The organism is Cyanobium sp. FACHB-13342, assembly GCF_014697415.1.
GTDB lineage: Bacteria > Cyanobacteriota > Cyanobacteriia > PCC-6307 > Cyanobiaceae > Cyanobium_A.
Genome location: NZ_JACJRT010000003.1, coordinates 1 through 183,130, shown reverse-complemented (window position 1 = coordinate 183,130; position 183,130 = coordinate 1). Strand labels below are relative to the sequence as shown.

General features: G+C 68.2%; 187 protein-coding genes, 6 tRNA genes, 1 other RNA gene and 1 riboswitch. Of the genes, 87 read left to right on the top strand and 107 right to left on the bottom strand.

The features are described from left to right. The first annotated feature begins 196 nt into the window (after positions 1–196). Positions 197–901: a DUF6629 family protein gene (locus H6G16_RS02450; RefSeq protein WP_190388726.1), complete on the top strand. Its 705-nt coding sequence runs from the start codon at positions 197–199 to the stop codon at positions 899–901. 23 nt (positions 902–924) lie between these two features. Next, positions 925–2,013, top strand: a complete 1,089-nt coding sequence (gene aroC / locus H6G16_RS02445; protein WP_190388725.1) for a chorismate synthase — start codon at positions 925–927, stop codon at positions 2,011–2,013. A gap of 22 nt (positions 2,014–2,035) precedes the next feature. On the opposite strand, the gene H6G16_RS02440 is transcribed toward aroC, so the two are convergent. The 5 genes from H6G16_RS02440 to H6G16_RS02420 all read right to left on the bottom strand — a co-directional run bounded on the left by H6G16_RS02440 (position 2,036) and on the right by H6G16_RS02420 (position 7,370). Further along, positions 2,036–2,680 (bottom strand): hypothetical protein, encoded by a 645-nt coding sequence (locus H6G16_RS02440; protein ID WP_190388724.1) that lies wholly within the window; start codon positions 2,678–2,680, stop codon positions 2,036–2,038. A gap of 62 nt (positions 2,681–2,742) precedes the next feature. Continuing rightward, complete coding sequence (locus H6G16_RS02435; protein ID WP_190388723.1) at positions 2,743–3,351, bottom strand: bifunctional 4-hydroxy-2-oxoglutarate aldolase/2-dehydro-3-deoxy-phosphogluconate aldolase; 609 nt, start codon at positions 3,349–3,351, stop codon at positions 2,743–2,745. Between the two features lie 13 nt (positions 3,352–3,364). Continuing rightward, entirely contained in the window at positions 3,365–5,209 is a 1,845-nt protein-coding gene (gene ftsH3, locus H6G16_RS02430; protein WP_190388722.1) for an ATP-dependent zinc metalloprotease FtsH3, read from the bottom strand. Positions 5,210–5,254: 45 nt separating this feature from the next. Then, positions 5,255–6,421, bottom strand: coding sequence for a sulfate adenylyltransferase (sat, locus tag H6G16_RS02425; protein WP_190388721.1), 1,167 nt, complete (start codon positions 6,419–6,421; stop codon positions 5,255–5,257). Between the two features lie 136 nt (positions 6,422–6,557). Then, positions 6,558–7,370 carry a photosystem II manganese-stabilizing polypeptide gene (locus H6G16_RS02420; protein ID WP_190388720.1) on the bottom strand — a complete coding sequence of 271 codons (813 nt, stop codon included), beginning with the start codon at positions 7,368–7,370 and terminating at the stop codon, positions 6,558–6,560. Between the two features lie 142 nt (positions 7,371–7,512). Between H6G16_RS02420 and H6G16_RS02415 the strand changes: the two genes are divergently transcribed. Next, positions 7,513–7,836 carry a hypothetical protein gene (locus tag H6G16_RS02415; RefSeq protein WP_190388719.1) on the top strand — a complete coding sequence of 108 codons (324 nt, stop codon included), beginning with the start codon at positions 7,513–7,515 and terminating at the stop codon, positions 7,834–7,836. Positions 7,837–7,839: 3 nt separating this feature from the next. Here the strand turns inward: H6G16_RS02415 and coaBC are convergent, their stop codons facing one another. Next, positions 7,840–9,099: a bifunctional phosphopantothenoylcysteine decarboxylase/phosphopantothenate--cysteine ligase CoaBC gene (gene coaBC, locus H6G16_RS02410; RefSeq protein WP_190388718.1), complete on the bottom strand. Its 1,260-nt coding sequence runs from the start codon at positions 9,097–9,099 to the stop codon at positions 7,840–7,842. Further along, positions 9,089–9,319, bottom strand: coding sequence for a DUF2555 domain-containing protein (locus tag H6G16_RS02405; RefSeq protein WP_242036111.1), 231 nt, complete (start codon positions 9,317–9,319; stop codon positions 9,089–9,091). Before H6G16_RS02405 ends, coaBC begins: the two co-directional genes overlap by 11 nt. Positions 9,320–9,420: 101 nt before the next feature. Between H6G16_RS02405 and H6G16_RS02400 the strand changes: the two genes are divergently transcribed. The 4 genes from H6G16_RS02400 (at position 9,421) to H6G16_RS02385 (ending at position 10,612) form a co-directional block, all read left to right on the top strand. Further along, positions 9,421–9,493, top strand: a tRNA-Ala gene (locus H6G16_RS02400). Positions 9,494–9,538: 45 nt separating this feature from the next. Further along, complete coding sequence (locus tag H6G16_RS02395; RefSeq protein WP_190388717.1) at positions 9,539–9,700, top strand: PCP reductase family protein; 162 nt, start codon at positions 9,539–9,541, stop codon at positions 9,698–9,700. Positions 9,701–9,744: 44 nt separating this feature from the next. Further along, positions 9,745–9,942, top strand: coding sequence for a hypothetical protein (locus H6G16_RS02390; RefSeq protein ID WP_094559179.1), 198 nt, complete (start codon positions 9,745–9,747; stop codon positions 9,940–9,942). A gap of 313 nt (positions 9,943–10,255) precedes the next feature. Then, complete coding sequence (locus tag H6G16_RS02385; RefSeq protein ID WP_190388716.1) at positions 10,256–10,612, top strand: DUF565 domain-containing protein; 357 nt, start codon at positions 10,256–10,258, stop codon at positions 10,610–10,612. On the opposite strand, the gene H6G16_RS02380 is transcribed toward H6G16_RS02385, so the two are convergent. Continuing rightward, entirely contained in the window at positions 10,599–11,627 is a 1,029-nt protein-coding gene (locus H6G16_RS02380) for an aspartate carbamoyltransferase catalytic subunit (protein ID WP_190388750.1), read from the bottom strand. The genes H6G16_RS02385 and H6G16_RS02380 overlap by 14 nt on opposite strands. A gap of 27 nt (positions 11,628–11,654) precedes the next feature. After that, positions 11,655–12,230 (bottom strand): DNA-3-methyladenine glycosylase, encoded by a 576-nt coding sequence (locus H6G16_RS02375; protein ID WP_347238759.1) that lies wholly within the window; start codon positions 12,228–12,230, stop codon positions 11,655–11,657. A 76-nt stretch (positions 12,231–12,306) separates the two neighbouring features. Between H6G16_RS02375 and H6G16_RS02370 the strand changes: the two genes are divergently transcribed. Further along, positions 12,307–12,444 (top strand): hypothetical protein, encoded by a 138-nt coding sequence (locus tag H6G16_RS02370; protein ID WP_190388714.1) that lies wholly within the window; start codon positions 12,307–12,309, stop codon positions 12,442–12,444. Here H6G16_RS02370 and H6G16_RS02365 read toward each other — a convergent pair. Then, positions 12,441–12,737: a DUF6679 family protein gene (locus tag H6G16_RS02365; RefSeq protein ID WP_094559170.1), complete on the bottom strand. Its 297-nt coding sequence runs from the start codon at positions 12,735–12,737 to the stop codon at positions 12,441–12,443. The genes H6G16_RS02370 and H6G16_RS02365 overlap by 4 nt on opposite strands. 63 nt (positions 12,738–12,800) lie before the next feature. On the opposite strand from H6G16_RS02365, the gene H6G16_RS02360 reads away from it, so the two are divergent. Next, positions 12,801–13,583: a creatininase family protein gene (locus H6G16_RS02360; RefSeq protein WP_190388713.1), complete on the top strand. Its 783-nt coding sequence runs from the start codon at positions 12,801–12,803 to the stop codon at positions 13,581–13,583. A gap of 32 nt (positions 13,584–13,615) precedes the next feature. Further along, positions 13,616–13,909 carry an Asp-tRNA(Asn)/Glu-tRNA(Gln) amidotransferase subunit GatC gene (gatC, locus tag H6G16_RS02355; protein ID WP_190388712.1) on the top strand — a complete coding sequence of 98 codons (294 nt, stop codon included), beginning with the start codon at positions 13,616–13,618 and terminating at the stop codon, positions 13,907–13,909. Here gatC and crtR read toward each other — a convergent pair. Together crtR and H6G16_RS02345 are read right to left on the bottom strand one after the other, a co-directional pair. Beyond that, positions 13,906–14,895 carry a beta-carotene hydroxylase gene (gene crtR, locus H6G16_RS02350; RefSeq protein ID WP_242036110.1) on the bottom strand — a complete coding sequence of 330 codons (990 nt, stop codon included), beginning with the start codon at positions 14,893–14,895 and terminating at the stop codon, positions 13,906–13,908. The two genes, gatC and crtR, sit on opposite strands and share 4 nt — an antisense overlap. Positions 14,896–15,001: 106 nt before the next feature. Then, positions 15,002–15,083, bottom strand: a tRNA-Leu gene (locus H6G16_RS02345). A 65-nt stretch (positions 15,084–15,148) separates the two neighbouring features. Between H6G16_RS02345 and H6G16_RS02340 the strand changes: the two genes are divergently transcribed. The 3 genes from H6G16_RS02340 to H6G16_RS02330 all read left to right on the top strand — a co-directional run bounded on the left by H6G16_RS02340 (position 15,149) and on the right by H6G16_RS02330 (position 20,488). Beyond that, on the top strand, positions 15,149–15,757 hold the full coding sequence (locus H6G16_RS02340; protein WP_190388710.1) for a Ycf66 family protein: 609 nt from the start codon (positions 15,149–15,151) through the stop codon (positions 15,755–15,757). A 112-nt stretch (positions 15,758–15,869) separates the two neighbouring features. Next, the gene (gene ileS / locus H6G16_RS02335; RefSeq protein WP_242036121.1) at positions 15,870–18,737 is read left to right on the top strand and encodes an isoleucine--tRNA ligase; all 2,868 of its coding nucleotides are present in this window, start codon (positions 15,870–15,872) and stop codon (positions 18,735–18,737) included. Then, positions 18,731–20,488: a glycosyltransferase family 39 protein gene (locus H6G16_RS02330; protein ID WP_190388708.1), complete on the top strand. Its 1,758-nt coding sequence runs from the start codon at positions 18,731–18,733 to the stop codon at positions 20,486–20,488. Before ileS ends, H6G16_RS02330 begins: the two co-directional genes overlap by 7 nt. Positions 20,489–20,523: 35 nt before the next feature. Here the strand turns inward: H6G16_RS02330 and H6G16_RS02325 are convergent, their stop codons facing one another. Beyond that, complete coding sequence (locus tag H6G16_RS02325) at positions 20,524–20,880, bottom strand: hypothetical protein (protein ID WP_242036109.1); 357 nt, start codon at positions 20,878–20,880, stop codon at positions 20,524–20,526. Positions 20,881–20,891: 11 nt separating this feature from the next. Beyond that, a complete protein-coding gene (locus H6G16_RS02320; RefSeq protein ID WP_190388748.1) occupies positions 20,892–21,509 on the bottom strand; it encodes a DUF3177 family protein in 618 nt (205 codons plus the stop codon). A gap of 72 nt (positions 21,510–21,581) precedes the next feature. On the opposite strand from H6G16_RS02320, the gene H6G16_RS02315 reads away from it, so the two are divergent. From H6G16_RS02315 to H6G16_RS02300, 4 genes are read left to right on the top strand one after another with little or no spacing between them, the layout of a single operon-like run. After that, a complete protein-coding gene (locus tag H6G16_RS02315; protein ID WP_190388707.1) occupies positions 21,582–22,850 on the top strand; it encodes an FIST N-terminal domain-containing protein in 1,269 nt (422 codons plus the stop codon). A 2-nt stretch (positions 22,851–22,852) separates the two neighbouring features. After that, complete coding sequence (gene trmB / locus H6G16_RS02310) at positions 22,853–23,566, top strand: tRNA (guanosine(46)-N7)-methyltransferase TrmB (RefSeq protein ID WP_190388747.1); 714 nt, start codon at positions 22,853–22,855, stop codon at positions 23,564–23,566. 16 nt (positions 23,567–23,582) lie between these two features. Beyond that, positions 23,583–24,899 carry an IctB family putative bicarbonate transporter gene (locus H6G16_RS02305; protein ID WP_199289094.1) on the top strand — a complete coding sequence of 439 codons (1,317 nt, stop codon included), beginning with the start codon at positions 23,583–23,585 and terminating at the stop codon, positions 24,897–24,899. Beyond that, positions 24,892–25,854, top strand: coding sequence for a BadF/BadG/BcrA/BcrD ATPase family protein (locus H6G16_RS02300; RefSeq protein ID WP_347238757.1), 963 nt, complete (start codon positions 24,892–24,894; stop codon positions 25,852–25,854). Before H6G16_RS02305 ends, H6G16_RS02300 begins: the two co-directional genes overlap by 8 nt. Before the next feature lies 1 nt (position 25,855). Here the strand turns inward: H6G16_RS02300 and glmM are convergent, their stop codons facing one another. Together glmM and H6G16_RS02290 are read right to left on the bottom strand one after the other, a co-directional pair. Further along, positions 25,856–27,262 (bottom strand): phosphoglucosamine mutase, encoded by a 1,407-nt coding sequence (glmM, locus tag H6G16_RS02295; RefSeq protein ID WP_190388706.1) that lies wholly within the window; start codon positions 27,260–27,262, stop codon positions 25,856–25,858. A gap of 43 nt (positions 27,263–27,305) precedes the next feature. Next, the gene (locus H6G16_RS02290) at positions 27,306–27,521 is read right to left on the bottom strand and encodes a hypothetical protein (protein ID WP_190388705.1); all 216 of its coding nucleotides are present in this window, start codon (positions 27,519–27,521) and stop codon (positions 27,306–27,308) included. 54 nt (positions 27,522–27,575) lie between these two features. On the opposite strand from H6G16_RS02290, the gene H6G16_RS02285 reads away from it, so the two are divergent. Then, on the top strand, positions 27,576–29,588 hold the full coding sequence (locus tag H6G16_RS02285; protein ID WP_190388704.1) for a lytic transglycosylase domain-containing protein: 2,013 nt from the start codon (positions 27,576–27,578) through the stop codon (positions 29,586–29,588). On the opposite strand, the gene H6G16_RS02280 is transcribed toward H6G16_RS02285, so the two are convergent. Both H6G16_RS02280 and H6G16_RS02275 read right to left on the bottom strand, forming a co-directional pair. After that, positions 29,585–30,061, bottom strand: coding sequence for a hypothetical protein (locus tag H6G16_RS02280; protein ID WP_190388744.1), 477 nt, complete (start codon positions 30,059–30,061; stop codon positions 29,585–29,587). The two genes, H6G16_RS02285 and H6G16_RS02280, sit on opposite strands and share 4 nt — an antisense overlap. A 5-nt stretch (positions 30,062–30,066) precedes the next feature. Then, positions 30,067–30,480 carry an NIL domain-containing protein gene (locus H6G16_RS02275; protein WP_190388703.1) on the bottom strand — a complete coding sequence of 138 codons (414 nt, stop codon included), beginning with the start codon at positions 30,478–30,480 and terminating at the stop codon, positions 30,067–30,069. 56 nt (positions 30,481–30,536) lie between these two features. On the opposite strand from H6G16_RS02275, the gene H6G16_RS02270 reads away from it, so the two are divergent. Beyond that, positions 30,537–31,100, top strand: a complete 564-nt coding sequence (locus H6G16_RS02270) for a thioredoxin domain-containing protein (protein WP_190388702.1) — start codon at positions 30,537–30,539, stop codon at positions 31,098–31,100. Between the two features lie 20 nt (positions 31,101–31,120). Continuing rightward, entirely contained in the window at positions 31,121–31,846 is a 726-nt protein-coding gene (gene thyX / locus H6G16_RS02265; protein WP_190388701.1) for an FAD-dependent thymidylate synthase, read from the top strand. On the opposite strand, the gene dcd is transcribed toward thyX, so the two are convergent. Together dcd and H6G16_RS02255 are read right to left on the bottom strand one after the other, a co-directional pair. Continuing rightward, positions 31,843–32,436, bottom strand: coding sequence for a dCTP deaminase (gene dcd, locus H6G16_RS02260; RefSeq protein ID WP_190388700.1), 594 nt, complete (start codon positions 32,434–32,436; stop codon positions 31,843–31,845). The two genes, thyX and dcd, sit on opposite strands and share 4 nt — an antisense overlap. Beyond that, the gene (locus H6G16_RS02255) at positions 32,436–33,086 is read right to left on the bottom strand and encodes a cob(I)yrinic acid a,c-diamide adenosyltransferase (protein ID WP_190388699.1); all 651 of its coding nucleotides are present in this window, start codon (positions 33,084–33,086) and stop codon (positions 32,436–32,438) included. The genes dcd and H6G16_RS02255 overlap by 1 nt, the downstream gene beginning before the upstream one ends. Before the next feature lie 233 nt (positions 33,087–33,319). Here H6G16_RS02255 and ntcA point away from each other — a divergent pair, with 233 nt between their 5' ends. Genes ntcA through H6G16_RS02240 form a run of 3 tightly spaced genes read left to right on the top strand, consistent with a single transcriptional unit; the run spans position 33,320 to position 35,773 of the window. Next, entirely contained in the window at positions 33,320–34,060 is a 741-nt protein-coding gene (gene ntcA, locus H6G16_RS02250) for a global nitrogen regulator NtcA (protein ID WP_190388698.1), read from the top strand. A 43-nt stretch (positions 34,061–34,103) separates the two neighbouring features. Continuing rightward, positions 34,104–35,291 carry a DUF3084 domain-containing protein gene (locus tag H6G16_RS02245; RefSeq protein ID WP_190388697.1) on the top strand — a complete coding sequence of 396 codons (1,188 nt, stop codon included), beginning with the start codon at positions 34,104–34,106 and terminating at the stop codon, positions 35,289–35,291. After that, a complete protein-coding gene (locus H6G16_RS02240; protein WP_190388696.1) occupies positions 35,288–35,773 on the top strand; it encodes a resolvase in 486 nt (161 codons plus the stop codon). The genes H6G16_RS02245 and H6G16_RS02240 overlap by 4 nt, the downstream gene beginning before the upstream one ends. On the opposite strand, the gene H6G16_RS02235 is transcribed toward H6G16_RS02240, so the two are convergent. Genes H6G16_RS02235 through psbH form a run of 4 tightly spaced genes read right to left on the bottom strand, consistent with a single transcriptional unit; the run spans position 35,751 to position 37,166 of the window. Next, positions 35,751–36,008: a DUF3146 family protein gene (locus tag H6G16_RS02235; protein WP_190388695.1), complete on the bottom strand. Its 258-nt coding sequence runs from the start codon at positions 36,006–36,008 to the stop codon at positions 35,751–35,753. The two genes, H6G16_RS02240 and H6G16_RS02235, sit on opposite strands and share 23 nt — an antisense overlap. Positions 36,009–36,012: 4 nt before the next feature. Then, the gene (gene pth / locus H6G16_RS02230; protein ID WP_190388694.1) at positions 36,013–36,648 is read right to left on the bottom strand and encodes an aminoacyl-tRNA hydrolase; all 636 of its coding nucleotides are present in this window, start codon (positions 36,646–36,648) and stop codon (positions 36,013–36,015) included. A gap of 6 nt (positions 36,649–36,654) precedes the next feature. After that, positions 36,655–36,930, bottom strand: a complete 276-nt coding sequence (locus H6G16_RS02225; protein WP_190388693.1) for a TatA/E family twin arginine-targeting protein translocase — start codon at positions 36,928–36,930, stop codon at positions 36,655–36,657. Positions 36,931–36,965: 35 nt separating this feature from the next. After that, entirely contained in the window at positions 36,966–37,166 is a 201-nt protein-coding gene (psbH, locus tag H6G16_RS02220; protein WP_190388692.1) for a photosystem II reaction center protein PsbH, read from the bottom strand. 122 nt (positions 37,167–37,288) lie between these two features. Between psbH and psbN the strand changes: the two genes are divergently transcribed. Beyond that, complete coding sequence (gene psbN / locus H6G16_RS02215; RefSeq protein ID WP_094559147.1) at positions 37,289–37,441, top strand: photosystem II reaction center protein PsbN; 153 nt, start codon at positions 37,289–37,291, stop codon at positions 37,439–37,441. Between the two features lie 3 nt (positions 37,442–37,444). On the opposite strand, the gene H6G16_RS02210 is transcribed toward psbN, so the two are convergent. Then, a complete protein-coding gene (locus H6G16_RS02210; RefSeq protein ID WP_347238756.1) occupies positions 37,445–40,180 on the bottom strand; it encodes a glycoside hydrolase family 38 C-terminal domain-containing protein in 2,736 nt (911 codons plus the stop codon). 303 nt (positions 40,181–40,483) lie between these two features. Here H6G16_RS02210 and H6G16_RS02205 point away from each other — a divergent pair, with 303 nt between their 5' ends. Together H6G16_RS02205 and H6G16_RS02200 are read left to right on the top strand one after the other, a co-directional pair. Further along, entirely contained in the window at positions 40,484–40,603 is a 120-nt protein-coding gene (locus H6G16_RS02205; protein WP_006172424.1) for a photosystem II reaction center protein I, read from the top strand. A 286-nt stretch (positions 40,604–40,889) separates the two neighbouring features. Continuing rightward, positions 40,890–43,337 (top strand): DUF3769 domain-containing protein, encoded by a 2,448-nt coding sequence (locus H6G16_RS02200; protein WP_190388690.1) that lies wholly within the window; start codon positions 40,890–40,892, stop codon positions 43,335–43,337. Here the strand turns inward: H6G16_RS02200 and leuD are convergent. From leuD to H6G16_RS02170, 6 genes are all read right to left on the bottom strand, one after another. Beyond that, positions 43,324–43,938 (bottom strand): 3-isopropylmalate dehydratase small subunit, encoded by a 615-nt coding sequence (leuD, locus tag H6G16_RS02195; RefSeq protein ID WP_190388689.1) that lies wholly within the window; start codon positions 43,936–43,938, stop codon positions 43,324–43,326. The genes H6G16_RS02200 and leuD overlap by 14 nt on opposite strands. A gap of 71 nt (positions 43,939–44,009) precedes the next feature. Next, positions 44,010–45,419 (bottom strand): 3-isopropylmalate dehydratase large subunit, encoded by a 1,410-nt coding sequence (gene leuC / locus H6G16_RS02190; RefSeq protein WP_190388688.1) that lies wholly within the window; start codon positions 45,417–45,419, stop codon positions 44,010–44,012. A gap of 29 nt (positions 45,420–45,448) precedes the next feature. Then, the gene (locus H6G16_RS02185) at positions 45,449–46,699 is read right to left on the bottom strand and encodes a competence/damage-inducible protein A (protein WP_190388687.1); all 1,251 of its coding nucleotides are present in this window, start codon (positions 46,697–46,699) and stop codon (positions 45,449–45,451) included. Positions 46,700–46,703: 4 nt separating this feature from the next. Then, positions 46,704–47,801 carry an undecaprenyl/decaprenyl-phosphate alpha-N-acetylglucosaminyl 1-phosphate transferase gene (locus tag H6G16_RS02180; RefSeq protein ID WP_190388686.1) on the bottom strand — a complete coding sequence of 366 codons (1,098 nt, stop codon included), beginning with the start codon at positions 47,799–47,801 and terminating at the stop codon, positions 46,704–46,706. A 64-nt stretch (positions 47,802–47,865) separates the two neighbouring features. After that, positions 47,866–49,155, bottom strand: coding sequence for a serine hydroxymethyltransferase (gene glyA, locus H6G16_RS02175; RefSeq protein WP_190388685.1), 1,290 nt, complete (start codon positions 49,153–49,155; stop codon positions 47,866–47,868). Positions 49,156–49,281: 126 nt separating this feature from the next. Beyond that, positions 49,282–49,355: transfer RNA gene (locus H6G16_RS02170), tRNA-Arg, on the bottom strand. 55 nt (positions 49,356–49,410) lie between these two features. On the opposite strand from H6G16_RS02170, the gene H6G16_RS02165 reads away from it, so the two are divergent. The 3 genes from H6G16_RS02165 to H6G16_RS02155 are packed head-to-tail and all read left to right on the top strand — an operon-like array spanning position 49,411 to position 50,267. Continuing rightward, positions 49,411–49,680: a hypothetical protein gene (locus tag H6G16_RS02165; RefSeq protein WP_190388684.1), complete on the top strand. Its 270-nt coding sequence runs from the start codon at positions 49,411–49,413 to the stop codon at positions 49,678–49,680. Continuing rightward, on the top strand, positions 49,677–49,967 hold the full coding sequence (locus tag H6G16_RS02160) for a DUF3181 family protein (RefSeq protein ID WP_190388683.1): 291 nt from the start codon (positions 49,677–49,679) through the stop codon (positions 49,965–49,967). Before H6G16_RS02165 ends, H6G16_RS02160 begins: the two co-directional genes overlap by 4 nt. Before the next feature lie 24 nt (positions 49,968–49,991). Beyond that, entirely contained in the window at positions 49,992–50,267 is a 276-nt protein-coding gene (locus H6G16_RS02155) for a cytochrome-c oxidase (RefSeq protein WP_190388682.1), read from the top strand. Here the strand turns inward: H6G16_RS02155 and murJ are convergent. Continuing rightward, entirely contained in the window at positions 50,264–51,886 is a 1,623-nt protein-coding gene (murJ, locus tag H6G16_RS02150; RefSeq protein WP_190388681.1) for a murein biosynthesis integral membrane protein MurJ, read from the bottom strand. The genes H6G16_RS02155 and murJ overlap by 4 nt on opposite strands. A gap of 66 nt (positions 51,887–51,952) precedes the next feature. Here murJ and sfsA point away from each other — a divergent pair, with 66 nt between their 5' ends. From sfsA to H6G16_RS02135, 3 genes are all read left to right on the top strand, one after another. Next, the gene (gene sfsA, locus H6G16_RS02145) at positions 51,953–52,717 is read left to right on the top strand and encodes a DNA/RNA nuclease SfsA (RefSeq protein ID WP_190388680.1); all 765 of its coding nucleotides are present in this window, start codon (positions 51,953–51,955) and stop codon (positions 52,715–52,717) included. Positions 52,718–52,743: 26 nt separating this feature from the next. Further along, on the top strand, positions 52,744–53,940 hold the full coding sequence (locus tag H6G16_RS02140; RefSeq protein ID WP_190388679.1) for a 4-hydroxy-3-methylbut-2-enyl diphosphate reductase: 1,197 nt from the start codon (positions 52,744–52,746) through the stop codon (positions 53,938–53,940). Positions 53,941–54,085: 145 nt separating this feature from the next. Beyond that, positions 54,086–54,715 carry a DUF1997 domain-containing protein gene (locus H6G16_RS02135; protein ID WP_242036117.1) on the top strand — a complete coding sequence of 210 codons (630 nt, stop codon included), beginning with the start codon at positions 54,086–54,088 and terminating at the stop codon, positions 54,713–54,715. Positions 54,716–54,732: 17 nt separating this feature from the next. Here H6G16_RS02135 and H6G16_RS02130 read toward each other — a convergent pair whose 3' ends face one another. Then, on the bottom strand, positions 54,733–55,197 hold the full coding sequence (locus tag H6G16_RS02130; RefSeq protein WP_190388678.1) for a DUF4079 domain-containing protein: 465 nt from the start codon (positions 55,195–55,197) through the stop codon (positions 54,733–54,735). A 95-nt stretch (positions 55,198–55,292) separates the two neighbouring features. Further along, positions 55,293–56,837, bottom strand: a complete 1,545-nt coding sequence (gene purH, locus H6G16_RS02125) for a bifunctional phosphoribosylaminoimidazolecarboxamide formyltransferase/IMP cyclohydrolase (protein ID WP_190388677.1) — start codon at positions 56,835–56,837, stop codon at positions 55,293–55,295. A 53-nt stretch (positions 56,838–56,890) separates the two neighbouring features. Between purH and H6G16_RS02120 the strand changes: the two genes are divergently transcribed. Next, complete coding sequence (locus H6G16_RS02120) at positions 56,891–57,514, top strand: dienelactone hydrolase family protein (RefSeq protein ID WP_347238755.1); 624 nt, start codon at positions 56,891–56,893, stop codon at positions 57,512–57,514. Positions 57,515–57,549: 35 nt separating this feature from the next. Here the strand turns inward: H6G16_RS02120 and H6G16_RS02115 are convergent, their stop codons facing one another. Further along, entirely contained in the window at positions 57,550–57,921 is a 372-nt protein-coding gene (locus H6G16_RS02115; protein WP_190388676.1) for a DUF3155 domain-containing protein, read from the bottom strand. A gap of 435 nt (positions 57,922–58,356) precedes the next feature. Between H6G16_RS02115 and H6G16_RS02110 the strand changes: the two genes are divergently transcribed. Further along, positions 58,357–59,481, top strand: coding sequence for a HAMP domain-containing sensor histidine kinase (locus H6G16_RS02110; protein ID WP_190388675.1), 1,125 nt, complete (start codon positions 58,357–58,359; stop codon positions 59,479–59,481). Here H6G16_RS02110 and H6G16_RS02105 read toward each other — a convergent pair. Continuing rightward, complete coding sequence (locus tag H6G16_RS02105) at positions 59,450–60,217, bottom strand: adenosylcobinamide-GDP ribazoletransferase (RefSeq protein ID WP_242036108.1); 768 nt, start codon at positions 60,215–60,217, stop codon at positions 59,450–59,452. The genes H6G16_RS02110 and H6G16_RS02105 overlap by 32 nt on opposite strands. Before the next feature lie 37 nt (positions 60,218–60,254). On the opposite strand from H6G16_RS02105, the gene tgt reads away from it, so the two are divergent. Further along, entirely contained in the window at positions 60,255–61,388 is a 1,134-nt protein-coding gene (gene tgt / locus H6G16_RS02100) for a tRNA guanosine(34) transglycosylase Tgt (RefSeq protein WP_190388740.1), read from the top strand. Between the two features lie 29 nt (positions 61,389–61,417). Further along, positions 61,418–61,561, top strand: a complete 144-nt coding sequence (locus tag H6G16_RS02095; protein ID WP_094589924.1) for a photosystem II reaction center protein K — start codon at positions 61,418–61,420, stop codon at positions 61,559–61,561. Between the two features lie 52 nt (positions 61,562–61,613). Here H6G16_RS02095 and H6G16_RS02090 read toward each other — a convergent pair whose 3' ends face one another. Further along, on the bottom strand, positions 61,614–62,339 hold the full coding sequence (locus tag H6G16_RS02090; RefSeq protein ID WP_190388674.1) for a WecB/TagA/CpsF family glycosyltransferase: 726 nt from the start codon (positions 62,337–62,339) through the stop codon (positions 61,614–61,616). Between the two features lie 59 nt (positions 62,340–62,398). On the opposite strand from H6G16_RS02090, the gene H6G16_RS02085 reads away from it, so the two are divergent. Continuing rightward, positions 62,399–65,644, top strand: a complete 3,246-nt coding sequence (locus tag H6G16_RS02085; protein ID WP_242036107.1) for a glycoside hydrolase family 15 protein — start codon at positions 62,399–62,401, stop codon at positions 65,642–65,644. Here the strand turns inward: H6G16_RS02085 and H6G16_RS02080 are convergent. The 4 genes from H6G16_RS02080 to H6G16_RS02065 all read right to left on the bottom strand — a co-directional run bounded on the left by H6G16_RS02080 (position 65,641) and on the right by H6G16_RS02065 (position 68,670). After that, entirely contained in the window at positions 65,641–66,633 is a 993-nt protein-coding gene (locus H6G16_RS02080; protein ID WP_190388673.1) for a Gfo/Idh/MocA family oxidoreductase, read from the bottom strand. The two genes, H6G16_RS02085 and H6G16_RS02080, sit on opposite strands and share 4 nt — an antisense overlap. Next, positions 66,630–67,955 carry a CNNM domain-containing protein gene (locus H6G16_RS02075; protein ID WP_190388738.1) on the bottom strand — a complete coding sequence of 442 codons (1,326 nt, stop codon included), beginning with the start codon at positions 67,953–67,955 and terminating at the stop codon, positions 66,630–66,632. The genes H6G16_RS02080 and H6G16_RS02075 overlap by 4 nt, the downstream gene beginning before the upstream one ends. 69 nt (positions 67,956–68,024) lie before the next feature. Beyond that, positions 68,025–68,097 (bottom strand) — tRNA-Ile (locus H6G16_RS02070). A 12-nt stretch (positions 68,098–68,109) separates the two neighbouring features. Then, on the bottom strand, positions 68,110–68,670 hold the full coding sequence (locus H6G16_RS02065; protein ID WP_242036106.1) for an Occludin/ELL family protein: 561 nt from the start codon (positions 68,668–68,670) through the stop codon (positions 68,110–68,112). 75 nt (positions 68,671–68,745) lie between these two features. Between H6G16_RS02065 and pyrE the strand changes: the two genes are divergently transcribed. Both pyrE and H6G16_RS02055 read left to right on the top strand, forming a co-directional pair. After that, positions 68,746–69,354: an orotate phosphoribosyltransferase gene (gene pyrE / locus H6G16_RS02060; protein ID WP_190388672.1), complete on the top strand. Its 609-nt coding sequence runs from the start codon at positions 68,746–68,748 to the stop codon at positions 69,352–69,354. After that, positions 69,351–70,298: a folate-binding protein gene (locus H6G16_RS02055; RefSeq protein WP_190388671.1), complete on the top strand. Its 948-nt coding sequence runs from the start codon at positions 69,351–69,353 to the stop codon at positions 70,296–70,298. The genes pyrE and H6G16_RS02055 overlap by 4 nt, the downstream gene beginning before the upstream one ends. 11 nt (positions 70,299–70,309) lie before the next feature. Here H6G16_RS02055 and H6G16_RS02050 read toward each other — a convergent pair whose 3' ends face one another. Beyond that, on the bottom strand, positions 70,310–71,812 hold the full coding sequence (locus H6G16_RS02050; protein WP_190388670.1) for a TM0106 family RecB-like putative nuclease: 1,503 nt from the start codon (positions 71,810–71,812) through the stop codon (positions 70,310–70,312). Positions 71,813–71,885: 73 nt separating this feature from the next. On the opposite strand from H6G16_RS02050, the gene H6G16_RS02045 reads away from it, so the two are divergent. Both H6G16_RS02045 and rdgB read left to right on the top strand, forming a co-directional pair. Further along, complete coding sequence (locus H6G16_RS02045; RefSeq protein WP_190388669.1) at positions 71,886–73,355, top strand: phosphoglucomutase/phosphomannomutase family protein; 1,470 nt, start codon at positions 71,886–71,888, stop codon at positions 73,353–73,355. Positions 73,356–73,375: 20 nt separating this feature from the next. Further along, positions 73,376–73,987 (top strand): RdgB/HAM1 family non-canonical purine NTP pyrophosphatase, encoded by a 612-nt coding sequence (gene rdgB / locus H6G16_RS02040; protein ID WP_190388668.1) that lies wholly within the window; start codon positions 73,376–73,378, stop codon positions 73,985–73,987. Positions 73,988–74,010: 23 nt separating this feature from the next. Here the strand turns inward: rdgB and H6G16_RS02035 are convergent, their stop codons facing one another. The 12 genes from H6G16_RS02035 to H6G16_RS01980 form a co-directional block, all read right to left on the bottom strand. Beyond that, on the bottom strand, positions 74,011–75,513 hold the full coding sequence (locus H6G16_RS02035) for a carotenoid oxygenase family protein (protein ID WP_190388667.1): 1,503 nt from the start codon (positions 75,511–75,513) through the stop codon (positions 74,011–74,013). Further along, positions 75,510–77,258 (bottom strand): ABC transporter ATP-binding protein, encoded by a 1,749-nt coding sequence (locus H6G16_RS02030; RefSeq protein ID WP_190388666.1) that lies wholly within the window; start codon positions 77,256–77,258, stop codon positions 75,510–75,512. Before H6G16_RS02030 ends, H6G16_RS02035 begins: the two co-directional genes overlap by 4 nt. Next, positions 77,255–78,388, bottom strand: coding sequence for a lipid-A-disaccharide synthase (gene lpxB / locus H6G16_RS02025; protein ID WP_190388665.1), 1,134 nt, complete (start codon positions 78,386–78,388; stop codon positions 77,255–77,257). Before lpxB ends, H6G16_RS02030 begins: the two co-directional genes overlap by 4 nt. Next, the gene (gene lpxK, locus H6G16_RS02020) at positions 78,381–79,433 is read right to left on the bottom strand and encodes a tetraacyldisaccharide 4'-kinase (RefSeq protein WP_190388664.1); all 1,053 of its coding nucleotides are present in this window, start codon (positions 79,431–79,433) and stop codon (positions 78,381–78,383) included. Before lpxK ends, lpxB begins: the two co-directional genes overlap by 8 nt. An 18-nt stretch (positions 79,434–79,451) precedes the next feature. Further along, the gene (locus H6G16_RS02015) at positions 79,452–80,756 is read right to left on the bottom strand and encodes a glycosyltransferase N-terminal domain-containing protein (protein WP_190388663.1); all 1,305 of its coding nucleotides are present in this window, start codon (positions 80,754–80,756) and stop codon (positions 79,452–79,454) included. Continuing rightward, complete coding sequence (locus tag H6G16_RS02010; protein WP_190388662.1) at positions 80,753–81,370, bottom strand: lysophospholipid acyltransferase family protein; 618 nt, start codon at positions 81,368–81,370, stop codon at positions 80,753–80,755. Before H6G16_RS02010 ends, H6G16_RS02015 begins: the two co-directional genes overlap by 4 nt. A gap of 199 nt (positions 81,371–81,569) precedes the next feature. After that, the gene (locus H6G16_RS02005; RefSeq protein ID WP_094559112.1) at positions 81,570–81,770 is read right to left on the bottom strand and encodes a photosystem II reaction center protein J; all 201 of its coding nucleotides are present in this window, start codon (positions 81,768–81,770) and stop codon (positions 81,570–81,572) included. 29 nt (positions 81,771–81,799) lie between these two features. Further along, the gene (locus H6G16_RS02000) at positions 81,800–81,919 is read right to left on the bottom strand and encodes a photosystem II reaction center protein L (RefSeq protein WP_190388661.1); all 120 of its coding nucleotides are present in this window, start codon (positions 81,917–81,919) and stop codon (positions 81,800–81,802) included. Positions 81,920–81,940: 21 nt separating this feature from the next. Then, positions 81,941–82,078, bottom strand: coding sequence for a cytochrome b559 subunit beta (gene psbF, locus H6G16_RS01995; RefSeq protein WP_190388660.1), 138 nt, complete (start codon positions 82,076–82,078; stop codon positions 81,941–81,943). A gap of 3 nt (positions 82,079–82,081) precedes the next feature. After that, complete coding sequence (gene psbE / locus H6G16_RS01990) at positions 82,082–82,330, bottom strand: cytochrome b559 subunit alpha (RefSeq protein ID WP_190388659.1); 249 nt, start codon at positions 82,328–82,330, stop codon at positions 82,082–82,084. Positions 82,331–82,431: 101 nt separating this feature from the next. Next, the gene (locus H6G16_RS01985; RefSeq protein WP_190388658.1) at positions 82,432–83,454 is read right to left on the bottom strand and encodes a photosynthesis system II assembly factor Ycf48; all 1,023 of its coding nucleotides are present in this window, start codon (positions 83,452–83,454) and stop codon (positions 82,432–82,434) included. Beyond that, positions 83,454–83,870 (bottom strand): rubredoxin, encoded by a 417-nt coding sequence (locus H6G16_RS01980; RefSeq protein ID WP_242036105.1) that lies wholly within the window; start codon positions 83,868–83,870, stop codon positions 83,454–83,456. The genes H6G16_RS01985 and H6G16_RS01980 overlap by 1 nt, the downstream gene beginning before the upstream one ends. Positions 83,871–83,961: 91 nt before the next feature. On the opposite strand from H6G16_RS01980, the gene ndhC reads away from it, so the two are divergent. Genes ndhC through H6G16_RS01965 form a run of 3 tightly spaced genes read left to right on the top strand, consistent with a single transcriptional unit; the run spans position 83,962 to position 85,689 of the window. Beyond that, positions 83,962–84,324, top strand: coding sequence for a photosynthetic/respiratory NAD(P)H-quinone oxidoreductase subunit C (gene ndhC / locus H6G16_RS01975; protein WP_190388657.1), 363 nt, complete (start codon positions 83,962–83,964; stop codon positions 84,322–84,324). A gap of 3 nt (positions 84,325–84,327) precedes the next feature. Further along, complete coding sequence (locus H6G16_RS01970) at positions 84,328–85,065, top strand: NADH dehydrogenase subunit K (RefSeq protein WP_190388656.1); 738 nt, start codon at positions 84,328–84,330, stop codon at positions 85,063–85,065. A gap of 12 nt (positions 85,066–85,077) precedes the next feature. Beyond that, on the top strand, positions 85,078–85,689 hold the full coding sequence (locus H6G16_RS01965; RefSeq protein ID WP_190388655.1) for an NAD(P)H-quinone oxidoreductase subunit J: 612 nt from the start codon (positions 85,078–85,080) through the stop codon (positions 85,687–85,689). Here the strand turns inward: H6G16_RS01965 and H6G16_RS01960 are convergent. Continuing rightward, the gene (locus H6G16_RS01960; RefSeq protein WP_190388654.1) at positions 85,683–87,005 is read right to left on the bottom strand and encodes a gluconeogenesis factor YvcK family protein; all 1,323 of its coding nucleotides are present in this window, start codon (positions 87,003–87,005) and stop codon (positions 85,683–85,685) included. The genes H6G16_RS01965 and H6G16_RS01960 overlap by 7 nt on opposite strands. Positions 87,006–87,242: 237 nt before the next feature. On the opposite strand from H6G16_RS01960, the gene H6G16_RS01955 reads away from it, so the two are divergent. Beyond that, the gene (locus H6G16_RS01955; RefSeq protein ID WP_190388653.1) at positions 87,243–88,001 is read left to right on the top strand and encodes an ATP-binding cassette domain-containing protein; all 759 of its coding nucleotides are present in this window, start codon (positions 87,243–87,245) and stop codon (positions 87,999–88,001) included. 4 nt (positions 88,002–88,005) lie between these two features. After that, a complete protein-coding gene (locus tag H6G16_RS01950) occupies positions 88,006–88,932 on the top strand; it encodes an MlaD family protein (RefSeq protein ID WP_190388652.1) in 927 nt (308 codons plus the stop codon). Here H6G16_RS01950 and bchD read toward each other — a convergent pair. After that, positions 88,919–91,063 (bottom strand): magnesium chelatase ATPase subunit D, encoded by a 2,145-nt coding sequence (bchD, locus tag H6G16_RS01945; protein ID WP_190388651.1) that lies wholly within the window; start codon positions 91,061–91,063, stop codon positions 88,919–88,921. The two genes, H6G16_RS01950 and bchD, sit on opposite strands and share 14 nt — an antisense overlap. Before the next feature lie 23 nt (positions 91,064–91,086). Here bchD and folK point away from each other — a divergent pair, with 23 nt between their 5' ends. The 3 genes from folK to H6G16_RS01930 are packed head-to-tail and all read left to right on the top strand — an operon-like array spanning position 91,087 to position 93,773. Continuing rightward, on the top strand, positions 91,087–91,686 hold the full coding sequence (folK, locus tag H6G16_RS01940; RefSeq protein WP_190388650.1) for a 2-amino-4-hydroxy-6-hydroxymethyldihydropteridine diphosphokinase: 600 nt from the start codon (positions 91,087–91,089) through the stop codon (positions 91,684–91,686). A 54-nt stretch (positions 91,687–91,740) separates the two neighbouring features. Continuing rightward, positions 91,741–92,301, top strand: a complete 561-nt coding sequence (locus H6G16_RS01935) for an NUDIX hydrolase (RefSeq protein WP_190388649.1) — start codon at positions 91,741–91,743, stop codon at positions 92,299–92,301. Then, positions 92,301–93,773: an FAD-binding domain-containing protein gene (locus H6G16_RS01930; protein ID WP_190388648.1), complete on the top strand. Its 1,473-nt coding sequence runs from the start codon at positions 92,301–92,303 to the stop codon at positions 93,771–93,773. The genes H6G16_RS01935 and H6G16_RS01930 overlap by 1 nt, the downstream gene beginning before the upstream one ends. A 12-nt stretch (positions 93,774–93,785) precedes the next feature. On the opposite strand, the gene H6G16_RS01925 is transcribed toward H6G16_RS01930, so the two are convergent. After that, positions 93,786–94,991, bottom strand: coding sequence for a DegT/DnrJ/EryC1/StrS family aminotransferase (locus tag H6G16_RS01925; RefSeq protein WP_190388647.1), 1,206 nt, complete (start codon positions 94,989–94,991; stop codon positions 93,786–93,788). Positions 94,992–95,001: 10 nt separating this feature from the next. Continuing rightward, on the bottom strand, positions 95,002–95,619 hold the full coding sequence (locus tag H6G16_RS01920) for a thioredoxin family protein (protein WP_190388646.1): 618 nt from the start codon (positions 95,617–95,619) through the stop codon (positions 95,002–95,004). A gap of 28 nt (positions 95,620–95,647) precedes the next feature. Here H6G16_RS01920 and H6G16_RS01915 point away from each other — a divergent pair, with 28 nt between their 5' ends. Further along, complete coding sequence (locus H6G16_RS01915) at positions 95,648–96,232, top strand: hypothetical protein (protein WP_190388735.1); 585 nt, start codon at positions 95,648–95,650, stop codon at positions 96,230–96,232. Here the strand turns inward: H6G16_RS01915 and H6G16_RS01910 are convergent. After that, a complete protein-coding gene (locus tag H6G16_RS01910) occupies positions 96,141–96,605 on the bottom strand; it encodes a hypothetical protein (protein WP_190388645.1) in 465 nt (154 codons plus the stop codon). The genes H6G16_RS01915 and H6G16_RS01910 overlap by 92 nt on opposite strands. Next, positions 96,599–97,432: an FAD-binding domain-containing protein gene (locus H6G16_RS01905; RefSeq protein WP_190388644.1), complete on the bottom strand. Its 834-nt coding sequence runs from the start codon at positions 97,430–97,432 to the stop codon at positions 96,599–96,601. The genes H6G16_RS01910 and H6G16_RS01905 overlap by 7 nt, the downstream gene beginning before the upstream one ends. A gap of 26 nt (positions 97,433–97,458) precedes the next feature. Between H6G16_RS01905 and fabI the strand changes: the two genes are divergently transcribed. Genes fabI through hisB form a run of 4 tightly spaced genes read left to right on the top strand, consistent with a single transcriptional unit; the run spans position 97,459 to position 100,883 of the window. After that, positions 97,459–98,241: an enoyl-ACP reductase FabI gene (gene fabI, locus H6G16_RS01900; RefSeq protein ID WP_190388643.1), complete on the top strand. Its 783-nt coding sequence runs from the start codon at positions 97,459–97,461 to the stop codon at positions 98,239–98,241. Continuing rightward, positions 98,238–99,302 carry an agmatine deiminase family protein gene (locus H6G16_RS01895; protein ID WP_190388642.1) on the top strand — a complete coding sequence of 355 codons (1,065 nt, stop codon included), beginning with the start codon at positions 98,238–98,240 and terminating at the stop codon, positions 99,300–99,302. The genes fabI and H6G16_RS01895 overlap by 4 nt, the downstream gene beginning before the upstream one ends. 8 nt (positions 99,303–99,310) lie before the next feature. Then, positions 99,311–100,246, top strand: a complete 936-nt coding sequence (locus H6G16_RS01890) for a carbon-nitrogen hydrolase (RefSeq protein WP_190388641.1) — start codon at positions 99,311–99,313, stop codon at positions 100,244–100,246. Between the two features lie 4 nt (positions 100,247–100,250). Next, the gene (gene hisB, locus H6G16_RS01885) at positions 100,251–100,883 is read left to right on the top strand and encodes an imidazoleglycerol-phosphate dehydratase HisB (RefSeq protein ID WP_190388640.1); all 633 of its coding nucleotides are present in this window, start codon (positions 100,251–100,253) and stop codon (positions 100,881–100,883) included. 29 nt (positions 100,884–100,912) lie between these two features. Here hisB and lpxI read toward each other — a convergent pair whose 3' ends face one another. From lpxI to H6G16_RS01860, 5 genes are all read right to left on the bottom strand, one after another. Then, a complete protein-coding gene (gene lpxI, locus H6G16_RS01880) occupies positions 100,913–101,746 on the bottom strand; it encodes a UDP-2,3-diacylglucosamine diphosphatase LpxI (RefSeq protein WP_190388639.1) in 834 nt (277 codons plus the stop codon). 91 nt (positions 101,747–101,837) lie between these two features. Then, a complete protein-coding gene (gene hisS / locus H6G16_RS01875; protein ID WP_190388638.1) occupies positions 101,838–103,118 on the bottom strand; it encodes a histidine--tRNA ligase in 1,281 nt (426 codons plus the stop codon). 39 nt (positions 103,119–103,157) lie between these two features. Continuing rightward, the gene (locus H6G16_RS01870; RefSeq protein WP_277874964.1) at positions 103,158–104,198 is read right to left on the bottom strand and encodes an NAD-dependent epimerase; all 1,041 of its coding nucleotides are present in this window, start codon (positions 104,196–104,198) and stop codon (positions 103,158–103,160) included. A gap of 104 nt (positions 104,199–104,302) precedes the next feature. Next, positions 104,303–105,244: a UDP-glucuronic acid decarboxylase family protein gene (locus H6G16_RS01865; protein WP_190388636.1), complete on the bottom strand. Its 942-nt coding sequence runs from the start codon at positions 105,242–105,244 to the stop codon at positions 104,303–104,305. Between the two features lie 3 nt (positions 105,245–105,247). Next, complete coding sequence (locus H6G16_RS01860; RefSeq protein ID WP_190388635.1) at positions 105,248–106,645, bottom strand: nucleotide sugar dehydrogenase; 1,398 nt, start codon at positions 106,643–106,645, stop codon at positions 105,248–105,250. A gap of 53 nt (positions 106,646–106,698) precedes the next feature. Between H6G16_RS01860 and galE the strand changes: the two genes are divergently transcribed. The 5 genes from galE to H6G16_RS01835 are packed head-to-tail and all read left to right on the top strand — an operon-like array spanning position 106,699 to position 112,310. Further along, positions 106,699–107,742: a UDP-glucose 4-epimerase GalE gene (gene galE, locus H6G16_RS01855; RefSeq protein ID WP_190388734.1), complete on the top strand. Its 1,044-nt coding sequence runs from the start codon at positions 106,699–106,701 to the stop codon at positions 107,740–107,742. Further along, positions 107,732–109,831: a selenide, water dikinase SelD gene (selD, locus tag H6G16_RS01850; protein ID WP_190388634.1), complete on the top strand. Its 2,100-nt coding sequence runs from the start codon at positions 107,732–107,734 to the stop codon at positions 109,829–109,831. Before galE ends, selD begins: the two co-directional genes overlap by 11 nt. A gap of 54 nt (positions 109,832–109,885) precedes the next feature. After that, on the top strand, positions 109,886–110,917 hold the full coding sequence (locus H6G16_RS01845; protein WP_190388633.1) for a KpsF/GutQ family sugar-phosphate isomerase: 1,032 nt from the start codon (positions 109,886–109,888) through the stop codon (positions 110,915–110,917). Next, positions 110,914–111,744, top strand: a complete 831-nt coding sequence (kdsA, locus tag H6G16_RS01840; protein ID WP_190388632.1) for a 3-deoxy-8-phosphooctulonate synthase — start codon at positions 110,914–110,916, stop codon at positions 111,742–111,744. Before H6G16_RS01845 ends, kdsA begins: the two co-directional genes overlap by 4 nt. Before the next feature lie 5 nt (positions 111,745–111,749). Then, a complete protein-coding gene (locus H6G16_RS01835; protein ID WP_190388733.1) occupies positions 111,750–112,310 on the top strand; it encodes a phosphatase in 561 nt (186 codons plus the stop codon). On the opposite strand, the gene kdsB is transcribed toward H6G16_RS01835, so the two are convergent. The 6 genes from kdsB to H6G16_RS01805 all read right to left on the bottom strand — a co-directional run bounded on the left by kdsB (position 112,307) and on the right by H6G16_RS01805 (position 119,084). Further along, positions 112,307–113,089, bottom strand: coding sequence for a 3-deoxy-manno-octulosonate cytidylyltransferase (gene kdsB / locus H6G16_RS01830; protein ID WP_190388631.1), 783 nt, complete (start codon positions 113,087–113,089; stop codon positions 112,307–112,309). The two genes, H6G16_RS01835 and kdsB, sit on opposite strands and share 4 nt — an antisense overlap. Before the next feature lie 9 nt (positions 113,090–113,098). After that, complete coding sequence (locus H6G16_RS01825) at positions 113,099–114,313, bottom strand: CCA tRNA nucleotidyltransferase (protein WP_190388630.1); 1,215 nt, start codon at positions 114,311–114,313, stop codon at positions 113,099–113,101. Positions 114,314–114,336: 23 nt separating this feature from the next. Beyond that, positions 114,337–116,733 (bottom strand): UvrD-helicase domain-containing protein, encoded by a 2,397-nt coding sequence (locus tag H6G16_RS01820; protein ID WP_190388629.1) that lies wholly within the window; start codon positions 116,731–116,733, stop codon positions 114,337–114,339. 10 nt (positions 116,734–116,743) lie between these two features. Next, positions 116,744–117,817 (bottom strand): glycosyltransferase family 1 protein, encoded by a 1,074-nt coding sequence (locus H6G16_RS01815; protein ID WP_190388628.1) that lies wholly within the window; start codon positions 117,815–117,817, stop codon positions 116,744–116,746. Between the two features lie 17 nt (positions 117,818–117,834). Continuing rightward, positions 117,835–118,548, bottom strand: coding sequence for a heme oxygenase (biliverdin-producing) (locus H6G16_RS01810; protein ID WP_190388627.1), 714 nt, complete (start codon positions 118,546–118,548; stop codon positions 117,835–117,837). A gap of 77 nt (positions 118,549–118,625) precedes the next feature. Continuing rightward, on the bottom strand, positions 118,626–119,084 hold the full coding sequence (locus H6G16_RS01805; RefSeq protein WP_190388626.1) for a hypothetical protein: 459 nt from the start codon (positions 119,082–119,084) through the stop codon (positions 118,626–118,628). A 164-nt stretch (positions 119,085–119,248) separates the two neighbouring features. Between H6G16_RS01805 and H6G16_RS01800 the strand changes: the two genes are divergently transcribed. Genes H6G16_RS01800 through H6G16_RS01790 form a run of 3 tightly spaced genes read left to right on the top strand, consistent with a single transcriptional unit; the run spans position 119,249 to position 123,386 of the window. Further along, positions 119,249–120,694 (top strand): NADP-dependent isocitrate dehydrogenase, encoded by a 1,446-nt coding sequence (locus H6G16_RS01800; protein ID WP_190388625.1) that lies wholly within the window; start codon positions 119,249–119,251, stop codon positions 120,692–120,694. Beyond that, positions 120,691–122,031, top strand: coding sequence for a (Fe-S)-binding protein (locus tag H6G16_RS01795; RefSeq protein ID WP_190388624.1), 1,341 nt, complete (start codon positions 120,691–120,693; stop codon positions 122,029–122,031). The genes H6G16_RS01800 and H6G16_RS01795 overlap by 4 nt, the downstream gene beginning before the upstream one ends. Then, positions 122,028–123,386, top strand: coding sequence for an APC family permease (locus H6G16_RS01790; RefSeq protein ID WP_199289082.1), 1,359 nt, complete (start codon positions 122,028–122,030; stop codon positions 123,384–123,386). The genes H6G16_RS01795 and H6G16_RS01790 overlap by 4 nt, the downstream gene beginning before the upstream one ends. On the opposite strand, the gene H6G16_RS01785 is transcribed toward H6G16_RS01790, so the two are convergent. Further along, positions 123,332–124,762 (bottom strand): four-carbon acid sugar kinase family protein, encoded by a 1,431-nt coding sequence (locus tag H6G16_RS01785; protein WP_190388623.1) that lies wholly within the window; start codon positions 124,760–124,762, stop codon positions 123,332–123,334. The two genes, H6G16_RS01790 and H6G16_RS01785, sit on opposite strands and share 55 nt — an antisense overlap. A 14-nt stretch (positions 124,763–124,776) precedes the next feature. On the opposite strand from H6G16_RS01785, the gene H6G16_RS01780 reads away from it, so the two are divergent. Beyond that, positions 124,777–125,949, top strand: a complete 1,173-nt coding sequence (locus H6G16_RS01780; protein ID WP_190388622.1) for an FAD-binding protein — start codon at positions 124,777–124,779, stop codon at positions 125,947–125,949. On the opposite strand, the gene H6G16_RS01775 is transcribed toward H6G16_RS01780, so the two are convergent. Beyond that, complete coding sequence (locus tag H6G16_RS01775; RefSeq protein ID WP_347238754.1) at positions 125,876–126,820, bottom strand: alpha/beta fold hydrolase; 945 nt, start codon at positions 126,818–126,820, stop codon at positions 125,876–125,878. The two genes, H6G16_RS01780 and H6G16_RS01775, sit on opposite strands and share 74 nt — an antisense overlap. 49 nt (positions 126,821–126,869) lie before the next feature. Between H6G16_RS01775 and H6G16_RS01770 the strand changes: the two genes are divergently transcribed. After that, complete coding sequence (locus H6G16_RS01770; protein WP_190388620.1) at positions 126,870–127,184, top strand: hypothetical protein; 315 nt, start codon at positions 126,870–126,872, stop codon at positions 127,182–127,184. Here the strand turns inward: H6G16_RS01770 and H6G16_RS01765 are convergent. Together H6G16_RS01765 and H6G16_RS01760 are read right to left on the bottom strand one after the other, a co-directional pair. Then, on the bottom strand, positions 127,144–127,665 hold the full coding sequence (locus H6G16_RS01765) for a methyltransferase (RefSeq protein ID WP_347238758.1): 522 nt from the start codon (positions 127,663–127,665) through the stop codon (positions 127,144–127,146). The genes H6G16_RS01770 and H6G16_RS01765 overlap by 41 nt on opposite strands. Positions 127,666–127,690: 25 nt before the next feature. Beyond that, a complete protein-coding gene (locus H6G16_RS01760; RefSeq protein WP_190388618.1) occupies positions 127,691–129,046 on the bottom strand; it encodes a cation:proton antiporter in 1,356 nt (451 codons plus the stop codon). A 144-nt stretch (positions 129,047–129,190) separates the two neighbouring features. On the opposite strand from H6G16_RS01760, the gene H6G16_RS01755 reads away from it, so the two are divergent. Together H6G16_RS01755 and H6G16_RS01750 are read left to right on the top strand one after the other, a co-directional pair. After that, positions 129,191–131,599, top strand: a complete 2,409-nt coding sequence (locus H6G16_RS01755) for a phosphoketolase family protein (RefSeq protein WP_190388617.1) — start codon at positions 129,191–129,193, stop codon at positions 131,597–131,599. Continuing rightward, positions 131,596–134,118: a glycogen/starch/alpha-glucan phosphorylase gene (locus H6G16_RS01750; RefSeq protein ID WP_190388616.1), complete on the top strand. Its 2,523-nt coding sequence runs from the start codon at positions 131,596–131,598 to the stop codon at positions 134,116–134,118. Before H6G16_RS01755 ends, H6G16_RS01750 begins: the two co-directional genes overlap by 4 nt. 13 nt (positions 134,119–134,131) lie before the next feature. On the opposite strand, the gene H6G16_RS01745 is transcribed toward H6G16_RS01750, so the two are convergent. The 3 genes from H6G16_RS01745 to H6G16_RS01735 all read right to left on the bottom strand — a co-directional run bounded on the left by H6G16_RS01745 (position 134,132) and on the right by H6G16_RS01735 (position 135,177). Beyond that, entirely contained in the window at positions 134,132–134,617 is a 486-nt protein-coding gene (locus H6G16_RS01745; RefSeq protein ID WP_190388615.1) for a hypothetical protein, read from the bottom strand. A 36-nt stretch (positions 134,618–134,653) separates the two neighbouring features. Beyond that, positions 134,654–134,986, bottom strand: a complete 333-nt coding sequence (locus H6G16_RS01740) for a hypothetical protein (RefSeq protein WP_190388614.1) — start codon at positions 134,984–134,986, stop codon at positions 134,654–134,656. A 117-nt stretch (positions 134,987–135,103) separates the two neighbouring features. After that, positions 135,104–135,177, bottom strand: a tRNA-Arg gene (locus H6G16_RS01735). A 23-nt stretch (positions 135,178–135,200) separates the two neighbouring features. On the opposite strand from H6G16_RS01735, the gene rnpB reads away from it, so the two are divergent. Together rnpB and H6G16_RS01725 are read left to right on the top strand one after the other, a co-directional pair. Further along, positions 135,201–135,633, top strand: an RNA gene (gene rnpB / locus H6G16_RS01730) — RNase P RNA component class A. Between the two features lie 17 nt (positions 135,634–135,650). Next, positions 135,651–136,370, top strand: a complete 720-nt coding sequence (locus H6G16_RS01725) for a ribonuclease III domain-containing protein (protein ID WP_190388613.1) — start codon at positions 135,651–135,653, stop codon at positions 136,368–136,370. Here H6G16_RS01725 and H6G16_RS01720 read toward each other — a convergent pair. Continuing rightward, on the bottom strand, positions 136,348–136,527 hold the full coding sequence (locus H6G16_RS01720; RefSeq protein WP_190388612.1) for an NAD(P)H dehydrogenase subunit NdhS: 180 nt from the start codon (positions 136,525–136,527) through the stop codon (positions 136,348–136,350). The genes H6G16_RS01725 and H6G16_RS01720 overlap by 23 nt on opposite strands. 52 nt (positions 136,528–136,579) lie before the next feature. On the opposite strand from H6G16_RS01720, the gene rimM reads away from it, so the two are divergent. Next, positions 136,580–137,176: a ribosome maturation factor RimM gene (gene rimM, locus H6G16_RS01715; protein ID WP_190388611.1), complete on the top strand. Its 597-nt coding sequence runs from the start codon at positions 136,580–136,582 to the stop codon at positions 137,174–137,176. Positions 137,177–137,424: 248 nt separating this feature from the next. Next, positions 137,425–138,876, top strand: coding sequence for a mannose-1-phosphate guanylyltransferase/mannose-6-phosphate isomerase (locus H6G16_RS01710; RefSeq protein ID WP_190388610.1), 1,452 nt, complete (start codon positions 137,425–137,427; stop codon positions 138,874–138,876). On the opposite strand, the gene glmS is transcribed toward H6G16_RS01710, so the two are convergent. Both glmS and psaC read right to left on the bottom strand, forming a co-directional pair. Then, positions 138,863–140,800: a glutamine--fructose-6-phosphate transaminase (isomerizing) gene (gene glmS / locus H6G16_RS01705; protein WP_190388609.1), complete on the bottom strand. Its 1,938-nt coding sequence runs from the start codon at positions 140,798–140,800 to the stop codon at positions 138,863–138,865. The two genes, H6G16_RS01710 and glmS, sit on opposite strands and share 14 nt — an antisense overlap. 84 nt (positions 140,801–140,884) lie before the next feature. Then, positions 140,885–141,130 (bottom strand): photosystem I iron-sulfur center protein PsaC, encoded by a 246-nt coding sequence (gene psaC / locus H6G16_RS01700; protein ID WP_006042515.1) that lies wholly within the window; start codon positions 141,128–141,130, stop codon positions 140,885–140,887. A 145-nt stretch (positions 141,131–141,275) separates the two neighbouring features. Here psaC and acpP point away from each other — a divergent pair, with 145 nt between their 5' ends. The 3 genes from acpP to tkt are packed head-to-tail and all read left to right on the top strand — an operon-like array spanning position 141,276 to position 144,815. Further along, positions 141,276–141,518, top strand: a complete 243-nt coding sequence (acpP, locus tag H6G16_RS01695) for an acyl carrier protein (protein WP_190388608.1) — start codon at positions 141,276–141,278, stop codon at positions 141,516–141,518. Positions 141,519–141,526: 8 nt separating this feature from the next. After that, complete coding sequence (gene fabF, locus H6G16_RS01690) at positions 141,527–142,774, top strand: beta-ketoacyl-ACP synthase II (protein WP_190388607.1); 1,248 nt, start codon at positions 141,527–141,529, stop codon at positions 142,772–142,774. Positions 142,775–142,808: 34 nt separating this feature from the next. Beyond that, the gene (gene tkt / locus H6G16_RS01685; protein ID WP_190388606.1) at positions 142,809–144,815 is read left to right on the top strand and encodes a transketolase; all 2,007 of its coding nucleotides are present in this window, start codon (positions 142,809–142,811) and stop codon (positions 144,813–144,815) included. A 156-nt stretch (positions 144,816–144,971) separates the two neighbouring features. Here the strand turns inward: tkt and thiC are convergent, their stop codons facing one another. The 6 genes from thiC to ruvB form a co-directional block, all read right to left on the bottom strand. After that, complete coding sequence (thiC, locus tag H6G16_RS01680) at positions 144,972–146,354, bottom strand: phosphomethylpyrimidine synthase ThiC (protein WP_190388605.1); 1,383 nt, start codon at positions 146,352–146,354, stop codon at positions 144,972–144,974. Positions 146,355–146,411: 57 nt separating this feature from the next. Continuing rightward, positions 146,412–146,529, bottom strand: a riboswitch (TPP riboswitch). A 31-nt stretch (positions 146,530–146,560) separates the two neighbouring features. Continuing rightward, positions 146,561–147,151: a HEAT repeat domain-containing protein gene (locus H6G16_RS01675; protein WP_190388604.1), complete on the bottom strand. Its 591-nt coding sequence runs from the start codon at positions 147,149–147,151 to the stop codon at positions 146,561–146,563. Beyond that, the gene (locus tag H6G16_RS01670; RefSeq protein WP_347238753.1) at positions 147,148–147,366 is read right to left on the bottom strand and encodes a DUF3188 domain-containing protein; all 219 of its coding nucleotides are present in this window, start codon (positions 147,364–147,366) and stop codon (positions 147,148–147,150) included. Before H6G16_RS01670 ends, H6G16_RS01675 begins: the two co-directional genes overlap by 4 nt. Next, positions 147,363–148,595, bottom strand: a complete 1,233-nt coding sequence (locus tag H6G16_RS01665) for an amidohydrolase (RefSeq protein ID WP_190388603.1) — start codon at positions 148,593–148,595, stop codon at positions 147,363–147,365. The genes H6G16_RS01670 and H6G16_RS01665 overlap by 4 nt, the downstream gene beginning before the upstream one ends. A gap of 28 nt (positions 148,596–148,623) precedes the next feature. After that, on the bottom strand, positions 148,624–149,406 hold the full coding sequence (locus tag H6G16_RS01660; protein ID WP_190388602.1) for a tetratricopeptide repeat protein: 783 nt from the start codon (positions 149,404–149,406) through the stop codon (positions 148,624–148,626). A gap of 16 nt (positions 149,407–149,422) precedes the next feature. Continuing rightward, the gene (ruvB, locus tag H6G16_RS01655; RefSeq protein WP_190388601.1) at positions 149,423–150,535 is read right to left on the bottom strand and encodes a Holliday junction branch migration DNA helicase RuvB; all 1,113 of its coding nucleotides are present in this window, start codon (positions 150,533–150,535) and stop codon (positions 149,423–149,425) included. A 62-nt stretch (positions 150,536–150,597) separates the two neighbouring features. On the opposite strand from ruvB, the gene smpB reads away from it, so the two are divergent. Then, positions 150,598–151,095, top strand: a complete 498-nt coding sequence (gene smpB / locus H6G16_RS01650) for an SsrA-binding protein SmpB (RefSeq protein WP_190388600.1) — start codon at positions 150,598–150,600, stop codon at positions 151,093–151,095. Between the two features lie 82 nt (positions 151,096–151,177). Here smpB and H6G16_RS01645 read toward each other — a convergent pair whose 3' ends face one another. Beyond that, a complete protein-coding gene (locus H6G16_RS01645) occupies positions 151,178–153,166 on the bottom strand; it encodes a phosphotransferase (protein ID WP_190388599.1) in 1,989 nt (662 codons plus the stop codon). Then, positions 153,166–154,167 (bottom strand): cysteine synthase A, encoded by a 1,002-nt coding sequence (locus H6G16_RS01640; RefSeq protein WP_190388598.1) that lies wholly within the window; start codon positions 154,165–154,167, stop codon positions 153,166–153,168. Before H6G16_RS01640 ends, H6G16_RS01645 begins: the two co-directional genes overlap by 1 nt. 66 nt (positions 154,168–154,233) lie before the next feature. On the opposite strand from H6G16_RS01640, the gene egtB reads away from it, so the two are divergent. The 5 genes from egtB to H6G16_RS01615 all read left to right on the top strand — a co-directional run bounded on the left by egtB (position 154,234) and on the right by H6G16_RS01615 (position 158,045). Continuing rightward, a complete protein-coding gene (gene egtB / locus H6G16_RS01635) occupies positions 154,234–155,445 on the top strand; it encodes an ergothioneine biosynthesis protein EgtB (protein WP_242036102.1) in 1,212 nt (403 codons plus the stop codon). A gap of 15 nt (positions 155,446–155,460) precedes the next feature. Beyond that, a complete protein-coding gene (egtD, locus tag H6G16_RS01630) occupies positions 155,461–156,414 on the top strand; it encodes an L-histidine N(alpha)-methyltransferase (RefSeq protein ID WP_190388597.1) in 954 nt (317 codons plus the stop codon). A gap of 17 nt (positions 156,415–156,431) precedes the next feature. Then, complete coding sequence (locus H6G16_RS01625; RefSeq protein WP_190388596.1) at positions 156,432–156,668, top strand: hercynine metabolism small protein; 237 nt, start codon at positions 156,432–156,434, stop codon at positions 156,666–156,668. Next, positions 156,665–157,135 (top strand): hercynine metabolism protein, encoded by a 471-nt coding sequence (locus H6G16_RS01620; protein ID WP_190388595.1) that lies wholly within the window; start codon positions 156,665–156,667, stop codon positions 157,133–157,135. The genes H6G16_RS01625 and H6G16_RS01620 overlap by 4 nt, the downstream gene beginning before the upstream one ends. 94 nt (positions 157,136–157,229) lie before the next feature. Further along, positions 157,230–158,045 carry an ElyC/SanA/YdcF family protein gene (locus H6G16_RS01615; RefSeq protein ID WP_190388594.1) on the top strand — a complete coding sequence of 272 codons (816 nt, stop codon included), beginning with the start codon at positions 157,230–157,232 and terminating at the stop codon, positions 158,043–158,045. 22 nt (positions 158,046–158,067) lie between these two features. Here H6G16_RS01615 and H6G16_RS01610 read toward each other — a convergent pair whose 3' ends face one another. From H6G16_RS01610 to H6G16_RS01580, 7 genes are all read right to left on the bottom strand, one after another. Further along, entirely contained in the window at positions 158,068–158,331 is a 264-nt protein-coding gene (locus H6G16_RS01610; RefSeq protein ID WP_190388593.1) for a hypothetical protein, read from the bottom strand. Positions 158,332–158,374: 43 nt separating this feature from the next. After that, complete coding sequence (lysS, locus tag H6G16_RS01605; protein ID WP_190388592.1) at positions 158,375–159,895, bottom strand: lysine--tRNA ligase; 1,521 nt, start codon at positions 159,893–159,895, stop codon at positions 158,375–158,377. A 58-nt stretch (positions 159,896–159,953) separates the two neighbouring features. Then, positions 159,954–160,739: a response regulator transcription factor RpaB gene (gene rpaB / locus H6G16_RS01600; protein ID WP_190388591.1), complete on the bottom strand. Its 786-nt coding sequence runs from the start codon at positions 160,737–160,739 to the stop codon at positions 159,954–159,956. A 206-nt stretch (positions 160,740–160,945) separates the two neighbouring features. Next, positions 160,946–162,289, bottom strand: a complete 1,344-nt coding sequence (locus H6G16_RS01595) for an extracellular solute-binding protein (protein ID WP_190388590.1) — start codon at positions 162,287–162,289, stop codon at positions 160,946–160,948. 4 nt (positions 162,290–162,293) lie between these two features. Next, complete coding sequence (locus H6G16_RS01590; RefSeq protein ID WP_190388589.1) at positions 162,294–162,797, bottom strand: rod shape-determining protein MreD; 504 nt, start codon at positions 162,795–162,797, stop codon at positions 162,294–162,296. Then, positions 162,794–163,534: a rod shape-determining protein MreC gene (gene mreC / locus H6G16_RS01585; RefSeq protein ID WP_190388588.1), complete on the bottom strand. Its 741-nt coding sequence runs from the start codon at positions 163,532–163,534 to the stop codon at positions 162,794–162,796. The genes H6G16_RS01590 and mreC overlap by 4 nt, the downstream gene beginning before the upstream one ends. A gap of 5 nt (positions 163,535–163,539) precedes the next feature. Beyond that, positions 163,540–164,586 (bottom strand): rod shape-determining protein MreB, encoded by a 1,047-nt coding sequence (locus H6G16_RS01580; protein WP_190388587.1) that lies wholly within the window; start codon positions 164,584–164,586, stop codon positions 163,540–163,542. A 127-nt stretch (positions 164,587–164,713) separates the two neighbouring features. Between H6G16_RS01580 and H6G16_RS01575 the strand changes: the two genes are divergently transcribed. Continuing rightward, entirely contained in the window at positions 164,714–165,106 is a 393-nt protein-coding gene (locus H6G16_RS01575; protein ID WP_190388586.1) for a single-stranded DNA-binding protein, read from the top strand. Positions 165,107–165,120: 14 nt separating this feature from the next. Here H6G16_RS01575 and H6G16_RS01570 read toward each other — a convergent pair whose 3' ends face one another. Then, complete coding sequence (locus H6G16_RS01570; RefSeq protein ID WP_190388585.1) at positions 165,121–165,780, bottom strand: DedA family protein; 660 nt, start codon at positions 165,778–165,780, stop codon at positions 165,121–165,123. Between the two features lie 11 nt (positions 165,781–165,791). Beyond that, positions 165,792–167,219 (bottom strand): adenosylhomocysteinase, encoded by a 1,428-nt coding sequence (gene ahcY / locus H6G16_RS01565; RefSeq protein WP_190388584.1) that lies wholly within the window; start codon positions 167,217–167,219, stop codon positions 165,792–165,794. A 129-nt stretch (positions 167,220–167,348) separates the two neighbouring features. Between ahcY and tsaE the strand changes: the two genes are divergently transcribed. Continuing rightward, on the top strand, positions 167,349–167,798 hold the full coding sequence (gene tsaE / locus H6G16_RS01560; protein ID WP_190388729.1) for a tRNA (adenosine(37)-N6)-threonylcarbamoyltransferase complex ATPase subunit type 1 TsaE: 450 nt from the start codon (positions 167,349–167,351) through the stop codon (positions 167,796–167,798). On the opposite strand, the gene H6G16_RS01555 is transcribed toward tsaE, so the two are convergent. The 4 genes from H6G16_RS01555 to mgtE form a co-directional block, all read right to left on the bottom strand. After that, positions 167,799–168,806, bottom strand: coding sequence for a carbohydrate kinase (locus H6G16_RS01555; protein ID WP_347238752.1), 1,008 nt, complete (start codon positions 168,804–168,806; stop codon positions 167,799–167,801). 12 nt (positions 168,807–168,818) lie between these two features. Beyond that, positions 168,819–169,973, bottom strand: a complete 1,155-nt coding sequence (gene mutY, locus H6G16_RS01550; protein WP_190388583.1) for an A/G-specific adenine glycosylase — start codon at positions 169,971–169,973, stop codon at positions 168,819–168,821. Continuing rightward, entirely contained in the window at positions 169,945–170,913 is a 969-nt protein-coding gene (locus tag H6G16_RS01545) for an RpoD/SigA family RNA polymerase sigma factor (RefSeq protein WP_190388727.1), read from the bottom strand. The genes mutY and H6G16_RS01545 overlap by 29 nt, the downstream gene beginning before the upstream one ends. 134 nt (positions 170,914–171,047) lie before the next feature. Next, entirely contained in the window at positions 171,048–172,433 is a 1,386-nt protein-coding gene (mgtE, locus tag H6G16_RS01540) for a magnesium transporter (protein ID WP_190388582.1), read from the bottom strand. An 86-nt stretch (positions 172,434–172,519) separates the two neighbouring features. On the opposite strand from mgtE, the gene H6G16_RS01535 reads away from it, so the two are divergent. Next, positions 172,520–172,990, top strand: coding sequence for a glutathione peroxidase (locus H6G16_RS01535; RefSeq protein ID WP_190388581.1), 471 nt, complete (start codon positions 172,520–172,522; stop codon positions 172,988–172,990). Position 172,991: 1 nt separating this feature from the next. Here H6G16_RS01535 and H6G16_RS01530 read toward each other — a convergent pair whose 3' ends face one another. Further along, positions 172,992–173,315 (bottom strand): SH3 domain-containing protein, encoded by a 324-nt coding sequence (locus H6G16_RS01530; protein ID WP_190388580.1) that lies wholly within the window; start codon positions 173,313–173,315, stop codon positions 172,992–172,994. After that, positions 173,315–175,285, bottom strand: coding sequence for a DNA topoisomerase (ATP-hydrolyzing) subunit B (gene gyrB / locus H6G16_RS01525; protein WP_190388579.1), 1,971 nt, complete (start codon positions 175,283–175,285; stop codon positions 173,315–173,317). Before gyrB ends, H6G16_RS01530 begins: the two co-directional genes overlap by 1 nt. Before the next feature lie 139 nt (positions 175,286–175,424). Between gyrB and miaA the strand changes: the two genes are divergently transcribed. Beyond that, a complete protein-coding gene (gene miaA, locus H6G16_RS01520; protein WP_190388578.1) occupies positions 175,425–176,357 on the top strand; it encodes a tRNA (adenosine(37)-N6)-dimethylallyltransferase MiaA in 933 nt (310 codons plus the stop codon). A 35-nt stretch (positions 176,358–176,392) separates the two neighbouring features. Continuing rightward, a complete protein-coding gene (gene infC / locus H6G16_RS01515) occupies positions 176,393–176,998 on the top strand; it encodes a translation initiation factor IF-3 (RefSeq protein WP_190388577.1) in 606 nt (201 codons plus the stop codon). A gap of 11 nt (positions 176,999–177,009) precedes the next feature. On the opposite strand, the gene H6G16_RS01510 is transcribed toward infC, so the two are convergent. Further along, positions 177,010–177,756: a dienelactone hydrolase family protein gene (locus tag H6G16_RS01510; protein ID WP_190388576.1), complete on the bottom strand. Its 747-nt coding sequence runs from the start codon at positions 177,754–177,756 to the stop codon at positions 177,010–177,012. A gap of 198 nt (positions 177,757–177,954) precedes the next feature. On the opposite strand from H6G16_RS01510, the gene H6G16_RS01505 reads away from it, so the two are divergent. Further along, positions 177,955–178,944, top strand: a complete 990-nt coding sequence (locus H6G16_RS01505) for a GntR family transcriptional regulator (RefSeq protein WP_190388575.1) — start codon at positions 177,955–177,957, stop codon at positions 178,942–178,944. A gap of 34 nt (positions 178,945–178,978) precedes the next feature. Here H6G16_RS01505 and H6G16_RS01500 read toward each other — a convergent pair. After that, positions 178,979–179,050, bottom strand: a tRNA-Gly gene (locus H6G16_RS01500). A 32-nt stretch (positions 179,051–179,082) separates the two neighbouring features. Here H6G16_RS01500 and cysE point away from each other — a divergent pair. After that, on the top strand, positions 179,083–179,892 hold the full coding sequence (gene cysE / locus H6G16_RS01495; RefSeq protein WP_190388574.1) for a serine O-acetyltransferase: 810 nt from the start codon (positions 179,083–179,085) through the stop codon (positions 179,890–179,892). Positions 179,893–179,908: 16 nt separating this feature from the next. On the opposite strand, the gene secA is transcribed toward cysE, so the two are convergent. Next, the gene (gene secA / locus H6G16_RS01490; RefSeq protein ID WP_190388573.1) at positions 179,909–182,695 is read right to left on the bottom strand and encodes a preprotein translocase subunit SecA; all 2,787 of its coding nucleotides are present in this window, start codon (positions 182,693–182,695) and stop codon (positions 179,909–179,911) included. A 190-nt stretch (positions 182,696–182,885) separates the two neighbouring features. Between secA and H6G16_RS01485 the strand changes: the two genes are divergently transcribed. Beyond that, positions 182,886–183,130: GDP-mannose 4,6-dehydratase (locus tag H6G16_RS01485; RefSeq protein ID WP_190388572.1), on the top strand; the 245-nt coding region annotated here is incomplete at its 3' end.

Genomic DNA, 183,130 nt, shown 5'->3' with positions numbered 1-183,130 from the left:
ACCCCCGTGGCTCTGACTGCCCCCGCCATCGGCTGATTGATCAGCTACGGCTGAACAAGCCAAACGGAATCCCCCAGGCCCCCTCGCAAGAGGGGGCTTTTTGTTGGCTGGGCCAACTCCACTGGCAAGCTCTCAAGGGCCACCGGTGCAAGCGAGCTCAATAGGGTGAAGGGGCAACCAGGGCGAGCGGCGGGCCATGTGTTTCTCCGCCACCGCCAGTTTTGCCAGCACGGGCCTGCTGCTCCCCCTGGGCCTTTCGGCGCTGTGGCGCGCTTGGCGGGATGGCCGGACAGACCTGGTGCCACTGGCGCTGATGCCGGTTGGATTTGGCCTGCAGCAGGCTTTGGAAGGGGCCCTGTGGCTCGGGCTCGGTCCGGGACCCCTGGCGCCAGGGGCCCACGGAGCGGCTCTGGCCTATCTGTTCTTTGCCCTGGCCTTCTGGCCGATCTGGATTCCCAGCGTGGGGCTGAGCCTGGCGTTGGCAGGCCCGCCCCGCTGGCGCGTTGGGCACCAGCGCCGACAGCTGCTGCGGGGGCTGCAGGCTTTAGGCGTCTTGCTCGGAGTCGGCCTCTGGCTACCGCTGCTGCTGCAACCCGGACGCATGGCTCCCTCGGTTGTGCAGGGATCAATCGACTACGGGCTGGAGCTGCTGTGGAGCGGGGAGCTGGCGGGGTCGGTTCGCTTTCTCTACGCGGCCGTGATCAGTGTTCCCCTGCTGCTGTTGCCGTCTTGGCGGCTGCGCGGGTTTGGCGTCGCGCTTCTGGCAAGCGGAATAATCGCCGATTGGGCCTACCGACACGTCTTTCTATCGGTGTGGTGCTACCTCAGTGCGCTGCTGTCGCTCCTGGTTGTGGCCCTGGTCTGGAACGAGCCATCGGACTGCCAACGCCCCAGTTCCTAATCTGACGCCAACCTCGGTTTCCCATGGGCAGCAGCTTCGGCCAGCTCTTTCGGATCAGCACCTTCGGCGAATCCCATGGCGGTGGCGTCGGCGTGATCGTCGACGGCTGTCCGCCCCGCCTCACCCTCGACCTTGAGGCAATTCAGCACGAGCTCGACCGGCGCAAACCAGGCCAGAGCAAGATCACCACACCCCGCAAGGAAGACGACCGGGTTGAGATCCTCAGCGGCCTGCTCGACGGCGAGACCCTGGGCACGCCGATCGCCATGTTGGTGCGCAACAAGGACCAGCGGCCTGGCGACTACCAGGAGATGCAGGTGGCCTTTCGGCCCTCCCATGCCGATGCCACCTATCAGGCGAAATACGGCATCCAGGCCCGCAGTGGCGGAGGCCGGGCTTCAGCCCGCGAAACGATTGGCCGGGTGGCCGCTGGAGCCATCGCCAAACAACTGCTCGCCAAAACCCATGGCACCGAGGTGATCGCCTGGGTGAAGCGCATTCACGACCTGGAGGCCACGATCGACCCGGCGCAGGTCACCCTGGAAGCGGTGGAATCCACCATCGTGCGTTGCCCCGATCCCGCCACCGCCAGCCGGATGGTCGAACGGATCGAAGCGATCGGCCGTGAGGGCGATTCCTGCGGCGGCGTGATCGAATGCGTGGTGCGTCGCCCGCCGGTGGGGCTGGGCATGCCGGTGTTCGACAAGCTGGAGGCCGACCTGGCCAAGGCCGTGATGTCGCTGCCCGCCACCAAGGGCTTTGAAATCGGCTCAGGCTTCGCCGGAACCCTGCTCAAGGGCAGCGAACACAACGATGCCTTCCTCCCCACCGCCGATGGCTCCCTGCACACGGCCACCAACAACTCCGGCGGGATCCAGGGCGGCATCAGCAACGGGGAGGCGATCGTGATCCGGGTGGCCTTCAAACCCACCGCCACGATCCGCAAGGCGCAGCAAACCATCGATGCCACTGGCGCCGCCACCACGCTGGAGGCCAAGGGGCGGCACGACCCGTGCGTGTTGCCCCGGGCGGTGCCGATGGTGGAAGCCATGGTGGCCCTGGTGTTGGCCGATCACCTGCTGCTCCAGCAAGGGCAGTGCAGCCTGTGGTGATCGGCCACGAGCCTCCTGGGGCCTAGGACACAGACGCCGTGGGCTGGAGGCCGTTGCTGCTGGCAAGGGAACCAGTGGCCGCAGCTGGAGCGCTGCCAAGCCGTCCCACAGCTTTAGCCATCCGTCGCGCCGCCGAGGATCCGGCCCGTTTGGTGGACACCGCCGTGGAGGCCGCGGTCTTGCGGGCTGGTTTCTTGGCAGCAGCAGGCTTAGCCGCTGGCTTCTTCGCCGCAGGGGGCTTGGCTGCAGCCTTCTTGGCAGCCGGTGCCTTCTTGGCCGGGCCTGACTTCTGAGCACTGACTGGCTTCTTCGCCACAGCCGCTTTCTTCACCGCTGGTTTCTTGGCTGCGGCCTTCCGCGGCGCGGAGGAGGCCTTGGGCGTCCTGCTGCGATGGCTGAGCACCATCGCCCATTCGGCGTCGCTGAGATTGGCGGGCTTGGCGCCATGGGCATCGGCCACCTTGGCCGCCTTTTCAATGTCCTGGATCAGGTTTTTCCAGGACGTGGCGAAACGCTTGTCGGACTGGGACTTGGCGCCACTTTCCACCAGGGTTTCGATCACCCCGGCCGCGGAGACCTTCTTGCGCCGGCGATTGAAAATTTCCTTCTGAAGCTGGGCAATCAGGGCATCGGCCCTTTCGCTGAGCTTGACGGTGAGCTGAGACATAAAAGGAGGCAACCTCTGTCTCAGCTGTAGCACTGCAGACTCGCAACGGCAACAATCTGGCGCTAACGGCTCTCGAGTCGCTCGACAAGCCGAGCCAACGCCTCCCAAGCCGCGGCATCGACGAGGGATCCACCCAGGGCCACCGCATCCACTCCGGCAGCCAGCCAGGCTTCGACGTCATCAGGACCCAAACCTCCCGCTGCGATGCAGTGGGGCAGGCCCTGCCCCCCCCCCAACGGGCCCGCCAGCCGCTGCCAATAGGAGCGACCCAAGGGAGCTGCGGGAAACAACTTCACGAGGGAGCATCCCCACAAACGGGCCTGATGCACCTCCGACGGCGACATCACCCCGGGCACAAACGCCAACTGGAGCTCACGGGCCCGCTCCACCAAGGCGTGCTCCAACACCGGGGACACCGCATAACCCAAACCTGCAGCAGCTGCCGCGTCCAGGCCGGAACAATCCACCACCGAAGCGGCCCCCAGGGCCAGGCCAGCACAGTGCTGGCGCAGCTGTTGCACGGAAGCCACCCAGTGGGGAGAAGGACTCCAGGCGATCTCGACGTGCTGGACCCCCAAGCCCTGGAGTCGCTCCAAAGCGGGCAAAAGCTCAAGGGGATCAAACGCACGAAGCACCACCAGCAAGGGCTGGCGGTGCAACGCCTCGATCAACCCAGCTTCCAGCTCAGACGTATTCGGCCACCTTCACGTCGCTGCGGACCAGCAGCTCCTGGAGGTCGTCGGCATCGACGGTTTCTTTTTCCACCAGCATGTCGGCCAACTCATCGAGGACCGAGCGGTTTTCGGTGAGAACGGAGGTGGCCCGCTTGTAGGCCTCAGCCACCAGTTGGCTCACTTCCTCGTCGATGGCAGCGGCCGTGTCCTCAGAAAAATCCCGTTCGGCGGCAATGTCGCGGCCGAGGAACATCCCGCCCTGGCTGCGACCAAGAGCCACGGGGCCGAGGCGATCGCTCATGCCGAAGCGGGTGACCATCTGGCGGGCCACCCGGGCCACCTGCTGGAGGTCGTTGGAGGCACCGGTGGTCACTTCGTCTTCGCCGTAGACAATCTCCTCAGCGACGCGACCGCCTAGGGCCACCGCCATCTGGTTCTGGAGATAGGAACGGGAGTAGAGACCCGATTCCATCCGCTCCTCACTGGGAGTGAAGAAGGTCAGGCCGCCGGCGTTGCCGCGGGGAATGATCGAGATCTTCTGAACCGGGTCGTAGTCGGGCATCAGGGCGCCCACCAAGGCATGGCCTGCCTCGTGATAGGCCACCAGCCGCTTGCGCTTCTCGCTCATGACCCGATCCTTCTTCTCAGGCCCCGCCATCACCCGCTCGATGGCGTCGTTCACTTCGTCCATGGCGACTTCGGTGAGCTGACGGCGGGCCGCCAGGATGGCCGCCTCGTTGAGCAGGTTGGCCAGGTCGGCTCCGGTGAAGCCGGGGGTGCGGCGCGCCACCTTGTCGAGGTCGACGTCCTTGGCGAGGGTCTTGCCGCGGGCGTGCACCTCGAGGATTTGGAGCCGGCCGTTGTAGTCGGGGCGGTCGACCACCACCTGGCGATCGAAGCGGCCGGGACGCATCAGGGCCGCATCCAGCACATCGGGCCTGTTGGTGGCCGCCACGATGATGATGCCGGTATTGCCTTCAAAGCCGTCCATCTCGGTGAGCAGCTGGTTGAGGGTCTGCTCCCGCTCGTCGTTGCCACCACCGAGGCCTGCGCCCCGTTGGCGACCCACGGCGTCGATCTCGTCGATGAAGACGATGCACGGGGCACTCTTCTTGGCCTGCTCAAACAGATCGCGCACGCGGCTGGCGCCCACACCCACGAACATCTCGACAAACTCCGAACCGGAGATCGAGAAGAACGGCACCCCGGCTTCACCGGCCACGGCTTTGGCCAGCAGGGTCTTGCCGGTACCCGGAGGACCCACGAGCAGCACGCCCTTGGGGATCTTGGCGCCGACGGCCGTGAAGCGATCGGGATTTTTGAGGAAGTCGACGACTTCCGTGAGCTCGAGCTTGGCGCCTTCAATGCCGGCCACGTCGCCGAAGGTCACCTGGGTCTGGGGCTCCATCTGAACGCGAGCCTTGCTCTTGCCAAAGCTCATGGCGGGGTTGCCACCGCCGCCCTGGGCACGGCGCAACAGGAAGAACAAGCCGCCCAGCAGCAGCAGGGGGAAGATCAGGCTGCCAACCGCCTGCTGCCAGGCCGCGGGCTCCCGGCTGGGCTGCACGGCGATGTCGACGTTGTGGTCGGTGAGGAGCTTGAGCAGGTCCTTGTCGGGGGCCAGGTTGACCACGGCGCGGCGGCCATCGTTTTCCACCACCTGGGCCGTACCCCGGTCGGGGGAAATCAGCACCCGCGACACCTCGTTGCCCTGAACGGCCTCCACGAAATCGCTGTAGCGCAGCGTGCGCGGTGCATTGGCCGGATCGGGCCGATCCAGGAAGGCCGTGCCCACGGCGATCATCACGATCACCAGGAGGACATAGAGCCCCGCGTTGCGCCAGCGCTTTTTCAAGACCCGTGCCTCTGCTGAGAATCAAGTAAAGGAATGTTAACTGGCTCAGGCCGCGGCCCGGAGCACTTCCACCACACTACGGAAGGCGAACCATTCCGGGATCTCCTCGCCGCCGCGCAGCATCTGGCGGAACTGGGTGCCGCTGAGCTTGCGCACATGCAGGCCTCGCGCTTCGGCATGCTCGGCGGTGACATAGCCCTCCTCCTCCGTGTAGACGAGGTTGAGCGACGGCACGGTTTCCATGCCCAGCTCAGCGGCGTTATCCCGGGCGAAGTCCTGGGCCTGGTAGGGGCCGTAGAAGTCGTCGCCCGTCAGGGAGCTCTTGCAGCCGGCCATGTCGCGGCCAATGATGAAGTGGGTGCAGCCGTAGTTCTTGCGGATGATCATGTGCTGCAGCGCCTCCCTTGGACCGGCCATGTGCATGGAGTAGGGCAGGTAGGCCCAACGGATGCGCGGGTTGGCCACTTCGGCGGCCAGACGCTCGTAGGTCTGGAAGCGCACCTCGCCGGCGATGTCATCGTCCTGGGTGGGACCGCAGGTGGGGTGCACCAGCACCACGCCCTGGTCGCTCACATTGCTGGCATCCAGGGCCCTGGTGAACAGCTCGTAGTGGGCCCGGTGGATCGGGTTGCGGCACTGGAAGGCCACCACGCTCTGCCCCTCGGGCAGGGTGGCGCGCACGTCAGCGGGCGTTTTGCACGGAAACACCCGCCGGGGGAGCTCCAGCCCCTGAATGGCTCCTCCCAGATAGAAGCGACCGCGCTCGGTGGCGATCATCTTGACGGCGGGGTGCTCCAGCGAGGTGGTGCCGTAGCAGCCCAGGGCCTCGCGCGCCTTGTCGGGCTCCCAACGGCTCTCGACCGTGAGCACCGCCAACTCCTGACCGCGATAGGTGAGCAGCAGCTTCTCGCCGACGCTGATGCTGGCGTCATCGGTATCGAACACGATCGGCAGGCCGAACAGCAGGCCGCTGGTGGTGCGATGGCCGGCCACGACGGCGTCGTAGTCCTCCTGGTGCATGAAGCCCCGCAGGGGCGAAAAGCCACCCACCACCAGCAGCTCCACGTCGCAGGCATTGCGATCGCTGCACTCGATGCGGCGGCGGGCACCGGCCTTCACGGCCTCAGCGTCACCGCCCACCACCATCAGGTTCACCAGGGAGCCGCCGTGGGGGGCGATCAGGCCGGTGGCGGCGGAGTCGGCAACGGTCATGGCGGGGCGGCGCTCGGGACGACGGTGGATTCTCCCAGACCAGCGGCTCACCCCCTTGCGCTGAAGGTCGCCAACAGGTGCGGCCATCAAAAAGAGCCCCTTCCGGGGCTCTTGGCAACTGCTGTGAGCGAAACGCTCAGACCTGCTCGAGGCGGCCGTAGAGCTGGCCGACGATTTTGACGTCGACGACGGCCTTCGTGCCCATGTCCGAGTCGGAGGGCTGGATGGCCGTGAACACCCCAGCGAATTCACCCGTGCTGGGATCCACCTTGGTGATGGACAGATTCATGGTGCCGGAACCATCCACGTAGCGCTTCACGGTTTCACCGGTGAACTCATCACCGGCGGGCACCAGACCCACAGCGCTGCTGTAGCCGGTGGTGAGGCCCCGGCCCTTGGGGTCGAGGAAGTTGCTGGTGCGGTAGCTGGGAGCCCGGTAGGAGCCGTCGAAGTCGGTGCTGGTGGTTAGCGAAGCGCCGTCTGCGGTGGCCACCAGTTCCTTGCTGGAGAAGGTGAAGGGCACCTCCTCACCGCCGGGCAGCAGCACGGTGATCGGCTGGAAATCGATGCCACCGAGCTCCTTGAAGCTGAGACCGCTGCCGGTCACGACGAGGTCGCCGTAGACCTGATCGAGGCTGGAGGTGAAGCGGGTGAGGATCTTGCCGGCCACAAACTGGGCCTCCTGGCGCTTGTTGGCAGGTTCACCCTTCACATACACCTCGGCGGGGTGCATGCAGATCTCACGCAGCTGGTATTTGGCCGAGGGATCCAGGGCAATGGAGCCGCGAGCCGAATCGGGCAGGGTCGGGCAATCGTTCGCCAGGCCCGTGTTGTGGATGTCGTCGTAGGTGAGGTTGGCGCGATCCACGGCCTTGGCCCCACCGCTGCAGGCGGTCACCAGGGTCAGGCACAGCGCCAGCACGAGGGCCAGCAGAGGACGAAAACGCATGGGGAGAGGCCGCAGAGACGGTGGATGGGAACTGGGCTGGCGCGGATCCTACCGGTGCAAAACCCCCATTCCCCGTACGATGTCGCGGCTCTCAACAACCTGTATGCGAGAGCCCGTCGCGCGCGACGACAGAGATCCAGACATGAGCCTCAATCCCTCCCAGCAAGACCGCCTCTCCAGCGCTCTGCAGCAGATCGAGCACCTGGCCGGCGAGCTCGAGGGCCAGCCCGAGGCCCTGCTGGCGTTGTTGCGGCAACTGGAACATCTGCACCGTTCCATCCAGGACGGAGCCTTCCGCAGCAGCCTCCCCGCGGACCGCAGCCAACTCTTCAGCCTGTTGCAGAGCGTGGAGCGCAGCGGGGGCTGGCCCTACATCCCACGCCTGCAGCTGCGCACCTTCATGGACCTGTTGCAGCAGGAGAGCCCCGAAGACGGGGCTCCCGACGACGAACCCCTGGCCGCCTGAGCGCTAGCTCACGGCCCGCAGGGCCGTGAGCAGCTGCTGGGCAATGGCCAGCTTGGAGCCACGCTCCAGCCGTTGTTCACCGGCGGGGCCACCCAGCAGCCAGCCCTGGTTGGTGTCCCCACCAAAACCCGCACCGACCTGATCAATCGGATTGGCGAACAGCAGATCGCAGCCCTTGCGGACCCACTTGGCCCGGGCTGCAGGGAGCACGTCGCCGGACTGGGCCGCAAATCCCAGAATCCGCTGGCCCGCGGGCCGGCGGGCCACCAGCCCAGCCAGCAGATCGGGCACCGCTTGCCAGCCGCAGGCGAGTTCACGCTCCAACGCCTCTTTGCTGAGCTTCTGGGCCAAGGGCTCCTGCCTGCGGTGGTCGGCCACTGCCGCCGCCATGGCAATGGCATCGGCACCGGGCTGAAGCCGCACCAGGGCCTGCTCCATCTGAGCCGCGGTCTCGACGGGCTCGCAGCGCAACCCCTCGAGCAGCTGGGGGTCGACGGCCAGGGGGCCGTGCACCAGGGTGACCTCGGCGCCGCGCAGGCGGGCCGCCTGGGCCAGCACCACCCCCATCCGCCCGCTGCTCGGGTTAGTGAGACAACGGGCCGGATCGAGCGGCTCCCGGGTGGGGCCTGCGGTCACCAGCAGCCGCTGCCCCGCCCAGTCCTGGCGGCAGCCCCACAGCTGCAGACACTCCAGGGCCAGGAGCAGCAAGGGCGGCTCAGCCATGCGGCCATCGCCCCGTCGATCGCAGGCCAGGAGACCGGACGCGGGGCCCAGGGGCAGCACCCGCCCATCGGCCTGCAACAGCTCCCAGTTCCGTCGCACGGCTGGAGCAGCCCACATCGCCGTGTTCATCGCCGCGGCCGCCAGCACGGGAGCCTCCGTGGCCAACAGGGTGCTGGCCAAGAGGGTGTCGGCCAGCCCGTGCACCCAGCGGCCCAGGCTGGTGGCACTGAGGGGGGCCACCAACACCAGCTCCGCCCACTCCGCCAGCTCCACATGCAGCGGCCTGGACGCCCGATGGCTCCACTGGTCGGCATCCAGGCAACAGGACTGGCGACTCAGGGAGGCCAGGGCAACCGGACTGACCAGCTGGGCCGCCGAGGGCGTGAGCACGCAACGCACCTCGGCCCCGCGCTGGGCCAGGGCACTCACGACCAACGGCAGCTTGACCGCCGCGATGCTGCCGCTGATGCCAACCAGGATGCGGCGTCCCGCCAGGGGATCGGCCACCGAAGCAGACGGGTCGGCGGGCTCAGTCCTCATCAAAGGGTTCCTGATCCACCAGATGCACGTAGGGCCGGGCCAGCTCAGGGCGATGGATGGCCAGGGCGCGCATCACATGCCAGTCCTGGAGGCCTTCAAAGGGCGTGGGGTAGTCATCCTCATCGAGACGCCGGGCCAGTTCGGCAACCGACGCCTCATCAAAGGACGCGATCAGTTCGGCCGTGATCGCTCCAGCGGCCGGGGCGGGGAAATCGGTCAAGGCTGGGGCCAGCTCACAGACCTCCATTCTCAGCATCAGGGCAGCGCCCTGGGTGCAGGACTGATAATTTCTGGCTTGGGTCCACCCCGGACCTGGTCCCAGGGGAATTAGCTCAGCTGGTAGAGCGCTGCGATCGCACCGCAGAGGTCAGGGGTTCGAGTCCCCTATTCTCCATTTTCGATTCCCCTTCAAGAGCGGCAGGCAGGCCTGAACCTCCCGATGCAGTGGCACCCCGACGCCGAAGCCAAACTCAAGGAAGTGCCTTTCTTTGTGCGACCGGCGGTGCGTCGGAGGATTGAATCGATGGCCCAGGAGGCAGGCCGAAGTGAGATCGATGCCCCCTTTTATGAGCAAGCCAAGGCCCAATTTGGCCAGAAGTGAACCGGCGATGCGGTAAAAGGGGGGATTAGTACAGCCCTCCATCGATGTCGCAGTCGAAACGCGAACAGGTGGTTAGCCACCTGCGGTACATCCGCCAGGAGCTCCGCGAAATGCATCAGGGCGTCATGGACGATGGCCTGCTTCCCGAAGCCGGGGAAGTGCGGGGCGTGATGGCCCAGATGGAGGCCCTGCTCGAGCTGCTGGAGGGCAAGTCCTCCAGGAAGAAAGACAGCGACGGCTGAGACACAGGCCGCGCTGAGTCCTGGGAGCGTCAAGGGCCCGTGGGGACGCTCTGGCAAACGTCTCCTCCCCCTTGAACGGCAGCGATCCAGGCGCTTTGGTGGCTTCGTCCCCATCACCCAGCCCGGGCCTCGGCCCAGGGCTTTTTTATTGGAATCCCCTATCGGTAGCGGCAAAAGGCTGCGCAGACGCCAGAGATGGTGTAGACATGGGTCGGCAGGGCTCGGGCCGGGTGATGGGGATCACCGTAGCCAGCTTCCCTGCCCCCTCTTTTAAGGGTGGCTTACCGGCCGTGACGCTGCCAATCTCCGGGTCATGACCACGACCCCGCCAGAGCGGCGTTACCAGCAGACCCGCTTCCAAGAGCAGATCGCCCAAGCCCGAGTGGCCTTGGAGCGATGGGCTGCCAACCCCTGGCGGCGACTCTCCCTGCTGGTGATCGTGCTGTTGATCAGCTTCAGCATCGGCGGAGCCGTGGGGTCGATCACGGGCACCCTGGCCAAGCTGGATCCCGTGGGAGCCCTGATCTGCGTTGGCGCGATGGAAGTGGCCATTCGCATCAGGGGGGGGCTGCTGCGTCGCCGCGGCGACCCTCTGGCGCTGCAGCTGGTCGACATGGCCCGAATCGGCCTGCTCTACGGGCTCCTGCTGGACGGCTTCAAGCTGCTGTAGGCGATTCCGCCGCCGCCAGCAAGTACAGCAACGCCATCCGAATCGGAATGCCGTTGCGCACCTGCTCTTCCACCAGAGCCACGGTCGGATCGTCGAGCACCTCGCCGGCCAGCTCCACCCCCCGGTTCACCGGGCCCGGGTGCAGCACTGGCACAGGCTGGCCGCAAAGGGCTAGGCGAGCGCGGGTGATGCCGAACTGGCGGTGGTAGGCATCGAGACTGGTGAGCAGGTGCTGGTGCATGCGCTCCTTCTGGAGACGCAGGGTCATCACCGCATCAGCCCCGGGGAGGGCTTCCTCCAGGCTGCGCACCAGCCGCACCGGTCCGCGGCCCGGCACTGGATCGGCCTGCTGGCCTGGGGGAGGCGCCGCCACAAAATCGGCGAAGGCGTCGGGCAAGAGGGTGGGCGGACCGCAGAGCACCACCTCGGCGCCGCAGGCGGTGAGGGCCCAGAGGTTGGAGCGGGCCACCCGGGAGTGGAGCACATCCCCCACGATCACAATCCGCCTCCCCCGGAGGGCCTCGGGCGTGGGTGCCTCGGGAGCGAAGTGGCGCACCAGGGTGAAGAGATCCAGGAGCCCCTGGCTGGGATGGCTGTGCAAGCCATCGCCGGCGTTGAGCACCGCCACCCGTTCACCAGCCCGATCGAGATCGGCCGCCAGGCTCTGGGGCACGCCGGCACAGCGGTGCCGCACCACCAGAATGTTGGCTCCCATCGCCACATAGGTGCGGGCCGTATCCAGCAGGCTCTCGCCCTTGCTCAGGGAGCTGGAGGAGGGGGAGAAGCTCTGCACATCGGCCGAGAGCCGCTTGGCCGCCAACTCGAAGCTGCTGCGGGTGCGGGTGCTGGGCTCAAAGAACAGGCTGGTCATCAACCGCCCCTGCAGGGCGGGCAACTTGCGGGCTCCCGCCACCGGCAGGGCACGGAAGCGCTGGGCCAGCGTCAGCACGGTGGCGTAGTCGTCCAGCGAAAAGGCCGCCAGATCGAGCACATGGCGGTGACTCCAACCGCTCAAGGCATCCAAGGCGCAAACATCACCAAGCTAGGGCTGGCGGTCGCCTTTGGCCCGCCTGCTCACGCTGCGGCTGGCGCGCAGGTACCAGCGCCAAGGCAGGTCCTGTCCCTGGGAGATGCCGATGCGGCTGGTCTGGGTCAGGGTGAGATCAGCCGCGAGCGCAGGGGGGCGTGGGGCCAACCAGAGACCGGAATCCGGCTGCACGGGCAGCGCGTTGTGGCTTTTGGTGAGCCCAAAGCGCCGAGCCAGCAGCGCCGGACCTGCCGCCACCCGGTCGGGCTCGCCAGGCAGGGCCACGGCCCGCAGCAACACGCCGTTGGCCCAATCAGCGCGGCCGGTCACCACATTGACGCAGTGGTGCATGCCATAGCTCACATACACATACCAACGCCCAGGCTCCCCAAACAGGGTTTCATTGCTGGGGGAGCGGCGGCGATGCCCGTGGCAGGCGGGCTCCTCCTGGGAATAGGCCTCCGTTTCCACAAGTACGCCCCAGAGCAGCTCGCCATCGGCTTGGCGTTTCACCAGCAGGCAGCCGATGAGCTCGGGGGCGACGACCTCGGCGGGGCGGGCGAAGAAGGCCTTCGGCAACGGATTCCCCACACTGGCGCCGCCCGGCTCGCCCGCAGGGGCGTCAGCCAGCAGACTGAACTCCAATGCATCAGGCCCCTGGGCTGCCATGAACTCCTCCGGCTTCACCCTCGCCACCGTGCTGGTCTTCGGCAGCGGTCTGTTCGTACTGGCCACCCTGTTCTTCGGCACCAAGGGCGGCTACTACGACACTGACAACTACGACGGCAACGGCACCGCCCACTAGGGGTTGCTGAGCCGCTCCGCTTCTGGGCAGTCTTCGGAGGTGATCACGTCATCCGGGCTGCCGCTGCGGCACACATAGGCCAGGCGGGTGCTGACGGCTCCGATCGAATCGAGGCGCACGCTCTCCTCCCAGCTGTGGGTTTCGTCGTCGTCCTCGGCGTCGTAGCGCAAGGTGACCAGATCGCCCTCGATCTCCACCACCGTGGCCTCCTCAATCCAGCGCTGCTGATCGCGCAGGAACACCCACACCGGGCGCTGTTCGGCACAAAACTGGTAGAGCTTGCGGTGCAGCATGGGCCTTGGGCACTGCTGGCACTGAAATCCTAGGCAGCCCGCCCGGGCCCGTTGCTGTTCACGATGACCCAATCCGCCCCCCGGGCCGCCAGCCCCACCGAAGCCATCCGGCTGCAACTGCGCAGCTGGCCTGAAGTGGAGGCCTACCTGGAGCACTGCAAGGGCGTGATCGTGCCCCTGGGCTCAACCGAACAGCACGGCCCCACCGGCGCCATCGGCACCGATGCCCTCACCGCCGAAGCCGTGGCCCTGGAGGTGGGCCGGCGCACCGGCGTGCTGGTGACCCCCGCCCAGGCATTCGGCATGGCGGAGCACCACCTCGGCTTTGCCGGCACGGTGAGCCTGCAGCCCTCCACCCTGCTGGCGGTGCTGCACGACATCGTGCTCTCCCTGGCTCGCCACGGCTTTGAGCGGATCTACGTGATCAACGGCCATGGCGGCAACATCGCCACCAGCAAGGCGGCCTTTGCCCAGGCCTATGCCACCGCCGCCGACCGGGGGCTCGCCGTGGCCCCGCAGCTGCGCTGCAAGCTGGCCAACTGGTTCATGGCCGGGCCCGTACTGCAGGAGGCCCGCAGCCTCTACGGCGACGAGGAGGGCCACCACGCCACCCCCAGCGAAATCGCCCTCACCCTGCACCTGGAGCCCAGCCTGCAAACCAAACAGCGGCCCCTGCCCGAACCGGCCCCCGCCGGGCCGATCCATGGTCCGGAGGATTTCCGGAGCCGCCACCCCGATGGCCGCATGGGCTCCAACCCCTTCCTGGCCCAGGCCAGCCACGGTGAACGCTTCCTGGATCTGGCCGCCACCGCCCTGGCCGCCGACCTGGAGGCGTTCCTGGCCTGAGCGCTAGCGTCGTGCCCAGCCCGCAACCCCCGATGAGCAAGATCACCGCCGACGACGTGCGCAAAGTGGCCCAGCTGGCCCGCCTCGCCCTGCCGGAGGAAAAGATCGCCACCTACACCGGGCAGCTGGAGCGCATCCTCGACTACGTGGCACACCTTGAAACGGTGGACACCGAAGGGGTGCCTCCCACCACCCGCGCCGTGGAGGTGGTGAACGTGACCCGCGAGGACGTGGTGACCCCCACCAATGTGCGGGAAGAGCTGCTGGATGAAGCTCCCCAGCGGGAGGGAGATTTCATCCGGGTGCCCAAGATCTTGGCGGACTAGCGGACTGGCGACTCACGCACGGGCGAAACAGCCGTTTTGTGCAGCAGCTCCAACACCCGTCGGCGTGCATGGCGGGTGGGCATGAGGGCGGCAATGGGCCGCAGTTTGCTGCGCTTCTTGCGGTGGCTGCGCACCCCCAAAAAGATGTCGTAGAGAAAGTTCAATCCGTCACTTTTGCTTTCAAACAGACCGAGCCGTTGCGGTGATCCTTTGGCATCCAGAATCGGCTTGGTGGCGTGATAGGCAGGCCGATATTCAAACCAGGGAATCGATGGCCAGAGGTGGTGGATGAGGTGGTAGTTCTGCCCCATGATCAACCAGTTCATCAGCCGGCCTGGATAGACACGGGAATTGTGCCAGCGGTTGCGGGACTGGAAGGGGCGATGGGGCAGATAGTCGAAGAACAGACCCAGGGTGACCCCCACCATCAAGGCAGGAGCGAACCAGCAATTGAAGATAAATGTGAGAAACCCACCTTGCGCTGCAGCAATCACAATGGTGGCAAAAATTCCACGGGCAATTCCCCACTCGAGCAGCTCATAGCGGCGCCAAAGACGGCGACGAAAGAAGAACAGCTCGTGATAAAAGAAACGCGGTGCAATCAGCCACAGCGGCCCAAAGGTGCTGACGATGTGATCCGGATCGTTCTTGGGGTCGTTGACATGGGCGTGATGCTGCAGGTGCACCCGGGTGAACACGGGGAAGCTGAAGCCCAGCAGCAGGGCGGCGCCATGGCCCATCACCGCATTCCAGAAGCGGTGGGGATGGGCGGCGTTGTGGCAGGCGTCATGAATCACCGTGCCCTCCAGGTGGAGGGCCAGGAAGCCGGTGGCCAGCAGCACCGGCAGGGGCCAGCCGCCCACAAACCAGCCCCAGATGGTCAGGGCGGCCAGGCCATAACCCGCCAGAAACAGGCCCACCGTGGGATTCCAGGCAGCGGGCGGATCGAGAAACTCCCGCGGCACCAAGCGTGACGGGGACGGCATGTCAGCCGTGGGAGCGAACCCAGGGGGGGTGGCAGCCAGAAGCTCTGTCATCGCGGCTGAAGCACGCCCCAAAACGTTGTCTCCCGGCAACCTAAGAAAACGTTGATGCCCACCGGGGGACTTGAACCCCCACGACCAAGGCCACTGGTACCTAAAACCAGCGCGTCTACCAATTCCGCCAGGTGGGCGCCTCGCGACTGTAGGGACAGCTCCGCGAAGACGCCCACAATGGAGGCCTCCATTCCTCTTGGCCATGCTCGCCACCCTGGGCGGTCTCCTGGCGCTGCTGCTGGGCCTCACCATCCTGCTGCTGCCGCTGCTGGCCAGCGAACTCAGCCGGCCCCGGGATTCGGCGTGGGGTGCCGTGGTGCTGCTGCTGGGCCTGGTGCTCGTGACCAGCGCCGATCGGCTCACCGGAGCCCCGATGCTGGGCGTGCTCAGTGGCGGGCTCCTGATCGGCCGCCTGGCGGCGGAGGTGTCCCAAGGGCGCTGGCGGCAACTGAGCCCGGAGGAGCAGCAGCGGCTCTGGTCGAGGGAGCGTTGGCAGACGAGCCTGCAGCAGGCAGGAGCCACCCTGGCCCATCTGATCGCCGTGGTCACCACCGCCGGCAGTGGCCTGGGCGAGTGGCTGGCACAGCGCCGCCAGCCCAAATCCAGCGGCAAACGCTGGGTGCGCCCCGAAGCCCCCGAAAGCTCCGAGAGCTCCGAACCAGGCGAGTTCCCTTCCGAGCCAAGCGATCCAGTGGTGGTGAGCTCCTTTGCCGAGATCGACGCCCTGATCGACGCCGCGCCAGAACCCGCCACACCTGACCCAGAAGCCCCGACCCCCGAGCCCCAGGCCACCAGCGGCCAGGCGGGATAATCAGCCCTTGCTGCTCCCAGGCGACGTGACCGCCAGCCCTGCGCCCGAACCCACCGCTTCGGGGCAGACCTCCTACAAGGACACCCTCAACCTGCTGCAGACGCCCTTCGCCATGCGGGCCAACGCCAAGCAGCGGGAGCCCCAGATCCAGGCCTTCTGGGCTGAGCAGCGCCTCTACGAACGCCTCAGCCAACAGAACCCCGGGGAGACCTTCACCCTGCACGACGGCCCCCCCTATGCCAACGGGGCCCTACACGTGGGCCACGCCCTCAACAAGATCCTCAAGGACATCATCAACAAAACCGCCCTGCTCCAGGGCAAGAAGGCGCGGTTCATCCCCGGCTGGGACTGCCACGGCCTGCCGATTGAGCTGAAGGTGCTGCAGGGGCTGAGCAGCGGCGAGCGGGCCGAGCTCACCCCGGTGAGCCTGCGCCAGAAGGCCCATGCCTATGCCCTGGAGCAGGTGGAGGGCCAGAAAGCCGGCTTCCGGCGCTGGGGCATCTGGGCCGACTGGGAGACGCCCTACCTCACCCTGCAGAAGGACTACGAGGCCGCCCAGATCGGTGTGTTTGGCGCCATGGTGCTGGCGGGCCACATCTACCGGGGCCTCAAGCCGGTGCACTGGAGCCCCAGCTCCCGCACCGCCCTGGCGGAGGCCGAACTCGAATACCCCGACGGCCACACCTCCCCAAGCGTGTTCGTGGCCTTCCCGGCCGTGCAGCTGCCCGAGGGCCTAGCCGCCCAGCTGAGCGCCGCCGGCCTCAGCCCGGAAGCTGCCACCGCCGCCGGGGGCCTGGCGGTGGCGATCTGGACCACCACCCCCTGGACCCTGCCCGCCAACCTGGCGGTGTCGGTGAATGGGCGGCTCGACTACGCCATCTGCGCCGTGAGCCCCCGGGGCGAGAGCGCTGCGCCCGCTGCCACCCACCTGGTGGTCGCTGCTGAGCTGCGCGAAAGCCTTGAAGCCAGCCTAGGGCTGGCGCTGACGCCGCTGTTGGGCGTGAAAGGCGCTGATCTCGAAGGGATCGTCTATCGCCATCCGCTGCTGGAGCGCACCAGCCCGGTGGTGATCGGCGGCGACTACATCACCACCGAAGCTGGTACGGGCCTGGTGCACACCGCTCCCGGCCACGGCGTGGACGACTTCAACACCGGCAAGACATACGGTCTGCCGGTGCTCTGCCCGGTGGATGAGGCCGGCAACCTCACCGCCGAAGCCGGCCCCTTCGCCGGCACCAACGTGCTCAAGGACGCCAACCCCACCATCATCGAAGCCCTGGAGGGCACCGGCCTGCTGCTCAAGCAGGAGCGCTACGAGCACCGCTACCCCTACGACTGGCGCACCAAGAAACCCACCATCTTCCGCGCCACCGAACAGTGGTTTGCCTCGGTGGAGGGCTTCCGCGCCGCGGCCCTGGAGGCGATCGCGGCGGTGGAATGGCTGCCGGCCAGCGGGCGTAACCGCATCGAAGCGATGGTGAGCGAGCGGGGCGACTGGTGCATCAGCCGCCAGCGCACCTGGGGTGTGCCGATCCCGGTCTTCTACCACCGTGAAAGCGGTGAGGTGCTGCTGAATGACACCACCCTCGCCCACATCCAGGCCCTGATCGCCGAGCACGGCGCCGATGTGTGGTGGCAGCGCGACGAAGCCGGCCTGCTGCCGGAGCCCTATGCCGCAGACGCGGCCCAGTGGCGCAAGGGCACCGACACAATGGACGTGTGGTTCGACTCCGGATCATCGTGGGCCGGCGTCTTGGGCGGACTCGCGGGCAGCGCGAGCCGTGCCCCCGAACTCCACTACCCCGCCGATCTGTATCTGGAAGGCAGTGATCAGCACCGCGGCTGGTTCCAGAGCAGCCTGCTGACCTCCGTGGCCGTCAACGGCCACGCCCCCTACAAACGGGTGCTCACCCACGGCTTCACCCTCGATGAGAAGGGCCGCAAGATGAGTAAATCCCTGGGCAACGTCGTTGATCCGGCGGTGCTGGTGGAGGGCGGTAAGAACGAAAAGCAGGAGCCGCCCTACGGCGCCGATGTGCTGCGCCTATGGGTGAGCTCCGTCGACTACTCGGCCGACGTGCCCCTGGGCCCGGGGATCGTGAAGCAGCTGGCCGACGTGTACCGCAAGGTGCGCAACACCGCCCGCTACCTGCTGGGCAACCTGCACGACTTTGACCCGGCCCGCGACGCCGTCCCCTACGCGGCGTTGCCGCTGCTCGACCAGTGGATGCTGCAGCGCACTGCCGCGCTGATCGAGAGCGTGAGTGGCGACTTCGAGCGTTTCGAGTTCTACCGCTTCTTCCAGGCCCTCCAGAACTTCTGCGTGGTGGACCTCTCCAACGTCTACCTCGACATCGCCAAGGACCGCCTCTACGTGAGCGGTGCCCAGGAGTTCCGCCGGCGCAGCTGCCAAACGGTGCTGGCCCTGGTGGTGGAGCGTCTGGCGGGGCTGATCGCACCGGTGCTCTGCCACATGGCTGAAGACATCTGGCAGAACCTGCCCTACCCGGTGGCCGAAGCCTCGGTGTTTGAGCGCGGCTGGCCCAGCGCACCCGACGCCTGGCGCCGGCCCGAGCTGGAGGCGCCGATGGAGCGAATCCTGGAGCTGCGGGCCCTGGTGAACCGCCAGCTGGAGAGCTGCCGCGCCAGCGGAGCCCTGGGCGCCTCCCTCGAGGCCCAGGTGCACCTGGAGCTGGGCGAAGGCGCCGAGGCCGCCGCCGCCGCATTGCAGTGGCTGGCGAATTCAGCCCATCCCACGGTCGACAACCTGGCCGATTGGCTGCTGGTGTCATCCCTGCAGCAGGCAAGCCCGGCTCCCGCCGACGCCATCGCGGAGGCCAGTGAGGGCGGCATCACCGTGAGCATCACCAAAGCGGAGGGGGAGAAGTGCGAGCGCTGCTGGCACTACGAAACCGACATCGGCCTTCACAGCACCCATCCCAGCCTCTGCGGCCGCTGCGTGGCGGTGCTGGCGTGCTGAACCAGACCTCCCGGAGAGAGAGCCGCAGGCCCAGCACGCTCGAGGCAGCCGCGCTGGGGCCATGGGCCACGGGCCTCTGGCTGGCCTTGGTGTGCGGCCTGGCCTTCTTCCATGGCCTGTTCACACTGGCTCCACTCGATAAAACCGAGGCTCTCCAGATTGGCATCGCGGAAACGATGCTCCGTCACAAGGCATGGATCGTTCCTGCGTGGAACGGCCACCTCTATGCGGACAAACCGCCGCTTCCCTACTGGCTCGCCGAACTGGTGTGGAGCCGTTTTGGGCTGAATCCAGTCCTGGCCCGCATCCCGGCTGCCCTCGCCGCCACCGCGGGCGTCGCCAGCCTCACCTGGCTGACCCACCGGGGCTGCCGCCAAGACCTGCCGGCCCGGGAGACCTGGGCGCGAACGGCCCTGGCCGGCACCCTGCTGGCCTTCAGCCCCGGGTGGATCGCCTTCGGCCACACGGCCGTTCACGACATCTACCTGGCCCTCGCTGTCCTGCTGGCTCTGGGAGGTTATGCCCTTGGCTTTGGCGGGGCCAGCCAGCGCAATCGACCGCTGCTAGGAGCCCTGTGGATCGGGCTGTGCTGTGGTTTTGGATTCCTGGCCAAAGGGCTGCTCGGCATCGGCCTGCCCCTGCTCATCATCGCGGTGGATGCCGCCGTCCACCCCGCCAGCAGACGCCTGCTGCTGCGCCCAGGCTGCCTGGCCCTGTTCAGCGCCGCCCTGCTTGCAGTCGTGACCCCCTGGGCAGAGGCACTGATCAGCGGCCACCACTTGGCCTACATCCAGGGCTTCCTGGGATTCAGCCACCTGCAACGGGCAACCCGGGCCGTGGACGGTCACGCCCAACCCCTGCTGTTTTACCTCCCTGTACTCCTGGGCCTGATCTGGCCCTGGTGGCCCCTCCTGCTGTCAGCCCTGGGGCAACTCTGGCAACGTCGTCGCCACTGGCGGCAGGCAGAGGGAGGGATCGAGCGGCTGCAACAGCTGGCAGCGGTGTGGCTGCTTCTGGGCCTGGCCCTGTTCACCGCGATTCCAACCAAGCTGCCCGGCTACGTGCTGCCACTCCTGCCCGCAGCAGCATTGCTGATCGCAACCGCCCCCAGGCATCCAACCTGGTGCCTGCGCCTGGTGAGCCTGCAACTCGGGCTCGTGAGCGCCGCCCTGATGGTGGGGCTGATCAGCCTGCGGCTGGGCCAGCTGGGGAGTTATGGACAAGCGCTGCAGGCCGCTCCCGGGGGAACCATGCTCTGGCTTGCCGGAGGCGGCGGCCTGGCCCTGCTTGCTGCGCTGTATGGAGGCTGGAGCCATCGGGGCCCGCAAGCCCCGGGTCGGCGCTGGCTGGGTCTGCTGAGCAGCATGCTGCTGCTGGTGAGCTGCCTACCCGCCCTGGCCAGGCCCTACCGGCAACTGGAGCAGCAACCGGTTCTGGAGCTGGCCCGAGCAGCCCACCGCCGACACGGCAAGGCGGATGTGCTCTTCGTGCTCGGACGCCCGCGCTACAGCGTGGTGGCGGATGCCGAGCTGGATACGATCTTCGGCTCGCCCCTGAACGCGCCCTCGGCGAAGCCAATGTCCAGCCTTGCCAACTGGAAACGCCACGGCCACGATCAAGAGGCCCTGGTGCTGGGCAGCTGCCCCTCCGTCGAGGCCCTCGGGGAGAACCCTTCCCTGGGGATCACGCTGCTGGAGCAGCGCCGAAGCACCTGCCTGGCCCGCCTGCACCGGAAGTCCCCCAAGCCGTGAAGAATGGCTGCTGGCTGCGCAGCTGCTCCCCCCATTCACCGCCAACGCCCGGAATCCAGGAACACCTCTGGGGAGGTCGGCCCCGCGAGCACCTCCTCTCCAGCCGGCTTGAGCGGCGCCCGCAGCAATTCAGCCGCTGCGATCTGGGTGCCTTCGGGCAAGACCGGGCTGTCGGGATCAAACGCCGTGGGATGGGTGACGCTGCTGGAGAAGCCACGAAAAATCAGCAGCTCAAACGGCTCAGCCTGCTGGCTCTGCAGAGCTGGATCGGCAGGCAGGGTGCCGCGCAGCCGCAGCACGCGATCGGGATGGTGGCGGCTCAACGCCTCAAGACCGGCCAATAAAGCCATCACGGATTCACCCGGCTGGATCTGGGCATCGTGCGGATGCATGGCAGCTCCCCTCAGAACTCACCAGCGACCCGGCCCTGCTTGGGCAGGCGCACGAGCAGCCACTGCAGCAGACCCACGCCATAGGCCACCAGCCCCAAGTAGCCGATGAAGGCCGCAACCGAGGGGGTCCAGGAGCCGCCAAACACGAAGGCAAAGACGGCGGCCACATGCTGGTGCAGTCCGAGGGGAGGCTCGATCCAGACGGTGCAGCGGGCGCCAGCCAGGGCGGAACTGTTCAGACAGGCGAGGGCCGTGACACTGAAGGCAGCGCCGAGCAGGCCCCACACCGTCAGGCTCCAGCGCCAGATGCGCAGGGTGAGGGGCAGGGGTCTCCAGGGCGGCAAATCGTCCAGTTCCTCGTTGAGATCCACCCAAAACCAAACGCTCACCACCACCAGCACCTGGGCCAGCACCGCCACCAGGAAACCGAGGGGACGGCGATCGGTGAGCAGCAGGGTAGCCAGGAGCAGCAAGCTGGCCACCTTCCAATAAATGCCCAGCAAGCGCACCAAGGCACCTTCCCGACGCACGGCGGCCCAAACCAGCAAGACCAGGGGCACCCCGAGGCTGAACAACACGGCCACGCGGACGTCGAGCCACACCAGCGAGCGGTACAGCGGTTCTGGCAGGGCGGGGAGCACGCGAATGGTTCGGTAAGGCGCCATTATCCGTGGCCCCCGGCGGGCGATAGGGTCCGCTCCATGGCTGCTTTACCCCTGCCCCGCTGGCTCTCCAGGCCCTTCAGCGCCCGGCCTCGCCAGGCCTGGTGCCGCACCGCCCTCGCGACAGAGACCTCGCTCCAGGCTGCGGTGGACAGCATTGTCCAGCAGCTGAGGGGGGCGGGACCAGCCGATCTGGCCCTGGTTTTTGCCGCTGCAAGCTTCGCCAGTGACCTGCCCAGGCTGCTGCCCCTGCTGCGGCAGACCTTGCAAGCCCAACACTGGCTGGGCTGCCTGGGCGGAGGCGTGGTGGGCACTGATGGCGCTGGAGTGCCCCACGAGCTGGAGAACCAACCAGCCCTGAGCGTCACGCTGCTGCATCTGCCGGGAGCCGAGCTCCGCCCCTTCGCCATCGACACCAGCACCCTGCCCGACCTCGATGGACCGGCCGACCCGTGGCGGGCCCTGCTGGGGGCGCCCGAAGCCCCCAGCCCCTCGATGCTGCTGCTGGTGGATCCCAGCTGCCCCCGCATCAACGACCTGATCAGTGGCCTGGATTACGCCTGTCCCGAGGCGGTGAAACTCGGCGGCATCGCCGGCCAGCACAGCGCCCCCCACGGATCCCTGCTGTTCGGCGACCAGGTGATGCAAGGGGCTGTGGGCTGCCTGATCGGCGGCGCCTGGCAGCTCGACCCGCTCGTCGCCCAGGGCTGCCGGCCGATCGGTCCGGTGTTCGATGTGGAGCAGGTCCAGCGCAACGTGGTGCTGGAGGTGAGCCAGGGTCAGGCCCGGCGCAGCCCCGTGGCCGCTTTGCAGGCGATCCTCACCGAGCTCAGTCCCCAGGAACGGGAACTGGTCAAGCACTCGCTCTTTCTTGGGGTGGGCCGCAGCAACTTCAGCCTGGAGAGCGCGGACCCCGCCGAACCCGGTGCCTTCCTGGTGCGCAATCTGATCGGCGTGGATCCCCGCAACGGGGCTGTGGCCGTGGCCGAGCGGATGCGCGTGGGACAACAGATCCAGTTCCAGCTCCGCGACGGGGCCACCTCCCGCCAGGAGCTGCGCCAGCTGCTGAGTCGCCAGCGCACCCGCACAGCCGAGCCCCTCGCCACCCTGCTGTTTGCCTGCCTGGGCCGGGGGGAGGGGCTCTACGGCGAAGCCGATGGCGATGTGACGCTCTGCCGCGAAGCCTTCCCAGAGGTGCCGATCGCCGGGGTGTTCTGCAACGGCGAAATTGGCCCGGTGGCAGGCAGCACCCACCTGCATGGCTACACCGCCAGCCTGGCCTTTCTGGTGCCCAGCGAGGAGGGCTGATGGTGCGCCAGCACGTCAACCCCCTCAGCCGCTTTTTCCAGCAGCCCCGGCCCCTGCCGGCGCCGGCTGCCCTGTTCCGGGTGCCGGAGCAGCCTTTGCACCTCGACATCGGCTGCGCCCGGGGCCGCTGTCTACTGGAGTTGGCCCAGCGGCAACCCGAGCGCAACCACCTCGGCGTGGAGATCCGCCGGCCCCTGGTGGTTGCGGCCGAAGCCGACCGCCAGGCCCTCGGACTCGACAACCTGCACTACCTCTTCTGCAACGCCAACATCAGCCTGCAGGACTGGCTTGGGTCCCTGCCCGCCGGACTCCTGGAGCGGGTGTCGATCCAGTTCCCGGATCCGTGGTTCAAAAAGAAGCACCACAAGCGTCGGGTCCTGCAGCCCGCCCTACTGCTCGCCCTGGGTGAGGCCCTGGCCTGCGGCCGGGAGCTGTTCATCCAGAGCGATGTGCTGGCGGTGATCACCCCAATGGTGGAGCTGATCGAGGCCAGCGGAGGCTTTGATCGCCCGCCCCAAGACAGCCGTCCCTGGCGGGCTGACAACCCCTTGCCGGTGCCCACCGAGCGGGAAACCTACGTGCTGGCCCAGGGTCTGCCGGTGTACCGGGTGCTCTACCGGCGCAACAGCCAGAGCCTGCCGCCGCTGCAACAGCTGCTGCAGGAGCTGCCGCAAGGCCTGGAGGATCCCGACGCAGGGGTCGATAATCCGGCCTGACGCCAGCCTCCGCCCCTTGAGTGCTCCCCCCTCCCCCCTTCTGCTGCGCTGGCAGGGCTGTCTGCGGAGCGCCCCCAGCGGCGCCCTGGGGCGGCAGCTGACCCTGCTGTCGGGCCTGGTGCTCTGCGCCCTGATGGCGGGCCTGCCCCTGGTGACCCGCAGCGGCCTGAGCCTGCTGGTGCTGGCCAGCGGCCTGCTCTGGCTGCTGCTGGCTCTTCGCACCACGCCGGGACCCCTGGTCGAGATCGACCGCTGGATCCTGGGAATTCTGGCCCTGGCCCTGCTGGCCACGGGATTTTCCCCGGTTCCCCTGGCCGCCGCCAAGGGCCTGGTGAAGCTGGTGAGCTATCTGGGGGTGTACGCCCTAATGCGTCAGCTGCTGGTGGCCGCACCACTCTGGTGGGACCGCCTCGTGGCGGCCCTGCTGGCCGGGGAACTGATCACCAGCGTGATCGGCATCCGCCAGCTCTACGGCGACTCCACCGAGCTGGCCCGCTGGGCGGACCCCAATTCGGTGGCCGATGGCACCGTGCGGATCTACAGCACCCTGGAGAACCCCAACTTGCTGGCGGGCTACCTGCTGCCGGCCCTACCGCTGGCCCTGGTGGCCCTGCTGCGCTGGCAGGGCCTGGCCCGCAAGCTGTTTGCCCTGACGGCCCTGGTGCTGGGCGTTGCCGCCTTGGTGCTCACCTACAGCCGCGGTGCCTGGATGGGCCTGGTGGCCGAAGCCGGCGTGATCGTGCTGCTGCTGGCCGTTCGCGGCACCCGGGCCTGGCCACCCCTGTGGCGCAAGCTGTTCCCCGTACTGCTGCTGGTCGGTGGGGCAGCCCTGCTGGTGGTGGTGGTGACCCAGGTGGAACCCCTGCGGGTGCGGGTGATGAGCCTGGTGGCCGGCCGCCAGGACAGCTCCAACAACTTCCGCATCAATGTCTGGCTGGCGGCTTTGGACATGATCCAGGCCCGGCCGTGGCTGGGCATCGGCCCGGGCAACGACGCCTTCAATCAGATCTATCCCCTGTTTCAGCAACCGAAGTTCAACGCCCTCAGCGCCTACTCCATCCCCCTGGAACTGGCCGTGGAGGCTGGGATCCCAGGGCTGCTGGCAGGGATCGGCCTGCTGGTGGCCAACCTGCGCACGGCCACGGCCCTGTGGCGCGGCGATGGCTTCTTCAGCCTGCCGGCCTTGGCCGTGATCGCCGTGATCGCCGGCCTGGCCGTCCAGGGACTCACCGACACCATTTTTTTCCGCCCCGAGGTGCAACTGGTTGGTTGGTTCTGTGTGGCCACCCTGGCCGCTGGGGCCGCTCCAGCAGCCTCCCGGGACCGTGGCTGAACTGGCCCTGATTGCCGGCTTCGATGCCGGCCAAACCCACACCAGCTGCCGCCTGAGCGAAGTCAACAGCCCTGTGGTGCTGGCGGAAGGGGAGGGGCCGGGCGTGTGCCACCTGGCCGCCCCCGACGGCCCCAGCCGCTTCCGCCGGGCCCTGCAAGCCAGCCTCGACAACGCCTGCGGACAGCTGAAGGCCCAGGGGCAACTGCGGGCCGCCGCCATTGGGGCCAGTGGCGTCGAAGTGGGCAGCCCGGTGCAGAGCTCTGCCCAGGCGCTGGCAGCCGAAGCCCTCGGTCTTGCCCTGCCGCACGTGGTGGTGACTGGCGATGAACGCACCGCCCTGCGCGGCGCAATGGGCAACCACCGGGCCGGCATTGTCGTGATCAGTGGCACGGGCACCATTGCCGTGGGCCGCAATGCGGCCGGGGTGGAGCACCGCTGTGCCGGCTGGGGCTGGCTGCTCGATGGAGCGGGATCGGCGATGGACCTGGGCCGCGACGGCCTGGCCCTGAGCCTGGAGATGGCCGATGGCCGCCGACCGGAATCGCCCCTGCGCGCCCGGATCTGGGCCGGTTTGGGCCTGGCAGCCGACGACCCCGAAGCCGCCCAGGCGATCAAAGCCCTGGTCGTCACGCCTGAGTTCGGGCCCGCGGGTTTTGCCCGGCTGGCCCCCCTGGTGGTGGCCGCCGCCGCTGAGGACGATCCAACGGCATCTGCGGTGGTGGAGCGCTCAGCCCTGGCCCTGGCGCGCATGGTGGCCACCATCAGCCAACGGCTGGAACTGGTCGCCCCGCCGGTATGGCCCATGGGCGGCGCCCTCGAGCACCTGGAACTGCTGCGCAGCCAGCTAGCCGCCCACCTGGAGATCCTGTGTCCGGGAGCACGGCTCCTGCCCCCCGCGGGGGATGCCTGCAGCGGCGCCCTCAACCTGGCCCGCGACTGTCTCAACAACCCCTGATCTAGGCGGCGTTGAGGTGCTGCTCCGCCTCGGCGGCCAGCTGGGCGGCCCAGTGGTCCACCAGCTGCTGCTCTGCCGCTTCCACCATCACCCGCAGCAGGGGCTCGGTGCCACTGGCCCGCACCAGCACCCTGCCGCGACCCTCCATCGCCGTCTCGGCCGCGGCCACGGCCTGCCGCAGCGGTTCGCACTGCTGCCACTGCTGGCGCCGCTGACGATCAGGCACCGTCACGTTCACCAGGGTCTGGGGATAGGGCTGGAAGCTGCTGTCCATCCAGTCAGCCAGGCTCTGGCCGGAGCGGTGCAACAGGGTGGCCACCTGGAGGGCGGTGAGCAGTCCATCGCCGCTCATGCCGTGGCGCGCCGAGAGGATGTGGCCCGACTGCTCGCCGCCGAGCCCGGCCCCCATCTGCTCCATCGCCTGGTGCACGTACTGATCCCCCACGGCGGTGCGCTCCAGCACGCCGCCCTTGGCCTGCCAGGCCCGCTCGAAACCGAGGTTCGACATCACGGTGGCCACGATGCGGTTGGCCGGCAGCTGGCCATCGGCCAGCAGCGATGACCCCCAGAGATAGAGAATTTGGTCACCGTCCACCACCCGACCGCGGCCATCCACGGCCAGCATCCGATCGGCATCGCCATCAAAGGCGAAGCCCATGGTGGCCCCCTTCTCGAGCACGGCTTGCCGCAGGGGCTCCAGGTGGGTGCTGCCGCAGCCCACATTGATGCGCGCGCCATCGGGCTGGCCATGCAGCACCGTGAGCTCAGCACCTAGGGCGCGGAACACCGCTTCGCCGCAGGCTGTCGCCGAGCCCCAGCAGAGGTCGAGCACGATGCGGCAACCCTCAAGGCGCCGTCCCATCACGCTGGCCAGGAGGGCCTTTTGATAGTCGGCGATCAGGTCGTGGCGGTCGCAGACGACACCGGTGCCGCTGAAGCCGCCGGAAGCCCCCTGGGCCGGGGCACTCCCCACTCCCTGCAGACCCGCCTCGATCGCCTGCTGCTGGCCCCGACTCAACTTGGCGCCGGAGGCGCCGAACACCTTGATGCCGTTGTCGTGAGGGGGGTTGTGGCTGGCCGACACCATCAGCCCGCCGGCCGCCCCCAGGCGCCGGATCGCCCCCGGGATGGCCGGAGTCGGACAGAGGCCCAGGGTCCACACCTCCCGGCCCGCCGCGGTGAGCCCCGCAGTGAGCGCCGCCACCAGCATCGGGCCACTGCTGCGGGAATCCGTGCCGATCAGCACTGGCGCACCGGGCGGCAGCACCTGGCCGCACCAGAACCCCACCTGCATCGCCAGGGCCGGACTCACCTGGGTACCCACGCGGCCACGGATGCCATCGGTGCCGAAGCCGGCCACACCTCCCCGCAGGGGGTGACCGACGGGATGGGGAGCCAGCTCGGCCATGGGCAGATGCCACGAAGGAGCTCAGGCTACGTGGAGTGATCAGCTAGCTCCAGCGCCGGGGCCACCAGATCCAGCGCACCAGCTCCCACACGGCCCACAGCAACAGCAGGCCCACCACCCAACCGGGCAGCCAGATCAGCGGCCACCAGGGACGCAACAGCAACACCAGACCCGCTGCCGCCAGCACCCGCAGTGCCCGCAGACGCTGGGTGGCCCCAGGCAGGCTGGAGAGGTAGGGAGGCAGGGAAGGCAGGCGCACCAGCGGAGCCGTTTCACACGTCTCCAGAATGCCGAAGACCCGCCGCCCTCGCCCTTGGCACGCCTCCCCCTGCTGCTGGCGCTCACCTGCCTGGGCAGCGGCGCCGGGCTGGTGGCCGGCCGAGCCCTGCTGGCCTGGATTCCCGCCGCCGATCCCCAGACCTCCACCGCCAGCCTGCAGCGCCTGGCCTGGCTCTCGCCGGATCCGGAACGGCGGCGGGAGGCACGGCTGCTGCTGGTGCAGCGGCAGGGGGATGATCCCGTGCGTGAGCGCGTTCTGCTGCGCGGCCAGGGCTGGGGACCCGATTCCCTCGCCGCCCTGGTGCTCAAGCGGGATGCCCTGGCCGCCGAAGCCCTGGGGGATCCGGCCACCGCCCAACAACGCTGGCAGCGGCTGGTGCAGCGCTTCCCCCAGACCCCGGCCGCCGCCGATGGGCTCTATGCCCTGGGTCGCCAACGCCCCGCGCTGCGCCAGGAGCTGCTGCAGCGCTTTGCCGCCCATCCAGCGGCCCTGGCCGCAGCGCTGGAGACCGGTCCTGCACCCTCGGCCCGCCTCGCAGGGGCCCTCCACCTGGCCCGCCATGGCGTGCGCTGGCCGGGCGCCGAACCGCGGCTGCGCCAAGCCTGCCAAAGCAACACCGCCGCGCCCAGCCGCGCCCAGCGCGATCAACTCGCCGCAGGCCTGGCCCAGCTGGGCAACGGCGCCGCCGCCCTGGCCTGCCTGCAGGGCCATCAGCCGGGATTGGACACCCAGTTGGCCCTGGCCAAAGTCCTGCTGGCAGGAGGCGACGCCCAACAGAGCCAGGCCCGGGAGCGCTTGCTGCAGCTGGCCCGAGCCGCTCCCCGATCTCCCCAGGCGAGCGAAGCCGTCGCCCTGCTCAGCGACCAGCCCGGAGCCAGCACCCTGAAGGCCCTATCCAAGCTGCCACCCAGCCTGCAGGCCACGGCCCCTGTCCAGGCCCGGCGAGCTCTGGAAAGTCCGGGCACCGGGGCCGTGCTGGCGGTGCTGGAGCGCTGGCCCACCGATCCGGCCAGCTGGGAACTGCAATGGCAGCGCAGCCGCCAGGCCCTGCTGGCCGGCCAATGGGCCACGGCCCAGACCCTGCTCATGGCGCCGATCGGACAGGCGCTGCCCCCGGCCCTGGCAAGCCGCCAGCGGTTCTGGCTGGGGTTCAGCCAATGGCAGTTGGGGCAGCGCACGGCCGCCCGCGGCACCTGGAGCGCGCTGCTGCAGCACCAGCCCGAGGGCTTCTACGGCTGGCGCGCGGCCGTGCGGCTGGGCCGGGGGGATCTCAGCCTCGATCACGAGCGCCATTCCGCCCTGGCTGCCCCCAGCTGGCAGCCCCTGGAGAGCGGCAATGGGGAACTGGACCGGCTCTGGCGCCTCGACCAGCCCCTGGAGGCCTGGGAGCACTGGCGCACGGCACGCAGCCAGCCCCCCAGCGCACCGCAGGAACTCGTGCTGGAGGGCCGCCTGCGCCGGGGCGTGGGCGATCACTGGATGGGCCTGGGCCAACTCGAGCAGGCCAGCCTGCGCCTCACACCCCAGCGCTCCGGCCTGCCCCCCGGGCCGTACTGCAGCCTGAGCCGCCAACTGGCGCGCAGCCTGCAGACCCCCGCCTTCGTGGCGGAGCTCAACCAAGCCGCCGCCGCCACCGGGATTCCTGCCACCCTGCTGGCCGCTGTGGCCAAACAGGAATCCCGCTTCAGCCCCGGGGTGAGTTCCCCTGCCGGAGCGGTGGGGCTGTTGCAACTGATGCCCGCAACCGCGGCCGAGCTGGCCGACGGCCCGCTCCAGCCCGAAGCCCTCACCGATCCGAGCCGCAATGCCCAACTGGGAGCCCTCTACCTGGCGCAACTGCAACGCCAATGGCAAGGCAATCCCATCCTGATGGCCGCCAGCTACAACGCGGGCCCCGCTGCGGTGGCGGGCTGGGTGAGTCCCCAGCTGCAGCAGGATCCCGAACTCTGGATCGAAGCGATCCCGTATCCCGAAACCCGGCTCTACGTCAAAAAGGTGCTCGGCAACCTCTGGAACGTCCAACAGCAGCCGCTTCCAGCCTGTTAGAGGCTGCCGCCGCTGCTGGCCAACCAACGGCCGACCCCAGCACCAGCCAAGACGAGCACCCCGAGCACGGCCGCCATCAGCAGGGGAGGAGGCGCCACCCGAACCCGGGCCAAATCCAGGCGGGCCAGCAAGACGGTGGTGCCCAGAATCAGCACGTTGGTCAGCACCTTGAGGTGCAGCAGGTAAAGGCCACCCACCGTGACGATCAACAAACTGATCACCAGGCTCATCACCCGACTGGCGGCCATCAGGCTGGACACCCGCTGCAACAACAGGTCGGGCATGGTGCAGACCACCACCACCAGCAGGGCATGAAGGCAGTCCAGTGACCAGAACAGGCTGGACAGCTGGGCCATGCCCGAAGGCACGGCGCCCTGGAGGGGCTGGCTCCACTGCAGTCCTTCGTAGACGGCGATGGCCACCAGCACCAGCAGCATGGGCGCCCGCAGGGGCAGCAGCAGCAGACGGAACATCGCCTTCACGGGGGGGCCAGCACCAGGGCAATCGCATCCAGAGGACAACTCGGAATGCACTGCTCGCACACCAGACAGCGTTGCGCATCGAAGTGCAGCTGCCAAGCCGGCTGCCGCAGCGCCAGGGCACCACTGGGGCAAACGCTGGAACACAACCCGCAATCGACGCAGCGCCCACGGTCGATCGCGATCTGCCCCGGAGCCCGGTTGAGGCCGAGCCCCTGGCTCTCGAGCCAGGCCTCTGCCGCCGCGAGCTCGTCGATATCTCCCGAGAGCTCCACCACCATGGTGCCGCTCTGGTTGGGGGCGATCTGGGCCCGCAAAATCTTGGCGGCAATATCGAAATCCACCGCCAGCCGGTAGGTGATCGGCTGGTGCACCGCTTCCCGGGGAAAGTGCAGGGTGAGGCGCCGCTTCACGGAAAGGGCCCCAGTGCCGACTTCAAAACGCTAGCAAGCACTGGCAAAGTGCTGCCATGACCAACTCCTCCCCCAACCCTGGACTGGGTCAGAACGAACGGCTCCTGCTCGTGGTTCTGGCAGCCCTGCTGGCGGCCGGCCTGCTCTGGTTCCGCGGCGGCCTCCATCCCGAGGCTCCCTTGGAGCGGCTGGCCCGCCAGTCCCTGGATCTGCCGGTGGCCCTGGGCAACGGCAAACCGACGGTGGTGGAGTTCTACGCCGACTGGTGCGAGGCCTGCCGCAGCATGGCGCCGGCCATGGAGACGATCGAAGCCCAACACCGGGGCAGCCTCGATGTGGTCCTGCTCAACGTCGACAACCCGCGCTGGCAACCCGAATTGGAGCGCTATGACGTCAATGGCATTCCTCAATTGGAGCTGTTCAATGCCGCTGGCGAGGCCGTCGGCCGCTCCATCGGCGCACGCAGCCTGAGCGAACTGCAGGCCCTCACGGGCGCCCTCCTCACCGGCAGCCCGCTACCGGCCTTCGCCGGCGTCGGAGCGGTGAGCAGCCTGGATGCCGGCGACCGCACCACGGCCTCAGATGCTGCGACGATGGCGGGACCCCGCAGCCACGCCTAATTTCCCCCCCGCAATCCGCCATGGATCCCCGTTTCCGCGTCGCCCTGATCGCCGCCACCCCCAATCCCCAGCAATGCGTGTATGCCGGCATGCACCAGGACTACAGCGAGGGGTTCGTGGCCGCGGACGCCGCCAACTGGCCCGATGAAGCCAAGGCCGGCGAAATTTGCGTCAAGCGGTTGCTGGCCGGCGAGCGGGGGCACTACGGCCCCCTGGAGCATGCCCAGATCGTGCTGAACGTGGGCTGGTTTCCTCACTCCGTGATGCAGCAGGCCCGCACCCACCGGGTGGGGGTGAGCTTTGACGTGCAATCGATGCGCTACACCGGCGATCGCATCTGCAAAGCAGCCCAGGGCGACTTGGAGCTGGAAGAGGTGTTCTATCTCCGGCCCATTGGCAGCTACAGCGACCGGCAGGGCAAGAAATACACCTACTCCGCCGAGCAGCGGGCTGTGGATCTGGATCTCTGCCGGGCGGCGGCGGAGCGCTACCGCGACCTCCTAGCGGCAGGCTTTGCCGAGGAGCATGCCCGCGGCATCCTCCCCTTCGACTACCGCCAGCACTTTGTGGTGAGCTTCACCCTGCGGGCCTTCCTGCATTTCCTCGACCTGCGGGCCAAGCTCGACGCCCAACAGGAAATCCGTGAACTCTGCGACCTGATGTGGCCCCACCTCCAGGCCTGGACGCCCCAGTTCGCCGACTGGTACGAAAAAAGCCGGCTCCATAAAGCTCGGCTGGCTCCCTAAATCCGGGCGAGGGTGACGCGCTCAGGTTGGTGTTGGTACTTGCCGGCCCGATCCTGGTAGGTGGTTTCGCAGGGGTCGCCCTCGAAAAAGAGCAACTGACAGATGCCCTCATTGGCATAAATCCGGCAATCGGCGCCGGAAGAGTTGCTGAACTCGAGGGTGAGATGGCCCTCCCAGCTGGCTTCCGCCGGGGTGGTGTTCACAATGATGCCCAGCCGGGCGTAGGTGCTCTTGCCCAGGCAAATCACCGTGATGTTGGCGGGCACCTTCATCTTCTCCAGCGCCACCCCAAGGCCATAGGAGTGGGCCGGCAGGATGAAATAGGCCCCATCGTCGTCGTGATGCAGGGGCGCAGGCTCGAGATTGGCGGGATTGAACCGCTTGGGGTTCATCACCGTCCCGGGCACGTGCCGGAAGATCAGAAATTCCTTAGCCGAGAGGCGCAGGTCGTAGCCATAGGAGGAGCAGCCGTAGCTGAGCACCGGCGAGCTGGAATTCTCAGGATCGAGGTGGCGCACCAGGCTCGATTGAAAGGGCTGGAGCATTCCGGCAGCCGCCTGCTCATTGATCCAGCGGTCGTTCTTGAGCATCAGAGACCTCGACGCAGCTGGGTGACCTGGTCTGCCATGGCCATCAACTCCGTGGCCATCGCTGGTCCGGTCAGGATGACATCCAGATGGGCCGGTCGGCGCTCCAGGACAGCCAGCACCTCCGCCTTCTCGATGTAGCCCAGCTCCACGGCCAGGCCCAGCTCATCGAGCACCATCAAATCCACCGCGCCACTCAGCAATTGTTCGCGGCTGAAGGTCCACACCTGGCGCACCGCCTCCACCGCGTCTGGGTCCTGGTCGGCAGCCAGCTCGGAGAGGCAGGCAGGCACGCCGGGCCTGAGCCATTGGAGACGCCCGCACAACCAGAGACTGCTCTCGAGCCCCTGATCGACGCCACCCTTGAGGAACTGGCTGACCAACACCCGGCTGCCCAGCCCGGCGGTCCGCAGGGCCTGACTCAACACCGCGCCGAAGCTGCCCCGGAAAGGAGCGGTGTGGATCTGAAGCAGGCCCTCCTGCTGGGCCACCAGGCGCAGCAACGGAGCCGGCGAAGCCACGCCCAGGGGGCGATGGCCGGGACGCTGGGGATGGCGTTGAGCCCACAGGGCAGCGGCACCAGCTGGGCCCGCACCCGAGGAGCCAGCTCCGGATCCGGAGGTCAGACCTGGGACAGGCAAGCTGGCGGTCATTCACACCCTCCAAAAAACGTGCTGCAGGGAGACCCCTGGGAGCAAAGCCGCCGAACGACCTCGCAAAGCTGAATGTAGCGGGATCGGGCCGTTCCACAAGCCGATGACACCATCCATGGTGGAAACATCCGTACTGGTGGGACCGGGCCAACCAGGCCCCCGGGCAAAGCGTGTGCATTGCTACAGGGATGACCCCGGGTGATCCTTAAGGTCCCGCCACTTGCCCTGTCCCCATGGTTGGCGCCACCCACGGATTCAGCCGTATCGCCAACACCCCGTCCACGGGAGCTCCTGGCGTGGTGGCCGGGATGGGGAGTGCGGGCCAGGGCAACCCCACCCTGCTGGAGGTGATCCGCGGCCTGTCTGGCAGCAGCGTCGAAACCATCGAACGCGGCAAGACGATCTTTTTCCCGGGGGACCCGGCCGAACGGGTCTATCTGCTGCGCCGGGGCGCCGTGAGATTGTCCCGGGTCTACGAGTCAGGGGAGGAGATCACGGTGGCCCTGCTGCGGGAAAACAGCCTGTTTGGCGTGCTCTCCTTGCTGACCGGCCAGCGCTCCGATCGCTTCTATCACGCCATTGCTTTCACCCGGGTGGAGATGGTGACCGCACCGGCCACCTCCGTGCGCCGCGCCATTGAGCAGGACGCCAGCGTTGGGCTGCTGCTCCTGCAGGGCCTCTCCTCCCGCATCCTGCAGACCGAAACGATGATCGAAACCCTCACCCACCGCGACATGAGTTCGCGGCTGGTGAGTTTCCTGCTGGTGCTGTGCCGCGACTTTGGCGTACCCAGCAGTGAGGGGATCACCATTGACCTGCGCCTGTCCCATCAGGCCATCGCCGAAGCCATCGGCTCGACGCGGGTGACGATCACCCGGTTGCTCGGCGACCTCCGCAACGAGGGCCTCGTGCAGATCGACCGCAAGAAGATCACCGTCTTCGACCCGATCGCCCTGGCCAAGCGCTTCAGCTGAACGGCGCCAGACCAGGGATACTGGGGCCCGTTCGCAAACGCATGTGACGGGCTGGCTGCTGATCCTGGCGCTGCTCGCCTTGGGGGGAGCGCTCTCCACCCTCGGGGACCGGCTGGGCAGTCGCGTGGGCAAGGCACGGCTGAGCCTGTTCCGGATGCGGCCACGGCGCACGGCGGTGGTGATCACGGTGCTCACCGGCAGCCTGATCAGCGCCGTATCCCTCGGCCTGATGTTGCTGGTCAGCGAGCGCCTGCGTACGGGTCTGTTCGAGCTGGACCGGCTGGAGGCGCGCCTGGCCAACAGTCGCCGCCAACTGGCCAGCAGCCAGGCAGAGCTCAACCGGGCCGAACAGGGGAAACGGCAGGCCCAACAGCGTTTCGAGCAAGCCCAGGCCAGGGCCAGCCAACTGCGCCTGGAGCTGGCCCCCTTGCTGGCCCAGCGCAACCAGCTCGAAGCGGAACGCGGCCGCCTCAGCCGGGACGTGCAGGACCGGGACGCGGAAATCCGTCGCACCGAAACCGAACTGGCCCAGGTGCGCCGGCGCATTGCCGCCGGGGCCCAGGAACTGAAGGATCTGGAAACCAACCTGATTGCCCTGCGCCGCGGCGATGTGGTGATCACCAGCGGCCAGACCCTGGCCAGTGCCAAGGTGACCATGGACCGCCCTGAGCAGGCCAAGGGGGTGATCACGGCCCTGCTGCAACAGGCCAACCTCCAGGCCTTCCGGCGGGTGCTGCCTGGCCAGCCGGTGGACCGCCAGATCCTGCTGGTGCCCAAAAGTGACATCACCAAACTGGAGGCCCTGCTCGCCAAACCCGGCAGTTGGGTGGTGAGCATCCTGTCGGCCGCCAACGTGTTGCGGGGCGAACGGCAAGTGCTGGCCTTCCCCGACCTGCGCCCCAACCGCCCCGTCGTCAAGGCAGGCGACGTGCTGGCCAGCACCACCATCGAAGGCGACCTCACCGGCCTGGAGCCCATCAATCGCCGGCTCAACCTGCTGCTGGCCGCCGCCTACGCCCGGGCCCAGCGCCAGGGATCCCTGGTGGAAGGGCTTCAATTCAATGCGGCGGCTCTCACCCAACTGGGTCGTGAGCTGCGGGAGCGGCCCGAGGGTCAGGTGGCCCAATTGGAAGCCATCGCCCTCGCAGATGCCGACACCGCCGATCCGATTGGGGTTGAACTGCGCTGGGTGCGGGCGACGACGGCACCGATCAGCCCGCGACGGCCATGAACGGCAGCCCCATCGCCCCCCGGACACGGACGCTGATCGCCGGGCTCGATCCGGGCCACAGCAAATGTGGACTGGTGCTGGCCGATACCGAGCGGAACCTGGTGCTGGAAGCCGCCATCCTGCCTCCCCAGGACTGCGCCAACCTGCTCCAGGGCTGGCAGCTTCAGGGATTGGAGTCCGTCGTGGTGGGCAACGGCACCGGCAGCCGCCGCTGGCGAGAGCAGCTGGGCCAGCTGCACCTCCAACCAGAGCTGGTCAATGAGCACGGCAGCACCCTGGCGGCGCGCCAGCGCTACTGGGAACTCTGCCCGCCCAGCCCCTGGACGCGCCTGGTGCCAGCTGGTCTGCGGCTGCCCCCCCGGGACATCGACGATGTCGTGGCCCAGCTGCTGGTGGAACGCCATCGCGGCATCCAATTGCAACGCACCTCAGCGGCGGTGCAGCGAACGCTGACGGCCCCTAAAACTTGGCCCGCACGGTGAAGACGTAGTCGCCGCCGGCCTCAAGCTGGTAATCCACCTTGAGCAAATAGCGCAGCAGCGCATCTTGGATAAGGGCACGCCCCAGCGACGGCTCCACATGGAGTTCACCGCGGTCAAAAGCCCAGCGAAAACTCCACTGGTAGCCCCCAGCGCTCACCTCCCCCTCCAGCACCCGTTGGCTGAAGCTCTGATGGAGCACGCGCAGCTGGGCGGTGGTGGCGGGAAGGCGGGCCATCGACTCAGGCTGCCGCGCCTGCCGGCTGAAAACTGTTGAGACGGTTACCGGCCCGCTCTAGGCCAAGGCGCTGGATCAGGCCAATGCCGGCCTCCACCTCTGTGAGCACCGCTTCCAGCAGGGGCCGCTCGGCGGCACTGAAGCGTCCGAGCACGTGACCCACGGTGCGGGCCCTGCGTTCGGCGGGATCCTCGGCCGGGGCCCCGATGCCAATGCGCAACCGTGCGAAATCCTGGGTCCCCAGATGGCTGATGGTGCTGCGCAACCCGTTGTGGCCCCCGGCACTACCGGAGCCCCGCAGGCGCAACTTCCCGAGGGGGAGATCCATGTCGTCGACCACCACCAACAGCTGGGAGGGCGCCAGATCAAACCAGTCGAGGGCCGCCCGAATCGAGCGCCCGCTCTCGTTCATGAAGGTCTGGGGCATCAACAGGCGCAGGCGGTCACGGCCCTGACCCACCTCGGCCAACAGCCCCTGCAACTTGGCCTGCTGGCGAAACGTGGTGCCCGCGGCAGCGGCCAGGCGCTCGAGCACCATGAAGCCAACGTTGTGTCGGGTGTCGGCGTAATTGCCACCGGGGTTGCCCAGGCCGACCACCAGGTGCAGGTCGGAGGGCGACGCAGGGCTGACTGACGTCACCAAGGTTCAGGCGACAGGCCCGTCGACCGGCTGCTCGGTAGTTGGCTGATCTGCAGCCGGCGGCGACGTGGATTGACCCTCTTCCGTGGTGGAGGCGGGGACATCGAGGGTGGTGATCGCGGAGCGGAACTCCTTTTCAAACTCCGAGGAGGCCGACTGAAAACCCTTGAGCGTCTTGCCCAGGGTCTTCCCCAGCTCAGGCAGACGCTTGGGACCAAACACCAGCAGCCCAATGGCGGCAATCACCGCCAGTTCCGGGAGGCCAATGCCGAACACGTTCATGGGAAGGGGGTTGGGTCGGAACCGAGCTCAAGGGCTCAGCCGAGGCCGTTCCAGTTGACGGTGATGCCCTCGAGCAGGAGGGACTTGTTGTACAGCTGCAGGATCACCAGCAGGAACACCAGGAAGAGCACCATGAAAATGCCCATCACGGGCGTGGTGCCCCAACCGGGAACAACCTTTCCGTACTCAGAGTTGAGCGGGCGCAGGATGTCTCCGAGGCGGGTGCGTTGGGCCATGTCTGCTGGAGCCTCTCGGGCATGGATTCGCTCTCGTTACTGTAAGGGCCTTGCGGGCCGCGCCGCGGCGAGCCGTCGAGAGTTGTGACGCAACCCGTCACCTGCACCCCCTTTCCCCCTTCATGGATCCAACCGCCACCACCAGCTCCCCGGCCCTCTCCGTGGCCCTTGCCGTGCTGGCGGTGCTGCTGGCCCTCACCGGTTTCGGCGTGTATCAAGCCTTTGGCCCCCCGTCCAAGGGTCTCACCGATCCCTTCGACGATCACGACGACTGAGCCCTACGCGCCTGCCGAGCGCATCCGCCAGAAACCCAGGCTCCAGGGGGCCAGCAGCGAGGGATCTCCGCTTGGGATTTGGTCCGGCGCCAGCGGTTGGTCGAGGCCATCCAGGCGCTGCAGCCCCTGCCACGCCGAACCGAGTTCAAGCCTGCGGCGGCAGGGAGAACAGTTCTGCACGCTGATCACGACGGTGCCGTCGTCGCCTGAACGCCGGCAGCCCAGCAGCACCAGCCCTTCGCCCAGGGGGGGCAGGGCCTGACGCCGCCCAGGCCGGCCCTGGGCCACCGCCGGCCGCAGCCAGAGGGGCTCGCGAAACGCCACCGCCTGCTGGGGCACCTGGCCGCGGCACCAGCCCCCAGGGCAGGGCAGCAGGGCCAGTCGCAGGCGCTGGTGGCCGTTGTCGGCTCCCGGATCGGGCCAGGTGGGAGCCCGCAACAGCGACACCCCCAGCTGCTCCGGGCTGGCCGAAACACCCTGGGGACCATCGAGCAGCACCGCCAGGCCGGCACCGCCGGCAGCCACCGAGGCCAGCCAGCTGATCGCCGGCACCTCCCAGCGGGCCTGGTCCCGGGCCGTGACGGCCTCGGCCGGCCGCTCCAGCACCCCGCCGGAGGTATCGGCAGCCCAGCGCTGGGCCGGCTGGGCCAAGGGGATCTCGAGGCGCAGCAGCTCATGGCGCTGGCGCCAGTCCACATGGAGGATCAGCTCCAGCCAGGGGCTATTGGCCAGGAGTCGTCCCTCCAGCCGCACCGCACTGGCGCCGCAGCGGCCCCGCCAGAGAAAACTGGTGCACAGGGGGCCCTGCTCCAGCCAGCTGGGCTCGCCCTGCCACTCCCAGGCGAGCGGATGGTCCCGGTAGTCGGCGGCGATGTCCCAGGCATCCCAGAACTCGCCGCGATCGCCAAAGCGCCGCCAGGCCAGGGGGGCGGCCAACTGGGAGGCGCCCGTGTGGTCCCAGAGCTGCTCCAGACCCCTGGGGCCCAGTTCAAAACTCACCAGGCCATTGCCGCAGCGCCAGCCCTCCACCCACACGGGGGCCTCCACGGGCACGGGGGAGGCTCCGGCCGCCGGTGCGGGGTGCCGCTCCAGGGCTAGGGCCGCCACCCCCTCCAGCGGGGGGAGCTGGAGCCATTGGCCGCCAGCACGGGCCACCTGGGCCGGCAGGCCGACCCCGCCCTCGCTCCAGGCACCTAGGGGCACCCGCAGGGTGCGGGCCCGGGCGGCCAGGGGCTGCAACTGGGCAACCCACCAACCCGAACCACCCCCCAGCCAGGCATGCAGAGCGCGATCCCGCTGCCGGCAAGCGCTGCGGCGGGCCGCGCGCCACTGGGGCTCGGCCTGCTCGAACACCTCGGGAATCGAGGTGCCGGGAAGGATGTCATGGAACTGCTGAAACAACAGCGGACGCCAGTCGACGGGCTGCTCGGCATCAGGGCAGGCCGCGGAGCCCGCCAGCGCCTGAGCCAGATCCGCCTCCCGCAGCAAGCGCTCCAGGGTGCGGTTGTGGCGTTTTTGATCCGGCCGCGAGGTGGCGCAGCCGCGGTGCAGCTCCAGGTAGAGCTCATCGCGCCACACCGGCAACCCGGAGGCCAGGGGCTCCAGCTGGGCCAGGTAGGCGCGGAGGCTGCCGTGGCGCTGGGGCGCGGCCTGGGGCTGTTGCTGCCAGAGCCGCAGCTGCTCCAGCATTTCGGCGGTGGGGCCGCCGCCGTGGTCACCGACCCCCGGCAGCCAGAGGGCCTCATCCACTCCGGTGGCCCCACGCCAGGCCAACCGGTAGCGCTCCATGGCCAGCGGATCCCCATCGGTGCCGATCGGGGCGGTCATCAGGGCGAGCAGCTCGGCACCGCAGCGGCTGCGCCAGCGAAACAGCCGGTGGGGGAATGGATTGGTGGCGTTCCAAAAGAGCTTGTGGGTGCAGAACCAGCGCACACCGGTGCTGTGGGCCACGGCCGGCAGGCCGGCCGCAAACCCGAAGCTGTCTGGAAGCCAGGCCAGCGGGTGCTCCAACCCGGGAAAGGTGGCGGCGCTGAACTGCTGGCCCAACTGGAACTGGCGCAGCAGTGAGGCGCCGCTGATCAGCACGCAATCGCTCTCCACCCAGGGGCCGTTGATCGGCTCAAAGCGGCCGGCGGCAACGGCCTGCTGCAGGCGGGCAAACAGGGCAGGCCTGTTCTGGGCCAGCCAGGCATAGAGGGCCGGGGTGGAGTGGCCGAAGTGGAGCTCCTCAAAACGCTCGATCAAATCGAGGGCGGAGGCGAAGGTGCGCTCGGCGGCCTGCCAGGTATCAGCCACCGGCCAGAGCCAGGCCAGGTCCAAATGGGCATGGCCAAGCACGTGAAACCCTCCCGCCAGGGGCTGGCCAGCCCGCACCGCGGCCAACTCGCCCTTGGTCTCGGCCAGCAGATTCGCCGGATCGGCCGGGTCGAGGGGTTCGAGCTCGAGGCGGCTTTCAATCAGGGCCCCATCGTCGTGCAGGGGACTGCGCAGCCGCAGCTCCAGCCGCAGCTCCTCCCCCTGCCACCAGCGCTGCGGAACGACCCAGCGGCAGGCCGTGTCGAATAGATCGCCGGCATGCACGGCCTGACCGTTCACCCGCAGCTCCACCTGGTCGGCCCACCAGCGCAGCACCAGCCGCGCCTGGGCCACTGGTGCCGGGAGCTGCAACTGCCGCCAGGCCTCTGGGCAGACCAGATCCAGGGTCAGCCGCTGCCACTGCCCCCCCCGGGGCCAGATCACCAGCCCACGCGCCTGCCAGTCAGGACGATGCTGCGCCCCCCAGGGATCCTCCAGGGCTGGCCCCTGACCACCGTCGGTGCGCTCGCCGCGCCAGAGCGGCTGCAGATCCCAGCGCCCCCCCGAGGGACAGGAACGTGACTGAAACGTTTCAATCCGGGGGGCCTGCCCTGCTGCAGAGGCCTCAGGCATCGTTGGATGGCAAGCCAAGTCCCATAGGATGATCCCGCTGTCGCGGGGTCGGCCAGGCCCTTCCAAGCGCCTGTCACTCCCTGTCACCCGCTCGCCGTTCCCCAAGGCCGAACCATGCTCGCCCTCAAGATCTCGGTTTATTCGGTCGTCTTCTTCTTCATCGGGATCTTCGTCTTCGGTTTCCTGGCCAGCGATCCCAGCCGCACCCCGAGCCGCAAGGACCTCGAAGACTGAGGCCTAGGCGGCCCGTCACCCAGTCCGCTCAGGCAGCAGGGGGCGTTCACAGCCCAACTCTCCGGGCAGAGCTCGCGCTTCGCCGCACCCAGTCACCTCGTCGCGCCAGGCCACGGCACGACGTGACTGAGAACCACGCGCCTCAAAACCAACTGACCACTGCTCCGGAATCCATCCGAACCCCTGTGGGATGATCCGGCCGCAGGGCGACTGGTCGGCAATCCGTTGTGAAGGCCCTTGGCACCCCTGCTCCCCCAGTCTGGATCCGAGAAGAATCCAGGGGACGATGAGCGTGGGTTTTTTCCAGCTGCTCCAGGCCATTCCCTGGCCTGAACGCCCTGCCCGCAGCCTGAGGCGGGTGATGCTGCCCACCGCCATCCTGCCGGCAATCCTGTGGCCAGCAGGATTGGTTGCTGCGGCGCCAGCCCTGTCGCCAGTCCCAGCGGCGCCAGCAGCGGCGGCCCCGACTCCCCCTCCGTTGCCCGCTCCCACCTTTGTGGTGGTCCGCGCTGATCAACAGGGCTACGACCAGCAACTGGGCCGCTTCGTCGCCACGGGCAACGTGGAGGCTGAGTTCAACGGCTGGCGACTCCTGGCCGACCGGGTGGAGCTGGCGGAGCGCAGCCGCAGTGTGTTTGCCACCGGCCGGATTCGGCTGACCAAGGGCGATCAATATCTCCAGGCCAGTCGACTGCGCTACAGCGACTGGGAAGCCAGCGGCGAAATGGACGATGTCTATGGCGTCATCGACCAGGACACCCTGGCCCGGGATGCCCAGTCAGGAGCCACACCACCGGCTGCCGTGACACCCCGACCGGCCTTCGCCTGCCCCCAGCTCACGGCGGATCCCAGGGGACGCACCGTGGTGCGGGTGGTGCCCCCGGGGCGAATCAGCCTGCCCACCATGCCCGCCCCGGATGGCTGCCCAGGCCGTGAGCTCTCCAGGCCCGTTCTCCCCCTGGAGCAGATTTTGGAATCGGTGGCGTTCGGTCCCCCGCAGACGGGTGCCGTGTCCCCTCAACCCACCAGCCCATCCGCCGAGCTCAGTCCATTCTCCAAGAACGGTCCATCCTTCAAGAACAGCTCCTCCCCGGAGACCACGGACGCCGCCGCCATCTCGGTGGACCCACGGGTGCGCAACGTGGCCTTTCAGCAGAGCTGGAGCACCAGCTTCAGGCTGAATCTGGTCGCCGTGATCGACACCACGGATTCACTCAACAGCGCGGGCCAGAGCTATCGCCCCCCCACCAACAAGGCTGGAACCATCAGCCGACTGCGCTTTCAGGGATCCCAAATCCGGATCCGGGGCAACCGCTGGACGGCCGAACAGATGGCCTTCACCAACGATCCCTTCACCCCCGCCGCCTCCTGGAGCCTGGCCCGCAAGGTGGTAGCCGTGATGGATGCGAAGGGAGTCACACGGATCAAGAGCCGCAGCAGCCAAATCCTGCTGGACGGAAAGGTTTCCTTGCCGGCCATCACCAACACGACGGTGGGCGCAGAAGAGGCCCGATTTGCCTGGGATACCGACAAGGAGGATCGTGATGGCTTCTACATCGGCTACAACCTGGAGCCGATCAAACTGGGCCGCAGCGGCAGCCTCCAACTGCAACCCCAACTGATGGTGCAACGGGCCATCGAAGGCCGCACCAACAGCTACGTGCAGCCTGGGGAAAGCCTGGCCAGCCCTGACGTGGAGCAGACAGCCAAATTCGGGGACATGTTCGGCCTGCTCGCCGCCCTGAACCTGCCGATGGGCTGGGCCTCCCTGAATGCGGATGCGAGCCTGTCCACCCTCAATCCCGAGAATTTCCGCTCTGGCACCCGCAGCACCACTCGCCTAAGCGCCCCCCTGAGCCTGCCAGGCCACGACAGTGCCAGCGCGGCACTGTTTGGCTCATACCGCGAACGCATCTACAACGGCAGCCTGGGATTGCAGACCGTGGTGTACTCCTACGGAGCCAACCTGGCCGGCACAGCCGTCTTCAACCGACCTAAACAACAGGCTGACCCCACCAGCGCTGCAGCGGCACCACCCCGGCCGAAAGGCCCCTTTTTCGCCCCGGTGACCCTGAGCTGGGCAGCCCAATCTGGCAACTATCAGGCCACGCTGTTTGAAACCAACACCCTCGACACCCTCTGGCGCAGCTACGCCAATCTCGCGGTGAGCAGCACCCTGCAGCTGTGGCAGGGACGGGCCCTAGATGCCAGCGAAGATCCAGCCCGGGGACTTCGCTACTCTCCGACCCCGGTCATTCCTGGATTCGGCCTGAATGTCGGCGCCAGCGGCTTCGTGGCCAGTTACAGCGATGGTGCGAACCAGAACACTCTCACCCTCTGGGGAGGACCCAGCTTCACCATCGGCCAATTTGACAAACCTTTGTTCGATTACACCCGCTTCTCCGCCTCCGTTGCCGGCACATTCCTCGGGGGCGCCAGCCCCTTCGGCTTTGATCGGGCGGTAGACCTGCGCACCCTCAGCTTCCAAGCCGCCCAACAGATCTATGGGCCGCTGGTGCTGGAAGCGGGAGCCACTTTCAATATCGACAACAACTCAGAGTTTTACGGCGATGTGTCCTATTCCTATGTGGAACTGAAGCTCCAACGCCGCTCCTACGAAGTTGGGGTTTATTACAGCCCCTACGACGGCATCGGCGGCATTCGCGTGAAGCTCAACGACTTCAACTTCGCGGGCACTGGCACACCCTTCGTCCCCCGGCCTAGAAACCGTTGAGATAGGGCAGGGCTCGAGCGGTGCGCTCCAACTCAGCACCATGGGCCAACAGCTGGGAGGTCGCATCCCACTGCCCGGTCAGCAACATCTGGCGGGGGCCCGACTGGAGCTCCAGATCCCAGCGGCGCCCGTCGGACAACTCCACAGCGGCAGGATCCAGCGACACTTGGAGCTCCTGGGCTGGCGCAGCGGCCAGGGCCGACTGCAGGCTGAGCACGGTGTCATGGGAGGCCGTGAAACAGGGAATGCCCAGGGCCAGACAATTGCCGTAGAAAATCTCGGCGAAGCTCTCGCCCACCACCGCGCGGATTCCCCACCGCATCAGGGCCTGGGGAGCATGTTCACGACTCGAGCCGCAGCCGAAATTGCGGTTCACCACCAGCAACGATGCCCCCTGGACCTCAGGTCGATCCAAAGGGTGCTCCCCAGGGCGTTCAGCCCGATCGTCGGCGAACACCTGCTCACCAAGGCCATCGAAGGTGACGCACTTGAGGAAGCGGGCAGGAATGATCCGATCAGTGTCGATGTCATCTCCGGCAACAACCACGGCCCGGCCGCGGAGCTCGGTGATCGGACCCATGGGGAAGGAAGGGCTGGTCATCGCTGCTGGCACGACAGGGTTAAGAAGCGTGGGGAGGAAGGAAAGGGGCGTGAGCCCCACAAAGAGGCGACTCAGGTCGGCAACAGCTGACGCACGTCGCTCACCTGTCCGGCAATCGCCGCCGCCGCCACCATGGCCGGGCTCATCAGCAAGGTGCGACCGGTGGCGGAGCCCTGACGCCCCTTGAAGTTGCGATTGCTGGAGCTGGCGCTGATCTGACGCCCCTCGAGCCGGTCGGGATTCATCGCCAGACACATGGAGCAGCCTGGCTCGCGCCACTCGAAACCAGCGGCGGTGAAGACCTGGTCGAGGCCCTCCGCTTCGGCCGCAGCAGCCACCTGCTCACTGCCGGGCACCACGAACGCCTTGATGCCTGGCGCCACGTGCCGGCCCCGCGCCACCGCCGCCGCGGCCTGCAGGTCGGAGAGCCGGCCATTGGTGCAGCTGCCGATGAAGCACACATCTACGGGAGTGCCGGCAATGGGGGCGCCGGGCCGCAGGTCCATGTAGCGGTAGGCCTCCTCCGCCAAGGGGCGCTCATCGGGATCCACCTGTTCGAGGGTGGGCACGGTTTCGTCGACCCCGATGCCCTGACCGGGGGTGATGCCCCAGGTCACCGTGGGGGCGATCGAGGTGGCGTCGAAGCACACCTCGTCATCGAAAACGGCATCCGGGCCGCTGGCCAGGCTGGTCCACCAGGCCACGGCCCGCTCCCAGGCCTCGCCACTGGGCGCAAAAGGACGGCCCTGCAGATAGGCGAAGGTGACCGCGTCAGGATTGACGTAGCCGCAGCGGGCACCCCCCTCGATCGCCATGTTGCAGAGGGTCATGCGCTCCTCCATCGACAGGGCGTCGATGGCCGGACCGGCGAATTCATAGGCGTAGCCCACGCCGCCCTTCACCCCCAGGGTGCGGATCACATGCAGCACCAGATCCTTGGCATAGACGCCCGGCTGCAGCTGCCCCTCCACCCAGAGGCGCCGCACCTTGAGCTTGCCCATCGACAGGCTCTGGCTGGCCAGCACGTCGCGCACCTGGCTCGTGCCGATGCCAAAGGCAATGGCCCCGAAGGCGCCGTGGGTGGAGGTGTGGGAATCGCCGCAGGCCACGGTCATGCCGGGCTGGGTAAGGCCCAGCTCGGGGGCAATCACGTGCACGATGCCCTGGCGGCCGCTGCCGAGGCCGTGCAAGGTGATGCCATGGGCGGCGCAGTTGGCCTCCAGCGTGGCCAGCATCTCCTCGGCCAGCGGATCGGCAAAGGGCCGCGCCTGGGAGGTGGTGGGCACGATGTGATCCACCGTGGCCACGGTGCGCTCGGGATGGCGCACGGAGAGGCCCAGGTCCTTCAAGGCGGCAAAGGCCTGGGGGCTGGTCACCTCATGGATGAGGTGCAGGCCAATGAACAGCTGGGTGGAGCCCCCCGGAAGCTCGGCGACCCGATGCAGATCCCAGACCTTGTCGTAGAGGGTGCCGGCACTCACGGATGACCCGTTCGACTGAGCAAACCAGCCTAAAGCTGCACCATCAGGCGGGAGCGCAGGCGCTGGAGCGCTTCTCCGGCCGTGAGGGTCTGGATCCAAGTGCGACGGCGACTGGAGCCAAAGCGCACCGCCTCACTGCTACTGCCGTCGGGACCAGCCACGGCAATGTGCACCAACCCCACGGGCTTCTCCACCGTGCCGCCTCCCGGTCCGGCGATCCCGGTCACCGCGATCGCCCAGCTGGCGCCGGTGGCCCGGCGGGCACCCTCGGCCATGGCCAGCGCCACCGGATCGCTCACCGCGCCATGGCTGGCCAACAGCGCCGCGGGCACGCCCAGCAACTCCTGCTTGACGGCGTTGGCGTAGGCGATCACCCCGCCCCGAAACACATCTGACGCCCCCGGCACAGCCGCCAGGGCGGCCCCCAGTCCGCCGCCCGTACAGCTCTCGGCCACGGCCAGGGTCTCCCCCCGCTGGCGCAGCTGCTCCAACACCACCGAAGCCAGGGTGTCGTCATCGACCCCAAAGCAGGCCGTGCCAGTGCGGGAGCGGATCTCGGCCTCCAGCGGGGCCAGCAGGGCCTGGGCCTCCCGGTCGCTGCCGGCGCGGGCCGTGAGGCGCAGTTTCACCTCACCGGCTCCGGCATAGGGCGCCAGGGTGGGGTTCTCGTTCTCCAGCAGATCGGCCATCTGCTCGGCCAGGGCCGACTCCGAGACCCCCCAGAAGCGCAGCATGCGACTGGCAAACACCCCCTCGGCCAGACCGGCAGCACGGAGCCAGGGCGCGGCGGTGGCGCGCCACATCGCCTCCATCTCACTGGGCACCCCCGGGAAGGTGAGCACGGTGAACCCCGCTATGGGGGTCCAGATCATGCCTGGCGCCGTGCCGGTGGGATTGGGCAACACCTGGGCTCCAGCGGGAAGGAAGGCCTGCTGGCGATTGCTGGGGGAGCACACCCGGCCCCGGGCAAGGAGGCGGGCCTGGATCTCCGCCCAGATCTCGGGGTGCTCCACCAGGGGCGTGTCAAAGGCGGCCGCCAGGGCCTCGGTGGTGAGGTCGTCCGGGGTGGGCCCTAGCCCGCCGGTCGTGATCAGCACCCGACAGCGGCCAGCCGCCTCGCGCACCGCGGCCATCAGGCGCTCCCGGTTGTCGCCCAACACGGTCTGGCGGTGATGGGGGAGGCCAAGGGTGGCCAATTGCTCAGCCAGCCAGCGGGCATTGCCGTTGGTGATGTTGCCGAGCAGCAGCTCGGTACCAATGCAGAGGATCTCGGCGCTCACGGCCTCAGGGCTCCGGGCTGGAGGGAACCCGCTGCAGGGCACGGCGGGTGCTCACCAGCACCCAGATCAACACGGCGGTGGCGAGGGCGAGCCAGAGGAAGCGCATCTCGGCATTCACCAGCACCAACGCCAGCGAGCCCAGCCACTGGGTGAAGGCGTAGATCAGCAACACCGTGCGCCGGTGGCTCAGTCCACTGCGCAGCAGGCGATGGTGCAGGTGACGGCGATCGGGGTAGAAGGGGGAGTGGCCCTCGCTGAGGCGCCCCATGATCACCGCCGACATGTCGGCCAGCGGCAGGGACAGGATCAGCAGGGGCAGCAGCAGGCTGACGCTGGTGAGCCCCTTGGCCGGTCCGACGATGCTGATCGCCGCCAGGGCAAAGCCGAGGAAATAGGAGCCCCCGTCCCCCATGAAAATGCGGGCTGGATTGAAGTTGTGGCGCAAAAAGCCCAGGCAGCTGCCGGCGAGGGCGGCAGCCAGCAGGCCCGCCGCAGGCTGGTGCAGGCTGAAACTCACCGAAAGCAGGCCCACCGCAGCAATCCCACTCACCCCGGCTGCCAAGCCGTCGAGGCCATCGAGCCAGTTGATGGCGTTGGTGATCCCCACCAACCAGATCAAGGTGGCAACAAGGCTCAACCAATCGGGCAACTGCAGCATCAGATCAGCCCCCCCCAACCAGCCCATGGGCAGCTCGATGCTGCCGATGCGTACCCCCTCGTTCCACACCACCACAGAAATCGCCAGCTGGCCAGCGAGGCGGGGCAAGGGGGGTAAGGCAAACAGGTCGTCCGCCAGACCGATCAGGAAAAAGCAGAGCGCCCCCGCCAGGCTGGTCCAGATCAGCTGGTCCTTTTCGAGCGGAAGATTGGCAAACCCCCCGAGTGCCCAGGCCAGGCAGAGGGCCAAGCTGAAGGCGATGACAATGCCCACCCCGCCCAGGCGCACCATGGGGGTGGTGTGCTGTTTGCGGGAATCGGGTGGGTCCACCAACCCCCAGCGCAGTCCGAGGCGACGCACCAGCGGCACCACCAGGGCCGTCAACACGGCGGCCACGGCGAAGGTGAGCAGGGCGGCCGCGTTAGGGCTGTAGGCGAGGGTCACAGGACCAGACCGAAGGAAGCCGAAGGGCGGCCTTTGGGCCCCACCTTACGGACGTATGCCGGGATCAGGCGTGCTGCAGCTCACGCTCGGCCGCATAGAGGGGAAAGCGCCCACACAGGGCCGCCACCCGCTCACGGCAACGCTGTTCGATGCCGGCATCTTCGGGGTTGAGCAGGCGATCGGCGATCACATCGGCCACCTCGCGGAAGGCGGCCTCGTCGAAGCCGCGGGTGGTGCACGCAGCCGTGCCCAGGCGCAGGCCGCTGGTCACGAAGGGCGACTGGGGATCGAAGGGCACCGTGTTCTTGTTGGCGGTGATATGGACATCGCTCACCAGCAGGTCGGCCACCTTGCCGGTCATGCCGATGCTGCGCAGATCCAGCAACACCAGATGGTTGTCGGTGCCGCCGCTCACCACGGCAATGCCCCGCTCCTGGATGCGGGCGGCCAGGGCCTGGGCATTGGCCACCACCTGCTGGCTGTAGGCACGGAAGGAGGGCTGCAGGGCTTCGCCGAACGCCACAGCCTTCGCAGCAATCACATGCTCGAGCGGGCCGCCCTGGCTGCCGGGGAAGACGGCCTTGTCGAATTGCTTACCGAACTCGGCGTCGCGGCAGAGGATCAGGCCACCGCGGGGGCCGCGCAGGGTCTTGTGGGTGGTGGTGGTCACCACATCACACACGGGCACTGGATTGGGGTGCACACCGGCAGCCACCAGGCCCGCAATGTGGGCCATGTCGGCGAGCAAGTAGGCACCCACCTCATCGGCGATGGCGCGGAAGGCCTGGAAATCAATGGTGCGGGGGTAGGCGGAGTAGCCGCACACGATCAGCTTGGGCTTGTGCTCGAGGGCCAGCTGGCGGATCGCGTCGAAGTTGAGCTGCTGGCTGTCGGGGTCGACGCCGTAATGCACGGCCTTGAACCATTTGCCGCTCACATTCACCGGCGAGCCGTGGGTGAGGTGGCCGCCGTGGCTGAGGTCCATGCCCAGGATCGTGTCGCCGGGCTGCAGCAGGGCCAGGAACACGGCGAAGTTGGCCTGGGCGCCGCTGTGGGGCTGCACGTTGGCCCAGGCCGCACCGAAGAGCTGCTTGGCCCGCTCGATCGCCAGCTCCTCGATCGCATCCACGTGCTCGCAGCCGCCGTAGTAGCGCTTGGCGGGCAAACCCTCGGCGTACTTGTTGGTGAGCACCGAGCCCTGGGCCTCCATCACGGCGCGGGAGGCGAAGTTTTCCGAAGCGATCAGCTCCAGGTGGGTTTCCTGTCGGCGTGCCTCCTGATCGATCAGGCCAGCAATGGCAGGATCCCCGGCAGCAAGGGACTGGTTGAGGGCAACACCGCCGGAGTGGGCCATGGAGAATCAACGCTTCGTTGCCCGATCGTAAGGAAGGGCCACCGCAGCGGGGAGCTCGGTGGCGAACTGGCCACCGCTGGGACAGCGCACACAAAAAAACCGCCCGAAGGCGGTTTAAGAAGGAAGCGCGCCTGGAGAGATTCGAACTCCCGACCCTCTGATCCGTAGTCAGATGCTCTAATCCGCTGAGCTACAAGCGCATGGGTCCATTCTCACCGCACGGAGGGCCCATCCGTCAAATCCCTGCCCCTTCCCATGCCCATTCGCTGGTACGGCCCCGCCAACCCCGAAGACCCCACCTACAGGCACTTCGAGCGGATTGTGAACCTCACGCTCCATGCCGCCCTGTTCGCCGCCCTCAACAGCGGACTCTGGGTGGTTCAGGAGCTGCGCCACCCCTGGAGTCACCTCAACTGGCTCAGCCTGGGCTGGTTGCTGGTGCTGCTGGTCCACGCCGGGGTGGTGGTGGCCCTGCGTCCAGCCCCGGAACCCCACAGCACCCAGCCAACCAACCCTGAGCCATGACCCTCAACGCCGCCGATCTCAAGGACCTCGAACTGGCCCTCGCCGACCGGCTCTATCTGCAGGTGGCCAGCTGGCACCTCTACCTAGGCGATGCCGGCCTGGCCCAGACCCTGGCGATCGAGTGTTCCGCCCGAGTGGACCAGGGGGCCGGCGTGTGCGCCAGGCAGGCCCTGGAAGCCGTGCAGGTGCCGATCGGCGGTGGACCGACCCGACTGCCCCTGGCCCGGCTCGTGCCAGCCGGTCAGTTGCGCGATCTTGAAGAGGTGCTGGAACCGTTTTGCCGATAAGGTTGCGCCACCTGGCGACGGGCTGTGCTGGTCATTGAGGTCACCAACGCCCGCGACGTGGTGCGTCAACGCATGGGCCGGCTGGGAAGCCGCCTGATCGGCAAGGTCGTCGATGCCGATGCCCAGGTGGAGAAAGCGCTCATCCAGGAACTGGAAACCGCCTTCAAGGAGTTCGGCATCGAAGCTCGAATCTTTTCGGTGGATGGGCCCCGCATGCTGGGGCGTTCCCACCTGGAGATTCCGGTGCAGGTTCGGGCGGAACGGGATGTCCGTCTCGACAACTCGCGGCTCGACAGCTAGCGCCGCCCCAGACGGGGCAGGCGGCCCCGCAGCTGGGCCAGCAGATCCGTCACTTCCGGCACCCGGGCCAGGCTCGCCAGGACGCCGTACACCAGCACGCCGACGCCCCCGGCGAAGCCACACTCCAACAGGCGCCCCACCAACCCCGAAGGCCAGGCCACCCCGGCCGCCAGACCCCAGGCGGCCAAGCCGCCCAGCACCGCCGCGCCGAACAACAGCAGGGTGTCGCGCAACCAAACCCGCAGGGGCAACCCGCCCAGGCGGGCCTGGAGCGCCAGCAGCAGCCCCACGCATGTGATCAGGTTCACCGCCACGGTGGCCAGCACCAAACCGGCCGCACCGCAGTAGAGCCGGGGGAGCAGCAGGCCCTGAACCGGCACCGGTCCGCCGACGAAGGCCCAGCAGAAGACGGCGTTGAGGCCAATGCCCGCCATCGACCAGCGGAACGGGGTGACCCCGTCACCCAAGGCGTAAAAGACCCGCACCAGCACGTCGCGGGCCAGATAGGCAGGCATGCCGATGCCGTAGGCCATCAGCAGGGTGCCCACCAGCTCGGCCGCACCGGCATTGAAGGCCCCCCGCTCGTAAATCAGGGCCACGATCGGCACCGCCAGGCCCACCATCAGGGCGCCCAGCGGCAGCATGCTGGCGTTGGAGAGCATCAAACCCTGGCGGATGCGGCCGATCAGCTCCGGCCGGTCCTCCGGGGCCGTGAGCCGGGCGTACACGGGCAGGAGCGGCACCAACAGGGCATTGGAGAGCAGCCCCAGGGGGGTCTGCACCAGGAGATTGGCGTAACCGAGTCCCGCGGCCGCAGCCGGAATGCCGGAGGCGAAGAACAGCGACACGAACACATTGATCTGCAGCATCCCCGAGGAGAGGGTGGCGGGCCCCATCACCTGCAACACCTCACGCACCCCGGGATCCTTCCAGTCCCACACCAGCTGGAACCGGTGCAGCCCCTGGCGGGCCAGGGCGGGCAGCTGGATCAGCCACTGCAACACCGCCCCCAGGGTGGTGGAGCCGGCCAGCACGACCCCGCCGAGCACCGCCGTGGCGGGCAGGGTGATGGAGGCGCCGAGCTGCCACCAGAGCACGCCGATGCCGGCAATCACCGCCACGCTGGACAGCAGGGGGCTCACCGAGGGCAGCCAGAACTCATCGGCCGCATTGAGGGCGCCAAAGCCCAGCCCGATCAGCCCGGCGAACAGGGCCATGGGCGCCATCCAGCGCAACTGCAGGACAGCGATGTCGTGTCGGACGGCATCAAGGCCCGGACCCACCAGGGTGATCAGGGGGTCCGCAAACACGAGCAACAGGACGGTGACCCCGATCAGGCCAGTCCCCACCAGGGTGTTGATCGCCGCCAGCACATGGGCACCCTCCTGGCGGGGCCGACGCGCCAGCACGCTCACCATGGCGCTGTGGAAGGGGCCATTGATGCCGCCCAGCAGGATCAGCAGAAAGCCCGGCAGCACATAGGCGTAGTTGTAAGCGTCGTAGGCCGCACCCACGCCGAAGGCCGCAGCGATGGCCTGCTGCCGCACCAGGCCGGCCACCTTGCTGAGGGCCGTGGCAAGCGCCACGACCAGGGCAATGCGCCTGAGGGACTTCGCCATCCGGTGGGAACCTGGACCCTGGGAGTTGAGCGGCAGTATGGCTGGCACGCACCCAGCCGCCCTGCCATGGCCACCCCTGTGCTCAGCCTTGGTCCTCTGGTGGAAGGCACCCTGGTGAAGCGCTACAAGCGCTTTTTGGCCGATGTCGAACTGGAGAGCGGGGAGGTGGTCACAGCCCATTGCCCGAACACCGGTCCCATGACCGGCGTGCTCCATCCGGGCGGCCGGGTACGGCTGCGCCATGCCCCCTCGCCGAGCCGCAAGCTGGCCTGGACCTGGGAGCAGGCCGAGGTGATCGGCGCAGCCGGCACCCCGATCTGGGTGGGCATCAACACGGCCCTGCCCAACCATCTGGTGCGGGCCACGATCGAGGCCGGGTGCCTGGAGCCCTGGCTCGGCCCCATCGCCGCCATCCGGGCGGAGGTGCCCTACGGCGAGGGGCGCCGCAGCCGCATCGATCTGCTGCTCACCCCAGCCGAGGGGGCCGCCGATCCCCGGCCCATCTATCTCGAAGTCAAAAACACCACCTGGACCGAGGGCGAGCTGGCCCTGTTCCCCGACACGGTGACCGAACGGGGGCAAAAGCACCTGGTGGAACTGATGGCACTGTTGCCGGACTCCCGGGCCGTGCTGGTGCCCTGCCTCAGCCGCGGCGACGTGAACCGTTTCGCCCCGGGAGATGCGGCCGACCCGCGCTACGGCGAGCTATTCCGCCAGGCGCTGGCGGCCGGCGTAGAGGTGCTGCCCTGCCGCTACAACTTCACGGCCGACACGGTGAGCTGGCAGGGGCTGGCCACCGTTGAGCAACGGGGTCCCTCCGAGGGCCCATAGAGTCGGGTCACCCAGCTCCAGATGTTGTGGATACCCGCGCCTTCAAACGCTCGCTGCACCACTCCGAGCGCTACAACCGCCGCGGTTTCGGCCTGGGCGAAGAGGTGGCCGGCAGCCTGGAGCAGGCCTACCAAAGCGATCTGATCGCCAAGCTGCGCGGCAACGGCTACGTGCTCGAGCGCGGCCGCCTGACCGTGCGACTGGCCGAGGCCTTCGGCTTCTGCTGGGGCGTGGAGCGGGCCGTGGCCATGGCCTACGAAACCCGGCGCCACTACCCCACCGAGCGGATCTGGATCACCAACGAGATCATTCACAACCCCTCGGTGAACGACCACCTGCGGGAGATGGACGTGCAGTTCATCCAGGTGGATGAGGGGGTGAAGGACTTCTCCGACGTGGCCAGCGGCGATGTGGTGATCCTGCCGGCCTTCGGCGCCACCGTGCAGGAGATGCAGTTGCTGAACGAGCGCGGCTGCCACATCGTCGACACCACCTGCCCCTGGGTGTCCAAGGTGTGGAACACCGTGGAGAAGCACAAGAAGCATGACTTCACCTCGATCATCCACGGCAAGGTGAAGCACGAGGAAACCCTCGCCACCAGCTCCTTCGCGGGCACTTACCTGGTGGTGCTGGATCTGGCCGAGGCCCAGCTGGTGTGCGACTACATCCTCGGCCGGGGCGACCGGGAAGCCTTCATGACGCGCTTCGCCAAGGCCTGCTCCCCGGGCTTCGACCCCGACCGGGACCTCGTGCGGGTGGGCGTGGCCAACCAGACCACCATGCTCAAGAGCGAAACCGAGGACATCGGCCGGCTGTTCGAGCGCACCATGCTGCAGCGCTTCGGCCCCGCCGAGCTCAATGAGCACTTCCTGGCCTTCAACACCATCTGTGACGCCACCCAGGAGCGTCAGGACGCCATGTTCTCCCTGGTGGATGAGCCCCTCGATCTGATGGTGGTGATCGGCGGCTACAACTCCTCGAACACCACCCACCTGCAGGAGATCGCCGTGAGCCGGGGCATCCGCTCCTTCCACATCGACACCCCCGAACGCATCGGTCCCGGCAACCGCATCGAGCACATGCCGCTGGGCGGTGCGCTGGAGACCGAACGGCCCTTTCTGCCCGAGGGGCCGATCCGGGTGGGCATCACCTCCGGAGCCTCCACTCCCGATCGGGTGGTGGAGGACGTGATCGAGCGCCTGATCGAACTCTGCGAGGCCTGATCCGCTCCCCACTGGACCCGCACGGTTGATGTCCGGGTGTCACAGCGGAGCCCGACGGGACGCCGCACTGCCTTTACATTGATTAAAGATTGAATCTGTCCGTCTCCGATCTGGCCGCCGCCAGGAGTTTCAGCCGTTGTCTCTGCTGTTGTCGACCGCACCGCTGGACCCAGGCCTCGCCCAGGGCGATCCCCAGGGCCTCCGCCACAGCGAGGACCAGCGCGTCCGGCGCTATGCGAGCGCCTTCGCCGACGTGATGGAAATGCGGGCAGCGTCGCCGGTGGTGTCCGACTACCTGGACCACCACGAGGGCTGGTTTCGGCGCTGTGCCGCTCCGATGAAAGTGGAGCCCATCGGCCACCGGGGCTACTCCCTGACCCTGGGCACCTTTGGCAACTTTGGCTTCGAGGTGGAACCCACCATCGGCCTGGAACTCCTGCCACAGGACCAGGGGCTCTACCGGATCCTCACCGTGCCCCAGCCCTGCAGCGACCCCAATCTCGATGGGCTCTATGACGTGGAATTCAACGCCTCGCTGCAACTCGATGAAACTAGCACCTTGACGCTGGTGCGCTGGCAACTGGATCTCAGTGTCTGGATCCGCCTTCCCGGGGTGATCACCCTGCTGCCCGAGGGCCTGGTGCAATCAAGCGGCGACCACCTGCTCAAGCAGATCGTGCGGCAGATCTCCCGAAAGCTCACCTGGAAGGTCCAGGAAGATTTCCATGCCAGCCACAACCTCGAGTGCCCGCCAAGACGGCGGGCCCAGTTCTGAGGAGCAGCCTGAACGGCTCAGGTGGGCCTCTTCTCCCAGATCTTGGCCAGGATCTGCAGACCGGTGAAGGCCTGCCACAGGAACAGGGTCATCATCGCCATGTTCAGGCCCACATGGGCCTTGCGGGCGATCAGATTTCCGTGCTGCATCAGGGGTGAGAGCGACACTGCCAGCGCAATCAGGCAGGTCATGGCAATGCCCACCAACAGGTGGGGGCCCACGAAGAGCTTGCCGTTGTTGAGGTAGGTCACGGCCATACCCCCGAAGGTGCCTAGCACCATCAGCACCAGGATCAGGCTGCCGATCTGGAAATGGCGGCGGGCGTACTGCCCCTTGATCAGGTCCTTGCGATCTTCAGCCGTAGCCGTGCGGGTTTTCTTGGCTTTGATGCCCAGGAACATCCCATAGCTGGAGAGGGCCAGCAGCCCCACCATCAGCAGGGGATGGAGAAAGTTCAGGTTGTAGGCAAGCGCTTCAGACATGGCGTCAAAGGGGACCAGAGGGGTGGCAGCGGGGAGCCGCAGAAGAACTGGGCTGATCGAGCGAAGCTACAACTCACGCCGACCGGCGTCGGGATCTAGTGGAGGAAATGGCGGCGACCGGTCACCACCATCGCCAGGCCCAGGGTGTTGCAGGCCGCGATGGAATCGGCATCGCGCACACTGCCGCCGGGCTGAATCACGGCCGTGATGCCGTAGCCCGCCGCCAGCCGCACGGTGTCATCGAAGGGGAAGAAGCCATCACTGGCCAACACAGCGCCTCGCGCTTTTTCGGCAGCAGCCTCCAGGGCCAGGCGGGCCGAGCCCACCCGGTTCATCTGACCCGCACCGATACCGAGGCTCTGACCGCCCCGGGCGACGGTGATGGCGTTGGAGCGCACGTGCCGCACCAGCTTCCAGGCAAAGCGCAGATCATCCAGCTCCTGGGCCGTGGGCTGGCGGTCACTGACCACCTGCCAGTCGGCCTCCGCCACCGGTTGGTCATCGAGCTCCTGCACCAACACCCCGCCCAGCAGGCTGCGCAGCTGGCGACGGGAGGCGCGGGTGATCGCTTCCGGGGCCAGCTCGAGCAGCCGCAGATTGGCTCTGGCAGCCAGTTGCTCCCGGGCCGCCGCGTCAAAGCCCGGCGCCACCACGCACTCCAGGAAGAGGCTGGAGAGCTGCTCCGCGGCCCCCAGCCCCACCGGGGTGTTGAGAGCGACGATGCCCCCGAAGGCCGAAAGGCGATCGGCATCCAGGGCCCGGGTCAGGGCATCGGCCCCATCCCGGCCCGTGGCCACACCGCAGGGATTGGTGTGCTTGACCACCACCGCGGCCGGTTCGGCTCCGGGTCCGTAGCCAAACTCCCGCACGGTGGCGAGGGCCGCATCGAGGTCGATCAGGTTGTTGTAGCTGAGCTCCTTGCCCTGGAGTTGCTGGGCCGCACCCCAGCCAGCCGCGGGCTCGCTGTGCCAGGTGGCCGGTTGGTGGGGGTTCTCGCCGTAGCGCAGGCTTTGGCGGGCCGGCAGGTCGAGACGCAGGGGTTCCGCCTCGGACGGGGCCGCCAGGCGGGCCTCCAGCCAGCTGCTGATCGCGGCGTCGTAGCTGGCGGTGTGCTGGAACGCCTCCAGCGCCAGTTGGCGCCGCAGGGCCGCAGTCAGCCCACCGGCACCCAGGGCGGCAAGGAAGGCCCCGTACTGGCTGGGGCTGGTCAACACCGCCACGTCAGCGTGGTTCTTGGCGGCGGCCCGCACCATGGCCGGCCCACCAATGTCGATGTTTTCGATGGCGGTGTCAAAGGCCACCGCCGGATCGGCCACCGTCTCGCGGAAGGGGTAGAGGTTCACCACCACCACATCGATGGCAGCGATGCCCTGGGCGGCCAGATCGGCCTGGTGGCTGGGCTCATCGCGACGGGCCAGGATGCCGCCGTGGATCCGCGGATGCAGGGTCTTGACCCGGCCCCCCAGGATCTCCGGAGCTCCGGTGTGCTCGGCCACCTTGGTGACGGGCAGTCCGGCAGCCTGAAGGGCCGCCGCCGTACCGCCGCTGGAGATCAGGGCATAGCCCGCCTGCAGCAGTCCCTGGGCCAGGGGCACCAACCCCTCCTTGTTGGACACACTGAGAAGGGCCGTGGGCGCCATGGCTGCCGAATTGCGGGTCTGGAGCCAACCTACGCAGCAGCAGCTCCCCCGCCGTGACCCATCCCAACCCGGAGCCCGGCCTGATCCGGCTGGGCCCCGACCGCAGCCCGCGACGGCTGGTGCTCCTGCACGGCTGGGGAGCCGACGCCGACGACCTGCTCGACCTGGCGGAGGTGCTGGTGGAGCCCACGGTGAGCGTGGTGGCCCTGCAGGCACCCTTGCCCCACCCGGGCGGCAGCGGTCGCCAGTGGTACGACTTGCAGGAGCCAAACTGGCCCCAGCTCCCGGCAGCCAGAGCGAATCTGGTCGCGCGGTTACGGACGCTGGCCTCAGAGGTTCCCCTGGAACAGACGGTGCTGCTCGGCTTCTCCCAGGGGGCCGCCATGGCCCTGGATGTGGCCACGGCCGGGGAAGGCCTGCCCCTGGCAGGCCTGATCAGCTGCAGCGGCTACCCCCATCCAGCCTGGGAGCCTGGCCTGCAATCGAACAAATCAATCCTGCTCACGCACGGCGAGCAGGATCCGGTGGTGCCCTACGGGGCCAGTGAAGTGCTCCAAAAGCAGTTGCGTCAAAGCGGGTTCGACGCGGACCTGATTGGCTTTGCCGGCGGACACACCATCGACAGCAGCCTGTTCCCCGCCCTACGCGAGTACCTGACAAGCCAATGGCCTGGCTGAGGGGCCAGCCAGGCTCACGGACGGGCCGTCAGTTTTCAGACAAAGGCGTACTCGTACTCCTCCATCTCCTCCCAGTCGTCGGCGGCAAGGGCCTCAATGCCTTCGAACAGGACCTCCTCTCCGATGCGATCGACGATCGAACGCAGGGACGGGAACAGGAAGTGGTTTTCCTCGGCGTACTGGGCGCTGAACAGACCCTTCTCGCCCCAGAAGAAGCGGTCGGTGGTGTGCTCGTTGCGGCGGACGTTGAGGATCGCCGGGGGCACCAGCAGCTCCTCGGCGATGTAGCGACGGGCGGCGGTGACCGGCTTATGGGAGCCGGTCTCCAGATTGAAGGTGGGGACATGCGCCAGCACCCGCTGGCCTGCGAGCCGGCGACGGCTGATCCGCTTGCGCTTCTTGGACATTGAGCTGCTCCCGCTGGGGGAGGATTGAGGGGACGAGAAGAAACCGGAGGGGGGAACGGACCTTGGGAGCGCAAGACATGCGCAGGGCCCGTGACTCAGCCCGCCCAGCCATCCGAAAGGCCGGACAGCACGGGCGACGCCCAAACGTTCTGTTGTCCGGAGGGGTCAGCAGGCCCAAAGGTCAGTGACGCCACAACCCGCCCATTCGGGTTGCGGAACAGCAGAGAGGAGGGATCGGCGAGAAGTCGGATCTGTCTCTGCTGTAGCCTCGAAAACCTCAAAGGGCAACCGAGGGTGAGGGTGTCACGACGATGAGCCGCTGCCCGCTTGCGGACCGCGTCGTATTGGTCGATACCAAGGATCTTAAGACTTTTTCCCGGTTTTCACACACCCGTTCGAAAATTTCTGCGGCAGGACGGCGGTTGAACGCCCCAGATGCAAGTCTCCACCCGCTTTTCAGCCCTGCTCCGCTTCCAGTTGGCCCAGTTCGCCGACCGGGCTGATCTGCGCTCCTTGGTGGTCTACGTGACCCAGCCAGGCAATGGCAGCGCCCCCAGCCTGGTGCCGATCGGCCAGTGGCCCAGCGATGGTCGGGCCCTCCCGCCCGTGGAGGCCAGCAGCCCCCTGCGGGTGCCATCCGAGGAACGGCGCTGGCTGCCGCTGCGGCACCAGAACGTGTTGCTGGGGGCGATTCAGGTGGAAACCTCGGTGGTGCCCTGGCCTGACACCCTCGGCCAGCGGTTGCAGGCCGTCGCCCTCTGCCTCACCGAGGCCCTCTGCCTGGATCTGGAACAACAGCGGCTGCAACGCACCCTGCAGGAGCAACACGCGGAACTGGACCTGCTGCTGCATCAGCTGCGCAACCCCCTGGCCGCCCTGCGCACCTTTGGCCAGTTGCTGTTGCGGCGCCTCGAGCAGGACAACCAGAATCGACCCCTGGTGGAGGGGCTCCTGGCGGAGCAACGCCAGCTCAACCGCTACGTCGATGCCCTCTCCCAGCTGGGCCAGCGCGACACTCCGGCGGTCACGGGCGACGCCAGCCAGCCCCTGCTGCTGCCCCCCGTGTTAATCGGACCCGAGGGAGAGCCCCTGCAGGACTGGCTCGAGCCCCTGCTGCAACGGGCTGCGGCCACGGCAGCCCTCCAGGGCCGCCCCTGGCACCCACCCGCCTGCATTCCGAGCTGGCGGGGCGACAGTGGCGCCGTAGCCGAGATCCTGGCCAACCTGCTGGAAAATGCGTTCCGTTACAGCCCCGCCGGCAGCGCCATCGGACTCCACTGCCAGGCCACCACGGCGGGCCCCTGGCAACTGACGGTCTGGGATGCCGGCGAGCCGATTGCCGCCGAAGAGCGTGGGGCGATCTTCGAGCGGGGCTTCCGGGGCCGCGCGGGCCAGGCCCGAACGGGCACCGGCCTGGGCCTGGCCCTGGCCAGGGACCTGGCCCGAAACCTCGGCGGCGACCTCACCCTGGTGCTCCCGCCAGCCGCCATCGCCCCGGAGCTGCCAGGGCACGGCAATGCGTTCTGCCTCAGCCTGCCAGCCGCAGCCCCAGGCCACTGAGCAGCAGAGCCAGGGTCTCCACCCACTCCACGCAAGCGCCGTAGCTGTCCCCGCTGTGGCCGCCCAGCCGGCGCCCGAACCACAGGGGCACCAGCAGCGCCGGCAGGATGCCGATCCCATCGGGCAGCGGCCAACCGGCCCAGGCCCAGGCCAGCACGGCCAGCAACAGGGCCAGCAGCGCCGGTACCAACTCCGGCAGCAAACCCCGCCAGTGCTGCCGGTGGAAGGCGGCACTGCCCTGGTCCCGCAGATAGGGAAACCACGCCATCGCCAGCAGGGGGGCCACCCGGCCCCAGAACGCAGCCCAGAGAAGGGCCAACGGAGCTGCCGTGGCCAGGCAGGCCAGCGCCGCCACCCGCAGCAACAACAACAGCGCCAGGGCCTGCACCCCGGAAGCCCCGACGCGGCTGTCCGCCATCGCCTCCAGGGCCCGGGAACCGGCACCGAGACCATCGGCCGTGTCCATCGCCCCATCTACATGCAGGCCGCCCGTGAGCACCAGGCCAAGGGCAAGCACCAGGGCCACCTGGGCACCGAGCGGCAGCCAGCTGGCCGTCAGCCACCAGAACAGGGCCTGAAGCCCCCCCAGCACCAGACCGATCAGGGGACCGAAGCGGGCGATCCGCTCAAAGCGCGGCGTCAGCCCAGGCCAGGCGGGCAAGACGGAATAGAACACCCAGGCCCCGGCCAGATCGGCAAGCCAGCCTGGGGTCAACGCGGGGAAAGGCTTCGACAAGCGACACCTAGCGTCAGAACAGCACCTCTTCGGCGCAATCAGCTTCCCACCCGCCTTCTCCTTCTCGATCACGGCCCAGTGCCCACGCACGCGGGCCCGCTGCGGCTGCTTCCACACCCCCCATGGCGTGGTCACCACCCCCCGCTTCATGCCGGTGGGCACCCTGGCCACGGTGAAGGGCATCACCACCAGCCAGCTGGGCGAAACAGGCGCCCAGATGGTGCTCTCCAACACGTACCACCTGCATCTGCAACCGGGCGAGCAGATCGTGGCCGACGCCGGTGGATTGCACCGCTTCATGGGCTGGAACGGCCCGATGCTGACCGATTCCGGTGGCTTCCAGGTGTTCAGCCTGGGCGACATCAACACGATCAACGACCACGGCGTGGTGTTCCGCTCACCCCGCGACGGAGCCCGGATCGAGCTCACGCCGGAGCGGGCCATGGAAATCCAAATGGCCCTGGGGGCCGATGTGGCCATGGCCTTCGACCAGTGCCCCCCCTATCCCGCCAGCGAGGCAGACGTGGCTGCCGCCTGCCGGCGCACCCACAGCTGGCTGGAGCGCTGCGTCAGCAGCCACACCAAGGCCGATCAGGCCCTGTTCGGCATCGTGCAGGGGGGCTGCTTTCCCCACCTGCGCCGGGACTCAGCCCAGGTGGTGGCCTCGATGGGCCTGCCGGGCATCGCCGTGGGGGGCGTGAGTGTGGGGGAACCCGCCGAGGAGATGCACCGGATCGTGCGCCAGGTGGGGGCGCTGCTGCCCGAGGCCGTGCCCCACTACCTGATGGGAGTGGGAACCCTGCGGGAAATGGCCATCGCCGTGGCCAATGGCTTCGACCTGTTCGACTGCGTGATCCCCACCCGCCTGGGCCGCCACGGCGCTGCCCTGGTGGGCGGCGAGCGCTGGAACCTCAAGAACGCCCGCTTCCGCCACGACCACACGCCGCTGGATGCCAGCTGCCCCTGCCTGGCCTGCCGGCAGCACAGCCGGGCCTACCTGCACCACCTGATCAAGAGCGAAGAACTGCTGGGCAAGATCCTGCTGAGCCTGCACAACATCACCCAGCTGGTGCGCTTCACCAGCGCCATGGGCCGGGCCATCGAGGACGGCTGTTTTGCAGAGGATTTCGCTCCCTGGGAACCCGAGTCTCCGGCCGCCCACACGTGGTAGCGTCCGCCTCACGCTCAGCGATTTTCGGGATGGCCGCCTACGCCCTGCAGACCCTGGCCCAGCTCCCCGAGGCCTACCAGGCCTTCGGCCCCCTGGTGGACATCCTGCCGATCATCCCCCTGTTCTTCCTGCTGCTGGCCTTTGTGTGGCAAGCCTCGGTGGGTTTCCGCTGAACCCTTGGGGCTCCCTGAAGCTGAGGAGTTTCCACGCGTTCAGATTCACCCCTCATCCCTGCCGGAGCACGGCCCAGGCGAAGGCGGGCAGGGAGAGCATTCGACGCCAGCGCGCCGGCTCCTGAAGCAGCCGATACAACCACTCAATCTGTAGGGCTCCCATCCAGGCGGGGGCCCTTTTTTTGACCCCAGCCCAGACGTCAAAGCTGCCACCCACGCCCATCCACAGGCCGACGCGCCGCCCCGGAAACTGCTGAATCCAGGTTTCCTGCCGCGGCACCCCGAGGGCCACCAGCACCAGGTCCGGCCGGGCAGCCAGGAGCTGCTGCTCGAGGCCTGGCCAGGCCTCCTGTGGCTGGTAGCCGTGGGCCGTGAGCACCAGCTGGAGCCCGGGGAGCTCCCGGCGCAGTCGCTGGGTGAGTTGCTCCATCACCGCGGGGGAAGCGCCCACAAGGGCCACCTTCCAACCCTGGGCAGCCGCATGGGTCAACAGATCCCGGGCGAGCTCGATCCCGGGGCTGCGCCGCACCCGGTAGCCCTGGCGCCCGAGGGCCCACACCACCCCGGCGCCATCGGGAATCACCAGGGACGCCGCAGCGATGGCCGCGCCCAGGGCAGGGTCCGCCTTGGCCGCCATGGTCATCTCCGCATTCAGGGTGACGATCTGGCCCCCGCCCTGCTGGTGCAGCGCCAGGGCAGCGTCGAACACGTCGGGGCACACGCTCACCGGGACCCCCAGGACGCTGGTGCGGAGAGGTTCGGTTGCCGTTGCTGCCATCAGGGGTGCGGTGCGGGTGGAGAATCTATGGCTGGCCTGTCACTGGCACTGGGACATCGATGGCGCAATCCCTGCCGATGAAGGGTTCCACCGACGGCACCGGTGCGACTGACGCGCCAAAACCGAACGTCGCCCATCCTGCCCAGGCCTGGGCGGTGCTGCAGGAGCTCGACGCCCAGATCGATCGGGTGGTGCTGGCCCGCCAGCATCCGATCACCGGCCTGCTGCCCGCCAGCACCGCCCACACCGTGCACGGCAACTACGGCGATGCCTGGGTGCGCGACTGCGTCTATTCGATCCAGTGCGTCTGGGGTCTGGCCCTGGCCCATCGGCGGCTGCGGGGAGCGAACCGGCGGGTGTACGAGCTGGAGGCCCGGGTGCTGCAGCTGATGCGCGGCCTGCTCAACGCCATGCTGCGCCAGGCGCCGAAGGTGGAGCGGTTCAAACACAGCCTGCACCGGCTGCATGCCATCCACGCCAAGTTCGACACGGCCACCGGGGCCCCGGTGGTGCCCGACGACGGCTGGGGCCATCTCCAGCTGGATGCCACCGCCCTGTTCCTGTTGCAGCTGGCCCAGCTGACCCGCTCTGGCCTGGTGGTGCTGCAGAGCAGCCACGAGTGCGACTTCGTGCAAAACCTCGTGTACTACGTGGCACGGGCCTACCGGGTGTCCGACTACGGCATCTGGGAACGGGGAGACAAGGGCAACCACGGCCAACCCGAGCGCAACGCCAGCTCGATCGGCCTGGTGAAGGCCGCCCTCGAATCCCTGGAGGGCCTGGACCTCTTCGGCCCCCATGGCGACGGCAGCTGCTGTCTGGTGATCCCCCACGACGCGATCGTGCGGCTGCGCCGCGCCCTGCGAAGCCTGCTGCCCAGGGAATCAGCCAGCAAGGAGGTCGACAGTGCCTGCCTCTCGGTGATTGGCTATCCAGCCTGGGCCGTGGAAGATCCCCAGCTGAGCCAGCGCACCCGGGCCAAGATCCGCACGGAACTGGGGGGCACCTACGGCTACAAGCGCTTTCGCCGCGACGGCCACCAGACCGTGGTCGAAGACCACACCCGCCTGCATTACGAGCGGGAGGAACTGGCCGAATTCGAGCACCTGGAGTGTGAGTGGCCCCTGTTCTGGGCCTACGAGCTGATCACGGCCTGTTGCGAGGAGCGCTGGGAGGAAGCGCGCCAGTGGCGCCAGCGTCTGGCGGCGGTGAGTCTGGAGCAGGAGGGGGGTGCGCTCCTGCCCGAGCTCTACCTTGTGCCCGAGGAGGCGATTGAGGCGGAACGGCGCCAGCCGGGCAGCCAGCGCCGGGTGGCCAATCCCAACGTTCCCCTGCTCTGGACCCAGAGCCTCACCTGGCTCTCCGACCTGCTCCTGCATGGACTGATCACCCCGGACGACCTGGATCCGATCGGACGCCGGCGACCCAGCCCCCTGGGCGCTGAGCAGGTGCTTGTGGCCCTGGTGCCCGGCACTCCCGCCATCACCACGGCCTTGCGGGCCGCGGGTCTCCCCGTTGCCCACGACAGCGCCCACCCCGGCAACGTGCAGATCGGCAGCTCCCGGGCCCTGGCCCAGCGGATGGCCCAAGTCGGGGCCAACCCCAAGCTGGGGCTCACGGGCCATCCCCGGGTGCGGATGGAAACCATGGCCACGGCGCGCCTCTACCGGCAGGGCGACAGCCAGCACGCCTTTCTGCCTGCCGTCCTCGAGGAGGACACCTTCTATCTCGCCGACGACCCCGAACAGCTGGTCGACACCGTCCGGGCAGAAGTGCGCCTGCTGCAACGTCACTGGCGGGGGAGCGGCGCACCGCTGCTGCTGGTGCCCGTGGCCCCAGGGGCCTTCCAGGCCAATCCAGAGGCCTTTCTGAGGCTGGGGCGCGAGCTGCAGGGGGGCCTGCTCGACGGCGTGCCGGTGCAGCTGGCCCCCCTGGCTGAGCTGGTGGATCAGGCCTGCTGGGTTTCCTTGCCCCCCCAGGCCATCCCGGGATCCAGCCCGGAGTCCCCGGCGCCGATCCCCCTGCGGGCCAGCACCAGCCAGGCCCCCCTGTCCGCCCGGGAGGAACAGGAGCTCGAGCGCGACGACATCAGCATCGGCGAACTGGCCGAGCGGCTCTGGCGCAGTTCGTCCCTGGAGGAGCAAGGCGAGGTGCTGGAGCAGCTGGTGCGGCGCCTGGGGCCGGATTCCCGCCTGCAGGGGCCCGCGGGAAGCCAGGCCGTGCGGCTGCGGGATCTGCTGGAGGAGGTCTACCGCCGCGCTTTGGCCGAAGCCGACTGGAACGTGGTGCGGCGGGTGGCAGGGTCCCTGGACCTGGTGCATCCCCAGCTGGAGGATGCCCTCACCGACCTGTTGGTGCGCCAGAAGCAGGTGGTGGTGGGACGGAACTACACCAGCGATTCCCGGATCAGGGAACCCCAGGGCAGCGCCAGCATCGCCGCCATGATCAAGCGCTTCAGCGGGGAAGATGGCCGGGAATGGATGCTGCAGCAGGAACTGCTGCTGGCCCTCGATGGCCTGGCCCGGCGCGAGCCTGACCTACTCAATGGCAGCCTCACCCTGCAATTGGGGCAGCTGCTGCTGTTGCTCACCGGTGAGCTGGCCACCGAAGCCGACCTCAGTCCAATCGACGCCTTTGAAGCCCTCTGCGACCAACCCCCCCACGCCATCCAACGGCGGTTGCGGGCCGTGCTCGCCGACCTGGAACACGCCAAGGCTGCCCTGCAGCGCAAGGAACAACTGCATGTGAGCGGGCGGGTGCGCTGGGACGTGCCCGATCCCCTCGAGGAGCTGCCCAGGGAGGGCTGCTGGCTGCAGCACCGCCTGCGCCTCGGCGCCCTGGGCCGGGTGCCCCGGGATTTCTATCCCGGCATCTGGGATCTGCTGCACCACTGCCGTGGCATCGTCATAGGCGACAAACTGGAGAAACGCAACCGGCTCGACAGCGCTCCGCTGCTGAGCGAGAAGACCCCGGGCGAACACAACTTCGCCGCCCTTGTGGATCACCTGCTGAGCAAGATTGAGGCCCCGGACTACCGCCAGCTCTGCACCGAAACCCTGATCACCCTGATCGCCTTCGTGGGGGCCAACCCCACGGTGGTCTTCGACGATGACCTCGTCCTCGACGTGGTGATCGGTCACGCCGTGCGGGTGGGCTGGCAAGAACGACATCCCACCATCCCCCCAGAGCAGTACGGCCAGCACAAGGCGGATGCCTGGGATGCGTTTTACCTCTCCTCACCGGCGGACTGCCGCCACTGGCAACTGGCAGCCCTGCGGCAGCTCACCGAGACCAGCAAGGCCTAGATCGGCTCGTCGAGGCTCATGCAGAGGTTGGGCTGCTCCACGCACTGTTCGATCAGATCGGCCAGCTGGAGGGCCCGGGAGGCTTGCAGGCCATCGACCGCAGGGGTGTCGAGGCCACGCACGCAGCGCAGGAAATGCTCCAGCTCGGCATACAGCGGTTCGATCGACGTGGTGCTCACCTCCTCAATGAAGCCGTCGTTGCGGTAGACCAGCTCACCGTGGTCGGCACTCACAGACTCATGGGCCCGGCGGTGGATGCGCAGGGTTCGGTTGAGGAAATCGGTCTCCATCAAGCTGCTGCGGCAGTGGCAATACAGCCTCCGGATCTTGCGGTGCGCCATTTTGCTGGCCGTGAGGCTGGCCACCACGCCATTGGCGAAGGCCAGGGTGGCATTCACGTAGTCGATCGGCCCCTCGCTGCTGCGCCCCCCCGCCGCGGCCAGGCGGACCACAGGGGAGGCCGCCAGCTCCAGCACCAAATCAATGTCGTGGATCATCAGATCGAGCACCACCGACACGTCATTGGCCCGGTCGGCGTTGGGGCTGTGGCGCCGCGCCTCCAGCACCACCACCTCCTCATGGGCCACCACCTTCACCAACTCGCGGAAGGCGGGGTTGAAGCGCTCGATATGGCCCACCTGCAACAGGCGCCCCGCCTGCTCCGCGGCCTGGATCAGTTCAGCGGCTTCCTCCTGGCTGGCAGCGATCGGCTTCTCGATCAACACGTGCACTCCGGCGCGGAGGCAGGCCAGTCCGACGCGGTGGTGCAACAGGGTGGGCACGGCGATGCAGACCGCATCCACCTCAGGGAGCATGGCCTCGTAACTGGGAAACCAGCGACAGCGGAACTGTTCGGTAGCGAGTTGTCCACGAACCGGATCCGGATCAGCCACCCCCACCAGCTGGGCGTCCTTAATCAGGCTCAACACCCGGGCGTGGTGCCAGCCCATGTTGCCAATGCCGATGACACCCACACGCACAGGGTTCAAGGCAAGGGCTCGCGGCTGGCGGCATTATCAGTGATCGGCTCGGCCTGCGGTCGATCGATCTGGACCCGTTCGATGCGGGGACCATCCATGGCCAGCACGAGAAACTGATGGCCCTTCCAGCGCAGGCCCTCCCCAGGCGAGGGGATGTGCTGGAGCCGCTCGAGCAGAAAGCCCGCCAGGGTGTGGTGTCCTTCCGCCTCCGGCAGCTGCAGGGCCAGCTGGCGGTTGAGCTCGAAGATCTCCAGATCCCCAGCCACCGACCAGGACCCCTCCCCCAGCTGCTGGAGGTCCTGGGCCGCCTCCAGGGAACCGTCCTCTTCACCGACGATCTCACTGGTGAGGTCGGCCACGGTGACGAGCCCTTCGGTGCCGCCGTGTTCATCAACGACCACCAGCAGGGGCTGACCACTGCGAATCAGGGGCAGCAGGTCGGCCAGCGGTGTGCTCTCCTGAACCCGCGTGACGGGGGTGATGTAGGGCGCCAGGGGCGTATCGGCACTGAGCAGGCCCCTGGCGATGGGATCCGCCAGCCGCCTGAGGTCGAGCAGGCCGCGCACATCGTCGAGGGAGCTGCCGATCACGGGAAAGCGGGCATGGGCCGTGTCATGCACCTCGCGCATCAATTCCGCAAAACTGACGTCGAGGGGAAGGGTCACCATGCCGGCGCGCGGCACCATCACCTCGCGCACAAGCGTGTCGCGCAATGAGAAGACCCCCTCCAGGATGTTGCGTTCGTCGGGCATCAGACCCGTGACGCTGCCCGTTTCAATCAGGGTCTCCAGCTCGCCGGCGGACAGGACGGGCACCAGCTCATCCCAGTTGCGCGGCAGTCCCAGCAAGCGCAACAGAACACCACTGAAGCGTTCAATCAGCGAGAGCAGCGGTGCCAGGCTCCGGCTGACGGAATCCAGCAGGGGGGCAAGCCGCAGGGCCGAGACCTCGGGGCGGTGCAACACCCAGGCCTTGGGCAGCAGCCCCCCCAGCACGGTGGCGAGCAGCACCAGCACGAGAAAGACGGCGGCATCGAGCCACCCCTGGGGCCAGGGGCCCAGGCCAGGCTGGCTGGCCAGCCAGGCTCCCAGACGCTCAGCCAGCCCCCGGCCAGCCCAACCCAAGGCCACCAGGGCCAGAACCGCCCCCAGTTGGGTGGCCACCAACACGCGCCGCAGCCGGTGCTGCAGCTTGGCCACGGCCTTGGCCCCAGGCTCACCAGCTTCCTCGAGCTGCCGCACCCTGCTGGGCCGCAGCCGGATCAGGGCGAATTCCCCAGCCGCAAAGAAGGCCAACATGGCCAGCAGAATGGCCAGCGCCAGGACTTGAATCACGGGGAGACCCCACCCGGGGAGCCATCACTGGCCCGAGGATAGGGGTGGCTGGAGTCCCCAGCCAGATGGGGGTCGCGAGGATCGAACTCGCCTAAGGCGAATTATGAGTTCGCTGCATTCACCAGATTGCTAGACCCCCGAGGGGCCAGGGCTACCAGAGGCCCCGAACCGGCGCCCCGTAGCTGACCCCGCCATCCTGCCAAGCGCTCTGCTGGGGCACCCCGGCCGAGCCGAGGCTGCCGGAGTAGCCATTGGTCACATCAGCCGTGCGCCAGGGCATGGGGTCGCTTTGCTGCTCCAGCAACACCTGGTAGGTGTTCTCCACGGCGGTGCCATCCCAGACGATCGTCTGATCGGGGAAGCCAAAGCCCATGACCTTGGTGCCATCGCCACCACCGGTGGCAATTCCAAAGATATCCCTGACCTGGTTGGTCAGGCTGACGCCCCGGGCAAAGGGGGCGGTGTAACTGAAGAAGCGCTTCTCCATCAGTTGGGGGGTCGTCTGGACGACACCACAACGGGTCACTTCCACCGGCCCGCTGGCCGCCGTCTGACCGGTGACCAGAGGGGCTTCCAACGTCGTGGTGCAGACCACGGGCCCTGCCGAGGCCGGAGCCACCAGCAGGCCGCCGAGCGCCGCCCAGGAAACACCGAGCGCCAAGCGGGGGCCAACGGCACTGGTCAAAACGGTGAGGGGGTTTGCAATCGCCATGGATCCAGTCAGCCCTACAGCTGGACATGTCACGTTGGACGCAAACTAGTCAACCAATCGCGATTGCACCAGATCTTGTCGACCGTTTCTCCAGCTGCCACCTCCCCCGCCGCCAGCACGGGCGAACAGAAGGAGGCCCTGCTGCCGCTGCTCGCCACCCGGGCCTACCGCCACGGCACGTTCACCCTGGCTTCCGGGCGCACCAGCCACCACTACGTGAACTGCAAGCCCGTCAGCCTCAGCGGCACGGGGCTGGCCCTGCTGGGGGCCTTGATGCTGGAGCAGGTGGAACCTGAAGCCGTCGCCGTCGCGGGCCTCACCCTCGGAGCCGACCCCCTGGTGAGCGCCGTGGCGATGCGGGCCGCCTTGGGCGGACGGGAACTCGACGCCCTGATCGTGCGCAAGGAGGCCAAGGGGCATGGCACCGGCGCCTGGCTGGAGGGTCCGCTGCCGGAACCGGGGAGCACCATCACCGTGCTGGAAGACGTGGTCACCACCGGTGGCTCCTCGCTGAAGGCCGTGCACCAGCTGCGGGAAGCGGGTTATCAGGTGCAGCGGGTGGTGACGATCGTGGATCGCCAGGAAGGGGGCCTGGAGGCCATGACGGAGGCGGGACTGGAGCTGCGCAGCCTGTTTCTGCTGGAGGAGGTGGCGGCCGCGGCCGCCCAGCTGGCCACCCCATGACGGCCACTCCTTGGGACTGGCAGCCAGGCGGGCCCCGCCGCCGTCAGCAAGACGCCAGCCTGATCCGGCTTGAGGGCCCTGACACCCGGCGGTTCCTGCACGGCCAAACCAGTGCGGCGATCGAAACCCAGCAGCCCGGCAGCTGGATTCCCACCTGCTGCATCACGGCCACAGGCCGCCTCCGGGCCCTTGCGGAGGTGCTGGTCGATGACAACGGCGCCTGGCTGCTGCTGACCAGTGGCGACGCAGAGAGCATCTGGCAGGCCCTCGATCGGGTGCTGTTCCCCGCCGATCAGGTACGGCTGGGCCCCGTGATGCCAGCCCAGCTCATGGCTCCCGTTGGAGACGCCACCGAAAACCTGCCCAGGAGCCCCGAGGGCCGCTGGCTGGCCCTGGAGGACGGCAGCGGCTGGCTGGTGGGATCGCGATTGGTGCTGCAGCCCGACGCGGCACTGCCGCTCTGGCTGGCCGATCGCCCTCCCCTCTCCCCCCAGGAACAGGAGCGTTGGCGGATCCAACAGGGCACGCCAACCGCCCCAGGCGAAATCAACGAGGACACCAACCCCTTTGAAGTGGGCCTGGCCGATCGGGTGAGCCTGAGCAAGGGGTGCTACGTGGGCCAGGAAACCCTGGCGAAACTGGCGACCTACGACGGGGTGAAACGCCAACTGCGGCGCTGGCACTGGCACTCACCGGCCAGCACCAGCCCTGCCAGTGCCCTGTTCAGCCCAGGCGAAGGGGAGGACAGCAGCCGACGGGCCGGGCAGATCACCTCAGCTCTGCACCTCGGCGATGGCCTCTGGATCGGCCTGGCCCTGGTGCGCCGCCAGGCCCTGGATCAACCTGAACTCTTGGCCGGTAACGGACCCCAGGCTCCCTACCTGCAGCTGTCGCGGCCACCAGGGTTCGTGGATCCGCCGGTGGGAGCCGGTCGTCAGCCCTGAGGCCTGAGGAGTCAGGGCTGGGCCAAGAGCCAGCGCACCACGGCCCAGGTGGCCAGGCTGTCGTCGCGGTTGTAGAGAAAGATGCGCTGCAGTTGGTGGCGGCTGGCACGCCCCCGCGCCCCACCGGCCCGATGCCACTGCCGCCACTGCCGCCACCAGAGCAGGCAACGGGCCCCATCCACCCCCTTCTGGCTCCAGGCAAAGCCCAGCCAGGCCGCCACTGCCTTGAGTCCGTAGCTGCTCACCGGCAAGCGCCAGTGGCGCCGTACCCGGGCGTGCACATCCAGCATGCGCCCGCGCAGCCGCTGCACCTCAGCCTCACTGGCACCCTGGCGTTGGGCCAGGCGCACCAGGCCAATCACCTCGGTTTCGCCGTAGTGCAGCACCGGCCAATCTGGATAGCGGTCCAGCAGGCGCTGCAAGCGCTGCCACAGACGTTGCTCACCGTGTTCCTGGAGGGCCAACAGCGGCTGATACCGCGCCAACTCAGGATTCCAGCCCCCCCCAGGCTCCCGCTCCAGCACCAGGAACCCGTGCAGAAAGTCGTCGCGGGCATCGGGATCGGATTCGATGTCGTACAGCAGCACTCCGGGCGCTGCCTCCAGCTCAGGCAGCACCGGCTCGTGACCCAGCCGCTCGGGGACGCCGCTGGCCTGGACGCGGGCCTGGGCCACGAGCTCTGCAGCCATCTCCCGATGCTGCTCGCCGTAGACGGCGAGCTCCTCAGCCAGCTGCTCGGGCTCCCGGGCCGCCAGGGCCGCCAGGCTGGTCACCCCCAGCTCCAGCAACATCTCCCGGCGCTTGCCACCGATGCCACTCACCTCACTGAGGTGCCCCACCCCCACCGCCTCCCGGTCGCAAAGGCCGCGCCAACTGCAGAGCGTGCATTTCTTGCGGTCACTCACCAGGGGCGGAGGGGTGGATTGGTCCAGATCGGCAGCCAGGCGCAGCAGACTGTCGTCAAGTTGGTGCTGAAGCCCGCCGCCGAGGGCGAGCCGTTCCCGCTGCAGGGCCCGGCCGTCACCCGCCAGCACCAGCCCATGGGGAACGGGAGCCTGCTGGTGGTCAGCCAGCAAACGCCCCCACAGTCCCAGCACCAAACGAGCCTCCCGCGTCAGCCGCCGCCCCTGCCTGGCCAGCACGGGCCGGTAGGCGAAATCGCCCCAACGGCTCTGCCCCGCAATGCGCTCCAACAGGGCGGGATGGGCTTCCAGGGGAACCCCCAGCGCCAGAGGGGCCGTCCCCTTCAGACGCACCCCCACCACCCCAGGCGCCCCAGCGGCGCAGGCGGCCTCGCCGTGGCCAGGCCTGTTGGGCAGCAGGGTCTGAAAACTGCGCAGCTGATCGTGGAGGGCCAGGGCGCGATGGGCATTCCACTGACGGTCCTCCGGCGCACCAAAGCGATCGAGCCAGGCACGGCGCCGGCAGCGCAGCCAGCTGCGCAGCAGCCGATCGGTCAAGGGCGCCGGCGTCTGGGACAGAGGCGTTAGGGGCAGTGGCGTCAAGGAGGGCATCCACCAGCGCAAACGCTAGGGCTGGAGCGCCGGCGGCACAGCAGAATCGACCCAGCTCGGCGTTCCCGCCCCCATGGCCTCAGCCCCCCTGCCCCTGGAGGCCAGTCCGATCGCCTTCGGCACCGATGGCTGGCGCGGCATTCTCGGCGTCGACATCACCATGGAACGCCTGCTGCCGGTGGCGGCGGCCGCCGCCCAGGAACTGGCCCACTCCGCCCCCGAGGGCCTGGCCAGCCAGGAGGTGGTGATCGGCTACGACCGCCGCTTCCTGGCCCCCGAACTGGCTGAAGCGATCTGCAGCGCCGTGCGGGGCTGTGGCCTCGCACCCCTGCTCTGCGACACCCCCACTCCCACGCCCGCCGCCAGCTGGGCGGTGGTGCAACGCCAGGCCCTTGGCGCCCTGGTCATCACCGCCAGCCACAACCCGCCGGAATGGCTGGGCCTGAAAATCAAGGGCCCCTTCGGCGGCTCGGTGGAAGGCGACTTCACCCGCCGCGTGGAGACGCGACTGGCCGCGGGCGGCATCAGCGTGCCCATTGGAGGGAAACCGCCCCGCCTGGCGGCCCTGGACGCGTACGTGAGCGGACTCCAGGCCAAGGTGAACACCGCCGCCCTGGCGGATGGACTCGAGCGCCTGGGGCTCACCGTGATCGTCGACCCGATGCATGGCTCGGCGGCCGGGGTGCTGCCGGCCCTGCTGGGCGAACGGGCCAGCGCCAGCGGCGCCATCCGCGAAATCCGGGCGAACCGCGATCCCTTGTTTGGGGGCAATCCCCCCGAACCCCTCGCCCCCTACCTGGTCGACCTGATCGCCGCGGTTCGGGCCAGCACGGCCGCTGGCCGACCGGCGGTGGGAATCGTGTTCGACGGCGACGGGGACCGCATCGCCGCGGTGGATGAACGCGGCCGCTTCTGCAGCACCCAGCTGCTGATGCCCCTGTTCATCGACCACCTGGCCCGGGCCCGCCAGCTGCCGGGCTGCGTGATCAAAACCGTCAGCGGCTCCGACCTGATGCAGTTGGTGGCGGAGGGCCTGGGGCGCACCGTGCTGGAAAAGCCGGTGGGTTTCAAATACATCGCCGCCGAAATGCTGCAGGGTGAGGTGCTGGTGGGCGGTGAGGAGTCGGGCGGGGTGGGATTCGGCATGCACCTGCCCGAGCGCGATGCGCCCTTCGCGGCCCTGCTGCTGATCGAGGCGCTGGTGGAGGGCGGCGTGCCCCTGGGCGAGCGGATCGATGCCCTGCAGCAGCGCTGCGGGGGGGCCGCCGCCTACGACCGGCTCGACCTGCGCCTGCCCGACATGGAATCCCGCCGGCGGCTGGAGGCGACATTGGCCGCCGCCCCACCGCGCGAGGTCGCCGGCAGCCCCGTGTTGGAGGTGATCACCACCGATGGGGTGAAGCTGCGTCTTGGCCCCAGCCACTGGTTGATGCTGCGCTTTTCCGGCACCGAACCCCTGCTACGGCTCTACTGCGAAGCCCCCAGTGAGGCCCGGGTGCACGAGGTGCTGGGCTGGGCGCGCGCGCTGGCGGAGGCGATCTGACCCCCGTCCCTGCAGACGCCATGCCCCCCTCTTCCCCCAGCAAACTGGTGATCGCCAGTGGTAACGCCGGCAAGGTGCGCGAATTCAGCGCCCTGCTGGCCGACCTCGGCCTGGAGATCCAGCCCCAGCCGGTGGGGCTGGAGGTGGAAGAAACAGGCGCCACCTTTGCCGAAAATGCCCGCCTCAAGGCCATCGCCGTTGCGCAAGCCACCGGCGAATGGGCCCTGGCCGACGATTCGGGCCTGAGCGTGGATGCCCTGGGGGGTGCGCCCGGCGTGCATTCAGCCCGCTACGCCGACAGCGACAAGGCCCGCATCGCCCGACTGCTTCAGGAGCTCGAACGGGCCCACGCCGGCATGGGCCAGTCCAACCGCCAGGCCCATTTCGCCGCCGCCCTGGCCCTGGCCGACCCCAGCGGCCGCATTCAGCTCGAGGTGGAGGGGCGCTGCCCCGGCGTGATCCTGGAGACGCCGAGGGGCACGGGAGGCTTTGGCTACGACCCGGTGTTCCTGGTGCCGGCAGTCGGTCTCACCTTCGCGGAAATGGACAGTGCCCTGAAGGGCCAGATCGGTCACCGGGGCAGGGCCTTCGCCCAGCTCGCACCGGCCCTGCTCAAGCTGCTCAAGCTCTGATCAGCGGGCTGGTGGGCAGGCCATCAGGCCTGGGCCCAGCTGCCGTGCAAGCCGTAGGGAATCGCCAGCGGGAGTTCCAGCACGGCCTGCTCGCCCAGATCATCAGCCTTGAGGATCACCAAATCGCTGGCGCGACGGGCCCCATTCCAGACCAGCACCAGCACCCAGCCGTCATCCTCAGCTTCGGCACCAGGCCGTGGCACCATCACCGGCTCAGTGACGAAACCCCGCGGTGCGGCACTCCAGACGCACCGTTCACCACTGTGCAGGTCGAGCTTCTTGATCGCCTGCAGGGGGTCATTCCCGGTTTCGCGCTCGGCCACCGCCATCCAGGCGTAGCGGGATGGCAGCCCTTCGCGTTCGGGGTTCACCATGGCGAATTCGCAACAGCGCTCGCTCAGCCGGGTTGTGCTGACCGTGCCGGCATCCAGATCAATGCGGCACTGCTCGAGCAAACCCTCGGGCAGCAGCTCGAAGTCGATGGCACGAAAATCCTGATCGGGGCCGATCGATGGGAAATCGCTGTAGTAGATGCTCTCCACCACCACCGCTCCCTGGTCTTCCCAGGCGTTGAGGTGGTGGAACACAAAGCCTTCAGGCGCATCGAGGATGCGGGGCGGCTGGCCAGCAAAGGCCCCGCTCTCGCGGGGGATCAACCAGAACTTGGCCTGACCGCCCGGCTTAGACTGCAGGCACTGGGCGGCGCCCTTCTGACCGGTCACGTAGGGCAGGGGATTGAACGCGATCGCGTTCTGTAAAAACAGTGCCCAGTTGGGGGTGATGGCGAAGTCGTGCAGGAAGGCGAAGCCGTTGAAGCTGTCGCGGCGCTCACTGAGCAACTGGCCAGCTTTGACCCCAGCTGCCGGGTCGTCCTCCACCGCGAACTCCATCAAGCGCACCGTGCTGCGCGGACCGGCCTTGACGCCAAAGGTGACCATCCGCGGTGCACCGTGGTGGCCGGGGTCAAAGCGGGGGTGGGCACTGAAGGCGTCGCCCTTGCGCAACACCCCGTCCAGCAGGGTGATGCCCCTGGTCTCCAGGGTTTCGGGATCGAGCGCATGGGGTTCAGCCGCTTCCCACAGGGCCAGCAGTTGATCGCCCAGCCGCACCACATGGGTGTTGGCGATGTTTTTGAGCCGCAGATCCAAGGCGTTGGCCAAGGGGCCGCCAGGCTTCTGGGTGCCAAAAACGCCGCGATACAGGAACTGGTCCGCCCGCTCCTCAGCCAACCAGCCCTCGGTGCGCACGAAACGGTTGCGCAGGGTGGCCTGGCCCCCTTCAAAGCGCAGGGCCGCGATCATGCCGTCGCCATCGAACGGGTGATGCACCCATTGGCCGCCGCGCTCCAGCCGACCGGGGCCGTTGCGATACAGGGTGCCCTTGAGCTGCTCGGGAATGGTGCCGCGCACCACCTGCAGCGGAGCGCCATCGAGCTCGAGCTCCACGTTGCCAAAGGCACTGGACCAGTCGTCGCGGTCAAAGGTGGGCTCGAGGCCTGGTTGCCCAGCGGCGGCGGTGATGGTCATCCAGGAGATCCCGCTTCAGCGCTGGCGAATTGTGTCGAAAATAGGTGGGAATAACGGCCACCGCGAGCGAGCAGCTCGGCGTGGGTGCCTGACTCGACCACCCGGCCACCAGCAATCACACAGATGCGATCCGCCTTCACCACCGTGGAGAGTCGGTGGGCCACCACCAGGGTGGTGCGGTTCGCCATCAGCCGATCGAGGGCCTCCTGCACCACCTGTTCGGATGCGGAATCCAGCGCCGAGGTCGCCTCATCGAGGAACAGCAGCGGGGCGTTCTTGATCAGGGCCCGGGCAATGGCAATTCTCTGGCGCTGACCACCGGAGAGCATGGTGCCGTTTTCGCCAATCACCGTGGCGTAACCGTCGGGCAACTGGCTAATGAAGTCGTGGGCATTGGCCGCCCGGGCCGCCTGCTCAATCTGCTCGGCGGTCGCGGTGGACAGCCCATAGGCAATGTTGCCGGACACGGTGTCGTTAAACAGAAACGTGTTCTGATCAACCACGGAGATCAGGGCGCGCAACGACCCTAAAGACACGTCCCGGAGATCGACCCCATCGATGGTGATGACCCCTGAGGTGGGGTCATAGAAGCGGCAAAACAGATCAATGATCGTGCTCTTACCCCCACCACTCGCCCCTACGAGGGCAACGGTGCAGCCCATGGGCAAGTCCAGATCTAGGTCGTCGATGACCCGCTCGTCCTCATAGGCGAAACAGACATGACTGGCCTTGATCCCTCGGGAGATCGAGGTGAGCTCAAGGGGCTGGGCGGGGTCGGGAGGATCGGACTGGGTATCAAGAATATCAAACAAATCCTGCGCAGCCGACACCCCCTGTTGCAGCGTTGAATTGGAGCGGGCAATCCCTTTGAACGGGGCGTAACACAGGTAGAGGGATGTCAGAAAGGCAAAGAAGTTGCCAGTCGTCCTCGTGCCAGCAATAACATTTTCACCGCCATACAACAACACCGCACTAAACCCTATTGCCCCCAGAACTTCCATCAAGGGCTGATTGGCCAGCTTGGCCCGAGTGGTCTTCAGAGCAGCCCGCAACACCGATTGGTTTTCCTCTTCAAAACGGGATAACTCATAGGACTGCATCCCAAAGATTTTGACCACCCGCAAACCGACCACCGACTCCTGCAGAAAGGAAGCCAACCGAGCCAAACTCAGCTGGCCCTTGCTGGAGTGACGACGCACCTTTTTGGAGGAATTTAGTACGGGATAAATCGCCAGAGGAAACAGAATGAAGGCAATGATGGAGAGCAGCCAATCTTGATAAAAGGCCACACCAACCAACACCACCAAAGTAAGACTGTCTTTAAAAACCGATGAAAAGCCATCAACGATCCCTGTTTTAACCAGGGTCACATCAGTGAGCACCCGAGACACCAAAACCGTGGAAGGATTGCGATCCACGTAGGACTGGGGCAGATCCAGGATTCGCTCAGCCAGATCGTGACGAAGATCAGCGGTGATCGACTGGCCCACGGACTCCGTGAGATAGGCACCGAGATACTGGGAAACAGCTCGCAGAAGAATGACCGCTAAAATAACAATCGGGGCCAGATAAAGCCTACTTCGATCACTCGAAGGCAAAATATCATCAAACAAATAGCGAATGACTAGGGGAACAAACCCAGTGGAGGCCCCATACAAGAAATTAAAGAAAAGGGCGAAAGAAAATGCAGGCCAAAGATGGCGGCGACCATATCGAGCCAATCGGCGGTAAATCGTGGACTTCATCGAATCAGCTCCACCAACTCCTGTGCAGCTCGCTGGGAAGCCCCTGGGGGACCCATGGTGGCCTGCAACTCTGTTACCGCCTGATCAAAGACCCCGCGATCAGCAACAATCCGCCGCACGGACTTCACAATGTTGGCAGCGGTGACGTCCCGCTGAATCAACTCAGGGAATAACGGCCTGCCAAGAATCACATTGGGAAGGCCAATGATGCGCCGACCGATCACCAGCTTGGCGATCAGGTAGGTGAGCAGGGAAAAGCGATAGAGAATCACATGGGGACAGCCCAGCAGGGCCGCCTCCAGGGTGGCCGTGCCGGAGGCGATCACGCCGGCATCAGCGGCATGCAGCAGGTTGTAGGCATCGCCGTCAATCAGACCAACCGGCAGCGGCCGCCCCCCCATCACCTCCTCCAGATAGGAGCGATCAATGGTGGGGGCCTTGAGCAACACCACCTGCCAGCCATCGCTCTTGAGCTGCTGGGCCGCCTGCAGCATCGCAGGCAACAGCAGCCGCACCTCGGAGCGGCGGCTGCCGGGCATCAACACCAGCAGAGACTGGTCGAGGGACAGGCCGTGCCGTTCCCGAATCTGCTCCCGGGTGCCGCTGACATGCAGCTCATCGACTAAGGGGTGGCCCACATAGCGGGCGAAGGTCCTGCCATGGGCGTTGAAGATCGCCTCCTCAAAGGGAAAAATGACCGCCAGCCTCTCGATCAGCCGCTCCATCTTTTTGGCGCGGCCCTTGCCCCAGGCCCAGACCTGGGGGGCGATGTAGAAAAACACCGGGATCCCCCGCTTCTTGGCTTCCTTGGCCACAAACAGGTTGAAACCCGGGTAGTCAACCAGCACCACCACGTCGGGACGCTGCTGGTCCATCTGCTGCTTGAGCAGCTCCATCACCCGGTGGTGACGGCGCAGGCTGCTGACGATCTCCACCAACCCCGCCGCCGAGAGCAGACGCACATCAGCCAGGATGTCGATGCCGCAGGCCCGCAGGTGGTCGCCGCCCACGGCGGCAACAGCAACCCCAGGCAACTGACGCTGGAGCTCTTGCACGAGAAACCCACCGTGGAGGTCACCGGAAGCCTCGCCGGCAACAAGCAAAACCCGACGCCGACCCCTGTCAACCATGGGGATGGGGGGCGACAAGGGCCGACAGGCGTCGATCCACCAGCTCCAGCAGGGGCTGCAGGCTGGTGGGCTCAACCCGCAGGGGTACCAGCGTCACGGCCTCACGAAAAGCGGGGGGCAAGCGCTGGCCATCCTTGACCGTGGTGACCAGATGGGCGCTGTTGGCGTGGGCCAAATCCAACAGGCGATTCAGGTCGGCGTCAGCATAGACGTGGTGATCCGGGAAGGATTCCGTCGCCATCAGCTGAAGGCCACAGGCCCGCAGCGCCGCAAAGAATTTCTGCGGCAGGCCGATGCCACAGAACGCCAACAAGGGTTCGCCGTGCAGTTCAGGCGGGGGCTCCAGACGAAAGCGCACCGCAAACCAGGGCTTGTCCAGGGGCCACTCCGCCGGACACCACTCGCCGGTTTCGGCCGGAACCGGGGCCGCGGGTCCAGAACCGGTGAGCACCAGCACGTCTGCCCGGGCCAGCTGCTCAATGGGCTCCCGCAGGGGCCCCGCCGGGAACACCTGCCGGTTGCCGAGGCCATGGCGGCCATCCAGCACCGACACGTCCAGGTCCCGGGCGAGGGGCCAGTGCTGCAGGCCATCGTCCAGGAGGATCAGATCCGCACCGGCCGCGATCGCCCGCTCAGCGCTGTGGCAGCGGTTGGACCCCACCCACACCGCCACAGGCCAGGGGCCGAGACCAGCTCCCAGACCGCGGCCATATTCCAGGGCCTCATCGCCCACATCCTCGAAGCGACTGGCCGGGGTGAGCTGGCGTGACTCCCGCCGCCGGGCGCCATAGCCCCGCAGCAACACGGCCACCCGCCACCCCCGCTGGGCCAGTCCCTGGGCAAGGGCGATACCCAAGGGGGTCTTGCCCGTTCCCCCCAGGGTGAGGTTGCCGATCGAGAGCACGGGCACGTCGCAACGCCAGGGGCGCGTGCGGTGCCGATGCAAGCCCACGGCCTTGCCATAGAGCCAGCCCAAAGGCCCCAGCAGCCAGGTCTGCCAGCTGCGATGGCGTGCGTACCAGAAGCGGGGCGTGGTGAGGGGCATGGCGTCACAGATGTGGCATCAGCGGCAGCGAGCCCACACCAGCTCGGCCACCAGCGTCGAGGGGCCCTGCCAGCGCAGGCGTGCCGATGGCGCCTGGAGAGCCCGGGCCGCCAACGGGGCCGCCGCGGCCTGTTCCAGCAGAGGCAGGGCCGCGGCCAGGGCGCCATCCACATCGGCGCATTGCTGCAGACAGCCTGCCGCCACCAACGGATCGATCAGGTCGGAAAAGTTGGCCATATCGGGGCCGCAGACCACGGGACGCCCCAAGGCGGCGGGCTCCAGGGGATTCTGACCTCCATGGGGCTGCCCCAATGGGTAAAAACTACCGCCCATCACGACCACCGTCGCCGCGGCGATCCAGGTGCCCATCTCACCAATCACATCCGCCACCAGCACGTCGGCTGGCGACGCCGTGGGAACCGATGCCCCAGCCCCAGAGGCCCATTCACTCCAGAGGGTGGCCACCAGCCCACAAGAGCGCACCAGGTCAGCCACCTCCCCAGCCCGTTGGGGATGGCGGGGAACCAACAACAGACCGAAACCGCGGCCCGCCAAATTGCCGCCGCACCACGCCCGCAGCCACTGCTGCTCCTCGCCGGGATGGCTGCTGGCTAGCACCAGCACCGGCCGGCCGGCAAACAGCTGCTGCAGCCGTTGCAGATGGCCGGCATCAACGGGCGGCGGAGCCGCATCGAGCTTGGTGGACCCGACGGCACGCACGTCGCGAGCGCCCAGCCTGCCGAACCGCACGGCATCGGCCTGCGATTGGGCCAAGCAGACCTCAACCCTGGAGAGCAACCAGCCCGCATACCAGGGGAAACGCTGATGGCGCCGAAAGGAGCGCTCGCTCATGCGGGCGTTGATGAGCTGCAGATGGGGCATCGCCTCCACGAGCTCTGGCCAGAGCTCGGCTTCGGACAACAGACCCAGCCGGGGCCGCCAGTGCCAGCGAAAGGGAAGAAACGCCAGCCAGTGGTCGATCGGCACAAATTGATGGATCACCCCAGCGGGCAAGACGCGCGCCGCCAGGGTTGCGGATGTGCGTGTCACCGTGGTGATCAGCACGCCAGGAGCACCAGCGCGGCCTCGCAGCTCGCGGAGCACCGGCAGCAGGCTGTTGAGTTCCCCGACGCTGGCCGCGTGAAACCACACCAACGGACCTGGGGGCCGGCGGCAGGTGGGCCAGCCCAACCGCTCCATGACGCGCCGGGGGTCTTCCTTGCCCTGGACCACTCGCACCAGCAACACAGCCAACCACAGGGGCGTCAGCACCAGGGCGAGCAGCCGATAGAGGCCCAGCAGAAACAGGCGGAAGACCCTCACGGCAATGGCTCGCCCGCCAGAGCGGCCACCTGGCGAAGACCCGCGGCCAGCCGTTCCTGTCCCTCTTCGAGTGGCCCCTCCGAACGCAGGGGCTCCCCGAGGGCGATCACCACACGGGAAAAGGGCAGGGGCAGCACCGATCGATCCCAGGAACGCAGACGGTGCACGCGGGAACAGGAGACCGCCACCGGAACGATCGCGCAACCGGAGAGCTGGGCCAGATGAATCACCCCAGCCTTGACCTGCTCGGCCGGTCCCTTCGGCCCATCCGGCGTGATGCAGACCGACTGGCGCTGGTCCAGAACCCTACGAAGATGCAAATAGGCCTTCAGCCCGCCGCGGGTCGAGGAGCCAGCCACGACCTTCAGGCCCCGGAGCCGCACCGCCACCGCCACGATCTGGGCATCCCTATGGGCGCTAAGCAGCACGGTGATGGGCTGGCGCCGGAAGCCCCTCAACAGCGGCACGAAAAAGGCATGCCGGTGCCAGAGGGCGAAGATCACCGCAGCGCCCTGCTCCCTCACCAAGTGCTCCACCCCGGGGTGGGCCTGAAAGCGGATCCGGGAGGTCCGGCGAAACAACTCGCCATAGGCATTGAGAAGCAGCCCGGCCAAGGTGGCCAGGAGGCGGTTGTTGAACAGTGTTCGTTTCTTCGCCAAACCAAGTCACCTGCTTCGGCAAGCCCCGTCGTCCAGCTTGCTCGCCCATGGATCGGCGAAGGCCCGATGGGACCGCCTGATCACGAAAAACCCCCGGCAGATCGCCCGAAGACGACCCTGCAGGGGGTTTTCAGAGAGGCATCCCTGGGGAGCGTCAGGCGGAACCCACACCCACGTAGGAGCCGTAGAAGAACAGGCCGACCACGAAAATGACGGCCATGCCACCGGCGGTAGCAACCAGCCAAAGGGGAAGTACCCCTTCGGTCCAGCGGGAACGCCAGGCGACGGCCGGGCGACCATCGGGCAGACGATCCGGGATCCGGCCGTCAGGCAGGTTGGATTTCTTGCCGCTCATCGGGGCTCTCCGGGTGACGTGACGAAGGCTTAGTTGAAGAAGTAGCTCGAGAAGAGGATGCCGATCGTGAACACGAACAGCAAGCCGAGATAAAGGCTGGTGCGGTTGAGCTCAACCGGCAGATTGTTGGGGTTGGGGGAGCGTTGCATGGCTGGTGGTGAGAAACCGGCTCAACGGCGAACGAATTGCATGGCGGCCAGGGCCCCCAGAAAAAACACCGTCGGAATGCCAAGGGCATGCACCGACAACCAGCGAACCGTGAAGATCGGATAGTTGCGGGGCGTGGTCGAAACGGGAGACTGGGTCATGGCTTATTGCAGGCGCAGGTCAAGCTGGCTCTTGCCCTCGTAGCGCTGGCTCACGACAGGAGCCTTGCTTTCCTGAGCCTGGAAATAGGCATCAGGACGGGGCGTGCCAAAGGCGTCGTAGGCCAGGCCCGTGGACACGAACAGGAAGCCAGCCAGGAAGATGGCAGGCAGGGTCACCGCATGGATGACCCAGTAACGAATGCTCGTGATGATTTCGAAGAACGGGCGTTCTCCAGTTGAGCCGGCAGCCATAGCGACAAGCGTTCAGCTCGAAGATCCTAGGGGTGCGCCGCCGGCGGATGGGAGTGCAACGGCGCCTTGGTTACAGAAGTTGGCGGCCAGGGCCCACCTGCTCAACCCACCCAGCGCAGGAGGGAGCCCCGTTCCCCCAGCACGAAGCCCTTGCCATCGGCGCTGAAGCTGATGCGGGTGAAGTTGGAGGGCTGGGCTGCCCCCACCGGATCCTTCTGCCAGCTCTTGCCACCATCGTTGGACACCAGCAGGGTGCCACTGCCACCTCCGGTCCAGATCGAGCCATCGGGGGCCCAGGCCATATCCAGATAGCCATAGCCATTGGTGATCGGCACCACGGCTTTGCCCCACTCCTCCACGTTCGCGGCATCGGGGTTGAAGCGGATCTGGGCGCCGCGGGCAAGCATCCACAGCGTTCCATCGGGCTGGAAGCCCATCGACTGCAGCCGCTGGCTGCTCATGCGCTGGTGGGGCTGCCAGGTGCCCTCACCCGGGTTCCAGGTGGAAAAGAAGTTGCCCAGGCTGCTGACGCTCACATAGCGGCCATCAGCGAACCGGCGCAGCTCCCGCACTGCGCCAGCGGCGTCCTCCACCTCGGCCTGCCAATTGGTGCCCCCGTCACGGGTGTTGTAGATGGCACCCACGTTGGTGGCCAACTCGGCCTGGTTGGGACCCAGAGCCGTGATCAGGTACGGCTCCCCGGGCAGCTTGGTATCCAGGAACAGGCGGCTCCAGTTTTGGCCGGCGTCGGTCGTGTGCAACAACAGGCCGGGCTGGCCGGCGATCCAGCCCTCATCCCCACGGAAATCGATGCTGATCAGACGGAAGTTTTCCTCCTCCGGCAGGTCGAGGGCCCGCTCGGACCAACTGGCCCCTCCGTCCTCGGTTTCCAGAATCAGCCGGTTGCTGCCCACCAAAAAGCCGTGCCGGTCATTGGTGAAGGCCACATCGAGGGGATTGGCCTTGGTGGTCAGGGCTACGGGCTGCCAGGGACTGGTGGCGGCCGCTGGCAAGCCCGTGGTGACACAGCCGGAGAGCCCGAAGCCCAGTCCGATCACCAGAAGCAGGCTGATCAGGGGACGCAGCAAAGGCTGAAAGGGACGGGACAGGGAAGGACCAGTCATCAGCGCAGGGAATAGAGGGAGAGGAAGAAGGCAAAGGCCAGGGCGAAGCCCCCGAAGATCAACACGTTCTTTTGGCCGGGGGTGAGGCGGTTGACTCCGAGGCCGAAATTGAGATTCTCCTCGAAGCCACTGGGCTTGTTGCGGGGGCCGATGTCCTTGAAGGCGCCCACCCGGCTGCGGCAGACCGGGCAGCGGAAGCCGATGGGATCCAGCTCCACGAAGGGCGTGCCGGGCTCAATGGCCAACTTGCGAACCCCCTCGGCGGGGTCATAGACGAAACCACAGCTGCGGCACTCAAAGCGATGGGTGGCCGGATCCACCGCGGGCTCGGCCACTGGGGCGGGCGCAAGGGCCGGATTGGGCTCAGGGGCCGAGATGGCCTCAGGAAGGGGCTCGGGCGTTTCGGTAGAGCTCATCCCAGGGCCTGAGGTGGTGGGCCCACTGTATCGACGGGCCCCAGGCCCCGGGCGCGGATGCCAGACTGCCTGCCAAGTTTGGCTGGCCCGAATGTTCGTGCTCTCCGGCTACGACGCCTTTCTGGGCTTCCTGCTGATCTCGGCGGCCGTGCCCGTGCTCGCGTTGGTGGCCAACAAACTGCTCTCGCCGAAGAGCCGGGTTGGTGAACGGGAGCTCACCTACGAATCGGGCATGGAGCCCATTGGTGGTGCCTGGATTCAGTTCAATATTCGCTACTACATGTTTGCGCTGGTCTTCGTCATCTTTGACGTGGAAACCGTGTTCCTCTATCCGTGGGCCGTGGCGTTCCACCGCCTGGGCTTGCTGGCCTTCATTGAAGCCCTGATCTTCATTGCCATCCTCGTGGTGGCCCTGGCCTACGCCTGGCGCAAGGGCGCCCTCGAGTGGAGCTGACCCATGACCAACACGATCCCCTCCGAAAGCCTCTCCATCAACGCCCTCAAGGATGTGCGGGCGGCCAGCTGCAATCCAGTCGGAGCGCCGACGGTGACCTCGGATCTGTCCGAGAACGTGATCCTCACCACGCTGGATGACATCCACAACTGGGCCCGACTCAGCAGCCTGTGGCCGCTGCTCTACGGCACCGCCTGCTGCTTCATCGAATTCGCGGCCCTGATCGGTTCGCGCTTTGACTTCGACCGCTTCGGGCTTGTGCCCCGCTCCAGCCCCCGCCAGGCCGACCTGCTGATCGTGGCCGGCACCGTCACCATGAAGATGGCCCCGGCTCTGGTGCGGCTCTATGAGCAAATGCCGGAACCCAAATATGTGATCGCCATGGGGGCCTGCACGATCACCGGCGGCATGTTCTCCGCCGACTCCACCACCGCGGTGCGGGGCGTGGACAAACTCATCCCTGTGGATCTCTACCTACCCGGCTGCCCGCCCCGGCCGGAGGCGATCTTCGATGCGGTGATCAAGCTGCGCAAGAAGGTGGGCAACGAGGCCCTGGCCGAGCGAGGCAACCTCCAGCAGACCCACCGCTACTGCACGGTGTCCCACCAGATGAAAGCGGTGGAACCCATCGTGAACGGCCAATACCTCGCCGCCGAAACCCAAAAGCAGGCCCTGGCTGCGGCCAGCGCCCTGCCGATGCCCGCTCCGGCGGCCGCCATCCCAGCCAAAGCCAACGCCTGAGCGCCACCTGCCATGCCCGAAGAGACTCCCATCCCCTCGCCTGAGCCATCGCCCGAGGCAGCCCCTGCAGCGACTCCAGAGGATGGGGCGCTGGACAGTTCTGCTGCTCCCGCTGCTGGGGCCGTGGGCGCCTGGCTAACCAGCCAAGGCTTCGACCAGGTTGCCCTGGGCACCGACCACCTCGGTGTCGAAATGATCGGCGTCGAACCGGTGTTCCTGCCCGTGATCGCAACCGCCCTGAAAACCCAGGGCTTCGACTACCTGCAATGCCAGGGCGGCTACGACGAAGGCCCCGGGGGCCGGCTGGTGAGCTTTTACCACCTGGTGAAACTGGCGGCCCTGGCCGATCGCAGCAACCACGGGGTCGTCTCCGCCGATCAGGCCCCCGAGGAGGTGCGCCTGAAGGTGTTCCTCGCCCGCGATGGGGACCTCACCATCCCCACCCTCTATGGCCTGTTCCGGGGAGCGGACTGGCAGGAGCGGGAAACCTTCGACATGTACGGCATCCGTTTTGAAGGCCACCCCCACCCCAAACGGCTGCTGATGCCAGAGGACTGGAAGGGCTATCCGCTGCGCAAGGACTACGTGCAGCCGGACTTCTACGAAATGCAGGACGCCTACTGAGCGCCCCGCTGGTGCTTGCGGAAATAGCGCATCACAGCTAAAGCAACGCTGCGTGGATCGTGACGAAGGGTGGCCGTAGGGCGGGCGCCCTGGAGGGGTGCCAGGGTCACGTCATAGCCCTGGCGACGCAACTGGCGCACATCACAGACCACCGGTTCGGCTCCCTGATGGCGGTAATGGTCCACCAGAAGGGAGTCGCCCAGATCCTCCTGGGCCAACACGGCTGTGAACAGACGCTCCTCCACCCCCAGGCTGGCCAGCTGGGCCTCAATGGCCCGCAGGTGGCCTTCCACATCGAGCCCATCGGTTTCCCCGGGCTGGGTCATCAGGTTGCAGATGTACAGACGGGGGGCCTTGCTGCGGCGGATGGCCTCCACCAACTCGGGCACCAGCAAGTTGGGCAACAGCGAGGTGTAGAGACTGCCCGGCCCCAGCACGATCAGGTCGGCATGGGCAATGGCCTCCAGGGCCCTCGGCAGGGCCGGCGGTCGCTCCGGCGTGCAGCCCAGCCGCACGATCGGGCTGGCCGCATGGCCGATCTTCGATTCCCCCTCAATCCGATCCCCGTTCTCCAGCTCCGCCCACAGCCGCACATCGGCGTTGGTAGCTGGCACCACCTGCCCCTGCACGGCCAGCACCCGGCTGCTGGCGGTGATGGCCGATTCGAGGTTGCCGGTGATGGCTGTGAGGGCCGAGAGAAACAGGTTGCCGAAACTGTGACCCTCCAACCCGCTGCCCGCCTTGAAGCGGTACTGGAACAGGCGGGTGAGCAGGGGTTCCTCCCGGGCCAAGGCCGCCAGGCAATTGCGAATGTCCCCCGGTGGCTGCACCCCGAGTTCCCGGCGCAGCACGCCACTGCTCCCACCGTCGTCAGCGACCGTGACAATGGCGGTGAGATTGCTGCTGTAGCGCTTCAGGCCACTGAGCAAGGTGGAGAGCCCAGTTCCACCCCCGATCGCCACGATGCTTGGCCCCCGATTCAGGCGGCGCTGGGCAAGCAGGGCGTCCACCAGCAAGGTGTCCTTTTCCGGAGCCAGGGCCTGCTGGATGGAGCCAAAACTGCGGCTTTGGCCCAGCCAGATCAACACCGCACCAACCAGCAGCACCAGGGGCCCGGTGATTTTGCGGGGCAACACCCCGGTGACCTGGGCCAGCAGCCACTGAATGCTGGAGAGCATCCAGTAGATCGGCTGCAGATCGGCCCACACCGCCGCACCGAGCAGGGCCACGAGCAAGCCGAGGCCTGAGGTGAGCACCCAGCGCTTCACCACCAGCCCGGGTTGCAGCCAGCGGGCCGCCCGGCGGGAGCGGCTCATCAGATCCTTCTGGCGCAGATCGCCGCGGCCCAGCCAGCCCGGTTTCGGCAGCGGTCGGCGGGATCGCCGCAATCGGGAGGCCGGAACGGGGGGGCGCAAAGGGCGGGGGAGGACGCTGCCGCAAGTGGCTGAACTTTACGGAGACCCATCCCGGGCGCAAAGGGCCAGAGTGGGAACGGTCCGCAACGCCCCGTTCTGGCCACCCCTGCACCAGCCCAACCCACGCCCCTGGCGGAGATGGCCAACCTCAGCGTGCGCTGGGGCAGCCGGCGCGTGCTGGACAGCGTCAACCTGCGCATTGCTCCGGGGGAGCGGCTGGTGGTGGTCGGACCGTCCGGAGCCGGCAAGTCGACCATCCTGCGTCTGCTGGCCGGGCTGCAGTTGCCCAGCTCCGGATCCCTGAGCCTCTACGGGCTCCCCCAGACCTATCTGCGGCTCGATCAACGCACCCCGCCCGATGTGCGCCTGGTGTTTCAGAACCCAGCTCTGCTGGGCTCGCTCACCGTGCGCGAAAACGTCGGTTTCCTCCTCTACCGCTACGGCCGCCTCAGCGAGCGGGAGATTCGCAACCGGGTGGGCGCCGCCCTCAACGCCGTAGGTCTGCAGGGCATCGAAGAGCAGCTCCCCGGCGAACTCAGCGGCGGCATGCAGAAACGGGTCAGCTTTGCCCGGGCCCTGATCGACGATCCCGGCAAATCCTCAGACCAGATGCCCCTGTTGCTGTTTGACGAGCCGACCGCCGGACTCGACCCGGTGGCCTGCACCCGCATCGAAGACCTGATCGTGCGCACCACCGATGTGGCGGGAGCAACCTCCGTGGTGGTGAGCCACGTGCACAGCACCATCGAACGCGCAGCACAGCGGGTGGTGCTGCTCTACGACGGCCAGTTCCGCTGGAGCGGCACGGTTGACGACTACCGCACCTGCAGCGATCCCTACGTGGTGCAGTTCAGGAGCGGTAGTCTGCGCGGACCGATGCAGCCGGCGGAGCTCTGAGTCGATGCGCCGCAGTATTCGTGAAGCGATCGTCGGCTTCTCCCTACTGGCAGCCATCGCCAGCGCGGTGGGGCTGTCCTTCTGGCTGCGCGGCATCTCCCTGAGCCGCCAGTACTGGACGGTGAACGCCAGCTTCGAGGAAGCGGAGGGACTGGCCGAGCGCTCTCCAGTCGTGTATCGGGGGGTGCTGGTGGGCAGCGTCCGGCGGGTACGGGTCACTCCGGAAGCGGTGATTGCTGAGCTGGAAATCACCCATCCCGACCTCAATCTGGCCCGGCCCGCCATGGCCGAGATCGGCGAAGCCTCCCTGTTGGGCGGCGAAGCCGAAGTGGCCCTGATCAGCACGGGCAACGCCCTGCCGGCGGGGTCACCGAATCCCCGCTCCAAAGCCTGCAATCCCTCTCTGGCCCTCTGCCATGGGGCCACCATCGCAGGGATTCAGGGCCCAAGCCTCAGCAGCGTGACGACGCTGATGCACAAGATGCTGGTGGAAACGGACCAGATGAAGCTGCTGAGCAAGGTGTCCACGGCCGCCAGCAGCTTTGATCGCACGGCCAAGGACACCTCCGCCTTCATGAAGGATGGCCAGGCGCTGGCCAAGGAATTGGAAACCACGGTGAAGTCGGCCCAGCCCACGATCACCAACCTCAACAGCAGCAGCGCCCACCTGCGGCGGGTGCTGGCCGCCTTGGACAACCCCAAAACGCTTCAAGAGCTGCAGACCACCGTGAGCAACGCGGAACAGCTCACGGCCAAATGGAACGCGGTAGGCGGCGATGTGACCAAGCTCACCGACGACCCCCGCTTCATGGATGGAATCCGCAGCGTGGCGGTGGGCCTGGGCAAATTCTTCGACGAGCTCTACCCCGCCCAGACCGCAGTGGAACGGGACAAAGCGGCCCGGGCAGCAGACGGCCCTAAACCCCGCTGATCGCCTCCATGGCAATGGCCGCAATGGCCTGATCACTCGCCTTGGGCAGCTGCACATATTTGCCGCCAGCGGCCTCGGCGAGATCCTTGCCCATGCCACTGCCGATGAACTTGCGCTCGGTGTCGATCACCAGCAGCTTGAGGCCCAGGGCCCGGTATCTGCTGGCCACCTGCTTCACCTCCTCCTTGAGGTCCACCGGCTCCTCGCCCTCCAGCTGGGGCTGGCCGAGGGAGCGGCTGAGGGGCACGTTGCCACGGCCATCGGTGATGGCCACCACCACCACCTGGCCCAGGTCGCCGGTGGCCAGGGCGTTGGCCCCCACCCGGGCCGCCTGGGAGAGGCCATGGGCCAGGGGTGAACCGCCGCCGCAGGGCATCGACTCGAGCCGACGGCGCGCGGCGGTGATCGAGCGGGTGGGGGGGAGCAGCACCTCGGCCTGCTCGCCGCGGAAGGGGATCAGGGCCACCTCGTCGCGGTTTTCGTAGGCCTCGGTGAGCAGCCGGATCACGGCCCCCTTAGCGCTCTGCATGCGGTTGAGGGCCATGGAGCCACTGGCATCCACCAGGAAGATCACCAGGGCGCCGGCCTTGCGCTGCAGTTGCTTAGCCCGCAGGTCGCCGTCTTCGACGATCACGGTGCGGTGAGGTTCGCGCTCGCGGCGGGATTTCTGGTAGGGCGCTGCCGCCCGCAGGGTGGCATCCACGGCGATGCGCTTGACGGGGCCTCGGGGCAGCATCGGCTTCACGTAGCGGCCGCGGGAATCGCTGAACACCACGGCCCGGCTGCCACTGCCGCCACTCTTGGCCTTGCCGGCATTGAACAGCAACAGATCGGGGTCGATGGCGATGGCCTCCGGATCGAGCAGGAACTCCTCAGGCACCTGGGGCGGCGCCTGATCCTCGGAGGTGTCCTCCTCCTGGTCGTCGTTGTCGTCGTCGTTCTCGTCCTCGGGCTCCTGCTCGTTGTCGGGGGGCTCCGGCTGCTCGGGCTCCTGCTCCCCCTGGGGCGGCGGGGGTGGCGGCGGCGGTTCCAGGGGCTGATCGGGATCCGGCGGTGGCAGCTGCAGCGCCCTTGGGGCGATCACCAAGCGCACGGCCACCTGCAGGTCATCGGCTTCCACCCGATCCCGGCCGCTGAGGGCGGCATGGGCGCGGGCGACCCGCACGGCATAGAGCTCGCTGCGGTGACCCTCCACGCCGCCGCGCAGGGCCTCGGCCACCAGATAGGTGATCTGCTCGCGGGAGATCTGTACATCCGGCAGCCACTGGCGCGCCAGCAGCAGCTGGGTGGCCAGGGCATCGGTGTCCTCTTGCCAGGTCTGGCGGAACTGCTCGCTTGATTCGGCGTGGCCGATGGCGCTGCGGGTGATCTCCACCCGCTGATCCAGCTCCAGCACCTGGTTGGCACTCAGGCAGATGGCGAAACGATCCAGCAGGTGATCCCGCACAGCCCCCTCCTCGGGGTTGTAGGTGGCGATCAGCAGGCAGCGGCAGGGATGGCTGAGGCTGAGGCCCTCGCGCTCGATCCGGTTTTCACCGCTGCCCACCGCCGCGAGCAGCAGGTTGGTGATGTTGTCGTCGAGCAGGTTGAGCTCATCGACGTAGAGCACGCCTCGGTGGGCTTCCGCCAAGAGGCCCGGCTGGAACACCGCCTGGCCGCTGGCCAGGGAGGCCGTGACATCCACGGAGCCCACCAGCCGGTCTTCGGTGATGCCGAGGGGCACCTGCACGAAGGGAGCCGGAATCACCCGGGTGGGCAGCAGGGCGTGGGCATCGACGCCCGTGGGATCGGCGCCCAGCTCGGTGAGCCGGGCGCAGGTGGCGGCGTCCCAGTCGTCGGGGCGCTGGGGATCACTGTTGAGCGCCGCGGGGGCGGGCTGGCCCGGAGCGGAGGTGCCCAGATCGAGCACATCGATCGGGGGCAACAGGGCATGGAGACCTCGCGCCAGCACGGATTTGCCGGTGCCACGGCCACCGGCAATCACCACACCCCCCAGCCCCGGATCCACCGCCGCCAACAGCAGGGCCAGCTTGAGGGTGCCGTGGCCGGTGATGGCGGCCAGGGGAAAGGCTCTCGAGGCGATATCGCTGCTGGTGGCGGTGGCGCCGGGCGTCGATCCGCTTGCAACCATGGGGAGGCCCGGGTCCGATTCACGTGCGCGCCAGTCTCGCTGATCAGACCGGCCCAGGCGCCTCCCCCACCCTGGCCATTGCCCTGGGAGCCAACCTGCCAGGCCCCAGTGGCAGCCCGCTCGCCACCCTGATCGCCGTGCGCCCCCTGCTCGAGGCCGGGGTGCAGGGGTGGAACCAGGGCCTGCCGCCGCCTGGGCAGCCAGCAACCTTTCGCTGGTCTCCCCTGTTTGAAACCCAACCCGTGGGCGGCCCCCCTGGCCAAGCCAACTACCTCAATGCCGTGGTGCTGGTGGATGGCCCCAGCCCCCCCCACACCACAGCAGCGGAGGCACTGCTGGAGCGGTTGCAAAGGCTCGAGCAGCACTTTGGCCGGGAGCGCCACGAACGCTGGGCCCCCCGCAGCCTCGACCTCGACCTGCTGTGGTGGGGGGATCTGCGCTGCCAAACTCCCCAGCTCCAACTGCCCCATCCCCTCTGGCACGAGCGGGACTTCGTCCTGGCCCCGCTGGCTGCCCTGGGCGAGGGTCCAGGAGCAAAAACCCTGGCACCAAGCTGCACGGCGATGGTCCTCCCCGGTCGAGCCGGCTGGCCAGAGCACCTGGAGGGAAACCGTGGTGGGTGAACAGCGGCCATCCCTGCGCGATGCTGACGGCACCGCTGCACTCACCGCTCGCCCATGGCGCCCCTCCCCGCTCCTGAGCCCGCGCGCCACCTGGAAACCACCGCGGCGCTCGAGGCCCGCAAGATCCGCTTTGAGGTGAACCGGGTCGAACTGCCGATGGGTGTGGTGGGCAGCTTCGGCCTGATCCGCCACCCCGGCGCCTCCCTCGCCGTACCCGTACTCGACGACGGCCGGGTGGTTGTGCTGCGCCAGTACCGCTTCGCGGTGGCCACCCGGTTACTGGAATTCCCCGCCGGCACCCTCGATGACGGTGAAGATCCCCTCAGCACCATGCGGCGGGAGCTCCAGGAGGAGGCCGGCTACAGCGCCAGCCGCTGGGATGCCCTGGGGGCAATGTTGCCCTGTCCGGGCTACTCCGATGAGGTGATCCACCTGTTCCTGGCCCGCGAGCTCAGCCCCCTGGCCGAGCCCCCCGCCGGCGACGACGACGAAGACCTGGAGGTGCTGTTGATGGAACCGGCCGAACTCGATGCGGCCTTGGCCAGCGGCAATGAATACCTCGATGGCAAGAGCGTGACCGCCTGGCTGCGGGCCAAGCAACTGCTTGGCCTCTGATGACTCCACCCCGCTGGCTGTTCTGGCACCGCCGCGACCTGCGCCTGGCGGACAACCGGGGCCTGGCTGCTGCGGCCGCCACCACCCCGGCGGTCACCGGGGTGTTTGTGCTGGATCCGGCCATCCTGTCGGAGCCCACCATGGCGCCGGCACGGCTGTGGTTTCTGTCTGAGAGCCTGAAGGAGCTGGAGCAGAGCTGGCAGCAGGCCGGCAGCAGGCTGGTGGTGCTCCGCGGAGATCCAGCCGAACTCCTGCCGCGCCTGGCCTGCGCCCTTGGCGCCGACGTGGTGGCGTGGAACCGGGACGTGGAGCCGTTCGGGCGCGAGCGCGACCGGCGGGTGGCGCGGGCCCTGCAGGCGGAGGGGCGCAAGGTGCTGGCCGATTGGGACCAGCTGCTGATCCCCCCGGAAGCCCTCAAAACCGGCAACGGCGACCCCTATCGGGTCTATGGACCCTTCTGGCGCAGCTGGCGCCGCAAGGTGGAGGAAGCCAGCGCTGCCGGCACAGCAGCCTCCGGTGGCTTGGATCCCCTGCCGCCGCCAAATGCCCTGATCGATCTTGATCCCGCCCAGCTCGCCGGAGCCCTAGCAGATCTGCCGATCGCGAGCCCGGACTTGGAGCATGGCTTTAGCGGCGCCGCGCAGTGCCCCTGCCACCCCGGCGAACGGGCGTCCCAGGAACAGCTGCAAACCTTCTGCAATGGCGATGGCCGCTCCATCCCCCTGCTGGGCTACGAACCGGGCCGCAACATCCCGGGCGAAGCGGGCACGTCGAGCCTGAGCGCCGCCCTCAAGTTCGGCACACTCAGCCCCCGCCAGGCCTGGGCCGCCGCCCAACAGGCCCGTCCGCTGGCCCGCAGCCAGGAGGAGGAGCACTCCATCCAGGTGTGGGAGCAGGAACTGGCCTGGCGCGAGTTCTACCAACAGGCCCTGTTCCATTTCCCGGAGCTGGCGGACGGGCCCTACCGGCCCCAGTGGCGCGCCTTCCCCTGGGACAACGACCGCGGCTGGTTTGAGGCCTGGAGCGAGGGGCTCACGGGCATGCCGATCATCGATGCGGCCATGCGCCAGCTCAACGCCAGCGGCTGGATGCACAACCGCTGCCGCATGATCGTGGCGTCCTTCCTGGTGAAGGACCTGATCTGCGACTGGCGCTGGGGTGAAGCCGCCTTCATGGCGCGGCTGGTGGATGGTGATCTGGCCGCCAACAACGGCGGCTGGCAATGGAGTGCCAGCAGCGGCATGGACCCCAAGCCCCTGCGCATCTTCAATCCGGCCACCCAGGCCAGCAAGTTCGATCCCGAGGGCACCTACATCCGCACCTGGCTGCCAGAGCTCAGCCATGTGAGCACCCGCGACCTGATCAGTGGCGAGATCGCGCCCCTGGAGCGCCGGGGCTACCCGGCACCCTTGGTGAACCACAAAAGCCAACAGGCCCGTTTCAAGGACCTCTACGCCACGATCAAGGCTTGAGTCAGGCGGGGCTCAAACAGCGACGGGTTGGCCCACCACGCTGTGGAGCACCTCGATCACCCGCTGCTGCTGCACGTCGCTGAGCTCGGGGAAAATCGGCAGGCTGAGCACCTCACTGCAGAGACGCTCGGTGATCGGCAGCGATCCCGGGCCGTAGCCCAGCGCGTCGTAGGCCGGCTGGCGGTGGATGGGGATGGGGTAATAGATGATCGTGCTGACGCCAGCCTCCTGCAGCTGCTGCTTGAGCCAGTCGCGGCAGCAGGCCTCGGGAAGGGAGAACGTGGCGCTGTCGGACGAGGGCACACAGGCCCCCGGGGCCGCCTCGCAGGCCCGGGCACCCGGGCACTGGGGCACCCGCAGCACGAATTGGTTCCAGCTGTGCCCAGCGGGACCGGCTTCCGGTAAGGCCACGGCGCCCAGGGCGGCCAGCTGCTCGCGGTAATGGCGGGCGATGGCGCCGCGGCGCTCCACCCAGCGGGGCAGATGGGGCAGCTTGACGTTGAGAACGGCCGCCTGGATGGCGTCGAGGCGGCTGTTGTAACCCAGGGCCGTGTGGAGGTAGCGGCGGGGCATGCCGTGCACCGCCAGCTCGCGGATGGCCTGGGCCAGCTCGGTATCCCGGCAGGTGATCGCGCCCCCATCCCCGCCGCCACCGAGATTCTTGGTGGGGAAGAAACTGAAACAGCCCGCATCCCCCCAGCTGCCCACGGGTCGGCCGGCCCAGCTGGCTCCCGTGGCCTGGGCACAGTCTTCGATCACCTTGAGGCCATGACGGGCCGCGATCGCGCACACCCGCTCCATGTCCACGGGGCGGCCGAACAGATGGACCGGGAGCAGGGCCCTGGTGGCGGGGGTGATGGCCGCTTCCAGCTGGTCGAGATCGATCAGATAGCTGCTCTCTTCCACATCCACAAACACCGGCGTGGCGCCCACGGCGCTGATCGCTTCAGCGGTGGCGAAAAAGCTGAAGGAGGCCGTGATCACCTCATCGCCTGGGCCGATGCCCAGGGCCCGCAGGGCCAGGATCAGGGCATCGGTGCCGCTGTTGCAGCCGATGGCGTGGGGGACGCCACAGGCCGTGGCGAAGTCGGCTTCAAAGCGGGCAATCGTGGCGCCGCCGATGTATTGACCACTGCGCAACACCTCCAGCACGGCCTGATCGAGAGCTGCACCCAGCTCCTGGATCTGCTCGCTGAGGCTGAAGGGGGGCACTTGCATGGGGAGCAACTTAAGTCGCCCACCACTCCGGCTCGCGGCCGGGATGCCACTTGATGTTGCAGCCGATCGACGGGCGCTGCTCCCCGTTCACCGGATCTCCCGCGAGGACGGCAGCGATGGCGGCCCGCAGATCCCGACCGTCGCAGGGCTCGCCCTGACCGGGACGGGTGCCATCCAACTGGCCGCGATACGCCAGCCGATGGTCAGGCCCAAACAGGAACGGGTCGGGCGTACAGGCCGCCTGAAACGCCCGGGCCAGGGCCTGGTCGGCATCAAAGAGGTAGGGGAAGGTCCAGTGACAGGCAGCGGCCTGGGCCCGCAGACCCTCCGGGCCGTCCTGGGGATGGCTGAGGGTGCTGTTACTGGAGATGCCGATCAGCTGCAGCCCATCGGGGCCCGTGCCTCCCGCGTGATCGCCCGCTAGCCGGGTGATCTCGGGCTCGATGTGCTTCACAAACGGACAGTGGGCGCAGAGAAACAGCACCAGCACCGGGCGCCCCGCCAGTGCCGCCAGATCGAGAGGAGCGCCGCTCACCTGGCGGGTGCTGCCGGCGTCCAGCTCGTCGGCGATCCTCTCCAGGGGCAACGGTGTGCCCAGCGGCAGCATCGTGGAGGGGGTGAGGGCCATGATTCCCATCGCTCCGCAATGCGACCCAATTGTGACCCCATTCCGGAGACTCCCCAGCCTGAGCCGTGCCCTGGCCACGGTCCTCGCCACCGGCCTGGGAGCCAGCCTTCTCAGTGCTTGCGTGCCGGCCCACCGCCATGCCACCTGGGCGATCTACCCCCTGCAGCGCCGGCTGCCCCACGACGGCCTCGCCGTGGTGAGCCAGCCCGATGGCTACGGCCTGCACATCTGGATCGACACCGACACCCGCCAGAGCGGACGCTGCCAGCCCCGCTGGAGCGCCGATGCGGCCCGCCTGTTCAACGGCAATGGCACGGCCCCCTTCAGCTCGGGCCTGGCCCCGCGCCAGGAATTCTTCCAGGCCGTCGCCCGGGCGGACGTGCGCCGGGCCCTGCGCGAGCAGAGCGAGGCCCTGTGCCGCGGGCGGGCACCACGCAGCAGCTTCAGCTGGGTGGAGCCGCCCCGCACGGCCCAAGAGATCAAACCCGTGCCCTACCCCCTGCTGGAGGAAGCCGACCTGCTCAGCGATCCCAACGCCGTGCTGGAACAGGAGGAGCGGCTGCTCCAGCCCGCGCCCACAGCGCCGGCTCAGCCCGGCGCCAGTAGCGACTGAAACGGCCCAGATCCAGCGGCTCCGGCAGCTCTACGAAGGGCTCGGGCTCGAGCACCTGCACCGGCAGCTGGGCAGCGATCCGTTCCCGCAAAGCCTCGAAGCGGGGATCCACCGCCGCGCTGGTCACCACCCCATCGGCCCCATGGCGACGGGCAAAGGTCAGCACCTCCTCGGCCCCATCGCCGTGGCGCAGGGTCACCGGCAGCTCCAGCAGGCACTCGTAAAGAAAGCCCAGGCGCTTGAGGCTCAGGTCCGCCTGCACGATCAAGTCCCGATCAAACACGAACACCGCCGGGGCCCCCGGGTGGGCCACCAGGGCGGGGTTGGCCGGCCCGAGGGCCTCGCCGTGAATCCAGAGCACGGGCCTCAGCATGACGGCGCCCCCAGCAACGCGGCCTGAAGCTGCTCGTAGCTGGCGTCAAACGGGCAGGTGCCATCGGTGGCGGCCCTGCAGACGCGGCAGTAGCGCCCGGAGCTGAAGCGCTCCAGGTTGTCGCGGTTGAACAGGTAGGGCTTGCTGCTGAAGCTGCTGGCCACCCACTGCCAGCTGAGGTTGTTGCTGGCGGGATCCCCGTCGAGCAGGTGCTGCAGAAACCAACGGGCGCCGGCCTGCCAACGCACCCGGCGCCAGTGCACCACGTAGCTGGCCAACCACATCCGGGCATGGTTATGCAGCCAGCCGGTGGTGTGCAGCTCCTGCACAAAGCCATCCATGCAGGCCAGACCGGTGCGGGCCTCGAGCAGATCCGCCGGCAGCGCGTTGGCGTAGTGCTCGGGGGCATGGCCCGTCTTGAGCGGTTCGCGATCGCGCCAGATGCCATCGCCGAGCTGGCGCCAGAGCCGCTGCCAGTAGTCGCGCCAGCCCAGTTCATTGATCAACTTGGCGGCGGCCTGGGGAGGCTGGCCGCTGCGCTCCAGCCAGGCGAACACCTCCTCACGCACCTCCACCAGGCTGAGCACGCCATGGCGGATCCAGGGCGACAGGCGGGTCACCGCCCCATCGAGGTGATTGCGGCTGCGGCCATAGGCGCCTGGATCGATGGCCGCCAGGGCAGCAGCAGCGGCTTGGCGTCCCCCCCGGATCGGGCTCAGGTCGCCGGCAGCCTCGGGAAACAGCTGCCGCAGGGTGGCCTGCAGCTCCGTTCGGCTGGCGAACTGGCGGGGCAGATCCCCGGGTGGGAGAGAATCCCCCGATCGCATCGTTCCGGCTCCCGGCTCCTGCTCCCATGCTCCTTGATTTGCGCGGCAAGACAGCCCTGGTGACGGGCATCGCCAACAACAAGTCGATCGCCTGGGGGATCGCCCAGCAGCTGCACGCCGCCGGTGCTGAGCTCGGCGTCACCTACTTGCCCGATGACAAGGGCCGCTTCGAGGGCAAGGTGCGCGAGCTCACCGCCCCCCTGGCCCCCACCCTGTTCGAACCCCTCAACGTGCAGGACCCGGCCCAGATCGAAGCCGTGTTCGCCCGGGTGAAGGAGCAGTGGGGTTCCATCGACGTGTTGGTGCACTGCCTGGCCTTCGCCGGCAAGGACGAACTGATCGGCGACTACTCCGCCATCAGCCCCGAGGGCTTCGCCCGGGCCCTGGAGGTGAGCGCCTACTCCCTGGCACCCCTCTGCCGCTACGCCAAGCCCCTGTTCAACCCGGGCGGCAGCGTGATCACCCTGAGCTATCTGGGGGCCGAGCGGGCCATCCCCAACTACAACGTGATGGGCGTGGCCAAGGCGGCCCTGGAGGCTTCGGTGCGCTACCTGGCCGCCGAGCTGGGCCCCGAGAAGCAGGTGCGGGTGAATGCCATCAGCGCCGGCCCGATCCGCACCCTGGCCAGCAGCGCCATCGGCGGCATCCTCGACATGATCCACAACGTGGAGGCCAAGGCCCCCCTGCAGCGCACCGTGACCCAGGAGGAGGTGGGCAGCACCGCCGCCTTCCTGGCCAGCCCCCTGAGCTCCGGCATCACCGGTCAGGTGATCTACGTGGACGCCGGCTACTGCATCACCGGGATGTGAGCGGCACCGCTGAGGGAGCACCCAGCCGCCGCCTACCAGCGGAGTGGGAACCGGTGGGCGCGGTGCTGCTGGCCTGGCCCCGCGCCGGAGGGGACTGGCAGCCCTATCTGGAGGAGGTGCGGGCCTGCTACCGGCAACTCCTGACGGTGCTCACGGAGCTCGTGCCCGTGCTGCTGCTGGTGGAAGACCGTGAGCGAGCCCTGGCCGAGCTAGGCCCTGCCCTGGCCTGCCTGGCTGCAGGCCCCAAGCCGCGGCTCCAGGTGCTGGCCAGCCCCGCCCGCGACACCTGGACGCGCGACTACGGCCCGATCACCGTGCTGGAGAGGCCCACCACACCCCAGGGCAGCGCACGGGAGGTCCCCCTGCTGCTGGATTTCCGCTTCAACGGCTGGGGCGGCAAGTACGACAGCACGGGAGATGACGCCGCCACCGGTGCCCTGCACGCCGCCGGAGCCCTGGGCCCCACCCCCCTGCAGCGGCTGCCGCTGGTGCTCGAGGGCGGCAGCATCGACAGTGACGGGCAAGGCACGCTGCTGACCACCAGCAACTGTCTGCTGGCGTCCAGCCGCAACCCGGACCTGGACCGCTCGGCGTTGGAGGGGGAGCTGCGCCAGCAGCTCGGGGCAGACCGGGTGCTGTGGCTGGAACAGGAGGCCCTGGCCGGGGATGACACCGACGCCCACATCGACACCCTGGTGCGCTTCTGCCCCCAGGACACCCTGGTGCACGTGGCCGACGCGGCACTCCAGCGCCAACTGCAGACGTTGCGCACAGCCACCGGCGCCCCCTACCGGCTGGTCCCCCTGCCGGCAGGGCCGACACGGCGCGCCCCCGATGACGACAGACCACTTCCAGCCACCTACGCCAATGCCCTCTTCCTGAACGGCACCCTGCTGCTCCCGACCTACGGGGACCCCGCACGGGATGGGGCGGCCGCAGCGGCCTGGAGCCAGGCCTGCCCGGGCTGGAGGATCCTCCCCCTCGACTGCACGGCGCTGCTGCTGCAGCACGGCTCCCTGCACTGCGCGACGATGCAGATCCCGGCGGAGGTGTTCCGTTGACCGTGAGGATGCAGGACCCATCGGGCCGGACCCTGCGGGTGGGGTTGCTGCAACAACGCTGGCGCGGCGAGGCGGAAGCGATGCGCCAGGCCACCGAAGCGGCGGTGCGCCGGGTGGCCAGCGCCGGTGCCCAGTTGGTGATCTTCCAGGAACTCCAGGCCGGTCCCTATTTCTGCCAGCGCGAGGACGTGGCCCTGCATGATCTGGCGGAGCCGATTCCCGGCCCCTCGACGCGGGTGTACGGCGAACTGGCCCGGGAGCTGGGGGTGGTGCTGGTGATCAGCCTGTTTGAGCGGCGGGCGCCAGGCTTGAGCCACAACACCGCAGTGGTGCTGGAGCGGGACGGCACCATCGCCGGCACCTACCGCAAGATGCACATCCCGGACGATCCAGGCTTCCACGAGAAGTTCTATTTCGCCCCTGGAGATCTGGGCTTTGAACCGATCACCACCAGCGTCGGCCGGCTGGGGGTACTGATCTGCTGGGATCAGTGGTATCCGGAGGCGGCGCGGCTGATGGCCCTGGCCGGAGCTGAGCTGCTGGTCTACCCAACGGCGATTGGCTGGGATCCCGACGAGGAGGCGGACGAACGCCAGCGCCAGCGTCAGGCCTGGATCACGGTGCAGCGGGGCCATGCCATCGCCAATGGACTGCCCGTCCTGGCCGTGAACCGCTGTGGACTGGAGCGGGACCCAAAGGCCTCGGGATCAGGGCTCGAGTTCTGGGGCAGCAGCTTCGCCTGCGGACCCCAGGGAGAGCTGCTCGCCGAGGCGCCCGTCGACGGGGAGTCCGCGTTAACCGTGGACCTGGACCTGGGCCGCAGCGAAACGGTGCGGCGCTGGTGGCCCTTTCTGCGGGATCGGCGCGTGGACGCCTACGGCGACCTGCTGCAGCGCTGGCGGGATTCTGCTGTCAGCATGGGGAATCCAGAGCGCGTGCAGTGAAGGCATGACAGCCGTCGTAGGGCAGAACGGTCTCAACCGACGGGGCACCGTGCATCGCACCACCGGCGAGACCGATGTGCGCGTGACGCTGGGACTGGATGGCAGCGGCCGCTGCACGGTGAACACCGGCGTGCCGTTTCTCGACCACATGCTCCACCAGCTGGCCAGCCATGGACTGATCGACCTGGAGATCAGCGCCAAGGGCGACACCCACATCGACGACCACCACACCAACGAGGACGTGGGCATCGCCGTGGGCCAGGCCCTGGCCCAGGCCCTGGGCGACCGTCGCGGCATCCACCGCTTCGGCCACTTCGTGGCCCCTCTGGATGAGGCCCTGGTGCAAGTGGCCCTCGACTGCTCCGGCCGGCCCCACCTCAGCTACGGCCTGAAGATTCCGGCCCAGAAGATCGGCAGCTACGACACGGAGCTGGTGAAGGAGTTCTTCGTGGCCGTGGCCAACAACAGTGGCCTCACCCTGCACATCCGCCAGCTGGATGGGGTGAACTCCCACCACATCGTGGAAGCTTGCTTCAAAGCGTTTGCGCGGGCCCTACGGCTGGCGGTGGAACTGGATCCCCGCCGGGCCGGCGCCGTACCCAGCAGCAAAGGGGTGCTGGAGCAGGCGGGAGGATGAATCGAATCGAGCCCGAACCGGGTCACGGTTCAGTCCACATTCGGCTCCCGCGACCACAAAAACAGCCCTAGGCGCTCGGCGTCAGCCATGGTTTGCTCGGCATCGAGCAACAGGGCGCTGCGGGCCTCCCAGGCGATGCCAGCCAAGCCCGCCGCTGCGGCCTTGGCCACGGTGGTGGGCCCAATGCCGGGAAGATCCATGCGCCGGTCCTGGTTGAGCTTGGGGGCCTTGTACAGCACCCCGGAGCGGCCCGACTCCGGCCGATCGGTGCGGGTGGAAGCCACCCACTCGAGCATGGCGTCCGTGCCAGGCAGGGCTTCGGTGGCGAGGCACAGGCCCTTGGCCACTACCGCACCCTGGCCCACATCCACCTGGGAGATGGCCTCGACGATGTAAGCCGCCCGCTCCACGTCGGCCCGATCCAGATCGCTGGGCACGGTGCTGGCGTAGAGGCCGGGCTCCGGCAGCAGATTCGGGGCCACGTCCTCGATGCCCACCACCTTCAGGCCGTGCTCCTCGATGATCTGGGCTAGGGCCCGCAGGGAGGCGTCATCGCCATTGCGCAGCGACGCCAGGATGCGGGGGGCGGCCATCAAGGTGGACCCCTCAAAGCGCAGCAAGTTGAGCGACCGCGGCCGCACAAACTTGCCCACCATCACGATCTGGTCGATGCCCCGCTGCTGCAACGACTTGATGAAGGCAATCGAACGCTCGAAGAAAAATTCCTCCGCCGCCGGCACCTCCACCTCCAGTCCATGGGGGTAACAGGCAATGTGGGCGCGGCCCGCGCGGGTGAGAGCCTCCGAGAGCATCCTCGGCAATGCGCCCTCACCGGCAATGATCGCGAGGGTCGGATCACCCATCAGGGCCGCAGCTGCTCCGCTCTCAGTGGTGTAGGCAGTCAAAGGCCCAGCACCCGGGAGTGGCCTGCTCCGGTGGACAGGTCCTACGGCGTCATGATCTCGGCAGGGACGCTGCGAGGGCCTCAAGCAGGGCTTCGGGGCTGAGCCGCCGATCGGCTTGCTGATCACTGCCGGAGCGCAGATCCTTGAGGCCCACCACGCCATCGATGGCCTCCTGGTCGCCAATCACGGCCGCCCAGCGCGCTCCGGAGCGATCGGCCCGCTTGAACTGCTTACCAAAGGCGGCTCCACTGGCATCGCGCTCCACTGCCAACCCGGCCTGGCGGCAGCGGCGCGCCAGGGCCAGGGCCTGGGTAGCCGCCGCCTCACCGCGGCTCACCACATAGAGATCCAACGCCGGAATGGTCGCCATCGGCTGCTCCAGCTGGCTGAGCAGCAACACCAAGCGCTCCATCCCCAGGGCCCAGCCGATCGCCGGCGTCGCCGGCCCGCCCAGTTGCTGCACCAGCCCGTCGTAGCGGCCGCCACCGCACACCGTGGCCTGGGCGCCCAGCTGGCTGCTGGTGATCTCAAAGGCCGTGTGGCTGTAATAGTCCAGGCCCCGCACCAGCCGGGGGTTGAGCACATAGGGGATGCCCAGGGTCGTAAGGGCCTGCTGCACGGCCACAAACCGGGCCTGGCTCTCCTCACTGAGGGCCGAGGCCAGGCTGGGGGCCTCCGCGAGCAGGGCCTGGGTATCCGGGTTCTTGCTGTCGAGCACCCGCAGGGGATTGGTGTGGATGCGGTCCTGGGAATCGGCATCGAGCCGCTCGCGCCGCTGCTCCAGCCAGGCCACCAGCTGCTCGCGATAGCGGGCCCGGTCCTCGGCGCTGCCCAGGGAATTGAGTTCCAGAGCCAGGCCACCCACGCCCAGTTCGGCCAGCAGATCCCAGGCCACCGCAATGGCCTCCACATCGCTGCAGGCATCGGCAAAGCCCAAGAGCTCCACCCCGATCTGGTGGAACTGGCGCTGACGACCCGCCTGGGGGCGTTCATAGCGGAACATCGGCCCGCCATACCAAAGCCGCTGGGGCCCCTGGCTCAGCAGACCGTGCTGGATCGCCGCCCGCACCACCGATGCGGTGCCTTCCGGTCGCAGGGTGCAGCTGCGCTCGCCGCGATCGAGAAAGGTGTACATCTCCTTGCCCACCACATCGGTGGCCTCGCCGATGCCGCGGGCGAACAGCTCGGTGACCTCCAGCAGGGGCGTGCGGATCTCGGCGATACCGGCACGGCGGAACTGGTCCCGGGCCGTGGCCTCCACGTGCTGCCACAACGCGATCTGCTCCGGCAACAGATCGACCATGCCACGCAGGCTCTGCAGCGACGCCAAGGCGAAAGGAGCGGGTGGGGTGAGTCTGCCTGCCGGCGCTCAGGCGGAACTGGCGGCGTAGGTGGCGCGGTACCAGCGGGCGAAGCGCTCCACCCCCACCTCGATCGACGTCGCGGGCCGAAAGCCCACCCAGGCCTCCAGCAGGGCCGTGTCAGCGGCGGTGGCCTCCACATCACCGGGCTGCATCGGTTGCAGATCCCGGATCGCCCGCCGGCCCAGGGCCTGCTCCAGCACGTCGATGAAGTGCAGCAGCTCCACCGGCTCGCTGTTGCCGATGTTGAACACCCGGTGCGGGGCCCAGCTGGTGGCTGGATCGGGCACCGAGGCATCGAAGGCGGGATTGGGGGTGGCGGGCCGGTCGGCGCAGGCGATCACCCCGGAGACGATGTCATCGATGTAGGTGAAATCCCGGCGCATGCGGCCCTGGTTGAACACCCGGATCGGCTCGCCGGCCAGGATCGCTTTGGCGAACAGCATCGGCGCCATGTCGGGCCGGCCCCAGGGGCCGTACACCGTGAAGAAGCGCAGGCCGGTGGCCGGTAGCCCGTAGAGGTGGCTGTAGGTGTGGGCCATCAGTTCGTTGGCCTTTTTGGTGGCCGCATACAGGCTCACCGGGTGGTTCACCGGCTGGTGCTCCGTGAACGGCAGGTTGGTATTGCCGCCGTACACCGAGCTACTGGAGGCGTACACCAGATGCTCCACATCGTGGTGGCGGCAGCCCTCAAGGATGTGGCCAAACCCCACCAGATTGCTCTGGATGTAGGCCGCCGGATTCTCCAGCGAATAGCGCACCCCCGCCTGGGCGGCCAGGTGGATCACCCTGGTGGGCTTGTGCTGGGCGAAGACGGCCTCCACCGCCGCCCGATCCTCCAGATCGGCCTCAATCAGCGTCCAGGAAGCACCGCCGGTGCGGGACTGCGTTGGCTGCAGCTGGGCGATCCGCGCCCGCTTCAACACAGGGTCGTAGTAGGGATTGAAGTTGTCCAACCCCACCACCCGCTCGCCGCGGGCCAACAGGCGCTCGCACACGGCCGCACCGATGAAGCCCGCGGCACCCGTGACGAAAATGGTCATGGGCAGCGGGCGGGGGGAGCGGCTTGATCACTCCACAGGAGCCTGGGCTGAGTTCTGGTCAAGCTGTACGGAATCAGGGAGGGCAGCTGGGGGGAGGGGTCCTTCGGCATTCAGCTGAGCGCCTCGCGGAAGAAGGCGATGGTGGGCTCCAGCCCCTGCTCCAGCGGCACCGTGGGCTGCCAGCCCAGCTCCTGCTGCGCCAGCGCGATCACCGGTTGGCGTTGCAGCGGATCATCCGCCGGCAGGGGTTGTTCGATCAGCGGCAGCTCGGGGTTGATCCGCTCGCGCACCAGCTCCGCCAGCTGGCGGATGGTGAATTCGCCCGGGTTGCCAATGTTGATCGGGCCGGTGTGGGCCCCATTCATCAGCCGGATCAGACCCTCCACCAGATCGTCCACGTAGCAAAACGAGCGGGTTTGACTGCCGGTGCCATAGAGGGTGAGCGGTTCACCGCGCAACGCCTGAACAATGAAGTTGCTCACCACCCGGCCGTCGTCGGGCAGCATCCGCGGCCCGTAGGTGTTGAAGATCCGCGCCACCCGGATCTCGGTGCCGTGCATGCGCCGGTAGTCGAAGCACAGCGTCTCGGCGATGCGCTTGCCCTCGTCATAGCAGCTGCGCAATCCAATGGTGTTGACGCAACCCCGGTAGCTCTCGGGCTGGGGATGCACCTCCGGATCGCCATACACCTCACTGGTGCTGGCCAGCAGCAACCGCGCCCCCACCCGCCGGGCCAGGCCGAGCATGTTGTAGGTGCCCAGGAAGCTGGTTTTGGCGGTCTTGATCGGGTTGTGCTGGTAGTGCACCGGTGAGGCCGGGCAGGCGAGGTGCCAGATCCGATCCACCTCGAGCTTGATCGGCTCGGTGACATCGTGGCGGATCAGCTCAAAGCGCGGATGGCCGATCCACTGCTCCACGTTGGCCTTGCGGCCGGTGAAGTAGTTGTCGAGGCAGAGCACCTCCTCGCCGGCCGCCATCAGCCGGTCCACCAGGTGCGACCCCACGAAGCCGGCGCCGCCGGTGACCAGGTTGCGGGGGAGAGAAACGGGCATGACTCAGCCCTCCCCCACGGTCCACACCTGCAGACCCGCGGCGCGGGCAGCGCCGGCGTCCGCCCTGGCCCGGGCATCAAACAGCCAGGCCGGCTGGCGCATCAGCGCCGCCACTGCCGGCCAATCGATCGCGGCAAACTGTTGCCACTCCGTGAGCAGCAGCAGGGCATCGGCACCGCTGGCCGCCTGCTGCACATCGCTCACAGCGTGCCAGCTCCCCTCGGCTGCGTGTTCGCCACTGGCCGCACCTGCCGGCTGGCCCAGGTCGCGAGCCATCTGCCCCTCGCTCACCTTGGGATCCACGATCGCCAACACCGCCCCCTCCTCCAGCAGATCCCGGCAGATGCGGATCGCCGGCGATTCACGGGTGTCGTTGGTATCGGCCTTGAAGGCAAAGCCAAGGATCCCGATCCGCTTACCGCTCACCGTGCCGAACAGCTTGTTCACCACCAACTTGGCAATGCGGTGCTGCTGCCAGGTGTTGAGCGTCACCACCTGCTCCCAGTAGGCCGCCACCTCCTCCAGGCCGTAGTGGCGGCACAGGTACACCAGATTCAGGATGTCCTTCTGGAAGCAACTGCCCCCAAACCCCGGCCCCGCCTGCAGAAACTTCGGCCCGATGCGGCTGTCGGCCCCGATCGCCCGGGCCACCTCCCGCACATCCGCCCCCGTGGCCTCGCAGAAGGCGGCAATGCTGTTGATCGAGCTGATCCGCTGGGCCAGAAAGGCATTGGCCGTGAGCTTGGAGAGCTCACTGCTCCAGAGATTAGTGCGCAGGATTTTCTGGGGCTCCACCCACTGGCCGTAGATGCCCGCCAGGGCCGCGATCGCCTCGGGGTCCTCCCCGCCGATCAGCACCCGATCAGGAGCCTCCAGATCCGCAATCGCCGTACCCTCCGCCAGGAATTCGGGGTTGGAGAGCACCGCGAAACTCTTGCCCGCCGGCCCCGCATCCAGAATCGCCTTCACCGCCGCAGCCGTGCGCACCGGCAGGGTGCTCTTCTCCACCACGATCGTGTGGCCCTGGGCCGCCTGGGCCACGGTGCGGGCACTGGCTTCCACCCACTTGAGATCGCTGGCCTGGCCGGCCCCCAGGCCCTTGGTTTTGGTGGGGGTGTTCACCGACAGGAACACCATGTCGGCCGCCGCGATCGCCTCCTCCACCGCCGTGGAAAAGTGCAGATTGCGGCCCCGGCAGCGGCCCACCACCGCATCGAGTCCCGGCTCGTAGACGGGCAGCTGGCTGAGGTCGGGATCGTTCCAGGCGGCGATCCGCTCGGCATTCAGATCAACCACCGTCACCTGGAGCTCAGGGCAGCGGTCGGCAATCACCGCCATCGTCGGCCCACCCACGTAGCCCGCGCCGATGCAGCAAATGCTGCGGATGGTTGGTGACGCCATGGAACGGGGCAAGCCCAGAGGGAGAGACTATTCCGGAAGCATGGATGACCCGCTTGGCCCAACTGCTGATTACGGGAGGCGCCGGCTTCATCGGCAGCCACACCGCCCTGGTGTTGCTGGAGGCCGGCCACAACCTGGTGGTGCTCGACAATTTCTCCAACAGCGCCCCGGAAGCCCTGCGGCGGGTGCAGGAGCTGGCCGGCCCTGAAGCCGCCCAGCGGTTGACGGTTGTGGAGGGCGACATCCGCTCGGCAGCCGATCTGGATCGCACCTTCGCCGCGGCCCCCGGCGACCAGCCCGTGGCGGCGGTGATCCACTTCGCCGGGCTCAAGGCGGTGGGGGAATCGGTGCGCGAGCCGCTGCGCTACTGGGATGTGAACCTGGCGGGCTCACGCCAGCTGCTGGCAGCCATGCAGGCCCACGGCTGCCGCACCCTGGTGTTCAGCAGCAGCGCCACCCTTTACGGCTACCCCGAAGTGGTGCCGATCCCCGAGACGGCCCCGATCCAGCCAATCAACCCCTACGGCCACAGCAAGGCCGCCGTGGAGCAGCTGCTGGACGATCTGGCCGCCAGTGAGCCCGGTTGGCGCATCGCCCGACTGCGCTACTTCAACCCCGTGGGGGCCCACCCCAGTGGGCGCATCGGCGAAGACCCCAGCGGCGTCCCCAACAACCTGTTCCCCTTCGTGAGCCAGGTGGCGGTGGGGCGGCGGGCGGAGCTGCAGGTGTTCGGTGGCGACTGGCCTACCCCCGATGGCAGCGGCATCCGCGACTACATCCACGTGATGGATCTGGCCGAGGGGCACCGGGCCGCCCTCGATGTGCTGCTCGCGGAGCCGCCCCAGCTGCTCACCCTCAACCTGGGCAGCGGCGAGGGCCACTCCGTACTCGATGTGGTGCGGGCGTTTGAAGCCGCCAGTGGTCGCCCGGTGCCCTTCCAGATCGTCGCCCGGCGCGACGGCGATGCCGCCAGCACGGTGGCCGATCCGCGCCTGGCCGCCGAACGGCTGGGCTGGCGCACCCGCCGCGGGCTGGCCGACATGTGTCGCGACGGCTGGTGCTGGCAACAGGCCAATCCCCACGGCTATGGCCACTGAAGGCAGGCTGGTGCTGGCCGGTGGCGGCCACAGCCATGCCCTCGTGCTGCGAATGTGGGCGATGGCACGGGGTGGGCCCGGTCGACGCCCACCGGCCCGAATCACCCTGGTGAGTCGCCACAGCACGGCCCTTTATTCGGGCATGGTGCCGGGGCTGGTGGCCGGTCTGTACGACATCCGGGCCTGCAGCATCGACCTGCGCCGCCTCTGCCGGCTGGCCGGGGTGACCTTCGTGCAGGCGGAGATCACGGGCCTCGATCCCCAGGCCCGGGAGCTGCAGCTGAAAGGACGGCCCAGGCTGGGCTGGGACTGGCTCAGCCTCGATGTGGGGGCCGAAACCATCGACATCGAGGAAGGGGCGATGGCCATCAAGCCCCTGGAGCCGTTCCTGCAGTGGTGCGGACAGCAGCACCAGGGCGGAATCCGAATCCGGGGCGGTGGCGCGGCGGCCGTGGAGGTGGCCCTGGCCCTGCGGGCCCGGGGGCTGCAACCGGAGCTGCGATTGCGGGGCAGCGCGCTCCATCTGGGCTCGGCAGCGGCCAACCGGCTGGGCGAACGGTTGCTCCAGGCCGCCGGCATCACGCTCCAGACACACAGCCCCGAAGGTGCGGGGGCCGACCTGGCCTGCACCGGCAGCCGTGCCCCCCGTTGGCTTGCCGCCAGCGGACTGCCCAGCGATGCCCGGGGGCGGCTGCTCACAGGGGCCAGCCTGGAAGTGCTGAACCATCCAGGACTGTTCGCCAGCGGCGACTGCGGCGTCCTCGCCGACCAGCCCCGCCCCCCCTCGGGCGTGTGGGCCGTGCGCTGCGCCCCGACCCTGGCCCACAACCTGAGCGCCGCCGTGATGGGCCGCCCGCTGCGGTCCTGGCGGGCCCAACGCTGGGCCCTGCAGCTGCTGGGCGATGGCGGAAGCCTGCGGCAGAAGCCCCAGGCGGTCGCCTTCTGGGGGCCCTGGGCCTTCGGGCCCAGCCGGCTGCTCTGGCGCTGGAAGCACCACCTCGATCAACGCTTCATGGACCGCTTCAGCGGCCTCCAGGCGATGGAACGAGGCAAAGTCACCCCCATGGCCTGCCGCGGCTGCGCCGCCAAGCTGGCCGCCAGCCCCCTCCAGGACGCCCTGGCGCGCAACGGTCTGGGCGGGAGCACCCCGGGGAGCGCTGAGGACGCCGCCGTGATCGGCCACACCCTGGAAGGCAGGCACCTGCTGCAGAGCGTGGATGGCTTCCCCGCGCTGGTGGATGACGCCTGGCTGAATGCGCGGCTCACCACCCTGCACGCCTGCAGCGACCTCTGGGCCTGCGGCGCCCGGGTGACAACCGTGCAAGCCGTGGTCACCCTGCCCGAGCTGGGGGAGCGGATCCAGGCCGACCTGCTCAGCGACACCCTGGCCGGAATCCAATCGGTGCTGGAACCCCTGGGTGCGCGGCTCATCGGCGGCCACACCTTGGAGGCCCGTGACAGCCACGGCCCTTCGGGGCTTCCGGGTGGCCTGAGCCTGGTGTTGAACGTGAATGGCTGCACGGCCGCCGGGGTGCCCTGGGCCAAGGGGCCGTTGCGGCCGGGCGATGGCCTGCTGCTGAGCCGGCCGATCGGCAGCGGCGTGCTGTTTGCCGCCGCCATGGCGGGCAGCGCCGAGCCCGCCTGGATCGACGCTGCCCTGCTTGAGATGCAACGAAGCCAGGCGGCCCTGGTGGAGCTCCTGGCCCGCCATGGCTGCCGGGCCTGCACCGATGTGACCGGCTTCGGGTTACTCGGCCACCTGGGCGAGATGCTGGCCGCCAGCCCCGCCCCCCGGCGCGTCACGTTGAAAGCCGCCGCAATCCCGGCCCTCGCCGGGGCCCTGCCCCTGCTGGAGCAGGGCTGGGCCAGCAGCCTGGCCCCCTCCAACGCCAGCGCCCTCGCCCTGCTGGGGAAGCGGATCGAGCTCGATGGCCCGGCCGACGCCGCCCGCCGGGGCCTGCTGATCGACCCCCAGACCTGCGGCCCCCTGCTGGCGGCCATTCCCGCCGATCAATGCGACGCCGCCCTCGCCGACCTGCAACAGGCCGGATTCTCCAAAGCGACCCTGATCGGCCAAGTGCACACCTAAATCTCGCTGCAGCGAACCGGCAGGGAGAATGGCTCCACTGCTGATCCCGGCGTCTTGTCTGCCCTCACCCGCTGCCTGGAGGAAGAGGCTGCTGCCATCGCCGCCGCCGCCCAGCGCCTCAGCAGCACCCAGGTGGAGGCGGCCCTGGACCTGCTCGAAGGCTGCCGGCAACGACGCGCCAAATTGGTACTGACCGGCGTGGGCAAGAGCGGCATCGTCGCCCGCAAGATCGCCGCCACCTTCTCTTCAATCGGCCTGACGGCCGTGTTTCTCAACCCCGTCGACGCCCTGCACGGCGACCTGGGCATCGTGGCGGCCGACGACGTGGCCCTGCTGCTCTCGAACAGCGGCGAAACCGAGGAGCTCCTCGCCATCCTTCCCCACCTGCGCCGCCGCGGCACCGCCCGCATCGCCCTGGTGGGACGCCTGGTCTCCAGCCTGGCGCAAGGCTGCGACGTGGTGCTGGATGGGGCGGTGGATCGGGAGGTCTGCCCGCTCAACCTGGCCCCCACCGCCAGCACGGCGGTGGCGATGGCGATCGGCGATGCCCTGGCGGCGGTGTGGATGGAGCGGGCCGGCATCTCACCGGAGGACTTCGCCATCAACCACCCGGCCGGATCCCTGGGCCGCCAGCTCACCCTCACCGTGGCCGATTTGATGGTGCCGGCCAGCGATCTGGAGGGTCTGTCCCCCGAGGCGCCCCTAGCTGAGGTGATCGGTCGTCTCACCGAGGGCAGCAACGGCAAGGGCAGCCTTGGGGCCGCCTGGGTGCAGGCCGCCGACAACCCCGCCGAGCTGGCCGGGCTGATCACTGACGGGGACCTGCGCCGAACCCTGCAACGCCATCCCCCCGACAGCTGGGCCGCCCTGCGCGCCGGCGCCATGGCCACCGCCAACCCGATCACCGTGGCGCCCGACACCCTGGCCGTCGCGGCCTTGGAACTGATGGAACGCAATCCCCGCCAGGCGATTTCGGTGCTACCGGTGGTGGATCCGACCCAGCCCCGCCAACTGATGGGCCTGCTTCGGCTGCACGATCTGGTGCAGGCTGGGTTCACCACCAGCCCCGCCGCTGAGCGCCCATGACGGCCATTCCCTTCACCCTGATCGCCGGGCCCTGCGTGATCGAAAACCGCGATCTGGTGCTGCAGGTTGCCGAGCAGGTGAGCACGCTCTGCCAGAAGCTGGGCATCCGCTACGTGTTCAAGGCCAGCTTCGACAAGGCCAACCGCAGCTCGGGCCAATCCTTTCGCGGTCCAGGCCCCGAGGAGGGGCTGGCGATCCTGCAGGAGGTAGGCCAGAGCTTCGGGGTGCCGGTGCTCACCGACATCCACGAAAGCCATCAGGCCGCCGCCGCCGCCCAGGCCGTGGACGTGCTGCAGATTCCCGCTTTCCTCTGCCGCCAGACCGACCTGCTGGAGGCCGCCGCCCAGGCCGTGGCCGGCACCACCAAGGTGGTGAACGTCAAGAAGGGGCAATTTCTGGCGCCCTGGGACATGGCCCAGGTGGTGAACAAAATGACGGAATTCGGCCTGGATCCGGCCAGCGGCCGCCTCTGGCTCACCGAACGGGGCTCCAGCTTTGGCTACAACACGCTCGTAGTGGACTACCGCGGCATCCCCCAGATGCAGGCCCTGGGCTGCCCGGTGATCTTCGATGCCACCCACGCCGTGCAGCAGCCGGGAGGGCGCGGCACCAGCACCGGTGGCCAGCGGGAGTTTGTGGCACCGCTCGCCAGGGCCGCGGTGGCCGTGGGCGTGGATGGCCTGTTCATGGAAACCCATCCCGATCCCGACAACGCCCTCAGCGACGGGCCGAACATGGTGCCCTTGCACCGGCTCGAAGCCCTGCTCCGCCAGCTGCTGGCCCTGCGCCAGGGGCTAGAGGGCGGCCTGGCGGCGAGCAGCCTGTGAGCCGGTTGCATCTGCGCTCGCGGCTGCAACGGCGCCTGCTCAGGCCACGCCTGCGCCAGATCCGCCTGCTGGTGTGCGATGTGGATGGGGTGCTCACCGATGGGGGGCTGCACTACGACGAACAGGGCCGGGTGGTGAAGCGCTTCGACGTGCGGGACGGGCTGGCGATCCGAATGCTGCAACGGGCCGGCATCGAGGTGGCCTTTCTGAGTGGTGGGCGCAGCGGCGCCATCGAGCAACGGGCCCGCCACCTGCAGGTGGGCCACTGCCTGGTGGGGGTGGGCGACAAGCTCGCGGCCCTGGAGCAACTCCAGGGCACGCTGAAGCTGGCTCGGGAGCACACCGCCTTCATCGGCGATGACCTCAACGACCTCACGGTGCGCCCCGCCACGGGGCTGCTGATCAGCCCTGCCGATGGAGCTGCGGGCCTGCGCCGCCAAGCCGACTGGGTGCTGCGGCGCCGGGGCGGCGACGGCGCCGTGCGGGAATTGGCGGAGTCCCTACTGCACCAGCGGGGGCTGTGGCGTCAGCTCAACCGACAGGGCTGGCGCGAGGGCAACGCCTAAGGCTGGGCCAGGGCCCGGGCCTGCTCCAGCTGCTCCGGGGTGTCCACCGAGAGGCAGTCCTGATCCACCACGAAGGTGAGCAGGGGAATGCCCGCGTCGATCAGGCGCAACTGCTCCAACTTCTCGAGATCCTCGAGGGGAGACACGGGCAGGGCCATCCAACCGGCCAGCACATCGGCCCGGTAGCCGTAGAGGCCCACGTGGCCCCAGTAGGTGGTGTGGTCGGCCCACTGCTCCGGCGGCACCCCGCGCAGGTGGGGCAGGGCACTGCGGGAGAAGGTGATGGCCCGCCCGTCGCCGGCCCGCAACACCTTCACCACGTTGGGATCGTGCAGCTTGTCGGCCGCCAGCGGATAGACGGGGGTCAGCACCGGCGGCCGCTCCAGGGCCACGAACTGGTGAACCATCGCCTCGATGATTCCCGGATCCAGCAGCGGCTGGTCCCCCTGGACGTTGATCACCAGGGTGTCTGCAGACAGGCCCCCCGCCATGGCCACCAGCTGCTCCACCACGCTGGCTAGACGCTCACTGCCGGAGCGGCAGCTGGGGGAGGTCATCAGCACCGGAAAGCCCCAGGCAGCGGCACCCGCACGCACCTGATCGCTGTCGGTGCACACCACCACGGCCGCCACGCCCCTGGCCTGACGGCAGCGCTCGAGAACATGCTGGAGCATGGGCTTACCGGCGATGTCGGCGAGCAACTTGCCAGGCAGCCGAGCCGATTCCAGCCGGGCCGGCACGGCCACCACGACGCAGGGATCAGGCACCGAATCGGTCATGGGCTGACGCTAAAGCCGCTCCCGCCGCAGCCGCTCAGCCCGCAGGTCCCGCAGCCGCTGGCCCAGCTCCGGCCCCTGGCCCATCCCACTGGCCAGCAGGTCGGCCGCAGCCTGCTCACTCTTGAGGTGGCGCCAGCGCAGCCACCAGCGCAGCAGGGGCCGCCGCGGCCCGGTGTCGCAGGCCAGGGCCAGGGCCACGGCCTCGACGCCGCAGCCCGGGGCCTCCAACAGGGCACACCACTGCTCCACCGTCAGGTTGCAGACCTGGGGCTGCTCCCCGATCCGGCGGCGTAGCTCCAACCAGTGCACCAAAAGCCGATGCTGGCGATGGGGCAGCTGCAGCCGCTCCGCCAAGGCCAGCGGATCCCTGGCCCCGGCCACCAGCGCCACCAACAGGGGCAGCCCCAGCCGCTGGGCCCAGCGCAGGCGCCGCGGCCAGGCCCCATCGGCCTGCAGGACCGGATCCAGCAGGGCCAGGGCACCCCAGCCCTGCAACACCGTGAGCGCCGCCAGCCAGGGCTCCCGCTCCAACAGCAGCTCCAGCTCCATGCGCAGGCGGGTGCCCAGGGCCGCCGGTGCCTGCCCCGGCGGATCCCCCGGCCGCCAGCCCCAGGGCCAGACCGCCAGGGCGGAGCGGGCCTGGTCGACGCTGCCGGGCTCCAGCTCCAGCCCGAGCCGGGCGGCATAGCGGGCACCGCGCACCAAGCGGGTGGGATCGTCGCGAACGCTGCCGTCATGGAGAAAACGCAGCTGCCGCTGCTCCAGATCCCGCTGCCCTCCGTGGGGATCGAGCAGGTGGCCACTGGCCAACTCCAGGGCCATGGCATTGATGCTGAAGTCGCGGCGGGCCAGGTCGTCGGCCAGGCCGCCAAAGCTCACCTGGGGGTTTTCAGCCGGCACCGGATAGGTCTCTCGCCGGGCCCTGGCCACATCGAGCAACACCAGCTCGCCGGCCAGGTTGAGTTCCAACTCCACCGTGCCGTAGGCCCCGTGCTCCTGGCAGCGCTGCACCACCTCCGGCCCCAGCTGCGCCACCAGCGCCTCCACCAGAGCGGAGGCCGGACCCTCCGCCACCAGATCCAGATCGGGCACCCCGAGCCAGGGGTCGTTGTGCACCCGATGCAACAGCAGATCGCGCACGGCGCCGCCCACCAGGGCGACCCGGCCCGTCCGGACCGCGCCCAGGGCCGTCAACACGGGGGCGGGGATGCCGGGAATCTCCACCTAGGCCTCTGCGGCGAAGGGCATCACACAGGTTCGATCGGGGCCAGACGGGGGTCGAGGATCTTGGGCCCCATCCCCTGGAATTTCACCGCAATCGACACCTTCTCACCACTGCCGAACAGGTGGGTCACCTGACCCTCCCCGAAACTGCTGTGCCGCAGGCGATCCCCCACCGCCCAGGCCCGGCTCGCCGCCCGCCGTCGCACCGCATTGGCGGGAGCACCGGCCGCACCGCCACCAGCTACCTGGCGTGAATCCTCGCGATCCACCCGGGTGAGGCGATCCAGGCGCTGCTCCCGGCGGATGGCCGCACCGCCGCTATGGGGAATGTCCCCCTGAACCAGCTCGCTCGGGAGTTCGGAGAGAAACACCGACGGCACCGCCGGTTCCCGCATGCCACCCCAGAGCCGCCGCTCACTGGCATGGGAGAGGAACAGGCGCTCCTTGGCCCGGGTGAGGCCCACATAACAAAGGCGGCGCTCCTCCTCCAGGGCGGAGGGGTCTTCCAGGGAGCGGTAGCTGGGGAAGAGGCCCTGCTCCATCCCCACCAGATAGACCACCGGAAATTCGAGGCCCTTGCTGGCGTGCAGGGTCATCAGGGTGACCCGGTCCTGCTCGGTGTCCTTGCTGTCGGCGTCGCTGGCCAGGGCCGCCGAAGCGAGGAAATCCTCCAGGGAGCCCTCCTCGTTCTCCTCCTGGTACTGGAGCGCAGCATTCACCAGTTCGTTGAGGTTCCGGCGGCGGTCTTCCGCTTCATCGGTGCCGTCGGCGATCAGCTCGGCCACGTAGCCGCTCTGCTCCATCACCCGCTGCACCAGCTCGGACGGGGCGATGTCCTGGGCGCAGGCCTGCAGGCCATTGATCAGCTCGCAGAACTGCAACAGCCCCTTCGCCGACCGCCCCCCCAGGGAGCGCACCGCCTCCGCATCACTCACCACGTCCCAGAGGGGAATGCCGAGCTGGTTGGAGGCGTCGGTGAGCCGCTCGATGGTGGTTTTGCCGATGCCGCGCTTGGGGGTGTTCAGCACCCGCAGCAGGCTGACGGTATCGGCGGGATTCACCAGCAACTTCAGGTACGCGAGCACATCCTTGATCTCGCGGCGGTCGTAGAAGCGCAGCCCTCCCACCACGATGTAGGGGATGCCCCAGCGCACCAGCGACTCCTCCATCGCCCGACTCTGGGCATTGGTGCGATAGAGCACCGCCATGTCGCCCCAGCTGAGATCGGGGTGGGCGGCTTCGAGCATGCGCATGCGGTGCACCACCGCCTCGGCTTCGGCGATCTCGTCGTCGCAGCGGGTGAGGGAGATCAGCTCCCCCTCGCCGCGGGTGGGCCGCAGCACCTTGTCGATCCGCTCGCTGTTGTGGGCAATCAGGGCGTTGGCCGCCTCCAGGATCGTGGCGGTGGAGCGGTAGTTCTCCTCCAGCTTCACCATCGTGTTGGTGACATCGCCGGGGGCACCGTCGCCGAAATCGTCCTGAAAGCCCATCAAGATCGTGAAGTCGGCGGCGCGGAAGCTGTAGATGCTCTGGTCGGCATCGCCCACCACGAACACCGAACGGCCATTCCAGTCGTCGTAGGCGGCCGGATCGCGACCATTGGTGACCAGCAGCTTGATCAGGTCGTACTGGGTGCGGTTGGTGTCCTGGTATTCATCCACCAGCACGTGGCGGAAACGCCGGTGCCAGTAATCGCGGATCTGCTCGTTCTGGCGCAGCAGCTGCACCGGCAACAACAGCAGGTCGTCGAAATCGAGGGCGTTGTTGGCAGCCAGGGCGCGCCGATAGCGCCGGTACGTCTCCGCCATCAACCGACCCCGCTGGCCTCCGGCATCGGCTTCCAGCTGCTCGGGCATCCAGCCCTGGTTCTTGGCGTTGCTGATGGCCCAGCGCACCTTCTTGGGCTCAAAGCGTTTGGGATCGAGCTGCAGCTCCTGGGTCACGATCTCCTTGATCAGGCTCTGTACGTCGTTCTCGTCGTAGATCGAGAACTGGCGCGTCCAGCTGAGCCCTTCGGGATCCTTGAACTTGTCGATATCGAAGCGCAGCAGCCGGGCGAACAGGGCGTGGAAGGTGCCGATCCACAGCTCCTTGATCACCTCGCGATAGATGCGGCTGCGCAGCTGGCGCTGCTCCACCGCCGGCAGGGTGCTCCAGGGCTGGCCGAACTGGCTCTGGGCCAGCTTCTGGGCCAGCAGCAGCTCCAGCCGCTCCTTCATCTCGCGGGCCGCCTTGTTGGTGAATGTGACGGCGAGCAGATGGGCCGGATCGGCGCCGTGGTGGCCGATCAGGTGGGCGATGCGGTGGGTGAGAGCTCGCGTTTTACCGCTGCCCGCACCGGCCACCACCAGCAGCGGGCCGGTGTGGTGGTCCACCGCCTTGCGCTGGGCGTCGTTCAGGCCGGCGAGGAAAGCACTCATGGGGCCGACCCTAGGCAAGCCGGCGGGCCAGTCCAGCGGGAAGCCGCTTGCCCAACCGCTGCCGCCAGCGCTCCAGCCGCAACCGGGCCAGGGAAGGAGCTCGCAGCGGCACGTCACCCCCCTGGAGCCGATCCAAGTGGGCGTTGATGGCCACCAGGGCCTGGCGCCAGCGCTCCCGCAACCGGGGCTCGCTCAGCTCTTCGAGCAGCTCCTCCAGCTGGCGCGGCGGCGGCAGCCAGGTAGACGGATCGGCCACCGCCGCCGTGATCCGTTCCACATCGGCCGCCAGGGTGCCCGCCCCGATCTGATGGGCCAGACCGCCGGGATCGAGGGTGTCGGCCAGGGCATGGTTGAAGCTGCTGAACAGCACGCAGCCACAGGCCAGGGCCTCCACCGGCGGCAGGCCAAACCCCTCACTCACGCCGCTGCAGCGCCAGTGGTCGGCCGAGTCGTAGAGCACCACCGTGGCGCTGTTGAACAGGCCCACCAGATCGTCCACCCAGCCGTCCTGCACCTCCACCCGCAGCCCCCGGGCCCGCAGGGCCGGCACCAACTGCTCCAGCACGTAGGCGCTGCACTTGCGCCGTTGCACCAGCACATCGATCGAGCGGCCGCCAGGCTCTGGCGGGGCGCCCAGATTGGCGGGGCGAGCTCCCCGGGCGATCCAACTGGCCCCGAGGGCATTGGGCACCAGAAACAGGGGATTGCGGCTGGCCCACTGGCCCCAGTAGCCCAGGGTGTTGCGGCTCACCGCCAGCACCGGCACCCCGGGGGGCAGCCGAAAGCCATAGCCGCTGCTGTGGGCGTGATAGGCCGCCGGCCTGCCCCGCAACGCCCGCAACTGACGGGGCACATCGAAACCCCAGCTCACGATCCAAAGGGCCTGATCAGCAGCGGCGGCACCCAGGGGCTCCGCCCGCAACAGGTCGGCCAGATAGGGCACGTCCGCTTCCCGCTGCCGGTAGGTGACCAACTGGGTGGGCACCAGGTCAGCCAACAGGCGGGCGGTCTGCTGCTCCACCAACAGTCCACCGCAGCGAAACCTGCCGGTGGTGCCGGGAACCAGAAAGCGAAGGGGCCTCAAGGGCTGGGGGGGCGAAGTCAGGCGGCGACGGCCTCGGTGCTGCCGGCCCGCTGGCGGCGGGTGAGGAAGCCGAACAGCACCTTGCCGATGGCGGCGATCAGGTTGCCCTCGAGCTCCTGGAACATGACCATGTTGAGGTGGAAGGCCTGATTGGCCTCCTCCACGATGCGATCGGCCATGGCCTGATCGATCGGCAGGCTGTCGAGCACGGCGCGGTAGTTGGCCTTGAAGCCCTTCTCGTCGGGAATGGCGTCGAATTCGTAGAAGCGCAGGCCGTCGTGTTCACCCAGATTCATCGCCTTCTGGGCGATGTTCTTGAGGATCTGACCGCCGGAGAGGTCGCCGATATAGCGGGTGTAGTGGTGGCCCACCAGCAGCTCGGGGCACTCCCGAGCCACCTGGTGCAGGCGGTCGACGTACTGCTGGGCGCCAGGGGTGGGCTGGACGGCACTGCGCCAGTCGCTGCCGAAATAGAAGGCGAGGTCCTGCTCCAGGCTGTCGCGGCGGTTGAGCTCCGGGAAGCCGACCGGCCCCACCACCGGGTGGTCCCTGAGCTTGCCGAACTCCTCCTCCATGGCCGAATAGACGAAGTAGAGGTCGGCCACCAGGGTGCGGTAACTGGCCTTATCGACCACCCCCTTGAGGAAGCAGCTCACGAAGCCGGTGTTCTCCGCCATCGTGTGGGCTTTCTTGGTGCCTTCACGCAGTTGGGAAGCAAGGGCGACAGCCATCAGACGGGGGCGCTGCACGGGCGAAGGGCCAAATTAGGCGCGGCCTTTGCCGGGCCGGGCGCCAAGGTTGCGAAGGGTTACGCCGCCAGCGGCTGGTCGCCGTGCTCGGCGCCGCCGAAGAGATCGAACAGCTCCCGGCAGAACTGCTGCAGCTTCTGCGCCACCTCCGCCTGGGGCAGATGGCTCCCCGACGGCTGCCAGTCGCCCATGGTGGCCAACCGCCAGCGCTCACTCTCGTAGGTGAGCCCGCGGATCACCACCCCAAGCAGCCGGGGCCGCGCATCGGCCGCTGGACCCGGGGCCCCATCCAGCTGCAACTGCACGAAAAACGAGCGGCACTGGCTGCGGGGGCTCCAACCCGGCAGGTGGAAGGAGAGATCAACGCTTTCCTGCTCGGCGAAGGCGCGGGTGAGGGGGTCATCCCGCCAGGGCGTGAGGTTGGCGCGGGCGTCAGGGAAGTGACCGCGAAACAGGACCGCCACCGAGGCGATCGCCTGGGCCAGCGCCAGAGATCGGGCCTGCTCGGCGGCATTCATGGAGCCATCCTGACGGCAGCTGGCTCCCGGTGCAGCGTTCCATCGGCAGGTGCCGACAGGAGGCCAGGCGGTGCGCCTCAGCACAACGACCGTTCCGGCAGGGATCACACCAAACTTTTCTGCAGTCAGCCCAGGCATAGGCTCGCCCCAGTGATATCGCCGTGATGGCCACCAGCCCCACCGCCAGCTTCGAGAAGCTCACCGCCCCAGCCACGGGCACGGCCATCCGCTTTGAGAACGGCCAACCGGTCGTTCCCAACGACCCGATCATCCCCTTCATCCGGGGCGATGGCACCGGCGTGGACATCTGGCCCGCCACCCAGATGGTGCTCGATGCGGCCGTGGCCCAGGCCTACGGCGGGGAGCGACGGATCGAGTGGTTCAAGGTGTACGCCGGCGACGAGGCTTGCGACCTCTACGGCACCTACCAGTACCTGCCGGAGGACACCCTCGAGGCGATCCGCACCTACGGGGTGGCGATCAAGGGCCCCCTCACCACGCCGATCGGCGGCGGCATTCGCTCCCTGAACGTGGCCCTGCGCCAGATCTTCGATCTGTACTGCTGCGTGCGCCCCTGCCGCTACTACGCGGGCACCCCCAGCCCCCACAAACGCCCCCAGGACCTCGACGTGATCGTGTACCGCGAGAACACCGAGGACATCTACATGGGGATCGAATGGGAAGCGGGCGACCCGGTGTGCCTCGAGCTGATCCAGCATCTCAATACGGTGGTGATCCCGGCCAACGGCAAGCTCGGCAAGCGCCAGATCCCGGTGGGCTCCGGCATCGGCATCAAGCCGGTGAGCAAGCACGGCAGCCAGCGCCACATCCGCAAGGCGATCCAGCACGCCCTGCGTCTCGAGGGCGACAAGCGCCACGTGACCCTGGTGCACAAGGGCAACATCATGAAGTTCACCGAAGGTGCCTTCCGCGACTGGGGCTACGAGCTGGCCACCACCGAGTTCCGCGACGTCTGCGTCACCGAGCGCGAAAGCTGGATCCTCGACAACGCCGATCGCAACCCCGGGCTCAGCATCGAAGCCAACGCCAAGATGGTGGATCCCGGCTACGACGCCCTCACTCCTGAGAAGAAAGAGGCGGTCTGCGCTGAAGTGAAGGGCGTGCTCGAGGCCATCGGCGCTTCCCACGGCAACGGCCAGTGGAAGGCGATGGTGATGGTCGACGACCGCATCGCCGACAGCATCTTCCAGCAGATCCAGACCCGCCCGGCCGACTACTCCGTGCTGGCCACCCTCAACCTCAACGGCGACTACATCTCCGATGCGGCCGCCGCCGTGGTGGGCGGTCTGGGCATGGCCCCCGGCGCCAACATCGGCGACAACGCCGCCATCTTCGAGGCCACCCACGGCACCGCACCCAAGCATGCCGGCCTGGATCGCATCAACCCCGGCTCGGTGATCCTCAGCGGCGTGATGATGCTCGAGTTCATGGGCTGGCAGGAAGCGGCCGACCTGATCACGGCAGGCCTGAGCGCTGCGATCGCCAACAGGGAAGTCACCTACGACCTGGCCCGCCTGATGGAGCCCCCGGTCGAACCCGTGAGCTGCTCCGGCTTCGCGGCAGCCGTGGTGAAGCACTTCGGCGGATGAGCCTGCCGGGCCTACCTGCTGGGGCCACCGACCCCTGCGTGCACTGCGGCTTCTGCCTGCCCACCTGTGCCAGCTATCGGGTGCTGGGCACGGAGATGGACTCTCCCCGGGGCCGCATTCACGCCCTCAAGGCGATTGAGGCCGGCGAGCTGGAACTGGACGCCACCGTGGCCTCCCATTTCGACAGCTGCCTGGGCTGCTTCGCCTGCGTCACGGCCTGCCCATCTGGCGTGCGCTACGACCAGCTGATCGAGGCCACCCGCCCCCAACTCAACGCGCCGGAGCTGCGTACGCCTGCCCAGCGGACCTTCCGCAAACTGCTGTTCAGCCTGCTCCCCTACCCCAAGCGACTGCGGGCCGCCCTGGCGCCCCTGCGGGCCTACACCGGCACGCCCCTACAGGCCCTGGCCCGGCGCCGCGGGCTCACCCGGCTGCTGGGGCCCCAGCTGGAGGCCATGGAGCAGCTACTGCCGCCCCTGAGCCCGGAGGCCTTCCGCGATGCCTTCCCGGCAGTCGTGCCGGCCCAGGGGGAGCGGCGGGCCCGGGTGGGCCTGGTGCTGGGCTGCGTGCAACGGCTGTTTGACCCGGCGGTGAACGCCGCGGCCATTCGGGTGCTTACCGCCAATGGCATCGAGGTGGTGATCCCACCGGCCCAGGGCTGCTGCGGTGCCGTGACCCACCACCAGGGGGAACGGGACCAGACCCGGCAGCTGGCCCAGGCCCTGATGGCCAGCTTTGAGGCCGTGGTGGGTCCCGGCAAAGCAGCCGGCGCCGAACCGCTCGATGCGGTGCTGGTGGCCGCCTCTGGTTGTGGCCACACGATGAAGGCCTATAGCCAGCTGGCCGGCAGCAGCTTTGCCGCACCCGTGGCGGACATCCAAGAATTCCTACACAACCTGGGCCTGAGCGAGCCCTTCAAGAGGGGGCTGCAGCCTCTCCACCATGCCGATGGCAGCCCGGCAAGTGCCGAACGGCCGCTCCAACTGGCCTACCACGATGCCTGCCACATGCTCCATGGCCAGGGCATCGGCCAGGAGCCACGCGCCCTGCTGCGGTCCATTCCCTACGTCGAACTGCGGGAGGCCAGCGAAGCCGGGGTGTGCTGCGGCAGCGCCGGCATCTACAACCTGGTGCAGCCCGAGGAGGCCGCCGCCCTGGGGCGGATCAAGGCCGACGACCTGTCCGGCACCGGCGCTGATCTGGCCGTGAGCGCCAACATTGGCTGCAGCCTCCAGATCCGCCGCCACATGCAGGAGGCGGCGCGGCCCATCCCCGTGGCCCATCCCATGCAGCTGCTCGACCAGAGCTACGGCAACGGCCAGGGCCGGCCGGGTTGAGCGGCTCTGGCCGGTTGCTGAATATTTTGGGGCTGGGCTTCGGCCTGGCCGGTGCCGTGGGCGGCACGATCGGCGCCGGCATCCTGCGCACCCCTGGCCTGGTGGCCGCCCAACTCCCCTCGGCCCCACTGGTGCTGGCGGCCTGGCTGGTGGGCGGCCTCTATGCCCTGCTGGGGGCGGTGTGCATCGCCGAACTGGCCGCAAGCCTGCCCCAGGCTGGTGGCTGGTATGTGTACGCGGAGCGGGCCTTCGGGCGACGGGCGGGATTCCTGGTGGGCTGGACCGACTGGGTGGCCCACTGCATTGGCCTGGCCTGGGTGGCCACCACGGTGGGGGAGTACGGCCAGGCCCTGCTGCCGTGGCCGTTCCGGGAGGGCGCTGTCGGGGCCCAGGCCCTGGCCCTGCTGGCCATCGGGCTGTTCACCCTGATCCAGCTGCGGGGCCTACGGGCGGGCAGCACCAGCCAGGAGTTGCTCAGCCTGGCCAAAGCGGTGGCCTTCCTCGGCCTGGTGGCGGCCTGCTTCCTGCTGCCCGTCGCCGCAAACCCCCCAGGGACGGGCCTGGCCGCGAGCCTGGAGACGGTCACAGCAGGGGGCTGGCGGAGTGGGGTGGTGGCGATGGTGCTGGCCCTGCAAGCCGTGATCACCACCTACGACGGCTGGGCCAGCCCGGTGTATTTCGCGGAGGAGTTCAGCGCGCCCGAGCGGGATCTGCCCCGTTCCCTGATCGGCGGAGTGCTGGCGGTGATGGTGCTCTATATGCTGATCAACCTGGCCCTGCTGCATGTGCTGCCGATGGCCCAGCTGGCCAGCTCAAGCCTGCCCGCCGCCGCCGCCGGGCGAGCCCTGGCCGGCCCCCTGGGAGGGCACCTGATCACGGCCGTGGCCCTGGTGTCCCTGCTGGGGCTGATCAACACCGTGGTGATGGCGGCGCCTCGGATCCTCTATGGCCTGGGCCGCGATGGGCTGGTGCCGGGCTGGGTCACGGGGGTGAACGAAGGCGGCACACCCACCGTCGCCCTGCTGATCACCAGCACAACCGCCGCAGCCCTGGTGCTGGCGGGCTCCTTCGAGCGGCTGCTGGCGATGGGGGCCGTGCTCTACGTGAGCCTGCCGCTGGCGGGCATCGCCGCGCTGCTGGCCCTGCGCTGGCGGGAACCGGAACTGCCGCGGCCCTTCCGCACCTGGGGCTACCCCCTCACCCCCCTTCTGGTGGCGGCGGTATCCCTCGCCTTTTTGGTCGGCACCGTGCTGGGCGATCGGGCCGACAGCCTGGCCGCCCTGGCCCTGGTGGCCCTCGGCTACGGCGGCTCGCTGCTGGCGGAACGCCTGGCACCCGCTGACGGGTCGGGCTGACTCCCCCCATCCGGCTCCGCCTGCGGGTCCAGCCCCTCCATGCAACGCCAGGCCCGCCGCAGGGTGGCCCCATCGCCCAGATTGCCCGGGAAGGTGAGCACCGGCAGCTGGGGCACGACCGCCTCAGCTGGCGTCAGCACGAGCGACAGACCGGGCAGCAGCTGACCCTGCAGCTCCACCGCCGCCAGGCCCAGGCCATCGGCCAACAGGGTGTGGGTGGTGATGCCGCCCTTGCTGATCAGGTAGCCCAGCTGGGGGGCCAGGGCCGCCGCCAGCCGGGCCATCAAGGCCGCCAGGCCATCCCCGAGCCGGCGGCGCTCCGCCGCCGAGCCGCAGCGGAGCTCACCCCGACTGGTGAACAGCACCGGCGTGCGCCCCTGGGCCAGCAGGGCCTGCAGCTGGAGCTGCCACTCCTGCTCCAGGGAGGCCAGCAGGGGTTCGGGCAAGGGCCCCTCCAGCACCCGCGCCAGCCGGGCCACGGGCAGCTCCAGCCCGGCGCACCCGGGCTCCCGCAGCAACTGCTCCAACTGGGCATCGGCCAGGGGCACATGGGAGCCCACCAGCACCAGCCCCGGCAGGGGCTCCCCGCCAAGCCCCCGACGACGCCACTGGGCCAGGCCAGCCGCATCCCGGGGCTGGGGCGGCAGCGCGGCCAGGGCCTGGATCCAGCTGGCCGCCGACTGGGCCAGCACGGGCCGAGATGAGGCGCGCACCACGGCCGCCAGGGTCGCCAGCTGCTGGGGCCGCTGGGCATCCACCGCCACCACGGGCTGGTTCTGCCAAGCCGCCAGACGGGCCGCCAAAGCCCGGCCTCCGTCGGTGGCAGCGCGATCGAGCTCGGCAACATCCAGGTGTTGCACCTGCTGGGCGGGGAGGCGGCCGCCGCTCTTCTCCTCCACCCAGGCGGGCAGATGGCTCGTGCCGTAGCCGAACAGGCCATCGCGGCCAAAGGGGGTCTCATGCACGGGCTGGCCGTGCAGAAGGTGCACCCCACCCACGGTGGTGCGCCCACCCTCCAGAAAGGCGGGGATCAGCAGGGTGGCGGCAAACGGACCCAGCTCCGCGCTGATCACGTCCACCTCCAGGGGGAAATGGCCGCGCAGGGTGGAGTCGCCGCGACTCACCACCCACCAGCGGGCGATGCCAGCAGCCGGCAGGGCCACCGCCAGGGCCCGGCAGATCTGGCGCACCCGCTCGGCGGCAACCTGGGGCGCCAGGGCCCGGGTGTTGGCGAGCAGAAACAGCAGGGGCGAAGGGTGCTCCAGCCCCGCCGCCAGGGTGGCCGGATCCCAGCGCAGCAGCAGGGGGCAGCTGTGCACCGTCTGGGAGCCGGTGGGGTCATCGTCAATGACCAGGATCTTGAAGGGGGCGGCCATGGCACCATCGTGCCGTGATCACACCCGAGCCCCGTGAGCTGCAGGAGCTGGTGCGCGAGCTGCACCGGCAGGCCACGCCGTGGCAACCCGCCGGCCTGGGCAGCCGCCTGAGCTGGGGTCCGCCGGTGGCGCCCGGCAGCAGCACCGTGAGCTGCCGCCAGCTGAGCGGCATCGTCGAGCACAACCCCGGGGATTTCACCGTCACCGTTCAGGCCGGCACACCACTGGTGGAGCTGCAGGCGGAGCTGGCCCACCACCGGCAGTGGTTGGCCCTCGACTGGCCCTGGGGCAGCGGCCCCAAGGGCGAGGCCAGCGGCAGCCTGGGCGGCCTGGTGGCCCGGGGCCTGGCCGGCGGCCTGCGCCAACGCTATCTGGGCGTGCGGGACCAGCTGATCGGCATCGAGCTGATCCGGGCCGACGGCGTGCGCGCCCGGGCCGGCGGCAAGGTGGTGAAAAATGTGGCCGGCTACGACCTGATGCGGCTGTTCACGGGCAGCTGGGGCTCCCTGGGCCTGATTACCAGCGTCACCCTGCGCACCCTGCCGGTGCCCCCCCAACGGCGGGGCCTCTGGCTGAGCGGGTCGCTGGAGAGCCTGGGCCAGCTGGCCAGCTGGCTGTTGGGTTCAAGCCTCAGTCCGGAGCGGGTCGACTGGTGGCACGGCGGCGACGACCCCAGCACCGGCCTGCTGATCAGCCTGGCCAGCATCAACGCCCGCACCCTCGACGAGCAGATCGCCTGCATCGCCGCCAAAGCCACCCCCTTCGGCATCACGGCCCAGCCCCTGGAGCCGGCCGAGCTCGACGCCCGGGTGACCCGCGGCCGCGGCCCCGGCCCGGAGGCAAGCGACTGGCTGCTGCGCCTGGCGGTGCGCCCCCACCAGGCCTCCGCCCTGCTGGCCGAACCGGCCCTGGCCGACCTGCCGGTGTGCCTGGGCGCCGGCAGCGGGCTGGGCACCACCTGGGCCTCCACAGCCGAGCTGCCCCCGTACCGGGTGGAGGCCTTACGGCGCAGCTGCCAGCAGTGGGGCGGCTATCTCACCGTGCTGCGCCAACCGCCTGGCAGCCAGCTGCCCGCCTGGCTGGATGCCCCGTCAAGACCCATGATCGAGGCCATCAAGCGGCAGTTCGATCCGGCCCAGCAGCTGGCACGAGGTCGGCTGCCGGGCGTGCAGCCGCTGCCGCACTGAGCCCATCCATCCACTCGAGCAGGGCCGCGTTCACCTGGTCGGGCACCTCATCGTGGGGGCAGTGGCCCGCCTCCAGCACCACCTCGGTGGTGGCGGCAGGGGCGTGGCGCTGGAAGGCGGCCCGCCGACCAGCGGCATTGATCCAGGGATCGCGGATGCCCCAGAGCAGCAACAGGGGGCAAGCCAACTGGGCGAACAGCTCATCGAGGGGCTGGCCGCGCGGAATGTCAAAGACGGTGCGGAACACGCCAAAGGCCCCTGGATCCCGTGACGGCCGCAGGATCGCCTCCACCAGGGCATCGTCAACGTTGGTCTTGTCGATGTACACCTGATGGAGGGTGCGGCGGATCGTGGCCGGCCGGCGCAGGTTTTCAAACAGCAACCGCTGCAGCACCGGACTCTTCAGCAGGGCGCCACCAATCGTCTGACGGGTGATCGCCCCCCAGCCCTTGGGGGGGGCCTGCTCGTCGCTGAACGGGCCTGCCGCATTCAGCAGCACCACCCCCGCCGCCAGGTCGCCCAGGGCCACCCCGGCCGCCAGGGCCGAAAAGCCGCCCAGGGAATTGCCCGCCAGCACCGTGGGGCGGCCGATCCGCTCGCTCACGTAGGCGGCCAGCTGGTCGCGCCAGAGGGCGCCGCCGTAGGCCAGCTCGGCCGGCTTGGCACTGCGGCCAAAGCCCAGCAGATCGATGGCGTGCACCTCATGGCGCTGGGCCAGCACGGGAATGTTGTGGCGCCAGTGGTCGGTGGAGGCGCCGAAGCCATGCACCAGCAGGATGGCTGGGCCCACCGGATTGTCCGGACTGGCGGTCACGGCATGGACGGCATGACCGGCGTAGCTCCAGGGCTGGGGATCAGACAGGGAAGCCACCACACAGGTCACCGGGGTGGTTGATGCTAGGGACATCTGCGGCCTGCCATTGCCCCTCACCAGCCCCGACTGGAGCCCCTTCCTGCCGGGGGTCGCCCTGTGGGCCCTGGCCCTTTACCTCCCCCTGAGCGGCCCCCTCGGGCGATTGGAGGAGGCCCTCGCGACGGGACCCCTGCCAGCAGCGGCCCAGCAACTGGTGCTGGTGCTGAGCAGCCTGCTGCTGGCCCTGGCCATCGGCGTGCTGGCGGACCTGATTCTGAGCTGGGCCCTTGGCCCCGACTGGGCCAGCAGCCTCGGCCTGATCGCCGCCGGCTGGGGCCTGTTCACAGCGCTTGCCAGTCGAGCCAGGGAAGACGGGGAATGATCGCCGGCGTCCGCAGGCGGTAGGCGGCGTAGTCCGGGTGCAGGGCCTCCAGGGCGCGCTCCTCGCGGCGTGCCTTGCCGCCCAGCACCCCGCAGAGCCCCAGCAACAGGGCCAGATGCAGCAGGCTGCCCAGGGCCAGGGTCACCCCCAGGGAACACAGCAGCACGGCCTGATAGAGGGGGTGGCGACAGCGGCCATAGGCGCCGCTGACCACCAGCGGGGCGCCCGGGATGGGATCGGGCAGGGGGGTGAGGCTGGAGCCCAGCCGCCAAAACGCCTGGGCCGCCAATCCCAGCCCCACCAGAAACAGCACGGCACCTCCGAAGGCCAGCGGCAGGGGCCAGGCGTAGCCCCAGGCTCCCGGGGCCGGCCAGGGGGGCAGCAGGTGCGCGGCAATCAGGGCCAACTGGGCCAGCAGCCACCACTCCCCATGGCGGTTGTCGAACCAGCCGCCCCAGCTCAGCCCCCAGCGGCTGGGGATGTTGGCCAAGGCCGGAAGGGGAAACTCAGGTTGGGATTTCGGCGAGCGGGTCAAGGTCGGGGCCTCCAGAACTGCCACCCAGCACCAGTCTGAGCAGGATCGGAGCCAGGAAGGTGGTGCCGATCACCATCAGCAAGATGGCAGCCTCCAGGGGTTTGGTGAGCAGGCCGGCCTGGGTGCCCAGCCCCAGGAAGATCAGGCCCACTTCGCCGCGGGGCATCATCCCCAGACCCACCACCAGGCGGTTGGTCTTCTCCTTGCTGACATAGCTCCAACCAGCAGCCACCTTGCCGGCAATGGCCACGGTGAGCAGGAACGCGGCCACGATCAGTCCTTCGCGGTTCTCCGGGTTGAAGGGATTGAGCACCGAAAGGTCCATGCCGGTGCCGATCAACACGAAGAAAATCGTGGCAAACAGGGCCACCAGGGGCTTGACCGTGTCCTGGATGGCGTGGGTGTGCCTGGAGGCACTGAGGATCAGACCCGCCGCGAAGGCCCCCAGGGCCGCCTCCAGGCCGATGGCCTGGGCCACGAAGCAGCACAACGAGAGCACCACGAAGGCGGCCACCACCACCTCACCAGGGGCCTTGAGCTGATCGAGCACCCAGTCGAAGGCGGGCGCGGCCGTGCGGCTGAGAAACAGGGCCGCTGCCACGAACACCCCGGCAGCCGCCACCAGCTTGAGAATCGGCCCGGCACTGAAGCCCTCCCCGCCGGCCAGGCTCACCACCACGGCCAGGATCACAATGCCCAGGATGTCGTCGAGCACGGCGGCGCCAATCACCGTCTGGCCTTCGCGGGTGCGCAGAAACTTCAGCTCGCCGAACACGCTGGCCGTGATGCCAATGCTGGTGGCTGTCATGGCGGCTCCAGCGAAGATCGCCGGAATCAGCGGCACATGGAAGAGGTAGTACAGCCCGGCGGTACCCAGGGCAAAGGGAAGCACCACCCCGGTGACGGCGACGGTTGTGGCCTGGGCACCCACCGCCACCAGCTCATCGAGCTCGCTTTCGAGGCCGGTTAGAAACAACAGGGCAAACAGACCGATCTGGGACACGGCCTGCAGATTCGGAAAGGTTTCGGCGTAGATCTCCTGCACGGCCTGCGGGGAGAGGTCGGCCAGGGAACTGAGCAGGCCCAAGCCCCAGCCACTGATCTCGGCCTGGGTTTCAGGCGGCACGATCAGGTGCAGGCCCGACACGCCGATCAGCACGCCAGCCACCAACTCCCCCAGGATGGTGGGCAACTGGACCCGGACCATCAGCTCAGCCAGCAGCCGGGCGGCCACAAAGATCACCAGGAATTCCCCCACCGAGATGAGGGTTTCGGCGACCTCAGCCTGATGGCTGCCGATTTCAAGCAGGAGTGCTGGCAGAACCATGGGCGGCAGGGGGCGCAGCAGGGCAGTCGGGGGCTGACCCTAAAGGGGCGCCCGCGGCGTGTTCGGATCCTGATCTCTATGCGGGCGGCAGGGTTGGGTGTGGCAGCCGTCGCTACGGTCTGAATCTTGGATTCATGGCAAGGGATGGCGGCAGGGCTGGAGCAGCTGGACGCCTGGTGGCGGGCCGCCAACTACCTCGCCGTGGGGATGATCTATCTGCAGGACAACCCCCTGCTGGCGGAACCGCTGCAGCCGGAGCACATCAAGAACCGACTGCTGGGCCACTGGGGCTCCAGCCCGGGCCAGGCCTTCATCTGGGCCCATGCCAACCGGGTGATCCGGGCCCATGACCTGAACATGATCTACCTGTCGGGGCCGGGGCACGGCGCCCCGGGAGTGCTGGCCCCCACCTACCTGGACGGCTCCTACAGCGAGGTGTATCCCGACAAATCCCAGGATGCCGCCGGCATGGGGCGCTTCCTGAGGCAGTTTTCCTTTCCCGGGCACATCGGCAGCCACTGCACCCCCGAAACCCCCGGCTCGATCCACGAAGGCGGTGAACTGGGCTACGTGCTGTCCCACGCCTGCGGGACGGTGTTCGACAACCCGTCCCTGATTGCCCTGGCCTGCGTCGGTGACGGCGAGGCCGAAACCGGTCCGTTGGCCACCAGCTGGCACATCAACAAATTCCTCAACCCGATCGGCGACGGGGCGGTGCTGCCGGTGCTGCACCTGAACGGCTACAAGATCGCCAATCCCACCCTGCTGGCCCGCATCCCCAAGGCGGAGCTGACCAGCCTGTTGCACGGCTATGGCTGGGAACCGCTGTTCGTGGAGGGCAGCGAGCCGATGGCGATGCATGCCGCCATGGCCGACGCCATGGACCGGGCCATCAGTCGCATTCAGGCCATCCAGACGGAAGCACGCCGCAGTGCCGACCCCACCAGCGTGGCCCGTCCCGCCTGGCCCATGGTCGTGCTGCGCTCTCCAAAGGGCTGGACCGGACCCACCGCGCTGAACGGCAGAAAACTCGAGGGCTTCTGGCGCAGCCACCAGGTGCCCCTGCCCGATCCCCGCCATGACCCCGCCCAACGGCAACAGCTGGAGGCCTGGCTGAAGAGCTACCGGCCGTGGGAGCTGTTCGACGCCAACGGCACCCTGGTGCCCGAACTGCAGGCCCTCTCCCCCCAGGGCCCGCGGCGAATGGGCTCCAACCCCCACGCCAACGGCGGCCTGCTGCGGCGCAAGCTGCATCTGCCCCCCTGCAACGCCTATGCCGTGCCGGTGCCGTCCCCAGGGCAGGTGGAGTTCGAGAACACGGCAGCCCTCGGAGAGCTGCTGCGCGATGCGATCGCGCACAACCCCGATTCGGTGCGCGTGTTCGGCCCGGATGAAACCGCCTCCAACCGGTTGCAGGCCATCTATGCCAGCAGCAAGAAGGTGTGGATGGAGGAATTCCTGCCCGAAGACCAGGACGGCGGCGAACTGGCCCGCCAGGGCCGGGTGGTGGAAATGCTCAGCGAACACACCCTGGTGGGAATGATGGAGGGCTACCTGCTCACCGGCCGCCACGGCTTCTTCCACACCTACGAGGCCTTTGCCCATGTGATCGCCTCGATGTTCAACCAGCACGCCAAGTGGCTGGAGAGCTGCATCCATCACGCCCCCTGGCGCGCCCCCATCTCCCCATGGACCTGCCTGATCAGCTCCACCGTGTGGCGGCAGGACCACAACGGCTTCACCCACCAGGACCCCGGCTTCATCGACCTGGCCGGCAACAAGAGCGGCGAGGTGGTGCGGGTGTACCTGCCCGCCGATGCCAACTGCCTGCTGGCGGTGGCCGAACAGGCCCTGATCGAGCCGAACGTCTGCAACATCATCGTCAGTGACAAGCAGAAACACCTCCAGTACCTGACGCTGGAGGAGGCCCGCGCCCATGTGGCCAAGGGCATCGGCCTGTGGAGCTGGGCGTCCAACGACCACAGCGGTGCCAAACCCGACGAACCGGACGTGGTGATGGCCTGCGCCGGCGACATCCCCACAAAGGAGGTGCTGGCGGCCGTTGAGATCCTGCGCCGCGAGATCCCCAAGCTCAAGATCCGGGTGCTGAATGTGGTGAAGCTGTTCGCCCTCACCCAGCCCAGCGAGCACCCCCACGGCATGAGCGACCGCGACTTCGATTCCCTGTTCACCTCCGACCGGCCAGTGATCTTCAACTTCCACGGTTACCCGTGGCTGATCCACCGCCTCACCTACCGCCGCACCAACCACGCCAATTTCCATGTGCGCGGCTACAAGGAGAAAGGGAACATCAACACGCCGCTGGAGCTGGCGATGAACAACCAGATCGACCGCTTCAACCTGGTGATCGATGTGATCGACCGGGTTCCGGGATTGGGATCCCGGGCGGCCCATATCAAGGAGCGCATGAAGGAAGCGATCCTCACCAACCGCGCCCATGCCCATGAACACGGCATGGATGCCCCCGATGTGACCAACTGGCGCTGGACTCAGGGCCGGCGCGAGGCCGATGACCGAGGATTGGCAGCATGAGCGACCCGCAACCCAGCAACCTGCGCCTGCCCACCCCGGGCTGCTACGCGGACCCGGACCGCAGTGGACTGACCGCCGACGACGTGTTCGACGGCATGACCGAGCACCTCTTCTACACGCTCGGCAAGCTCGCCCCCACGGCCAGCCGCCATGACCTCTACATGGCCCTCAGCTACGCCGTGCGTGACCGGCTGATGACCCGCTACCTGGCCGGCATCGAAGCCCTGCGGGCCACCCCCACCCGGGCGGTGGCCTACCTATCGGCGGAATTCCTGATCGGCCCCCAGCTGGGCAACAACCTGCTGATGCTGGGCATCCAGCAGGAGGCCGCTGAGGCCCTGCAGCGCTTCGGCATCAACGACATCAACGAAATCCTCGACGTTGAAGAGGAGCCCGGCCTGGGCAACGGCGGCCTGGGGCGGCTGGCCGCCTGTTTCCTCGAATCCCTGGCCTCTCTGGAAATCCCCGCCACCGGCTATGGCATCCGCTACGAGTTCGGGATCTTCGACCAGCTGATCCGCGACGGCTGGCAGGTGGAAATCACCGACAAGTGGCTCAAGAGCGGTTGGCCGTGGGAGCTGCCCCACCCGGACCAGGCCTGCTTCGTGGGCTTCGGGGGCCGCACCGAGAGCTACCGCGACGAGCACGGCACCTACCGGGTGCGCTGGATCCCCGCAGAACACGCCATCGGCATCCCCCACGACGTGCCGGTGCTGGGCTATCGGGTGAACACCTGTGACCGGCTCCGCCTGTGGCGAGCCGACGCCACGGAGTCTTTCGACTTCTACGCCTTCAACATCGGCGACTACTACGGGGCCGTCGAGGAGAAGGTGGGCAGCGAGACCCTCTCCAAGGTGCTGTACCCCAACGACGGCACGGACGAGGGCCGACGCCTGCGCCTCAAGCAGCAGCACTTCTTCGTGAGCTGCTCCCTGCAGGACATGATCCGCAACCTCGATGCGCGCGGCATCCCGATCACCGAATTCCCCGATCACTGGGCCGTCCAGCTCAACGACACCCACCCGGCCATCGCCGTCGCCGAGCTGATGCGCCTGCTGCTCGATGACAAACACCTCGAGTGGGACGCCGCCTGGAGCATCACCAGCCGGTCCGTGGCCTACACCAACCACACCCTGCTGCCGGAGGCCCTGGAGAAGTGGGGCTTGGGGCTGTTCGGCTCCCTCCTCCCCCGCCATCTGGAGCTGATTTACGAGATCAACCGCCGATTCCTGCAGCAGGTTCGCCTCAAGTACCCAGGCAACGAGCAGATCCTGCGCAAGGTGTCGATCATCGACGAGGACGGCGGCAAGGCGGTGCGCATGGCCAACCTCGCCACCGTGGCGTCCCACCACGTCAATGGCGTGGCCGCCCTGCACAGCGAACTGGTCAAAACCGAGCTGTTCCCGGAATTCGCAGCCCTATGGCCCGAGAAGTTCACCAACGTCACCAACGGCGTCACCCCCCGGCGCTGGGTCGGCTTGGCCAATCCCAAGCTGTCCGCGCTGCTGAATGAATCAATCGGGGAGGGTTGGATCAACCAGCTCGATGAGCTGCGCAAACTCGAGCAGTTTGTGGACGACAGCAGCTTCCTGGAGCGCTGGCAGGCCACAAAACTGACGGTGAAAGGGCAACTGAGCCATTACATCCACCGCCACACCGGCGTCCTGGTGGATCCGGCCTCCCTGTTCGACGTGCAGGTGAAGCGGATCCACGAATACAAGCGCCAGCATCTCAATGCCCTGCAGGTGGTGGCCCAGTACCTGCGCATCAAGAACGGCCAGGCAGACGGCATGGCTCCCCGCACGGTGATCTTCGGCGGCAAGGCAGCGCCTGGCTACTACATGGCCAAACTGATCATCCGCTTCATCAACGGCATCGCCGAAACCATCAACGCCGACCCCGATATGGACGGGCGGCTGCGGGTGATCTTCCTGGCCGATTACAACGTGAAGCTGGGTGAGCGGGTCTATCCCGCCTCCGACCTCTCCGAGCAGATCTCCACTGCCGGCAAGGAGGCCTCCGGCACCGGCAACATGAAATTCGCCATGAACGGGGCCCTCACCATCGGCACCCTGGATGGCGCCAATGTGGAGATCCGCGAGCAGGTGGGCGCCGAGAATTTCTTCCTGTTCGGCAAGACCGCTGAAGAAATCTCCAGCCTGCACAACGCCGGCTATCGCCCCTGGGAGCTGATCAGCTCAATGCCCGAACTCGCCGAAATCCTGCGGCTGGTGGAGCAAGGCCATTTCAGCAACGGCGATGGCGACCTGTTCCGGCCCCTGCTGCAGAACCTCACGGGCCGCGACCCCTTCTTCGTGCTGGCCGATTTCAACGACTATCTGCGGGCCCAGGCCGAGGTGGACCGCACCTGGGCCGACCGGGGCCGCTGGAACCGGATGTCCCTGCTCAATTCAGCCCGCAGCGGCTTCTTCTCCTCCGATCGCTCCATCCGGGAATACGCCGAACGCATCTGGAAGGCCGAGAGCTTCCCGGTGACCATCACCTGCGAAATGGACTGAGGAGGGAAAGCGTCTAACCGGGCAGGTCCGGGGTCTGGTGGAGCAGCCGGTTGAGTCGCAGGCGATCGGCATTGAGGGGATCGGGGGCCAGTTCACCGGCCACCTCACGGAACTTCTGCTCCACCTCTTCCGGCACCCGCACATCGAAGATGCGCTCCATCAGCGCCTCGATCGAGAACAGATGGGCGTTGATGTTTTCCAAATCGGCCATGGCCTGCTGCACGGCATCGGGCTCAGCAGCCTGATCTGAGGCCTGATCAGTCCCACCCCCGGCACCAGGAACGGCCGGAGCCGACTGGGGGGAATTGGCCGCCGACTCAGCCGCCTCCTGTTGCTTCTGGAGCTCTTCCATCACCCTGCCCGCCAGGGTCCGGAAGGATTGCAGCGCAGCCCAATTGAGCTCCTGCTGCTGGCGCAGGGTGGGATTTTCGCGGATCAGCCGGTCGTGTTCCCGATAGAACCGCTGGCAATCAGGGCATTGGCAGGGCTCTTCGGGCACCGCATTCCCTTGGGTTGTCAAATCCCATCATGGCACTCACGCCGCCAGGGGGCCCTGGTCCCGCTGGTCTTCGCTGAAATCGTCGGCGTCGCCACTGGCGGCAGGGAGCGGAATCTCGATCGACGTGACCACGTTGATCACATCACGCAGCCGCATCGAATCGGCAAACCAGCCCATGGCCTGTTCCGTATCCCCCCGGCGCTCCGCATCGGTGGCCTGCTCCTCATGGGCCTCGGCCAGCAAGGCCAACCAGCAGAGGCAGCGGGCCTGCACCACCGAGAGGTCCAGCTCATCGGGTTGGCTGTCGGCGATGCGCTCGCTCTCCTGCTGCACCAGCAGACGCAGACGCAGATCGTGAAGCTGGGTCATCGCGGTCAGACGACTGGCACCACGCTAGCCCCGGTGGGCCGAATGGGAAGACCACCACCGGTAGCGCTCGCTACGCCCTCGGCACCTGGCGCCGCCCGACACCACCATGGGGAAGAACGGGGCTGGCGGGACTCGAACCCACGACCTACGGTTTAGGAAACCGTCGCTCTATCCGGCTGAGCTACAGCCCCCTGGCGGTTCATTATGGAACCCGAAAGCAGGCGAGGTGATCGCGATCAGGGTCGAGGTCCATCTGGGTGTCGCTCTTCGGAACGATGGTCCAGACCAGCTTCGGCGCCTGGTTGAGGAAAGTCCGGGCTCCCCAATGGCCAGGCCTGCTGGGTAACGCCCAGTGCGGGCGACCGTGAGGACAGTGCCACAGAAACACACCGCCGATGGCAGGGGGCTTGCCCCCTGATCAGGTAAGGGTGCAAGGGTGCGGTAAGAGCGCACCAGCAGCATCGAGAGGTGCTGGCTCGGTAAACCCCGGCTGGGAGCAAGGCCCAGGGACAACGGTTGGCCATGACACCCGTCCCGCTTCAAGTGCGCCGCTCGAGGCCGCCGGCAACGACGGTCCCAGACAGATGATCACCCCCCGCCAGCTCGCTGGTGGGAGAACAGAACCCGGCTTACGTCCTGCTTTCACCCTTTTCTCCCGCCCGCCATGCGGCCCGAACGCCACCAGCAGTTGGTTGCCTTCCTGCGGTCCCTGGACCTGGAGCCCGGCAACCGTGATCTGGCCCCGATCGAGGAGGCCCTCACCCACACCTCGGCAGGCCGGACCATCAACCACGAGCGGCTGGAGTTTCTGGGCGATGCCGTGCTGCGCCTGGCGGCGGCCGAATTCCTGCAGCGGCACCACCCCGACCTCAGCGTGGGGCGCTGCTCGGCCCTGCGGGCCCAGCTGGTGAGCGACCGCTGGTTGGCGGAGCTGGGCGAGCGCTGCGGCATCGAAGCCCTGCTGCACTTGGGCCCGATGGCCAGCGGCGACCGCGCCGGCCGGGCCACCGTGCGGGCCGAATGCTGTGAGGCCCTGCTGGGCGGTCTCTATGAGGCCTGGGGCGCCGGCGAGGGAGGCCTGGCGCCGGTGCACCGCTGGCTCACCCCCCACTGGCAGCGCAGCAGCGCCGAGCTACTGGCCGATCCCGACCGCCACAACTGGAAGTCGGCCCTGCAGGAATGGAGCCAGGGTGAGGGCCTAGGGCTGCCCAGCTACCGCTGCCAGGAGTGCAGCCGGGTCCATGCCGACCCGCGCCGCTTCCGCTGCACGGTGGAGATCAGCGGCCACGCCAGCCACAGCGGCTGGGGCCCCTCCCGGCGCCTGGCGGAACAGGAGGCAGCCAGGGCTGCCCTGGCCTCCGTCAAACCTGCTCCAGGGTCCTGAGCGGCATGGTCACCAACTTGTCCCAGTTGCCGCCTTCGAACAACACCGCAGCCTGCTGGCCGCTGATCCGCTGCACGAAGCCGCGGTAGCCGTTGTAGATGGAGCGGCCGTCTCGCACCACCACGGTGGAGCCCGGCAGGATCGGCAAGTCGGCCATGGTTGTGGCGAGGCGTGGCGCCATTATCGGGGTGCGCAGGAGTGAGCCGGCCATGGCTGATCCAACACCCACCGATGGGCCACCGGATGACCTGCTGGTGGTGGGCAAGGTGGTGTCCGCCCAGGGCCTGAAGGGAGAACTGCGAATCCTGCCGATGAGCGATTTCCCCGAACGCTTCACCCGGGCTGGGCAGCGCTGGCTGCAGCGGCGCGACGAGGCGCCCCGGGTGGTGGAGCTGCGCGGTGGCCGGCAGCTGCCCGGCAAGGAGCTGTTTGTGGTGCGGTTGGCCGCCGTCGACAGCCGCGAGGCGGCCGAAGCCCTGGTGGGCGAGCAACTGCTGGTGCGCGCCAGCGACCGCCCCAAGCTCGCCCGGGGGGAATTTCACCTGCTGGATCTGGTGGGGACGGAAGTGCGGCTGCTGGAGACCCAGGAGCCGATCGGGCGGGTCTGCGATCTGGTGCATGCCGGCAACGACCTGCTGGAGGTGGAGCAGGACACCCCGAACGGGCCGCGCCGGATCCTGATCCCCTTCGTGAACGCCATCGTGCCGGAGGTGCACCTGGCCGAAGGCTGGATCGGCATCACGCCTCCGCCCGGACTGCTGGAACTGGCGATGGCCCAGGACAAAAGCCGAGCGGAGCCAACCTGAACGTCTCCCGACGAACGATTCCAGACCGAGCTGGCCTGATGAACGGGTAACGGGCCTGAACAAACTGGCCTGAACAAACCCCGCCGGTGAAACGCTTTTGAATTCCGTACAGGTTGTACAAAATTCAAGAGTGTTGCCTCGTCGCCTCAGCCACCAGCGTTGGGTCCAAACCAAGCAGCAGCCTGTGCGCAGGCAAATCGGGCACCCAACTGCTGGAATGGCGTGAGGCCTCACTTTCACCCCGCGCGATGACAAGTCTTGTACCGGTGATCCTGTGCGGCGGCACCGGCACCCGGCTGTGGCCCCTCTCGCGCGCCAGTTACCCCAAGCAGTATTGGGCCCTGGCCGGGACCGGAGAGGACACCCTGCTGCAACAGACCCAGCAGCGCCTGGAGGGCTTACCGGGCCTGGCCCCACCCCTGCTGATCTGCAACGAGGACCACCGCTTCATCGTGGCCGAGCAGATGCGCCAGATCGGCGTCGAGCCGGCCGCCATCCTGCTGGAGCCGATCGGACGCAACACCGCGCCAGCGGTGGCAGTGGCGGCCCTGCAGGCCACGGCCCAGGGCGACGATCCGCTGCTGCTGGTGCTGGCGGCCGACCACGTCATCCGGGATGCGGCGGCCTTCCGCGCCACCGTTAGCGCTGGATCAGCGGCGGCCGAGGCGGGCCAGCTGGTGACCTTCGGGATCGTGCCGACCGCTCCGGAGACGGGCTACGGCTACATCGAGGCCGCCCAATCGTTGGCAGCCGCCAGCGCGCCGGTGCCGATCGCCCGCTTTGTGGAAAAGCCCGATCGGGCCACCGCCGAGGCCTTCCTGGCCACCGGCCGCTTCACCTGGAACAGCGGCATGTTCCTGTTCAAGGCCAGCGCCATCCTGGCCGAGCTGGAGCGGCTGGCCCCGGAGGTGGTGAGCGCCTGCCGCGCTGCCCTGGAGCAGGACAGCGCCGATCTGGATTTCCTGCGGCTGGAGCGGGAAGCCTTTGCCGGCTGCCCCAACGTGGCCCTCGACGTGGCGGTGATGGAGAAAACGGATCGGGGGGCGGTGCTGGCCCTGGAGGCTGGCTGGAGCGATGTGGGCAGCTGGAGCGCCCTGTGGGAAACGGCCGATCAGGACCCCCAGGGGAACGTGCTGCGGGGCCGGGTGATCCATGAGGACGCCCGCAACTGCTATCTGCGCAGCGAACACCGCCTGGTGGTGGGCCTGGGCGTGGAGGATCTGGTGGTGGTGGAAACGGACGACGTGGTGCTGGTGGCCCACCGCGACCGGGCCCAGGACGTGAAGCGCATCGTCGGGCTGCTCGAACAGGAGGGCGCGCCCGAGAGCAAGGCCCACCGCAAGATCTACCGCCCCTGGGGCTCCTACGACGGCGTCACCGAGGGGGAGCGCTGGCAGGTGAAGCGGATTGTGGTCAACCCCGGCGCCAGCCTGTCGCTGCAGATGCACCACCACCGGGCCGAGCACTGGATCGTGGTGCAGGGCACGGCGGTGGTGGACAAGGACGGGCGGCAAGAACTTGTGGGTGAAAACCAGAGCACCTACATCCCCCTGGGCTGCCGCCACCGCCTCTCCAACCCCGGCAAGATCCCGGTGGAACTGATCGAGGTGCAGAGCGGCCCCTACCTGGGCGAGGACGACATCGTGCGGTTCGAAGACCGCTATGGCCGCAGCGACAGCGTCGCCCCTACTCGACCGTGACGCTCTTGGCCAGGTTGCGCGGTTGATCCACATCCAGGCCCCGGTGGGCAGCGATGTGATAGCTCAGCAGCTGCATCGGGATCACCGTCAGCAGCGGGCTGAGGAGCTCGTCCACCACCGGCACGGGAAGGAGCGTGTCAAACAGCTCGGCATCCGGGCAGTCGGGGGCCACCCCGATCAACTGGGCATCGCGGGCCTTGGCCTCCTGGGCGTTGCTGAGCACCTTGTCGAACACGGTGCCAGGCACGGCGATCGACACCACCGGCACCTTGGCGTCGAGCAGGGCGATCGGGCCGTGCTTCATCTCGCCGGCGGGGTAGCCCTCGGCGTGGATGTAGCTGATCTCCTTGAGCTTGAGGGCCCCCTCTAAGGCAATGGGGAAGTTGATGCCTCGCCCCAGGAAGATCACGTCCTGGGTGCCCTCAAAGTGGTGGGCCAGGGCGGCACAGCGCTGGTCGTGGTCGGCCACCAGGGCTTCGAGCTGCTGGGGCAGCAGGCGCAGCTGGGCCACCAGGGCCTTGAGCTCCTCACGGCTCCGGCCCGAGCTGCCGCCCCCCTGACGCTGGCCCACCCGCCGCTCGGCAAAGGCCAGGGCCAGGGCATAGAAAGCCAGCAGCTGGCCCAGGAACGTCTTGGTGGCCGCCACACCCACCTCGATGCCAGCACCGATGTCGAGGATGTGATCCACCATCCGCGCCAGGGAGCTCTCCGGGCGGTTGGTGATCCCGAGCAGCCGCGGCGCATAGGCCGGATCGGCCACCAGCCGGCGCCGCTCCTGCTCCATCGCCAGGGCCGCCAGGGTGTCGGCGGTTTCCCCCGACTGGGTCACCCCGATCGTGAGGGTGTGGGGGGACAGGGGCGGCGGGGCATAGCGGAACTCACTGGCATAGAAGACGCCCGTGGAGATGCCCGCCAGCTGCTCCAGCAGATAGGCCCCCACCTGGGCGGCGTGGCGGCTGGTGCCGCAGGCCAGGATCTGGATCCGCTCCACCCCCTCAAACACCTCCGCCGCCAGGGGCAGGGCCACCAGGGGGCTGGCCTGGCCGGCCACGGCTTCGGGCAGGTGGCGGGCCACCCAAAGGGCCGCCGTCTCGGGCTGCTCGTGGATCTCCTTGAGCATGAAGTGGCGGAAGCTGCGCTTGTCCGCCACGTGCTCGGTGCCGCTCAGCAGGCTGGGGCTGCGCTGCACCCGTTCACCGGTGGCGTCATAGAGCTCGATGCCCAGGGGCGTGAGCAGGGCCACTTCGCCGTCTTCCATCGGCAGGATCGTGCGAGTAAACCCCGCCAGGGCCGGGGTGTCACTGGCACACAGAAACTCCCCCTCGCCCAAGCCGATCAGCAAGGGCGCTGCCTTGCGGGCCACCACCAGCGCCCCCGGCACCTCGGCCCACACCACCGCCAGGGCATAGGCCCCCTGGAGCAGGGGCAACACCTGTTGCACCGCCTGCAACAACAGGGCGCCGCTGGGCCTGCGACCCTCCCCCCTGAACCGCGCCAGCTGGCGCGCCAGCAGATGGGGGATCACCTCCGTGTCCGTCTCGGAGCGGAACACCACGCCTTCGGCCTGCAGCTCCTCCCGCAGGGTGCGGAAGTTCTCGATGATGCCGTTCTGCACCACCGCCACCTGGCCGCTCCCGTCGAGGTGGGGGTGGGCGTTGCGCTCCTCCGGCTTGCCGTGGGTGGCCCAGCGGGTGTGGCCGATACCGCAGTGGCCCGGGGCACCCTGGGCCTCAAACCGCGCCGTGAGGTTCACCAGCTTGCCCTCGGCCTTGAGGCAGTGGAGCTGGCCGGGTCCCTGGCCGGTCTCGGCATCGACAGTGGCAATCCCGGCCGAGTCGTAGCCCCGATATTCGAGCTGGCGCAGGCCCTCCAGCAGCTGGGGAGCCGCCTCCCGCGATCCAATCAGGGCAACAATGCCGCACATAGGCCAGGGCCAGCGAGGGGCGCAAAAAAAGCCCGGCGAGGGGCCGGGCTTGAGCTTATTGGCAGTGAGGCCGAGAAGCAGGACTCAGTAGGAGAGACCCATGGAGCGGCTGGTCTCGTCGCCCAGGTACACCCGGATGCTGAGGAAGTCGGTGGGGCAAGCCGTTTCACAGCGCTTGCAGCCGACGCAGTCTTCCGTGCGGGGCGACGAGGCGATCTGACCGGCCTTGCAACCGTCCCAGGGCACCATCTCGAGAACATCGAGAGGGCAGGCACGCACGCACTGGGTGCAACCAATGCAGGTGTCGTAGATCTTGACGGCGTGGGACATGGTCCAGTGACGGACGGCGTGGAGCCCAACGTACCCAAAGCCCTCCGGCCCGAAGTGGGCGTCCCCGCAGCCCGTCACCCTTGTTCATACGCCGGGGGGGGTCCTGCGGGGTGACCCGTAGAGTGCGTCGACTCTCACAGCGGCCATGTCCCAGGAAGCGATCTTCGAGAAAGTGCGCTCGATCGTTGCCGAGCAGCTCAGCGTTGATGCCGGGGAAGTCAAGCCCGAATCCAACTTCCAGAATGATCTGGGCGCCGACTCCCTCGACACCGTCGAACTCGTGATGGCCTTGGAAGAGGCCTTCGACATCGAAATTCCCGACGAAGCCGCTGAAGGCATCACCACCGTCGGTGATGCCGTCAAGTTCATCCAGGACAAGCAGGCCTGAGCCACCCCATGGTGCAGGGTCTCCAGCGCGTCGTCGTCACCGGCCTAGGCGCGGTCACACCGATCGGCAATGACGTTTCCAGCTATTGGGAAGGTCTGAGTACGGCACGCAATGGCGTGGCGGGGATCACCCTGTTTGATGCCAGCCGCCACGCCTGTCACTTTGCCGCCGAGGTCAAGGATTTCGATCCCTCCGGTTGGCTGGAGCCCAAGGAATCCAAGCGCTGGGACCGGTTCTGCCAGTTCGGGGTGGTGGCAGCCAAACAGGCCGTTGCCCATGCGGGCCTCACCATCGACGAAACCAACCAACATCGGGTCGGCACCGCCATCGGCTCCGGCGTAGGTGGCTTGTTGATGATGGAAAGCCAGGCCCACGTGTTGAAGGATCGCGGCCCCGATCGGGTCAGCCCGTTCTGCGTGCCGATGATGATCCCCAACATGGCCACCGGCCTGGCGGCGATTGCCCTCGGTGCCAAGGGCCCCAGCAGCGCGGTGGCCACGGCCTGCGCCGCCGGCTCCAATGCCATCGGCGATGCCTTCCGACTGATCCAGCTGGGCCTGGCCGATGTGATGGTGGCCGGAGGGGCCGAGTCGGCGATCACCCCCCTAGGGGTCGCCGGATTTGCCAGTGCCAAGGCCCTGTCCTTCCGCAACGATGATCCCGCCACCGCCAGCCGTCCCTTCGACGCGGAGCGCAACGGCTTCGTGATCGGTGAGGGCGCCGGCGTGCTGGTGCTGGAAAGCCTGGACCATGCCAAGGCCCGGGGGGCCCAGATCCTGGCCGAGGTCGTGGGCTATGGCATGACCTGCGACGCCCACCACATCACCTCCCCCTCCCCGGGGGGGATCGGTGGTGCCGAAGCCATGCGCCTCGCCCTGCGGGATGCCCAGCTCGAGCCCGAGGCCGTTGATTACGTCAACGCCCACGGCACCAGCACCCAGGCCAACGACAGCAACGAGACCTCCGCCATCAAGAGCGCCCTCGGTGAGCGGGCCTACCGGATTCCGGTGAGCTCCACCAAGTCGATGACCGGCCACCTCCTCGGTGGCAGCGGCGGCATTGAGGCCGTTGCTGCGGTGCTGGCGATGGAACACAACCTCGTTCCGCCTACCATCAATTACCAAAATCCGGATCCTGCCTGTGATCTGGATGTGGTTCCCAACCAGGCCAGGGAACACACCCTCAACGTGGTGCTCTCCAACTCCTTCGGGTTTGGCGGTCACAACGTCTGCCTGGCGTTCCGCCGTATGGCGTGACCCTTCCCCTCCCTAACCCGTACCTGCCTTAGCCATGGTCGTCGCTCCCTCCGCATCCGTCGAATCGCTCTGCATTAACAGCATTCGCTTCCTGGCCATCGACGCGGTCAACAAGTCGAACTCGGGCCACCCGGGGCTGCCGATGGGCTGCGCGCCGATGGCATTCGCGCTGTGGGACAAGGTGCTCAAGCACAACCCCAAGAACCCCAAGTGGTTCAACCGGGACCGCTTCGTGCTCTCGGCCGGCCATGGCTGCATGCTGCTGTACGCCCTGCTCCACCTCACGGGCTACGACTCGGTGACCCTGGACGACATCAAGGAATTCCGCCAGTGGGGCAGCCGCACTCCCGGACATCCGGAAACCTTCGAGACGCCCGGGGTTGAAGTCACCACCGGCCCCCTGGGCCAGGGCATCTCCAACGCCGTGGGCCTGGCCATCGCCGAAGCCCACCTGGCCGCCAAGTTCAACAAGCCTGGCTGTGAACTCGTCGATCACTACACCTACGTGATCATGGGCGACGGCTGCAACCAGGAGGGCGTGAGCGGTGAGGCCGCCTCCCTGGCCGGTCACCTGGGCCTGGGCAAGCTGATCGCCCTCTACGACGACAACCACATCACCATCGACGGCAACACCGCCGTGTCCTTCACCGAGGACGTGATGAAGCGCTACGAGGCCTACGGCTGGCATGTCCAGCACGTGCCCGATGGCAACACCGATGTGGCGGGCATCGCCCGGGCCATTGAGGCGGCCAAGGCCGTCACCGACAAGCCCAGCCTGATCAAGGTGACCACCACCATCGGCTACGGCTCCCCCAATAAGGCCAACACGGCCGGCGTCCACGGAGCGGCCCTCGGCGCCGATGAAGCCGAACTCACCCGCAAGGCCCTCGATTGGAGCTATGGCCTGTTCGAGGTGCCCCAGGACGCCTACGACCACTGGCGCCAGGCGATCAGCCGTGGCGAAGCTCTGGAATCGGCCTGGAACGCCACCCTGGCCACCTACCGCAGCCAGTACCCCGCCGAAGCTGCCGAATTCGAGCGCCAGCTGCGCGGTGAACTCCCCCAGGGCTGGGATGCCTCCCTGCCCAGCTTCAGCCCCGAAGACAAGGGCCTGGCGACGCGCCAGCACTCCTACAACGCCCTGAATGCCTTTGGCCCCAACCTGCCCGAACTGATCGGCGGCTCGGCCGACCTCACCCACTCCAACCTCACCGACATCAAGGGCGAAGCCAGCTTCCAGAAAGGCGGTGAAGCCAACCGCTACCTGCACTTCGGGGTGCGCGAGCACGCCATGGCCGCGATCATGAACGGCATCGCGTACCACGGCAGCGGCCTGATCCCCTATGGCGGCACCTTCCTGGTGTTCGCGGGCTACATGATCGGTGCCATGCGCCTGTCGGCCCTGAGCGAGCTGGGCTGCATCTACGTGCTCACCCACGACTCGATCGGCCTGGGCGAAGACGGCCCCACCCACCAGCCGGTGGAAACCCTCGCCAACCTGCGCGCCATCCCCAACCTGCTGGTGATCCGCCCCGGTGACGGCAACGAAACCATGGGCGCCTACCAGGTGGCCGTCACCAACCGCAAGCGCCCCACGGTGCTCGCCCTCAGCCGCCAGGCCATGGCGAACCAGGCCGGTTCGGCCGCAGCCCATGTGGCCAAGGGCGGCTACATCCTGGAAGACAGCAACGGCAGTCCCGATCTGATCCTGATCGGCTCTGGCACCGAGCTTGAGCTCTGCACCAAGGCCGCAGCCCAGCTGCGCGCCGAAGGCAAGAACGTCCGCGTGGTGTCCATGCCCTGTGTGGAACTGTTCGAGGAACAGGACGCCGCCTACCGTGAGAGCGTGCTGCCCGCCGCCTGCCGCAAGCGCCTGGTGGTGGAAGCCTCCAGCAGCTTCGGCTGGCACAAGTACACCGGCTTCGACGGCGACACCGTCTCGATCGACCGCTTCGGCGCCTCGGCCCCCGGCCCCGTCTGCCTCGAGAAGTTCGGCTTCACCGTCGACAACGTGGTGGCCAAGGCCAAAGCCCTGGGCTGAATCGCTTAGCTGGCCTGCCGATTGGCAGACCACTCCCTCCTCGCCCCGCCAAATTGGCGGGGCTTTTTGTTGGCGGCAATCGGGATGCAAAAGCACAAAAAAGCCCGGGACTAACCCGGGCTTGGCTTGAACGGAACGACCGCGAACGCGACGCGCTCAGACCGCCGCGGCCTCACCAGCTTTCTGCTCCGCCAGCACCTGCTCCAGACCGGCCAGATCCTCATCGGTGATCTTGGTTTGCATCGGGCAGTGCTTGGGGCCGCACATGGAACAGAACTCGGCCTGCTTGTAGATGTCGGCGGGCAGGGTTTCGTCGTGATATTCGCGGGCCCGCTCGGGATCCAGCGAGAGGTCGAACTGCTTGTTCCAGTCGAAGGCGTAACGGGCGCGGCTCAGTTCATCGTCGCGGTCGCGGGCACCGGGCCGGTGGCGGGCGATGTCGGCGGCGTGGGCGGCGATCTTGTAGGCGATCAGGCCTTCACGCACATCTTCGGCGTTAGGCAGGCCCAAGTGCTCCTTGGGGGTCACGTAGCAGAGCATGGCCGTGCCATACCAACCGGCCATCGCTGCCCCAATGGCGCTGGTGATGTGGTCATAGCCGGGAGCGATGTCGGTGACTAACGGCCCGAGCACATAGAAGGGGGCCTCGCTGCACTCCTCCATCTGCTTTTTGACGTTGAACTCGATCTGATCCATCGGCACATGGCCCGGACCCTCCACCATCACCTGGATGTCGTGCTCCCAGGCGCGGCGGGTGAGCTGGCCCAGGGTTTTCAGTTCGGCCAGCTGGGCCGCATCGGAGGCGTCGTGCTGGCAACCCGGCCGCAGCGAATCGCCCAGGGAGAAGGTGCAGTCGTAGCGCTTGAAGATTTCGATGATGTCATCGAAATGGGTGAACAGGGGATTCTGTTTGTGGTGATAAAGCATCCACTGGGCCAGGATCCCGCCACCCCGGCTCACGATGCCGGTGATGCGACCCTTCACCAGCGGCAGGTGCTCAATCAACAGGCCGGCGTGGATCGTCTGGTAATCGACCCCCTGCTGGCAGTGCTTCTCAATGATGTGCAGGAAGTCGTCAGCGTCGAGCTTCTCGATGGAGCCATGCACGCTCTCGAGCGCCTGATACACGGGCACCGTGCCGATCGGCACCGGCGACGCGTTGATGATCGCCGTGCGCACCTCATCGAGGTTGACGCCCCCGGTGGAGAGATCCATCACCGTGTCGGCGCCGTATTTCACCGCCAGGCGCAGTTTGGCCACCTCCTCATCGAGATCGGACGCATTGGGGGAGGCGCCGATGTTGGCGTTCACCTTGCAGCGGCTGGCGATGCCGATGGCCATCGGCTCCAGGTTGGGGTGGTTGATGTTGGCCGGGATGATCATGCGGCCCCGCGCCACCTCCTCCATCACCAGCGATTCGGGCAAGTTTTCCCGCTGGGCCACATAGGCCATCTCTTCGGTCACCACGCCCTGGCGGGCGTAATGCATCTGGGAATAATTCGCGGTGCCGCGACGCTTCTCGATCCAGGCGCTGCGCATGACGGGCTGTGGCGAAGAACAGATTCCGCCCGTGGGCGGAGGGGGTCCAGAGCCGAGCCGAGTTCGTTTCCACTTCCCTGCGCCGGCATGACCCGGATCAGGTTCGGAGGGTGTGATCTCAGCCCGAGGCCGCACGGCGGATTGGGCCGGCAGCGGGGCACCCCTAGTGACAAACGAAACCTAGCAAGGCCGTAACCGGCTGGGGCTCAGCCCTGCAACCCGTTCAGCGCCGCGGCCACCACCCGGTGATCAGCATCAGCCTGGAGCTGCTGCAGCAGGGTGCGAGCTTCGGCATCGTCGCGGTCGCGCACCAGCCGGCCGAGGATCTCGGCCCCACCCACCCGCACGGTGCCGTCGGCGTCGGTGATGGCCATCGCCGCCAGGTCCAGCAGCCAGGCGGGGTTAATGGCGGGCTGCTCGGCCAGGGCCGAGAGGATGCTGCAGCGCACCAGCCACTGCTGGTCGGCCGCAAACACCTCCCGCAGCAGGGGCCAGGCCCGCTCCAAGGAGTGACTCACCAGGGAGTTGGCGGCCTCCGCCCGCACGTTGGCATCCTCGTCGTGCTGCACGGCGTTCACCAGGGCCTGCCAGCCCTCCTCGCTCTGCTTCACCCCCAGACCGGCACAGCTGAGCGAGCGCACCATGAAGATCCCCTGCTCCAGCCCCAACAACAACAGGGGCACGGCCTGGTCCACCGGCACCTCCCGCAGGCCCACCAGGGCAGGCATGGCCCGGCTGGGATCGCCGGAGGCAATGGCGTCCCGCAGGGCGGACAGATCGGGGGAGGGGTTGGTCATACCCCTCCATCGTGACGCAGGGCCGCCAGCAACTCCCGCCGCCGCCGCCGCCGGCCCAGGGCACTGGTGACCAGCAGGCCCGTGCCAATCAGCAGCGCTGGCAGGGCCGGCAGGCGGTCGACACCGCGGCGCTGCAGCAACACCAGCAGGGCCAGCAGGATCAGCAGGGGCGAAGCCAGCGCCAGCCATCCCCGCAGCCAGGGCCGCTGCCTCACGGGCGCCGCTCCATCCAACGCAGCAGACTCCAGGTGAGCACCTGGATGCCCACCGGCAGGGCCGCCTCATCGGGGGCAAAGGTGTTGCTGTGCAGCGGGGTGCAGCCCTGGGGCCCGGCCACGCCGAGCCGAAACATCGTGCCGCGGGTGTCTTCGAGCAGCTCGGCGAAATCCTCAGCGCCAAGCGACGGCTGCTCCAGCCAATGCACCTGGGAGCGGCCCAACCGCTCCACCGCGGCATCGGCCACCAGTTCGGTGAGGGCCGGATCGTTGTGCACCGGCGGCGAAATCACCCGGTAGCGCACCCGGGCCTCACCGCCATGGCCCCGGCAGAGGGCCTGCACCGTGTCTTCAATCCAGCCGGGCAGCTGGGCGTGCACGTCGGTGTCGAGGCAACGCACCGTGCCGAGCAGACGCACGTGGTCGGCGATCACGTTGAAGGCCTTGCCGCCCTCGATCCGCCCGAAGCTCACCACCACCGGGTGCAGGGCATCGAGGCGGCGGCTGATCGCCTCCTGCAGGCCACTCACCACCCGGGCCGCGATCCAGATGGCATCGGTGCTCTGGTGGGGCCGGGCCCCGTGGCCACCCTCGCCCAGCACCTCCACCTCCAGCTCCCCCGCCGCCGCGGTGAGGCTGCCGCTGCGCACGCCGATCGTGCCCGCCGGCAGGCTGGGGAACACATGCACGCCAAACAGCGCCTCCACCCCCTCCATGGCGCCATCGGCCTTCATCCAGGCCGCCCCCTGGGCCGTTTCCTCCGCCGGCTGGAACAGCAGCCGCACCCGGGCCGTGAGCCGTTCGGGTGCTCGCTCGGCCACCCCGGCGAGCAACCGCGCCACCCCCAGCCCCACGGCGGTGTGGAGGTCGTGGCCGCAGGCATGCATCAGGCCCTGCTGGGTGGAGGCGTAGTCGAGGCCGGTGCGCTCCTCCACCGGCAGGGCGTCCATGTCCACCCGCAAGGCCACCAGGGGCGAGGGGCGGCCATCGGCGCCCCGCTGCGGCCCCAGTTCAGCCACCACTCCAGTGCGGCCGACCCCCTCGCGCACCTGCCAGCCCCAGCGGCGCAGCTCCCCGGCCACCAGGGCAGCCGTCTGCTGTTCGTGGCCGCTGAGCTCGGGGTGGCGGTGAATGTGGCGCCGCAGCTGGATCAGCTCCGGCAACACCGCGGCCAGGGTGTCGTCGAGCCCCAGCTCATGCCAATTCAGGGTGCAGGGTGTGGCCGTCATGCAGGTCGCCGGATTCAGGAGGCCCTGTTCAGGAAGACAAGGCCAGGAATTGCGCCAGAGCTTCCACCGGCTCAGGGGGCCAGCGCCGCGTCGATCGCAACCATTCTTGCTGGCGGTAGCGCGGATCGAGGCCGGAGGCTGCGGCCCAGTTGCTCTCCGCCTCACCGCTGGCCCCCTTCTGCCACAGCAGGGCCGTGAGCGCAGCACGGGCATCGGCAAACAGGGGGTAGCGGCGAATCAGGTTGCGCAGCTCCCGCTCGGCTGCCACCCGATCGCCGAGCTGAAAGGCGGCCAGGGCAGCACTGGAGCGGGCCATGGCAAAGCCGGGCCGGGCCAGGGATGCAGCCTCAAAGCTGCTGCGGGCAGCGGCCCAGTCGCCCAGGGAGCCCTGAACATTGCCGAGGTTGTACAGGGCCGAAGCCCGCGGTTCGCCCGCGTCCTGCGGGGCCCGCTCCAGGATCCAGCGGTAGTCGGCCTCGGCGGCAGCCCACTCGCCCAGGGCCTCCTCGGCGGTGCCGCGGTTGAGGTGGGGATCGGGACTCTCGCCATCGAGGGCCATGGACCGGGTCTGGTCGGCGATGGCGGCCCGGGGATCGCCCAGGGCCAGCTGCACGTTGCCGCGGTTGCTCCAGGCCGCCGCATCCCCCGGGGCCACCTCCAGCACCTGGTTCCAGAGGGGCAGGGCCTCGGCGAAGCGCCCTTCCCGGCTGGCGCTGAGGGCCTGATCAAACAGCTGGGGCAGGGGAACGGCGGCCAGCGCCGGAGTAACCAGCACCTGCCAACCCAGCAGCAGGGCGATCAGGGTGGCCATCACGACCGAAGCCCGCTCATGCCGCCGCCCCGGTGGGCCAGCCCAGGTGACTGCGACCCGCCGGGGTGACCACCCGGCCACGGGGCGTGCGCTGCAGGAAGCCGAGCTGCAGCAGGTAGGGCTCCACCACTGCTTCCAGGGTGGCGGAATCCTCGCCCAGGCCCGCCGCCAAGGTGTCGAGGCCCACGGGGCCGCCGCCATAGCCCTCCAGCATCAAGGTGAGCAGGCGCCGGTCACTGGCATCGAGGCCGCGGTCGTCGACACGGTGCAGGCTGAGGGCCTCGGCCACCAGGGCCGCACCGATCCGGCCATGACCCCGCACCGAGGCCACATCACGCACCCGGCGCAGCAGGCGGTTGGCGATGCGGGGGGTGCCACGGCAACGACGCGCCACCTCCAGGGCCGCATCGGGCTCCAAGCTGATCTGCAGCAGGCCCGCGGCCCGCTCCACGATCGCCTGGAGATCATCAAGACCGTAAAACTCCAGCCGCTGGATCAGGCCAAAGCGATCCCGCAGCGGCGAGCTCAGGGAGCCAGCCCGGGTGGTGGCGCCCACCAAGGTGAAGGGAGGCAAATCCAAACTGCGGGTGCGGGCCGTGGTGCCTTTGCCCACGGTGAGGTCGAGGCGGAAGTCCTCCATGGCCGGATAGAGGATCTCCTCGGCCACCCGGTTGAGCCGGTGAATCTCGTCGATGAACAGCAGCTCATGGGGCTGGAGGTTCACCAGCAGGCCCACGATGTCGCGCGGGCGCTCCAGGGCCGGCGCACTGGTGATGCGGCAGCGCACCCCCAGCTCCTCGGCCAGCACGAGGGCCATGGTGGTTTTGCCCAGGCCGGGAGGGCCGTAGAGCAGCACGTGATCGAGCGCCTCCTGACGGGCCCGGGTGGCCTCCACGGCGATGGCCAGCACCTGCTTGAGCTCGCTCTGGCCGATGTAGTCGGCCAGGCGCCGGGGCCGCAGACCGTCTTCCCGCGAGGACCCCACCCCATCGCTCTCCCTCGCCGCCCCAGCCTCCTCCGGCCCAGGGGCAGGGTCCACCAGGCGCGGCGCCGGCGGCACGTCCGCAGGGCTGGCCGCCCGGCTGGAGCGGCCGCGGGGCGCCGGGGATCCCGAGGAAACGATGGCCATGCAGCGAGGGTACCGGGGGCTCCCTAGGGTCGGGAGATCCAGGGGACGGTTGCGGAGCAGCGATGGCCAAGGGCGGGGGCAAGAAGGGCGCCAAGGCCCAGCGCGATGCCGCCAACAAGCTGCTGGCCGACAACCGCTTCGCCCGCCACCAGTACGAGATTCTCGAAACCCTCGAATGCGGCCTGGAGCTGGTGGGCACCGAGGTGAAATCGATCCGGGCCGGCCAGTGCAACCTGCGCGACGGCTTCTGCCTGATCCGCAAAGGGGAGCTGCAGCTGCACAACGTGCACATCTCGCCCCACAGCCATGCCGGGGCCTACTTCAACCACGAGCCCCTGCGGGTGCGCAAACTGCTGGCCCACCGCCGCGAGATCGAGAAATTGCGGGTGGCCCTCGAGCAGAAAGGGCTCACCCTGATCCCGCTCAACCTGCACCTCAAAGGCTCCTGGATCAAGCTCACGATCGGGCTGGCCAAGGGCCGCAAGCTGCACGACAAGCGCCATGAGGAACGGCGCAAGCAGGACATCAAGGACGCCAAGGCCGCCATCGCCCGGCTCTAGTCCCAGAACCTGTGCAGCCTGTACACAATTCTGGAGGGCCCAACCCAGCAACCACCCCGGCTGGAGTCAGTTCAGTGCGGAGTCAGTTCTCTGGCGATGGCACCGGCGGCGGCGGGGCGGACGGACTGGTGGGTGCCGACGGGGCCGCAGGCGCTTGAACGGCAGGAGCCTGGGGCGTCTCCGGCTGTGCTGGTGGCGCCTGCGGTGAGGGCTCCGGAGTGGCCTGGGCCGGCGGATCCGCCCGCAGGGACAGGGTGATCAAGGCCGGGGCAACACCCTCGTTGGTGACCAGCACTTGCACCGGCGAGCGCTTCTGCGCCCCCAGGCTCACCACCCGCAGGGGCCCCTTGGCCTCCAGCAAGTCGCCGTCGGGACCGAACACGCTCATCTGCATCAAGGGCGAGCCGTTCACCCCCAGCACCAGGCGGTAGCCCGGTGGCAGGCGCACGGGGAACAACCGGGCGCCGCCGGCCTCCACCTGGGCCGAGAGCACCCGGGTTTCCTGGGGCTGGGCCTCAATCGCCTCGATCTGCACATTGGCCAGGCCCTGCTCGGCCGCAGCAAACCAGAGCTGGCGGAAGGGTTCGGGGGGAATGTCGGCGCCGGGTCGACCCGGCAACAGGCTCTGGGCGCTGCCCGAGACCAGTTGGCGCAACACCGCCGAGCTCAGCCCCTGGCTCACCAGGGACTGCTGGCGCCGCTCCCAGTCACCGTTGGTGTAGCTGCCCAGGCGGCGCCGGATGTCGAGGGGGAGTTGCTCCACCCGGGCCAGCCACTCCTCGGAGAGCTCATTCCACACCTTGCGCAGGGGAGCATCCTCCAGGGAATCACTGGGCAGGCGACCGCCCCGCTCCGGGAACTGGGCCAGCAGGCTGGCGTCCACCAGCTTCAAGAACCAGCCCCGATCCACCTGCATGGCCCGCAGCCGGTTGAGCAGCTGCTGGCGCTGGTCCACCTCGGCGGGGGGCAGGCTGTTGGGCAGCTGCAGGGCGGCATCCGGCGTGGGCAGGGCCAGGCGGCCGCGGCTCAGCCACCACCAGCCCAGGGCCGTGCCCACCACGGCCGAGAGCACCAGGGCAATCACCACGGGCCAGATCCCACCCTCGGCGGCCTCCTCCCGTTCCTCCAGACGGCTGCGTTGGGCCGCCGCGGCCGGGGGGGGCGGCGCCACCCGGGGCAACACCGGCTTGGGCGCGCTCACCTGGGGCTCGAGCGGGGGCTCCGGCGCGGGGGCCGGAGGAGCGGGGGGCGGCACCAGGGCCACCGTGCGGTCGGCTCGGGGCACCGGGCCCGTGCTCTCCGGCATGGGCAGGGCCTGAAACGCCACCAGGGCCTGGGAGGCTGAGGCAAAGCGCTCACCGGGCTCCCGGCCCAGCAGGCGACGGATCTGGGCCTGGAGCTCGGGCTCGGCAGAGAAGGCAGCGGGCCAGCGCCAGGCCAGGGTCACCGGATCGAGCAGCCGGGCGGGGTCCTCCCCACTGAGCAACACCAGGGCCACCACCCCCAGGGCATGGAGGTCCATCCAGGGCTCGGGCTCCGCCGCCCGGGCGCGCTCGGGCGGTGCATAACCCGGCGTGACCGCCGGGGTGCCAGCCACCAGGCCGAAGTCGAGCAGCACGGGCAGACCGTCGCTGTCGCGGCGCAGCAGGTTGGCGGGGCTGAGATCGCCATGCACCAGCTCCTGGCTGTGGAGCACCGCCAGCACCGGCAGCAGCTGACGCAGCAGCAGCAGCACCTCACCGGCCCCAAACACCAGCTGGCGCTCGGCGCGGGCCTCCAGCAGCTGGCGGTAGGTACGGCCGGCCTGCCATTCCCGCACCAGCCAGAGCCCCTCCGCGGAGGGGATCGCCGCCCCCAACCGGGGCACCTGGGGATGGAGCACCCCCTGGAGCCGCCCCCAGAGCTGGCGGGCCCGGGCCCCATCGAGCTCGGGACCGAGCAGCCGCAGGGCCATCGGGGCCTCAGCCGCCAGCTGGTCGCTGGCCCGCCAGAGATCGCCCTGGGGGCCCTGACCCAACAGCTGTTCGAGCCGGTAACGCTCGCCGATCACCTGCCCCTGCTGTGCCGCCATCAGCCCACTCCCGCCAGGGCGCGGTCGGGCTGGTGCAGGCCCTTACCGGCGAGCCAGTCGGCGTCATAAAGCCGGGAGCGGTAGCGATCGCCGCTGTCGCACAGCACGGTCACGATGGTGTGGCCAGGCCCCATCCGCCGGGCCGTCTCGACCGCAGCGGCCACGTTGATGCCCACCGAGCCGCCGAGGAACAGGCCCTCCTGCCACAACAGCTGGTAGATCGTCTCGAGGGCGGTCTGGTCGTCGATGCGCACGGCGTCATCAATGGGAGCGCCCTCCAGGTTGGCGGTGACACGGCTGTTGCCAATCCCCTCCGTGATCGAACTGCCCTCACTGCTGAGCTCCCCGCGGGTGGCCCAGGCGTGCAGGGCGCTGCCGTGGGGATCGGCCAGCACACAGCGCATCCGGGGGTTCTGCTCCTTGAGATAGAGGGCCACCCCGGCGTAGGTGCCGCCGGTGCCGGTGGCCGCCACCCAGGCATCCACCTGGCCGTCGGTCTGCTGCCAGATCTCCGGACCGGTGCTGTTGAAGTGGGCGCGGCGGTTGGCCAGGTTGTCGAACTGGTTGGCCCAGACGGCCCCGGGGGTCTCGGCCGCGATCCGACCCGAAAGCTTCACGTAGTTGTTGGGGTCGCGATACGGCACCGCCGGCACCGTGCGCACCTCCGCACCCAAACTGCGCAACAGGCCGATCTTCTCGGCCGACTGGGTGTCGGGAATGACGATCAGGGCCTTGTAGCCCCGGGCATTGCAGAGGTGGGTGAGGCCGATGCCGGTGTTGCCGGCCGTGCCCTCAACCACCGTGCCGCCAGGCTGCAGCAGGCCCTGCTCCTCCGCCTCCAGCAGGATCCCCAGGGCCGCGCGGTCCTTGACCGAGCCGCCGGGATTCATGAACTCGGCCTTGCCGAGGATGGTGCAGCCCGTGAGGGTGCTCAGGGCCTCGAGCCGGATCAGGGGCGTGTTGCCGACGGCGCCCACGAACCCTGCAGTGATTCCGGCCATGCCCACGTGCTGTGCGTGGCGGGATCGTAGGCAAGGTCCCTATGGTCAGTCCTGATTTCAGGCCAAATGGCCAGCGGCGGGATGGGGGAAGAGCTGCGGGCGCGCTACACGCAGGTGCGCCAGCACAGCCTTGCCCTGGTGGCACCGCTCCAACCCGAAGACGTCTGTCTGCAGGGCATGGCCGATGCCAGCCCGCCCAAGTGGCACCTCGGCCACACCACCTGGTTCTTCGAGCAGTTTCTGCTGCGGCCCCAGCTGGAAAAGGGGCTGGACCTGGCCTACGACCCCGCTCCGGCCACCTGGAGCTTTCTGTTCAACAGCTACTACGACGCCGTCGGCGCCCGCCACCCCCGGCCCAAGCGCGGCCTGCTCAGCCGCCCATCCCTCGAGGAGGTGCTGAGTTGGCGGCAGCGGCTGGATGGAGCGGTGCAGACCCTGCTGGAGCAGCTCGAGCCGGGCGATCCCCAGCTGGAGCTGGTGGAGTTGGGCCTGCAGCACGAGCAACAGCACCAGGAACTGCTGTTGATGGACCTGCTGGATGGCTTCAGCCGCAATCCCCTCGAGCCGGCCTATGGCCCCGAGCCTGAAGCCTGCTATCGGGCCAGAGCCGCCGACGAACAGGCCCATTCCGGCGACCCCTGGTTGGAGCACGAAGGAGGTCTGGTGGAAATCGGCCACCCGGGTGGCGCCTTCCATTTCGACAACGAAGCGCCCCGTCATCGCCAGTGGCTGGATCCCTTTGCGATCAGCCCCCAGCTGGTCAGCAACGGTGACTTTGCGGCCTTCATCGCCGATGGCGGATACCGGCGGCCCGAACTCTGGATGAGCGAAGGCTGGGCGATCCAGCAGGCGCGGGGCTGGCAGGCGCCGCGCTACTGGCGCGACGACGGGGAATTCACCCTGGCGGGGCGCCAGCCCCGGCTGGCGGAGCTGCCGGTACGCCACCTCAGCTGGTTTGAAGCCGATGCCTACGCCCGCTGGGCCGGCGTGCGGCTGCCCAGCGAAGCCGAATGGGAGCTGGTCGGGCCCCAGCTGCCCCAGGCCTTTGGCCTGCTGTGGCAGTGGACCGCCAGCCCCTACCGGCCCTATCCGGGCTTTGCGCCCGCCGCCGGGGCGGTGGGGGAATACAACGGCAAATTCATGAGCTCCCAGATGGTGCTGCGCGGCAGCAGCGTGCTCACCCCGGCCGGCCACGAACGGCACACCTACCGGAACTTCTTCCCACCCGCCAGCCGCTGGATGGCCGCGGGGGTGCGCCTGGCCCGCGATGCCGCCTGAGCTGGAGCGCCTGCCATGGATCTGATCGACCTCCACCCCGAACCGGCCGACATCCACCAACTGGTGCTGGAGGGCATGGCCCGCCAGCCCCGCCAGCTGCCGGCCTGGTTGCTGTACGACGCCGAGGGCTCCCGGCTGTTTGAGGCCATCTGCGAACAGCCGGAATATGGCCTCACCCGCACCGAAACGGCCCTGCTGCAGAGCACAGCCCCAGCGCTGGCGACGGCCCTGGGAGCGGGAGTGCTGGTGGAGTTCGGCGCCGGCAACGCCCGCAAGGTGGGACCCCTGCTGGAGGCGCTGCGGCCGCCGGCCTACGTCGCCCTCGACATCAGCGCCGACCACCTGGGCCCCGCTTGCAGGGAGCTGCAGACCCGCCACCCGGCGGTGCCCGTCCTGGGCATCTGCTGCGACTACACCCAGCTCCACCAGCTGCCGGACCACCCCCTGCTCGCAGAGCAGCGGCGGCTGGGCTTCTACCCCGGCAGCTCCCTGGGCAACTTCAGCCCCCCAGAAGCCCAGGAGCTGCTGCGCCAGTTCAGCCAGCTGCTGGGTCCAGGGGCGCGGCTGCTGATCGGCATCGACCAGCCCAAGGCCGTGGCGCGGCTGGAGGCCGCCTACAACGATGCGGCCGGCGTGTCCGCCGCCTTCGCCCGCAACCTGCTGGTGCGGCTCAACCGGGACCTGGCGGGGACCTTCGACCCCGAAGCCTTCGCCTACACGGCCCAATGGCAGCCTGAGCACAGCCGGATCGCCATGGCCCTGGTGAGCAGGCAGCCCCAGACCGTGCAGCTGGCGGGGCGGGCCTGGAGCTTCGCCGCCGGCGAGCCCCTGATCACCGAGTACAGCGTCAAGTACGCCCCGGAGGCCTTCCTCAGCCTGGCCGCGGGCGCCGGCTGGCGGGGCGCCGGCCGCTGGAGCGATCCGGCCGGCGACCTGTCGCTGCACCTGCTGGTGACGGCAGACTCCTGAACAGAGGCAGGAGACCGATGGGTCGGGAAGAACAACGGGCCGCCATGCGCCAGATGCGGGAGGGCCTGATCGCCGAGCTCGAGGAGCTGTATCGCAACGCCTTTGACCGGATCGGCGACCAGGATTTGGGCGAAGGGGCGGTCGCCCGGCTCACCCAACTGCTGCTGCGCTCCCGCGAAGCGGCAATCACACCACTGGAGCAGGAGATTGAGGCGCCGTTGATCACCAGCCCCGCCGGGCAGCCCACCCCGTGAGTTGGCTCGACGAACTGGAGGCGCGGCTGGACCAGCAACTGGCCGCCTTCCTGGCCGCCAACCCCAGCCAGGAGGCCTTGCTGGAGGAGCAGGGGGCACGCGATCGCCAGGCCCGGCTGGTGGGGCAGCGTCGCCAGTTGCAACTGCAGGCCGAACAGGAACGCCAAGCCCTGCTGCACCTGGCCGACGAGATTCGGCGCTGGCAGGAGCGGGTGGGCAAGGCCCGGGCCGCCGGAGCTGGCGCCCTGGCGGAGCGCGCCGAAACCCACCAACAGGGCCTGATGGACCAGGGCCGCCAGCGCTGGCAACACCTGAGCGAACTGGGGGTGCGCTTCGCCGCAGTCGAGCAGGAGCTGCGCGAGCTGGAGAACCGACCTCGCCCACCCCGGGCCTCGAGCCTCGAGCAGGACTGGGCCGCCTTCGAAGCCGAGCAGGCCCTGGAACAGCTGCGGCGGCAGCAGCGCTGACGACGGGCCGACGTTTGGGGTCTCAGCCATTCCGTACAGGTTGTACAGAATCTGAGAGGCCCCACAATCACCGCAGCTGATACGAGCGGCCTGCGTGGGTTTTCTGCTCTCCAAACTGCTGCCGCTGCTGCTCTACCCACTGGGACTGGGCCTGCTGCTGCAACTGCTCGGCCTCGCCGCGGCACCGAAGGGCACGAGCCGGCGCCATCAGGCCAGCCTCTGGCTCGGTGGCGTAGGGGTGGGGCTGATCTGGGTGAGTGCCATGCCCCTCACCAGCCGCCAGCTGATCTGGGGCCTGGAGGAGCGCAGCGCCGCCCTGACACCGGCGGTGCTGCCCCGCGCGGATGCGGTGGTGGTCCTGGGCGGCGGCTTGCGGCCCGCCCTGCCACCGCGCCAGGGTGTGGAGGTAGCGGAAGGCGGCGACCGCCTGCTGCGCGGCCTGCAGCTGGTGCGCCAGGGCCTGGCCCCCCTGTTGGTGACCAGTGGCGGCCGGGTGAGCTTCACCGGCAACGATCCCGCCCCACCAGAAGCCTTTTGGGCCCGGGATCTGGCCCAGCAGCTGGGGCTGCCCGCGGAGCGGATCCTGATCAATCCAGGCTCGCGCACCACGGCCGAAGAGGCACGTGACATCGGCCAATTGGGCCGGCAGCGCGGCTGGCAGCGGGTGCTGCTGGTGACCAGCGCCTTCCACATGCCCCGTTCCCTGGCCACCTTCCGCCAGCGCAGCGGACTGACCGTGGTGCCGGTGGCCTGCGATTACCAGCTGCCGGATCGGGCCCACTACGGCCAACCCACCTTGGGCAACACCCTCAAGAGCTTGTTACCGGAAGCCGAGGCGCTCTACCTGAGCAGCCTTGCGCTCAAGGAGCACCTGGGCCTGGCGATCTACCGGCTGCGGGGCTGGAGCTGACGTGTCTTCAAGCTGGTCTGGTTCAGGCCTTGGGCGCCGGGGGCACGAGGCTGACCCCTTCGGGCGGCGGCGTGGGGTCCGGATCCGCGATCAGCATGTGCTGCAGCACGATTTCGGGGCGCTCGCTGTCACGCCAGCGGATCCGGTAGGCGGGCATTTTGGTGCCGCGGCTGGTGGTCTGCTCCACCGGCTCCATCACCCAACCGCGACGCGAACGACCCTGCGGGTTGCGCTTCACCACAGCATCCGCGTGTTTGAAGCGAAAACCGACGCGCTCGCCACTCATGGAATCGCTGGCCCCGGGAGGGGGAGATTGCCTACTGGCCTGATTATCCCATTGCGCTTGGCCGGCCCTCAGGACGCACCTCGGGACGCAGCAGCGGAAAGGCAATCACATCGCGGATCGAGGGGCTATCGGTGAGCAACATCACCAGGCGGTCGATGCCGATGCCGAGGCCGCCGGTGGGGGGCATGCCCACCTCCAGGGCCTGGAGGAAGTCCTCATCCACCTGCTGGGCCTCGTCGTCCCCGGCGGCCTTGCGGGCCTGCTGGGCCTCTAGGCGCTGGCGCTGGTCCACCGGATCGATCAGTTCGCTGAAGGCATTGGCGGTTTCGCGGCCCACGATGAACAGCTCAAAGCGCTCCACCATCCCCGGCTTGCTGCGGTGGGCCCGGGCCAGGGGCGAATTCTCCACGGGGTAGTCGAGCACGAAGGTGGGCTGGATCAACTCCGCCTCCACCCGCTGCTCAAAGGCCTCCACCAGCAGCCGGCCCACGGAATCGGCCAGAGCCGGCACCTCCAATCCCTGGGCCCCCATCGCGTCGGCCGCCTGGTCGCGACTGCCAAAGCTGGTGAAATCGAGGCCGGTGGCCTCCTGCACTAGCTCGTGCATCGTCACCCGGCGCCAGGGGGGCGTGAGATCGATGTCGGTGCCCTGGTAACTGATCTGGGTGGTGCCGCACACCTGCTGGCACACGTGGGCAATCAGCTGCTCCGTGAGATCCATCATGTCGGTGTAGTCGGCATAGGCCTGGTACACCTCGATCGAGGTGAACTCCGGGTTGTGCCGGGTGCTGATGCCCTCGTTGCGGAAGATCCGGCCCAGCTCGTACACCCGCTCAAAGCCCCCCACCACCAGCCGCTTGAGGTGCAACTCGGTGGCGATCCGCAGGGTGAGGGGCAGGTCGAGGGCGTTGTGGTGGGTTTCAAAGGGCCGGGCATCGGCACCGCCCGGCACGCTCTGCAGCACGGGCGTTTCAATCTCCAGAAACTCCCGCTCATCCAGCCAACGGCGCATGGCACTCACCGCCACGGCCCGGCGCCGGAAGGTTTCACGGGTGTGGGGCGACACGATCAGATCGAGGTAGCGCTGGCGGTAGCGCTTCTCCACATCCGCCAGGCCATGCCATTTGTCGGGCAGGGGCTGGAGCGATTTGGTGAGCATGGTCCAGCCCTTCACCTTCACCGACAGCTCGCCGCGGTCGGTGCGGCGCAGGGTGCCCTGCACGCCGATCAGGTCGCCGGCGTCCACCAAGGAGGTGATGTGGGCAAAGGCCTCCGGATCCTCCGGGAGGGAGGCCTCGAGGGTGGCCTTCTCGATGAAGAGCTGGATTGGACCGGTCTCATCGGCCAGCGTGAAAAAGGCGAGCTTGCCCATCACCCGGCGGGTCATCACCCGGCCAGCCACGGCCACAGCCACGTCGCGCTCTTCGCCGTTGGCCAGATCGGCGTGGGCCTGCTGCAGCGCAGCGGTGCGGTGCGTGGGGTCAAAGCGCAGGGCATAGGGCCCCTGGCCCAAGGCCGCCAGGGCTGCGGCTTTCTCCAGACGGGTCTCGCGCAGCTCCGACAAGGCAGACAGGGGGCTCAACCGGCCCATCCTGCAGGACCGTCAGCCGGGCGGTTGTGCCTCAGGCATTCGCCACCAGGCCAGGGTCGGCCATCCGCTGGGAGGCATAGCCGGTGCCCCGCACCGTGAGAATCAGCTCCGGATTGCGGGGATCGGGCTCAAGTTTGCCGCGCAGGCGGGCGACGTACACATCCACCACCCGCAGGTCGGCGGCGCGGCGGGGCGGATAGCCCCAGAGCTGCTCGAGGATCTCGGCCCGGGGCACCACCCGACCGGGTTCCCGGAACAGCAGCTCCAGCAGGCTGAACTCGGTGTAGGTGAGGCCGATGCGCTCACCATCGCGGGTGACCTGGCGGCGATTGGTGTCCACCACCAGATCCCCCACCCGCAGCACGCCACTGCCGCTCTGCACCTCCCGGGGCTCGGCGGAGGCCGAACCGCGGCCCACCCGGCGCAGGATGGTGGCGATGCGGGCTTCCAGCTCCTTGGGGCTAAAGGGCTTGGGCAGGTAGTCGTCCGCACCCAGATCCAGCCCCGACACCCGCTCAGCAATGGCGTCGAGGGCCGACAGGAAGATGATCGGCACGCAGGATTCGGCCCGCAGGCGACGGCAGACGGCGAAGCCGTCGAGCTTGGGCAGCATCACGTCGAGGACGACGAGATCGGGCTGCTCCTGGTGGAACAGGCTGAGGGCCTCCTCCCCGTCCTCCGCGCAGATCACCCGGTAGCCAGCGAGCTGCAGGCGCATCACCAGCACCCGGCGTACGGCGGCCTCGTCGTCCACCACCATCACGGTGGCCTTCGGATCAGCCGGCGGAGACCCCAGGGACTCGGGAGAGGCGTCCATCAACGGCTCTGATGCTGCCGGATGGAACCCCCGATCCCCCGAACTGGGCCTGTCCTCCGAGGGCATGGGCGGGACGCCGGGATGAAGAATCGCAACCATACCCCTGCACCCGTCCCGCAGTCAGCCCCCAAATCGCCGCCGCCGGAGCCCATCTGGGTCTTTTTAAGGATTTCTGCAGAAACAGACAGAAAGTGGCCCTGCTGATATCAGCCCCACCGGGCCCGGGCGTAGCGGTTCCACTCGTCGGCCGCCGCCGCCAGGGCCACATCGCTGTCCACCTGGCCGAGCATGGCGCGCTGCAGCTGGGTGTAGACGATCGCCTGCAGTCGCTTCACCCCCGGGCTGGCCGGCACCAGCACCCTGGCCCGGCGCAGGGTCTGGGCGGAGAGCAGCCGGGCCCGCTGCACCAGCTGCTCCTGCGGCGTTCCCGCACCGCTGGCCGCCCCCAGGGAAGCCTCCAGCTGCTGCAGGGCCTGGCGGTTGGAGGGCAGCACCCGCGCCTGCTCGGCAAAGGCCAGCTGATTGGGGCCATTGGTGAGATGGAGCGCAAAGCGGGCCGCCTCGGCCGCCAGGGCGCTCTGCTGGGGCACCACCAGATTCATCACGGCCACGTTGGCCTCACCGCCAGCCCCGGTAAGCGGCGCAAAGGGAGCGGTCACCGCCGCAATCCCGGGGGCATTGGTCTGCAGGTTGCGCAGGAAATCCGGGCCGGTGGCCACCTGGGCCAGGTCGCCTGACTGGTACAGCTCGATCGCCCGCCGGTAGCCCTGGCTCACCACCTCCCGCGGCAGCAGACCGCGCCGGTAGAGGTCGCTCCAGAAGGCAAAGGCGCGCCGGCCCGCCTCACTGTTGAACGCGGCCCGATGGTCGTCGCCGAGCAACTGCACCCCCATCTGCACCAGGGTTTCCAGCAGCTCGGCCGAGTCGTCGGGTACGACGGTCACAAACAGGGCGTAGCGGCCCGTGCGGCGGCGCACCGCTTCGGCATAGGCGGGCACCTCGTGCCAGTGGCGCGGCGGCGCCTCGAAACCGGCCCGCTCCAGCAGGCGGCGATTGGCCATGGTGATCCGGGCCGTCAGATACCAGGGAATGGCGAACTGCTGCCCTGCCCCTTGCCCGCCGACGGGTTCGCGACCCGCCTCCCAGATCGCCGGCAGGTAGGCCTCGGCGGCCCCGGCGGGCAGCACGGTGCTGAGATCGCGCAGCCCCCCCTTGCTGGCCAGGTTGGCGGCAAAGGGCGGATTGAGGTTGACCAGGTCGGGCGCGGTGCGGGCAAACACGGCCGCCAGCAACTTGCGCTCCACCGAGCTCCAGGGCACATCGGTCCAGCGCACCCGGAGGCCCGGGTTCTGGTGCTCCCAGGCGGCAATCAAACCCTGGAGATAGCCGTTGAATTTGGGAGCCAGGTCCAGGGTCCAGAAGTTCAGCACCCGTTCGCCGGAGTCGCCACCGGATCGGCCGCAGCTGCCCAGACCCGCCGCCAGCAGGGCGGCGGCAGAACTCCCGCCCAGAAGTTGGAGAAAGCGTCGCCGACCCGGGTCGCGTGCCATCGACTCAGCCTCGCCCGCCGGAGGTTTGCTGGCGCCAGAGCAGCAGCTGCAGGGAGCACAGCAGCGGTGCCAGCAGGCCCGTGAGCAGGGTCTGAGCCAGCCAGGTGTGCAGGGCGGGCGCGGTCTGCCACGCCCCCAGCAGCAGGGCCTGCAGGATCAAGCTGGCGCCGAGCAGGGCCGTGCCCAGCAGGGCCAGCAGGCCCAGGTTGAAACTGCGCTCAATGGGGGGCCCCTTGCGCCCCAACCGGCCCCACCACCACCCCAACAGGGCGAGGGCGGGGATCTCGGTGATCGGGCCGAGATGGAGCCCGTCGAGCAGCAGGCCGAGACCCACGCCGGCCAGGGCCCCGGAGAGCGGGCCATCCACCAGGGCCCAGGGCAGCAGCCACAGCACCGGCCAGGCCGGGGGAACCCCCGCCAGCTTCAACGGCCCCGGCGAAGCCAGCACCAGCCAGGGCACCACCAGGGCCGTGGCCAGACACCAGCCATGGCGGGCCAAACGATTCACGGCAGCCGCACCTGCACCCAGTCGACCGCTTCCACCGGGGCGCTGAGCTGCACCACGGCCTCGGTGGCCGGCACGGCCCGGTCATCAACCGACTGGATCACACCGACGGTGAGGTTGGGCGGCACCAGGGTGCTGGCTGGTGACGTCACCACCACATCGCCGGGGCGCACGCCCGGATCCTTCTCCAGAAAGCGCAGCACGGGCCGGCTGGTGCCGACCCCCGTGAGCAGGCCATGGCGCTGGGTACGGCCCACCCAGACGCCCACACGGCTGCCGGGATCGGTGAGCAGGGCCACGGTGGCCGTGGTCGGCGTCACGCTGGCCACCCGACCCAGCAGCCCGCCGGGCGCCAGCACCGGCAAGCCCGGTCGGATGCCCTGGAGCTCGCCACCGCCGATCACCAGCTGCTGCCACCACCCCCCGGCCTGGCGCGAGATGACGGGCGCGGCCACCTGCTGGCCGCCACGCCCCTGCAGCTCCAGCAAACCCCGCAGCCGGCGGTTGTCGACCTCGAGCTGACGCAGCCGGCTCTGGTCATCGAGACCCTGGGCACTGCGAATCCACTCAGCCTGGGCACTGCCGGGCCAAAAGGGGCGGCTGACCAGGGCGTAGGCATCACTGAAACCCGCCCCCTTGCTGAGCCGCACCCCCACCAGGGCCAGCAGGAGCAGGCCCCAGGGCCAGGCCTGAAGAACCACCCGCAGGGCGGGGAGGCGGAGCCTGCGGCCGGCCGGCATCGGGTTCAGGCGGTCTGACGCACGAAATCAGGGGTGTCGAGCACGCGCTGCAGCCGCTTGTAGTCCTCGAGCACCATGCCGCAACCGTTGACCACGCACAGCAGGGGATCCTCGGCCACGTGGGTGAGGATGCCGGTTTCGTGGCTGATCAGGTCGGTGATGCCGCGCACCTGGGCGCCGCCGCCGGCCAGCATGATGCCGCGATCGACGATGTCAGCCGCCAGCTCGGGCGGCGTGCGCTCCAGGGTGCGCTTGACCGCCTCCACGATCACGTTGAGGGGCTCGGCCATGGCCTCGCGGATGTCACCGGCCCGCACGTTGATGGTGCGCGGCAGGCCGGAGAGCAGGTGCAGACCCCGCACGTCCATAGACGTGTTGTCGTGGGCGTCGTCGGGGAAGGCGGAGCCGATGCGGATCTTGATGTCTTCGGCGGTGCGTTCGCCCACCACCAGGTTGTGCACCTTTTTGAGGTAAACGCCGATCGCATCGCTGAGTTCGTCGCCGGCCACCCGCACCGACTCACTCAGCACCGTGCCGCCCAGGCTCAGCACCGCCACTTCGGTGGTGCCGCCACCGATGTCGACGATCATCGTGCCCACCGCCTCAGTGACGGGCAAGCCAGCGCCGATTGCGGCGGCCACGGGCTCATCAATCAAATGCACCTCGCGGGCACCGGCCAGACCCGCCTCCCGCACCGCCCGGCGCTCGACGCCGGTGACGCCGCTCGGGATGCCGATCACCAGCCGGGGAGCCACGATGCCCCGTCCTTCGTTGGCCTTCTGAATGAAGGTCTTGATCATCTGCTCCGCCGCGTCGAAGTCGGCGATCACGCCATCGCGCAGGGGCCTGACGGCTCGAATGTTGCCGGGGGTGCGGCCGAGCATCATTTTGGCCTCATCGCCCACGGCCAGGGGCACGCCCCTCTCGAGATCGAGGGCCACCACGGAAGGCTCCTGCAGCACGATGCCCTTGCCGGACACGAAAATCAGGGTGTTCGCGGTGCCCAGATCGATCCCGATATCGCGCGAAAACTGAAAACGACGGAAAAACACGGACGCCCGGCCTGCAAGGGTCGAATCATAGGAGGGTGTTACGGACGGCCCGAACGGTGGAACTGATGGGAGGTGGCAACCCAACCGGGTGCCGCATCATTGATCCATCAGCACAGGAGACATCGCCATGGGCGTGAATTCCATCACCCTCGTCGGCCGGGCCGGCCGCGACCCGGAAGTTCGCTATTTCGAATCGGGGAGCGTGGTCGCCAACCTCACCCTCGCCGTCAACCGCCGCAGCTCCGGCGACGAACCCGACTGGTTCAACCTGGAGATCTGGGGCAAACAGGCCCAGGTGGCGGCTGATTACGTCCGCAAGGGAGCCCTGGTGGGCATCATCGGCAGCTTCAAGCTCGACCGCTGGACCGACCGGGCCAGCGGCGAAGAGCGCACCAAACCCGTGATCCGGGTCGACCGGCTGGAACTGCTCGGCTCCAAGCGGGACGCCGAAGCTGGCGGTGGCATGGGCAGCGGCGGCTTTGGTGGCGGAGCCCCCAGCGAGGAGGAAGTGCCCTTCTGAGGCCAGGGCCTCGCTCAGTGGGAGCTGTTGCGCTTGTTCCAGGTGCGCAGCCCCAGCCACACCAGGCCAGCGGCCACGGCCAACACCAGCAGCACTTTGACCCCCTTGGCCACCGGCTCGATCCAGAGCTCCACGTTGGTGTAGCCCTCCCCGAGGGCCAGACCCGCGCAGGTGAGCAGCAGGGTCCAGATCAGGCTGCCGGCGGTGGTCCAGAGCAGAAACGGAACCAGCGGCATCATCTCGATCCCCGCTGGCACGGAGATCAGGGTGCGGATGCCAGGCACCAACCGGCCCCAGAACACCAGGGCCGTGCCGTGACGGGCAAACCAAACCCGACTGCGGTGCAACTCCTGGGGACTGATGCCGATCCAGCGGCCATGGCGCTCGAGCCACTGCTCAAGGCGCTGTTCATTGATCAGCCGGCCAATGCCGTACCAGGGCAGGGCCCCCAGCACGGTGCCCAGCAACCCGGCCAACACCACCGGCAGCAGGGCCAGTTGGCCCTGCTGCACGTAGAAGCCCCCCAGGGGCATGATCAGTTCCGAGGGGATCGGCGGGAACAGGTTCTCGAGGAACATGGCCGCGAAGATGGCGCCGTAGCCCAACCAGGGGTTGGACTCCACCGCCGCACCGATCAGCTGCGGCAGCTGCTGCACCAGATCGCTGATCCCCATCGGGCCGGACCTCAGTAGCGGTAGTGCTCGAGCTTGTAGGGCCCGTTCACCGGCACGTTGATGTAGGCAGCCTGTTCGGCAGACAGCTCGGTGAGCTTGGCGCCGATCTTGTCGAGATGGAGGCGGGCCACCATCTCATCGAGGTGCTTGGGCAGCACATACACCTGCTTCTCGTACTGCTCACCCTTGGTGAACAGCTCGATCTGGGCCAGCACCTGGTTGGTGAAGGAGTTGCTCATCACGAAGCTGGGGTGGCCGGTGGCGCAGCCCAGGTTCACCAGCCGGCCCTCGGCCAGCAGGATGATCTTGTTGCCACTGGGCAGCAGGATGTGGTCCACCTGGGGCTTGATGTTGTCCCAGGGGTACTGCTTCAACGACGCCACATCGATCTCGTTGTCGAAGTGGCCGATGTTGCACACGATTGCCTGATCCTTCATCTGGATCAGGTGCTCGTGGCGGATCACCTTGAAATTGCCGGTGGCGGTCACGAAGATGTCCACATCGCCCACCACGTCGTCGAGACGCACCACGCGGTAGCCCTCCATGGCCGCCTGCAGGGCGCAGATCGGATCGATCTCAGCGATCATCACCGTGGCGCCGAGGCCCCGCAGGGACTGGGCCGAACCCTTGCCCACGTCGCCGTAGCCCAGCACCAGGGCCACCTTGCCGGCCACCATCACGTCGGTGGCGCGCTTGATGCTGTCCACCAGCGATTCGCGGCAGCCGTAGAGGTTGTCGAACTTGCTCTTGGTGACCGAGTCGTTGACGTTGATCGCCGGGAAGGGCAGCTCGCCGCTCTTCTGCATCTGGTAGAGGCGGGCCACACCCGTGGTGGTCTCCTCGGTGACGCCCTGGATGGCGGCGTAGATGCGGGAATAGAAGCCAGGCTGGGCCGCCAGTTTCTGGCGGATGCTGTTGAAGAGGGCCGTTTCCTCCTCGTTGGAAGGGTTGTCGAGAACGGAGAGATCCTGCTCCGCCTTGGTACCCAGCACCACCAGGCCGGTGGCGTCGCCGCCGTCGTCGAGGATCATGTTGGGCGTGCCGCCATCGCCCCACTCGAGGATGCGGTGGGTGAAGGCCCAGTACTCATCCAGGGTTTCGCCCTTGTAGGCAAACACGGGCACGCCGGCGGCCGCGATGGCAGCGGCGGCGTGGTCCTGGGTGGAGAAGATGTTGCAGCTGGCCCAGCGCACCTCGGCGCCGAGGGCCACCAGGGTTTCGATCAGAACGGCGGTCTGAATCGTCATGTGCAGGGATCCCGCGATGCGGGCGCCCTTGAGGGGCTGCTCAGCGCCGAACTTTTGACGCAGGGCCATCAGGCCGGGCATCTCGGTTTCGGCGATGGCGATCTCCTTGCGGCCGAAGTCGGCCAGGCCGAGATCGGCAATCACGTAGGTGCTGGTGCTCTGCAGCGCAGGAGCAGTGGGGGTGGCCACCATTGGGTTGTCTCGCTGGGGGTACGGCTCGCTCCCGGCTGGGAGGGCGTGGTTGGGGAATATCTGCGGAGACGCCGAGGCTTCGGGCTCGCTGAAGGGGCAATCTACAGGCAGGTCCTGAGCCCGCGTGAGCTGCCCCCCTTGACCCTCCATCTCGCCGATGCGGCCGCCACCCACGCCTTCGGACGGCAGCTGGCCCAGCGCCTGCCCCCCGGCAGCACCCTGCTGCTGCAGGGCGATCTGGGGGCCGGCAAAACCTGCCTGGTGCAGGGCCTGGCCGCGGGCCTGGGCATCACCGAACCCATCACCAGCCCCACCTTCGCCCTGGCCCAGCACTACCCCCTGCCGGGCGCCGGCGGGCTGGTGCACCTCGACCTCTACCGGCTCGAGCACCCCGCCGCGGCCGATGAGCTGTTCGCCCAGGAAGAGGAAGAAGCCCAGGCCCTGGGCGCCCTGCTGGCGGTGGAATGGCCCGAGCGGCTCAGCGTCCTGCCGGCCGGCTGCTGGCAGATCCAGCTGGAGCTGGCCGACCCCAGGGATCCCGGCGCCGGCCGCCGGCTGGCCCTGCTCGAGCCCCGCTGATCAGGCCGGAGGGCAGGTCGCCAGAAAGGCCCGCACCTGGGCGACGTTGGGTTGGGGATCGATGGCGCCGGCCCCCTGGCACACCAGGGCCCCGCAGGCACTGGCAAAACGCATCAGTGCCGTGAGGGGCTGGGGCGGTCCGACCAGCCCATGCAACAGGCCAGCGGTGAAGGCATCGCCGGCCCCGGTGGTGTCGACGACCGGCAACGCAAAGGCGGGCAGCTCGCCCGGCTCGCCGTGCAGCCACCAGCGCAGCGGCGCACCGCCATCGCTCACCACCACCCCGGGGTGCTGGGGCAGGGAGGCGCTCACCACCGCCGGGTCGCTGCTGCCGAACAGCCACTCCGCCTCCTCCCGGGCGCACTTGATCAAGGCGGCCTGGTGCAGCAGGGGCTCCATGGCGGCAACCTGGACCGCCGTGGGACCGCTGCGGGGATCGGCCGCCGGATCCCAGAAGGTGGGACGCCAATTGATGTCGAGGGCCAAGGGCACGCCGGCCGCCGCGGCCTGACGGCAGGCGAGCTGCAGGGCTGACGCCGCGGCGGGCGACGCGAGGGGAATGGTGCCCACCAGCAACCAGCGGGCCGCCGCCAGCAGGGGCCCGAGTGCGGCAGTCAGCTCGGTGGCATCAAGCGCCTGATCCGCAAACCCCTCGCCCCGATCCCCCGCGAAGCCCCCGAACTGGCGATCGCCGGCGGCATCGCGGCGCACCAGCACGATGCGGCTGGGACGGACCCCGTCCCACTGGAGGGCCGTGGTGTCGACCCCCCGCTCGGCAAACAGCTGGCCAAACGCCTGGCCGATGCCATCGCGACCCAGACGGCCCACAAAGGCCACCGGCGTGCCCAGCCGGGCCAAAGCGCAGGCCCCATTGGCGGGAGCTCCGCCGAGGCAGTCATCGCGCTGCTCCGGCGGAGCGGTGGCTGGATCGCCGCCGAGGGGGCCGAGGCGATCCACCAGGGCCTCCCCCAGACACAGCACCTGGGGCAGCGGAGGGGCAGGGGACACGGGCCAGGGCGTTCAGTCCATCCCAGGGTGGAGCCGCTCCAGCAGGGCAGCAATGATCCGCGCGTTTGCGGCGGGAAAGGGAAACTCCCCCAGCTGTTCCGGCCGCACCCAGCGCACCTGCTGGGAGGCCAGCGGCTGGGGCTCACCCGCCAGCCAGGTGCACAGGTGCACCACAAAACGCAGCTTCTTGTGGCTGTAGGCGTGGTCCACCACGATCAGCTCCTCGCCCACCTCCGCCTCGATCGCCAGCTCCTCGCGCAGCTCACGGGCGATGGTGGCTTCGATCGGCTCCCCCGGCTCCTGCTTGCCGCCGGGGAATTCCCAGAGGCCACCCAGCAGGCCCTCGTTGAGGCGCTGGTCGATCAACACCTCGCCGGCGGCGTTGCGCACCACCCCCACGCCGATCACCTGGAACGGCAGATCGCGGGGGGCGTCCTTCACGGGGAAGCGGGCGGGATCGCCGGCAGCGTAGGCAGCGCAGTGCCCCTGCCAGGGGCAGGCGCCGCAGCGGGGAGAGCGGGGCGTACAGACGGTGGCGCCCAGGTCCATCAGAGCCTGGTTGAAGGCTCGGGGCCGCTGCGGATCGAGCAGTGTCTCGCTCAGCTGCCACAGCCCGGCGAGCTCCCGCGCCGGCGGCCGGGGGCTCGCGATCAGCCGCGCCAGCACCCGCTTGACGTTGCCATCGAGGATCGGATAGGGCCGATCAAACGCCGAGGAGAGGATGCTGCCGGCGGTGCTGCGGCCGATGCCGGACAGGGCGAGCCAGCCCTCGAGGGTGCGGGGCCAGGGATCTGCGGCGGCAGCACCGGCAGCGTCCAGCAACAACCGGGCGCCCTGCTGGAGCCTCCTCGCCCGCGCGTAGTAGCCCAGGCCCTGCCAGAGCAGCAGCACGTCGTGCTCCTCGGCCGCCGCCAGGGCCTCCAGGCAAGGGAAACGCCCCATCCAGCGCTGCCAGTAGGGCAGCACCACCTGCAGCTGGGTTTGCTGCAGCATCACCTCAGCGCACCAGATCGCGTAGGGATCGAGCTCCTCGCCATCAGCCGGCGGGCTGCCATCGGGATGGAGCTTCCAGGGGATGGTGTGGCGGCCGTGCTCCTGCCACCAGCTCAGCAGCTGCTGGCGCAGCTCCGGCGCCAGCTCAGCTGGCCACGTAGGCCTCGACGGCATCGCTGATGCGGCGCAGGCCAGCCAGACCATCGCGCTCCAGGTTGCGCACCCGGTCGCGGCTGATGCCCAGGATGCGGCCGATGCCGGTGAGGCTCATGGGCTCGCCCCCTTCCGGGTTGTCGGAGCAGGGGATGCCGTAGCGCATCTTCAGCACCCGACCCTGCAGCTCCGGCAGCTGCTCCAGCAGTGCCCGCAGATCGCCCTTCAGGCACTCCCCATCCACCCGCTCCTCCGGCAGTTCTCCATCACCCGCCAGCAGGTCCAGCAGTTCGGTGTCATCCCCATCGCCCACCTTCGTTTCCAGGCTCACCGGCTGGCGCGCCCGGCACAGCAGGTCCTTCACCTCCTCCTCGGGGAGCTCCACCGCTTCCGCCAGTTCCGTCACCGTGGGCGTGCGGCCCAGCAGTTGGCTCAGTTCCCGCTGACCCTTCTTGAGCTTGTTCAGCGTTTCGGTGATGTGGATCGGCAGCCGGATCGTGCGGCTCTTCTCCGCAATCGCCCGCGTGATCCCCTGCCGGATCCACCAATACGCATAGGTACTGAACTTGTAGCCCCGGGTCGGGTCGAACTTCTCCACACCCCGCACCAACCCGATCGTGCCCTCCTGGATCAGATCCAAGAGCTCCATGTTCCGCCGCGTGTACTTCTTGGCCACGCTCACCACCAGCCGCAGGTTCGCCGCCACCATCCGCTCCTTCGCCCGCCGGCCCGCCTGCAGCCGCTTTTTCAGCAAGGGCGCGCTCAATCCAGCCGCCTGGGCCAGTTCCGCCTGGCTCGGCTTGCTCCCGATCCGGCTCTCCAGCTCTCCCTCGAGCTCTTCCAGCGCCACCAGCTCCTGCACCTGACGCCCCAGCGTGATCTCCTGCTCGTGGGTCAGCAGCGGCACCCGGCCGATGTCCCGCAGGTAACTGCGCACCAGGTCGCCATCGACCTGGGGCATGGACCGGGCCGGCTTCTCAGCGGAGGACTCGGAGGCCACGGAAGGGGCGAGGGCGACGACCACGGCGTGGGGCTTTGAAGATGTGTAAAGCCTAACCTGAAGAAGTGTGAACTCCTCTCAGAAACCCCAAAATCTCAGGCTGGACCCACCCGCTGGAGCAGCCAGGCGGCGGTCTGCAGGTAGATGAACACCCCCGCCACGTCGGTGGCGGTGGCGATGAACGGAGCCGACATCAGGGCCGGATCCAGACCAAGGCGGTCGAAAAGCAGGGGCAGGGCCGCCCCGGCGGTGGCGGCCAGGGTGGTGATGGCCACCAGGCTGAAACCGGCGGCTGCCGCCACCAGCCAGTTGCCCCCGGACACATAGGCCGCCCAGGGGATCACCACCAGCATCATCAGCAGCCCCAGCAGGGCGCCGGCCACGGCTTCACGCCAGATCGCCCGTCCCGTTCCCAGGGCCTGAATCCGCTGGGTGCTGAGGCCGCGGATCACCACGGTGGAACTCTGAGCACCCACGTTGCCGCCGGTGCCGATCAGCAGCGGAATGAAGGCGGCCAGCACCACCACCTGCTTGAGCACCCCATCCATGGAGGCGATCACGGCCGCGGTGCCGCTGTTGGCCAGCAGCAGCACCAGCAGCCACACCACCCGACGGCGGGCCACGGTGAACAAGTTGCTCTGGAAGTAATCGTCTTCATCGCCGGCCTGCACGGCGCCGGCGGCGTAGAGGTCACGGGTGGCCTCCTGCTCGATCACGTCGATGACGTCGTCCACGGTGACGATCCCCACCAACCGCTGCTCCCGATCCACCACCGGCACGGCCAGGAAGTCGTAGCGCTGGATGGCCCGGGCCACCTCCTCCTGGTCGGTGTCGGTGCCCACGCTCACCACATCCCGGGTCATCACATCGCCAACCCGGTCGTCCGGATCGGCCACCACCAGATCCCGCAACGACAGGATGCCAGTGAGATGGCGGGAGCCGTCGGTGACGTAGAGGGAATAGATGGTTTCGGTGTCGCGGGCGCGGCGGCGCACGATTGTGAGGGCCTGGGCGGCGCTGTGGAACTCCTTGAGATCCACGAATTCGGTGGTCATCAGGCGGCCGGCCGTCTCGCTCTCATAGCCAAGAAGTTGGGCCGTCACCCGCCGCTCCGCCGGGCTGAGTTCGGCCAGCAGCCGCCGCACCACCTTGGCCGGCAACTCATCAAACAGCCGCACCCGGTCGTCCGGGGACATCTCCTCCACCAGCTCGAGCACCTCGCCGGACCGGAGCCGCTCCAGCAGGGTCTGCTGGACCGCCGGCTCGAGGTATTCGTAGACCTCAATGGCCTCATCCTTGGGCAGCAGCCGGAAGGCCAGGGCCTGCAGGGTGCGGGGCAGCCGGCCGATCGCTTCGGCGGAATCCACCTCCTGCACCGGACCGAGCAGCAACTTGGCGCCGTCGTAGTTGCCGGCCTCCAACAGGGATTCCAGCTGCTGGGCCACCACCTCGGCCACCTGGATTCCGTTGGCCTCGCTCATGGCCCCCGCGACGCCGCAGTGCCGAGTTTATGGGCCCCCCTTGCCGCCAGCTCGCTAAGGTCCGGCCACCAGCAAATTCCAAGCCGATGGCGATCAACGTGAGCAGCGTGACCGTGCGCGACGCCCAGGGGGGCGCCCGCAGCCTCGGCGACTGGGCCGGCCAGGTGCTGCTGATCGTGAATGTGGCCAGCCGCTGCGGCTTCACCCGTCAGTACGCCGGGCTGCAGGCCCTGCAGGAGACCTACGGGCCCCAGGGCCTGGCGGTGCTGGGCTTCCCCTGCAACGACTTCGGCGCCCAGGAGCCCGGCAGCCTGCCCGAGATCCAGCAGTTCTGCTCCACCACCTACGGCGCCACTTTCACCTTGCTGGACAAGGTGGCCATGGCGGAGGAGCCTTACAGCACCCTGACCCAGGCCGAACCTGCCGGCCCCGTGGCCTGGAACTTCGAGAAGTTCCTGATCGGCAAGGACGGCACCGTGCTGGGCCGTTTCAAGAGCAACGTGGAGCCCGACTCCGCCGAGCTGAAGGCTGCGATCGAAGCCGCCCTGGCCGCCTGAGCTAACTCGCCGCCAGCCAACCGCGACGATCGGTCGCTTGCACCTGCAGCCAGCGCTGACCGGAGCGGGCCCGCCAGCTGCGCACCACCCGCAGGGGCTCGCCAGCATCCAGCTGCTGCAGGGCCGGCGCCCGTTGCTCAGGGGCCACCCGCAGGGCCACCGTGCGGGTGGAGAGCAAGGGGTCACCGGCGGTGCGACGCCGCAACTCCGGAGCGCGCCGATCGCCTCCCCCAGCGGGCAGGGCCACCGGCGTGATCAGCGCAAAACCGAGCAACGCCGCCCAGCGCCAAGCTGCGGAAGGCTGCACCGTGCGGAGAGCCGGCATCAAATGTCGAGCTGGGCGAGGTCGAGGGTGGCGCTGTGGGTTTCGATGAATTCCCGGCGCGGGGCCACCTTGTCGCCCATGAGGATGGTGAAGATGCGATCGGCCTCGAGGGCATCCTCAATTTCGACCCGTTTCATCGTGCGGGTGGAGGGATCCATCGTGGTTTCCCACAGCTGCTGGGGCATCATTTCGCCGAGACCCTTGAAGCGCTGGATCGTGTAATTGGCCTTGTCGCCAAAGGATTCGATCGTCTTCTTGAGGTCGTTTTCGTTGTAGCAATAGGTGTGGTTCTTGCCCCGCTCCACCTTATAGAGCGGCGGGCAGGCGATGTAGATGTAGCCGCCTTCCACCAGCGCCTTCTGGTAGCGGAAGAAGAAGGTGAGGATCAGGGTGCGGATGTGGGCGCCGTCCACATCGGCGTCAGTCATGATCACGATCCGGTGATAGCGAAGGTTCTTTTCGTCAAAGTCTTCGCCCTTAATGCCCAGACCTAGGGCCGTGATCAGGGCCTGAATCTCGGTATTTTTGTAGATCTTGGCGTCGTCTGTTTTCTCGATGTTGAGAATCTTGCCCCGCAGCGGCAGGATCGCCTGAAAACGGCGATCCCGGCCCTGCTTGGCGGAGCCACCGGCGGAATCGCCCTCCACGATGTAGATCTCCGACTCGGAGGGGTCGCGGGAGCTGCAGTCGGCCAGCTTGCCCGGCAGGGTGGAGCTCTCCAGCACGCTCTTGCGGCGCACCAGCTCCCGGGCCCGGCGGGCGGCTTCGGCGGCGTTGAAGGCCTGGATCGCCTTCTCGAGGATCAGGTCGATCACCGAGGGGTTGAATTCCAGGTATTCACTCAGGGCTTCACCCACCAGGGTGTCGACGATGCCACGCACCTCGGTGTTGCCCAGCTTGGTTTTGGTCTGACCCTCGAATTCCGGATCGGGCACCTTCACCGACAGCACGGCGGTGAGCCCCTCGCGGATGTTTTCCCCGGCCAGATTGGCATCAGCGTCTTTGCGCTTGCCGCGCTTCTTGGCGAAGGTGTTGAGGGTGCGGGTGAGCACCGTTTTCAGACCCTCGATGTGGGTGCCGCCATCCACGGTGCGGATGTTGTTGGCAAAGCCCAGGATGCTGTCGGAATAGGCATCCACGCACCACTGCAGCGCGGCCTCTACCTGGACGCCTTCCTTCTCGGAATTCACATAGATGATTTCCGGATGGAGCGGATCCTTCTCCGCGTTCATGTAGGCGACGTATTCCTTGATGCCGCCCTCGTAGAAGTAGATCTCTTCATGGGCTTCGCCGGCGGCGTTGCGAGCGCTGGCGCGGTCGTCGCGGAAGACAATCCGCACGCCGCCATTGAGGTAGGCCAGCTCGCGCAGGCGCGACGAGAGGGTCTGGTAATCGAACTCGATGCCGGTGGAGAAGATCTCGATATCCGGCTTGAAGCACACCGCCGTACCGGTACGGCCCTTTTCGCCGGCCGCCGATTTCAGAATGCCGATCGGCGCACCGCGCTCAAAGCGCTGGGTGTGCACCTGGTCTTGGCGGTAGACGGTGACCTCCACCCACTCGGAGAGGGCATTCACCACCGACACGCCCACACCGTGCAGGCCGCCGGACACCTTGTAGCCGCCGGAGCCGAACTTGCCGCCGGCGTGCAGCACGGTGAGCACGGTCTCGAGGGCGCTCTTGCCGGTGCGGGGATGGATGTCGGTGGGGATGCCGCGGCCGTTGTCGGTGACGGCGCAGGAGCCGTCGTCGTTAAGCACCACCAGGATCTGGTCGCAGTGGCCGGCCAGGGCCTCATCCACCGCGTTGTCGACCACCTCGTACACCAGGTGGTGCAGGCCCCTCGGACCGGTGGAGCCGATGTACATGCCCGGGCGCTTGCGCACCGGCTCCAGGCCTTCCAGAACCTGGATCTGCTCGGCGCCATAGGCGGCCTGAACTTTTGTGGAGCCTTGGCTTTCAGCGCTCATGCAGGAAGGTCTCCCCAGGGATTCGGCACAGGACGGCGACATCCCGGGGCAAAAAGGCGTGAAACAGGCCCAAAAGCCCTTCACGCAAAGCAATTTACCACCGGCAACCCGGCGAGACACCCCCTGGCAAGGTGGACCCATGAGCCCCGTTGTGCCACCCATCCCGCCTGCTGATCAGCCGCTGGTGCTGGTGTTGCTGGGCCCCACCGCCAGCGGCAAGACCGACCTGGCGATCGCCCTGGCCCGCGCCCTCGACCTGGCAGTGCTGAACGTGGATTCGCGACAGCTCTACCGCCAGATGGACGTGGGCACCGCCAAGCCCACCGCCGCCCAGCGGGCCCAGGCCCGCCATGAGCTCCTGGATCTGCGCGATCCCGACCAGCCGATCAACCTGCAGGAATTCCGCGCCCTGGCCGAAGCCCAGCTCAGCGCGGAGCTGGCCCGCAAGCCCGTGGCACTCCTGGCCGGCGGCAGTGGCCTCTACCTGCAGGCCATCACCCAGGGCATGGAGCCACCGGCGGTGCCGCCCCAGCCCCAGCTGCGGGCCCAGCTCACGGCTCTCGGCCAGCCCCTGTGCCACCAGCTCCTGCGCCAGGGCGACCCGGTGGCCGCCGGCCGCATCGCCGCGGCTGATGCCGTGCGCACCCAGCGGGCCCTGGAGGTGCTCTATGCCACCGGCCGCCCCCTGTCGAGCCAGCAGGGGGCCACCCCGCCGCCCTGGCGGGTGCTGGAGCTGGGCCTCCAGCCCACCGACCTGAAAAGCCGCATCGCCAGTCGCACCCGAGCCCTCTACGACCAGGGGCTGGTGGCCGAAACCGAAGCGCTGATGCAGCGCTATGGGGCGGAGCTGCCCCTGTTGGGCACGATCGGCTACGCCGAGGCGCGGCAACGGCTGGCGGGTGAGCTCAGCGAAGCCGAGGCGATCGCCCTCACCGAGCAACGCACCCGCCAGTTCGCCAAGCGCCAGCGCACCTGGTTCCGGCGCCGCCACCAGCCCACCTGGCTGCCGGGGCGCACCACCGCCGACCAGCTGGCCCAGGCCTTGCAGGAGGTCGAGCGCGTTCTAGGGTGAAGCGTTAGCGATTTCGCGATCCTTCACACCCCTGAATGCCTCCACGTCCCCGTTTTGACCGCCGTGCTCCCGTGCGGGAGCTGCCCAACATCAACGACCGCATCAGCTACCCCAACCTGCGGGTGGTGGATGCCGACGGCAGTCAACTGGGGGTGATCACCCGCGAAGAGGCCCTGGAAGTGGCCAAGGACCGGGAACTCGATCTGGTGCTGGTGAGCGAGAAGGCCGATCCACCGGTGTGCCGGATCATGGACTACGGCAAATACAAGTTTGAACAGGAAAAGAAGGCCAAGGAAGCCAAGAAAAAGTCGCACCAGACGGAAGTTAAAGAAGTGAAGATGCGCTACAAGATCGATTCGCACGACTATCAGGTGCGGATCGGCCAGGCGCAGCGCTTCCTCAAGGACGGCGACAAGGTGAAGTGCACCGTGATCTTCCGCGGCCGGGAAATCCAGCACACCGCCCTGGCCGAGGTGCTGCTGATGCGCATGGCCAAAGACCTGGAGGAGAACGCCGAGATCCAGCAGCCCCCCAAGCGGGAGGGCCGCAACATGATCATGTTCCTCAGCCCCCGCAAGGCCGCCGCCGCCAAGGGCAGTGCCAAACCGGCCGTGAGCGCCGCCGCCGAACCGGCGGGCTGAAGCGGCGCGAACTACAGCGTTTCGGCGAACAGGGCCAACATCTGACTCCAGCCCGTGGCGGCCCCTGCAGGCTGAAAGTCGGCGCGGGCTTCGCACATGAAACCGTGACCGGCCCCTGGAGCCACAACCAGCGGTGGCTGGCCGGCCTTCGCCAGGGCCTCACGGATCGCCGCCAGCTCCTCGGCTGGCATCAGCGGATCCTGGTCGCCGCAGAAGCAGAGCAGGCGGCCGCCGATCTGGGGCAGCACCTCCAGGGTGGGCGGCCCGCCGCCGGGGCGATCGGTGGACACCCGGGCGCCATAGAAATCGCAGGTGGCCGCCACCGGGGGCAGGGTGGCCGCCAGCAGGGCCAGGTGGCCGCCGAAGCAGAAGCCCACGCAGCCGATGGGCCGCTGCTCCAGACCCGGCTGGGCCTGGATCCAGGCGATGGCCGTGCGGGCATCGGCCAGAAACTGATCCGCCGTGAGCTGGTCACGGTGGCGCCGGCCCTCCGCCAGGCCGGCGGCGGCGTAGCCGACATCCAGGTCGGGGGCGGTGCGGGAAAAGATCGGCATCGCCAGGGCGGCATAGCCCTCGCCCGCCAGCCGCTCGGCCACGCTGCGCACCCAGCCATTCACCCCGAACACCTCCGGCAGCACCAGCACCGCCGCCCGGGGCGCCCGATCGGCGGGAACGGCCCACCAGGCCCGCAGGGGCGACGCGGACGGGCTGGGGAGCTGGTGCCAACCGGCTTGAACGGGAACGGGGGACTGGGTCATGGGGGCGACGGCGGGCCAGCGGGGGCTGTCGAAGCGGTGTGGTGGGTTTTGTACAGGCTGTACAGAATTCAGGAGGGACGCGATCGCCCACCAAGCCATTCACACCCAACCGGCACAGGGTCGTATGCCAACGGGGGGATTGTCCCCTGGGCCGATGCTCCTTAAGGTGGCCACCAGCCCAATTGGCCCAACCCCGGCGTGCGATTCCACATCCAACAGGAAAGCGACATTCCGGCCTCCACGCAGCTCTACAACCAGATCTGCTTCGCCATTGCGGCCCGCCACTACCCGCCGGGGCACCGATTACCGAGCACCCGGCAGCTGGCGATGCAGACCGGCCTGCACCGCAACACGATCAGCAAGGTGTACCGGCAGCTGGAAACCGACGGCGTCGTGGAGGCGATGGCGGGCTCGGGCATCTACGTGCGCGACCAACAGAAACCGCGCGAAATCAAGCCCCCACCGGGCCCCCGCGGCCGGCCCCTGCCCGACATCGACCGCCAGGTGCGCCAAAGCGTCGATGGGCTGCTAAATGCGGGCTGCACCCTGCAGCAGAGCCGCGACCTGCTCACCCGCGAGATCGACTGGCGCCTGCGCTGCGGTGCCCGGGTGCTGGTCAGCACGCCCCGGGAAGACATCGGCGCCTCGATGCTGATCGCCGAGGAGCTCAGCCCCAACCTGCAGGTGCCGGTGGAGGTGGTGCCGATGGAGGAGCTGGCGGCGGTGCTCACCGAATCCAACAACGGCACGGTGGTGACCAGTCGCTACTTCCTGCAGCCGGTGGAGGAGATCGCCAAGCTCCACGGGGTGCGCGCCGTGGCGGTGGACCTCAACGATTTCCGCCACGAGCTTGACCTGCTCAAGGAGCTGCGCCAGGGCAGCTGCGTGGGCCTGGTGAGCATCAGCCCTGGGATCCTGCGGGCCGCCGAGGTGATCCTGCACAGCATGCGCGGCAACGAGCTGCTGGTGATGACCGCAAACCCAGACACCGGCAGCCGCCTGCTGGCCCTGCTGCGGGCCGCCAGCCACGTGCTCTGCGACCGTCCCAGCCTGCCGCTGGTGGAGCAGAGCCTGCGCCAGAACCGCGCCCAGTTGATGCGGATGCCAGTGGTGCACTGCGCCCAGAGCTACCTGGGCGGCGCCACGATCGATGCCCTGCGCAAGGAGATCGGGCTGCTGGCTGCCTGATGGCGCGTCTGACGCCCTGCTCAGGCGTTAATCAAGCGGATGAAGAGATTCGAACTCTCGACCCTCTCCTTGGCAAGGAGATGCTCTACCACTGAGCTACATCCGCGGGTGTCGACCACGTCGACCTGAGGATCATGCATGACGGGGGGCCCCTCGGTCAAACCTCACAGGCTCCGGCAGGATGGCTCCATGCTCAAGGCATTTCGGGCCGACCTGGCGATCATCAAGCAGAGGGATCCGGCGGCCCGCGGCACGCTGGAGATCCTGCTTTGCTACCCGGGCCTGCACGCCCTGATGCTGCACCGGTTCAGCCATTGGCTGTGGTGCGGGGGCCTGCCCCTGCTGCCACTCACGGCACGGCTGCTGAGCCAGCTGGGCCGACTGCTCACGGGCATCGAGATCCACCCGGGGGCACGCATCGGCCACGGCGTGTTCATCGACCACGGCATGGGCGTGGTGATCGGTGAAACGGCCGTAATCGGCAACCGCTGCCTGCTGTATCAAGGCGTCACCCTGGGGGGCACCGGCAAGGCCCACGGCAAACGGCACCCCAGCCTCGAGGAAAACGTGGTGGTGGGCGCCGGCGCCAAGGTGCTGGGGGCGATCACCGTGGGCGCCAACACCCGCATTGGTGCGGGCTCGGTGCTGCTGCGCGATGTGGCGGCCGACAGCACGGTGGTGGGCATCCCGGGCCGGGTGATCCACCAATCGGGGGTGCGCATCGACCCCCTGGCCCACTCCGCCCTGCCGGACGCCGAGGCCGGCGTGATCCGCAACCTGATGGAGCGCATCGACACCCTGGAAACGGAACTGGCCCGCACCCAGGGCTGCCTGCGCGAACTCGCCGCCGGCCGCCCCCTGCTCGAACCCTGCGCCGGCGCCGCCCAGAACCTCAAGGACCGCGAGATCCTGGAGTTCCTGGGGGACAACCCCGGGAGCACGCGCTGAGGGGCCTGGGCTGCCCTCAGGCCGTCGCGCCCTGGGGAGCGGGGGCCGGCTGGAACATGAACATCGAGTAGATCACATTCCGGCGCATCTGGGTCATCATCTCGAGGAACATGTCGTAGCCCTCGTTCTTGTATTCGATCAGCGGATCCTTCTGGCCGTAGCCGCGCAGGCCCACCGATTCGCGCAAGGCATCCATGGCCTGCAGGTGCTCACGCCAGAGGGTGTCGATCTGCTGGAGGATGAAGTAGCGCTCGGCTTCGCGCATCAGCCCGGGGCGCTGCTGCTCGATCTGACCCTCCTTGATGTCGTAAGCGTTGCGCAGCTGCTCCTGCAGGAAGGCCTTGAGCTCCTCCACGCCCAGGCCCTGGAGCTGATCGGGGGTGAGATCTTCGAGCAAATAAATGAACTCTTTAGTCTTGTCCACCAGGCGGGTGAGGTCCCACTCCTCGGGCGGAAGCTCGGGATTCACATAGGCCTCCACGATGTCTTCCACCGTGCGCTCCCCATAGCCAATCACCTGGGCTTTGAGTTCCCGACCCTCCAGCACCCGCCGCCGCTCGGCATACACGGCCTTGCGCTGGTTGTTCATCACCTCGTCGTACTCGAACACCTGCTTGCGAATGTCGTAGTAGTAGGTTTCCACCTTCTTCTGGGCCCCTTCGAGCGAGCGGGTGAGCATGCCGGATTCGATCGGCATGTCTTCCTCGACGCGGAAGGCATTCATCAGGCCGGCCACCCGATCGCCACCGAAGATGCGTAGCAGGTTGTCTTCCAGCGACAGGAAGAAGCGGGTGGAGCCGGGGTCGCCCTGGCGGCCGGCGCGACCGCGCAGCTGGTTGTCGACCCGACGGGATTCGTGGCGCTCGGTGCCGATCACGTGCAGGCCCCCGGCCTCACGCACCTGCTGCTCGTTTTGCTTCACCACGGCGTCGTATTCCCCCTTCACTTGGGCGATGCAGTCGCGCAGCGCCTGCACCTGGGGATCGTCGGTGGGGGCTTTTTCGGCCGCCTGGGCGATGCGGTCATCGAGCTCCAGCAGGGTGAGGCTGCGATCGCCCCAGGCTGCAACGAGCTCCTTGCTCAGCCGAACCAAAGCCTGCTCCGTCTCCTCGGTGAGGGTGCAGGGGTAGAGGCTGCCGAGGGCACGGGCGTCTCGGCTGGCCTTCGCTGAGGGAATCGGGCGGTGCTCGTTTTCCGGGCGCACCAGCTTGGGCAGCAGGATCTCCCGAAGCTTGAGGCGAGCCATGTAGTCGCTGTTGCCGCCGAGGATGATGTCAGTGCCGCGGCCGGCCATGTTGGTGGCGATGGTCACGGCGCCCGCCCGACCCGCCTGGGCCACGATCTCAGCCTCCCGCTCCACGTTTTCCGGCTTGGCGTTGAGCAGGTTGTGGGGGATTTCCTGCTCGACCAGCAAGGCGCTCAGCAGCTCGGATTTCTCCACGCTGGTGGTGCCCACCAACACCGGCCGGCCGCTCTGGTGCACCTCGGCGGTTTCCAGGGCCACGGCCCGCCACTTGGCCGTTTCGGTTTTGTACACCTGGTCGGTCCAGTCGGCCCGGGAGCGCACCCGGTTGGTGGGCACGATCGTGACCTCGAGTTTGTAGGTTTTCTCAAACTCCACTTCTTCGGTTTTGGCGGTGCCGGTCATGCCGGCCAGGCGCGGATAGAGCAGGAAGAAGTTCTGGTAAGTGATCGAGGCCAGCGTTTGGGTTTCCGGCTGGATCTCCAGCTGTTCCTTAGCCTCGATCGCCTGGTGCAGGCCATCGCTCCAGCGGCGCCCCGGCATCACCCGGCCGGTGAACTCATCGACGATCACCGCATCGCCGCCCCGCACGATGTAGTTCACATCCTTGGTGAACAGCTCCTTGGCCTTGAGGGCGTTGGTGATGAAGTGGGCCCAGGGGTCTTCCGGGTTGAACAGGTCGCTCACCCCCACCATCGCCTCGGCCTTGGCGTAGCCCTCATCGGTGAGGGTCACGTTGCGTTGCTTCTCGTCGACTTCGTAGTCGCCCTCGGGGTCGATGCCGTCCTTGCCCATCTCAGCCGATCGCTCCAGCTGCTCCGCCACCTCGGCGGCGCGGCGGTATTTCTCCTGGGGGCGCTCGATCTGGCCGGAAATGATCAGGGGTGTGCGGGCCTCATCGATCAGGATCGAGTCGACCTCGTCGATCACGCAGTAGTTGGGCGCCCGCTGCACCACCTCGGCGATGTCGTTCGCCATGTTGTCGCGCAGGTAGTCGAAGCCCAGCTCGCTGTTGGTGGCGTAGGTGATGTCACAGGCGTAGTTGGCGCGGCGGGTGGCCGGATCCATCTCCTGCTGGATCAGGCCCACCGAGAGCCCCAAGAAGCGGTGCACCTGGCCCATCCACTCGGCGTCGCGGCGGGCCAGATAGTCGTTCACCGTCACCACGTGCACGCCCCGGCCCGTGAGGGCGTTGAGGTAGGCGGGCAGGGTGGCCACGAGGGTTTTGCCCTCGCCGGTTTTCATCTCGGCGATCTGGCCGTCGTGCAGCACCATGCCGCCGATCAGCTGCACATCGAAGTGGCGCATGCCCAGCACCCGCTTGCCGGCCTCGCGCACCACGGCGAAGGCCTGGGGCAGCAGCTCATCAAGCAGGGCCCTCTCCTTGGCGGCGTTGCCGGCCACCTGCTCCAGCTTCTGGCGGAACTCGCCGGTGAGGCCGCGCAGCTCGTCGTCGGAGAGGGGGGCAATCTCCTCCTCAAGCAGGTTGATGTCGGACACGATCGGCTGGTAGCGCTTCAGCTTGCGGGCATTGGGATCACCCAGCAGCAGCTTGAGCATGGAGAAGGCCGATCAGCACTGATTCCAGCTTACTGAGGCCGGCCGAAGGCCCAAGACGCACCAACAGCCTCGAGCCATGCAAGGCTGAGGGGGCTGACGTGAGGCCGTTGAGCAGCCCGCTCCAGCCCCATCAGCTCTCTCACACCCTTGGTGTGTCCAAGCTCAGCCCTTGCCCCATCCCGTGCCGCCGTTGCCCAGCAAAGTTGCTCTGATCACCGGCATCACTGGCCAAGACGGCTCTTACTTAGCCGAACTGCTGCTGGAGAAGGGCTACGCGGTGCACGGCATCAAGCGCCGGGCCAGCAGCTTCAACACCAGCCGGATCGATCACCTCTACCAGGATCCCCACGAGAGCGACCCGCGCCTCCTGCTGCACTACGGCGACCTGACGGACAGCACCAACCTGATTCGGATCATCCAGCAGGTGCAGCCCGA

Coding starts and splice junctions, on each gene's coding strand:
- H6G16_RS02450 (WP_190388726.1), top strand. CDS start 197: ATGTGTTTCTCCGCCACCGCCAGTTTTGCCAGCACGGGCCTGCTGCTC.
- aroC (WP_190388725.1), top strand. CDS start 925: ATGGGCAGCAGCTTCGGCCAGCTCTTTCGGATCAGCACCTTCGGCGAA.
- H6G16_RS02440 (WP_190388724.1), bottom strand. CDS start 2,680: ATGTCTCAGCTCACCGTCAAGCTCAGCGAAAGGGCCGATGCCCTGATT.
- sat (WP_190388721.1), bottom strand. CDS start 6,421: ATGACCGTTGCCGACTCCGCCGCCACCGGCCTGATCGCCCCCCACGGC.
- H6G16_RS02420 (WP_190388720.1), bottom strand. CDS start 7,370: ATGCGTTTTCGTCCTCTGCTGGCCCTCGTGCTGGCGCTGTGCCTGACC.
- H6G16_RS02415 (WP_190388719.1), top strand. CDS start 7,513: ATGAGCCTCAATCCCTCCCAGCAAGACCGCCTCTCCAGCGCTCTGCAG.
- coaBC (WP_190388718.1), bottom strand. CDS start 9,099: ATGAGGACTGAGCCCGCCGACCCGTCTGCTTCGGTGGCCGATCCCCTG.
- H6G16_RS02395 (WP_190388717.1), top strand. CDS start 9,539: ATGCAGTGGCACCCCGACGCCGAAGCCAAACTCAAGGAAGTGCCTTTC.
- H6G16_RS02390 (WP_094559179.1), top strand. CDS start 9,745: ATGTCGCAGTCGAAACGCGAACAGGTGGTTAGCCACCTGCGGTACATC.
- H6G16_RS02385 (WP_190388716.1), top strand. CDS start 10,256: ATGACCACGACCCCGCCAGAGCGGCGTTACCAGCAGACCCGCTTCCAA.
- H6G16_RS02370 (WP_190388714.1), top strand. CDS start 12,307: ATGAACTCCTCCGGCTTCACCCTCGCCACCGTGCTGGTCTTCGGCAGC.
- H6G16_RS02365 (WP_094559170.1), bottom strand. CDS start 12,737: ATGCTGCACCGCAAGCTCTACCAGTTTTGTGCCGAACAGCGCCCGGTG.
- H6G16_RS02360 (WP_190388713.1), top strand. CDS start 12,801: ATGACCCAATCCGCCCCCCGGGCCGCCAGCCCCACCGAAGCCATCCGG.
- gatC (WP_190388712.1), top strand. CDS start 13,616: ATGAGCAAGATCACCGCCGACGACGTGCGCAAAGTGGCCCAGCTGGCC.
- crtR (WP_242036110.1), bottom strand. CDS start 14,895: ATGCCGTCCCCGTCACGCTTGGTGCCGCGGGAGTTTCTCGATCCGCCC.
- H6G16_RS02340 (WP_190388710.1), top strand. CDS start 15,149: ATGCTCGCCACCCTGGGCGGTCTCCTGGCGCTGCTGCTGGGCCTCACC.
- ileS (WP_242036121.1), top strand. CDS start 15,870: ATGCGGGCCAACGCCAAGCAGCGGGAGCCCCAGATCCAGGCCTTCTGG.
- H6G16_RS02325 (WP_242036109.1), bottom strand. CDS start 20,880: ATGCATCCGCACGATGCCCAGATCCAGCCGGGTGAATCCGTGATGGCT.
- H6G16_RS02315 (WP_190388707.1), top strand. CDS start 21,582: ATGGCTGCTTTACCCCTGCCCCGCTGGCTCTCCAGGCCCTTCAGCGCC.
- glmM (WP_190388706.1), bottom strand. CDS start 27,262: ATGGCCGAGCTGGCTCCCCATCCCGTCGGTCACCCCCTGCGGGGAGGT.
- H6G16_RS02280 (WP_190388744.1), bottom strand. CDS start 30,061: ATGTTCCGTCTGCTGCTGCTGCCCCTGCGGGCGCCCATGCTGCTGGTG.
- H6G16_RS02270 (WP_190388702.1), top strand. CDS start 30,537: ATGACCAACTCCTCCCCCAACCCTGGACTGGGTCAGAACGAACGGCTC.
- thyX (WP_190388701.1), top strand. CDS start 31,121: ATGGATCCCCGTTTCCGCGTCGCCCTGATCGCCGCCACCCCCAATCCC.
- dcd (WP_190388700.1), bottom strand. CDS start 32,436: ATGCTCAAGAACGACCGCTGGATCAATGAGCAGGCGGCTGCCGGAATG.
- H6G16_RS02255 (WP_190388699.1), bottom strand. CDS start 33,086: ATGACCGCCAGCTTGCCTGTCCCAGGTCTGACCTCCGGATCCGGAGCT.
- ntcA (WP_190388698.1), top strand. CDS start 33,320: ATGGTTGGCGCCACCCACGGATTCAGCCGTATCGCCAACACCCCGTCC.
- H6G16_RS02240 (WP_190388696.1), top strand. CDS start 35,288: ATGAACGGCAGCCCCATCGCCCCCCGGACACGGACGCTGATCGCCGGG.
- H6G16_RS02235 (WP_190388695.1), bottom strand. CDS start 36,008: ATGGCCCGCCTTCCCGCCACCACCGCCCAGCTGCGCGTGCTCCATCAG.
- H6G16_RS02225 (WP_190388693.1), bottom strand. CDS start 36,930: ATGAACGTGTTCGGCATTGGCCTCCCGGAACTGGCGGTGATTGCCGCC.
- psbH (WP_190388692.1), bottom strand. CDS start 37,166: ATGGCCCAACGCACCCGCCTCGGAGACATCCTGCGCCCGCTCAACTCT.
- psbN (WP_094559147.1), top strand. CDS start 37,289: ATGGATCCAACCGCCACCACCAGCTCCCCGGCCCTCTCCGTGGCCCTT.
- H6G16_RS02205 (WP_006172424.1), top strand. CDS start 40,484: ATGCTCGCCCTCAAGATCTCGGTTTATTCGGTCGTCTTCTTCTTCATC.
- H6G16_RS02200 (WP_190388690.1), top strand. CDS start 40,890: ATGAGCGTGGGTTTTTTCCAGCTGCTCCAGGCCATTCCCTGGCCTGAA.
- leuD (WP_190388689.1), bottom strand. CDS start 43,938: ATGACCAGCCCTTCCTTCCCCATGGGTCCGATCACCGAGCTCCGCGGC.
- glyA (WP_190388685.1), bottom strand. CDS start 49,155: ATGGCCCACTCCGGCGGTGTTGCCCTCAACCAGTCCCTTGCTGCCGGG.
- H6G16_RS02165 (WP_190388684.1), top strand. CDS start 49,411: ATGCCCATTCGCTGGTACGGCCCCGCCAACCCCGAAGACCCCACCTAC.
- H6G16_RS02160 (WP_190388683.1), top strand. CDS start 49,677: ATGACCCTCAACGCCGCCGATCTCAAGGACCTCGAACTGGCCCTCGCC.
- murJ (WP_190388681.1), bottom strand. CDS start 51,886: ATGGCGAAGTCCCTCAGGCGCATTGCCCTGGTCGTGGCGCTTGCCACG.
- sfsA (WP_190388680.1), top strand. CDS start 51,953: ATGGCCACCCCTGTGCTCAGCCTTGGTCCTCTGGTGGAAGGCACCCTG.
- H6G16_RS02130 (WP_190388678.1), bottom strand. CDS start 55,197: ATGTCTGAAGCGCTTGCCTACAACCTGAACTTTCTCCATCCCCTGCTG.
- purH (WP_190388677.1), bottom strand. CDS start 56,837: ATGGCGCCCACGGCCCTTCTCAGTGTGTCCAACAAGGAGGGGTTGGTG.
- H6G16_RS02115 (WP_190388676.1), bottom strand. CDS start 57,921: ATGTCCAAGAAGCGCAAGCGGATCAGCCGTCGCCGGCTCGCAGGCCAG.
- H6G16_RS02110 (WP_190388675.1), top strand. CDS start 58,357: ATGCAAGTCTCCACCCGCTTTTCAGCCCTGCTCCGCTTCCAGTTGGCC.
- H6G16_RS02095 (WP_094589924.1), top strand. CDS start 61,418: ATGGCCGCCTACGCCCTGCAGACCCTGGCCCAGCTCCCCGAGGCCTAC.
- H6G16_RS02090 (WP_190388674.1), bottom strand. CDS start 62,339: ATGGCAGCAACGGCAACCGAACCTCTCCGCACCAGCGTCCTGGGGGTC.
- H6G16_RS02085 (WP_242036107.1), top strand. CDS start 62,399: ATGGCGCAATCCCTGCCGATGAAGGGTTCCACCGACGGCACCGGTGCG.
- H6G16_RS02065 (WP_242036106.1), bottom strand. CDS start 68,670: ATGGCGATTGCAAACCCCCTCACCGTTTTGACCAGTGCCGTTGGCCCC.
- H6G16_RS02055 (WP_190388671.1), top strand. CDS start 69,351: ATGACGGCCACTCCTTGGGACTGGCAGCCAGGCGGGCCCCGCCGCCGT.
- H6G16_RS02050 (WP_190388670.1), bottom strand. CDS start 71,812: ATGCCCTCCTTGACGCCACTGCCCCTAACGCCTCTGTCCCAGACGCCG.
- H6G16_RS02045 (WP_190388669.1), top strand. CDS start 71,886: ATGGCCTCAGCCCCCCTGCCCCTGGAGGCCAGTCCGATCGCCTTCGGC.
- rdgB (WP_190388668.1), top strand. CDS start 73,376: ATGCCCCCCTCTTCCCCCAGCAAACTGGTGATCGCCAGTGGTAACGCC.
- H6G16_RS02035 (WP_190388667.1), bottom strand. CDS start 75,513: ATGACCATCACCGCCGCCGCTGGGCAACCAGGCCTCGAGCCCACCTTT.
- H6G16_RS02030 (WP_190388666.1), bottom strand. CDS start 77,258: ATGAAGTCCACGATTTACCGCCGATTGGCTCGATATGGTCGCCGCCAT.
- lpxB (WP_190388665.1), bottom strand. CDS start 78,388: ATGGTTGACAGGGGTCGGCGTCGGGTTTTGCTTGTTGCCGGCGAGGCT.
- lpxK (WP_190388664.1), bottom strand. CDS start 79,433: ATGCCCCTCACCACGCCCCGCTTCTGGTACGCACGCCATCGCAGCTGG.
- H6G16_RS02005 (WP_094559112.1), bottom strand. CDS start 81,770: ATGAGCGGCAAGAAATCCAACCTGCCTGACGGCCGGATCCCGGATCGT.
- H6G16_RS02000 (WP_190388661.1), bottom strand. CDS start 81,919: ATGCAACGCTCCCCCAACCCCAACAATCTGCCGGTTGAGCTCAACCGC.
- psbF (WP_190388660.1), bottom strand. CDS start 82,078: ATGACCCAGTCTCCCGTTTCGACCACGCCCCGCAACTATCCGATCTTC.
- psbE (WP_190388659.1), bottom strand. CDS start 82,330: ATGGCTGCCGGCTCAACTGGAGAACGCCCGTTCTTCGAAATCATCACG.
- H6G16_RS01985 (WP_190388658.1), bottom strand. CDS start 83,454: ATGACTGGTCCTTCCCTGTCCCGTCCCTTTCAGCCTTTGCTGCGTCCC.
- H6G16_RS01980 (WP_242036105.1), bottom strand. CDS start 83,870: ATGAGCTCTACCGAAACGCCCGAGCCCCTTCCTGAGGCCATCTCGGCC.
- ndhC (WP_190388657.1), top strand. CDS start 83,962: ATGTTCGTGCTCTCCGGCTACGACGCCTTTCTGGGCTTCCTGCTGATC.
- H6G16_RS01970 (WP_190388656.1), top strand. CDS start 84,328: ATGACCAACACGATCCCCTCCGAAAGCCTCTCCATCAACGCCCTCAAG.
- H6G16_RS01965 (WP_190388655.1), top strand. CDS start 85,078: ATGCCCGAAGAGACTCCCATCCCCTCGCCTGAGCCATCGCCCGAGGCA.
- H6G16_RS01960 (WP_190388654.1), bottom strand. CDS start 87,005: ATGAGCCGCTCCCGCCGGGCGGCCCGCTGGCTGCAACCCGGGCTGGTG.
- H6G16_RS01955 (WP_190388653.1), top strand. CDS start 87,243: ATGGCCAACCTCAGCGTGCGCTGGGGCAGCCGGCGCGTGCTGGACAGC.
- H6G16_RS01950 (WP_190388652.1), top strand. CDS start 88,006: ATGCGCCGCAGTATTCGTGAAGCGATCGTCGGCTTCTCCCTACTGGCA.
- bchD (WP_190388651.1), bottom strand. CDS start 91,063: ATGGTTGCAAGCGGATCGACGCCCGGCGCCACCGCCACCAGCAGCGAT.
- H6G16_RS01935 (WP_190388649.1), top strand. CDS start 91,741: ATGGCGCCCCTCCCCGCTCCTGAGCCCGCGCGCCACCTGGAAACCACC.
- H6G16_RS01930 (WP_190388648.1), top strand. CDS start 92,301: ATGACTCCACCCCGCTGGCTGTTCTGGCACCGCCGCGACCTGCGCCTG.
- H6G16_RS01925 (WP_190388647.1), bottom strand. CDS start 94,991: ATGCAAGTGCCCCCCTTCAGCCTCAGCGAGCAGATCCAGGAGCTGGGT.
- H6G16_RS01920 (WP_190388646.1), bottom strand. CDS start 95,619: ATGGCCCTCACCCCCTCCACGATGCTGCCGCTGGGCACACCGTTGCCC.
- H6G16_RS01910 (WP_190388645.1), bottom strand. CDS start 96,605: ATGCTGAGGCCCGTGCTCTGGATTCACGGCGAGGCCCTCGGGCCGGCC.
- H6G16_RS01905 (WP_190388644.1), bottom strand. CDS start 97,432: ATGCGATCGGGGGATTCTCTCCCACCCGGGGATCTGCCCCGCCAGTTC.
- fabI (WP_190388643.1), top strand. CDS start 97,459: ATGCTCCTTGATTTGCGCGGCAAGACAGCCCTGGTGACGGGCATCGCC.
- H6G16_RS01890 (WP_190388641.1), top strand. CDS start 99,311: ATGCAGGACCCATCGGGCCGGACCCTGCGGGTGGGGTTGCTGCAACAA.
- hisB (WP_190388640.1), top strand. CDS start 100,251: ATGACAGCCGTCGTAGGGCAGAACGGTCTCAACCGACGGGGCACCGTG.
- lpxI (WP_190388639.1), bottom strand. CDS start 101,746: ATGGGTGATCCGACCCTCGCGATCATTGCCGGTGAGGGCGCATTGCCG.
- H6G16_RS01865 (WP_190388636.1), bottom strand. CDS start 105,244: ATGCCCGTTTCTCTCCCCCGCAACCTGGTCACCGGCGGCGCCGGCTTC.
- H6G16_RS01860 (WP_190388635.1), bottom strand. CDS start 106,645: ATGGCGTCACCAACCATCCGCAGCATTTGCTGCATCGGCGCGGGCTAC.
- selD (WP_190388634.1), top strand. CDS start 107,732: ATGGCCACTGAAGGCAGGCTGGTGCTGGCCGGTGGCGGCCACAGCCAT.
- kdsA (WP_190388632.1), top strand. CDS start 110,914: ATGACGGCCATTCCCTTCACCCTGATCGCCGGGCCCTGCGTGATCGAA.
- kdsB (WP_190388631.1), bottom strand. CDS start 113,089: ATGACCGATTCGGTGCCTGATCCCTGCGTCGTGGTGGCCGTGCCGGCC.
- H6G16_RS01820 (WP_190388629.1), bottom strand. CDS start 116,733: ATGAGTGCTTTCCTCGCCGGCCTGAACGACGCCCAGCGCAAGGCGGTG.
- H6G16_RS01810 (WP_190388627.1), bottom strand. CDS start 118,548: ATGGCTGTCGCCCTTGCTTCCCAACTGCGTGAAGGCACCAAGAAAGCC.
- H6G16_RS01805 (WP_190388626.1), bottom strand. CDS start 119,084: ATGAATGCCGCCGAGCAGGCCCGATCTCTGGCGCTGGCCCAGGCGATC.
- H6G16_RS01800 (WP_190388625.1), top strand. CDS start 119,249: ATGGCCACCAGCCCCACCGCCAGCTTCGAGAAGCTCACCGCCCCAGCC.
- H6G16_RS01795 (WP_190388624.1), top strand. CDS start 120,691: ATGAGCCTGCCGGGCCTACCTGCTGGGGCCACCGACCCCTGCGTGCAC.
- H6G16_RS01785 (WP_190388623.1), bottom strand. CDS start 124,762: ATGGCCGCCCCCTTCAAGATCCTGGTCATTGACGATGACCCCACCGGC.
- H6G16_RS01760 (WP_190388618.1), bottom strand. CDS start 129,046: ATGGTTCTGCCAGCACTCCTGCTTGAAATCGGCAGCCATCAGGCTGAG.
- H6G16_RS01755 (WP_190388617.1), top strand. CDS start 129,191: ATGGCGGCAGGGCTGGAGCAGCTGGACGCCTGGTGGCGGGCCGCCAAC.
- H6G16_RS01750 (WP_190388616.1), top strand. CDS start 131,596: ATGAGCGACCCGCAACCCAGCAACCTGCGCCTGCCCACCCCGGGCTGC.
- H6G16_RS01740 (WP_190388614.1), bottom strand. CDS start 134,986: ATGACCCAGCTTCACGATCTGCGTCTGCGTCTGCTGGTGCAGCAGGAG.
- H6G16_RS01725 (WP_190388613.1), top strand. CDS start 135,651: ATGCGGCCCGAACGCCACCAGCAGTTGGTTGCCTTCCTGCGGTCCCTG.
- H6G16_RS01720 (WP_190388612.1), bottom strand. CDS start 136,527: ATGGCCGACTTGCCGATCCTGCCGGGCTCCACCGTGGTGGTGCGAGAC.
- rimM (WP_190388611.1), top strand. CDS start 136,580: ATGGCTGATCCAACACCCACCGATGGGCCACCGGATGACCTGCTGGTG.
- H6G16_RS01710 (WP_190388610.1), top strand. CDS start 137,425: ATGACAAGTCTTGTACCGGTGATCCTGTGCGGCGGCACCGGCACCCGG.
- glmS (WP_190388609.1), bottom strand. CDS start 140,800: ATGTGCGGCATTGTTGCCCTGATTGGATCGCGGGAGGCGGCTCCCCAG.
- psaC (WP_006042515.1), bottom strand. CDS start 141,130: ATGTCCCACGCCGTCAAGATCTACGACACCTGCATTGGTTGCACCCAG.
- acpP (WP_190388608.1), top strand. CDS start 141,276: ATGTCCCAGGAAGCGATCTTCGAGAAAGTGCGCTCGATCGTTGCCGAG.
- fabF (WP_190388607.1), top strand. CDS start 141,527: ATGGTGCAGGGTCTCCAGCGCGTCGTCGTCACCGGCCTAGGCGCGGTC.
- tkt (WP_190388606.1), top strand. CDS start 142,809: ATGGTCGTCGCTCCCTCCGCATCCGTCGAATCGCTCTGCATTAACAGC.
- thiC (WP_190388605.1), bottom strand. CDS start 146,354: ATGCGCAGCGCCTGGATCGAGAAGCGTCGCGGCACCGCGAATTATTCC.
- H6G16_RS01675 (WP_190388604.1), bottom strand. CDS start 147,151: ATGACCAACCCCTCCCCCGATCTGTCCGCCCTGCGGGACGCCATTGCC.
- H6G16_RS01665 (WP_190388603.1), bottom strand. CDS start 148,595: ATGACGGCCACACCCTGCACCCTGAATTGGCATGAGCTGGGGCTCGAC.
- H6G16_RS01660 (WP_190388602.1), bottom strand. CDS start 149,406: ATGGCCACCCTGATCGCCCTGCTGCTGGGTTGGCAGGTGCTGGTTACT.
- ruvB (WP_190388601.1), bottom strand. CDS start 150,535: ATGGCCATCGTTTCCTCGGGATCCCCGGCGCCCCGCGGCCGCTCCAGC.
- smpB (WP_190388600.1), top strand. CDS start 150,598: ATGGCCAAGGGCGGGGGCAAGAAGGGCGCCAAGGCCCAGCGCGATGCC.
- H6G16_RS01645 (WP_190388599.1), bottom strand. CDS start 153,166: ATGGCGGCACAGCAGGGGCAGGTGATCGGCGAGCGTTACCGGCTCGAA.
- H6G16_RS01640 (WP_190388598.1), bottom strand. CDS start 154,167: ATGGCCGGAATCACTGCAGGGTTCGTGGGCGCCGTCGGCAACACGCCC.
- egtB (WP_242036102.1), top strand. CDS start 154,234: ATGGCCAGCGGCGGGATGGGGGAAGAGCTGCGGGCGCGCTACACGCAG.
- egtD (WP_190388597.1), top strand. CDS start 155,461: ATGGATCTGATCGACCTCCACCCCGAACCGGCCGACATCCACCAACTG.
- H6G16_RS01625 (WP_190388596.1), top strand. CDS start 156,432: ATGGGTCGGGAAGAACAACGGGCCGCCATGCGCCAGATGCGGGAGGGC.
- H6G16_RS01610 (WP_190388593.1), bottom strand. CDS start 158,331: ATGAGTGGCGAGCGCGTCGGTTTTCGCTTCAAACACGCGGATGCTGTG.
- rpaB (WP_190388591.1), bottom strand. CDS start 160,739: ATGGACGCCTCTCCCGAGTCCCTGGGGTCTCCGCCGGCTGATCCGAAG.
- H6G16_RS01595 (WP_190388590.1), bottom strand. CDS start 162,289: ATGGCACGCGACCCGGGTCGGCGACGCTTTCTCCAACTTCTGGGCGGG.
- mreC (WP_190388588.1), bottom strand. CDS start 163,534: ATGCCGGCCGGCCGCAGGCTCCGCCTCCCCGCCCTGCGGGTGGTTCTT.
- H6G16_RS01575 (WP_190388586.1), top strand. CDS start 164,714: ATGGGCGTGAATTCCATCACCCTCGTCGGCCGGGCCGGCCGCGACCCG.
- H6G16_RS01570 (WP_190388585.1), bottom strand. CDS start 165,780: ATGGGGATCAGCGATCTGGTGCAGCAGCTGCCGCAGCTGATCGGTGCG.
- ahcY (WP_190388584.1), bottom strand. CDS start 167,219: ATGGTGGCCACCCCCACTGCTCCTGCGCTGCAGAGCACCAGCACCTAC.
- mutY (WP_190388583.1), bottom strand. CDS start 169,973: ATGCCGTCGAGGCCTACGTGGCCAGCTGAGCTGGCGCCGGAGCTGCGC.
- H6G16_RS01545 (WP_190388727.1), bottom strand. CDS start 170,913: ATGCCCCAGGTCGATGGCGACCTGGTGCGCAGTTACCTGCGGGACATC.
- mgtE (WP_190388582.1), bottom strand. CDS start 172,433: ATGAGCGAGGCCAACGGAATCCAGGTGGCCGAGGTGGTGGCCCAGCAG.
- H6G16_RS01535 (WP_190388581.1), top strand. CDS start 172,520: ATGGCGATCAACGTGAGCAGCGTGACCGTGCGCGACGCCCAGGGGGGC.
- H6G16_RS01530 (WP_190388580.1), bottom strand. CDS start 173,315: ATGCCGGCTCTCCGCACGGTGCAGCCTTCCGCAGCTTGGCGCTGGGCG.
- gyrB (WP_190388579.1), bottom strand. CDS start 175,285: ATGAGCGCTGAAAGCCAAGGCTCCACAAAAGTTCAGGCCGCCTATGGC.
- miaA (WP_190388578.1), top strand. CDS start 175,425: ATGAGCCCCGTTGTGCCACCCATCCCGCCTGCTGATCAGCCGCTGGTG.
- infC (WP_190388577.1), top strand. CDS start 176,393: ATGCCTCCACGTCCCCGTTTTGACCGCCGTGCTCCCGTGCGGGAGCTG.
- H6G16_RS01510 (WP_190388576.1), bottom strand. CDS start 177,756: ATGACCCAGTCCCCCGTTCCCGTTCAAGCCGGTTGGCACCAGCTCCCC.
- cysE (WP_190388574.1), top strand. CDS start 179,083: ATGACGGGGGGCCCCTCGGTCAAACCTCACAGGCTCCGGCAGGATGGC.
- secA (WP_190388573.1), bottom strand. CDS start 182,695: ATGCTCAAGCTGCTGCTGGGTGATCCCAATGCCCGCAAGCTGAAGCGC.